This window comes from Streptomyces tatrensis, assembly GCF_049310065.1.
Taxonomy (GTDB): Bacteria; Actinomycetota; Actinomycetes; order Streptomycetales; family Streptomycetaceae; genus Streptomyces.
The window spans coordinates 3,771,418-4,002,103 of sequence record NZ_JBMDLB010000011.1 but is presented as its reverse complement, the minus strand read 5'-3'; the positions used below and the strand labels follow the sequence as shown (position 1 = coordinate 4,002,103).

174 protein-coding genes, 2 tRNA genes, 3 rRNA genes, 2 pseudogenes and 1 riboswitch (2 of these 182 running past the window's edge) are annotated in these 230,686 nt (G+C 71.4%); of the genes and pseudogenes, 109 read left to right on the top strand and 72 right to left on the bottom strand.

Annotated elements, in window-relative coordinates:
* Positions 1-2,346, bottom strand: the 5' portion of a protein-coding gene (locus tag ACODT5_RS33735) for a S41 family peptidase (RefSeq protein ID WP_422522880.1). 951 nt of this gene lie to the left of the window's left edge; the window shows 2,346 of its 3,297 coding nt (coding positions 1-2,346); its start codon is at positions 2,344-2,346; its stop codon lies beyond the left edge, outside the window.
* 210 nt (positions 2,347-2,556) lie between these two features.
* Here ACODT5_RS33735 and ACODT5_RS33730 point away from each other — a divergent pair, with 210 nt between their 5' ends.
* Both ACODT5_RS33730 and ACODT5_RS33725 read left to right on the top strand, forming a co-directional pair.
* Positions 2,557-3,147 carry a TetR/AcrR family transcriptional regulator gene (locus ACODT5_RS33730; RefSeq protein WP_274553102.1) on the top strand — a complete coding sequence of 197 codons (591 nt, stop codon included), beginning with the start codon at positions 2,557-2,559 and terminating at the stop codon, positions 3,145-3,147.
* Between the two features lie 144 nt (positions 3,148-3,291).
* Entirely contained in the window at positions 3,292-5,499 is a 2,208-nt protein-coding gene (locus tag ACODT5_RS33725) for an MMPL family transporter (protein ID WP_422522879.1), read from the top strand.
* Between the two features lie 105 nt (positions 5,500-5,604).
* On the opposite strand, the gene ACODT5_RS33720 is transcribed toward ACODT5_RS33725, so the two are convergent.
* Complete coding sequence (locus tag ACODT5_RS33720; RefSeq protein WP_422522878.1) at positions 5,605-6,069, bottom strand: SsgA family sporulation/cell division regulator; 465 nt, start codon at positions 6,067-6,069, stop codon at positions 5,605-5,607.
* 194 nt (positions 6,070-6,263) lie between these two features.
* On the opposite strand from ACODT5_RS33720, the gene ACODT5_RS33715 reads away from it, so the two are divergent.
* The 5 genes from ACODT5_RS33715 (at position 6,264) to ACODT5_RS33695 (ending at position 10,603) form a co-directional block, all read left to right on the top strand.
* A complete protein-coding gene (locus ACODT5_RS33715; RefSeq protein WP_422522877.1) occupies positions 6,264-7,319 on the top strand; it encodes an energy-coupling factor ABC transporter permease in 1,056 nt (351 codons plus the stop codon).
* A 1-nt stretch (position 7,320) separates the two neighbouring features.
* On the top strand, positions 7,321-8,082 hold the full coding sequence (gene cbiQ, locus ACODT5_RS33710) for a cobalt ECF transporter T component CbiQ (protein ID WP_422522876.1): 762 nt from the start codon (positions 7,321-7,323) through the stop codon (positions 8,080-8,082).
* A complete protein-coding gene (locus ACODT5_RS33705) occupies positions 8,070-8,855 on the top strand; it encodes an energy-coupling factor ABC transporter ATP-binding protein (RefSeq protein ID WP_422522875.1) in 786 nt (261 codons plus the stop codon). The genes cbiQ and ACODT5_RS33705 overlap by 13 nt, the downstream gene beginning before the upstream one ends.
* A 62-nt stretch (positions 8,856-8,917) precedes the next feature.
* A complete protein-coding gene (locus ACODT5_RS33700) occupies positions 8,918-10,120 on the top strand; it encodes a serine hydrolase domain-containing protein (RefSeq protein WP_422522874.1) in 1,203 nt (400 codons plus the stop codon).
* Positions 10,121-10,129: 9 nt separating this feature from the next.
* Positions 10,130-10,603 carry a YbaK/EbsC family protein gene (locus tag ACODT5_RS33695; protein ID WP_422522873.1) on the top strand — a complete coding sequence of 158 codons (474 nt, stop codon included), beginning with the start codon at positions 10,130-10,132 and terminating at the stop codon, positions 10,601-10,603.
* 71 nt (positions 10,604-10,674) lie between these two features.
* Here ACODT5_RS33695 and ACODT5_RS33690 read toward each other — a convergent pair whose 3' ends face one another.
* Positions 10,675-12,321 (bottom strand): penicillin-binding transpeptidase domain-containing protein, encoded by a 1,647-nt coding sequence (locus tag ACODT5_RS33690; protein ID WP_422522872.1) that lies wholly within the window; start codon positions 12,319-12,321, stop codon positions 10,675-10,677.
* A gap of 154 nt (positions 12,322-12,475) precedes the next feature.
* Positions 12,476-14,257, bottom strand: coding sequence for a dolichyl-phosphate-mannose--protein mannosyltransferase (locus ACODT5_RS33685; RefSeq protein ID WP_422522871.1), 1,782 nt, complete (start codon positions 14,255-14,257; stop codon positions 12,476-12,478).
* A gap of 88 nt (positions 14,258-14,345) precedes the next feature.
* Here ACODT5_RS33685 and rsmI point away from each other — a divergent pair, with 88 nt between their 5' ends.
* From rsmI to ACODT5_RS33620, 13 genes are all read left to right on the top strand, one after another.
* Positions 14,346-15,296 (top strand): 16S rRNA (cytidine(1402)-2'-O)-methyltransferase, encoded by a 951-nt coding sequence (gene rsmI / locus ACODT5_RS33680; protein ID WP_422522870.1) that lies wholly within the window; start codon positions 14,346-14,348, stop codon positions 15,294-15,296.
* 283 nt (positions 15,297-15,579) lie between these two features.
* Positions 15,580-15,951, top strand: coding sequence for a hypothetical protein (locus tag ACODT5_RS33675; protein ID WP_422525121.1), 372 nt, complete (start codon positions 15,580-15,582; stop codon positions 15,949-15,951).
* A 10-nt stretch (positions 15,952-15,961) separates the two neighbouring features.
* Positions 15,962-16,840 carry a TatD family hydrolase gene (locus ACODT5_RS33670; RefSeq protein ID WP_383956350.1) on the top strand — a complete coding sequence of 293 codons (879 nt, stop codon included), beginning with the start codon at positions 15,962-15,964 and terminating at the stop codon, positions 16,838-16,840.
* Positions 16,841-17,492: 652 nt separating this feature from the next.
* A complete protein-coding gene (locus ACODT5_RS33665) occupies positions 17,493-18,935 on the top strand; it encodes a ubiquitin-like domain-containing protein (protein WP_422525120.1) in 1,443 nt (480 codons plus the stop codon).
* Positions 18,936-19,045: 110 nt separating this feature from the next.
* On the top strand, positions 19,046-19,885 hold the full coding sequence (gene rsmA, locus ACODT5_RS33660) for a 16S rRNA (adenine(1518)-N(6)/adenine(1519)-N(6))-dimethyltransferase RsmA (RefSeq protein ID WP_327309406.1): 840 nt from the start codon (positions 19,046-19,048) through the stop codon (positions 19,883-19,885).
* Positions 19,882-20,778, top strand: coding sequence for a 4-(cytidine 5'-diphospho)-2-C-methyl-D-erythritol kinase (locus ACODT5_RS33655; protein ID WP_422522869.1), 897 nt, complete (start codon positions 19,882-19,884; stop codon positions 20,776-20,778). The genes rsmA and ACODT5_RS33655 overlap by 4 nt, the downstream gene beginning before the upstream one ends.
* Positions 20,779-21,277: 499 nt before the next feature.
* Entirely contained in the window at positions 21,278-22,597 is a 1,320-nt protein-coding gene (locus ACODT5_RS33650) for an acyltransferase family protein (RefSeq protein ID WP_422522868.1), read from the top strand.
* A 28-nt stretch (positions 22,598-22,625) separates the two neighbouring features.
* The gene (locus tag ACODT5_RS33645; RefSeq protein ID WP_422522867.1) at positions 22,626-24,425 is read left to right on the top strand and encodes an ABC-F family ATP-binding cassette domain-containing protein; all 1,800 of its coding nucleotides are present in this window, start codon (positions 22,626-22,628) and stop codon (positions 24,423-24,425) included.
* A gap of 163 nt (positions 24,426-24,588) precedes the next feature.
* A complete protein-coding gene (locus ACODT5_RS33640) occupies positions 24,589-26,283 on the top strand; it encodes an outer membrane protein assembly factor BamB family protein (protein WP_422522866.1) in 1,695 nt (564 codons plus the stop codon).
* A gap of 58 nt (positions 26,284-26,341) precedes the next feature.
* Complete coding sequence (locus ACODT5_RS33635; protein WP_422522865.1) at positions 26,342-28,078, top strand: PQQ-binding-like beta-propeller repeat protein; 1,737 nt, start codon at positions 26,342-26,344, stop codon at positions 28,076-28,078.
* A gap of 178 nt (positions 28,079-28,256) precedes the next feature.
* On the top strand, positions 28,257-28,946 hold the full coding sequence (locus ACODT5_RS33630) for a response regulator transcription factor (RefSeq protein ID WP_385380127.1): 690 nt from the start codon (positions 28,257-28,259) through the stop codon (positions 28,944-28,946).
* Between the two features lie 97 nt (positions 28,947-29,043).
* Entirely contained in the window at positions 29,044-30,018 is a 975-nt protein-coding gene (galE, locus tag ACODT5_RS33625) for a UDP-glucose 4-epimerase GalE (protein WP_422522864.1), read from the top strand.
* 476 nt (positions 30,019-30,494) lie between these two features.
* A complete protein-coding gene (locus tag ACODT5_RS33620) occupies positions 30,495-31,280 on the top strand; it encodes a LuxR C-terminal-related transcriptional regulator (RefSeq protein WP_385380088.1) in 786 nt (261 codons plus the stop codon).
* Here the strand turns inward: ACODT5_RS33620 and ACODT5_RS33615 are convergent.
* Positions 31,239-31,736, bottom strand: a complete 498-nt coding sequence (locus ACODT5_RS33615) for a MarR family winged helix-turn-helix transcriptional regulator (protein WP_250737464.1) — start codon at positions 31,734-31,736, stop codon at positions 31,239-31,241. The genes ACODT5_RS33620 and ACODT5_RS33615 overlap by 42 nt on opposite strands.
* 160 nt (positions 31,737-31,896) lie before the next feature.
* Between ACODT5_RS33615 and ACODT5_RS33610 the strand changes: the two genes are divergently transcribed.
* Entirely contained in the window at positions 31,897-32,751 is an 855-nt protein-coding gene (locus tag ACODT5_RS33610) for a trans-aconitate 2-methyltransferase (protein WP_422522863.1), read from the top strand.
* Positions 32,752-32,753: 2 nt separating this feature from the next.
* Positions 32,754-33,107: pseudogene (locus ACODT5_RS33605) on the top strand (VOC family protein); the annotation flags it as partial.
* A gap of 177 nt (positions 33,108-33,284) precedes the next feature.
* Here the strand turns inward: ACODT5_RS33605 and ACODT5_RS33600 are convergent.
* From ACODT5_RS33600 to ACODT5_RS33590, 3 genes are all read right to left on the bottom strand, one after another.
* Positions 33,285-35,015: an FG-GAP repeat domain-containing protein gene (locus ACODT5_RS33600; protein WP_422522862.1), complete on the bottom strand. Its 1,731-nt coding sequence runs from the start codon at positions 35,013-35,015 to the stop codon at positions 33,285-33,287.
* A 255-nt stretch (positions 35,016-35,270) separates the two neighbouring features.
* Positions 35,271-35,942 (bottom strand): TetR/AcrR family transcriptional regulator, encoded by a 672-nt coding sequence (locus ACODT5_RS33595; protein WP_250737780.1) that lies wholly within the window; start codon positions 35,940-35,942, stop codon positions 35,271-35,273.
* A complete protein-coding gene (locus ACODT5_RS33590) occupies positions 35,942-36,922 on the bottom strand; it encodes an acyl-CoA desaturase (RefSeq protein ID WP_422522861.1) in 981 nt (326 codons plus the stop codon). Before ACODT5_RS33590 ends, ACODT5_RS33595 begins: the two co-directional genes overlap by 1 nt.
* A gap of 364 nt (positions 36,923-37,286) precedes the next feature.
* Here ACODT5_RS33590 and ppc point away from each other — a divergent pair, with 364 nt between their 5' ends.
* Positions 37,287-40,052, top strand: coding sequence for a phosphoenolpyruvate carboxylase (gene ppc / locus ACODT5_RS33585; protein WP_422522860.1), 2,766 nt, complete (start codon positions 37,287-37,289; stop codon positions 40,050-40,052).
* A gap of 105 nt (positions 40,053-40,157) precedes the next feature.
* Here ppc and pth read toward each other — a convergent pair whose 3' ends face one another.
* From pth to ACODT5_RS33555, 6 genes are all read right to left on the bottom strand, one after another.
* Positions 40,158-40,748 carry an aminoacyl-tRNA hydrolase gene (gene pth, locus ACODT5_RS33580; RefSeq protein ID WP_422522859.1) on the bottom strand — a complete coding sequence of 197 codons (591 nt, stop codon included), beginning with the start codon at positions 40,746-40,748 and terminating at the stop codon, positions 40,158-40,160.
* A gap of 91 nt (positions 40,749-40,839) precedes the next feature.
* Complete coding sequence (locus ACODT5_RS33575; protein ID WP_327306363.1) at positions 40,840-41,415, bottom strand: 50S ribosomal protein L25/general stress protein Ctc; 576 nt, start codon at positions 41,413-41,415, stop codon at positions 40,840-40,842.
* A 207-nt stretch (positions 41,416-41,622) separates the two neighbouring features.
* Positions 41,623-42,600, bottom strand: a complete 978-nt coding sequence (locus tag ACODT5_RS33570; protein ID WP_112451977.1) for a ribose-phosphate diphosphokinase — start codon at positions 42,598-42,600, stop codon at positions 41,623-41,625.
* 133 nt (positions 42,601-42,733) lie between these two features.
* A complete protein-coding gene (glmU, locus tag ACODT5_RS33565; protein WP_422522858.1) occupies positions 42,734-44,182 on the bottom strand; it encodes a bifunctional UDP-N-acetylglucosamine diphosphorylase/glucosamine-1-phosphate N-acetyltransferase GlmU in 1,449 nt (482 codons plus the stop codon).
* A gap of 124 nt (positions 44,183-44,306) precedes the next feature.
* A tRNA-Gln gene (locus tag ACODT5_RS33560) sits at positions 44,307-44,377 on the bottom strand.
* An 11-nt stretch (positions 44,378-44,388) separates the two neighbouring features.
* On the bottom strand, positions 44,389-45,249 hold the full coding sequence (locus ACODT5_RS33555; protein ID WP_422522857.1) for a hypothetical protein: 861 nt from the start codon (positions 45,247-45,249) through the stop codon (positions 44,389-44,391).
* Between the two features lie 131 nt (positions 45,250-45,380).
* Between ACODT5_RS33555 and ACODT5_RS33550 the strand changes: the two genes are divergently transcribed.
* The 3 genes from ACODT5_RS33550 to ACODT5_RS33540 are packed head-to-tail and all read left to right on the top strand — an operon-like array spanning position 45,381 to position 47,761.
* Entirely contained in the window at positions 45,381-46,646 is a 1,266-nt protein-coding gene (locus ACODT5_RS33550) for a sensor histidine kinase (RefSeq protein WP_422522856.1), read from the top strand.
* A gap of 6 nt (positions 46,647-46,652) precedes the next feature.
* Positions 46,653-47,189 (top strand): hypothetical protein, encoded by a 537-nt coding sequence (locus tag ACODT5_RS33545; RefSeq protein ID WP_422522855.1) that lies wholly within the window; start codon positions 46,653-46,655, stop codon positions 47,187-47,189.
* Positions 47,190-47,218: 29 nt separating this feature from the next.
* On the top strand, positions 47,219-47,761 hold the full coding sequence (locus ACODT5_RS33540) for a hypothetical protein (RefSeq protein ID WP_422522854.1): 543 nt from the start codon (positions 47,219-47,221) through the stop codon (positions 47,759-47,761).
* A gap of 32 nt (positions 47,762-47,793) precedes the next feature.
* On the opposite strand, the gene ACODT5_RS33535 is transcribed toward ACODT5_RS33540, so the two are convergent.
* Together ACODT5_RS33535 and ACODT5_RS33530 are read right to left on the bottom strand one after the other, a co-directional pair.
* Complete coding sequence (locus ACODT5_RS33535) at positions 47,794-48,318, bottom strand: SUKH-3 domain-containing protein (RefSeq protein WP_327253100.1); 525 nt, start codon at positions 48,316-48,318, stop codon at positions 47,794-47,796.
* A gap of 5 nt (positions 48,319-48,323) precedes the next feature.
* Positions 48,324-48,911, bottom strand: coding sequence for a YwqJ-related putative deaminase (locus ACODT5_RS33530; RefSeq protein ID WP_422522853.1), 588 nt, complete (start codon positions 48,909-48,911; stop codon positions 48,324-48,326).
* Between the two features lie 296 nt (positions 48,912-49,207).
* On the opposite strand from ACODT5_RS33530, the gene ACODT5_RS33525 reads away from it, so the two are divergent.
* The 3 genes from ACODT5_RS33525 (at position 49,208) to ACODT5_RS33515 (ending at position 53,834) form a co-directional block, all read left to right on the top strand.
* Positions 49,208-50,269, top strand: coding sequence for an SMI1/KNR4 family protein (locus ACODT5_RS33525; RefSeq protein WP_422522852.1), 1,062 nt, complete (start codon positions 49,208-49,210; stop codon positions 50,267-50,269).
* Between the two features lie 7 nt (positions 50,270-50,276).
* Positions 50,277-52,802 carry an SUKH-4 family immunity protein gene (locus ACODT5_RS33520; RefSeq protein ID WP_422522851.1) on the top strand — a complete coding sequence of 842 codons (2,526 nt, stop codon included), beginning with the start codon at positions 50,277-50,279 and terminating at the stop codon, positions 52,800-52,802.
* 159 nt (positions 52,803-52,961) lie between these two features.
* Positions 52,962-53,834, top strand: a complete 873-nt coding sequence (locus ACODT5_RS33515) for a DivIVA domain-containing protein (RefSeq protein WP_422522850.1) — start codon at positions 52,962-52,964, stop codon at positions 53,832-53,834.
* An 878-nt stretch (positions 53,835-54,712) separates the two neighbouring features.
* On the opposite strand, the gene ACODT5_RS33510 is transcribed toward ACODT5_RS33515, so the two are convergent.
* The gene (locus ACODT5_RS33510) at positions 54,713-55,555 is read right to left on the bottom strand and encodes an IPT/TIG domain-containing protein (RefSeq protein ID WP_422522849.1); all 843 of its coding nucleotides are present in this window, start codon (positions 55,553-55,555) and stop codon (positions 54,713-54,715) included.
* A gap of 71 nt (positions 55,556-55,626) precedes the next feature.
* On the bottom strand, positions 55,627-57,246 hold the full coding sequence (locus ACODT5_RS33505) for an MFS transporter (protein WP_422522848.1): 1,620 nt from the start codon (positions 57,244-57,246) through the stop codon (positions 55,627-55,629).
* A gap of 344 nt (positions 57,247-57,590) precedes the next feature.
* On the opposite strand from ACODT5_RS33505, the gene ACODT5_RS33500 reads away from it, so the two are divergent.
* The 3 genes from ACODT5_RS33500 (at position 57,591) to mfd (ending at position 64,743) form a co-directional block, all read left to right on the top strand.
* Complete coding sequence (locus tag ACODT5_RS33500) at positions 57,591-58,367, top strand: ABC transporter ATP-binding protein (RefSeq protein ID WP_385378800.1); 777 nt, start codon at positions 57,591-57,593, stop codon at positions 58,365-58,367.
* Entirely contained in the window at positions 58,364-60,937 is a 2,574-nt protein-coding gene (locus ACODT5_RS33495) for an ABC transporter permease (RefSeq protein ID WP_422522847.1), read from the top strand. Before ACODT5_RS33500 ends, ACODT5_RS33495 begins: the two co-directional genes overlap by 4 nt.
* Positions 60,938-61,182: 245 nt before the next feature.
* Positions 61,183-64,743: a transcription-repair coupling factor gene (gene mfd / locus ACODT5_RS33490; RefSeq protein WP_422522846.1), complete on the top strand. Its 3,561-nt coding sequence runs from the start codon at positions 61,183-61,185 to the stop codon at positions 64,741-64,743.
* A gap of 111 nt (positions 64,744-64,854) precedes the next feature.
* Here the strand turns inward: mfd and ACODT5_RS33485 are convergent, their stop codons facing one another.
* Positions 64,855-65,016, bottom strand: a complete 162-nt coding sequence (locus tag ACODT5_RS33485; RefSeq protein ID WP_422522845.1) for an Rv0909 family putative TA system antitoxin — start codon at positions 65,014-65,016, stop codon at positions 64,855-64,857.
* A gap of 110 nt (positions 65,017-65,126) precedes the next feature.
* On the opposite strand from ACODT5_RS33485, the gene ACODT5_RS33480 reads away from it, so the two are divergent.
* From ACODT5_RS33480 to ACODT5_RS33470, 3 genes are all read left to right on the top strand, one after another.
* Positions 65,127-65,609, top strand: a complete 483-nt coding sequence (locus tag ACODT5_RS33480; RefSeq protein ID WP_422522844.1) for an HNH endonuclease family protein — start codon at positions 65,127-65,129, stop codon at positions 65,607-65,609.
* A gap of 111 nt (positions 65,610-65,720) precedes the next feature.
* Complete coding sequence (locus ACODT5_RS33475) at positions 65,721-66,425, top strand: HNH endonuclease family protein (protein WP_422522843.1); 705 nt, start codon at positions 65,721-65,723, stop codon at positions 66,423-66,425.
* Between the two features lie 99 nt (positions 66,426-66,524).
* A complete protein-coding gene (locus tag ACODT5_RS33470) occupies positions 66,525-67,256 on the top strand; it encodes a DsbA family protein (protein WP_422522842.1) in 732 nt (243 codons plus the stop codon).
* A gap of 347 nt (positions 67,257-67,603) precedes the next feature.
* On the opposite strand, the gene ACODT5_RS33465 is transcribed toward ACODT5_RS33470, so the two are convergent.
* Positions 67,604-68,287 carry an Rv1352/Rv1906c domain-containing protein gene (locus tag ACODT5_RS33465; protein WP_422522841.1) on the bottom strand — a complete coding sequence of 228 codons (684 nt, stop codon included), beginning with the start codon at positions 68,285-68,287 and terminating at the stop codon, positions 67,604-67,606.
* Positions 68,288-68,433: 146 nt separating this feature from the next.
* Between ACODT5_RS33465 and ACODT5_RS33460 the strand changes: the two genes are divergently transcribed.
* The 7 genes from ACODT5_RS33460 (at position 68,434) to ACODT5_RS33430 (ending at position 85,123) form a co-directional block, all read left to right on the top strand.
* Positions 68,434-70,554, top strand: a complete 2,121-nt coding sequence (locus ACODT5_RS33460) for an N-6 DNA methylase (protein ID WP_422522840.1) — start codon at positions 68,434-68,436, stop codon at positions 70,552-70,554.
* A 175-nt stretch (positions 70,555-70,729) separates the two neighbouring features.
* Positions 70,730-71,353: a hypothetical protein gene (locus ACODT5_RS33455; protein ID WP_422522839.1), complete on the top strand. Its 624-nt coding sequence runs from the start codon at positions 70,730-70,732 to the stop codon at positions 71,351-71,353.
* Entirely contained in the window at positions 71,350-72,858 is a 1,509-nt protein-coding gene (locus tag ACODT5_RS33450; protein WP_422522838.1) for a serine/threonine-protein kinase, read from the top strand. Before ACODT5_RS33455 ends, ACODT5_RS33450 begins: the two co-directional genes overlap by 4 nt.
* 116 nt (positions 72,859-72,974) lie before the next feature.
* Positions 72,975-73,328, top strand: coding sequence for a hypothetical protein (locus ACODT5_RS33445; protein ID WP_422522837.1), 354 nt, complete (start codon positions 72,975-72,977; stop codon positions 73,326-73,328).
* The gene (locus ACODT5_RS33440) at positions 73,325-73,930 is read left to right on the top strand and encodes a BMP family ABC transporter substrate-binding protein (RefSeq protein WP_422522836.1); all 606 of its coding nucleotides are present in this window, start codon (positions 73,325-73,327) and stop codon (positions 73,928-73,930) included. Before ACODT5_RS33445 ends, ACODT5_RS33440 begins: the two co-directional genes overlap by 4 nt.
* Before the next feature lie 234 nt (positions 73,931-74,164).
* Positions 74,165-84,760, top strand: coding sequence for a LamG-like jellyroll fold domain-containing protein (locus ACODT5_RS33435; RefSeq protein ID WP_422522835.1), 10,596 nt, complete (start codon positions 74,165-74,167; stop codon positions 84,758-84,760).
* Between the two features lie 36 nt (positions 84,761-84,796).
* Entirely contained in the window at positions 84,797-85,123 is a 327-nt protein-coding gene (locus ACODT5_RS33430; protein WP_422522834.1) for a hypothetical protein, read from the top strand.
* 57 nt (positions 85,124-85,180) lie between these two features.
* On the opposite strand, the gene ACODT5_RS33425 is transcribed toward ACODT5_RS33430, so the two are convergent.
* Positions 85,181-87,613, bottom strand: a complete 2,433-nt coding sequence (locus ACODT5_RS33425) for a YfhO family protein (protein ID WP_422522833.1) — start codon at positions 87,611-87,613, stop codon at positions 85,181-85,183.
* A 176-nt stretch (positions 87,614-87,789) separates the two neighbouring features.
* Here ACODT5_RS33425 and ACODT5_RS33420 point away from each other — a divergent pair, with 176 nt between their 5' ends.
* A complete protein-coding gene (locus ACODT5_RS33420; protein WP_422522832.1) occupies positions 87,790-88,410 on the top strand; it encodes a SurA N-terminal domain-containing protein in 621 nt (206 codons plus the stop codon).
* 23 nt (positions 88,411-88,433) lie between these two features.
* Positions 88,434-89,423: a nucleoside triphosphate pyrophosphohydrolase gene (locus tag ACODT5_RS33415; RefSeq protein WP_422522831.1), complete on the top strand. Its 990-nt coding sequence runs from the start codon at positions 88,434-88,436 to the stop codon at positions 89,421-89,423.
* 44 nt (positions 89,424-89,467) lie between these two features.
* Here ACODT5_RS33415 and ACODT5_RS33410 read toward each other — a convergent pair whose 3' ends face one another.
* Positions 89,468-90,652, bottom strand: a complete 1,185-nt coding sequence (locus ACODT5_RS33410; protein ID WP_422522830.1) for a globin domain-containing protein — start codon at positions 90,650-90,652, stop codon at positions 89,468-89,470.
* Positions 90,653-90,851: 199 nt separating this feature from the next.
* Here ACODT5_RS33410 and ACODT5_RS33405 point away from each other — a divergent pair, with 199 nt between their 5' ends.
* The 9 genes and pseudogenes from ACODT5_RS33405 (at position 90,852) to ACODT5_RS33365 (ending at position 98,991) form a co-directional block, all read left to right on the top strand.
* The gene (locus tag ACODT5_RS33405) at positions 90,852-92,141 is read left to right on the top strand and encodes a cytochrome P450 family protein (protein ID WP_422525119.1); all 1,290 of its coding nucleotides are present in this window, start codon (positions 90,852-90,854) and stop codon (positions 92,139-92,141) included.
* 172 nt (positions 92,142-92,313) lie between these two features.
* Entirely contained in the window at positions 92,314-92,730 is a 417-nt protein-coding gene (locus ACODT5_RS33400; RefSeq protein ID WP_422522829.1) for a transposase, read from the top strand.
* Positions 92,712-92,858, top strand: a pseudogene (locus ACODT5_RS33395) (cytochrome P450); the annotation flags it as partial. The gene ACODT5_RS33400 and the pseudogene ACODT5_RS33395, both read left to right, overlap by 19 nt.
* Positions 92,859-93,001: 143 nt before the next feature.
* Positions 93,002-94,096: a transglycosylase family protein gene (locus tag ACODT5_RS33390; protein ID WP_422522828.1), complete on the top strand. Its 1,095-nt coding sequence runs from the start codon at positions 93,002-93,004 to the stop codon at positions 94,094-94,096.
* 274 nt (positions 94,097-94,370) lie between these two features.
* A riboswitch (cyclic di-AMP (ydaO/yuaA leader) is annotated at positions 94,371-94,542 on the top strand.
* A 2-nt stretch (positions 94,543-94,544) separates the two neighbouring features.
* Positions 94,545-95,234 carry a transglycosylase family protein gene (locus tag ACODT5_RS33385; protein WP_422522827.1) on the top strand — a complete coding sequence of 230 codons (690 nt, stop codon included), beginning with the start codon at positions 94,545-94,547 and terminating at the stop codon, positions 95,232-95,234.
* A gap of 343 nt (positions 95,235-95,577) precedes the next feature.
* On the top strand, positions 95,578-96,864 hold the full coding sequence (gene eno / locus ACODT5_RS33380; protein ID WP_327306391.1) for a phosphopyruvate hydratase: 1,287 nt from the start codon (positions 95,578-95,580) through the stop codon (positions 96,862-96,864).
* 99 nt (positions 96,865-96,963) lie between these two features.
* Positions 96,964-97,452: an FtsB family cell division protein gene (locus ACODT5_RS33375; protein ID WP_422522826.1), complete on the top strand. Its 489-nt coding sequence runs from the start codon at positions 96,964-96,966 to the stop codon at positions 97,450-97,452.
* 40 nt (positions 97,453-97,492) lie between these two features.
* Positions 97,493-98,053 (top strand): DUF501 domain-containing protein, encoded by a 561-nt coding sequence (locus ACODT5_RS33370; protein WP_422522825.1) that lies wholly within the window; start codon positions 97,493-97,495, stop codon positions 98,051-98,053.
* On the top strand, positions 98,050-98,991 hold the full coding sequence (locus ACODT5_RS33365; protein WP_422522824.1) for a Ppx/GppA phosphatase family protein: 942 nt from the start codon (positions 98,050-98,052) through the stop codon (positions 98,989-98,991). Before ACODT5_RS33370 ends, ACODT5_RS33365 begins: the two co-directional genes overlap by 4 nt.
* Before the next feature lie 90 nt (positions 98,992-99,081).
* Here the strand turns inward: ACODT5_RS33365 and ACODT5_RS33360 are convergent, their stop codons facing one another.
* The gene (locus tag ACODT5_RS33360) at positions 99,082-99,975 is read right to left on the bottom strand and encodes an IS982 family transposase (RefSeq protein WP_422520560.1); all 894 of its coding nucleotides are present in this window, start codon (positions 99,973-99,975) and stop codon (positions 99,082-99,084) included.
* A 63-nt stretch (positions 99,976-100,038) separates the two neighbouring features.
* Entirely contained in the window at positions 100,039-101,175 is a 1,137-nt protein-coding gene (locus ACODT5_RS33355; RefSeq protein ID WP_422522823.1) for a DNA polymerase III subunit beta family protein, read from the bottom strand.
* Between the two features lie 463 nt (positions 101,176-101,638).
* Here ACODT5_RS33355 and ACODT5_RS33350 point away from each other — a divergent pair, with 463 nt between their 5' ends.
* Together ACODT5_RS33350 and ACODT5_RS33345 are read left to right on the top strand one after the other, a co-directional pair.
* Positions 101,639-103,027, top strand: a complete 1,389-nt coding sequence (locus tag ACODT5_RS33350; RefSeq protein WP_422522822.1) for an NAD(P)/FAD-dependent oxidoreductase — start codon at positions 101,639-101,641, stop codon at positions 103,025-103,027.
* Between the two features lie 199 nt (positions 103,028-103,226).
* Positions 103,227-104,567: a class I SAM-dependent methyltransferase gene (locus ACODT5_RS33345; protein WP_422522821.1), complete on the top strand. Its 1,341-nt coding sequence runs from the start codon at positions 103,227-103,229 to the stop codon at positions 104,565-104,567.
* An 87-nt stretch (positions 104,568-104,654) separates the two neighbouring features.
* Here ACODT5_RS33345 and ACODT5_RS33340 read toward each other — a convergent pair whose 3' ends face one another.
* Together ACODT5_RS33340 and ACODT5_RS33335 are read right to left on the bottom strand one after the other, a co-directional pair.
* Positions 104,655-107,207 carry an ABC transporter permease gene (locus tag ACODT5_RS33340; RefSeq protein WP_422522820.1) on the bottom strand — a complete coding sequence of 851 codons (2,553 nt, stop codon included), beginning with the start codon at positions 107,205-107,207 and terminating at the stop codon, positions 104,655-104,657.
* Between the two features lie 54 nt (positions 107,208-107,261).
* Positions 107,262-108,026 (bottom strand): ABC transporter ATP-binding protein, encoded by a 765-nt coding sequence (locus ACODT5_RS33335; protein WP_389439952.1) that lies wholly within the window; start codon positions 108,024-108,026, stop codon positions 107,262-107,264.
* A gap of 579 nt (positions 108,027-108,605) precedes the next feature.
* Between ACODT5_RS33335 and ACODT5_RS33330 the strand changes: the two genes are divergently transcribed.
* Positions 108,606-108,687: transfer RNA gene (locus ACODT5_RS33330), tRNA-Leu, on the top strand.
* 201 nt (positions 108,688-108,888) lie between these two features.
* Positions 108,889-109,746: a Bax inhibitor-1/YccA family protein gene (locus ACODT5_RS33325; protein ID WP_422522819.1), complete on the top strand. Its 858-nt coding sequence runs from the start codon at positions 108,889-108,891 to the stop codon at positions 109,744-109,746.
* Between the two features lie 147 nt (positions 109,747-109,893).
* Here the strand turns inward: ACODT5_RS33325 and ACODT5_RS33320 are convergent, their stop codons facing one another.
* A complete protein-coding gene (locus ACODT5_RS33320; RefSeq protein ID WP_266908167.1) occupies positions 109,894-110,124 on the bottom strand; it encodes a DUF4287 domain-containing protein in 231 nt (76 codons plus the stop codon).
* A 106-nt stretch (positions 110,125-110,230) separates the two neighbouring features.
* Here ACODT5_RS33320 and ACODT5_RS33315 point away from each other — a divergent pair, with 106 nt between their 5' ends.
* Positions 110,231-110,644 (top strand): hypothetical protein, encoded by a 414-nt coding sequence (locus tag ACODT5_RS33315; RefSeq protein ID WP_422522818.1) that lies wholly within the window; start codon positions 110,231-110,233, stop codon positions 110,642-110,644.
* Between the two features lie 19 nt (positions 110,645-110,663).
* On the opposite strand, the gene ACODT5_RS33310 is transcribed toward ACODT5_RS33315, so the two are convergent.
* The 3 genes from ACODT5_RS33310 to ACODT5_RS33300 all read right to left on the bottom strand — a co-directional run bounded on the left by ACODT5_RS33310 (position 110,664) and on the right by ACODT5_RS33300 (position 114,284).
* Positions 110,664-111,488, bottom strand: a complete 825-nt coding sequence (locus tag ACODT5_RS33310) for a hypothetical protein (RefSeq protein ID WP_422525118.1) — start codon at positions 111,486-111,488, stop codon at positions 110,664-110,666.
* 416 nt (positions 111,489-111,904) lie between these two features.
* Positions 111,905-113,125 carry an acetyl-CoA C-acetyltransferase gene (locus tag ACODT5_RS33305; protein WP_422522817.1) on the bottom strand — a complete coding sequence of 407 codons (1,221 nt, stop codon included), beginning with the start codon at positions 113,123-113,125 and terminating at the stop codon, positions 111,905-111,907.
* A gap of 67 nt (positions 113,126-113,192) precedes the next feature.
* On the bottom strand, positions 113,193-114,284 hold the full coding sequence (locus ACODT5_RS33300; protein ID WP_422522816.1) for an SGNH/GDSL hydrolase family protein: 1,092 nt from the start codon (positions 114,282-114,284) through the stop codon (positions 113,193-113,195).
* 156 nt (positions 114,285-114,440) lie between these two features.
* Here ACODT5_RS33300 and ACODT5_RS33295 point away from each other — a divergent pair, with 156 nt between their 5' ends.
* On the top strand, positions 114,441-115,826 hold the full coding sequence (locus tag ACODT5_RS33295; RefSeq protein ID WP_422525117.1) for a cystathionine beta-synthase: 1,386 nt from the start codon (positions 114,441-114,443) through the stop codon (positions 115,824-115,826).
* Positions 115,827-116,233: 407 nt separating this feature from the next.
* Here ACODT5_RS33295 and ACODT5_RS33290 read toward each other — a convergent pair whose 3' ends face one another.
* Both ACODT5_RS33290 and ACODT5_RS33285 read right to left on the bottom strand, forming a co-directional pair.
* Entirely contained in the window at positions 116,234-116,632 is a 399-nt protein-coding gene (locus ACODT5_RS33290; RefSeq protein WP_422522815.1) for a hypothetical protein, read from the bottom strand.
* A 9-nt stretch (positions 116,633-116,641) separates the two neighbouring features.
* The gene (locus ACODT5_RS33285; protein ID WP_422522814.1) at positions 116,642-117,904 is read right to left on the bottom strand and encodes an MFS transporter; all 1,263 of its coding nucleotides are present in this window, start codon (positions 117,902-117,904) and stop codon (positions 116,642-116,644) included.
* Between the two features lie 277 nt (positions 117,905-118,181).
* Here ACODT5_RS33285 and ACODT5_RS33280 point away from each other — a divergent pair, with 277 nt between their 5' ends.
* On the top strand, positions 118,182-119,024 hold the full coding sequence (locus tag ACODT5_RS33280) for a MurR/RpiR family transcriptional regulator (protein WP_422522813.1): 843 nt from the start codon (positions 118,182-118,184) through the stop codon (positions 119,022-119,024).
* Between the two features lie 38 nt (positions 119,025-119,062).
* Here ACODT5_RS33280 and ACODT5_RS33275 read toward each other — a convergent pair whose 3' ends face one another.
* Positions 119,063-120,232, bottom strand: coding sequence for an FAD-dependent oxidoreductase (locus ACODT5_RS33275; RefSeq protein ID WP_422522812.1), 1,170 nt, complete (start codon positions 120,230-120,232; stop codon positions 119,063-119,065).
* A gap of 106 nt (positions 120,233-120,338) precedes the next feature.
* On the opposite strand from ACODT5_RS33275, the gene ACODT5_RS33270 reads away from it, so the two are divergent.
* Positions 120,339-120,935 carry a TetR/AcrR family transcriptional regulator gene (locus ACODT5_RS33270; protein WP_422522811.1) on the top strand — a complete coding sequence of 199 codons (597 nt, stop codon included), beginning with the start codon at positions 120,339-120,341 and terminating at the stop codon, positions 120,933-120,935.
* A 634-nt stretch (positions 120,936-121,569) separates the two neighbouring features.
* Here ACODT5_RS33270 and ACODT5_RS33265 read toward each other — a convergent pair.
* Complete coding sequence (locus tag ACODT5_RS33265; RefSeq protein ID WP_422522810.1) at positions 121,570-122,922, bottom strand: type III PLP-dependent enzyme domain-containing protein; 1,353 nt, start codon at positions 122,920-122,922, stop codon at positions 121,570-121,572.
* A gap of 104 nt (positions 122,923-123,026) precedes the next feature.
* Here ACODT5_RS33265 and hutU point away from each other — a divergent pair, with 104 nt between their 5' ends.
* The 8 genes from hutU to ACODT5_RS33225 all read left to right on the top strand — a co-directional run bounded on the left by hutU (position 123,027) and on the right by ACODT5_RS33225 (position 133,222).
* Complete coding sequence (hutU, locus tag ACODT5_RS33260; RefSeq protein WP_422522809.1) at positions 123,027-124,691, top strand: urocanate hydratase; 1,665 nt, start codon at positions 123,027-123,029, stop codon at positions 124,689-124,691.
* Between the two features lie 23 nt (positions 124,692-124,714).
* The gene (locus tag ACODT5_RS33255; RefSeq protein WP_422525116.1) at positions 124,715-125,905 is read left to right on the top strand and encodes an allantoate amidohydrolase; all 1,191 of its coding nucleotides are present in this window, start codon (positions 124,715-124,717) and stop codon (positions 125,903-125,905) included.
* The gene (locus tag ACODT5_RS33250; protein WP_422522808.1) at positions 125,896-127,251 is read left to right on the top strand and encodes a formimidoylglutamate deiminase; all 1,356 of its coding nucleotides are present in this window, start codon (positions 125,896-125,898) and stop codon (positions 127,249-127,251) included. The genes ACODT5_RS33255 and ACODT5_RS33250 overlap by 10 nt, the downstream gene beginning before the upstream one ends.
* A 243-nt stretch (positions 127,252-127,494) precedes the next feature.
* On the top strand, positions 127,495-128,673 hold the full coding sequence (gene hutI, locus ACODT5_RS33245) for an imidazolonepropionase (RefSeq protein WP_422522807.1): 1,179 nt from the start codon (positions 127,495-127,497) through the stop codon (positions 128,671-128,673).
* Positions 128,674-128,905: 232 nt separating this feature from the next.
* The gene (locus tag ACODT5_RS33240; RefSeq protein WP_422522806.1) at positions 128,906-129,601 is read left to right on the top strand and encodes an LPXTG cell wall anchor domain-containing protein; all 696 of its coding nucleotides are present in this window, start codon (positions 128,906-128,908) and stop codon (positions 129,599-129,601) included.
* Positions 129,602-129,618: 17 nt separating this feature from the next.
* The gene (locus ACODT5_RS33235) at positions 129,619-130,644 is read left to right on the top strand and encodes a COG1470 family protein (protein ID WP_422522805.1); all 1,026 of its coding nucleotides are present in this window, start codon (positions 129,619-129,621) and stop codon (positions 130,642-130,644) included.
* Positions 130,641-131,906, top strand: a complete 1,266-nt coding sequence (locus ACODT5_RS33230) for a hypothetical protein (protein WP_422522804.1) — start codon at positions 130,641-130,643, stop codon at positions 131,904-131,906. The genes ACODT5_RS33235 and ACODT5_RS33230 overlap by 4 nt, the downstream gene beginning before the upstream one ends.
* Positions 131,903-133,222, top strand: a complete 1,320-nt coding sequence (locus tag ACODT5_RS33225) for a hypothetical protein (RefSeq protein ID WP_422522803.1) — start codon at positions 131,903-131,905, stop codon at positions 133,220-133,222. Before ACODT5_RS33230 ends, ACODT5_RS33225 begins: the two co-directional genes overlap by 4 nt.
* Before the next feature lie 101 nt (positions 133,223-133,323).
* On the opposite strand, the gene ACODT5_RS33220 is transcribed toward ACODT5_RS33225, so the two are convergent.
* On the bottom strand, positions 133,324-134,820 hold the full coding sequence (locus ACODT5_RS33220) for a peptide MFS transporter (protein WP_422522802.1): 1,497 nt from the start codon (positions 134,818-134,820) through the stop codon (positions 133,324-133,326).
* 487 nt (positions 134,821-135,307) lie between these two features.
* On the opposite strand from ACODT5_RS33220, the gene ACODT5_RS33215 reads away from it, so the two are divergent.
* Positions 135,308-135,985 carry a response regulator transcription factor gene (locus tag ACODT5_RS33215; RefSeq protein WP_385381998.1) on the top strand — a complete coding sequence of 226 codons (678 nt, stop codon included), beginning with the start codon at positions 135,308-135,310 and terminating at the stop codon, positions 135,983-135,985.
* 69 nt (positions 135,986-136,054) lie between these two features.
* Positions 136,055-137,320, top strand: a complete 1,266-nt coding sequence (locus ACODT5_RS33210) for an ATP-binding protein (protein ID WP_422522801.1) — start codon at positions 136,055-136,057, stop codon at positions 137,318-137,320.
* 61 nt (positions 137,321-137,381) lie between these two features.
* Here the strand turns inward: ACODT5_RS33210 and ACODT5_RS33205 are convergent, their stop codons facing one another.
* Positions 137,382-137,933 (bottom strand): GtrA family protein, encoded by a 552-nt coding sequence (locus ACODT5_RS33205; protein WP_422522800.1) that lies wholly within the window; start codon positions 137,931-137,933, stop codon positions 137,382-137,384.
* A 210-nt stretch (positions 137,934-138,143) separates the two neighbouring features.
* Here ACODT5_RS33205 and ACODT5_RS33200 point away from each other — a divergent pair, with 210 nt between their 5' ends.
* The 4 genes from ACODT5_RS33200 to ACODT5_RS33185 all read left to right on the top strand — a co-directional run bounded on the left by ACODT5_RS33200 (position 138,144) and on the right by ACODT5_RS33185 (position 142,293).
* Positions 138,144-139,283 carry a 5-(carboxyamino)imidazole ribonucleotide synthase gene (locus ACODT5_RS33200; protein WP_422522799.1) on the top strand — a complete coding sequence of 380 codons (1,140 nt, stop codon included), beginning with the start codon at positions 138,144-138,146 and terminating at the stop codon, positions 139,281-139,283.
* Entirely contained in the window at positions 139,280-139,816 is a 537-nt protein-coding gene (gene purE, locus ACODT5_RS33195; protein WP_422522798.1) for a 5-(carboxyamino)imidazole ribonucleotide mutase, read from the top strand. Before ACODT5_RS33200 ends, purE begins: the two co-directional genes overlap by 4 nt.
* Positions 139,813-141,036, top strand: a complete 1,224-nt coding sequence (locus tag ACODT5_RS33190; RefSeq protein ID WP_422522797.1) for a dipeptidase — start codon at positions 139,813-139,815, stop codon at positions 141,034-141,036. The genes purE and ACODT5_RS33190 overlap by 4 nt, the downstream gene beginning before the upstream one ends.
* A 180-nt stretch (positions 141,037-141,216) precedes the next feature.
* Positions 141,217-142,293 carry a membrane dipeptidase gene (locus ACODT5_RS33185; RefSeq protein WP_422522796.1) on the top strand — a complete coding sequence of 359 codons (1,077 nt, stop codon included), beginning with the start codon at positions 141,217-141,219 and terminating at the stop codon, positions 142,291-142,293.
* 7 nt (positions 142,294-142,300) lie between these two features.
* Here ACODT5_RS33185 and ACODT5_RS33180 read toward each other — a convergent pair whose 3' ends face one another.
* Positions 142,301-143,593: a glycosyltransferase 87 family protein gene (locus ACODT5_RS33180; RefSeq protein ID WP_422522795.1), complete on the bottom strand. Its 1,293-nt coding sequence runs from the start codon at positions 143,591-143,593 to the stop codon at positions 142,301-142,303.
* A gap of 155 nt (positions 143,594-143,748) precedes the next feature.
* Positions 143,749-145,101: a UDP-glucose dehydrogenase family protein gene (locus tag ACODT5_RS33175; RefSeq protein WP_422522794.1), complete on the bottom strand. Its 1,353-nt coding sequence runs from the start codon at positions 145,099-145,101 to the stop codon at positions 143,749-143,751.
* A gap of 251 nt (positions 145,102-145,352) precedes the next feature.
* On the opposite strand from ACODT5_RS33175, the gene ACODT5_RS33170 reads away from it, so the two are divergent.
* From ACODT5_RS33170 to ACODT5_RS33160, 3 genes are all read left to right on the top strand, one after another.
* Entirely contained in the window at positions 145,353-146,525 is a 1,173-nt protein-coding gene (locus ACODT5_RS33170; RefSeq protein WP_422522793.1) for an acyl-CoA dehydrogenase family protein, read from the top strand.
* A 301-nt stretch (positions 146,526-146,826) separates the two neighbouring features.
* Positions 146,827-147,327, top strand: coding sequence for a hypothetical protein (locus ACODT5_RS33165; RefSeq protein ID WP_422522792.1), 501 nt, complete (start codon positions 146,827-146,829; stop codon positions 147,325-147,327).
* Entirely contained in the window at positions 147,299-148,345 is a 1,047-nt protein-coding gene (locus ACODT5_RS33160; RefSeq protein WP_422522791.1) for a tyrosine-type recombinase/integrase, read from the top strand. Before ACODT5_RS33165 ends, ACODT5_RS33160 begins: the two co-directional genes overlap by 29 nt.
* Positions 148,346-148,478: 133 nt before the next feature.
* On the opposite strand, the gene ACODT5_RS33155 is transcribed toward ACODT5_RS33160, so the two are convergent.
* The 8 genes from ACODT5_RS33155 to ACODT5_RS33120 all read right to left on the bottom strand — a co-directional run bounded on the left by ACODT5_RS33155 (position 148,479) and on the right by ACODT5_RS33120 (position 153,112).
* Complete coding sequence (locus ACODT5_RS33155) at positions 148,479-148,961, bottom strand: hypothetical protein (RefSeq protein ID WP_422522790.1); 483 nt, start codon at positions 148,959-148,961, stop codon at positions 148,479-148,481.
* Between the two features lie 78 nt (positions 148,962-149,039).
* Complete coding sequence (locus tag ACODT5_RS33150) at positions 149,040-149,264, bottom strand: DUF397 domain-containing protein (RefSeq protein WP_422522789.1); 225 nt, start codon at positions 149,262-149,264, stop codon at positions 149,040-149,042.
* A 56-nt stretch (positions 149,265-149,320) separates the two neighbouring features.
* Positions 149,321-149,539 carry a hypothetical protein gene (locus ACODT5_RS33145; protein WP_422522788.1) on the bottom strand — a complete coding sequence of 73 codons (219 nt, stop codon included), beginning with the start codon at positions 149,537-149,539 and terminating at the stop codon, positions 149,321-149,323.
* A 263-nt stretch (positions 149,540-149,802) separates the two neighbouring features.
* Positions 149,803-150,651 carry a helix-turn-helix domain-containing protein gene (locus tag ACODT5_RS33140; protein WP_422522787.1) on the bottom strand — a complete coding sequence of 283 codons (849 nt, stop codon included), beginning with the start codon at positions 150,649-150,651 and terminating at the stop codon, positions 149,803-149,805.
* A 26-nt stretch (positions 150,652-150,677) separates the two neighbouring features.
* Positions 150,678-151,208 (bottom strand): DUF6879 family protein, encoded by a 531-nt coding sequence (locus tag ACODT5_RS33135; RefSeq protein WP_422522786.1) that lies wholly within the window; start codon positions 151,206-151,208, stop codon positions 150,678-150,680.
* Positions 151,183-151,440, bottom strand: coding sequence for a hypothetical protein (locus ACODT5_RS33130; protein ID WP_422522785.1), 258 nt, complete (start codon positions 151,438-151,440; stop codon positions 151,183-151,185). The genes ACODT5_RS33135 and ACODT5_RS33130 overlap by 26 nt, the downstream gene beginning before the upstream one ends.
* 237 nt (positions 151,441-151,677) lie before the next feature.
* Positions 151,678-152,901 carry a hypothetical protein gene (locus ACODT5_RS33125; RefSeq protein WP_422522784.1) on the bottom strand — a complete coding sequence of 408 codons (1,224 nt, stop codon included), beginning with the start codon at positions 152,899-152,901 and terminating at the stop codon, positions 151,678-151,680.
* Entirely contained in the window at positions 152,894-153,112 is a 219-nt protein-coding gene (locus tag ACODT5_RS33120; RefSeq protein ID WP_422522783.1) for a hypothetical protein, read from the bottom strand. The genes ACODT5_RS33125 and ACODT5_RS33120 overlap by 8 nt, the downstream gene beginning before the upstream one ends.
* Before the next feature lie 251 nt (positions 153,113-153,363).
* Between ACODT5_RS33120 and manB the strand changes: the two genes are divergently transcribed.
* On the top strand, positions 153,364-154,446 hold the full coding sequence (gene manB / locus ACODT5_RS33115) for a mannose-1-phosphate guanylyltransferase (protein WP_266878072.1): 1,083 nt from the start codon (positions 153,364-153,366) through the stop codon (positions 154,444-154,446).
* Between the two features lie 52 nt (positions 154,447-154,498).
* Here manB and ACODT5_RS33110 read toward each other — a convergent pair whose 3' ends face one another.
* Complete coding sequence (locus ACODT5_RS33110) at positions 154,499-155,842, bottom strand: LCP family protein (protein WP_422522782.1); 1,344 nt, start codon at positions 155,840-155,842, stop codon at positions 154,499-154,501.
* 106 nt (positions 155,843-155,948) lie between these two features.
* On the opposite strand from ACODT5_RS33110, the gene ACODT5_RS33105 reads away from it, so the two are divergent.
* Positions 155,949-156,491 carry an acyl-CoA thioesterase gene (locus ACODT5_RS33105; protein ID WP_243335130.1) on the top strand — a complete coding sequence of 181 codons (543 nt, stop codon included), beginning with the start codon at positions 155,949-155,951 and terminating at the stop codon, positions 156,489-156,491.
* 175 nt (positions 156,492-156,666) lie between these two features.
* On the opposite strand, the gene ACODT5_RS33100 is transcribed toward ACODT5_RS33105, so the two are convergent.
* Positions 156,667-158,214 (bottom strand): LCP family protein, encoded by a 1,548-nt coding sequence (locus ACODT5_RS33100; protein ID WP_479685668.1) that lies wholly within the window; start codon positions 158,212-158,214, stop codon positions 156,667-156,669.
* 141 nt (positions 158,215-158,355) lie between these two features.
* On the opposite strand from ACODT5_RS33100, the gene ACODT5_RS33095 reads away from it, so the two are divergent.
* The gene (locus ACODT5_RS33095; RefSeq protein WP_422522780.1) at positions 158,356-159,381 is read left to right on the top strand and encodes a glycosyltransferase family 2 protein; all 1,026 of its coding nucleotides are present in this window, start codon (positions 158,356-158,358) and stop codon (positions 159,379-159,381) included.
* A gap of 74 nt (positions 159,382-159,455) precedes the next feature.
* Here ACODT5_RS33095 and ACODT5_RS33090 read toward each other — a convergent pair whose 3' ends face one another.
* The 4 genes from ACODT5_RS33090 to ACODT5_RS33075 form a co-directional block, all read right to left on the bottom strand.
* On the bottom strand, positions 159,456-161,135 hold the full coding sequence (locus tag ACODT5_RS33090; protein WP_422522779.1) for an LCP family protein: 1,680 nt from the start codon (positions 161,133-161,135) through the stop codon (positions 159,456-159,458).
* A 102-nt stretch (positions 161,136-161,237) separates the two neighbouring features.
* Positions 161,238-162,974, bottom strand: a complete 1,737-nt coding sequence (locus tag ACODT5_RS33085) for an LCP family protein (protein WP_422522778.1) — start codon at positions 162,972-162,974, stop codon at positions 161,238-161,240.
* Between the two features lie 222 nt (positions 162,975-163,196).
* Positions 163,197-164,456 carry an LCP family protein gene (locus tag ACODT5_RS33080; RefSeq protein ID WP_422522777.1) on the bottom strand — a complete coding sequence of 420 codons (1,260 nt, stop codon included), beginning with the start codon at positions 164,454-164,456 and terminating at the stop codon, positions 163,197-163,199.
* Between the two features lie 179 nt (positions 164,457-164,635).
* Entirely contained in the window at positions 164,636-165,385 is a 750-nt protein-coding gene (locus ACODT5_RS33075) for a TIGR03089 family protein (protein ID WP_422522776.1), read from the bottom strand.
* Positions 165,386-165,535: 150 nt separating this feature from the next.
* On the opposite strand from ACODT5_RS33075, the gene ACODT5_RS33070 reads away from it, so the two are divergent.
* Both ACODT5_RS33070 and ACODT5_RS33065 read left to right on the top strand, forming a co-directional pair.
* Entirely contained in the window at positions 165,536-167,011 is a 1,476-nt protein-coding gene (locus tag ACODT5_RS33070) for a peptidoglycan recognition protein family protein (protein WP_422522775.1), read from the top strand.
* A gap of 1,269 nt (positions 167,012-168,280) precedes the next feature.
* On the top strand, positions 168,281-169,171 hold the full coding sequence (locus tag ACODT5_RS33065) for a DNA-3-methyladenine glycosylase family protein (RefSeq protein ID WP_422522774.1): 891 nt from the start codon (positions 168,281-168,283) through the stop codon (positions 169,169-169,171).
* A 68-nt stretch (positions 169,172-169,239) separates the two neighbouring features.
* Here ACODT5_RS33065 and ACODT5_RS33060 read toward each other — a convergent pair whose 3' ends face one another.
* Genes ACODT5_RS33060 through ACODT5_RS33050 form a run of 3 tightly spaced genes read right to left on the bottom strand, consistent with a single transcriptional unit; the run spans position 169,240 to position 172,052 of the window.
* Positions 169,240-170,574: a coenzyme F420-0:L-glutamate ligase gene (locus tag ACODT5_RS33060; protein WP_422522773.1), complete on the bottom strand. Its 1,335-nt coding sequence runs from the start codon at positions 170,572-170,574 to the stop codon at positions 169,240-169,242.
* Positions 170,571-171,530 carry a 2-phospho-L-lactate transferase gene (gene cofD, locus ACODT5_RS33055; protein WP_422522772.1) on the bottom strand — a complete coding sequence of 320 codons (960 nt, stop codon included), beginning with the start codon at positions 171,528-171,530 and terminating at the stop codon, positions 170,571-170,573. Before cofD ends, ACODT5_RS33060 begins: the two co-directional genes overlap by 4 nt.
* A gap of 30 nt (positions 171,531-171,560) precedes the next feature.
* Entirely contained in the window at positions 171,561-172,052 is a 492-nt protein-coding gene (locus ACODT5_RS33050; protein WP_422525115.1) for a cysteine dioxygenase, read from the bottom strand.
* 725 nt (positions 172,053-172,777) lie between these two features.
* Between ACODT5_RS33050 and ACODT5_RS33045 the strand changes: the two genes are divergently transcribed.
* The 3 genes from ACODT5_RS33045 (at position 172,778) to ACODT5_RS33035 (ending at position 178,594) form a co-directional block, all read left to right on the top strand.
* Positions 172,778-173,041 (top strand): WhiB family transcriptional regulator, encoded by a 264-nt coding sequence (locus ACODT5_RS33045; protein WP_112450237.1) that lies wholly within the window; start codon positions 172,778-172,780, stop codon positions 173,039-173,041.
* A gap of 394 nt (positions 173,042-173,435) precedes the next feature.
* Positions 173,436-177,107 carry a glycosyltransferase gene (locus ACODT5_RS33040; protein ID WP_422522771.1) on the top strand — a complete coding sequence of 1,224 codons (3,672 nt, stop codon included), beginning with the start codon at positions 173,436-173,438 and terminating at the stop codon, positions 177,105-177,107.
* On the top strand, positions 177,104-178,594 hold the full coding sequence (locus tag ACODT5_RS33035) for a DUF5719 family protein (RefSeq protein WP_422522770.1): 1,491 nt from the start codon (positions 177,104-177,106) through the stop codon (positions 178,592-178,594). The genes ACODT5_RS33040 and ACODT5_RS33035 overlap by 4 nt, the downstream gene beginning before the upstream one ends.
* Positions 178,595-178,979: 385 nt before the next feature.
* On the opposite strand, the gene ACODT5_RS33030 is transcribed toward ACODT5_RS33035, so the two are convergent.
* On the bottom strand, positions 178,980-179,474 hold the full coding sequence (locus tag ACODT5_RS33030) for a metallopeptidase family protein (protein ID WP_422522769.1): 495 nt from the start codon (positions 179,472-179,474) through the stop codon (positions 178,980-178,982).
* Between the two features lie 114 nt (positions 179,475-179,588).
* Between ACODT5_RS33030 and ACODT5_RS33025 the strand changes: the two genes are divergently transcribed.
* The 6 genes from ACODT5_RS33025 to ACODT5_RS33000 all read left to right on the top strand — a co-directional run bounded on the left by ACODT5_RS33025 (position 179,589) and on the right by ACODT5_RS33000 (position 185,503).
* Complete coding sequence (locus ACODT5_RS33025; RefSeq protein WP_422522768.1) at positions 179,589-179,963, top strand: DUF3499 domain-containing protein; 375 nt, start codon at positions 179,589-179,591, stop codon at positions 179,961-179,963.
* A gap of 78 nt (positions 179,964-180,041) precedes the next feature.
* Positions 180,042-181,412 carry a phosphomannomutase/phosphoglucomutase gene (locus ACODT5_RS33020; RefSeq protein ID WP_422522767.1) on the top strand — a complete coding sequence of 457 codons (1,371 nt, stop codon included), beginning with the start codon at positions 180,042-180,044 and terminating at the stop codon, positions 181,410-181,412.
* A gap of 425 nt (positions 181,413-181,837) precedes the next feature.
* Positions 181,838-182,026 (top strand): Trm112 family protein, encoded by a 189-nt coding sequence (locus ACODT5_RS33015; protein WP_385381495.1) that lies wholly within the window; start codon positions 181,838-181,840, stop codon positions 182,024-182,026.
* Between the two features lie 97 nt (positions 182,027-182,123).
* A complete protein-coding gene (locus ACODT5_RS33010; RefSeq protein WP_422522766.1) occupies positions 182,124-183,257 on the top strand; it encodes an SIS domain-containing protein in 1,134 nt (377 codons plus the stop codon).
* Positions 183,258-183,298: 41 nt separating this feature from the next.
* A complete protein-coding gene (gene manA, locus ACODT5_RS33005; protein WP_422522765.1) occupies positions 183,299-184,471 on the top strand; it encodes a mannose-6-phosphate isomerase, class I in 1,173 nt (390 codons plus the stop codon).
* 93 nt (positions 184,472-184,564) lie between these two features.
* Positions 184,565-185,503: a cation diffusion facilitator family transporter gene (locus tag ACODT5_RS33000; protein WP_422522764.1), complete on the top strand. Its 939-nt coding sequence runs from the start codon at positions 184,565-184,567 to the stop codon at positions 185,501-185,503.
* 213 nt (positions 185,504-185,716) lie between these two features.
* On the opposite strand, the gene ACODT5_RS32995 is transcribed toward ACODT5_RS33000, so the two are convergent.
* From ACODT5_RS32995 to ACODT5_RS32985, 3 genes are all read right to left on the bottom strand, one after another.
* Positions 185,717-185,968: a S26 family signal peptidase gene (locus tag ACODT5_RS32995; RefSeq protein ID WP_422522763.1), complete on the bottom strand. Its 252-nt coding sequence runs from the start codon at positions 185,966-185,968 to the stop codon at positions 185,717-185,719.
* Positions 185,965-186,210 carry a S24/S26 family peptidase gene (locus tag ACODT5_RS32990; RefSeq protein ID WP_422522762.1) on the bottom strand — a complete coding sequence of 82 codons (246 nt, stop codon included), beginning with the start codon at positions 186,208-186,210 and terminating at the stop codon, positions 185,965-185,967. Before ACODT5_RS32990 ends, ACODT5_RS32995 begins: the two co-directional genes overlap by 4 nt.
* A 209-nt stretch (positions 186,211-186,419) precedes the next feature.
* A complete protein-coding gene (locus ACODT5_RS32985) occupies positions 186,420-188,519 on the bottom strand; it encodes a fructose-specific PTS transporter subunit EIIC (RefSeq protein WP_422522761.1) in 2,100 nt (699 codons plus the stop codon).
* Between the two features lie 355 nt (positions 188,520-188,874).
* Between ACODT5_RS32985 and ahcY the strand changes: the two genes are divergently transcribed.
* Positions 188,875-190,326 (top strand): adenosylhomocysteinase, encoded by a 1,452-nt coding sequence (gene ahcY / locus ACODT5_RS32980; protein ID WP_422522760.1) that lies wholly within the window; start codon positions 188,875-188,877, stop codon positions 190,324-190,326.
* A gap of 112 nt (positions 190,327-190,438) precedes the next feature.
* Positions 190,439-191,062: a hypothetical protein gene (locus tag ACODT5_RS32975; protein ID WP_422522759.1), complete on the top strand. Its 624-nt coding sequence runs from the start codon at positions 190,439-190,441 to the stop codon at positions 191,060-191,062.
* Here ACODT5_RS32975 and ACODT5_RS32970 read toward each other — a convergent pair whose 3' ends face one another.
* Entirely contained in the window at positions 191,063-191,992 is a 930-nt protein-coding gene (locus ACODT5_RS32970; protein ID WP_422522758.1) for an RDD family protein, read from the bottom strand. It lies immediately after the preceding gene.
* A gap of 114 nt (positions 191,993-192,106) precedes the next feature.
* Here ACODT5_RS32970 and ACODT5_RS32965 point away from each other — a divergent pair, with 114 nt between their 5' ends.
* The 4 genes from ACODT5_RS32965 (at position 192,107) to rrf (ending at position 198,833) form a co-directional block, all read left to right on the top strand.
* Positions 192,107-193,114, top strand: a complete 1,008-nt coding sequence (locus tag ACODT5_RS32965) for a stage II sporulation protein M (RefSeq protein WP_422522757.1) — start codon at positions 192,107-192,109, stop codon at positions 193,112-193,114.
* Positions 193,115-193,709: 595 nt separating this feature from the next.
* Positions 193,710-195,234: ribosomal RNA gene (locus ACODT5_RS32960) — 16S ribosomal RNA — on the top strand.
* Positions 195,235-195,517: 283 nt separating this feature from the next.
* Positions 195,518-198,641: ribosomal RNA gene (locus tag ACODT5_RS32955) — 23S ribosomal RNA — on the top strand.
* 74 nt (positions 198,642-198,715) lie between these two features.
* Positions 198,716-198,833 (top strand): 5S ribosomal RNA (rrf, locus tag ACODT5_RS32950).
* The 16S, 23S and 5S rRNA genes sit together here, the layout of an rRNA operon.
* Before the next feature lie 98 nt (positions 198,834-198,931).
* On the opposite strand, the gene ACODT5_RS32945 is transcribed toward rrf, so the two are convergent.
* The 6 genes from ACODT5_RS32945 to ACODT5_RS32920 are packed head-to-tail and all read right to left on the bottom strand — an operon-like array spanning position 198,932 to position 205,142.
* Positions 198,932-199,573 carry a Uma2 family endonuclease gene (locus ACODT5_RS32945; protein WP_422522756.1) on the bottom strand — a complete coding sequence of 214 codons (642 nt, stop codon included), beginning with the start codon at positions 199,571-199,573 and terminating at the stop codon, positions 198,932-198,934.
* A 3-nt stretch (positions 199,574-199,576) separates the two neighbouring features.
* Positions 199,577-200,887 carry a DUF58 domain-containing protein gene (locus ACODT5_RS32940; protein WP_422522755.1) on the bottom strand — a complete coding sequence of 437 codons (1,311 nt, stop codon included), beginning with the start codon at positions 200,885-200,887 and terminating at the stop codon, positions 199,577-199,579.
* Positions 200,887-201,849, bottom strand: coding sequence for an AAA family ATPase (locus ACODT5_RS32935; RefSeq protein ID WP_385382721.1), 963 nt, complete (start codon positions 201,847-201,849; stop codon positions 200,887-200,889). The genes ACODT5_RS32940 and ACODT5_RS32935 overlap by 1 nt, the downstream gene beginning before the upstream one ends.
* On the bottom strand, positions 201,846-203,231 hold the full coding sequence (locus ACODT5_RS32930; RefSeq protein ID WP_422522754.1) for a DUF4350 domain-containing protein: 1,386 nt from the start codon (positions 203,229-203,231) through the stop codon (positions 201,846-201,848). The genes ACODT5_RS32935 and ACODT5_RS32930 overlap by 4 nt, the downstream gene beginning before the upstream one ends.
* Complete coding sequence (locus ACODT5_RS32925) at positions 203,228-203,896, bottom strand: DUF4129 domain-containing protein (RefSeq protein WP_422522753.1); 669 nt, start codon at positions 203,894-203,896, stop codon at positions 203,228-203,230. The genes ACODT5_RS32930 and ACODT5_RS32925 overlap by 4 nt, the downstream gene beginning before the upstream one ends.
* A 7-nt stretch (positions 203,897-203,903) precedes the next feature.
* Complete coding sequence (locus tag ACODT5_RS32920) at positions 203,904-205,142, bottom strand: glycerophosphoryl diester phosphodiesterase membrane domain-containing protein (protein ID WP_422522752.1); 1,239 nt, start codon at positions 205,140-205,142, stop codon at positions 203,904-203,906.
* Between the two features lie 253 nt (positions 205,143-205,395).
* Between ACODT5_RS32920 and mtrA the strand changes: the two genes are divergently transcribed.
* The 6 genes from mtrA (at position 205,396) to ACODT5_RS32890 (ending at position 212,994) form a co-directional block, all read left to right on the top strand.
* The gene (mtrA, locus tag ACODT5_RS32915) at positions 205,396-206,085 is read left to right on the top strand and encodes a two-component system response regulator MtrA (RefSeq protein WP_274552971.1); all 690 of its coding nucleotides are present in this window, start codon (positions 205,396-205,398) and stop codon (positions 206,083-206,085) included.
* Between the two features lies 1 nt (position 206,086).
* Entirely contained in the window at positions 206,087-208,195 is a 2,109-nt protein-coding gene (gene mtrB, locus ACODT5_RS32910) for an MtrAB system histidine kinase MtrB (protein ID WP_422522751.1), read from the top strand.
* The gene (locus tag ACODT5_RS32905) at positions 208,185-210,020 is read left to right on the top strand and encodes an LpqB family beta-propeller domain-containing protein (RefSeq protein WP_422522750.1); all 1,836 of its coding nucleotides are present in this window, start codon (positions 208,185-208,187) and stop codon (positions 210,018-210,020) included. The genes mtrB and ACODT5_RS32905 overlap by 11 nt, the downstream gene beginning before the upstream one ends.
* 133 nt (positions 210,021-210,153) lie before the next feature.
* Positions 210,154-210,936: a ComF family protein gene (locus ACODT5_RS32900; RefSeq protein WP_422525114.1), complete on the top strand. Its 783-nt coding sequence runs from the start codon at positions 210,154-210,156 to the stop codon at positions 210,934-210,936.
* 362 nt (positions 210,937-211,298) lie between these two features.
* Positions 211,299-212,006 carry a ribosome hibernation-promoting factor, HPF/YfiA family gene (gene hpf, locus ACODT5_RS32895; protein ID WP_388505392.1) on the top strand — a complete coding sequence of 236 codons (708 nt, stop codon included), beginning with the start codon at positions 211,299-211,301 and terminating at the stop codon, positions 212,004-212,006.
* Positions 212,007-212,265: 259 nt separating this feature from the next.
* Entirely contained in the window at positions 212,266-212,994 is a 729-nt protein-coding gene (locus tag ACODT5_RS32890) for a response regulator (RefSeq protein WP_250751046.1), read from the top strand.
* Positions 212,995-213,704: 710 nt separating this feature from the next.
* Here ACODT5_RS32890 and ACODT5_RS32885 read toward each other — a convergent pair.
* Both ACODT5_RS32885 and ACODT5_RS32880 read right to left on the bottom strand, forming a co-directional pair.
* Positions 213,705-214,898: a winged helix-turn-helix domain-containing protein gene (locus tag ACODT5_RS32885; RefSeq protein ID WP_422522749.1), complete on the bottom strand. Its 1,194-nt coding sequence runs from the start codon at positions 214,896-214,898 to the stop codon at positions 213,705-213,707.
* Between the two features lie 9 nt (positions 214,899-214,907).
* Positions 214,908-215,486: a GNAT family N-acetyltransferase gene (locus ACODT5_RS32880; RefSeq protein ID WP_422522748.1), complete on the bottom strand. Its 579-nt coding sequence runs from the start codon at positions 215,484-215,486 to the stop codon at positions 214,908-214,910.
* Between the two features lie 240 nt (positions 215,487-215,726).
* On the opposite strand from ACODT5_RS32880, the gene secA reads away from it, so the two are divergent.
* The gene (gene secA / locus ACODT5_RS32875) at positions 215,727-218,504 is read left to right on the top strand and encodes a preprotein translocase subunit SecA (protein ID WP_422522747.1); all 2,778 of its coding nucleotides are present in this window, start codon (positions 215,727-215,729) and stop codon (positions 218,502-218,504) included.
* Positions 218,505-218,600: 96 nt separating this feature from the next.
* Here secA and ACODT5_RS32870 read toward each other — a convergent pair whose 3' ends face one another.
* On the bottom strand, positions 218,601-219,182 hold the full coding sequence (locus ACODT5_RS32870; RefSeq protein WP_422522746.1) for an Rv3235 family protein: 582 nt from the start codon (positions 219,180-219,182) through the stop codon (positions 218,601-218,603).
* A 672-nt stretch (positions 219,183-219,854) separates the two neighbouring features.
* Between ACODT5_RS32870 and ACODT5_RS32865 the strand changes: the two genes are divergently transcribed.
* The 3 genes from ACODT5_RS32865 to ACODT5_RS32855 all read left to right on the top strand — a co-directional run bounded on the left by ACODT5_RS32865 (position 219,855) and on the right by ACODT5_RS32855 (position 226,555).
* Positions 219,855-220,355, top strand: a complete 501-nt coding sequence (locus ACODT5_RS32865) for a DUF6912 family protein (protein WP_422522745.1) — start codon at positions 219,855-219,857, stop codon at positions 220,353-220,355.
* Positions 220,356-220,492: 137 nt separating this feature from the next.
* Positions 220,493-221,170, top strand: a complete 678-nt coding sequence (locus ACODT5_RS32860; protein ID WP_422525113.1) for an HAD family hydrolase — start codon at positions 220,493-220,495, stop codon at positions 221,168-221,170.
* Between the two features lie 402 nt (positions 221,171-221,572).
* The gene (locus ACODT5_RS32855) at positions 221,573-226,555 is read left to right on the top strand and encodes an NAD-glutamate dehydrogenase (protein ID WP_422522744.1); all 4,983 of its coding nucleotides are present in this window, start codon (positions 221,573-221,575) and stop codon (positions 226,553-226,555) included.
* A 211-nt stretch (positions 226,556-226,766) separates the two neighbouring features.
* On the opposite strand, the gene ACODT5_RS32850 is transcribed toward ACODT5_RS32855, so the two are convergent.
* Both ACODT5_RS32850 and ACODT5_RS32845 read right to left on the bottom strand, forming a co-directional pair.
* Positions 226,767-227,561 carry an ABC transporter ATP-binding protein gene (locus ACODT5_RS32850; protein ID WP_422522743.1) on the bottom strand — a complete coding sequence of 265 codons (795 nt, stop codon included), beginning with the start codon at positions 227,559-227,561 and terminating at the stop codon, positions 226,767-226,769.
* Positions 227,554-228,498: an ABC transporter permease gene (locus tag ACODT5_RS32845; RefSeq protein ID WP_422522742.1), complete on the bottom strand. Its 945-nt coding sequence runs from the start codon at positions 228,496-228,498 to the stop codon at positions 227,554-227,556. Before ACODT5_RS32845 ends, ACODT5_RS32850 begins: the two co-directional genes overlap by 8 nt.
* 128 nt (positions 228,499-228,626) lie before the next feature.
* Between ACODT5_RS32845 and ACODT5_RS32840 the strand changes: the two genes are divergently transcribed.
* Positions 228,627-229,265, top strand: a complete 639-nt coding sequence (locus ACODT5_RS32840; RefSeq protein ID WP_422522741.1) for a TetR/AcrR family transcriptional regulator — start codon at positions 228,627-228,629, stop codon at positions 229,263-229,265.
* Positions 229,266-229,658: 393 nt separating this feature from the next.
* Here the strand turns inward: ACODT5_RS32840 and ACODT5_RS32835 are convergent, their stop codons facing one another.
* A protein-coding gene (locus ACODT5_RS32835; RefSeq protein ID WP_422522740.1) for a bifunctional glycosyltransferase/CDP-glycerol:glycerophosphate glycerophosphotransferase crosses the window boundary here: on the bottom strand, positions 229,659-230,686 show its end. It continues 1,222 nt past the right edge of the window; 1,028 of the gene's 2,250 nt are visible here — the last part of the coding sequence; its start codon lies off the right edge, out of view; the stop codon is at positions 229,659-229,661.

Sequence of the window (230,686 nt, the reverse complement as noted above, 5' to 3'; positions counted from 1 at the left end):
GAAGAGGTTGGCGCCGAGCAGGCCGATGGCCCGCTGGTAGTGCGGGGGCCCTTCGTTGCGGCGGGCCGGTGACACGTAGGCGTGCGAGGTGCCGAGCTCGCCGAGGACCTCGCGCATCAGGTCGGCGAACTCGTCGGGGGAGGCGACCCGTTCGACGAGGGAGCGGTACTGGCGCAGCACTCCGTCCCAGTCGATGCCGCACATCCCGGGCTCCCAGAAGTAGGCGCGGATGAGCCGCCCCGCCTCCTCGTAGGCCTGGCGCCACTCGGCCGCCGGGTCCACCTCGTGCAGGATGCGCCGCAGGTCCAGGTAGACGGTGGAGTCGCTGTCGCCCGACTCGGTGGCCGGGACCGCGCGCAGGTCGCCGTCCTCGTTGACCACGAGCCGGGTGCCGTCGCCGCTGACCGCGAACCAGTCCAGCCCGGAGGCCAGCTCCGTCTTGCGGGCCTTCGTGAGGTCGAAGTACTCCAGCGTCGGCTTGCCGCTGACGTCGGCCGGGTTGGCGAAGGTCTCGCCGAGCGCGCCCGAGATCGGCCAGCGCAGCCACACCAGCCCGCCGCCGTGCACCGGGTACAGGGCGGAGTACTTGGAGGCCGACACCGGGAAGGGCGTCACCCGGCTCTCCAGGCCCTCCACCTCCACGGTGACCGCTCCGTCGCCGGACTCCGAGTCCCCCTCGACCGGGTCGAGGCCGCCCGCCGCCGGGCGCCCGTCGGGGGAGAAGGCGAAGGGGGAGGGGGTGGCCGAGGACAGCGGCACCAGGTACGGGCGGCAGCCCAGCGGGAAGGACAGGTCGCCGGTGTGGACGTCGTAGACGGGGTCGAAACCGCGCCAGGACAGGAAGGCGAGGTAGCGCCCGTCCCGGGTGAAGACCGGATTCTCGTCCTCGAAGCGGCCGTTGGTGACGTCCACGATCGTGTGCGCGCCGGGCCCGGAGATCCGGGCCATCTTGATCTGGCGCAGCGAGCGGCCGATGCCCGGGTGCGACCAGGTCAGCCAGTCGCCGTCGGGGGAGAAGGCGAGGTCGGTGACGGGCCCGTTCTCGGACCGGATCAGTTCGCTGGCTTCCCCGTTGGACTCCTCGGTAGCGTCGATCAGCAGCAGCCGCCCGTCGTTGGAGGCGATCGCGAGCCGTTCCCCGTCCGGATCGGAGAGCAGTTCCAGTACGCGGCCCAGCGCGCCCGAGGCGAGCCGGCGCGGCTCGCGGTCGCCCGAGGCGCGCGGGAGGTAGGCGATCTCGATCGCGTCCTCGCCCTCCGCGTCGGTCACGTACGCCACCTGCCCGCCGCTGCCGAGCATCTCGGGCAGGCGGACCCGTACGCCCGGGGTGTCGGCGATGGTGCGGGCGGGCCCGTCGCGGTGCGTGAGCCAGTACAGGCTGCCGCGCACGACGACGGCGCTGGCCCGCCCGGTGGTGTCGACGGAGAGGGAGTCGACGTGGCTGGCGGCCGGGACCTGGTAGGTGCGGCGGCCCGCGCGGGGGCCGCCGAGGCGGACTTCCAGCTTGCGCGGGGCGGCGCCCGGAGCCAGCGACTCGACGATCCACAGGTCGCCGGCGCACTGGTAGACGATCCGGGAGCCGTCGCTGGAGGCGTGCCGGGCGTAGAACTCCTCGTGGTCGGTGTGCCGGCGCAGGTCCGTGCCGTCGGGCAGGCAGGAGTAGACGTTGCCGATGCCCTCGTGGTCGGAGAGGAAGGCGATCCGGCCGTCCACGAACATCGGCGAGTCCAGGTGGCCTTCGATGCCCTCCAGCAGCCGCTCGCCGTGCAGCCACAGCCGGCCGGTGGCGCCGCCGCGGTAGCGCTTCCACGCGGCGGGCTCGTGCGGGGGCTTGCCCGTCAGCAGCAGGGTGCGCCGCTCGCCGGGCTCCTCACCCTCGGAGGCCTCCTCGTGGACGGCGATGTCGGAGACGGGCCCCCAGGGGAGCCGGCCGCCGGGGCTGCCGTCGGTGGGCAGGGTGTACGCCCATGCGAAGTAGGAGAAGGGCTGGCCGTGCGAGGAGACGGCCAGGATGTCGCTGCGGCCGTCCTTGTCGGGCGGGGTCCAGCCGCAGACCCGGGTGTCGGTGGAGCCCCAGTAGCTGAGGCGGCGCGCCGGGCCGCCCGCGACGGGGGCGAGGTGGATCTCGGGGTCGAGGCTGCGCCAGGTGGTGAAGGCGATGTGCTTGCCGTCGGGGGAGAACCGGGGGTGGCCCACCCGGGTCCGGTCGACGGTGATCCGCCAGGCCCGGCCGGCGGGCTCTCCGGGAGGAACCAGGGGCGCCACCCAGAGATCGTCCTCGGTGGCGAAGCACAGCAGATCGTCGTGGAGATGGGGGAACCGGAGGTACACCGCGTCGTGACTCACCCCCCAATGCTTTCCGCGCGGAGGGGGGCTGGCAACTCGTACAGGTGATCCATGGGGCTTCCCGCGGGGGCGGCGGCCGATGGTCGCCACGTGACCGACACCACTCGCCCAGCGAAACGGAACGGTTTCGTTTCGTTGGGTGGGCGGGGTATGGTCTATCCGTACGAAACGGTTTCGTTCGGTTGGGCAAGGTCGGGAGGAGACGCCGAGATGGTCGAAGAGGTCATGTCGCGTCGAAGCCGGATCACCCCCGAACGGGAAGCCGAACTCCACGGGGCGGTCCTGGACCTCCTGCGCGAAGTCGGCTACGAGGCGCTGACCATGGACGCGGTCGCCGCCCGTACGAAGTCCAGCAAGGCCACCCTCTACCGCCAGTGGGGGAGCAAGCCCGAGCTCGTCGCGAAGGCCCTGCGCTGCACCCAGCCGGTCTCCCTCCGGGAGATCGACACGGGCAGCATCCGCGGGGACTTCGGGGTCATGATCGAGAACTCCGACGACGCCCAGATGGCGAAGGACACCGCGCTGATGCGGGGCCTGACCCACGCGGTGCACGAGAGCCCCGAGCTCCACAAGGCGCTGCGGGACCTGCTGGTCGATCCGGAGATCAACGGTCTGCAAGAGATGCTGCAAAGGGCGGTGGACCGGGGCGAGATCGCTCCGGACTGTCCGGCCCTGGCCTTCGTGCCGCACATGCTCATCGGGGCGTTCATCGCCCTTCCGCTCATCGAGGACCGGTCCGTCGACCGGACCTTCCTCGGTGACTTCATCGACGCCGTGGTCTTCCCCGCCCTCGGCGTCTGATCCTGCCCGGCTGCTCACCCGGCAGCCGCCCGCACGCGCTGTCCCCGCGCTCGAATCCTGCCTCTCCTGACACGCCGCTCTCGTCGTCGGAACGGCATTCCATGCCCTGATCCATCCCACGACCCGAACGGGAGAACCACCGACGTGGCCACCTTCCTCTACCGACTCGGCAGGGGCGCCTTCCGGCGCCGCCGATTCGTCGCCCTCGTCTGGGTGGCGCTGCTGTTCGTCGCCGGTTTCGGCGCGGCAACCGCGTCCACACCCACCTCAGGCTCGTTCTCCATACCCGGCACGGAGGCCCAGAAGGCCTTCGACCTGCTGGACCAGCGCTTCCCGGGGATGGCCGCCGACGGCGCCACCGCCCGCATCGTGATCAAGACCCCGGCCGGCGAGAAGGTCGACTCCGCGGCGGTCAAGCCCCAGGTCGAGAAGATCGTCAGCGAGCTGAAGGACGGTCCGGGCAAGGACCAGATCTCCTCGGTCACCAGCCCGTACGAGGCCAAGGCCATCAGCCAGGACGGCTCCACCGCCTATGTGAGCGTCAAGTACAAGGTCAGCGGCATGGAGCTGACGGACGCCACCCGCGAGGCCCTCACGGAATCCGCCACGGCCGCCAAGGCCGACGGCCTGAACGTGCAGATCGGCGGCGACGCCCTGCAGGCCGCCCCCGAGACGGGCTCCGGCGAGATCATCGGCATCGCGATCGCCGCGATCGTCCTCGTCATCACCTTCGGCTCGCTCATCGCCGCGGGACTGCCGCTGCTGACCGCGCTGATCGGCGTGGGCATCGGCATCTCCTCCATCACCGCGCTGGCCAACGTGCTGGACCTCGGGTCCACCACCTCCACCCTCGCGATGATGATCGGCCTCGCGGTCGGCATCGACTACGCCCTCTTCATCGTCTCCCGCTACCGCGCGGAGCTCGCCGAGGGCCGTGAGCGCGACGAGGCCGCCGGACGGGCCGTCGGAACCGCCGGTTCCGCCGTGGTGTTCGCCGGTCTGACCGTGGTCATCGCCCTCGTGGGCCTGGCCGTCGTCAACATCCCGATGCTCAGCAAGATGGGCTTCGCCGCTGCCGGCACCGTGGTCCTCGCGGTCCTCGTCGCCCTGACGCTGGTCCCGGCCATGCTCGGATTCGCCGGCAAGAAGGTGCTGCCCGCCGGTACGAAGTCCCGCTTCCTCGGCAAGGGCAAGGCGGCCGCCGAAGGCGCCGAGCCCAAGCCCAACGGCGGCACCCGCTGGGCCCGCTTCATCCTGCGCCGCCCCGTCATGGTGCTGCTCGCGGGCGTGATCGGCCTCGGCATCATCGCGATCCCGGCCAGCAAGCTGGAGATGGGCCTGCCGGACGACGGCGCCCAGCCGGTGTCCACCACCCAGCGCCAGGCGTACGACATGCTCTCCGAGGGCTTCGGTCCCGGCTTCAACGGCCCGCTGATGGTCGTCGTGGACGGGGACAAGGCGCTCGCCGACCAGACGGTCGAGCGGATCAAGGGCCTGGACGGCGTGGCCGCGGTCATGCCGGCCACCCAGAACGAGGCCAAGGACGCCGCCGTCATCACGGTCGTCCCGAAGGACCGCCCGTCCTCCGTGGAGACCGAGAACCTGGTCCACGAGATCCGCGAGGGCAGCGACAGCGGCAAGGTGTTCGTCACCGGCGCGACCGCGATGAACATCGACTTCTCGCAGAAGATGAACGACGCCCTGCTGCCCTACCTGGCACTCGTCGTCGGCCTCGCCTTCCTGCTGCTGATGCTCGTCTTCCGCTCGATCCTGGTCCCGCTCAAGGCGGCGCTCGGCTTCCTGCTCTCGGTGGTCGCCGCCCTCGGCGCCGTCGTGGCGGTCTTCCAGTGGGGCTGGCTCGGCTCGCTCTTCGGGGTGGAGCAGACCGGTCCGATCATGTCGATGATGCCGATCTTCATGGTCGGCGTGGTCTTCGGTCTGGCCATGGACTACGAGGTCTTCCTGGTCACCCGCATGCGCGAGGCGTACGTCCACGGGGAGCGGCCGGGCCAGGCCGTCGTCACCGGGTTCCAGTACAGCGCCCGGGTGGTCGTGGCCGCGGCGGTCATCATGATCGCGGTGTTCTCCGGCTTCATGGGCGCCAGCGACCAGATGGTGAAGATGATCGGCTTCGGCCTGGCCATCGCCGTCTTCTTCGACGCCTTCGTCGTCCGCATGACCATCGTCCCGGCCGTCCTCGCACTGCTCGGCCACAAGGCCTGGTGGCTGCCGAAGTGGCTCGACCGGATCCTGCCGAACGTGGACGTGGAGGGCGAGAGCCTGCGCAAGCACCTCGGTGAGTCCTCGGACGGCTCCGGTCCCGACAAGGACCGCGAGCTGGCCAACGCCTGACCCCTTCGGTCACCGGCGGGCAAGCACGCAGAACGGCCCCGCACCGAAAGGTGCGGGGCCGTTCCGCGTGACCGGGCGGTCCGGATCCGGCGGGCCCGGCTGGGCCTAACGGGTGGCGGCGGGCGCGGGGGCGTACGTACGGCGCAGGAAGCGGCGCAGCGCGGCGATGTCGAACTGCACCACCGCGACGCCCTCCGGGGAGTGGAACTCGACGACGGCCTGGACGCGTCCGCAGGGCCAGACGCGTACGTCGCCGGTCCCGGTCGGGGCCTGGAGGCCGGCTTCCAGGAGGGCGCGGGGGAAGACCCACTCGTTGTCGGTGCCCTCGGGGGAGAGGTCGGCGGGGAAGACGATCCGTACGGCCAGGGGCTCGTCGGGGACGAAGCGCAGGGCGACCGGAATGGCCCGGTAGAGCGGATCGTCGGTGATCACTCGGGCGCGGACACGTTCTTCGATGAAGGGGGCCTCGATGAAGGGGGCCTCGACGAAGGCGGCCCCGAGGGGGGCCGTGGTGGTCGCGGCCCGGGTCGCGGTGGCACCTGCGGATGGATTCTCGGCGGCGGCTGACATCGACAAGACTCCTCGAATCGGAACATTTGCGTCCGTATTGACCCCAGCCTCGCACATTCCCACGAATCCGCGCGGAGCTATTTGTGACGCCACCGCTCTTGCCAACTGTTCGCAAGAAGGCCCTATTCTTGAACGGTTAAAGACTTTGTCAGCTCAACGGACCGCTCGCCGGACCGCAGAAGCGGAGCAGAACCATGCATGTGCCCGACGGCTTCATCGATGCCCCCGTCTCCATTGCCGCAGGTGTCGCCGCCGCCGGAGCCGTGGCGGTCAGCCTCCGTGGCGCCCGCCGGGAGCTCGACGAGCGCACCGCGCCGCTCGCCGGCCTCGTCGCCGCATTCATCTTCGCCGTACAGATGCTCAACTTCCCCGTCGCGGCCGGAACAAGCGGCCACCTTCTGGGAGGCGCGCTCGCGGCGATCCTCGTCGGCCCCTACACGGGCGTGCTGTGCGTGTCCGTGGTCCTGCTCATGCAGGGCCTCCTGTTCGCCGACGGCGGCCTGACCGCCCTCGGCGTCAACATCGTCACCATGGGCGTCGTCACCGTGGTCGTCGCCTACGCCGTCTTCCGCGGGCTGGTCAAGCTGCTGCCCGACGGCCGCCGCTCGGTCACCGTCGCCGCCTTCGCCGGAGCCCTGCTGTCCGTGCCCGCCGCGGCCGCCTTCTTCACCCTCCTCTTCGCCCTCGGCGGCACCACCGACGTCCCGCTGGCCAAGGTGTTCGGGGCCATGGTCGGAGTCCACGTCCTCATCGGCATCGGCGAGGCCGTCATCACCGCCGCCACCGTCGGCGCCGTGATCGCCGTCCGCCCCGACCTCGTCCACGGCGCCCGCGGCCTGTCCACCCCGCTGAAGCTGCGCGTCGGCGGCGAACTGGTCGACGCCCCCGCCGCCCCGGCCGCCGTGCCCGCCGCCGCCCGCTCCACGAAGCCCGTCTGGATCACCGGCCTGGTCGCCGCGCTGGCCCTGGCCGGCTTCGTCTCCTTCTACGCCTCCTCCAGCCCCGACGGACTGGAGAAGGTCGCCGCCGACAACGGCATCGACCAGAAGGTCACCGAGCACGCGGCCGCCGACTCCCCGCTCGCCGACTACGGCGTCAAGGACGTCTCCGACGCCCGCCTCTCCGGCGGCCTCGCCGGCATCATCGGCGTGGGCGCGACCGTCCTGGTCGGCACCGGCGTGTTCTGGACCGTCCGCCGCCGCCGCGCCACCGACCTGACGGCCGCCTCCACGGCCGTACCGGCCGCCTGACATGGGCGCGGGCCACGCCCACAAGCTCTACCGGCCCGGGAACTCCCTGGTCCACGACCTGCCGCCGCACTGCAAACTCGCCGCGACCTTCGGCTTCGTGATCGTCGTCGTGTCCACACCGCGCGAGGCGGTCTGGGCCTTCGGCCTGTACGCCCTGCTCATCGCGGCGGCCGCGGCCGTGGCCCGGATCCCGGCCGGCTTCCTGCTGCGCCGGCTCCTGATCGAGGTGCCCTTCGTCGCCTTCGCCGTCCTGATGCCCTTCGTGGCCCAGGGCGAGCGGGTGGAGGTCCTCGGCATGTCGCTCAGCGTCTCCGGCCTCTGGGGCGCCTGGAATGTGCTGGCCAAGGGCACCCTCGGCGTGGCCGCGTCCGTACTCCTGGCCTCCACCACCGAGCTGCGGGCCCTGCTGCTGGGCCTCCAGCGGCTCAAGCTGCCGCCGCTGCTCGTCCAGATCGCCTCCTTCATGATCCGCTACGGGGACGTCATCAGCGACGAGCTGCGCCGGATGTCCATCGCCCGGCGCTCCCGCGGCTTCGAGGCGCGCGGGATCCGGCACTGGGGGGTCCTCGCGAAGACCGCCGGAGCCCTGTTCATCCGCTCCTACGAGCGCGGCGAGCGGGTCTACCTCGCGATGGTCAGCCGCGGCTACGCCGGCTCCATGCCGGTGATCGACGAGGTGACGGCCACCCGCACGCAGTGGGCGTACGCGGCCGCGCTCCCGGTGACGGCGCTCGCCGTCTGTCTGATGGGATGGACCTTGTGAACGCCGAGAACGCCGAGAACGCATCCACCCCGCCCTCGCTGGAAGTCTCCGGACTCGCCTACGCCTACCCCGACGGCCACCAGGCCCTCTTCGGGGTCGATCTCACCGTCGGGCACGGGGAGCGGGTGGCGCTGCTCGGGCCCAACGGCGCCGGCAAGACCACGCTGGTGCTGCACCTCAACGGCATCCTGACCGGCGGCGTCGGCTCCGTGAACGTGGCCGGGCTGCCCGTGGAGAAGCGGAACTTCGCCGAGATCCGCCGCCGGGTCGGCATCGTCTTCCAGGACCCCGACGACCAGCTGTTCATGCCGACCGTCCGGGAGGACGTGGCCTTCGGCCCGGCCGCCGCCGGACTGCGCGGCGCCGAGCTGGAGGAGCGGGTGCGGGCCGCCCTGGAGCAGGTCGGGATGGCCGCCTTCGCGGACCGGCCCCCGCACCACCTCTCCTTCGGGCAGCGCCGCCGGGTCGCGGTGGCGACCGTACTGGCCATGCGGCCCGAGATCCTCGTCCTGGACGAGCCGTCCTCCAACCTGGACCCGGCCTCGCGCCGCGAGCTCGCCGACATCCTGCGCTCGCTGGACGTCACCGTGCTGATGGTCACGCACGACCTGCCCTACGCGCTGGAGCTCTGCCCGCGCTCGGTGATCCTCAGCGAGGGGACCATCGTGGCGGACGGCAGGACCCAGGACGTGCTGTGCGACGAGGAGCTGATGCGGGCGCACCGCCTGGAGCTGCCCTTCGGCTTCGATCCGCGCTCAGTATCGGTGGGATGAGCACAGCGGTGGGATGAGCACAGTGGTGGCATAAGCGCCGGTCGGAGGTTGTTGCACACCCCGTGGACATCAAGGGTGTGGTGGCGGAGGGCTTCGAGCCCGTCAGGGACGCGTTCGTACGCAACTTCCAGGTGCTCGGGGACCGGGGCGCGGCCGTGGCCGTGTACCGGGACGGGCGCAAGGTCGTGGACCTCTGGGCCGGCACCAAGGATGCGAACGGCGCGGAGCCGTGGGCCGAGGACACCGCGCAGATCGTCCGCTCCGCGACCAAGGGCGTGGCCGCCGCCGTACCGCTGCTGCTCCAGCAGCGCGGACTGCTGGACCTGGACGCGCCGGTGAGCTCCTACTGGCCGGAGTTCAAGGCGGGCGGCAAGGAGCGGACCCGGGTCCGCGACCTGCTCGCGCACCGCGCGGGAGTCCCGGCCCTGGACCGCGGGCTGACGGTGGCCGAGGCCGCGGACGGGGTCTCCGGAGCGCGTGCGGTCGCCGCCCAGCAGGCCTTCTGGGAGCCCGGCACCGAGCACGGCTACCACGCGCAGACCTTCAGCTGGCTGCTGTCCGAGCTCGTGCTGCGGGCGACCGGCCGCACGCTGGGGGGCATCCTGGCCGAGGAGATCGCGGAGCCGCTGGGCCTGGACTTCTGGATCGGCCTGCCGGAGTCCGAGGAGCACCGGGTGGGCCGGGTGGCGCCGGTCGATCCGCCGGAGAGCGCGGGCACGCTCAGGACCCGGCCGAAGCGAAACGTCTCCGCGGCCTACGCCGATCCGGACTCCCTCACCCGCCGCGCCTTCGCCGCCATCGACCCGCTGCCCGACGAGAACGACCCCGCCTACCGCGCGGCCGAGCTGCCGGCCTCCGCGGGCATCGGCACGGCCCGCGCCCTGGCCCGCTTCTACGCGGCCACCATCGGCGTGGTGGAGGACGGCGCGCGGATCTTCACCCCGGCCACCACCGCGCTGGCCGGCAAGGAGTTCTCCTCGGGCCCCGACCGCGTGCTGGTGGTCAACACCCGCTTCGGCCCCGGCTACATGCTGCACGGCCCGGCCTCCCCGCTGCTGTCCCCGGCCTCCTTCGGGCACCCGGGCCGCGGCGGCTCGCTGGCCTTCGCCGACCCGGAGGCGGGCATCGGCTTCGGCTACGTCACCAACGCCCACGCCAAGTCGGTCACCGCCGACCCGCGCGCCCAGGCTCTGGTCCGGGCGCTGCGCTCGGTGCTCCAGGGGGCCCGTGAAACGGCGTCGCACGGGCGGGGCGGGGAGCGCTAGCGTGCCGTCATGACGACCACCACGCATCCCCTCTTCGCCGAAGCCCTCGCCGCACTGGGCCTGGAGCCGGACGTACGGAGCTTCCCCGACGGGACCCGGACCGCCGCCGACGCGGCCGCCGCGATCGGCTGCGAGCTCAGCCAGATCGTGAAGTCGCTGATCTTCGCGGCCGACGGGGTGCCCGTACTGGTCCTCATGGACGGGGCCTCCCGGGTGGACGTGGAGGCGGTGCGCCGCGAGCTCGGGGCGGGCGCCGTGACCCGGGCGGACGCGGCCCTGGTCCGGGAGACCACGGGCTACGCCATCGGCGGGGTCCCGCCCTTCGGGCACCGCACGCGCACCCGGGTCCTCGCGGACCGCTCCCTGCTCGCCCACGACGTGGTCTGGGCGGCCGCGGGGACCCCGCACACGGTGTTCCCGATGGACCCGCGCGAGCTGATCCGGCACGCGGGGGCCGCGCTGGCCGACGTACGGGAGGGCTGACCGGGGCGGTCGCTCGACGGGCCGCGGTCTGCCCGCGGTCTGCCCGCGGTCTGCCCGCGGTCAGCCCGCGGTCAGCCCGCGTTCAGGACGGCCGCCACGATCGGGCCCGCCGCGTCGCCGCCGTGGCCGCCGCCCTCGACCATGGCCGCGGCCGCGACGTCCCCGCTGAAGCCGGTGAACCAGCTGTCCGGGTTCTGCGCCCCGTCGACCTCCGCCGAGCCGGTCTTCGCGCCCTTGTCGGAGCCGCCGACCGCGGACATCGCACCCTGGGCCGTGCCCGAGGCGGCCGTCAGCTTCATCATCCGTACCAGCTGCGCCGCCACCGAGGGCTTCATCTTCCGGCCGGCCTTCGCGATCTCGCGGCCGTCCAGCGAGGCCTTGACGACCACCGGCTGGCGGAACACCCCGGTCCGGGCGGTGGCCGTGATCGAGGCCATCGTCAGCGGGTTCATCGTGATCTGGCCCTGGCCGATGTACGCGGCGGCCGCCGCCGGCCCGGTCGCGTCCGGCACCTTCCCGTCGACGGTGGGCACGCCGACCTTCCACTCGACGCCCTCGCCGACGCCGAAGACCTCACGGGCCTCCTTCGGGAGCGCGTCGTCGTCGTCGACCGGCTTGATCTGCTTGATGAAGGCGGTGTTGCAGGACCGGGCGAAGCTCGTCGCGAAGGTCTCGCCGTCGAGCTTGAAGCCCTTCAGGTTCGTGAAGGTCTTGCCTCCCCACGTCACCTCGGCCGGGCATTCGGCGACCTTGTTCGCCGCCACCAGACCCCGGTCGAGCAGCATCGCGCCGGTCACGATCTTCATCGTGGAGCCGGGCGCGCGGGCTCCGCTGATGGAGGCGGGGAAGCCGTCCCCGCGGTGGTCGGCGATGGCCAGGACGTTGCCGGTGCTCGGCTGGACCGCGACCACCGAGGCCTGCGGGAACTTCAGGACCGCCTTCTCGGCGGCCGCCTGGACGTCCGCGTCCAGGACGGTCTGGATCTCCCCCGCCTTCCCCTCGACCAGCGTCAGCAGGGTCCGCCGGGGTGCCTCCTGGGCCACCGGCTCGATCCACAGCTCGGCGCCGGCCTTGCCGCCCTGCCGCTCCCCGTACGTCTTGCGCAGGCTGTCGAGCACCGGGCGCAGCGAGGGGTACTTCTCGGCCGTCAGCTCCCTGCCCTTGCGGTCGACGGCCTTGACCGGCGGGTTGGCCGGGGTGCCGCCGCGCAGCTTCTCGCCCTTCCGGAGCTCCGGGTGGAGCACCGAGGGCTGCCAGTCGACGAGCGGCAGCCCGGTGGTGTTGCCGCGGACCACGGTCAGCTGGGATGCGTAGGCGAGGGGCTTGGTGACCCCCTCGTAGGTGACCTCCGCGGCGACGGAGTACGCCACCGTGGCCCCGGTCTGGGTGCCGGGGGTGATCGCGACCTTGGACACGTAGGCCTTGGTGGCGAAATCGCCGAGGGCGCCCTGGGCCTCCGCCGGGTTGTTCGTCAGATCGGCGCCGGCCCGGGCGTCCCCGGCCGCCAACGCCGCGAAGAACGCCTTGGCGGTCGCCGCGGCGTCCTTGTCGCTGACCGGCCCGCTGCCCTTGCCGGGCACCGCCGGTCGGGTCGCGCCGGTGCTCCGGGCGTCGTCCCCGCCGGTGTCCCCCACCAGCGCGTACACCCCGTATCCCGCTCCGCCCACCATCGCGAGGAACACCCCGCCGATGATGGCCCCCTTTGCCGCCCCGTTCATTTCCTGTCCCCGTCCCCATGGTCCGCGGCCCCCGTCAATGAACACTGAACGCGTTCAAGGAGCCCGTGGAACAGACCATACGTCGAAGAGATGGGCGATTCCGGGGTTGTTACCGGAGTTTGACCAGGCTCACACAGGCCCCCCTTCAAGCCCCCTACACCCAGGTGTCCAGCCACATCCGGTTCTGCCAGGAATCCATCGGGATGGTCTGACCCGTGTAGATGGGCCAGAAGTAGATGAAGTTCCACACGATCAGGAGCACCAGCACACCGGCCGCCACCGCGCCCAGGGCGCGGCGGCGTTCCGAGGAGCCGGCCGGGCCCAGCAGGGCGCCGATCATCATGGCCACCGCCAGGCACAGGTACGGGACGAAGACGACCGCGTAGAAGAAGAAGATGGTCCGCTCCTGGTAGTTGAACCAGGGCAGCAGGCCCGCGCCCAGCGCGCACGCGATCGCGCCCGCCCGCCAGTCGCGGCGGAAGAACCACCGCCACAGCACGTACAGCAGCGCGAAGCAGCCCGCCCACCACAGCAGCGGCGTGCCGAGCGCCAGCACCTCGCGCGCGCACTTGGCGGTCTCCGTCGCCGGGCAGCCGTCGGTGCCGGGTGCGGGGGACTCGTAGAAGTAGGAGACGGGACGGCCCAGGACCAGCCAGCTCCACGGGTTCGACTCGTAGGTGTGGCCCGAGGTCAGGCCCACGTGGAAGTTGTAGACCTCCGTCTCGTAGTGCCACAGGCTCCGCAGCCACTCCGGCACGAAGGACCACGAGCTGTGCTGGTCGTTCTTGGCGGCCCAGTCGCGGAAGTAGCCGCCCTTGCCGTTGTCGGGGGAGAGGATCCAGCCGAGCCACGAGGCCACGTAGACGGAGATCGCCACGGGGACCAGGGAGAGGAAGCCGGTCCAGCTGTCGCGGCACAGCATCGCCACGTACGGGGAGCCCGCGCCCGCCGTGCGGCGCGCGGCCGCGTCCCACAAGACCGTCAGCACGCCGAAGAAGGCCAGCACGATCAGGCCGTTCCACTTCGTGCCGAAGGCCAGGCCCAGGCTGACGCCGGCCAGGAGCCGGTACGGGCGCCAGCCCAGCTTCAGCGTCTCCGCGATCCGGGCGTCCGGGCGGGTCCGGCCCTCCTCGTCCACCGGGAGCGCCGCCGCGAGCCGGGCCCGCACCTTGTCCCGGTCGATCACCAGCGATCCGAAGGCGCCCAGCACGAAGAACATCAGCACCAGGTCGAGCAGCGCGGTCCGGCTCATCACCAGGTGCAGGCCGTCCACCGCCAGCAGGAGGCCGGCCAGGCAGCCCAGGAAGGTGGAGCGGAACAGCCGCCGCCCGATGCGGCACAGCATCAGGACGGACAGGGTCCCGAGCACCGCGGTCATGAACCGCCAGCCGAACGGGTCGAAGCCGAACATCCACTCGCCCAGGCCGATCACCCATTTGCCGACCGGCGGGTGCACGACGTAGCCCGGGTCCAGCGGGAGGGAGACCCCGTTGGGATTGGCGAGGATCGACTTGTCGATGTCCTTGGGCCAGCTCGCCTCGTAGCCCTGCTTGATCGTGGCCCAGGCGTCCTTGGCGTAGTACGTCTCGTCGAATATCACCGCCTTCGGGCTGCCCAGATGGGCGAACCGCAGCACCCCGGCGACCAGCGCCACCAGCAGCGGCCCGGCCCACGCCAGCACCCTCCCCCAGCGCTCCGCCGCGGCCGGCCCGACCCCGAGCTGCGCCCACAGCTGGGCGGAGGGCCGTGCGTACGGGGGCACCAGGCGGGTGCGCACGTCCGACTGCCGCTTCGCCCCGGCGGGCGGAACGTAGCCGAAGCCGCGCAGGCGGCGCAGCCAGGGGGACGGCTGGTCGGCGGGGTCCGGGCCGGGCCCGGCCTCGGTGGCGGGCGGGGCCCCCGCAGGGCTGGGCGGCGGCGTCGCGGTACTGGTCACCGGCACATCGTAGGGAACGACCCTGTGCCGGACCCAGGGGGACGGGAGTGTGGGGCGCGGCGGTTGGGGCGGCTGAGAGGATGGGGCGGTGACCACTGACCAGCCCGGCACCGCCGAAGCCCCCTCCCCGGCCTCCTCGCCGGCCCCCTCCGACGCACACGGGGCCGGCGTCCTCGTCCTCGCCGGGACCCCCATCGGCGACCTCGCCGACGCCCCGCCGCGGCTCGCCTCCGAGCTGGAGCGGGCCGACGTGATCGCCGCCGAGGACACCCGGCGGCTGCGCAGGCTGACGCAGGGCCTCGGCGTGTACACCACCGGGCGCGTCCTGTCGTACTTCGAGGGCAACGAGTCCGCGCGCACCCCCGAACTGGTCCAGGCCCTGGAGGCCGGCAAGCGCGTCCTGCTGGTGACGGACGCCGGCATGCCCTCGGTCTCCGACCCCGGCTACCGGCTCGTCGCCGCCGCCGTGGAGAAGGACATCAAGGTCACGGCCGTCCCCGGACCCTCCGCCGTCCTCACCGCGCTCGCCCTCTCCGGGCTGCCGGTCGACCGCTTCTGCTTCGAGGGCTTCCTGCCGCGCAAGGCCGGCGAGCGCCTCGGCAAGCTCCGCGAGCTCGCCGCCGAACGCCGCACCCTCGTCTACTTCGAGGCCCCGCACCGGCTCGACGACACCCTGGCCGCGATGGCCGAGGTCTTCGGAGCCGACCGCCGCGCCGCCGTCTGCCGCGAGCTGACCAAGACCTACGAGGAGATCAAGCGCGGCGGGCTCGGCGAGCTGGCCGCCTGGGCCGCCGAAGGCGTGCGCGGGGAGATCACCGTGGTCGTCGAGGGCGCCCCCGCCGCGGCCCCCGGCGATGTGGACGCCGAGGAGCTGGTGAACCGGGTACGGGTGCGCGAAGAGGCGGGGGAGCCGCGCAAGGAGGCCATCGCGGCGGTCGCGGCCGAGGCCGGGGTACCCAAGCGCGAGGTGTTCGACGCGGTCGTCGCGGCAAAGAACGCGGCACAAAAGTCGCCGTCGGTCGGTAAAGAGCTAACCTGAAAAGCAAAGCTCAGACCGCGCACCGGGCGCTTTGGGCATGACTCGCCCAAGGACCGTCCAACACTAGACAGGGCCTGATGCGCTCCCGCCCGAAGAGGCGTCCACTGGCAATGGCAGCAGTGGAACAAGAGGAGCTGGCATGAGTGAGATCGCCGAACCCCACCCCCCATCCGCCGGACCCGTCACTTCGACCGTCGCCGCACCGGCCGTCCCGGCCGTTCCTTCGACGGGGTCCGCTCCCGAGGCCGTGCCGACCGTGCACGAGGCGTACTCCTTCGCGTGCATGAAGTGCGGATACGGCTGGGAGCAGGGATACGAGATAGAGCACCACACCGACGGCCGGGGCCTGCCGTTCATCGTCTACACGGCGGACGGCGAGCGGGTCCCCTCCCCCCTGTCCAACCCGACCTGCATGAACTGCGGCGGCCACGTGGTGCGGATCATGCGGGAGGGCCAGGTCAAGTCGGTCATCGGCATGCTCGACCAGCTCTACCACCACCGCGCGGCCCCCGGGATCGCCGGCCCGGTGCCCGCCGGGTACTTCGAGAGGGCCCCCAAGCCCCGCAAGGCGGCCCTGCACGAGGCCCCCGGCCCGGTCCACGTGGAACGGCCCGGGCCGATGGCCAGGCTGCTGGGGTTCTTCCGCCGGTCATAAGATCGGCCGTATGAGCCGTAGTACGCCGAACGACGCGCCGCCCCCGCTGCCCGAACCGCTGCGGGTGGCGGTCGCCGACTCCCACACCCACCTGGACATGCAGTCCGGCACCGTCGAGGAGGGCCTGGCCAAGGCCGCCTCCGTCGGGGTGACCACCGTCGTCCAGGTGGGCTGCGACGTGAAGGGCTCCCGCTGGGCCGCCGAGACCGCAGCCGCGTACGAGAACGTCCACGCGGCCGTGGCCCTGCACCCCAACGAAGCCCCCCGGATCGTGCACGGGGACCCCGACGGCTGGTCCAGGCAGGGCGCCCGGACGGGCGGCGGCGAGGCCGCGCTCGACGACGCGCTCGCCGAGATCGAGGCCCTGGCGGCCCTGGCGCACGTGAAGGCGGTCGGCGAGACCGGCCTCGACTACTTCCGGACCGGCCCGGAGGGCATGGCCGCGCAGGAGCGCTCCTTCCGCGCGCACATCGAGATCGCCAAGCGGCAGGGCAAGGCCCTGGTCATCCACGACCGCGAGGCGCACGCGGACGTGCTGCGCGTCCTGCGCGAGGAGGGCGCCCCCGAGCGGACCGTCTTCCACTGCTACTCCGGCGACGCGGAGATGGCCCGTGAGTGCGCCGCCGCCGGCTACTACATGTCCTTCGCCGGGACCGTCACCTTCAAGAACGCGGCGCCCCTGCGCGAAGCCCTCGCGGTGGCCCCGCTGGAGCTGGTCCTCGTGGAGACGGACGCCCCGTACCTCACCCCGGCCCCCTACCGCGGCCGGCCCAACGCGCCCTACCTCATCCCGCTGACCGTACGGGCGATGGCCGCGGTCCGCGGCATCGACGAGGACGCCATGGCGACGGCACTGGCGGCCAACACGGCTCGCGCCTTCGCGTACTGAGCACCTCCGGCGGGTCGCCCCGGCTCCTCCACGGGGTCGCCTACGGCGCCTGCTGACGGCCGGCCGGGCCGCTGCCGGGGCCGCCTCACCCGTTCGCCACGTTCCGTAGCCGCCCGACTTTGTTGCGTCACGATCGCTCCGCTAGGGTGCCGTGCCCGAAGCAGCCGGACGGACCAGTGGAGCGAGCGCGATGAGCGATGTGGCCTGGCCGGCCGGTGGACGCGACCCCTGGGCCGCGGCCCCGGACCCGCACCCGGATCTGGATCTGGACCCGTTCCCGAGCGGCGGCACGGACCGCGACTCGTACCCGGACATGGACCCGGACCCGTACCAGGGCCCGAGAGCGTCGAGCCAGGCCCCGGACGCCGAACCGGCACCTCACCGGAACCGCGACCCGTACGCGGGCCCGGGCGGGGACCCGTACCGGGCCTCGGACCCGGAGCCGGACACGTACCAGGGCTCGGTCCCGGGCCCGGGCACGGGCACGGGCACGGACGAGTACCGGGGATCGAGGTCGGACCCGGACCCGTACCGGGGCTCCGGTACGGACCCGGACCCGTACCGGGGGTCGGGGGAGATCGCGGACCTGGTTTCGGGGCAGGGGGTGGATCCTTACCCGTCCTCCTCCCCGGGGGCTCACCCGGAGCCGGGGGTGCCGGCGCCCCGGGGTGGCGGGCGGCGGCGGACGGCTGCCGAGTCCGGGGCGGGCCGCCGGGCGCGCGGACGGGCCCCCGCCCCGGCTGCGGAGCCGGCGGCGGCACCGGCCGGCGGCACCGCCCGGGCGCTCGCTCCGGACCTCGCCCCCGAGGCGGAAGCCCCGGCCACCGGCCGCCGCCGTCGCGGTGAGCCGGTGGCGCCCGTGGACACCGCCCCGGCCGGACCGGGCACCGGGCGGCGCCGGGGCGGCGGCGGACTCGGCACCGTGCCCGCGCCGGCCGGCCCGGGGGCCGGCTCCGCCCCCACCCCCGGTCCGAGGCGGCGCAGGAGCGCCGCACCCGCTCCCCGGGACAGCTGGCGGCGCATCGTGCCGCAGGCCCTGGTCGTCGCGTTCCTGGCGGGCGGCACCACCGCCTTCGTCGCCGCCGACAAGGCCGTGCGCCTCACCGTCGACGGAGTCCCGCGGACCCTGCACACCTTCGCCGACGACGTGGACGAGCTGCTCGCCGCCGAGGGCCTCGGCGTCGGCCCCCACGACCTCGTCGCCCCGGCCGGGGCGGAGGTCCTCGACGACGGGGACGAGATCGTCCTGCGCTACGGCCGCCCGCTGAGCCTGACCCTCGACGGACAGCGGCGCGAGGTGTGGACCACCGCCCGCACCGTGGACGGCGCGCTGCGCCAGTTCGGCATCCGTGCCGAGGGCGCCTACCTCTCCACGCCTCGCACCGCCGCCGTTCCCCGGACCGGCCTGACCCTCGCCGTCCGCACCGAACGCAGCATCACCTTCATGGCCGACGGCCGCGAGCGGGCGATCCGCACCAACGCCGCCACCGTCCAGGAGGCCCTCGGCGAAGCGGGGATCACCCTGCACGGCCAGGACACCACCTCCGTGCCCGCCGGCTCCTTCCCGCGCGACGGCCAGACCGTCACCGTGCTCCGCATCACCGGCACCCGCGAGATCCGCGAGGAACGCATCCCGTACGCGACCGAGCGGGTCAAGGACTCCTCCCTCTTCGCCGGCACCGAAGTCGTCGAGCGCTCGGGGCGGCCCGGGGCGCGCAGGGTCACGTACGGCCTGCGGACCGTCAACGGGGTCCGGCAGAAGCCCCGCAGGATCGCCGAGGAGACCGTCCGCGAGCCCGTCAGCCAGCTCGTCAAGGTCGGCACCAAGCCGCTCCCGACCTCCGTCCAGGGCGCGGACGGCCTCGACTGGGGTGCGCTGGCCCGCTGCGAGTCGGGCGGCCGGCCCGGCGCCACGGACCCCTCGGGCACGTACGGGGGGCTCTACCAGTTCGACGTACAGACCTGGCAGGCCCTCGGCGGCAGCGGCCGCCCGCAGGACGCCCCGGGCCCGGAGCAGACGTACCGGGCGAAGAAGCTCTACGTACAGCGGGGGGCGAGTCCCTGGCCACACTGCGGCCGTACCCTTTATCGGTGAGCACCGCAGAGCAGCAGCCCGAAAACACCGCGCCGGAGACCTCCGCGCCGGAGACGTCCGCACCCGGGACGTCCGCGCCCGAGACCTCCGCCCTCCTCGGCGCGGCCGACATCCGGGAGCTGGCCGCCGTACTCGGCGTACGGCCGACGAAGCAGAAGGGCCAGAACTTCGTCATCGACGCCAACACGGTGCGCCGCATCGTGCGCACCGCCGAGGTCCGGCCGGACGACGTGGTCGTCGAGGTCGGACCCGGGCTGGGCTCGCTGACGCTCGCACTGCTGGAGGCCGCAGACCGGGTCGTCGCCGTCGAGATCGACGACATCCTGGCCGCCGCGCTGCCCGCCACCATCGAGGCGCGGATGCCGGAGCGCAAGGACCGCTTCACGCTGGTCCACTCCGACGCGATGCTGGTCAAGGAGCTGCCCGGCCCGCCGCCGACCGCGCTCGTCGCGAACCTGCCCTACAACGTGGCCGTGCCGGTCCTGCTCACCATGCTCGACCGCTTCCCGAGCATCGAGCGGACCCTGGTCATGGTGCAGGCCGAGGTCGCCGACCGGCTGGCCGCCGAGCCCGGCAACAAGGTCTACGGGGTCCCCTCGGTCAAGGCCAACTGGTACGCGGACGTCAAGCGGGCCGGCGCCATCGGCCGCAAGGTCTTCTGGCCCGCCCCGAACGTCGACTCCGGACTCGTCTCCCTGGTCCGCCGCGCGGAGCCGGTCAAGACCACCGCGACCAAGGCCGAGGTCTTCGCGGTCGTCGACGCCGCCTTCGCGCAGCGCCGCAAGACGCTGCGCGCGGCGCTGTCCGGCTGGGCCGGGTCCGCGGCGGGCGCCGAGGCGGCGCTGGTCGCCGCCGGGGTCTCCCCGCAGGCCCGCGGCGAATCCCTCACCGTCGAGGAGTTCGCGGCGATCGCCGAGCACAAGCCCGCCGCGGAGAGGCCCGCGCTGTGAGCGGGACGGTCACCGTACGGGTCCCCGCGAAGGTCAACGTCCAGCTGGCGGTGGGCGCGGCCCGGCCGGACGGCTTCCACGACCTCGCCAACGTCTTCCTGGCCGTCTCCCTCTACGACGAGGTCACCGCGACCGCGGCCGGCGAACTGACCGTGACCTGCGCCGGACCGGACGCCGGCCAGGTGCCGCTCGACCGGACCAACCTCGCGGCCCGGGCCGCGGAGCTCCTGGCGGAGCGGGCGGGCATCGCACCCGACGTGCACCTGCACATCGAGAAGCGGATCCCGGTGGCCGGGGGCATGGCCGGGGGCAGCGCCGACGGAGCGGCCGCGCTCCTCGCCTGCGACGCGCTGTGGGGCCTTCGGACCCCGACCCCGGACCTCCTCTCCCTCTGCGCGGAGCTGGGCAGCGACGTGCCGTTCAGCCTGGTCGGCGGGGCGGCGCTGGGTACCGGGCGCGGGGAGATCCTGACCCCGGTGGCGGCCGGCACCTTCCACTGGGTGTTCGCGGTGGCCGACGGCGGGCTCTCCACCCCGGCGGTGTTCCGGGAGTTCGACCGGCTCACCGCCGGTACGGAGGTCCCCGCCCCGCAGGCCTCCCCGGCCCTCCTCGCGGCCCTGGCCTCCGCAGACCCGGACGAGCTGGCCGCGACCCTGGCCAACGGGCTCCAGCCCGCCGCCCTTTCGCTGCGGCCGTCGCTGGCCGACACCCTCGCGGCGGGCGCCGGGGCCGGAGCCCTGGCCGGGCTGGTCTCCGGCTCCGGTCCCACGACGGCCTTCCTGGTCCGCGACGCGGAGTCGGCGATGAAGGTGGCGGCGGCCCTCGACGCCTCCGGCACCTGCCGCAGCACCCACGTGGCCACCGGCCCGGCCCCGGGCGCGACCCTCCTCTGACGCCGCCCGGCCGGCCCGGCCGAGCCCGCCGCCGGCCCTGCCCGCGGGGCCGGCGCCCCCGACCGTGCCGCTGCGCGGCGAGGAGTCCCCGACCCGCCCTTCCACCGTTCCCCGGGGCTCCGCCCCGGGGGCCAGCCCCCGCACCCCCGCGCCTCAAACGCCGGCGGGGCTGGATGTGGCCGGCCCGTGCCATTTCAGCCGTCCGGCGTTTGAGGACCGGGGTCTGGGGCGGAGCCCCAGGACGGGTCCGGGCAGCGCCCGGGGAACGGGCGAAGGGCGGGTAGGGGACTTTGCCCGCGCCAGCGGCAAGGGTTGCTGCGGGGGTTTCGCCCCGCGCAGCGGGAAAGGTCGCTGCGGGGACTCCGCCCCGCGCAGCGGCACACGTCGGGGGAACCCCGTGCAGCGGAGGGCGGGCCCGGGGCGGAGCCCCCGGGTACCTAGGCGGGGGTGAGTATCCGCGCCCTGTTGCCGGGAGGGCCCGCGCGGGAGCGTAGGGGCCATGGGAGCCAGCGCAAGCGACATCGCCACCGCCACCCCCGCCACGCGGGACCGCTACGTCGACCTGCTCCGGGTCGCCTCGCTCGGGACCGTCATCGCGGGCCACTGGCTGATGGCCGCCGTCAGCACCGACGGCATAGGGAACCTGCTCGCCGTCGTGCCGCCGCTCCAGGTGCTCACCTGGGCGCTGCAGGTGATGCCGGTGTTCTTCTTCGTCGGCGGCTTCTCGCACGCCCTGTCCTACCGGTCCCTCGCCCGCCGCACCGACGGCCCCGTGTACGCCGCCTTCCTGCGGGCCCGGCTCCGGCGGCTGCTGCGGCCCACCCTGGTGTTCGTCGCCGTCTGGACCGCCGTCGCCCTCACCGTGCAGCTCCTCGGCGGGGGCGGCGGCCGCCTGTCGGGGGCCGCGTTCCGGCTGGTCACGCAGCCGCTGTGGTTCATCGGGATCTACCTCGCGATGGTCGCCCTCACCCCGCCCCTGCTGAAGCTGCACGAGCGCCACGGCTGGTCCGCCTTCGGGGCCCTGGCCGCGGCGGCCGCCGCCGTGGACCTGCTGCGCTTCGCGGGCGGTGTCCCGTACGCCGAGTTCCTGAACTTCGCCTTCGTCTGGCTCGCCGTCCACCAGCTCGGCTTCCTGCGCGCCGACGGGCGCATCCGCCGCCCCGGCGTCCTCGCCGCCGCCGGGCTCGCCGGGGCCGTCCTGCTGGTGGCGTACGGGCCGTACCCGCTGTCCATGGTCGGGATGCCCGGGGAGAAGGTCTCCAACATGGCCCCGCCCACCCTCGCCCTGCTCGCGCACGGGATCTGGCTCGTGGGCGCCGTGGAGCTGCTCAGGGGCCCCGCCGCCGCCTGGCTGGCCCGGCCCCGGGTCTGGCGCGGCGTGGTCGCCGCCAACGGGGTCGCCATGACGGCCTTCCTCTGGCACCTCACCGCGATGCTCGCCGTGTACGCCGCCCAGCTCGGCCTCGGCTTCGCCCTGCCCGAGCCCGCCGGGGCGGCCTGGTGGGCCCAGGTCCCGGTCCGCTTCCTCGCCGCCGCCGCGCTGACCTGCGTACTCGTCGCGGTCTTCCGGCGCTTCGAAGCACCCGGTACGAGCAGCGCCGGGCCGGGCTCCGGCCCCCGCGCCGCCCTCGGCACCGCCCTCTGTCTCCTCGGGATCCTCGGGCTCTCCACGACCGGCCTCGGCGGGCTCCTGGAAGGCCACAGCGCCACCCTGATCGCCCTCCCGGTCACCGCGCCCGCCGCGATCGGCATGGCGCTGGGCGGCTGGCTGCTGGTGGAACGGTCCGGCACTTCGCGGAGGGTTAGGCTGAGGGGCTGATCCACACCCCTTCCCTGGAGCGCTCCTGATGGCCGTCAACCTGGTCAATGTCGAGGCAGTCAGCAAGGTGTACGGCACCCGTACCCTGCTCGACGGCATCTCCCTCGGCGTATCCGAGGGGGACCGGATCGGTGTCGTAGGCCGCAACGGCGACGGCAAGACCACCCTCATCCGCATGCTCGCCAAGCTGGAGGAACCCGACACCGGCCGGGTCACCCAGAACAGCGGCCTGCACATGGGCGTGCTCACCCAGCACGACTCCCTCGACCCCAAGGCCACCGTCCGCCACGAGATCATCGGGGACATGGCCGACCACGAGTGGGCCGGCAACTCCAAGATCCGCGACGTGCTGACCGGCCTGTTCGGCGGGCTCGACCTGCCCGGCTTCGGGCAGGGCCTCGACACGGTCATCGGCCCGCTCTCCGGTGGCGAGCGGCGCCGCATCGCGCTCGCCCAGCTGCTCATCGCCGACCAGGACCTCCTCGTACTCGACGAGCCCACCAACCACCTCGACGTCGAGGGCATCTCCTGGCTGGCCAAGCACCTCCAGGAGCGCCGCTCCGCACTCGTCTGCGTCACCCACGACCGGTGGTTCCTCGACCAGGTCTGCACCCGCATGTGGGACGTGCAGCGCGGAGAGGTCCACGAGTACGAGGGCGGCTACAGCGACTACGTCTTCGCCCGCGCCGAGCGCGACCGCATCGCCTCGACCGAGGAGTCCAAGCGGCAGAACCTGATGCGCAAGGAGCTGGCCTGGCTGCGCCGCGGCGCCCCGGCCCGTACCTCCAAGCCGCGCTACCGCATCGAAGCAGCCAACGAGCTGATCGCCGACGTGCCGCCGCCGCGCGACAAGTCCGCGCTGATGAAGTTCGCCAACGCCCGCCTCGGCAAGACGGTGTTCGACCTGGAGGACGTGACCGTCCAGGCCGGCCCCAAGACCCTCCTCAAGCACCTCACCTGGCACCTGGGCCCCGGCGACCGCGTCGGTCTCGTCGGCGTCAACGGCGCCGGCAAGACCTCCCTGCTGCGCGCCCTCGGCGAGGCCGCCCGCACCCAGGGCGAGGTCCAGCCGGCCGCCGGCACCGTGACCGTCGGCAAGACCGTCAAGCTGGCCTACCTCTCGCAGGAGGTCGGCGAGCTCGACCCGTCCCTGCGGGTCCTGGAGGCCGTGCAGCGCGTCCGCGACCGGGTCGACCTCGGCCAGGGCCGCGAGATGACGGCGGGGCAGCTGTGCGAGCAGTTCGGCTTCACCAAGGAGAAGCAGTGGACGCCCGTCGGTGACCTCTCCGGTGGTGAGCGGCGCCGGCTGCAGATCCTGCGCCTGCTGATGGACGAGCCCAACGTCCTCTTCCTCGACGAGCCCACCAACGACCTCGACATCGAGACCCTGACCCAGCTGGAGGACCTCCTCGACGGCTGGCCCGGGTCGATGATCGTGATCTCGCACGACCGGTTCTTCATCGAGCGCACCACCGACACGGTCATGGCCCTGCTGGGCGACGCGAGCCTGCGGATGCTGCCGCGCGGCCTCGACGAGTACCTGGAGCGCCGCCAGAAGATGATCGACGCGGCCGCTCCGGCGTCCGCCCCGGCCGCCGCCGGAAAGTCCTCGGCCTCCGGGGACGCGCGCGCCGCGAAGAAGGAGCTGCAGAAGATCGAGCGGCAGCTCAACAAGATGACGGACCGCGAGAGCAGCCTGCACGCCCAGATCGCCGAGAACTCCACCGACTTCGACAAGGTCGCCAAGCTCGACGCCGAGCTGCGGGAACTCATCTCGGGCCGGGACGAGTTGGAGATGCGCTGGCTGGAGCTCGCCGAAGACGCGTAGGGCTCGCCCCGCCTCCGGGGCCCGCGCACCCCAACTGGCCGATAACGACGGCATCACGGGCCGGTCCTCCCTTGGGAACAGGGGTCGGACCGGCCCGGCGCGGTTCTCGTCGTCAGTGATAGAAAGGGCTTCCTCCCACACCCGAAGCCGAAGGTATGCGCTGATGACCGAGCCGCCCCAGCCGCCGAACCAGCCGCCGAACCCTTCCGGTTACGGGCACCTGCCAGGGCCCCCGCAGCCCGGTTACGGGTTCCCGCCGCATGGCGACAACCCGTACGCGCAGCAGCCCCAGCCGCACCCCCAGCAGCAGGGCCCGTACGGCCAGCAGCCGCAGGGCCCGTACGGTGCGCAGCCGCCCGGGGGCTACGGCTTCCCGCCGCCGCCCCCGCACATGGCCCCCGGCGCCCCCGGCATGCCGCCCGGGCCGCCCGGCGGGCCGAAGAAGAAGCTCGCCGTGCTGATCGCGGCCGCCGTCGCCGGCGTGCTCATCCTGGGCACCGGCGGCTACTTCGCGTTCTTCGCCGGCAAGGACAAGGGCGCCGACCAGCCCGTCGCGCAGGACTCCGCGCCGCCCGCGGACGACAAGGCCTCGCCCTCCGCCTCGGTGGACAAGGGCGACGGCAGTGGCAACGGCTCCGAGGAGGAGGAAGACCTCAACGCCGGCCGCAAGCAGGGCGAGGACAAGGTCCTCTGGTTCAAGACCAGCAAGATCGACGGCCCCGGCGCGGGCGTTGACTCCAAGGGGCAGTGGATCGTCGGCGACACCGTCGTCAAGACCGTCTGGAAGTCGGTCACCGGCTACGGGGTCAAGGACGGCAAGGAGAAGTGGACCCTCACGCTCCCCGCCGTGATCTGCGGGGTCACCGACATGACCGCGGACGGCAAGACCGTCGTCATGTACGAGAACGGCGAGTCCGACAGCGCCGACTGCAACCAGATGAGGCTGATCGACCTCAAGGCCGGCAAGGAGGGATGGTCGAAGGAGGTCCCGAAGGAAGGGCTCTTCGACATCTTCACCTCCCCCGACCTCGCCCTCACCGGCGACACCGTCGTCGTCAACCGGATGGGCACGAGCAGCGCGTTCAAGGTCAGCACCGGGGACAAGCTCTTCAGCAGCAAGGTGGAAGTGGGCTGCCAGCCCAGCGACTTCGCCGCCATGAACGGCAAGATGCTCGCCGTCGCCACCTGCCAGGACGCCGACAAGACCGTCCAGGTCATGGACGCCGACCCGGCCACCGGCAAGAACACCTGGATCTACAAGCTCCCCAAGGGCTTCCAGGTCAAGAACGTCTACTCGCTGGACCCGATCGTCCTCGACCTCGGCAACAGCGAGGGCAAGGAGCGCTCCATCGTGGTCCTCGGACCCGACGGAAAGCAGCGCACCACCGTCTCCGGCGAAGGCACCTTCCCCGTCGGCTGCGGCGGCCTCTTCAGCTTCAACCGCTCGATCCAGAGCTGTGGTTCCTCCTACGTGGACGCGAACACCCTCTACCTGCCCACCAAGGCCGACATCGGCCAGCCGAACGAGATCGTCGCCTTCGACCTCGCCACCGGCAAGGTGAAGTGGCGCACCCCGGCCGGCGAGGGCCGCACCCTCACCCCGCTGAAGGCGGCGGGCGGCCAGGTCGTCGTCTACCGCGAGGCGGAGAGGGAGAAGGGTGGCGAGGTCCTCACGATCCCGGCCGCCGGGGGCACGCCCACCGCGGTCCTGCGCAACCCGTCCGGCCCCGCCGCCCCGGTGGAGAGCTCCTTCCTCGCCCCGAAGGTGGACTACGTGGACGGCCGGCTGTTCGTCTCCGCCTCCCACCTGAAGGCCGACAACAAGAGCGAGAAGTTCCTGATGGTCTTCGGCAAGTGAGCGACCGCCCCGAGAACGAGCAGTCCGCCGAACCACCCACCGAGAGGCAAGAGCACCGATGAGTACCCCGCCGCCCCCCAGCCAGCCGCCGTCCGGCGGTTTCGGCGCGCCGCAGGACCCGCCGCCGGGCGGCTTCGCCGCGCCCGGGCCCCCGCTCCCGCCCATGCCGGCCGGCCCCCCGCCGCCGCCCCCCAGCCAGCCGCCGACCGTCCCGGCGCCGGCCGCGTCCCCCGGTGCGCAGGCCTCGTACGGGTACCCGCAGGACCAGGCCTACGGCTACCCGCAGCAGCAGCCGCAGCCCGTCACCGCGCCCATGTACGCGGCCCAGGGCCCGGCGGTCCCGGCCGGCGGCGGCAGCGGCGGCAACGACGTGCGCACCCAGCTGATGATCGTCGGCGCGGCCCTCCTGGCCATCGTCCTCATCGTCGGCGGCGGCTTCTGGTACGTCTCCGGCGAGGAGGGCCCCGGAAACCAGCCCGTGGCCGGCGGCAGCGAGAGCCCCGGCGGCGACAAGGCCCCGGGCGGCGGCGGCACCGAGAAGGTGCCGGCCAAGACCAAGTCGAAGACGCTGCTCAACGTCCCGATGCCGGAGTCGAAGGAGATCGTCCAGATCCCCGGCTCCTGGCTCACCGATACCACTTACGCCAAGTCCGACATGGCCAAGGTCGTCGGCTACAACCTCGCCGACGGCGCCAAGAAGTGGGAGATCCCGCTCGGCGCCAACGTCTGCGCCGCGAGCCGCTGGGTCTCGGACAACAAGACGGCGATCCTCTTCGACGAGGCCATGCCGACGGACGAGAAGAAGCACCAGCCGTGCAACCAGGTCGGCGTCATCGACCTGAACGCCGGCAAGCTGCTGTGGAAGGCCACCACCAAGGTCCAGGGCGGCGGCGACAAGCCGATCCAGTTCGAAGAGGTCACCATCAGCGGCCAGACCGTGGCCGCGAGCGGACTGTACGGCGGCTCCGCCTGGAACCTCGCCGACGGCAAGTCCCTGTGGACGCCCAAGGTCGGCTCGGACGACTGCAAGGACCTCGGCTACGGCGGCGGCCCGGCCCTCGCCGTGATCCGCCGCTGCGGCCAGTACAAGGGCTACACGTTGTCCGCCCAGGCCCTCGACCCGGTCACCGGCGCACAGAAGTCCTCGTACAAGCTCCCCGAGGGGCTGGAGTTCGCCCAGATCGTCTCCACCAAGCCGCTGATCGTCGCGGCGGACGTCAACAACACCTCCAAGAACGCCATCGGCGTCAGCGACCTCTTCGTCCTCGACGACGCGGGTCAGCTCAAGACGCGCATCCCGCTCACCTCGGGCAACTACAACCCCGAGTGCGGGGCCACCGAGGTCGAGGACTGCACCAACATGGTCGTCGGCAACGGCAAGCTCTACCTGCCGACCGAGGAGCACAAGGGCACGAGCGACTCCGGCCGCACCAACGAGATCGTCTCCTTCGATCTGGAGACCGGCAAGCTGACCACCGACCGCGCCGACGCCGGCGAGCGCTACACGATCTACCCGCTGCGCATGGACGGCTCCAACCTCATCGCCCACAAGGTCCCGCCCTACGACGGCGGCGGCCAGGTCGTCTCCATCGACGGCAAGACGATGAAGGAGACGCTGCTCATGCAGCAGCCGGCGACCAAGGAGTCGCAGCGCGCCGAGACGCAGTTCCTGCCGGATTCCGCCGAGTACCGCTACGGCAACGGAAAGCTCTTCATCGCCCGCACCGCGATCATGAGCAAGTCCTCGGTGGCGACGGATCCTTACTACAGCTTCGTCTCCTTCACCGCCGGCTGAGCCGCCTCACGCCGGCCGCGCCTCGAGTCCACCGTCTCCACAGGATGACCTGAGCGCGCGACCGCACCCGAAGCCCCCGGAAGGTCCGCCCTTCCGGGGGCTTCTGCGCGGTATCCGCACCGCGCCGTCGAACAAGCGTGTAGCTTGCCGGGGCAGAAGGGCGGGGGTGGGTACCTCAATGGGCGTACGGGTCATGGTGGTCGACGAGCACCGGCTGCTGGCCGAGGCGCTCGCCTCGGCCCTGAAACTGCGCGGGCACCGGGTGCTGGCGGCCGCGGCCCCGGCCGCGGGCGCCGCCGAGCTGGTCATCAGCCGGGCCCCGGAGGTCTGCCTGCTGGGCACCGCCACGCCCGCCGAGCCCGGGGTCTTCGAGCCGATCGTGCGGATCAAGCGGGAGCGCCCGCAGATCGCCGTGGTCGTCCTGGGCCCGGTGCCGAGCCCGCGCGGGATCGCCGCCGCCTTCGCGGCCGGCGCCTCCGGGTACGTACGCCACGACGAGCGCATCGAGGGCGTGGAGCGGGCGCTGGCCAAGGCCCGGGCGGGGGAGGTCGCCATCTCGCCGCAGCTGTTGCAAGGGGCCTTCGCCGAGCTGCTCAACCCCGCCGCCCAGCCCGACGACGAGGGCAGCCGGCTGCTGCGGCTGCTCACCCCGCGCGAGGTGGAGGTGCTGGTCCGGGTTGCCGAGGGCGAGGACACCCGGCTGATCGCCGCCGGCATGGCCATCGCTCCGAGCACCGCGCGCACGCACGTCCAGCGGGTGCTGATGAAACTGGGCGTGGGCTCGCGGCTGGAGGCGGCCGCGCTGGCCGCCCGTACCGGTCTGCTGGACCGGGCGGGACTGCCGCCGTCCGGGGGCGCCCGGCCCTGATCCGGGCCCGGGATTTCCCCGGCGGCGCGGATTCGGGTATGCCGGTGACCAGCACGCGTACGGTGCGTGCGTTTCCCCGGCGAGAGGCAGCAGGCACGTGAGCGAGACGGCGTCTTCCAAATACCTGGTCACCGGCGGAGCCGGATACGTGGGCGGGGTGGTCGCGGCCCACCTCCTTCAGGCGGGCCACGAGGTCACCGTCCTCGACGACCTCTCCACCGGCTTCCGTTCCGGGGTGCCGGCCGGCGCCGCGTTCATCGAGGGCCGCATCCAGGACGCCGCCGAGCACCTGGACCCCTCCTACGACGGGGTCCTGCACTTCGCGGCCTCCTCGCAGGTCGGCGAATCCGTCGTGAACCCGGGCAAGTACTGGGAGAACAACGTCGGCGGCACCCTGGCCCTGCTGGCCGCGATGCGCGGGGCGGGCGTGCGCCGGCTGGTGTTCTCCTCCACCGCGGCGACCTACGGGGAGCCCGGCGACGGGCCGCTGACCGAGTCCTCGGTGACCGCCCCCACCAACCCGTACGGGGCCTCGAAGCTGGCCGTCGACCACATGATCGCGGGGGAGTGCGCGGCACACGGCCTCGCGGCGGTCTCGCTGCGCTACTTCAACGTGGCCGGGGCGTACGGGCAGTTCGGCGAGCTGCACGACCCCGAGACCCACCTGATCCCGCTGGTGCTGCAAGTGGCGCTCGGCGAGCGGGAGTCGATCTCCGTGTTCGGCGAGGACTACCCCACCCCGGACGGCACCTGCGTACGGGACTACATCCACGTCGCCGACCTGGCCGAGGCCCACCTGGCGGCGCTGCGGGTCGCCGCCGAGGGGGAGCACCTGGTGTGCAACCTCGGCAACGGCAGCGGGTTTTCGGTCCGCGAGGTCATCGAGACGGTCCGCAAGGTCACCGGGAAGGAGATTCCCGAGATCGTGGCCCCCCGCCGGGCCGGCGACCCGGCCTTCCTCGTCGCCTCCGCCCGCACGGCCCACGAGCGCCTCGGCTGGACCCCGAGCCGTTCGGACCTCACGGGCATCGTGACGGACGCCTGGAACTTCACCCGCGCCCGGCGCGGCTGAGCCCGCGGGCACCCCTGCCCCACCCTGACACTCCCGCGCCCCCGCCCCCACCAGGGCGGGGGCGCGCGTGCGTTCGGGGCGCGCCCTCGCCGGGCGCAGCGCGCGGGCGCCCGGCGTGCGCACGCCGAGTGAAATACCCGCCGTGCAACTGCCCATGGCACGCGACCGGACGGAACGGGGCTTCCACGGGCGGGAAGTAGTCGTTTTCAAGCCACCTCGGAGCTTCTCCGGAACCGGCTCGCCGGAAAATCGCTCGGAAAACTTCTGTAATTCGGCCAACCACGAGCCGACCGCGGCCCTAGGCTGATGCGTGACACCGGTGGGGGCCGGTGTTGATTCAGGGGTCGAGACAAGTCGGGTACGACGTCCGGTCCGGGGTAGTGCAGAGATGTCACGGCGGCGGCCGCGGCGCCTGCGGATCACCCGGTCCGGGCGTCGTACCCGCAGCCGTCCGTTCCCCGACCCTTGGGGGTTTTGTGGTCCGTATCCGGGTACTCGTGGTCGACGATCACCGTATCTTCGCCGAATCTCTCGCCGCCGCGCTCGCGGCCGAACCGGACGTGGACGTCTCCGCGGCCGGCAGCGGCCCCGCCGCGCTCCGCTGCCTCGAACGCGCGGTGGCCGAGGGCCGCCGCTTCGACGTCCTGCTGGTCGACTCCGACCTTGCCGCCGTCCCCGCGGGCGTCCCCGCCCAGCGGGAGTCCGGTTCGGCCCCGCCCGCCGCCGACGGGATCGCGCTGGTGGCAGGCGTACGGGTATCCCACCCCGAGGTCCGTACGGTCGTCCTCGCCGAGCGCGACGACGCCCGCCGGGCCGCCCTCGCGCTCCAGGCGGGAGCCTCGGGCTGGGTGGCCAAGGACTGCTCGCTCTCGCGGCTCCTGGCCGTCATCCGCGGGGTCCTGCGCGAGGAGACGCACCTTCCGCCCGCGCTGCTCACCGGCGTGCTCCGCGAACTGACCGCGGCGCGCAAGCACCGTACCGACAGCGAACGGCTGGTGGAGTCCCTCACGCCCAGGGAACACGAGGTGCTGCGCTGCATGGTGGCGGGGCTGGGCCGCAAGGACGTGGCCGCGCGGCTGTTCCTCTCCCCGCACACCGTCCGCACCCACATGCAGAACGTGCTGGGCAAGCTGGGCGTGCACTCCACGCTCGCGGCGGTCGCCCTGGCCAGGCGGGCCGGCGTACGACCCGCCGACCTGCCGGGACTGCCGGGGCAGGGACTAGCCGGGGATGTTGTCGAACGGAGCGGTCAACTGGCGTAGCAGGCCCGCGAGATCGCCGCGCTGCGTCCGTGAGAGCTGGCCCAGGATCGCCCGCTCCTGGGCCAGCAGCCCGGCGAGCGCCTGGTCCGCGCGGTCGCGGCCCTCGGGGCTGAGGCGCACCAGGACCCCGCGGCGGTCGTTGGGGTCGGGCAGCCGTTCGACGAGGCCCTTCTTGGCGAGCCGGTCGATGCGGTTGGTCATGGTCCCGGAGGTCACCAGGGTCTGCGTCAGCAACTGGCCGGGGGAGAGCTGGTAGGGCGCGCCGGCCCGCCGCAGCGAGGTCAGTACGTCGAACTCCCAGGGCTCCAGGCCGTGCTCGGAGAAGGCCAGTCGGCGGGCACGGTCGAGGTGCCGCGCGAGCCTGCTGACGCGGCTGAGCACCTCGAGTGGTTCCACGTCGAGGTCAGGGCGTTCCCGCCGCCATGCCGCGACCAGTCGGTCGACCTCGTCCTCCATGCGGATCAGTGTAAAGGGTCTGTCGACGTGAAGTCTCTTTAAATCGAGTATCTCGATCTCGAGTATCTTGACATCGAGATATATTTTTCGCCACCATGGGCATGGAGGGGGCCGGAGACGCTTCCGCTTCCGACCGCACCGCCAGCAGGGAGGCTCGAACATGCATTCCGATACCGCGCCCGCGCAGACCGCCCCCACACCCCACACGACCCCCACCTGGGACCCGCAGCAGTACCTCCGGCACGCCGGCCACCGGGCCAGGCCCTTCCTCGACCTCCTCGCCCGCATACCCGAGCTCCCCTCCCGGACCGCCCGCATCGCCGATCTCGGCTGCGGCCCCGGCAACGTCACCGCGCTCATCGCGGACCGCTGGCCCGAAGCCCACATCACCGGCTACGACCTCTCCCCGGAGATGCTCCACCGCGCGGACGCCGAGTACGCCGGCCGCACCGGAGGCGGCGGCAGGCTCGACTTCCGCCACGGCGACCTCGCCGACTGGCTCCCGGAGGAGTCCTACGACCTGATCGTCTCCAACGCCGCCTTCCAGTGGGTCCCCGGCCACGCCGGCTCCTTCGCCCCCTGGATCACCGGACTGCGCCCCGGCGGCACCTTCGCCTTCCAGATCCCCGGCAACTTCACCGCCCCCAGCCACCGGATCCTCGCCGAGCTGTGCGACACCCCGCGCTGGCGGGCCCGGCTCGCCGGACACGGAGCCCGCTACATCCACATCCTCGAACCCTCCGTGTACCTGGAGCGGTTCACCGAGCTCGGCTGCTCCGCCGACGTCTGGGAGACCACCTACCACCAGCTGCTCCAAGGCCCCGACCCGGTGCTGGACTGGGTCAAGGGCACCGCACTGCGCCCCGTGCTCACCGCGCTGGCCGACGACGAGGAAGCCGCCGAGGCCTTCCTCGCCGAGTACCGCACCCTGCTCCGCGCGGCCTACCCCGCGGGCCCCCGCGGCACCGTCTTCCCGTTCCGCCGGATCTTCGCCGTGGCCCGCAGGGAGGCGTGAGCATGCTCGCCGGAGTCGACCACGTCCAGCTCGCCGCCCCGCCCGGCTCGGAGGACCGGCTGCGCGCGTACTACACCGAGGTGCTCGGCATGACCGAGATCCCCAAGCCGCCCGTGCCGGCGGCGCGCGGGGGCTGCTGGTTCGCCGCCGGGCCGGTCCAGCTCCACCTGGGCATCGAGGAGGACTTCCGCCCCGCCCGCAAGGCCCACCCGGGACTCAGGGTCGACGGCATCGAGAGCTACGCGAGCAGACTGGAGGAGCGCGGCGCGAAGGTCGTCTGGGACGACAACCTGCCGGGGCACCGTCGCTTCTACTCCGAGGATCCGGTGGGCAACCGGCTGGAGTTTCTGGAACCGCACGCCTTGGAACCGCACGCCTTGGAACCGCACGCCCCGGAACCGCAGGCCCCGGAACCGCAGGCCCCGGAACCGCACGCCCCGGAACGCGCCGGCCGCTGAACCACCGCGGCGCACACGAAGGCGCCCCGCCACCGGAGATCCGGTGACGGGGCGCCTTCGTGCGTGCGGGACCGATCAGAGCAGGTCGGCGTAGGCGTTCCAGCCGCCACCGATGGAGGTGTTGCCCTGGAAGGTGTTCAGGCCCTTGAGGCCCGTCGCCTTGTAGACCTTCGCGTAGCCGGCGGAGTCGACGCCGACGAGGTCGGTGCGGCCGTCACCGGTGATGTCGCCGACCGGGGCCAGCTTCTTGAAGCCGTTCCAGCCGCTGGAGCCGATCTTGACGCGGTCGGCGAAGCCGGCGGCGCCGTTGCCCGGGTAGGCCCACAGCGAGCCGTCCGTACCGCGGGCGAGCAGGTCGGCGCGGCCGTCGCCGGTCACGTCGCCGGCGCCGAAGAGCTTGTTGTAGATGCCCCAGCCGGAGCCCAGGCGGACCCGGTCACGGAACTGGTAGCCGTTGCCGGTGCTCGGGTAGAGCCACAGCACGTTCGACTTGTCGCGGGCCAGCAGGTCGCCGTAGCCGTCGCCGGTGAGGTCGCCCACGCCGACGAGGGAGTTGTAGATGCCCCAGCCGGAGCCCAGGTACTTGTCGCCGATGTAGAGCTTGCCGCCGCCCCACATGAGCCAGCTGGCCTCGTTCTGGGAGTCGAACGAGGAGGCCACGGCCATGCCGACCTGGCTGATCGGCGCTTCGCCGCTCCCCAGGATCTCCCGGCGGTCGCCGAAGCCACCGTCCTGCCTGCCGTAGTAGTAGTAGACCGCGCCGCCGCCGGTACGGCCGACCAGCTCGGAGCGGCCGTGCGCGGGCACGCCGCCCTGGCCGGAGATCAGGTCGGTGACACCCCAGCCCTTGCCCAGCAGCACGCGGTCGGCGAGGCCTTCAGCGCCGTTCGAGCGGTAGCTCCACTTGGTGCCGACCGCGTCACGGGCCACGACCCAGGTGCCGCCGGTGTTGCTGGTCAGCACCTGGAGCTGGTTGTACATGTTCCAGCCGGTGCCGCGCTTGATCCGGTCGCCGAAGCCGCCGGCGCCGTTGCCCGGGTAGACGTAGAGCAGGCCGCCCGGCGTGGCCACCAGGAGGTCGGACTTGCCGTCCTCGTTGAAGTCGCCGCCGCCGACGATCTGGGAGTAGATGTTCCAGCCGCCGCCGAGCGCGATCCGGGAGCCGTACGGGCTGCTCGAACCGGCCGTGCCCTTGCCCGGGTACAGGTACAGGGCGCCCGCGTACGTGCGGGCCAGCAGGTCCGCCTTGCCGTCGCCGGTCAGGTCGCCGACACCGGTGACCTTGTTGTAGACGTTCCAGCCGCTGCCGGACCAGCCGGTGCTCGAGGCCCCGTACCGGTCCGCCGTCAGCAGCGACAGCCTGCCGGTGACGGAGAGCGTCAGCAGCTCCGGGCGCCCGTCGCGGTCGAGGTCGCCGGCCGGGACGACGTCCTTGAAGTCCTGGCCGTAGTTGGGGCCTTCGCCGCCATCGGCGCCGGGTACGCCGTACTCCGGGTCCTCGGGGTCGTTGAAGGTCTTCAGGTACGTCTTGCCGTTGAGCCCGCGGTACAGGATGTCGGACCAGCCGTCACCGTCCACGTCGAGCAGCGGCCCCACCGGGGCGGCCGCGCTGCGGGTGCTGTTCTTGGCCTTGGGCGCCGGGGCCTGCGGCCGGGTGCCCGTGGGGCTGTCGACGGTCTCGGGACGCTCGGCCTTCGCCGTGGGAACCGGCTTCTCGGAGGCCGAGACCGGACCGGAAAGGAGCATGCCCGCCGCGACGGCGAGGGCGGTGCAGGCCGCGATGCGGCCGGAGCGCGTGGAGCGCATGAAAGACAAGAGGTCTCCCTGGTAGTCAGGCGAAACCGGGTTGAACGATCTCGTTCACGGCGCGCGGCATGGCTGCGCTGCACGTGAGACGGCATTCCCCCCCGGGAGTTACCGAAGACTACCTGTGTGGCGCGCGTTGTCCAGACATTAAACGAGCCTTTTTGATCACGTTCAGAACGCAGCGGTGCCCGGGGCCACCGGCCCCGGGCACCAGGTGCGACGTCCCGCTCACGCGCCGCGAACGGGACGGCACGCTCACTTCTTGCGGTGGCCCACCAGCCGGGGCTTCGCTTCCAGGTTCTCCAGTCCGTGCCAGGACAGGTTCACCAGGTGCGCCGCGACCTCGGCCTTCTTCGGCTGGCGCGTCTCCAGCCACCACTGCCCGGTCAGCGCGACCATCCCGACCAGCGCCTGCGCGTACAGCGGGGCCAGCTTCGGGTCGAACCCGCGGGCCTTGAACTCAAGACCCAGGATGTCCTCGACCTGCGTGGCGATATCGCTGATCAGCGAGGCGAAGGTGCCCGTCGACTGGGCCACGGGGGAGTCGCGGACCAGGATCCGGAAACCGTCCGTGTAGTTCTCGATGTAGTCCAGCAGGGCGAACGCCGCCTGCTCCAGCAGCTCCCGCGGGTGCCCCGCCGTCAGTGCACCCGTCACCCCGTCCAGCAGCTGGCGCATCTCGCGGTCCACGACGACCGCGTAGAGACCCTCCTTGCCGCCGAAGTGCTCGTAGACCACCGGCTTGGAGACTCCGGCCTTCGCCGCGATCTCCTCCACCGACGTGCCCTCGAACCCCTTCTCGGCGAACAGGGTGCGGCCGATGTCCAGCAGTTGCTGGCGCCGTTCGGCGCCCGTCATCCGGACCCGGCGGCTGCGCCTGGGCTTCTCGCTGCTGGAACTGCTGCCGTCGTTTCCCACGCCCCCCATCATGCCGCGTTCGACACTTCTTCCTTGCGCCGGGCGTCGATGCGGGCCTCGGACGGCCAGCGGACGTCGGACGCCCAGCCCAGCTGTTCGAACCAGCGGATCAGCCGCGCGCTGGAGTCGACCTGGCCGCGCAGCACGCCGTGGCGGGCGGAGGTCGGGTCGGCGTGGTGCAGGTTGTGCCAGGACTCGCCGCAGGAGAGAACGGCCAGCCACCACACGTTGCCGGAGCGGTCGCGCGACTTGAACGGGCGCTTGCCCACCGCGTGGCAGATCGAGTTGATCGACCACGTCACGTGGTGCAGCAGCGCGACCCGGACCAGGGAGCCCCAGAAGAACGCCGTGAAGGCGCCCCACCACGACATCGTCACCAGACCGCCCACCAGCGGCGGCAGCGCCAGCGAGAACATCGTCCAGAAGATGAAGTCGCGCGAGATGCGGCGGATCGCCGGGTCCTTGATCAGGTCCGGGGCGTACTTCTGCTGATCGGTCTGCTCCTCGTCGAAGAGCCAACCGATGTGCGCCCACCACAGGCCCTTCATCAGGGCCGGCAGCGTCTCGCCGAAGCGCCACGGCGAATGCGGGTCGCCCTCGTGGTCGGAGTACTTGTGGTGCTTGCGGTGGTCGGCCACCCAGCGCACCAGGGGTCCCTCGACCGCCATCGAGCCCATGACCGCCAGGGCGATGCGCAGCGGCCGCTTCGCCTTGAAGGAACCGTGCGTGAAGTAGCGGTGGAAACCGATGGTGATGCCGTGGCAGGCCAGGAAGTACATGAAGACCATCAGGCCCACGTCCAGCCAGCTCACCCCCCAGCCCCAGGCGAGCGGAAGCGCCACCAGCAGGGCGAGGAAGGGGACGGTGATGAACAGCAGCAGCGCGATCTGCTCCACGGACCGCTTGCTCTCACCGCCGAGGGTCGCGGACGGCACGGACGCGCCGGAAGACGCCGAGGCGTCCTCGATCACGTCGGGACTGATGGTCATAGGTGTGTCCCCTGGGGGGTGAGGGAGTCGGCAGGCGCGCCGCCCGGCCACACATCCCTACGGGTGCGTAACCTACGGCAACGTAAGTATGGCAAAGGTCCCCCGCGGGGCAAGAGGAGCGCGCCCGCAGCCGGGCCCATCGGCCCGAGCCGCAGGGCCGTCGTCCCGCCTGGTGACACACGGGCCTGGTCACCGGTACGGGCCACCTATCCTGGTGTCGTCGGACAGCGCGGTCCGCACGGGCAGCCCGAGCTGCGCATCAGGAGCGGTGGCACCGCCGGACCCAGGTCCGGGCGGCCACCACCGCGCGCACACCGGGGCCCACCTCCCAGTAGCGCTCGAAACACTGCAAGGAGCCGCACCTGTGAGCAGTGCCGACCAGGCCCACTCGACCACCGCCCCGGCGACCTCCCCCGCCGGCGCCGCCAACGCCGAGCTGCGCGCGGACATCCGCCGCCTCGGCGACCTCCTCGGCGAGACCCTCGTACGCCAGGAGGGCCAGGACCTCCTCGACCTGGTCGAACGCGTCCGAGCCCTCACGCGCACCGACGGCATCGCGGCCGCCGAGCTGCTCGGCGACACCGACCTGGAGACCGCCGCCAAGCTGGTGCGCGCCTTCTCCACCTACTTCCACCTCGCCAACGTCACCGAGCAGGTGCACCGCGGCAAGGAGCTGCGCGCCCACCGCGCCGCCGAGGGCGGCCTGCTGGCCCGCACGGCCGACATGCTCAAGGACGCGGACCCCGAGCACCTGCGCGAGACGGTCAAGAACCTCAACGTCCGCCCCGTCTTCACCGCGCACCCCACCGAGGCGGCCCGCCGCAGCGTCCTGAACAAGCTGCGCCGCATCGCGGCCCTCCTGGAGGAGCCCGTCGCGGGCGCCGGCGAGCGCCGCCGCCACGACCTGCGCCTCGCGGAGAACATCGACCTCGTCTGGCAGACCGACGAACTGCGCGTGGTCCGCCCGGAGCCCGCCGACGAGGCGCGCAACGCCATCTACTACCTCGACGAGCTGCACGCCGGCGCCGTCGGCGACGTCCTCGAAGACCTCGCCGCCGAGCTCCAGCGCGTCGGCATCGAGATCCCCGCCGGCACCCGCCCGCTCACCTTCGGCACCTGGATCGGCGGCGACCGCGACGGCAACCCCAACGTCACCCCCGAGGTGACCCGGGACGTGCTGATCCTCCAGCACGAGCACGGCATCACCGACGCCCTGGAACTCATCGACTTCCTGCGCGGACTGCTGTCGAACTCCATCCGCTACACCGGCGCCACCGAGGAGCTCCTCACCTCCCTCCAGGCCGACCTGGAGCGCCTCCCGGAGATCAGCCCGCGCTACAAGCGGCTGAACGCCGAGGAGCCGTACCGCCTCAAGGCCACCTGCGTCCGGCAGAAGCTCCTCAACACCCGCGAGCGCCTCGCCAAGGGCATCCCGCACGAGGAAGGCCGCGACTACCTCGGCACCGCCGAGCTGCTCACCGACCTCACCCTCATCCAGACCTCCCTGCGCGAGCACCGCGGCGCGCTCTTCGCCGACGGCCGCATGGACCGCACCATCCGCACGCTGGCCGCCTTCGGCCTCCAGCTCGCCACGATGGACGTGCGCGAGCACGCGGACGCCCACCACCACGCGCTGGGCCAGCTCTTCGACCGGCTCGGCGAGGAGTCCTGGCGCTACGCGGACATGCCCCGCGACTACCGCGGCCGCCTCCTGGCCAAGGAACTGCGCTCGCGCCGCCCGCTGGCGCCCACCCCGGCCCCGCTCGACGCGGCCGGCCAGAAGACCCTCGGCGTGTTCGGCGCCATCAAGGACGCCTTCGAGAAGTTCGGCCCCGAGGTCATCGAGTCCTACATCATCTCGATGTGCCAGGGCGCCGACGACGTCTTCGCCGCCGCCGTCCTCGCCCGCGAGGCCGGTCTCATCGACCTGCACGGCGGCTGGGCCAAGATCGGCATCGTCCCGCTCCTGGAGACCACCGACGAGCTCAAGGCCGCCGACGTCATCCTCGACGAGATGCTCGCCGACCCCTCCTACCGGCGCCTCGTCTCGCTGCGCGGCGACGTCCAGGAGGTCATGCTCGGCTACTCGGACTCCTCCAAGTTCGGCGGCATCACCACCTCCCAGTGGGAGATCCACCGCGCCCAGCGCCGGCTGCGCGACGTGGCCCACCGCTACGGCGTGCGCCTGCGCCTCTTCCACGGCCGCGGCGGCACCGTCGGCCGCGGTGGCGGCCCCTCGCACGACGCGATCCTCGCGCAGCCCTGGGGCACCCTGGAGGGCGAGATCAAGGTCACCGAGCAGGGCGAGGTCATCTCCGACAAGTACCTCGTACCGTCGCTGGCCCGCGAGAACCTGGAGCTGACCGTCGCGGCCACCCTCCAGGCCTCCGCCCTGCACACCGCCCCGCGCCAGTCCGACGAGGACCTGGCCCGCTGGGACGCGGCCATGGACACCGTCTCGGACGCCGCGCACGACGCGTACCGCGAGCTCGTCGAGGACCCGGACCTGCCGGCGTACTTCTTCGCCGCCACCCCCGTGGACCAGCTCGCCGACCTGCACCTGGGCTCGCGCCCCTCGCGCCGCCCCGACTCCGGCGCGGGCCTCGACGGCCTGCGCGCCATCCCGTGGGTGTTCGGCTGGACCCAGTCCCGCCAGATCGTCCCCGGCTGGTACGGCGTCGGCTCGGGCCTGAAGGCCCTGCGCGAGGCCGGCCAGGGCGACGCGCTGGCCGAGATGGGCCAGCGCTGGCACTTCTTCCGCAACTTCCTGTCCAACGTCGAGATGACGCTGGCCAAGACGGACCTGCGGATCGCCCGCCACTACGTCGACACCCTGGTGCCCGACGAGCTCAAGCACGTCTTCGCCCGCATCGAGGCCGAGCACGAGCTCACCGTCCGCGAGGTCCTGCGGATCACCGGGGGCGAGAAGCTCCTCGACTCCAACCCGGTCCTCCAGCAGACCTTCGCGGTCCGCGACGCCTACCTCGACCCGATCTCCTACCTCCAGGTCTCGCTGCTGGCCCGCCAGCGCGCGGCCGCCGAGCGCGGCGAGGAAGCGGACCCGATCCTGTCCCGGGCCCTGCTCCTGACCGTCAACGGCGTCGCCGCCGGTCTGCGCAACACCGGCTGAGGTTTCGTACGGCGTAACGACGGAGCCCCCGCCACCGGATCGATCCGGTGGCGGGGGCTCCGTCGTACCTCTTCCAACTGTTGGCCCCTCTAACTGTTGGCCCCTCTAGCTGTTGTACGTGGACTGCGCGCGCTCCAGGCCCTCCTGGATGAGGCATTCCACGGCGTCCGCCGAACGGTCGACGAACCAGTCCAGCTCCTTGCGCTCCGTGGAGGAGAAGTCCTTCAGCACGAAGTCGGCGACCTGCATCCGGCCGGGCGGGCGGCCGATGCCGCAGCGCACCCGGTGGTAGTCGGGGCCCATCGACTTCGTCATCGACTTCAGGCCGTTGTGGCCGTTGTCCCCGCCGCCCAGCTTCAGCCGCAGCGTCGGGTAGTCGATGTCCAGCTCGTCGTGGACCGCGATGATCCGGTCCAGCGGCACCTTGTAGAAGTCCCGCAGCGCCGTCACCGGGCCGCCGGACAGGTTCATGAACGACATGGGCTTGGCCAGCACCACGCGCCGGTTCAGCGGTCCGGGCGGGCCCATGCGGCCCTCGACCACCTGCGCGCGGGCCTTGTGCGCCTTGAACTTGCCGCGCATCCGCTCCGCCAGCAGGTCGGCCACCATGAAACCGATGTTGTGGCGGTTGCCCGCGTACTCGTCGCCCGGGTTCCCGAGACCCACGATCAGCCAGGGCGCCGCGTCGTCCGACATCAAAAGCTCCTTATACGAAGACGACCGCCGTCCCGCTCCAGTGGAGCCGGACGGCGGTCGTTCAGCAAGTGCTGAGGGTGAGCGGTGAGGCTCAGGCCTCGGAGCCCTCGGCGGCCGGCTCCTCGGTGCCCGCGCCGATGACCTGCAGGACGGCGATGTCGCCGTCGACGGCCAGCGTGGTGCCGGCCGGCAGGACCAGGTCGGAGGCGGTGATGGTGGCACCGGCCTCCAGGCCCGCGATCGAGACGGTGACCTCGGTCGGGATGTGCGTGGCCTCGGCCTCGACGGAGATGGTGTTCTGGAGGGTCTCCAGCATGTTGCCGCCCGGGGCCAGCTCGCCCTCGGTGACGATCGCGACGTCGACGGTGACCTTCTCGCCCTTCTTGACGATCAGGAAGTCGACGTGGGAGATCGAACGCTTCAGCGGGTGCTTCTGAACGGCCTTCGGGATGACCAGCTCGGTGCCGGCGCCCTCGATGTCCAGGGAGAGCAGGACGTTCGGGGTGCGCAGCGCCAGCTGGAGCGCGTGGGCGTCCACGTTGACGTGCTTCGGGTCGGTGCCGTGGCCGTAGATGACCGCGGGGGTCAGGGCGTCACGGCGGGCCTGGCGGGCAGAGCCCTTGCCGAAGTTTTCGCGGACCTTCGCGGCAAGCTTGATCTCGGACATGCTCACTCCTCGTGGGGTGACGGAAATGGACGACAGTCACCCGGCCGGAACACGGCCTGCTACGAAGAGCGCGTCGATAACGGAGCATCCATACCCGTGAAAACAGGTACGGCCTCCCTCGCCGAGCAACTCAAGGAGTGTACCCGGCGGGGAGGCCGTACCCAAAAATGATCTAACCCCTAAGGAGTCAGCACAGTGCGGAGGTGCTTACTGCTGCTCTTCGAACAGGCTGGTGACCGAGCCGTCCTCGAAGACCTCGCGCACGGCGCGGGCGATCATCGGGGCGATGGAGAGCACCGTGATCTTGTCGAGCTCCAGGTCGGACGGGTCCGGCAGGGTGTTCGTGAACACGAACTCGCTGACCTTGGAGTTCTTCAGGCGGTCGGCGGCCGGGCCCGACAGGATGCCGTGCGTGGCCGTCACGATGACGTCCTCCGCGCCGTGCGCGAAGAGCGCGTCGGCGGCGGCGCAGATGGTGCCACCCGTGTCGATCATGTCGTCGACCAGGACGCAGACGCGGCCCTTGACCTCACCGACGACCTCGTGGACGGTCACCTGGTTGGCGACGTCCTTGTCACGGCGCTTGTGCACGATCGCCAGGGGGGCGTCCAGACGGTCGCACCAGCGGTCGGCGACGCGTACGCGGCCGGCGTCCGGGGAGACGATCGTCAGCTTGGAGCGGTCGACCTTGGCGCCGACGTAGTCCGCGAGGACCGACAGGGCCGAAAGGTGGTCGACCGGGCCGTCGAAGAAGCCCTGGATCTGGTCGGTGTGCAGATCGACCGTGAGGATGCGGTCCGCACCCGCGGTCTTCAGCAGGTCCGCGACCAGGCGGGCCGAGATCGGCTCGCGGCCCTTGTGCTTCTTGTCCTGGCGGGCGTACCCGTAGGACGGGACGATCACGGTGATGGAGCGTGCCGACGCGCGCTTGAGCGCGTCGATCATGATCAGCTGCTCCATGATCCACTTGTTGATCGGAGCCGTGTGGCTCTGGATCAGGAAGCAGTCCGCGCCACGCGCCGACTCCTGGAATCGGACGTAGATCTCGCCGTTCGCGAAGTCGAAAGCCTTGGTCGGCACGAGGCCGACACCGAGCTGGTGCGCGACCTCCTCGGCCAGCTCGGGGTGGGCGCGGCCGGAGAAGAGCATCAGCTTCTTCTCGCCGGTCGTCTTGATCCCGGTCACAGCACTGTCTCCTCAGACGTGGGAAAGCTGCTCGCCCCCATGTGCGTCCGTCCCGCACACGGTGAGCCAGCCGAATTGCGTTCACGTATCACGGTACGCCGTCGCGGGCGTAGCCGTTTCCGGTCAGTTCACCTCAGCGTTCGTCGGAGTCCTCGCGGACCGCCGACTGCGCGGCCGTCGCGGCGGCGCTTCCCGGACGCTTGCGGGCCACCCAGCCCTCGATATTCCGCTGCTGGCCACGGGCCACGGCCAGGGCGCCGGGCGGAACGTCCTTGGTGATCACGGAGCCGGCGGCCGTGTAGGCGCCGTCCCCGATGGTGACGGGAGCCACAAACATGTTGTCCGAACCCGTCTTGCAGTGTGAGCCGACGGTCGTGTGGTGCTTGTGCTCACCGTCGTAGTTCACGAACACGCTGGCGGCGCCGATGTTCGTGTACTCGCCGATCGTCGCGTCGCCGACGTAGGACAGGTGGGGGACCTTGGTGCCCTCGCCGATCGTGGCGTTCTTCATCTCCACGTACGTGCCGGCCTTGGCCTTCGCGCCCAGGTTCGTGCCCGGACGCAGGTAGGCGAAGGGGCCGACGCTCGCCGAGGCGCCGACGACCGCGGTGTCCGCCACCGTGTTGTCCACGCGGGCGCCCGCGCCCACGTGCGTGTCCTTCAGGCGGGTGTTGGGGCCGACCTCGGCCTGCTCGGCGATGTGCGTGGTGCCGAGCAGCTGGGTGCCCGGGTGCACGATCGCGTCCTGGCCGAAAGTCACCGTCACGTCGACGAGGGTGCTCGCCGGGTCGACGATCGTCACGCCGGCGAGCATGGCGCGCTCCAGCAGGCGTGCGTTCAGCAGGGCGCGGGCCTCGGCGAGCTGGACCCGGTTGTTGATCCCGAGGATCTGCCGGTGGTCCGCGCCCACGGCCGCGCCGACGCGGTGGCCGGCCTCGCGCAGGATGCCGAGCACGTCGGTGAGGTACTCCTCGCCCTGGCTGTTGTCCGTGCGGACCTTGCCGAGGGCGTCGGCGAGGAGGGCGCCGTCGAAGGCGAAGACCCCGGAGTTGATCTCGGCGATGGCGCGCTGGGCGTCGGTGGCGTCCTTGTGCTCGACGATGGCGGTGACCGCCCCGTCGGCGCCGCGGATGATCCGGCCGTAGCCGGTGGAGTCGGGGACCTCGGCGGTCAGCACGGTGACGGCGTTGCCGTCGGCCTCGTGCGTGGCCGTCAGCGCGGCCAGGGTCTCGCCGGTCAGCAGCGGGGTGTCGCCGCAGACGACGACCACGGTGCCGGCGGGACGGTCGGCGCCGAGCTCTTCGAGGGCCATCCGGACGGCGTGCCCGGTGCCGTTCTGCTCGTACTGGACCGCGGTGCGGACGTCGGCGTCGATCGCGGCGAGGTGCGCGGTGACCTGCTCGCGGGCGTGCCCGACGACGACGACGAGGTGGGTGGGGTCCAGCTCGCGGGAGGCGGCGACGACGTGACCGACGAGCGAGCGCCCGCTGATCTCGTGCAGAACCTTGGGTGTGGCCGACTTCATGCGGGTGCCTTCACCCGCTGCGAGTACGACGACGGCTGCCGGGCGGTTGGCGCTCACGGGTGTGCCCTTCGGCTTCGGGTGGTGGACCCGTGAAGGATACCGGTGGGTCATGACCCGGAAACGAGGCCGGGTCCCGACCGTCGCAGTCAGGACCCGAAGCTGAGCAGTCGTGCGGTGTGAGCTCCCGGAGAAGGATTCGAACCCTCATTCAATGGACCAAAACCATTTGTCCTGCCCTTAGACGATCCGGGATGGTTCGCCGTTTATGTCCGATTTAGCTGATCGAACTGCGATGCAGCCCCTACTATGCCGCACCACCAGCCTTCGATGCGACGGTACAGACCGGCGCTTTGAAGCACGCGTATCGCGAGGCATCCGTGGTAGCTCTCGCCGGTGTTCTTTCGGACCGTTTTCGGGTTGTGCCGCTTGAGTGTCGTTTTGAGGAACTGCTCCCGCGGCACCCCGGCGAGATCCGCCCAGAAGGCCTCCGCGCCGGCGACGTCGGCTGTTTCGTGGATCGTTACGGCGAACCGCAGGTGCTCGTCCTTCACTCCGAGGAGGCGCAGCCAGGCGAGGTAGGTGGTCACCATGCCGGCGTCGCTGTTCACGAAGATCGCACGCTCGCGCCGGGCGTACGCCTTGTCCTTACTCCCCTCGGACCAGTAGAGGCTGACGCCCACGAGGAAGAGGTCGCGCTCCGAGAAACTGCCGATCTCTGCGGCGGCGTCCTGCTTGACCTGGCGGCGCTCCTCCTCCCGGATCTCCAGTGTCCGTTCCCAGCCCCGCCGCGCGATGGCCGAAGCCTCTTCCGTGGTGCGTTGCCGCTCCGGCTTCGGGAGGTCGCGGACCCAGAGGGAGATGGAGCTCTTCGAGCAGCCGAGCTCGATCTGGATCTGGTCGTAGGTGAGGCCTTTGAGGCGGAGCTCGCGGGCGCGGTCGCGAAGGTCGTCCTTTGCGTTCGGGCGCTTCGTCCATTCCGGTGGGGGCTCGCCCTGGAGCAGGCGGTTGAGGATCTCTCCGTTGAAGACCTGGAGGCGGTCTCGGATCTGGCGGCGGCTGAGGCCTTCTCGGCGGAGGGCGAGGGCTTGTTCGCGCAGTGCTTCGAAGTCGGCGTATTTGCTCATAGGTCGACTGTCGTCCGGAATGTGGGACTCCGGTCTCGGTTGATGGATGATTCAGTCGGACGTGCGATTACCGGTGGTTCGTTGGAATTGGCGTCGCCGGTGTGCCGGGGCCGCTGCGTAGGCTGGACCGTATGACCAGTACGGGGGAAGAGCAGGGAGAGGCGGGGGCCGGGCGGGACGGGCCCCTGTGGTGGGACCGGCGCAGGTCGGCCGTGTTGGACGTGGGGCTCGCCGGGGTGTCCGCCGTCGAGTGCGGGGTGGAGGGCGTCGGGTTCGCCCACGAGGCGGGGATCCCGGTCTTCGCCGGGGTGCTGTTCGGGCTGCTGGTCGGGTCGGTGCTCGTCCTGCGGCAGCGCTGGCCGATCGTCGTGGTGCTGGTCGGCATCGCGGTGTCCCCGGCGGCCATGGGCTTCCTGCTCGGCGTGGTCGGGCTGTACACGCTGGCCGCCTCCGAGGTGCCCCGGCGGATCACCGGGACCCTGGCGTCGATGTCGCTGGCCGCGACCTTCGTGGTGATGTACATGCGCACCCGGGCCGACCCCGAGGTCACCCTCACCATCGTCATCACCCTGTCCGTGTTCGTGGCGGTGGCGCTGACCGTGCCGCCGGTGCTGTTCGGGCTGTACACGGCGGCCCGCAGACGGCTGATGGAGAGCCTGCAGGAGCGGGCGGACTCGCTGGAGCGGGAGCTGTCGCTGCTCGCGGACCGGGCGGAGGAACGGGCCGAGTGGGCCCGTACGGAGGAGCGGACCCGGATCGCGCGGGAGATGCACGACGTCGTGGCGCACCGGGTGTCGCTCATGGTGGTGCACGCGGCGGCGCTCCAGGCGATCGCCGCCAAGGACCCCGTGAAGGCGGCCAGGAACGCGGCGCTGGTCGGGGACATGGGACGGCAGGCGCTGACCGAGCTGCGCGAGATGCTCGGCGTACTGCGGGCGGAGTCGCCGAAGCCGGCGGCCGTGACGGCGCCGGTGGCGGCCCTGGTGGGGAGCTTCGAGGACGGGCCGACGCTGGGCGAGCTGGAGGCGCTGGTCGGACAGTCGCGGGCGGCCGGGATGGTCGTGGAGCTGGATGTCCACGGCGAGTACCGCGCGTACGTGGCGGAGGTGGAGCAGACCGCCTACCGGGTGGTGCAGGAGGCGCTGACCAACTGCCACAAGCACGCCGCGGGCGCACGGGTCGTCGTACGGCTCGCGCACCGGCAGGGGGAGGTGGCCATGCAGGTGGAGAACGGCCCCTGCGACGGCAAGGCGGCCGAGCCGGGCCTGCCGAGCGGCGGGAACGGCCTGGTCGGCATGCGCGAGCGGGTGCTCGGCCTGGGCGGGGTCTTCGTGTCCGGCCCGACGGACGAGGGCGGCTTCAAGGTCTCGGCGGTCCTGCCGAGCGAGCGGGGGTAGCGGGGGATGGCCTGGGATCCGGTGGCGGAGCTGACGGAGGACGAGCGCAAGGCCTTCCGGACGTTCGGCGAACACTCCGCGCGGCTGTGGCTGAACGTGCCGGGGCCGTTCTACACGGGGATGACGGACAACTGCTGGACCGGCCGGATGGAGGCCCCCGACAGCGTCCTGTACGCGGCGGAGAGCGCGTACTGCACGGAGTACGTGTTCCGGCAGCCGCGGAATCCCGCGGAGGTGCGGGCGCTGGCCGCGGCGGCCGAGGCCGAGCCCTGCGGGGAGTACTACTGCGACGGGGACCTGCGCTGGACCGCCGGCGGTGTGCGCGAATGGTGGGCGGAGCGGGGGCGGGTCGCCGAGCATCTGGGCGAGGCGCTCGCGGACTTCGGGGGCAGCGGCTCCCGGATCGAGGACGAGGCGGCCACCGGGGTGCGGGACTTCCAGGCGTATCTGGCCGGTGGCCTCGCCGCTGATCTGCGGGCGTATGTTTTCCGGCTGGGGGAAGGCCGGTACCCGGAGGCCGGGGAGAGGCTGCCGGAGTTGTGAGGCGCGGTGGCGAACAGGGGGAGAGCGGGATGACGGCGGGCTGGGATCCGGTGGCGGAGCTGACGGGCGAGGACCGGAAGCTGTTCCAGGGGCGGTGGGAGAAGCGGCTCTGGCTGAACGTGCCCGGGCCCTTCTACACGGGCGAGACGGACACGTGCTGGACCGGGCGGCTGAACGCGCCCGGCAACGTGATGTACGCGGCGAGCACCGAGGACGCCCTCGAGTACGTCTTCCGGCAGCCGCGGACCCCGGCCGAGGTCCGCGAGGTGGTGAACGCGGCTGACGAGGAGCCCTTCCAGGAGTACGCCTACGACGGGGACCGCTGGTGGACCCCGGAGGCGGTGCGCCGGTGGTGGGCCGGGCGGAGCCGGGTCGAGGAGCACCTGGCGCTCACGCTGGCCGAGTACGGGGACAGCGTCCATCCCGCCGACCGTGACGCCGCGGAGGGGGCGCGGGAGTTCCGCGCCTACCTGGAGGGCGGGCTCGCCGCCGATCTGCGGGCGTACCTCTTCCGGCTGGAGGAGGGCCGCTACCCGGGGGACGGGGAGCGGATTCCGGAGCTGGGCGGCTGAAGCCTGCTGGGACGCGGGCCGTCCCGGACGGGCTAGCCCGTCGTCAGGCGCGTCGGCTGGAGGCCGGTGAGGAGGAGGGTGAGGGCCTCGTCGAGGCTCGAGCCGAGGTACCAGTCGCCGGTGTGGTCCACGCAGTAGACGCGGCCCTCGCGGTCGAGGGCGAAGTGGGAGCCGCCCCCGGCCGGGTCCGTGTCGGCCTCGACGCCGAGCGGGCAGAGCTGGGTGGACAGGGCGCGGCCGAGGTCAGCGAAGGTGCGGGCCAGGTGCAGCCCCGTGAGCGGGTCCAGGCGTATCGCGGTGGGCGCGATCTGGCGGCCGGGGCCCGGGGCGGTGACGGTGAGGTTCCCGAACTCCGCCCAGGCCTCGACGGCGGCCGGGAACACGGTGTGCCGGTGCCCGGCGGGGGTGGTGTGGTCGCGCAGGGCGTCGGCCCAGTACTCGGCCTGCTTGATGTCCCAGCGGCCCGGCTCCCAGCCGGCGGTGCGCAGGGCGGAGTCCACGGCGACGGGGAAGCGGGTCGCGGAGGAGCGGGCGTACGAAGCGGAGGTCGTGGTCATGGCGGCTACTCGGGGTGCGTGAGGTCGACGGGGCGGACGCCGAAGTGGGCGAGGAGGGCCTCGCAGGAGCGGCAGGGAGGTGCGTAGCTGCCGTGGAGCGGGTCGCCGTCCTCGCGGATGCGGCGGGCGGTGATCTTGGAGTGCTTCAGCGAGCGGCGCGCCTCGCTGGGCGTCAGGGGCTTGCGCGAGGCGCGCTTGCTGCGGGCGCCCTCGATGGTGACGAGGTGGCGGGAGAGCAGGATCGCCTCCGGACATCGGCCGGTGAAACGTTCGCGCTGGCCGCTCGTGAGGGTGTCGAGGAAATCCTGTACGAGGGCGTGCAGTACGGGGGGCAGGTCGGCCTTGCCGGCGGTCCCGGTGAGGGTTTCGCCGCGTACGGACAGCGCGGCGGCCACCGTGGGCAGGATCCCGTCGCGGCGGAAGCGGAGCACCGGCACGGCGGGGCGGCCGTCCCCGCCGCCCCAGCGCAGCCGGGGATCGCCGGGGCCCTGGTCGGCCGCGGCGCGCGCCTGCGCGGGGACGGCCGCCGGGTCACCGGTTCCCGTAGGACCGGCGGGGTCCGCGGATCCGCGGGCGCCCGCGGGGCCCGCCAATCCCCGGTCTCCCGCCCCTCCTGAGTGGGCGTCGGCCGCGTCTGTGCGTGATGCCGTGTTCTGCATGGTTGCGCTTTCCCTCCCGTGGCCGCGGCGCCGGCCGCTGTCGCGCACGCCCCCGTGCTGTGGGGACAGCCTGTCAAATGTCCCGTGGCATGTGGAAGCTGGGTCGAATATTCGTATCAATTCGGATCTTCCCGGCCGTCCCGCGGGGTCCCCGCACACGTGCGGGTGACGTCCTTGCCGGAGCACATAGGCTGTGGTGAACCAGCCAGATCCAGCAGGGGGCTACCGCCATGACGACAGGTCGGCTCGGGCATCAGGCCGCGCCACCCAACGCCGCTTATTCGGGGCAGGTCGTGCATTTCCCGGACCCCGTCCGGGCAGCGCGCCATCCCCACGGAGTCCGCATCGACGCGAACGGACACCCCGACTTCGCGCTGTACGCCCGTGCGGCCGTCGAGATCGCCGAGCCCCCGGAGGGCTTCGGCGTGGACGAGCTGCGCCTGACGGACTGCGTGTCCGCCAACGCGGCCATGCGCGCGACCGGCCACGAACTGTGGGACACGGTCGGACCGGTGTCGACCCCGCACGGCTGGACCTGGCACCACGTGTCCGGTACGCGCCGGATGGAGCTGGTCCCGGTCGAGGTGAAGTCGCTGCTGCGGCACCACGCCGGTCTGGCGACGGCGGCGGTGGACCACGGCAAGCGCGGGACGCGGCCGTTGCAGGAGGTGCGCCCGGTGCACCTGGGGCTGCCCAAGACGGTGGTCTCGGTGTCCGAGCAGCAGGTCCAGGGCGTCGAGGAGGACCTCGGCTACCGGCTCCCGGAGGCGTACCGCTCCTTCCTGAAGGCGGCGGGCGGCTGCGCGCCGGTGGGCACCGGGCTCGACGTGGAGCTGGGACTGCTGGTGGACCAGCCGTTCTTCACGGTGCGCGAGGAGGCGGCGGTCAACGACCTCGTCTACGTGAACAAGTGCCTGCGGGACCACCTGACGAAGGACTACCTGTGCGTGGCCTTCGTACAGGGCGGGCTCCTCGCGGTGAAGGTGCGCGGCGAGGACGTCGGGTCCGTCTGGTTCTCCCCGTTCGACGATGCGCGCGACCAGGACGGCTGGTCGGTGCAGGAACGCGTGGAGCGGTTGCTGCTGCCGTGCGGTGCGGATTTCGACGCCTTCCTGGAACGGCTGGCGGGCAATCCGCCGGAACTGGAAACGGTGGCCGGTCTGATGGTGGACGGCGGATTCGCGCGCTCGGTTCCCGTGACGGGGTCGGGTTCGGGAGCGGGGCCGGGAACGGCTCCGGCAGGGCGTTCGGTTCCGGGTGCCGGGCCGGCATCGGCACCGGTGGAAGGGTGACGGCGCGATGGTGACGTTTGCGCAGGCGCAGGAGCGCGCCGAGGAATGGATCAACGGGGACGTGCCCGGGTACCAGCACCGCGAGGTGCGCGTACGGGAGTTCGGACTCGGTTTCGTGGTGTGGGCGGAGGACCGCCCGGCGGGCCCCGTGTCCGGGGGCGGCCGGCAGCGGCTCGTCATCGCGCGGGACAGCGGGGAGGTGACGCTCTGGCCCGGCCTGCCGGTGGGTGAGGTCATCCGCCGCTACGAGGAGGAGTACGGGGCGTCGGCCGCGCAGGCCGAGGCTTCGGTGCCGGTGCCGCGCATCGACTCCGAACAGACCTCTTTCATGCTGAGTCCGCCGGAGTGGCTCCAGGAGGCGGCGGACCGGGCGGGGATCCCGGCGGCTCCGGTGTCTTCGGCCGCGCCGGGGGCTCCGGTGACGCCTTCGCCTTCGGTGCCCGTCGCTTCTTCGGCTTCGTCCGCTTCTTCTGCTGCTTCTGCTTCTTCCGATTCGGGCTCTTCGGAGCCGGTGCCGGTGCCGTTGCGGCGCGGGGGAGAGGTCCCCTACGAGCCGACCGCCAACGACGGGGTGCCCGCCGCCGTCCCGACCGGGGCCACGCCCTGGGCCGGTACCGACGTGAACCCCGGTGCGGACTCCGTGTCCGTACCGCTGCCGGCGACGGTGTTCGCGCCGCCGCTGTCCGGAACGGACCTGGACGACGCCCCGGCTTCGTCGGGGCCGGGTGCGGAGGCGCGCACGACCCTGATGCCCAGGGGCAGTGAGCTGCCGAAGACCGCCGTCGTGCCCGCGCTGGACCCGGAGTCCTCCCGGGCGGGGCAGGGGCAGGGGCAGGGGTCCGGTTCCGGCGGGTCCGGCGGTTCCGGCGGGGTGTCCAGTGGGGACATCGCCGACGCGCCGACGAGCAAGGCCCGGGTCAACCGGCCCGGGGCCTCCGCGCCCGTGACTCCGCCGGGTCCGCCCGGTGCGCCGGGTGCGCCGGGCGGTGGCGCCGAGTCGCCTTCGTACGCCGCCACCATGCTGGCGGGCCCCGGCGGTCCGCAGCAGCCCGTGCCGCCGGGGGCTCCGGGTGCGCCCGGCGTGCCCGGTGGCGGGCTGGATCATGCCGCGACGATGCTGGCCGGTCCGGCCGTGACGGGGCAGCCGCCCGCGCCTCCCGGTCCTCCGGGGGCTCCCGGGTCGTCGGGTGGGCGCGGGGACGCGTATGCCGCCACGATGCTGGCCGGTCCCGGTGGTCCGCAGCCTCCCGGCCCGCCCGGTCCTCCCGGCCAGCCCGGCGCCGGGCAGCCGCCCGCGCCGCCCGGTCCCCCCGGCGTGCCCGGCGGTGGTGCGCACCACGCGGCCACCATGCTGGCCGGTCCCGGCGTACCCCAGCCGCCCGGTCCGCCCGGGGCTCCGGGTGCGCCCGGCGTGCCCGGTGGCGGGCTGGATCACGCCGCGACGATGCTGGCGGGTCCGGCCGTGACCGGGCAGCCGCCCGCGCCTCCCGGTCCCGCGCCGCAGTCACCCGTACACGCGCCGCAGGCACCCGCGCCGCAGGCCTCCCAGCCCGGGGTGCCCACGGTCGGCCCCGGCTACCAGGCCGTGCTGCGCTACCGCGCTCCCGACGGCTCCGAGCAGCAGCTCATCCGGCGTTCCGCGCCCGGAACTCCGCACCCGGAGTGGCAGATCCTGTACGAGCTGCGGGCGATGAACGTGCCTCCGCAGCAGGTGCTGGAGCTGCACACCGAGCTGGCCTCGTGCGAGCTGCCCGGCGGCTACTGCGCGCGCATGATCCGCGAGACCTGGCCGCAGGTGCGGATCACGAACGTGGCCCCGTACGGGACGGACCACGCGGGCCGGCAGCAGGGCATGCGCCACCTGCTGACCCACCAGGGCGAACTGCACCAGGTGGCGGACGGGCCGGCGCGCCCCGCGCCGGTGCGCGCACCGCTGCCGCAGGTGCCGTTGCAGCCGGCGATCCCGCTCGACGCGATCGCGCAGGAGCTGGCCGGGGCGTTCGGGCCGCAGGGCGTGTTCCGCTTCGAGCAGCGCGCGGTGTCCCGGCAGGGCGTGCCGGAGATCGTGGCGCAGACGCTGATGTGGTCGGGCCTGCCGGTCGATTTCGGGCCGTTCTTCTGGGCCCAGGCCGTACCGGGTGCCCCGCTGCCGACGCTGGCCGAACTGGCCGCGCAGCGGCAGGTGCAGCCGGCCTCGGACGCGGGCTCGTACCTGGTGGTGGGCAGCGACTTCGGCAAGGCGCTGTGCGTGCAGTACGGGACCGCGCACATCGTGGCGGTACCGGTGGAGAGCGGTCCGGGCGGGGCGCCCGTGCCCCCGCAGTTCGTCAACTCCTCGCTGCCGCAGTTCGTCCGGTCGCTGGCGATGCTGGGTCACATGTGGCGGCTGCGCCAGCATCTGACGCCGGAGCAGGCGGGCCGCTGGACCGTCGATTTCCAGGCGAATCTGGCGGGGCTGGACAGTGCGGCGCTGGCGTCGCCCGAGAACTGGTGGTCGGTGCTGCTGGAGCAGATGTGGGACGGGCTCCTCTGACCGGTTTCTGCTGATCTCCGGTGGATCTTCCGGACACGCTCCGATGATCCGGATGGCCGGGTCGTGACCCTCGAACGGGGTCTCGGCCCGGCCATTCGGGCTTCTGGGAGCAAATGACGCATCCTTGGCAGGAACCCCCGCGAGAGAGGCGCTTCCAGGATGAGTGCACCCTTTACGACCGTGCGCGGCCGTGGCTACCGGGCCGAAGAGGTGGACCGGTACCTCGCCCGGCTGTCGGGGAGCCGGGACGAGGCCTGGGAGCGGGTGGCCCGGCTGACCGTGCTTTCCCGGGACATGGAGGCGGAGGCGGAGCGGCTGCGCGTGGAGGTCTCCGGACTGGCCCCGCAGACGTACGAGGAGCTCGGCGAGCGGGCCCGCCGGATCCTGCTGCTGGCCGAGGAGGAGTCCGAGACGCTACGGGGTGACGCGCGGGCGGACGCGCTGGCGACGGCGGGCGCCGCCGAGGCACACGCCGACCGGGTGACGGAGCTGGCGCGCGGCGATGCGCAGGCGGTGCGCGATCAGACCGAGGTGCGGGCGCGGCAGGGGCTGCTGCGGGCGGGGCGCGAGGCGGACGACGCGCGGACGGAGGCGCGGGACGACGCGGCGGCGTGGCGGGCCGAGGTGCAGGCGGGGCTGGCGGACATGGCCCGCCGCTGTGACGCGCTGCTCGCGGAGCGGGAACAGGAACACGCGGAGCGCTGGGACGCGGCGGAGCGGGAGCTGGCGGCGCGGGAGGCGGAGCTGGAGTCCCGGCACGCCGAGCTGGAGCGGTACGCGGAGTCCCGGCTGGCGGAGGCGAAGCGGGGCTTCGCGCAGGCGCAGGAGACGGCCCGGCACGGGCAGGAGGACGCGGAGGCGAAGGCGGCGGAGCTGATTGCGGAGGCGCGGGTGCGGGAGGAGCGGGTCGGGCGGGAGACGGAGCGGATCCTGCGGGAGCACGGGGAGTCGCAGGACGAGATGCGGGCCCACATGAACCACGTCCGCTCCAGCCTGGCCGCCCTGACGGGCCGCGCGCCGGCCGAGGGCTGAGACCCCCTGGGCGGGGCCGGGGGTTCGCCTCAAACGCCGGCGGGGCTGGGGTGTGGGCGGGGTCGGCTTGTCCGTGCGGGTGGTCGTGGGGCGGGGTGGGGCTGCGGGTGGGGGCCGGTGCCGGGGGCGGGGTGGGGTGTCGGCCTGGACTGCATGATTTAGGCGCCCTGTGTGCGGCTTCGATGGTGATGCCTTGTAGCGCGCCACAAATCACGCTTTACGTCCAGGCCAACACCCCACCCCGCCCCCGTCCCCGTCCCGGCGCCGCCGCCAACGTGCCCGACCGGGCGACAATCCGGTCCCGCCGGTGGACAGGTCCCTCCGGACCTGCTGGTAGCGGGTCTCTCCGGACCTGCTGGTAGACGGGTCTCTCCGGTCCTGCTGGTGGACGGGCCTCTCCAGCTCCACTGGTGGACGGGCCTCTGCAGCTCCGCCGGTGGAGGGGTCTCTCCAGCTCCGCCGGTGGTTGGGGCTTCTCAGGCCTGCCCCACCGGTAAGGCCATTGCGCCCAGCGGGTGGGGCGGGCCTTTTAGCCCCGGGTGCCGGGGCGCGCAGCCCCTGGAGCTCTTCAGCCGCCGGGGTTTGTCTTTTCAGCCGTCCGGCGTTTGAGGACCGGGGTCCGGGCGCAGCCCGGGGCCCCCGCCTTCAGCCCGTCCGGCGTTTGAGGACCGGGTCAGGGCCGGCCCTGGGAACGGTGGAAGGGTGGGTAGGGGACTTTGCCCCGCGCAGCGGCAAGGGCCGCAGCGGGGACTTTGCCCCGCGCAGCGGCAAGGGCCGCAGCGGGGGCTTCGCCCCGCGCAGCGGCAAGGGGTGCTGCGGGGACTTTGCCCCGCGTAGCGGTGGGGGTTGCGGGGGCTGCCTCGGGCAGTGGGACGCCCTCAGGCGGGGGTGTGGGGGAGGGTGCCGCGTAGCGGGGAATGGGGGGTGTGGGGTGAGGGGTCGCTGCGGAGGCCGTGGTTGGTTACCACCACGGAGAACGTGGGCGGCGTCGACGGGGGGAGCTCCACCGACAGGGGCCCGCTCGGGGTGACGGTCGTCGGGAGGGGCGTGCCGTCCACCTCGACCCGCGGGTTGTCCCCGAAGCCGCCGCCCTCGACGGTCAGGAGACCCTCCGTCACGGATACCCGCGTGATCACCGGATTCCCCCGCACCGCCACCTTGTTCAACAGGTACGCCCCGGCCGGCGCCCCGGTCAGCGCCCACATCTCCGACGGCAGCTTCGGCAGCCCGCCGCCCACGTCGGTCAGGAAGAACGCCACCACGTACAGCATCGTGACCGCGCTCAGGGCCACGTACTGCAGGTCGACCAGGTCGGTCCGCCCGCCGTCGTTCGAGATCAGGTCGTGTACCGGGCGCCGCTCCGTGCCCTTCGGTGCCGGTTTGGCGATGGAGCCCCGCTCCACCCGCATGCCGACCACCGCCTTCGCCGCGATCAGGGCGGCGTACGGGCCCCCGAGCAGCGGGAGGTAGACGGTCGTCAGGGAGGACAGGGGGCCCTCGGGGCCCTGGAACCAGGCGACGCCGCCGCCCGCGGTGAGCCCGTAGCCGAGGGTCGCCAGGAGCAGCCAGAGAAGGATCACCGTCCAGGCCAGGGCGAGCGTGGTCGAGGTGGAGAGGCGCCCGTCGCGGCCGGTGACGAAGCCCGGGTTGCGCGTGAGGCGCAGGGTGATCGGGCCCGCCAGGGCGGCCAGTAAGGCGAGGGCGAGGAGTGCGGACGTCATGTGGGTCCCCCGGGGAGTGCGGTGTCTCCGAAAAGGGTTACCGACTCGGCCCGAGCATGACAAGTTCCCTCTCAGCCCTCCCGCTGCTCCGGGAGTACGGGGAACCGCCGCGGCGCCACCAGCAGCAGCACCAGCGCCGACGCGGCCGCCGCGATGGTCGCGCCGAGGAAGATGTGGTCGCCGGCGGCGGCCACGGCCGAGCGCAGGTACTCACCGGCCTCCGGGGGGAGGAGTTCGGGGTGGGTCAGGGCCTTGGACACGTCGTCCAGGGTCGCCGGGAGTCCGGGCACCGGGGCCTGCGCCAGCCGGCCGGCGAGGGTGGCGTTGGCCACGGCGCCCAGCAGGGCCGCTCCGACGCTCTGCCCGACGTTGCGGCAGAACAGCACCGAGGCCGTCGTGGTTCCGCGCTCCTCCCAGCCCACCGTGGACTGGACCCCGACGATCAGCGGGAGCTGGAAGAGGCCGAGGGCGGCGCCCAGCAGCAGCATGATCAGTACGGGCTGCCAGACCGGGGCGGGGTAGGGGAGCAGGGTGAAGGAGCCGAGGATGAGGGCGGCCAGGGCGACCCCGGTCGCGGCGGTGTTGCGGAAGCCGATGCGCCGGTAGACGTGCTGGGCGAGGGCGGCGCTGATCGGCCAGCTCAGGGTCATCGCGGAGGTGACCAGACCGGCGCCGGTGGGGCCGAGGCCGAGTACGGACTGGGCGTACGTCGGCATGAACACCATCGGGGCGACCATCAGCAGGCCCAGCCCGGCCATGGCCAGGTTCACGGCGGCGATGGTGCGCCGGCGCCACACCCAGCCGGGCAGGATGGGCTGCTCGGCCCGGCGTTCGATCCGGACGACGAGCACGCCCAGCACGACGGCGGCCGCGAACAGTCCCAGCGAGGGCGCCGACAGCCAGGGCCAGGCGACCCCGCCCTGGACCAGCGCGAAGAGCAGCAGCCCCCCGCAGGCGAAGACGGCGAGGGCTCCCGCCCAGTCGACGGGGCCGGTACGGCCGGGGGCCCGGGTGGGCTCGACCAGGTGGCGGCTGATGACCCACAGGGCGGCGGCGGCCAGCGGCAGGTTGATCAGGAAGATCCAGCGCCAGTCGGTGTACGTGGCGATCAGCCCGCCGAGCGCGGGGCCGGCCAGCGCCGAGGTGGCCCAAACCACGGACATCCGGGCCTGGATGCGCGGCCGGTCCTTGAGCGGGTAGAGGTCGGCGGCCAGGGTCTGGACGGTGCCCTGCAGGGCACCGCCGCCCAGGCCCTGGAGGATCCGGAAGGCGATGAGGGCGGCCATGTTCCAGGCGGCGGCGCACAGCAGCGAGCCGAGCAGGAAGAGGCTGATGCCGAGGAGCAGGACGGGCTTGCGGCCGTAGGTGTCGGAGAGCTTGCCGTAGACGGGGAGGGTGACGGTTCCGGCCAGGATGTAGCCCGAGAAGATCCAGGAGAAGACGGCGAAGCCGCCGAGGTCGCCGACGATCTGCGGGACGGCGGTGGCGACGATGGCGCTGTCGAGGGCGACGAGGCCCATGGTCAGCATCAGGGCGGCGACGACGGCCTTCCGGGGCCGCCCGGGCGGTGAGGCCGCCCGCGTGCCCGTGCCCTTCCTTGTGCCCGTTCCTCCGGCTCCGGCGGGGTCGCCCCCCGGTATGCCTCCGGCGCTGTCGTCGGTACTCGCGCCCGTGCTCTCCCCTGAGCCCATGAACAACCCTTCCCCCCGTCCGTACCTGCGCGGACACCTTCTCACTGCCGCATTGCGGGGTGGTATCCCCTCAGGGCGCCTCGTCCCAACGGGCGAGATCCCCTAGGGGTTGGTCCTCACAAGGATCCAGGGACGGCTCGTCCCGGGGGAGGAGGAGGAAAGGCCGTGACTCTTCTTAACTGGTTTCTACAGGGCGGGAGTCCGGGGGGTAGGGCTAGCACCCCTATGGATACGGCGATTGGCACCAGCGCGCCGCGGTACCCCCGGCCAGCAGACTTCGAATGAAGCGCATCACATGCTTCGGACCACGCATCGACACGAGGGGAAACACCGTGACAACGGCTATGACCGAAACCAGGCACGGGGGTACTGGAGGGCATGAGGCCGTCGCGGCGCGGGCGCGGAAGGTCGTCAAGGCCTACGGCTCCGGCGAGACGCGGGTCGTCGCCCTCGACGCGGTGGACGTGGACATCCAGCGCGGCCAGTTCACCGCGATCATGGGGCCCTCGGGCTCCGGCAAGTCCACGCTGATGCACTGCCTGGCCGGCCTGGACACGGTCACGAGCGGCCAGATCTTCCTGGACGACACCGAGATCACCGGTCTGAAGGACAAGAAGCTCACGCAGCTGCGCCGCGACCGGATCGGCTTCATCTTCCAGGCCTTCAACCTGCTGCCGACGCTCAACGCCCTGGAGAACATCACGCTCCCCATGGACATCGCCGGCCGCAAGGCCGACGCCGAGTGGCTGAACCGGGTGGTGGAGACCGTGGGTCTGGCGGGCCGCCTCAAGCACCGTCCGACCGAGCTCTCCGGCGGCCAGCAGCAGCGCGTGGCGGTCGCCCGCGCCCTGGCCTCCCGGCCCCAGATCATCTTCGGCGACGAGCCCACCGGAAACCTCGACTCCCGGGCCGGCGCGGAGGTCCTCGGCTTCCTGCGCCGTTCGGTGAACGAGCTGGGCCAGACCATCGTCATGGTCACCCACGACCCGGTCGCCGCCTCCTACGCGGACCGCGTCATCTTCCTCGCCGACGGCCGGATCGTGGACGAGATGCACACGCCCACCGCCGACCAGGTCCTGGACCGCATGAAGGACTTCGACGCGCGTGGGCGGACGTCATGACCGTCATGAAGACCGCGCGGCGCAATTTCGTCGCGCACAAGGGGCGGATGGCGCTCTCCGCCGTCGCCGTCCTGCTCTCCGTCGCCTTCGTCTGCGGGACGCTGGTGTTCACGGACACCATGAACACCACCTTCGACAAGCTGTTCGCGGTCACCAACTCCAATGTCACGGTCACTCCGAAGGAGGCCGAGAACAGCGGGGAGACCCCCGACACCGGCAAGCCGCAGACACTGGCCGGCTCGCTCGTCGAGCAGGTGAAGAAGGCCGAGGGCGTGAAGTCCGTCGAGGGCGGCGTGTCCTCGATGGCGGTCACCGTCGTCAACTCCAAGAACGAGAACCTCGGCTCGACCACGGGAGCCCCGACCTTCGCGGGCAACTGGACCGAGAACGAACTGCGGTCGATGAAGATCATCGAGGGGCACGCCCCGCGCGGCCCCACCGACGTGATGATCGACGCCGACACCGCGAAGAAGCACCATCTGAAGCTCGGTGACGACATCCGGACCATCGCCGTCACCGGCGACATCCGTTCCAAGATCACCGGTATCGCCGCCTTCACCGTGACCAACCCGGGCGCGACCGTCGTCTACTTCGACACCGCCACCTCGCAGCAGAAGCTGCTCGGCGCCCAGGGCACCTTCACGCACCTGAACGTCACCGCCAAGGACGGGGTGAGTGACGCCCAGCTCAAGGCGAACGTCGCCTCCGTCGTCGGCGCCGACGCCTACCAGCTGCAGACCGCCAAGGAAGCCGCGGACGCCAACCGCAAGAACATGGACTTCCTCGACATCATGAAGTGGGTGATGCTCGGCTTCGCCGCGATCGCCTTCCTCGTCGGGATCTTCCTGATCTTCAACACCTTCTCGATGCTGGTCGCCCAGCGCACCCGTGAGATCGGTCTGATGCGGGCCATCGGCGCCGACAGCGGCCAGGTCCTGAAGTCGGTGGTCATCGAGGCCCTGCTGCTCGGCGTGGTCGGCTCGATCCTCGGCGTCGCAGCCGGCATCGGACTGGCCGTCGGCCTGATGGAGCTCATGAGCGGGCTCGGCATGAGCCTGTCCACCGAGGACCTCACCATCGCCTGGACCACCCCGGTCATCGGCATCGTCCTCGGCGTCGTCGTCACCGTCATCTCCGCCTTCATACCGGCCCGCCGGGCCGGCAAGGTCTCCCCGATGGCCGCCCTGCGCGAGTCGGGCACCCCCGGCGACAAGAAGGCCGGCCGGATCCGTGCCGCCCTGGGCCTGGGCCTCACCGGCATCGGCGCCGCGGCCCTGTACCTCGCGGCGACGGCCGACGCCGCCGGAACCGGAGCGCAGTGGCTCGGTCTGGGCGTGCTGTTCACCCTCATCGGCTTCATCGTGATCGGCCCGCTCCTCGCGAGCGTCGTGGTCCGGGCCCTGTCCGCCCCGGTGCTGCGTCCCTTCGGTTCCATAGGCCGCCTCGCCGAGCGCAACGCCCTGCGCAACCCGCGCCGCACCGGCGCCACCGCCGCCGCGCTGATGATCGGCCTCGCGCTGGTCGCCTGCCTGTCGGTGGTCGGCTCCTCGATGGTGGCCTCGGCCACCGACGAGCTCGACAAGTCGGTCGGGGCGGACTTCATCGTCCAGTCCCAGACCGGGCAGCCGGTCGTACCGCAGGCCGAAGAGGCGCTGCGGGCCACCCAGGGGCTGGCGCACGTCACCGCCTACCGGGAGGTCGACGCCAAGATCACGGCCCCCGACGGGACCACCGAGTCCGACGGCCTCGGAGCCATGGACCCCACCTACGCCAAGGACGTCCGACGCAAGACGACCGCCGGCGAGCACGCGGACGCGTACAAGCCGGGCTCGATGTCGGTGGGCTCCGAATACGCCACCAAGCACCGGATCAAGCTCGGTGACGAGCTGACGGTCGCCTTCACCGGCGGCAAGACCGTCAAGCTCAAGGTCGCGGCGATCACCAGCGACGAGGGCAACCTCGACAAGGGCATGAAGTACGTCAGCACCGCCCTCGCCGAGGCGAACCTGCCGGCCGACAAGATGCCCAGGCCCTTCATGCTGCTGGCCACCGCGAAGGACGGCCAGGACGCCGCCGCCTACGCAGCGGTCAAGGCGGACCTCGCCGAGTACCCGCAGTACCAGGTGCTCAACCAGACCGACTACAAGCAGGCGCTCAAGGACCAGGTCGGCCAGTTGCTGAACGTGGTCTACGCCCTCCTCGCCCTCGCGATCATCGTCGCGGTCCTGGGCGTGGTGAACACCCTGGCCCTCTCGGTGGTCGAGCGGACCCGCGAGATCGGCCTGATGCGCGCCATCGGCCTCTCCCGCCGCCAGCTGCGCCGCATGATCCGCCTGGAGTCGGTGGTCATCGCCCTCTTCGGCGCCCTGCTCGGCCTCGGCCTGGGCATGGGCTGGGGCGCCACCGCCCACCAGCTCCTCGCACTGCAGGGCATGAAGATCCTCGAGATCCCGTGGCCCACCATCCTCGGCGTGTTCGCCGGCTCCGCCCTGGTCGGCCTGCTGGCCGCCCTGGTCCCCGCCTTCCGGGCGGGCCGGATGAACGTCCTGAACGCGATCGCCAGCGAGTAGTCGCCGGGCGGTCGTACGGGGGAACGCCGCGGCCCCGCCTCACCCGTTCGGGTGGGGCGGGGCCGCGGTCGTTCGCGGAAGGACCGGGTGGCCCGCCGCCACCACCGCCGGCCGTCCGAATCCTGCGCGCGGCTGTCGGACCCGCGTCGTAGGGTGGGAACCCCCGGCCCGTTCGACGTGTCGGGTCCTTCGCGTTGCCGCCCCGCGGGAACTCGCCGCACCTCACCGGACGGAAAGCCGCCTTCATGAGCCTGCACGGACTGCTCGACGCCGTCACCCGGGACCCCGCACTCGCAGAGGCGGTCACCGCGGCCGGGGACGGCAACCGCATGCACGTGGACCTCGTCGGCCCGGCCGCCGCCCGGCCCTTCGCCATCGCCGCGCTGGCCGCCCGTACCGGGCGCACCGTGCTCGCGGTGACCGCCACCGGGCGGGAGGCCGAGGACCTGGCCGCCGCGCTGCGCTCGATGCTCAACCCCGACGAGGTCGCGGAGTACCCCTCCTGGGAGACGCTCCCGCACGAGCGGCTGAGCCCGCGCAGCGACACCGTCGGCCGCCGCATCGCCGTACTGCGCCGCCTCGCGCACCCGAGCAAGGACGACCCGGCCGCGGGCCCGGTCTCCGTGGTCGTCGCGCCGATCCGCTCCGTGCTCCAGCCGCAGGTCAAGGGGCTCGGGGACCTGGTCCCGGTGAGCCTGCGCCAGGGCGAGAGCGTGGACCTCGGCGCGGTGACGCAGGCACTGGCCGCCGCCGCGTACGCCCGCGTGGAGCTCGTCGAGAAGCGCGGCGAGTTCGCGGTGCGCGGCGGCATCCTCGACGTGTTCCCGCCCACCGAGGAACACCCGCTGCGCGTGGAGTTCTGGGGCGACGAGGTCGAGGAGATCCGTTACTTCAAGGTCGCCGACCAGCGCTCCCTGGAGATCGCCGAGCACGGCCTGTGGGCCCCGCCCTGCCGGGAGCTCCTCCTCACCGACGAGGTGCGCGAGCGCGCCGCGGCGCTGGCCGAGCTCCACCCCGAGCTCGGGGAACTGCTCCACAAGATCGCCGAAGGGATCGCCGTCGAGGGCATGGAGTCCCTGGCCCCGGTCCTGGTCGACGACATGGAGCTGCTGATCGACGTACTGCCGGCCGGGTCGATGGCCGTCGTGTGCGACCCGGAGCGGGTCCGCACGCGCGCCTCCGACCTGGTGGCGACCTCGCAGGAGTTCCTGATGGCCTCCTGGGCCGCCACCGCCGGCGGTGGCGAGGCCCCCATCGACGTGGGCGCGGCCTCGCTCCGCGGGATCGCCGACGTACGGGAGCACGCGCGCGAGCTCGGCATGATGTGGTGGTCGGTGTCCCCGTTCGCCGCCGACGACACGCTGACATATGCCGCTGACGCGGCGGGAGCGGCCGGCAGCGACAGCCTCACCCTCGGCATGCACGCCCCCGAGGCCTACCGCGGCGACACCGCCCGCGCACTCGCCGACACCAAGGCCTGGATCGCCGACGGCTGGCGCACCGTCTACCTCACCGAGGGCCACGGCCCGGCCGCCCGTACCGTCGAGGTGCTCGGCGGCGAGGGCATCGCGGCCCGCCTGGAGGCGGACGTCACCGTCCTGGAGCCCTCGCTCGTCCACGTCTCGTGCGGCTCCCTCGACAACGGCTTCGTCGACCCGGCCCTCAAGCTCGCCGTCCTCACCGAGACCGACCTGACCGGCCAGCGCACCGCCACCAAGGACCTCGGCCGGATGCCGGCCCGGCGCCGCAAGACGATCGACCCCCTCACCCTGGGGGTCGGCGACTACATCGTCCACGAGCAGCACGGCGTCGGCCGCTACATCGAGATGGTGCAGCGCACCGTGCAGGGCGCGACCCGTGAGTACCTCCTCGTCGAGTACGCGCCGGCCAAGCGCGGCCAGCCCGGCGACCGCCTCTACATCCCCACCGACCAGCTGGAGCAGGTCACCAAGTACGTCGGCGGCGAGGCCCCGACCCTGCACCGGCTCGGCGGCGCCGACTGGACCAAGACCAAGGCGCGCGCGAAGAAGGCGGTCAAGGAGATCGCCGCCGACCTGATCAAGCTCTACAGCGCCCGGATGGCCGCCCCCGGCCACACCTTCGGCCCCGACACCCCCTGGCAGCGCGAGCTGGAGGACGCCTTCCCGTACGCGGAGACCCCCGACCAGCTCACCACCATCGCCGAGGTCAAGGAGGACATGGAGAAGTCGGTCCCCATGGACCGCCTGATCTGCGGCGACGTCGGCTACGGCAAGACCGAGATCGCGGTGCGCGCCGCCTTCAAGGCGGTCCAGGACGGCAAGCAGGTCGCCGTCCTCGTACCGACCACGCTGCTGGTGCAGCAGCACTTCGGGACCTTCTCCGAGCGGTACGCGCAGTTCCCGGTCAAGGTGAAGCCGCTGTCGCGCTTCCAGAGCGAGGGCGAGTCGAAGGCGACCCTGGAGGGCCTGCGCGAGGGCTCCGTCGACATCGTCATCGGCACGCACCGGCTGTTCTCGCAGGAGACCAAGTTCAAGGACCTGGGCCTGGTCATCGTCGACGAGGAGCAGCGGTTCGGCGTCGAGCACAAGGAGCAGCTGAAGAAGCTGCGCGCCAACGTCGACGTGCTGACGATGTCCGCGACCCCCATCCCGCGCACCCTGGAGATGGCGGTGACCGGCATCCGCGAGATGTCCACGATCACCACCCCGCCCGAGGAGCGCCACCCGGTCCTGACCTTCGTCGGCCCCTACGAGGAGAAGCAGATCGGCGCCGCGATCCGCCGCGAGCTGCTCCGCGAGGGCCAGTGCTTCTACATCCACAACCGGGTCGAGTCCATCGACCGGGCGGCCGCCAAGCTCCGCGAGATCGTGCCCGAGGCGCGCATCGCGACGGCGCACGGCCAGATGTCCGAACAGGCCCTGGAACAGGTCGTGGTGGACTTCTGGGAGAAGAAGTTCGACGTCCTCGTCTCCACGACGATCGTCGAATCCGGCATCGACATCTCCAACGCCAACACCCTCATCGTCGAGCGCGGCGACAACTTCGGCCTCTCCCAGCTCCACCAGCTGCGCGGCCGCGTGGGCCGTGGCCGCGAGCGCGGGTACGCGTACTTCCTGTACCCGCCGGAGAAGCCGCTGACCGAGACCGCGCACGAGCGGCTCGCCACGATCGCCCAGCACACCGAGATGGGCGCGGGCATGTACGTGGCGATGAAGGACCTGGAGATCCGCGGCGCGGGCAACCTGCTCGGCGGCGAGCAGTCCGGTCACATCGCGGGCGTCGGCTTCGACCTCTACATCCGGATGGTCGGCGAGGCCGTGGCCGACTACCGGGCCGCGATCGACGGCGGAGTGGAGGAGGAGCCGCCGCTGGAGGTCAAGATCGAGCTGCCGGTCGACGCGCACGTTCCGCACGACTACGCGCCGGGCGAGCGGCTGCGCCTCCAGGCGTACCGGTCCATCGCGGCGGCCAACTCCGAGGAGGACGTCAAGGCGGTCCGCGAGGAACTCACCGACCGCTACGGCAAGCTGCCCGAGCCGGTGGAGAACCTGCTGCTGGTGGCCGGACTGCGGATGCTCGCCCGCGCCTGCGGGGTCGGCGACATCACCCTCCAGGGCCCCAACATCCGCTTCGGGCCGGTGGAGTTGCGCGAATCGCAGGAGCTGCGGCTGAAGCGGCTCTACCCGGGGTCGGTCATCAAGCCGGCCGCCTCGCAGGTGCTGGTGCCGCGGCCGAAGACGGCCCGGGTGGGCGGGAAGCCGCTGGTCGGACGGGAACTGCTGGGCTGGACCGGGGAGTTCCTCGCGACGATCCTCGGTTCGTAGGAGCGGCGCGCGCAGCCACAGCGCCCGTAGGCAGGGCGCGCGCAGACACGGCGACGGCCGCGACGGGGACCTGCCGGTCCCGGGTCGCGGCCGTTCGCGTTCCCGCAGGGGCTACTTGTTCGGGTCGTCGTCGATGCCGAGCTTCTCTTCCATCTGCTGCTGGGCCTTGTCGATCTGCTCCGCGTACTTGTTGCCGGTCTTCTCGTTGGCCTCTTGTTCGAGGTTGTCCGAGATGTCCTTGCCCTTGTCCTTGAACCTGTCGAAAATCCCCATGCTCGGGCTCCTTCCGTAATCCCGTTTGCGACGCTACGCCCGTTTGAGGTGGTTCGCCCGCTGGAGAGTCGGAACATCCCGTAAAGCCATGGAGTTTATGATCTTGTCCTATGCGTCCCCATCTGCTGTTTCATGGCGTCCTGCTCGCCTCGGCCGTCGCGCTCTCCGCCTGTACGGTGCCCACCGGGCCCGGCGCCGGCGCGAACGTGAACGTCCCGGGCCCGGCGAACGGGCCGGTGGCCCTGACCTCGGTGGACGGGCTCGCGGTCAAGGGGCGGGCGCCGAAGACGGGGTACGCGCGCGAGCAGTTCGGCAAGGGCTGGCTGGACACGGACGGCAGCGGCTGCGGGACCCGCGAGGACATCCTCAAGCGGGACCTCGTCCGGACCACCTTCAAGGACGGCTGCAAGGTGCTGACCGGGGTGCTGGAGAAGGACCCCTACACCGGCGCCCGCATCACGCACGAGCGCGGCCGCACCGGCGTGGACATCGACCACGTCGTGGCCCTCTCCGACGCCTGGCAGAAAGGGGCCGGGGGCTGGGACAAGGGCAAGCGGATCGCCTTCGCCAACGATCTTATGTGGGCTGTTTAGGTGTCTCACGGTGTTGTGTCTCACGTACGGAATCGGCTGAGCGGGGTTGTCCAGGTGAACAGGGTGGGGGCGCGGGTCTCCCGCGCGTCGGTGGCTGGGTGCTTCCTTGCCGTGGCGGGGGCAGTCCTGGCTGCCTGCGCGGTGACCGGGCCGGAGGGCGGCGGCGAACCGGTGGGCGACCGTGGGGTGGCGGGTCCACTCGCCAACGCGGACGGCACCAAGCCGGGCCTTGCGGCGATCGCCGCAGAGAGCGAGAAGTCAGCGGCTCGCGACCTGATCGACAAGGTCACGACCAAGGGGCGCGGGTCGAAGACCGGCTACGAGCGCAAGGAGTTCGGCCCGGCCTGGATGGACACCGCCGACGGGGTCGCCTTCGCCCGTAACGGCTGCGACACCCGCAATGACCTGCTGAAACGTGACGGCAGGGCGGTCCGGTTCCGGCCTGGCTCGGACTGCGTGGTGGCGTCGATGACCCTGCCCGACCCGTACACGGGCAAGGACATCGCCTGGAAGAAGGAGAAGGCGGCCGAGGTACAGATAGACCATGTCGTGCCGCTGTCATACGCGTGGCAGATGGGGGCCTCCCGATGGGACGGGGCGAAGCGGCAGCGATTCGCCAACGACGGTCTGAACCTCCTGCCGGTGTCGGGACGGGCCAACTCGTCCAAGGGCGACTCCGGCCCGGCTTCCTGGCTGCCGCCGAACAAAGCCATCCGATGCTCGTACGCGGTGCGGTTCGCGCAGGTGGCGCAGAAGTACGAGCTTTCTGTGACGGCGGCGGACAAGAACATGATGCTCAAGCAGTGCGGCGGTTGAGGACAGCCCGCTCGTGCAGTGTGCCGGACGTGAAATCGCCGTGCGATTCGTGACCTGGGGCGCCTAGAGTCGGCGCGGTCAAGGGGAGGGAATCCGCAGGTGAAGAGCGTAAGAGGGCTGGCCGGAAAAAGCGCGGCCGGAATCGCTGTGCTGATGATGGCGGGCTGCGCAGCGCAGGCCCAGTCCACGGATGGCAAGGGCGCCGGCGCACCTCTGCCAGCGGCCTACGCGAGTGTCGGGGAGCTGCCGGAGGAACTGGCCGCGGACGGCACGACGATCGTGGTGGGCGACCCGGCTGCGGCCACCACGGTCCGGCTGTACGAGGACCCGCGCTGCCCGGTCGTCGAGGAGTTCGAGGCGACCGGCGCCCCGGTGCTGCGCAAGATGACGCTGCGGCGTGCGGCCAAGACGGAGTACACGCTCGCGTCCTTCAGGGACGACCGCGTGGGCGGAGACGGATCGAAGAGGGCGGTCAACGCCCTTCGCGCGGCGCTGGACGCGGGCAAGTTCACCGAGTACCACGCCGTGCTCTTCGAGAACATGGTCAAGAACGAACCCGCAGGCGGTTACACCACGCAATCCCTGCTCGAACTCGCAGGCCAGGTGGAGGGGCTGCGGAGCGAGGCCTTCGACTCCGCTGTGACGACGATGAAATACAAAGACTTCGTCACCGCATCGGAGAAGACGTACGAGGCAGCCGGCGGCGACGACCCACGCGGCCCTGGCACCCCCACGGTCGTCATCAACGGCACCCAGATCACGGGTGACCAGTACGGCTGGCTCTTCGAGGAGGACTCGTTCAGCCAGCTCCTGAACTCAGCCCACAACTAGCCACACACTGGGTAACGGTCTGGTGAGTCACGGCAGAACCGACGGCGACCCGACGGATGTCCGGGAACGACGGAGCTGCTTGACCGCTCCGTCCTCTCCCCCGGCGAGTTGGGCCTGCACTGGCCGGCTGTCCCGCGGAGCGCCTGCCGACCGGGGGCAGTCCCACCCGCCCGCCGGAGCGGCTGCGCTGATCCGCCCCCTGGGGGTCGGGTCCTGGGGCCGCCGTATCGGCCGGGCCCCGGACCACCCCCCTGCATCAGGTCCTGGGTCACCCTGTGTCGGGCCCCGGACCACCCCCTACTACTCCTGCTACTACTTCTCCTGCTGCCCCTGCATCAGGGTCTGGATCAGGACTTCTTCCAGTCCTGGCAGTCGGCGGTCTTGAAGAAGCCGTCCCCGGCGGCGATCGTCACGACGGCCTGGCCCTCGGGGTTCTCGTTGGCGATGACGGTTTCGATGCTGCCGGACGCGTCCTTGGTGCGCTCCCAGTAGCAGCCGCTGCCGTCCTCGGTGGAACCGGCGGACTTGTAGGTGCCCGGGGCGACGTCGACGCCGACCTTGAGCATGCCGGCCTTGCCGGAGATCCCGGCCTTCGGAGTGCCCTTGGCCTTCGGGTCCACGAGCTCCCAGCCCTTGCAGCCCTCGGTCTTGAAGATCTTGTCGGTGGCGACGATGGCCGCGTACGTGGAGCCGACGGCGTTGTCGTTGTCGATGATCGAATCGACCTCGCCCTTGGAGTCCTTGGCGCGCTCCCAGTAGCAGTTGTCGTCGGCCGTGTTGCCCGTCGAGCGGTAGAGGCCCGGCTGGACGTCGGAACCGACCTGGAAGGTGCCGGTGCCCTTGATGGCCGACTTCGCCTTGCCCGCGTCGGCGCCCTTGTCGGTGGTGGTGTCGGCGCCGCCGCACGCGCTGAGGGTCACGAGGGCGATGGCCGCGCCGCAGCCCGTCAGGACCCTGTTGCGGGAGGTGCGGGAGGTGCGGGAGGTGCGGGAGGTCCGGGCGATCCAACTGGTGCGCGTGGTGGGGGACATGTGGGTGGCTCCTGCCTGAGATCTGACGGCCTGTTCGGTGTGATCATCACAGCAGAGCTTGTGAACCGAGTCAACGAGTTCCTGAGAGATTGTTAAATTCACACTGTGAAGCGGTCTCTCCTCTTTGCAGCTGTATGCTCGCGCACATGCCGGAGCAGAAGCCCCCCACCGAGGCCCCAGCCGCCCCTGAAGCCGCCGCCGAGGTCACCGCCCCCGAAGTCACCGCCGCCGAGATCGCCCGCCTCGCGGGAGTCGGCCGCGCCGCCGTGAGCAACTGGCGCCGCCGCCATGCCGACTTCCCCCGCCCCGTCGGCGGCACCGACACCAGCCCCTCCTTCGCGCTGGCCGAGGTCACCGACTGGCTCCGCGCCCAGGGCAAGCTCGCCGAAGTCCCGCTGCGCGAACGCGTCTGGCAGTACGTCGCCGCGCACCCCGGCGGCTCCGTCGCCGCGCTCGTCAAGGCCGGGAGCGCGCTGCTGCTCGTACGGGACCGGCCCATGGAGTGGCTGGAGGCCTCGGCCGTCTCCGACGCGCGGATGGCCGCCCTGCTCGCGCCCGCCGTCGACCGGGTGCTCGCCCTGCGGTTCGGGCCCGCGCACCCGCTCGGAGCCACCGGCCCGCTGCGGCCCGCCTCGATACCCTTCCTGCGGGCCGCCGCCGAGCTCGCCGCCGAACTGGGCACCAGGGGTGCCTTCGAGTTCCTGCTCGGCCGCCACCTCGAAGCCAACCCCCGCCAGTACACGCTCACTCCGGACGGGCTCGCCACCCTCATGGCCGCCCTCGCCGGGCCCTCGGTCAAGACCGTCCTGGACCCCGCCTGCGGCACCGGCAGCCTGCTGCGCGCAGTCCCCGGGGCCACCGCCCGCTACGCGCAGGACAGTTCGCCCGAGCTCGCCTCCCTCGCCGCCCTGCGCCTCGCCCTGCAGTCGGACGCGCCGGTCCGCGCGGCCGCCGCCGACAGCCTGCGCGCCGACGCCTTCGCGCGCCCCGCCGCCGAACCGGCCGACGCCGTGCTCTGCCACCCGCCCTTCAACGAACGCAACTGGGGCCACGAGGAGCTGGCCTACGACCCGCGCTGGGAGTACGGGCTGCCCGCTCGCGCCGAATCCGAACTCGCCTGGGTCCAGCACGCCCTGGCCCACCTGCGCGAGGGCGGCACCGCCGTCCTGCTCATGCCGCCCGCCGCCGCCGCCCGCCGCTCAGGCCGCCGCATCCGCGCCGACCTGCTGCGCCGGGGCGCGCTGCGGGCCGTCGTCGCCCTCCCGGCCGGCGCCGCGCCGCCGTACGGGATCCCGCTGCACCTGTGGGTGCTGCGCAGGCCCGCCCCGCACGCGGCGCCCCCCTCCGGGCTGCTCCTCGTGGACACGGCCGCACTCGCCGACGGGTCCGGGCCGGGGCCCGGGCGGTCCGGGTGGGCCGCCGTGCACAGCGCGGTGGAGGAGGCCTGGACGGCGTACGAGCGCGGCGGCCCGGCCCCGGACGTCCCGGACGTCCCCGGCGTGCGCCGGGTGGTGCCCGTCGTGGACCTGCTCGACGACGACGTGGACCTGACCCCCGCCCGCCACCTGCCGCCGCCCTCCGCGGGCGGCGGCGTGGCCGAGCTGACCGCCGTACGGGACCGGCTGGACTCGACGCTGACCCGCGCGGCCCGGCTCACCCCGCCGGCCCCGCCCGCCGCCTCCCCGGACCGGCCCGCCGCGGAGCCGGCCCGGCTGCCGATGACCACCGTCGGCGAACTCGCCCGCGCCGGAGCCCTGCTGCTGTACACGGGCACCGGCAGCGGCGCGGGCCGGGCCCCCGTCCTGACCGAGTACGACGTGAGCGCCGGCACCGGACCCTCCGGCACCCTGACCGCCGCCGCGGAGACGCCGCTGCTCACCGCACCCGGCGACGTGGTCGTCCCGCTCACCGGAGGCGCGGGCGTGGCCCGCGTGGTCGACGCGGCCACCGCCGGGGCGGCGCTCGGCCGGGGCCTGCAGCTGCTGCGGCCCGACCCGGCCGCGCTGGACCCCTGGTTCCTGGCCGGCTTCCTGCGCGCCACCGCCAACAACCGCCGCGCCAGCAGTCACGCCTCCACCACGACCCGCCTCGACGTGCGCCGCCTCGAACTGCCCCGGCTGCCACGGACGGAGCAGGAGGTGTACGGGGCGCGGTTCCGGGCGCTCGCCGAGTTCGAGGACGCCCTGAGGCTCGCCGCCAGGCTCGGGGAGCAGCTCGTACAGGGGCTGTACGACGGGCTGTCGGACGGTACGGTCCGGCCGGAATGAGCGCGCGGCCCGGGGGAGCGGGCCGCCCGGGCGGCGACCGTACAACGGTTCGCGCATCCCCTCACTCCCGGCCGGAAACGCTGTATACGCTCAGACCCGGCACCACCCCGTATTTCCCGCAGTCCCCCGCTTCACGCTTCCCGCCCTTCCTCCGTACGGCCCGTCAGGAGCAGCGATGCACGGCCCCGGCACCCCGCCGCCCCTCGGTCACCGGCCCAGCACCGGGAGCGTGGTGACGCTCCGCGTGCTGTTCGCGCTGCTCCCCGTCCTGAGCTGCGGACTCCTCGCGTGGGGGACGATGCTGCGGCTCGCGCTGGTCACCCGCCGGCCCAGGGACTGGTGGCTGATGGGCGCGTCCGTGGTCACCGAGTTCTTCTGGGTGCTGCTGAGCGGGCTCGACCCGACGCCCGACAACAGCGGCTGGCAGGCCAACGTCGGTGCCTCCCTCACGATCCTCACCGGCCTGAGCGTCACCGCGTACTTCCTCGCGGCCGACATCCGCCACCACGCGGTGGGCGGGGCGGGGCAGCACGCCGCCTGGTATCCGCCGCCGCCCGCGCCGTACGTACCGCAGCAGCATCAGCAGCCGCACCGTCAGCAGCCCCAGCCCCAGCCCCAGCAGCAGCAGCAGCAGCAGGCTCCCGCGTACGGCTACCCGCCCGCCTCCCAGCAGGTCCCCGAGCCCGCGCCCGCCCCGACGCCGCCCCCGCGCATCGGGCAGGTCCGCGCCGAACTCGACGAGCTCAGCGAGCTCCTGCGCAAGCAGCAGCCGCCCCACAACGAGGGCCCCCGCCCGTGACGGACCGGCTCATCGGCGACCGCTACCAGCTCGCCACCATCCTGGGCCAGGGCGGCATGGGCCAGGTCTGGACCGCGTACGACCGGCGCCTGGACCGCCGCGTCGCGGTCAAACTGCTGCGCCCCGACAAGGTGGCCGGCCCCGGCTCCGTGGCCGAGGAGCTGCGCCGCCGCTTCGTGCGCGAATGCCGGGTCACGGCGCAGGTGGACCACCCCGGGCTGGTCACCGTGCACGACGCGGGCAGCGACGGCGACGAGCTGTACCTCGTCATGGGGTACGTGGAGGGCTCCGACCTCGCCGACCACCTCGCCGAGCACGATCCGTACCCGTGGTCGTGGGCGGTGTCGGTGATCGCGCAGCTGTGCTCGGTGCTGTCGGCCGTGCACGCGGTGCCGATCGTCCACCGGGATTTGAAGCCGCGCAACGTCATGGTCCGTCCCGACGGGACCGTGCTGGTCCTGGACCTCGGTGTCGCCTCCGTGATGGACACCGACACCACCCGCCTCACCAGCACCGGTTCACCGATCGGCAGCCCCGCGTACATGGCCCCCGAGCAGGCCATGGGCGGTGCCGTCGGCCCGCACACCGACCTCTACGCGCTCGGCGTCGTCCTGTACGAGCTGCTGTCGGGCAACGTCCCCTTCGCCGGCTCCACCGCGCTCGGGGTGCTCCACCGCCACCTGTACGAACCCCCGCTCCCGGTGCGCCAGTTGCGCCCCGAGGTCCCGCAACAGCTGGAAGCCGTACTCCTCCAGCTGCTCGCGAAGGACCCCCAGGAGCGGCCCGCCTCCGCGCAGGCGGTGTACGCGGCCCTCGCGCCGCTGCTGCCGCACCCGGGCTCGGGCGCCCCCACCGGCCCGCTCGATCCGACCCGCCCCTTCCTGCGTCCGCAGGCCCCCTGGCCCGACCGCGCCACCGTGATCCCGCCCCGGCCCGCGACCCCGCCCGCACCGCCGAGGCCGGACGTGCCGGCGGCCGTGGAGGAGGCGAAGAAGCTCCTGGACCAGGGCATGCTCACCCAGGCCGTGGACATCCTCGGCGGCATCCTGCCGGCCGCGGCCGAGCAGCACGGCGAACGCTCGCCGGTGGTCCGCTCCCTGCGCAAGCAGTACGCGGCCACGCTGATGGACGACGGGCAGTACCGCCGCGCCCTGCCCGAACTGCGCCGTTTGTCCGATGAGTTCCCGGCCGGGGACCCGCAGTCCCTGCGCTTCCGCTACGACGCGGCCCAGTGCCTGGAGCAACTCGGCGAACCGGCCGCCGCCCTGGCCGAGTACCGGGCGCTGCTGCCGCTGTTCGAGAACCACTACGCGAACCCGGACCCGGGCCTCCCCCTGGAGGTCCGCCGCCGCATGGCCCACCTGCTGCTCTCCCTCGGCGACCGCCCGGCGGCCCACGACACCCTGGTCCGCCTGCTCTTCGACGCGGAACGCCTGCACGGCCCGGCGCACCCCTTCTCGGCGGAGGTCCGCCGGACCCTCCAATGGCTGGGTCAGGTGCGCTGAGGAGGCACGCCGTCGCGATCAAGGGCCCGGGAACGGGGGGTTCCGGTCGGCGGTGTACCGTACGGCGTCCTGTCCGCATCCCTGTGCGTCAACGCGTTCCCGAGAGGTAGCCGATCGTGAAGGACACCGTCGCAGCCGCGACCGTCGAGAGTGCGGCCCCGCCGCGGGAAAGGACCCTGCCCGGGCTCCTTCCCAGGGCCCTGCTGGCCGCTGTCCCGGTGCTGAGCCTCGGGGTCCTCGGCGCGGTGCCCTCGCTGGTCATCGCCCGGCGCCGGGGTGCGCGCACCGACTGGCTCGCCGCCCTCCTCTTCGGCTGCGTGAGCGTCGCCTGGTGGTTCCAGATAGCCCTCACGCCGGAGGAGACCCACGGCTGGCAGTTCGGCATCGACGTGCTGCTGCTGTTCCTCTCCACGGTGGGCGCCGCGCTGCACTGCCTGTTCGCCAAGAGACTTGCGGCGGGGCCCCGATGAAGACGCGCCGTACCTGGAGGAACCGGACGGATCGCCCCGAATCCGGGAGCGGGACGCTCCTCGGGCGGGTGCTGAACGCGGTGAGCGGCACGCTGCGCGGCCGTACGGGATGGACGCTGGGCGGCGCGGCCGTGCTGGTGCTCGCCCTGGCGGGCGCGTGGGTGTTCGTCGGCAGCGGGCAGGACGGCCCGCCCGACCCGAGGGCGCGCCAGTACAAGGAGTTCGACGCCTGCCTGCTGACGGACGAGAAGGGCATCGTGACCGGTGCGCCCGCCGCCCCGGTGTGGGAGGGGATGCAGGCGGCCTCGCTGGAGACCCGCGCGCGCGTCACCTACGTCCCGGTCGTCGGGGAGCCCTCGGCCGACAACGCCCGGCCGTTCTTCAACAGCCTGATGCAGCGCAAGTGCGATGTGGTGCTGGCCGTCGGCGCCGCCCAGGTGGAGGCCACGCAGGCGGGGGCGAAGGGGCACCCCGAGGCGCGCTTCGTCGTGGTGGACGGATCGAAGGCGGCCGGGAACGTCACGGCGGTGAAGTCCGGTGACGGGCTGAAGGACGCCGTGGCAAAGGCCGTTCGCCAGGCCGTCGAGGCGTCGGGCGCATAACGGTCAAGCGCCGATCTCGCGTGGCGGATAAAGAATAGGTAAAAGCGCTGGCCCCGGCTCACACCCGTGTTCGGCGATCGGGCAGTCTCGCGAAGATTTCATCGATTTCGCGTAAGTGAAGGCTCGCCCATGCGTGTTCGTAGGGTTCGTAGCTCGCGCCTCTTCCCACCGGGTCGTACCGGTAGGCGAAGAGCGAGGGTCACCGCTCTTTCCGTCCTGATCTCCTTCTCCTGCATGCTCACCACCGAGACCGCGGCCGCCAGTGGCGTCACGCTTCCGGCGCTGAGCATGCCCCGATTCTCCCTGTCCGGCCTGATGGGCTGGGCCGGCACGTCCCCGCTGGACACACCCGACCAGCAGGGCGGCACCGCCCGCGGCAAGGGCCACCAGGCCTCCGCTGACGACACCAGCGCCGAAGGCTCCGCCGGCCGCAAGCCCGGCAAGGGCAAGGGCGAACTCGATCCGTACAAGCGGTTCACCGACGAGCCCGCAACGGCCACGACCGGCAAGGCCAAGGGAACGGCGAAGAGCTTCGACGCCCGGACCAGCAAGCGGGACGCCAAGAAGTCCACGGCCACGTCGGACCACTACGTCAACGCCGACGGCTCCACCACCGTCCGCCACTTCTCCGGCCGCGCCAACTTCAAGGACGCCGACGGCACCTGGAAGCAGATCGACACCGCGCTGGTCGCGGACAAGGACGGCCGGCTCCAGGAGCGCGCCAACTCGCTCGACGTCGAGTTCGCCCCGAACGCCGCCGACCAGCAGCTCGCCTCCATCGACTTCGGCTCCGGCCGCTCCCTCGCCTACGCGCTGAGCGGCGCCGCGAAGGCCACGCCCACCGTGGCGGCGAACGGCACCACGACCTACGCCGGCGTCCTGCCCGACACCGACGTGGAGCTGGTACCGCTCAGCGAGGGCTTCAAAGAGAACCTCGTCCTGCGGTCCCCGAAGGCGGCGAACTCCTGGACCTTCCTCCTGGACGCCAAGGGACTGACGCCGCGGATCGCGGCCGACGGAGACGTGGAGTTCACCGGCGCCGACGGCAAGGTGACCGCCACCATCCCGCACGCGTTCATGGAGGACTCCAAGATCGACCCGCGCTCCGGCGACGCCGCCCAGTCCCGGGCCGTCACCTACGAGCTGATCGAGGCGGACGGCAAGCCGGCCCTGCGGATGACCGCGGACCGTGCCTGGCTGGACGCCCCCGAGCGGGTCTACCCGGTGACCGTCGACCCGACCGTCACCTCCAGCAACTCCACGTACAGCCAGAACACGATCGGCGGTGACCACTCCACCGAGAACCAGATCAAGGTCGGCTCGTACGACTCCGGCACCAACAAGGCGAACTCGTTCCTTCAGTTCTCCTCGCTGGGCAGCACGCTCGCCGGTCAGCGGGTCACCGCCGCCACGCTGAACGTGTACGCGCTCTGGTCCTCGACCTGCACCGCGTCGTCGTTCTCCGTCAACCACATCACGCAGTCGTGGACGCCCTCCGGCGTCACGAGCTACCCGGGTCCGAGCTTCGGCACGGCCATCGGGTCGGTCACGCCCGCGCCCGGTGCCTCCTGCACCAACACCACCGGCGCCACCACCGTCGGCGTGAAGATGCCGGTGCCGCTCCAGACCGCCTGGTTCGACCAGGTGGCCCTCGGCGGCGCCAACTACGGCCTCGCCCTCACCGCGCCGACCGGCGACGCCCTGCACTGGAAGAAGTTCCACTCCGACAACTCGGCGACCTCCGGCTGGCGGCCGGCCCTGGAACTGACCTACTCGCCCAACACCAAGCCGCAGGTCGACGCCCAGTACCCGCCGGAGAACTTCCAGGCGCACACCCTCCAGCCGGAGCTGCTCGTCAACGCGAGCGACGCCGACAACTGGCCCGGGGCGCTCTCGTACTCCTTCGAGGTGTACGACGCCGACAGCACCAGCACGACCGCCGTCGCCACGTCCGGTCTGACGGCCGACCGCGGCTGGAAGGTCCCGGCGGGCAAGCTCAGCTGGAGCAAGAACTACAACTGGTACGTGAGCGTCACCGACGGATACGACTCGGTGATGTACTCGGCGAGCCGCTTCTCCACCGCGGTGCCGCAGCCGCCCGTCACCTCGCGCCTGGCCCAGAACAACGACGGCCACGAGTTCGACCCGTCGGACGGCAACTACACCACCGACGACACCGACGCGGACGTACCCGTCGTCGGCCCGTCCCTCCAGATCGACCGCTCGTACAACAGCATCGACCCGCGGATCGACAGCGCCTTCGGCGCCGGCTGGTCCACGGTCGTCGACATGAAGGCGGCCGAGACCAAGGACGGCGCCGGTACGGTCACCAGCGTCGCGATCACCTACCCGGGCGGTGAGCAGGTCGCCTTCGGCCGCAACACCGACGGGAGCTTCGTGCCCCCGCTGGGCCGCTACGCCCGCCTGGAAACGGTCACCGGCGGCTACAAGCTGACCGACAAGGACTTCACGGCCTACTCCTTCACGCAGGCGACCGCGAAGACCGGCGTCTACGCGATCTCCGCCATCGTGGACTTCGCGGGCCGCGGCGAGACGTTCACGTACAACGCCTCCAAGCAGCTGACGAAGATCACCAACACCACGGCCGGCCGTTCGCTCGGGCTGACCTGGGCCACTCCGGCCGGGGCCACCGTCCCGCACGTGGACACCGTGTACACCGATCCGTCGGTGCTGATCGAGCCGGACACCGCCCAGACGTGGAAGTACACCTACACCGGCGACCAGCTCGCCACGGTGTGCCCGCCCGCGGACTGGTCCAAGTGCACGCAGTACACGTACGCCACCGGCAACCACCACCGCACCACGGTGCTGGACGCCGACCCGTACGCGTACTGGCGGCTCGGCGAGGCCTCGGGCGCGACCGTCACCAAGGACACGGTCGACACCAACCAGGGCAAGTACAACGCCCTGTACCGCAACGTGACCCTGGGCAGCAGCGGTCTGCTGGCCGGCTCCACCCAGAAGACGGCCACCTTCAACGGCACGACCTCGTACGTCGAGATGCCGAGCGCCCCCGGCGCCACGCCCTCGTACACGACGATCTCGCTGTGGTTCAAGACCACCCAGGCCGGCGGCGTCCTCTTCTACTACGGTGACAAGCCGCTGAGCATCACCGACCCGGTCGCCAACACCTGGTACAACACCCCGGCGCTCTACGTGGGCACCGACGGCAAGCTGCGCGGCTGCCTGGCCACCGGCAGCTGCACCACGACGATCACCTCGGCCGCCTCCGTCAACGACGGACAGTGGCACCAGGCGACCCTCACCGGTGCGGGCACCATCCAGACCCTTTACCTGGACGGCGTCTCGCAGGGCACCAAGTCCGGCCAGATCAAGGACTGGAACACCCCGTACATCTCGCTGGGCGCGGGCGTGAACAACCGCAACTGGCCCGCGATGAACGCGAACGACCAGCTCGGCCACTTCTCCGGCCAGCTGGCCGAGGCGGCTATCTACACCGAGCCGCTCACCCCCGAGGTCATCGGGGCCCAGTACCAGGCCGCCAAGCGGTCCGCCGGTCTGCTGCAGAAGATCACCACCCCGGGCGGCAAGACCCAGGCGTCGGTCACCTACGGCACCACCGACGACCTGGTCCAGCAGGCCACCGACGGCAACGGCGGCACCTGGAAGCTCAACCCGGCCACGGTCACCGGCTCCTCGCAGGTCTACCGCTCGGCCGTGATGGGCTCCGCTCCCGGCGGCTACTGGCGGCTGGACGACACGCAGGGCGCGGCGCAGGCGGCCAACGAGCTGCATACCGGCTTCGGCACGTACAACACCGTCACGCAGGGCGTGGCGGGGCCGTTCGGCGCCGGTGACGTGAGCGCGGCGCAGTTCAACGGCACCAGCTCCTTCGTGGAGGTGCCCTACGGGCCGCTGCACACGAAGGCGGACCGCTCGGTCGAGCTGTGGTTCAAGACCACCAAGCCCGGCGTCATCATGAGCGACCAGTCCAAGGCACCGAACGACCCGGCCGGCGTCAGCGGCGACTGGAGCGACCTGCTCTACGTCGGCGCGGACAACAAGCTGCGCGGCCACTGGTGGAGCGCCACCTGCAACGGCAACGCGAACGTCGCCTCCACGGCGACCGTCACCGACAACGCCTGGCACCACGCGGTCCTCTCGGCCACCGGCACCACGCAGACGCTCTACCTCGACGGCGCCAAGCAGGGCAGCTGCACCGGCGCGCCGAACGACCAGGCCACGACCCGGACCTTCATCGGCGCCGGCTTCAGCAAGTGGTACAGCTCCCCGGCCGACGTCAGCTTCTTCACCGGCTCCATCGCCGAGGTCGCCGTCCACGCCAAGGGCCTGAGCGACGCCGAGGTCGGCCAGCACTGGTCCGCGTACAAGGCGTCCTCCGGCATCGCCCCGGTGCGTACGGTCACCCTGACCGACCCCACCAACAAGACGCTGACGTACGTGTACGACGCCGAGCTGGGCAACCGCATGCTCGCCACGGTCGGCACCGACGGCAAGCGGACCACGTACGGCTACGACACGGCGGGCTTCCTGCACACCGTGACCGACGCCAACGGCAACCGCAGCGTCACCGGCCACGACATCCGCGGCAACACGGTCTCCCAGACCGTCTGCCAGGACACGGCCGCCAACAAGTGCTCCACGGCGTACTACAGCTACTACCCCGACGCCACCACGGCGTTCCCGCCGATGGACCTGCGCAACGACCTGCTCCTCACCGAGCGCGACGGCCGTTCCGCGAGCCCCACGGACAACACGTACCTGACCAGCTACACCTACGACACGGGCGGCAAGCTCACCGCGGTGACCACCCCGCCGGTGCCCGGCTTCCCGAACGGCCGCACCGCCGGCACCACCTACACCACGGCCACCACCCCGGCGGCCGAGGGCGGCACCGCTGTGACCCCGGCCGGCCTGGTCAACCAGGTCACGACGGCCGGCGGCAAGAAGACCACGTACAGCTACTTCGCCAACGGTGACCTCGCGGAGATCACCGACGCCAACGGCGCCAAGGCGAAGGTCACGTACGACAACCTCGGCCGGCAGCTGACCCGGACCGAGATATCCGACGCCAACCCGGCCGGACTCGTCACGTCCCAGACGTACGACAAGAACGACCAGGTCCTCACCGAGACCGGCCCGGCGATCACCAACCGGGTCACCGGCGCGGTGCACCAGGCCAGGACCACCACCGGGTTCGACGCGGACGGCAACATCCTGTCCCAGACGGTCTCGGACGTGACCGGCGGCGACGCCGCGCGCACGACGACCATGACGTACGACCCTTACAACCGCCTCGCGGGCCGCACCGACCCGGGCGGCGACACCACGTCGTTCGAGTACGACGGCTACGGCAACAAGGTCAAGGAGACCGACCCCGCGGGGAACGTCAACACCTACACCTTCGACGGCGAGAACCGCCCGCTCACCACCAGCCTCCTGAACCACACCGGCGACCCGAACAACCCGTCGTCACCGGCCACCCTGGTCCAGGAGTCGCGGGCCTACGACCCCGCCGGCCGCCTCGCGTCGATCACCGACTCGATGGGCTGGGTGACGGCGTACACCTACACCGACGACGGCCTGTCGGCCACCGTGGTCCGCAAGGACCCGCAGACCGGCAAGTCCTTCACCCAGCAGGCCAACACCTACGACGCCGCCGGCAACCTCATCCAGCAGGTGACCAACGACGGCAAGACCACGACCGCCTTCACGGTGGACGCGGCCGACCGCACGACGAAGTCGGTGCTCGACCCGGCCGGGCTCGCCCGGACGACGAGCGTCTCCTACGACCCGGACGACAACGTCGTGACGGAGACGGAGAAGGACCCGGCGACGGGTGACGTCTCCACCTCGGACACCCGCTACGACCAGCTCGGCAACGTCACGGGCAAGACCGTCCACGACGGCACGACGGCGCCGGTGGGCCGGTGGAAGCTGGACGAGAGCGCCGGCACGACCGCCGACGACTCCTCCGGTGGCACCAACAAGGTCACTCTGACCAGTGGGGTGACCCGTTCCACGGAACAGGGCGGATCCGCGGTCTTCGGCGGCACGTCGAGCAGCTACGGCAAGACGTCCGGCCCCGTCGTGAACACCAACGGCGGCTTCTCCGTCGGGGCGTGGGTACGACTGGACGACACCACCGCGAACCACACCTTCCTGTCCCAGGACGCGGTGTACGGCAACGGTTTCCAGCTCTACTACTCCACCGCGTTCGGCTGGACGTTCAACCGGCCGAACAAGGACGAGTCCGGACTGACCCTGACCCGGGCCGTCTCCGGCACCGCCGCGGTGACGGCAGGAGCCTGGACCCACCTCTTCGGCATGTACGACGCGGAGGCGGGCAAGATCCGTCTCTACGTCAACGGGACGCTCGCCCAGGAGACCGCGTTCACCGCACCCTGGGAGGCCACGGGGCCGCTGCAGATCGGACGCCGCAAGGCGGCCGGCTCCTACGGCGAGTACCACAAGGGCGCCCTCAGCGACGTCCAGGTCTACGGCGAGGCACTGACCGCGGCGCAGGTCTCCGCGGTCAAGGGCGGCACGCTCCCGGCAGCGGGCAGCGCCGTCCGCACCACCTCCTGGAAGCTGGACCAGCGCGGTCTGCCGCTGTCGATGACGGATGCCAACGGCAGCACCACCGACTACGGCTACGACGAGGCGGGCCAGCAGACCATTGTCACCGCGCCAACCATCAGCGCGGAGCAGAACGGCGGGACCCCGGTCTCCGTCCGCCCGGTGTCGATGACCGGCTACAACACCTTCAGCGAGCAGACCGAGTCCTCCGACCCGCTCGGCAACGTCGTGGTCACCGCGTACGACGCCGAGGGCCAGGAGTCCTCGACGAGCTCGCCGAACTACACGGCGCCCGGGTCCTCGACCCCGATCACGGCCACCACTTGGAACGAGTACAACAAGCTCGGCCAGGTCACGGCGGAGGTCAACTCACTTGGTGCCCGCAAGACCTACACGTACACCCAGCTCGGGGACCTCGCCTCGGTCACTGACCCCGGCGGCGGTACGACGAAGTACACCTATGACACCAACGGCGACCAGCTGTCGGCCGCCCGGCCGAACGGTGCCCGCGAGGAAACCACCTGGGACTACCTGGAACGCCCTCTCACCAGCACGGACATCGTGCGCCAGCCGACGCAGCGCGCGTTCACGGCGATCAACGAGTACGACGCTCCGGGCGGCAACCTGTCCCGGACCGTGAGCCCGACCGGCATCACGCAGTCCTACAAGTACAACAATGTGGGCGAGGTCACCGAGGTGACCGACTCCGCGGGTAGCAAGTCGACCTTCACCTACACCAGGGACGGACAGGTCCTCACCGCGACGGACCCGGACGGCACCAGTACCAAGAACACGTACGACGGATTCGGCCAGATCACCGCAACGAGCGACCTGGACACGAACGGAGCGGTGCTGCGCAGCAGCAGCTCCACGTACGACCGGGCGGGCAACCCGGTGTCCCTCACCGACAATCGGGGGCACACCACTACCTTCACGAACGATGCGACCGGCCTGATCACCAAAGCGGTCCAGCCGGTCTCGGCGACCGAGTCGATCACCACGACCTTCGGCTATGACGCGGCGGGCAACCGGACGCGTTTCACCGACGGCCGGGGCAACCCCTTCCTCACGACCTACAACACGTGGGGGATGCCGGAATCGGTCATCGAGCCCTCCACTCCGACCCACCCGAACGCGGCGGACCGCACCTTCACCACGGTGTACGACGGCGCGGGACGGCCCAAGGAGCAGCGCTCCCCGGGCGGCGTGGTCGCCACCAACGAGTACGACGTCAAGGGCCGGCTGATCACCCAGTCCGGTACGGGAGCGGAAGTCTCCACCATCTCCCGCACCTACGACTACGACGCCGACGACCGGGTCACGGCCGTCGCGGGCACCGGCGAGGACAAGAACACCTTCGCCTACGACGACCGCGGTCTGCTGCTGTCCGCGGAAGGGCCCTCGGGTGCCTCCTCCTTCGCCTGGAACGGCGACGGGGCGATGACTTCGAGGACGGACGCGTCCGGCACGTCAAGCTTCGGCTACGACACCGCCGGGCGGCTGAAGACGGTCAACGACGGCGCCATGGGCAGCACGCTGACCTACGGCTACAACGTCAACAGCGATGTCACATCGATCGACTACGGCGCGGGCAAGGCGAAGCGCTCGTACACGTACGACGCCCTGCAGCGGGTCACGAACGACAAGCTGACCTCGCCCTCGGGCACGCAGCTGTCGTCCATCACCTACGGCTGGGACGAGAACGGCAACGAAACGTCCAAGACGACGTCGGGTCTCGCGGGTTCGTCCGCGAACACCTACACGTACGACTGGGCGAACCGGCTGTCCTCCTGGAACAACGGGACGACGACGGAGGCCTACGGCTACGACGGGGCCGGCAACCGCACACGCGTCGGCGGTGACACCTACACCTACGACGCCAGGAACCGACTCACCTCGGACGGCCACAGTGCGTACGCGTACACCGCGCGCGGCACGATGAGCTCAGCCACGGACGAGGCCGGCAAGACGACCTCGATCAAGGCCGACGCTTTCAACCGGGTGATCAACGAGGGCGACCGTACCTACGCGTACGACGGCCTCGACCGGGTGCTGAGCGCGAGCACCCCGACCTCGGGTCCGCTGTTCTCGTTCCAGTACAGCGGCACCGGCAATGACGTCGCATCGGACGGCTTGGCGACCTACAGCCGTGACACGGACGGGTCGCTGGTCGGAATCAAGACGGGGGTGTCGTCGGTCCTGGCACTCATGGACCTCCACACCGACGTGGTGGGTCAGTTCACCGCCACGGGCGAGGCACTGACCGGTTCGACGACGTACTCGCCGTTCGGCAAGGTCGTCTCGACCCAGGGCATGGTCGGCCAGCTGGGCTACCAGTCGGGCTGGACGGACCCGGAGACGGCCAAGGTCAACATGGCCGCGCGGTGGTACTCGCCGCAGACGGGCCAGTTCAACAGCCGTGACACGGTCGCCCAGAACCCGCTCCCGGCCTCGGTGACCGCGAACAGCTACGCGTACGCCAACGCCAACCCGATGACCGTCACCGACCCGACGGGTCACTGGGGTGACTGGTTCAAGAAGATCGCCAAGAAGGTCACGCAGAAGGTCACCCAGACCGTCTCGACGGCCTGGCACGCGACGGTCGCGACCGTCCAGAAGGCCGCCGTGGTGGTCAAGCAGGCCGCGCGGCAGGTCAAGGCAGCGGTCAAGAAGACCGTCTACCGGACGTACCGGGCGGTCAAGAAGACCGTGCGCTACGTCAACGACAGCGTCAAGAAGGTCAAGAGATACGTCAAACGGACCTACAAGGCCGTAAAGAAGGTCGCCCACAAGGTCGTCAAGCACGTAAAGAAGCAGGTCCGCAAGGTCGCCAAGGCTGTCAAGCATGTGGCGAAGAAGGTGGTCAAGGCAGCCAAGAAGGTCGGCAAGGCCGTCAAGAAGGCAGCCAAAGCCACAGCCAACTTCGTCAAGCAGCACGCCTCGACCATCGTTTCGGTGGCGGTCGGTGTAGCGGTCTTCGCCGGCTGCACGGCTCTCACGGCGGGCGTCGGCGCGATCGGCTGCGCGGCCCTCGCGGGTGCGGCGGCCAACGGCGTCGGCTACATGATGAGCGACGGCCCGAAGACGCTGGCCGGCTTCGGCATGGCGGTCGGTGTGGGCGCTGTGACCGGCGCACTCGGTGGTGCGGCCGGCGGCCTCGCCTCCGGCGCGGTGAGCCGTCTGCTGGCCGGTGTCGGCGGTAAGGCGCTCAAGGGCGCTGTCATGGGTAGCGCGGGCGGCGCCGCGGAAGGCGCTGTCGGCTACGGCATCTCCTGCATCAGCAGCGAGGAGGGCTGCAGCGTCGGCGGCGCGGCCACGGCCACGGCTGTGGGAGCGGCGTCGGGTGGTGTCTTCGGTGCTGCCGCAGGCAAGCTCGGCCGCAAGAGCTGCACCCCACACAGCTTCACCGGTCTGACCCCGGTGCTGTTGGCGAGTGCCGTGACCAGGCCAATCTCCGAGGTGAAGGTCGGCGACTACGTTCTGGCCGCCGAGCCCGGAAAGAAGGAGAAGGAGAAGCGCCGCGTAGAGGCGGTGATCGTCACCAAGACGGACCGTGACTACGTCGACGTCGTCGTCGCCACCAAGTCGGGTCCGAAGACGATCCAGACCACCAAGCACCACCAGTTCTACGAGGTCAGCCGCAACGCCTGGACGCAGGCCACCAACCTCACGTCCGGCCAGACGCTCCAGAGCGACTCGGGCGAACCGACTCCGATCCTTGAGGTCAAGCGGTACACCGCGGAACGCGTCACCTACGACCTCACCATCAATGGTCTGCATTCCTACTTCGTCGCGGCTGGTGAACTCGCGGTTCTCGTCCACAACGCGAACTGGGGCTGCCCGGGCAAGAAGACCCACTTCGCCGATGTGGAGGTGTACGACGGAGCCGGAAACCTCAAGCACAGCTACAGCGTGCGAAGCGGCAACTTCAGTGATGCCGAGGAGGCCATGGGATACCCGTGGAAGGTCACGGCCAGTCACACCGAGCACCGGGTGGGTCGAATGTCCGGCGGTTCACCTCAGGTCGGCACGAAGAGCGTGGTGGATGACCCAATTCACAACCAATTCCCCGCGGCGCCAGGGGACAAGGTCATCATCTGGGGAGACAAGGATCCGTGCGGCACTTGTCAGAAGGCCATGAAACGGGGCTATGAAGCCACCGGAGCCGACTTCATTTATCTATGGGGCAACAGGACGACCAAGGGTGTTCCCACAGGCTGGTGGCAGGCAAGCAAACCGCTGGGCTAGATTGACAGGTCCTGTTGCTTTGGAAGAGAGAGCAAGATGGAAAACCGAACCGATCCAGTAGAGATCATCGCCCGGGTGGGAGGGGTCGACCCCCGGCGCGCCTTGGAGGTGTGGATTCACCTGGCCAGCCGGGCAGGCTGGAACGTCACTGAAGCAGTGGGCGACGACGTGCCGTCAGCGCCCACGGAATGTGGCGTCGTCGATATCGAAGGCCTCCGATACCGTGTGCATGTGGCGCCCAGGGTGCGGCATCTGCTGATGGAAGTCGTGGACGGGCAAATGGTGCAGCGCCCGATTCTGAACGCGGCAGCATGGGCTGAGCCGGTGGTCTCGCGCGAATCCGCGCCGACATTCCTGGAGTGACGGTCAATTGACCACGGCGTGGGGTGGGCCGCAGTCATTGGCCCACCCCACGGCCGTCTACTTCGGCGGAACGGAAATCCCCACCGGGTGTCTGGTGGGGATTTCCGTATTTTCGGCGGGTGCCATCCCGTCTCGACGTGGAGCCCTGGGACCAAGGGGGCTCACCCGGAGGAGGGCCAGGAACGCCGGCAGGGCCATTCCGGCGATCGTGAGGCCCAGCAGGAGGCCCGGCGGGCGGAAGGTGCAGGCCACGGTGGTGGTGCGGCCGTTCAGGGGGACCGCCACCAGGCCCAGGCGGGTGGCGGCCGGGCGGCCGTTGCAGGTCCAGCCCGCGATCGCCGGGGCCGAGAGGACCGCCGTGCCCCGGCTGCCCGGCGGGAGGGTGGCGCGGATCCCTGACGAGTCCACCCGGACCGACACCGCCGCCGAGGCGCGCAGCGCCGCCACCGCTGCCGTCAGGCGGGGGCGGTCCAGGCAGGAGAGTTCCCAGTGGGCCGGGGCGGGGGCGTCGAAGACCAGCTGCGAGGGGCGGCCGTGCGAGACGCCCAGGGGCTGCAGGGCCGCCCTGTTGCGCGGCGGGTTGGCGTTCAGGCGGAAGGCGGGGCCGTCCGCGAGGCGGGCCGTCGCGTTGTACTCCGGGGCCCACAGGAAGGCCTCCGTGCCCGCGCGGCAGACACCGGGGGAGACCGGGGCCTCGTAGACCCGCGCGCCCAGCAGCAGCTCCTGGTTGGCGAAGGGCGAAGCCCCGTACGCCGGTTCCGGACCCGGCGGGCGGACCGTGATGAGGGGAGGGACCTCCGCTCGGGCGATCGTGCCCTCCGGCCGCAGGCGGGCGCCGACCGAGAAGACGGCGTCCGTCACCGGGTTGTCGAGGCTCTGTACGTTGCGGCCGCGCGAGGTCCAGCCCGCGCCCAGAGCCACCATGGTCCGCGTGAACAGGTCCGGGGTGTGGCTGCTGTAGTACGCGCCGCCCTCCCCGCCCAGCAGCATCGGGTCGTTCCCCGTCAGCGCCGGCCGCCCCGCGTCCGTGCGGTACGCGGGCCAGCCCCCGGCCGCCTCCAGGGCCCCGGCGCGCGCCGTGTGCGCCGCGCCCCACACCGGGTAGTCGTCCAGCCCCGCCAGCTTGCCCTTCTGCCCGTACGCGGTGGTCGCCGCCGCCTGGGCCACCAGGACCAGCGCCAGCACCCCCACCGCCGGCAGGACCAGCCGCCGGTGGCGCAGCGCCCACCAGGCCGCCCCCGCCAGCGCCAGGCCGCCGCCGAAGAGGGCGAGGCCCCACGCCGTCGCGAGCCGGCTCCCGCTCGCCGCGAGCAGCACGGCCGCCAGGACCGCCGCGCCGCCCACCAGCGCCCACGGCCGCGGCGGGCCGGCCGATGTCAGCCCCGCCCAGGCGGCCATCACCACGATCCCGGCCAGCACGAAGGTCTGCCGGTACGGGCTGCCGTTGGGCGTCGCGAAGAGGTGCCAGGCCAGGTGCGTCGGCATCCACTGGAAGGACAGCAGCACCAGCAGGACCAGCCCCGTCCACACCAGCCGCTCCCGCCCCGCCACCGCCCGGTGGAAGGGCAGGGCCGCCGCGAGCAGCAGGGCCCCGGTGCCGATGAACAGGGCGGGGGAGGAGAAGGAGTAGGTGGCGGGGAGCAGCCGGGCCAGCAGGTCCTCGGCCGGCACCGGCACGAACGGCTTGAACCACCCCGGGTAGGCCTGCTTCGAGCTGAGGAAGAGGGGGAGGAGCACCGGCATCGACAGGGCGACGCCGAGCACCGTGGTCAGCGCCGCCCGCGCGAGGCCCCGTAGCCGATCCCGCGCGCCCTCCCGGGTGAGCAGCAGCCGGACCAGCAGCACCAGGACCGCGCCCAGCGTCGCCATGTAGGCGGTGTAGAAGTTCGCCGTCCAGCAGAGCGCCACCACCACGACGGCCGCCACCGGCCGGCGCGAGCGCAGCGCCCACTCACCCGTCAGACACAGGAGCGGGAAGGCGATCAGCCCGTCCAGCCACATCGGGTTGTACGAGGCCTCGATCACCGACCAGCCGCACAGCGCGTACGAGGCCCCGAGCAGCCCCGCCGCCCACGCCGGCCCGCGCCGCTGCGTGCGCAGCAGCCAGGCCATCGCCGCCGCGGCGGCCGCCGTCTTGAGCACGGTGACCACGTACACCGCGAGGTCGATGTCCTGGCGCGGGAACAGCCCCACCAGGACCGCGAAGGGGCTGGCCAGGTAGGTCCCGAAGTCGGGCAGGAAGCTGGTCCCGTACCCGGACTGCCAGTTCAGCAGCAGGCCGCCCGCGGCGCGCCCGTGCAGCAGGTCCCACAGGTGCGCGTGGAAGGGCACGAACTGGTTGCCGAGGTCGTTGATGCTGCGGTGGCGCGGCCCGTACGGGAAGACGCGCGCCACGGCGTCTCCGGCGCACACGGCCACCACCGTGACCAGGGCGGCGAGCGCCGAGCCGAGCAGACCGGGGCGGCGCGGGGAGCGGTGCGGTGTCGACATGGTGGGCCGACCCTGGCACTCCCGGTGGGCCGAAGGGTGGCCATCGGTGGACGCGAACCCCAACACCCTCGGAATCGTTGGTCGAACCGGTGGCTCTGATCACCCCGACTGCATAACATCGATCACCGCACGGCCCTTGTGCACCGAAGCACAATCTCCCGGCCCTGGAGGCTCCTTTGCACCGTCGCACAGCGCTCTCCGTTTCCGCCGCCCTGCTCCTGGCGGCCCCTCTGCTGTCCGCGTGCTCGGGCGAAGCCCGCCCCGGCACCGCGGCCGTGATCGGCGGCGAACGGATCACCACCTCCGCGCTCCAGGCCCAGGTGAACGACGTCCGCACCGCACAGAACCGCTCCGAACACGCGGCCGAGCTCATCGCGGCCGTCCCGCAGCTCGACCGGGTCAAGCTCAGCACCATGCTGCAGAGCCGCATCCTCGACCGGATGGCGAAGGACGCCGGCATCGAGGTCACCCCCAAGGAGCTCCAGGAGGCCCGCAAGGCCTACGACGAGGGCAACCGCGGGGCCGCGGCCTTCGAGGAGGCGATCCTGCAGAAGGCCGCCGTCGCCCCCGACCAGATCGAGCGCTGGGTCCGCGACCAGGTGCTCTTCGAGAAGCTGAACGCCAAGTTCGGCGAGGGCAAGCTCGCCGAGCCCGCCGCGAAGGCCGCGGCCGCGCTCGGCATCGAGGTCAACCCGCGCTACGGCGTCTGGGACCCCCAGCGGGTCACCCTCGGCGAGCACTCCACCCCGTGGATCACCCAGGTCACCCGGCCCGAGCAGCCCCCGGCCGGCGCTTAGGCCGGGGGAGGTAGGTTCGGAGGGTGACTGACGACGTGTCCTCCGAGCCCACCGGCCGCATCGTGCTGCTGACCACGAGCCACCGGGTCGCCCCCGGCATGCTGTCCTGGCCGGCCTGGCAGACCCTGCACGCCGCGGACCGGGTGCTGTGCGCCGACCCCGGCCACGTCCAGCTCCCGTACCTGCGCGAGGCTGGCGTCGACGTGACCCTGGAGACCCCCGACGCCCAGGCGCTGATCGAGGAGTGCGCCGGCGGGCGCACGGTCGTCGTCCTGCTGAGCGGCGAGGGAGACCGGCGGCTCACCGACGGGCTGGCCCGCTTCGCCGGCTCGGGCAGGGTCGCCGTACCGGACCTGGAACTGCTGCCGGGCTCGTACGACCTGCCGGGCGCACGCCTGCTCGACCTCGTCCAGGTCATGGACCGGGTCCGGCGCGAATGCCCCTGGACCTCGCAGCAGACGCACGAGGGACTGGCGAAGTACGCCATCGAAGAGGCCTACGAGCTGGTCGAGGCCATCGAGGACGGGGACCGCGAAGAACTGCGCGAGGAGCTCGGCGACGTCCTGCTCCAGGTGGTCTTCCACGCGCGCATCGCGGAGGAGGGCGGCCCCGGTGAAGAGGACGAGTCGTTCTCCATCGACGACGTGGCGGGCGCCCTCGTCGAGAAGCTGATCCACCGGCACCCGCACGTCTTCGGCGACGCGACCGCGGAAACCCCGGAGGACGTGAACGCACACTGGCAGCGCACCAAGCAGGTGGAGAAGCAGCGGGAGTCGGTGACCGACGGGATCCCGCTCGGCCAGCCCGGTCTCGCGCTCGCGGCCAAGCTGGCGGGCCGCGCCCGTGCGGGGGAGGTGCCCGTGGAACTGCCCCGCGGAGAGGGCGTCGGGTACGAACTGCTGGACCTGGCGGCGCGTGCCGAGGCGGCGGGGACCGACCCCGAGACCGCGCTGCGCGCGGCGGCCCGGACCTACCGGGACGCGATCCGTGCGGCCGAGGGCGTCGGCGAGTAGCCCTCAGCAGCGGGAGGCCGCGACTGCGTCAGGCGGCGATGTTTTCAATACCCCCGGGGCGCGCGGCCCGACGGGTTGTGCCAGTGCGGGTCGGGGCGGTTCAGGAACCACTCGCCGAAGCCCATCGGCCGGTTCCCCTGCTCCTGGCCCCTGCCACTGGCAGGTACGGAGTCGTAGAAGATCCGGTCCGGGCGCGCGCCGAGCTCCTCCAGGAGCTGCGAGGTCTCCCGGATGAACTGCGGCGGACCGCTGAGGTAGACGTCCTGGTCGGGCCAGAGCCCGCGGTTGCTGAGCGCGGTCGCCAGCCGGTCGGTGGCCTGGTTGCGGTGCTGACCGGGGGCGGGGGTGATGTAGGTGACGCTCAGCCAGGCCAGGGAGGCCGCGTACTCGTCGATCAGCGGGCGGTCGTAGAGGTGGGCGGCGTCCCGCGCGACCACGAAGAGCCGCACGTCCTGATCGGGAGGGTGGTCCGCCAGGTCCTCCAGCATGGCGCGGACCGGGGCCCAGCCGGTGCCGGCGGCTATGAAACTGACCGGGCGGTCCTCGCGGCGGAAGGTCATCTGCCCGCCGGCCGCGCCGAGCCGCAGCACGTCCCCGGGCTGCGTGTCACGGATCAGGGCGGTGCTGAGGCGGCCCCCCTCGATCCGGCTGACGTGCAGGTCGAGCGTCCCGTCGGCGCGGGGCGCGTTGCCCAGGGAGTACGTGCGCCAGGTCGTCGGCACCCGGTCGCTGCTCACGCTCGTGTACTGGCCCGGGAGATGGGGGAAGGGGGCGTGCGGGCGGAGGGTGAGGACGCCGATGTCCTGCCCGTACAGCAGATGGCGTACGACTTCCGCGTCCCACCACGGCGGGTCTTCGCTGGCGGCGGCGCCGGCCATCATCGCGTCGGCGATCACCTGGTACGCCTCTGACCAGGCCTTTTCGGCCTCGGGGTGCCAGGCGGACCCGGAGGCCTCGGCGAGCGCGGCGATCAGGCTGGTGCCCACGGCCGCGTAGTGCTCGGGCCCCGCCAGGAACTTGCGGTGGTCGCGGCCGAGGTCGCGTAGATAGGGGACGAGCGTCTCGTTCTCCAGGTGGGCGATCACATGGGTGAGCGCGGCGAAGAGCCGGTCCCGCTGTCGCTCCATGTCTTCGAAGGAGGCCGGGAAGAGATCACGGACTCCGGGGTTGTGCCAGAACAGGTGGGAGTAGAAGAACGTGACCGCATGCTCGGCCCGTCTCTCCACCACCGCAAAGCTGCTTTTCAAGATCCTCACATCCACAAAACCGAAAGTAGGAACGCCGGAGAACGTGAGGTCAAGCCAGAGCCGATCTACGGACAGCCGCGATAAATAGGTCATATGGGGTGATGGGCGGCGGGCGGGATACGGTCTCCAGGTGCACGAGCAGACCCCCGCAGCCCCCGAAGAGCCCGCCGCCGACCAGTCCGTGGACGGATCCGCGCCCCTCTCCACCTCCGTCTCCGCCCCACCGCCGACCCTGTTCGACTGGGAGTTCGCGACCGACCCGTACCCGGCGTACGCCTGGCTGCGCGAGCACGCGCCCGTGCACCGCACCACGCTCCCCAGCGGGGTCGAGGCCTGGCTCGTCACCCGGTACGCCGACGCCCGGCAGGCCCTCGCCGACCAGCGGCTCAGCAAGAACCCGGCCCACCACGAAGGCTCCGCGCACGCCAAGGGCCGGACCGGGATCCCGGGCGAGCGCAAGGCCGACCTAATGACCCACCTCCTCAACATCGACCCGCCGGACCACACCCGGCTGCGCCGCCTGGTGTCGAAGGCGTTCACCCCGCGCAGGGTCGCCGAGTTCACCCCGAGGGTGCAGGAACTGACCGATCACCTCATCGATCAGTTCTGCGAGAAGGGGGAGGCCGACCTCATCCACGAGTTCGCCTTCCCGCTCCCCATCTACGCCATCTGCGAGATGCTCGGTGTACCGCGAGAGGACCAGGACGACTTCCGCGACTGGGCGGGCATGATGATCCGCCACGCGGGGGGCCCGCGCGGCGGCGTGGCCCGCGCGGTCAAGCAGATCCGCAGCTACCTCGTCGAACTGATCCGCCGCAAGCGCGACGATCTGGGCGACGACCTGATCTCCGGACTGATCCGGGCGAGCGATCACGGCGAGCACCTCACCGAGAACGAGGCCGCCGCCATGTGCTTCGTGCTTCTTTTCGCCGGATTCGAAACGACGATCAACCTCATCGGCAACGGGACCTACGCCCTGCTGCAGAACCCGGAACAGCGTGAACGCCTCCAGGCTTCTCTCGCTGCGGGAGAGACCGACCTGCTTGAAACCGGCATCGAAGAACTGTTGCGCTACGACGGCCCCGTGGAAATGGCCACCTGGCGCTACGCGACGGAGCCGCTGACGCTGGGCGGCCAGGACATCCCGGTCGGCGACCCCGTTCTCGTCGTCCTCGCTGCTGCCGACCGCGACCCGGAGCGGTTCAACGAGCCGGACACGCTCGACCTCGCCAGGAGCGACAACCAGCATCTCGGGTACGGCCACGGCATCCACTACTGCCTGGGAGCCCCCCTGGCCCGCCTCGAAGGCCAAACAGCCCTCGCTGAGCTGCTGACCCGGCTGCCCGACCTGGAGCTCGCCGTAAACCCGTCAGAACTGCGCTGGCGCGGTGGGCTCATCATGCGGGGCCTGCGCACCCTGCCGGTCCGCTTCACACCGAGCCCTACTGCGGAAACGAAGAACGCCCTCTGACGGACTCTCGCTGAGGCGGTGGTCGGCGGCGACCTGGCAGTCATCGCCGTTCCGGGTGGGCGAAGCACGGTTTACCCCACGGGCACATTCCGGGGCGCCTACCAAGACCCCGGAGCGTCCCGCTAAGAAGGCTCCAGGGTCTGACTTGCCAGTCGGGAAGGACTGACCGTGCGTGATTCAACCCTGCCCAAGAAGAGCAAAGCATGACCGGTACGGCCGCACCGCCCGGATCACTGATGTGGCGGAGGAGGAGTGGGCCGGTGTGCGGAGTGTCCTGGAAGCGATCTACTCGCCCGCTTCGTTCACCAAGACCAAGATCGACCTGCGGTTGGCGCTGAACGGCATGCTGCACCGGCTGCGTACGGGGATCACCTGGAAGGAGATCCCCGTGAAGTTCGGGCCGGCGCAGCGCATTCGTGAGCGGCAGCTGTCCTGGTGGCAGCGAGGGGCATGGCCGCTGCTGGTGGCGTGGCTGAACGAGCAGCGTGCAGGGACGCCCGTGTACGTCCGCCCGGCCATCCCGCCCCTGCGAGTGACGGTGCGTGGCGCGCAGAACGTGGGACTGCTCTCACCCTCGCGACCCTGCTGACGCGGCTGCCCGATCTGGAACTGGCCGTGGCTCCCGGGGAGCTGCGCTGGCGGGGTGGGCTCATCATGCGGGGGCTGCGGACGCTTCCGGTCCGCTTCACCGTCGAATCAAAGTCCCAAAACGCCTGAAACCATCCTGACCGGAAGTCAGTTCGCTGCCCAAACTTGTGACTGGCGTTCGAAGGCCGCTAGGTTCTGCCGTTACCCCGCCGTTATGCGAAAGGTGCAGCCTCATGCGTTCCGGGAACGGCCGCCACAGACGCCCCCGACAAGTGCCCGCACTTGTCGTCACCGCCGGAGTCACCGGCACCGCACTCGCCCTGCCACTGCTCGCCGCCACCGGCGCGAGCGCCGCGGAGACCTCCACTTGGGACAGGGTCGCCGAGTGCGAGAGCGGCGGTACGTGGAGCGCCAACTTCGGCGGCGGCGCGTACGGCGGGCTGCAGTTCAGCCAGGAGCAGTGGAAGGGCGCCGGCGGGCTCGACTTCGCCGATCGTGCCGACCTCGCCAGTCGCTCCCAGCAGATCGCCGTGGCCGAACGGGTCCTGGCCTCCCAGGGCCCCGTGGCGTGGCCGCTGTGCGCGGTGCAGGCCGGTCTGACGCAGGACGCGCCCGCCGCCGAGGTGGACCCGGGCCTGCCCGGCGGTTCCGCTTCCGCGACCCCCGCCCCGTCCCGCCCGGACGACTCCGTGCCCCGCGGGGGCTCGGGCAGGTCCACCGACTTCGGAGCCCCGTCGCAGGGGGGCCCGTCGTCCCCGCCGGCCTCGGTGCTGCCCGACTACCCGATCGGCGTGCCCGGCGAACTGCCCGTCATGCCCCCGCCGGACGCCCAGACGCCGCCTCCCGGCCTCCCGGGCGACCCGACGCCTCCCACGAGCCCGACGGACCCCGCCACTCCCGTACCGCCGTCCGCGGACCCGACCCTTCCGGTGGGCCCGACCGAGCCGGTGGACCCGACGTCTCCCGGGAGCCCGTCCGGCCCGGGGAACTCCACGAAGCCGACGAACCCGGGTAATCCGGAGAACCAGGCCAACCCGGCCAACCCGGTCAATCCGGTTGATCCCACGGCCCCGACGACTCCGGCCGCACCCGGCGAGTCCGCCTCCCCGGCCGCTCCGGCGGCCCCCGGTGCGAGCGAGGGCGGCGGCAAGCACCGCGGCCCGGCCGCCGTCGAGAAGCCCGCCGCGCCTGACGCCGCGTCGGAGTCGACGTACACCGTGAAGGAGGGCGACAACCTGATCGCGATCGCGGACGCCAACGGTGTGAAGGGCGGCTGGAAGGGTCTCTACGAGGCCAACGAGCAGGTCATCGGCGGCGATGCGGACCTGATCAAGCCCGGTCAGAACCTGGATCTAACGCATCAATAAGGACACTTGAGGCGCCCGGAACCAGCTGATTGTCCGTTTTCTGTAAGTGAGACATGTGTCTCTTCAGGTCAACTGGCGTGTCCGGCCCCGAGCGTTCCGCAAACCCCGCCCTCACCTGCGCAAACACCCTTTCGAGGAGCGCAAGTAGGCACCGTTTCCCCCGATGTCGCTCGTTGAACATCGGGGGAGACCTGTCTACCTTCTGAATCGCCCGCCACCGCGGGCTCCTTCGACCGCATCGCCGAATCCTGCCGGCGGACGGAGGGAACACTCGTCGCGTAAAGCGCCGAAGGCAGGAGCGGGGGAACCAAGGTAGGCGCCGGGAACGGCCGTTGAGAGACGGTCACGGAACCGGCTAGGGGTTAAGCCAAGCGCTAGGTCGCTCGGCCGGGCACTCACTCGCCCGAACCCGACAGCTCACCTCGTAGGCGTCGGTGAGGAGAACTCCATGCTGCTTTCGGGCAAGGGCAAGCACCGTCGCGGTTCCAAGGCCGTCCGCATCGTCACGCTCGCCGGTGTCGCCGGTGTCGCCGTCGCGGCTCCGCTGATGGCCGCGGGCACCGCCTCGGCCGCGACCGCTTCCGAGTGGGACCGCGTCGCCTCGTGCGAGTCCGGCGGCAACTGGTCCATCAACACGGGCAACGGCTACTACGGCGGCCTGCAGTTCTCGTCCTCCACGTGGGCGGCGTACGGCGGCAAGTCGTACGCCTCGCAGGCCAACCAGGCCTCCAAGTCGCAGCAGATAGCGATCGCCGAGAAGGTCCTCAAGGGCCAGGGCAAGGGCGCCTGGCCGCACTGCGGCGTCGGCCTGTCGAACTCCTCCTACACCGGCGGATCGGCGCAGGCACCCGCCAAGCCGAAGACGCAGCCGAAGCAGGAGAAGAAGACCGAGGCGAAGAAGGAGACCAAGCGCGTCGAGGCTCCGACCACCCGCTCCGAGCGTCCGGCCGCTGCCCCGAAGACCGAGGCCCCCAAGACGGGCAACGGCTCCTACGCGGTCAAGTCCGGCGACACGCTGGGTGCGATCGCCGACGCGAACAACGTGTCCGGTGGCTGGGAGAAGCTCTTCGAGCTCAACAAGGACATCGTCACGGACGCCAACCTGATCTTCCCGGGCCAGAAGCTGAAGCTCAGCTGAACCCGAAGGTGAGGCCGGAGCTGAACCCCGGCTGAAACCTGTGGGAACGGTCGTGGCCGCTTTCGCGACACGCAGTAGTTCCACCGCGTAATTCCACCGCCCGGCGCGTAACCCCCTTCGCGCCGGGCGGTGGTGTGTGCGGGTGCCGCCGGTCTGACGGGGCCTCCGAAATCCCGATGATCAAGGGTCCTATGTCCTGTAAGAGGGGCATTCAGGCCCTTTTTCGTCCCAGGACCCGGGCGGTCGGCTGGCCGAGTGCCCGGAGGCGGTTAGGCTCTAAGCGGCAAGGCCATCCCACGGCCTGACATGCCACCGCACACCCAGCGTCACATCCCAGAAGGAGATGCTCGTGCCGTCCATCGACGTCGTCGTAGCCCGGGAAATCCTGGACTCCCGAGGCAACCCCACTGTCGAGGTCGAGGTGGGCCTCGACGATGGCAGCACCGGCCGTGCTGCAGTCCCGTCCGGCGCCTCCACCGGAGCGTTCGAAGCCGTTGAGCTCCGTGACGGTGACCCCAACCGTTACTTCGGCAAGGGCGTAGAGAAGGCCGTCCTCGCCGTCATCGAGCAGCTCGGCCCGGAGCTCGTCGGCTACGACGCCACCGAGCAGCGCCTGATCGACCAGGCGATGATCGACCTGGACGCCACCGAGAACAAGGGCTCCCTCGGCGCCAACGCCATCCTGGGCGTCTCCCTCGCCGTCGCGCACGCCGCGTCCGAGGCCTCGGACCTCCCGCTCTTCCGCTACCTCGGCGGCCCGAACGCGCACCTGCTGCCCGTTCCGATGATGAACATCCTGAACGGTGGGTCGCACGCCGACTCCAACGTCGACATCCAGGAGTTCATGATCGCCCCGATCGGCGCGGAGTCCTTCTCCGAGGCCCTTCGCTGGGGTGCCGAGGTCTACCACACCCTCAAGAAGGTCCTGCACACCAAGGGCCTCTCCACCGGTCTGGGCGACGAGGGCGGCTTCGCGCCGAACCTCGAGTCGAACCGCGCCGCGCTGGACCTCATCGTCGAGGCCATCAAGCAGGCCGGCTACGTCCCGGGCACCCAGATCGCGCTCGCGCTCGACGTCGCCGCGTCCGAGTTCTACAAGGACGGCAACTACGAGTTCGAGGGCAAGTCCCGCTCGGCCGCCGAGATGACCGACTACTACGCCGAGCTCGTCGAGGCGTACCCGCTGGTCTCCATCGAGGACCCGCTGTTCGAGGACGACTGGGCCGGCTGGAAGACCCTCACCGACCGCCTGGGCTCCAAGGTCCAGATCGTCGGCGACGACCTCTTCGTCACCAACCCCGAGCGTCTCGCCCGCGGCATCGAAGAGGGCTCGGCGAACGCCCTGCTCGTCAAGGTGAACCAGATCGGTTCGCTGACCGAGACCCTGGACGCCGTCGAGATGGCCCAGCGCAACGGTTTCAAGTGCATGATGTCGCACCGCTCCGGTGAGACCGAGGACGTCACCATCGCCGACCTCGCCGTCGCCGTGAACTGCGGCCAGATCAAGACCGGCGCCCCGGCCCGCTCGGACCGCGTCGCCAAGTACAACCAGCTCCTGCGCATCGAGGAGATCCTCGACGACGCGGCCGTGTACGCGGGTCGCAGCGCGTTCCCGCGCTTCAAGGGCTGATCAGTCCTTTAGGGCGCAAGCCTCCCTACGTCCCCGCACTCGGTCCCGTACCGTGTGCGGGGACGTAGTGCGTCGTGCGCATATAGGGGAGGCGGATCAATGGCCGGGAACCGGGACCGGTTCGCCACGTTCTCGACCGCGACCAGGCTCAAGCAGCTCGGTGAGCGGACCGCGGCGCACGTGTACCGCTCGCAGTCCCGCCGGCAGGTCCGCCGCAGCCGGCTCACCGGCCGGGCCGCCCTGCTGGTGCTCGTCCTCTGTACCCTGGTCGTCGCCCTCGCGTATCCGATGCGCCAGTACGTGTCCCAGCGCTCGGAGATCGCGAAGCAGCAGAAGGGCGCCGTCGCCGCGCGGGACCGGCTGGAACGGCTGCGCGACGAGAAGGCCCGCTGGCAGGACAACGCGTACGCCGAGCAGCAGGCGCGCAAGCACCTGCACTTCGTCCGGCCGGGGGAGATCAGCTACATCATGACCGACCCCGGTGCCGGCGGCGCCGAGCAGCGCCGCGGCGGACAGGCCGCCACCGACCGGCCCTGGTACTCCAACGTCTGGGACGGCGTCGACAAGGCCGACCGCCCGGGCGACTGAGTCCCACCCATCCACGAGAACGAAAAGACTTCCTCCAGGCATGCAGACGCCCCCGCCCCAGACCGACCGGACCGAGCCGACCGCCGCCGACATCGAGGCGTTCGAACAGCAGCTCGGCCGCCCCCCGCGCGGGCTGCGCGCCATCGCGCACCGCTGCCCCTGCGGGCAGCCGGACGTGGTGGAGACCGCGCCGCGGCTCCCCGACGGCACCCCCTTCCCGACGCTGTACTACCTGACCTGCCCGCGGGCCGCCGGTGCGATCGGCACGCTGGAGGCCAACGGCGTGATGAAGGAGATGCAGGCCCGCCTCGCCGTGGACCCGGAGCTGGCCGACGCCTACCGGGCCGCGCACGAGGACTACATCACCCGCCGCGACGCCATCGAGGTGCTCCAGGGCTTCCCGAGCGCCGGCGGCATGCCGGACCGGGTGAAGTGCCTGCACGTGCTGGTCGGCCACTCCCTGGCCGCGGGCCCGGGCGTGAACCCGTTCGGCGACGAGGCCCTGGCGATGCTGCCCGAGTGGTGGGCCAAGGGCGCCTGCGTCACCCCGTGCGGCGAGAAGAAGGCCGACGAGAACGCGGCAGAGGAGGCCGGCGCGTGACCCGCGTCGCGGCCGTCGACTGCGGTACGAACTCCATCCGGCTCCTCGTCGCGGACCTCGACCGCGCCACCGGCGAGCTGATCGAGCTGGACCGCCGGATGATCGTCGTCCGGCTCGGCCAGGGCGTCGACAAGACGGGCCGGCTGGCCCCGGAGGCGCTGGAGCGCACCTTCGCGGCCTGCCGCGAGTACGCGGCGGTCATCAAGGAGCTCGGCGCCGAGCGGGTGCGCTTCGTGGCGACCTCGGCCTCCCGGGACGCGGAGAACCGCGACGAGTTCGTCCGCGGCGTCCTGGACATCCTGGGCGTCGAGCCCGAGGTGATCAGCGGTGACCAGGAGGCCGAGTTCTCCTTCACCGGCGCCACCGGCGAGCTGACCGGCCACACCGACCTGGAGCGGCCCTTCCTGGTGGTGGACATCGGCGGCGGCTCCACGGAGTTCGTGGTCGGCACCGAGCACGTCCGGGCGGCCCGTTCCGTCGACGTGGGCTGTGTCCGGATGACCGAGCGCCACCTGACGGTGGACGGGGTCGTCACCGATCCGCCGACCGGGGAGCAGGTGGCCGCGATACGGGCCGACATCGAGGCGGCGCTGGACCTGGCCGCCGAGAGCGTCCCGCTGGCCGAGGCGCGCACCCTGGTGGGCCTGGCCGGCTCGGTGACCACGGTCGCCGCGATCGCGCTGGGCCTGGAGGCGTACGACTCGGCGCGGATCCACCACTCCCGGATCCCGTACGAGACGGTCCGCGAGATCAGCGGGCGGATGCTGACGCTGACGCACGCCGAGCGCGCGGCCATCCCGGTGATGCACCCGGGCCGGGTCGACGTGATCGGCGCGGGCGCCCTGGTCCTGCTGGCGATCATGGAGCGGATCGGCGCCGCGGAGGTCCTGGTCTCGGAGCACGACATCCTCGACGGAATCGCCTGGTCCATCGCCTGACGACCGCCTCGAACGCAGACCACAGTGCCCCCGGCGGATCCCGCCGGGGGCACCGTGCCGCCCGGGCCTAGACGAGTCATTCCGATGTGATCAGTGGTCGTAGGCGATGAGTGAGCGCGTGATCGGCTGGTCGGTCTTGTGGTTGTGCCAGATCGCGGCGGCCATCGCGAGGATGCGCTGGGCGACGCGGACGGCGACACCCTCGAAGGTTCGCCCGCCGTGTTGTTCCAGGTCGAGCTGGCCCTTGAGGGTGTCGTTGACCGACTCGATCAGCTGCCGCACCGACTTCAGCAGACCCTCGCCCTTGCGCTTCTTCTCCCGCTTGAACGACGGCCGCAGCAACTCGGCTCCCCGCAGTGCCAGATCGGACTCGAACTCCTTGGAGGCGAAGCCCTTGTCGGAGATCATCAGCAGCCCCGGCCGGTCGGTGACCGCTTCCGGTTCGCGGTCCAGCATCGCCGTCAGTACCTCGCGTTCATCGATCTTCGGGTTCGCCAGGGCCCACAGGATCGGCATGCCGGTCGGGGTGCAGACCAGGAACAGGCGCAGGCCCCAGAAGAACCGGCTGTGGCTGGCGCAGTACCCGTATCCAGCCCAGCCGGCCATGTCCGACCGTTTCACGGTTGGACGCGAGCGGCCGCATTCCACCGGGGTGGAGTCGACGATCCAGTGGTTGTCGAACCAGAAGTCCGTATCGGCGGCCAGCAGCCGTATCGCCTTCTTGACCAGCGGCAACGCAGCCCGCAGCCGCTTGTTCCAGCCCGGTTGCCTGGGCACGTACGGGAACATCGCACCCAGGCGGGAGTCCACGAACCGCAGCCACCGCGACTCCGAGGTGAAGCCCAGCAGTGCCTGCGCGACGGCGAGGCAGACGAGCTCGGAGTCCGTCAACCGTGGAGGCCGGCCCAGCCATCGGGTGCCTCCGATCTCGTCGTCGATCTTCACGTACAGTGCGGTCAGCAGGGCGTCTAGGTTGTTCGTCACACAACGATCTTGGACGCCCTGTCTGCGTTCCCGAACACACCGTCAGCATTCGGAATGACTCGTCTAGCCGTCCAGCCGGACCGGCATCAGGAGGGAGAACGACTCCTCGTCGTCGGGGCGGCGGATCACCACGGGGGCCTTCGGGGCGCCGAGTTCCAGGATCAGCCGGTCCCGGGCGCCGGCGGTGATGGCGTCCAGCAGGAACGCGCGGTTCAGGCCGACGGCGGCCGGGTCGTCGTCACCGTCGTCGCCGAGGGACACCGCGCCCCCGTCGGTCACCTTGAGCACGCTGACGTCACCGGTCGCGCCGTCCTGCTCGCGCTCGGCCGGGCGGACCGGGCCGTTTTCCAGGGCCTCACGGAAGGCCCGTACGTCGACGTCGACCCGGCGCCCCGCGGGCAGGCTGACCAGGCGGCGGTAGTCGGGGAACTCGTGGCCCAGGCAGCGGCCGGCCGCCTCGCGGTCCGCCGACCCGGTCTCCAGGGCCACGCGGTCGCCGTCCACGGTGAGCAGGACGGGGGCGTCGTCGCTCAGCAGCGCCCGCATCGCGTCGGCGAGCGGGGCGGGTACGAGGAGCTGCAGGCGGGGCCCGGTGTGTCCGGCGGCCCCGGCGCGGGCGACGGCCAGGCGGTACCGGTCGGTGGCCACCACGCGCAGCGCCCCGTCCTCGATGTCGAACAGGATGCCGCCGAGCACCGGCAGCTCGGGGTCGGCGGAGACGGCGAACCGGACCGAGTCCAGCGCGGCGGCCAGCTCGGGCCCGGACACGGTGAGCCGGGCGATCGGGGCAGCGGCGGCGGCCGCACGGGGCGTGCTCGCGGACGCGCCGTTGGGCGTGCCGATGGAGCTGATCATGGGGTTCTCCCTGCGTTCGAGTAGCGCGCGGATCGCGGAGAACTCGCCGCGGGCATCGGACAGGCCCCGTTCGAGCCGGAGCAGGTGCGCCCGGAGCAGGCCGCGCACCAGATCGGTGTCCGCGCCGGCCCAGCCGGCCAGTACCAGCCGGATGTCCGCCACCGGCATCCCCGCCCGCCGGAGCCGGGCCAGCAGCCGGGCCTCCTCGACCTGCTCGGGCCCGTACCAGCGGTACCCGCTCGCCGGGTCGACCACGACGGGCACCAGTACGCCGGCCCCGTCGTAGAACCGCAGGGCACTCACGCTCAGGCCGCTGTCGCGGGCCGTCTCGCCGATACTGCGCATCTCGTTCTCCACGTCCCGAACACTGGTCCCTCGACCAGGTCGAGGGTCAAACGGCGGGGTCGGCAGGGGTCAACGACGGTCCCGGAGGGCCGTTCGGGGGTCTTAGGTCCCGTCGTCCACATGAACTTCGTGAAGTTCTTCACAAGGAAAAGGTGCCTGTGAGGGCTCTGGAGGAGCCTTTTGGGCGAGTCCCGAGCACCTCGGGCCTTCTTTTCGCTCGCGTTCGTGCGATTGGCGGACGCCGCGAGGCTCTGGCGGTAGGTATCCACGAAGGCTGTGGTCTACTCCGCTTGAGGGCCTGGAGCCCAGGTCGGGACTGGTGTTCAACGACTCCCGCTACACCCTGGTTCCCATTTCGCGCCATGACCTCGGTCACGTGGGCCGCGGAGTGTAGCAGAGGGTCCACAGGTCCTTGTGAAGGGGCTCACGAGCGTCACCCCTTGGGGTGCTGGATACTCGTTCCATGAGCACCACGGAGCGTCCCAGGATCCTCGTTGTAGGAGGTGGGTACGTAGGCCTGTACGCAGCCAAGCGCATCATGAAGAAGATGCGTTACGGCGAGGCGACCGTCACGGTCGTCGACCCGCGCTCGTACATGACCTACCAGCCCTTCCTCCCTGAAGTGGCCGCAGGCAGCATCTCGCCTCGGCACGTCGTCGTACCGCTGCGACGCGTGCTTCCGAAGGCTGAGGTCCTCACCGGCCGGGTCACGAACATCGACCAGGACCGCAAGGTCGCCGTCGTCACGCCGCTGGTCGGCGAGGCGTACGAGCTGCCCTTCGACTACCTGGTGATCGCGCTCGGCGCCGTCTCCCGCACCTTCCCGATCCCCGGCCTCGCCGAACAGGGCATCGGCATGAAGGGCGTGGAAGAGGGCATCGGCCTGCGCAACCACGTACTCGAGCAGCTCGACAAGGCCGAGTCCACGACGGACGAGGACGTCCGCCGCAAGGCCCTCACCTTCGTCTTCGTCGGCGGCGGCTTCGCCGGCGCCGAGACGATCGGCGAGGTCGAGGACATGGCCCGCGACGCCGCGAAGTACTACTCCAGCATCAAGCGCGAGGATATGCGCTTCATCCTGGTCGACGCGGCCGACAAGATCCTTCCCGAGGTCGGGCCCAAGCTCGGCACCTGGGGCAAGGAGCACCTCGAGTCGCGCGGCATCGAGATCTACCTGAACACCTCCATGGACTCCTGCGTGGACGGCCACGTGGTGCTGAAGAACGGCCTCGAGGTCGACTCCAACACCCTCGTGTGGACCGCCGGCGTCAAGCCCAACCCGGTGCTGGCCCGCTACGGCCTGCCGCTGGGCCCCCGCGGCCACGTGGACGCCGAGCCGACCCTCCAGGTCAAGGGCACGGACTACATCTGGACCGCCGGCGACAACGCCCAGGTGCCCGACCTCGCCGCCCGCAAGGCCGGCGTGGAGAACGCCTGGTGCCCGCCGAACGCCCAGCACGCGCTGCGCCAGGCCAAGGTCCTCGGCGACAACGTCATCTCGGGCATGCGGGGCTTCCCGCAGGCCGAGTACTCGCACTCCAACAAGGGTGCGGTGGCGGGCCTCGGCCTCCACAAGGGCGTGGCGATGATCGTCATGGGCAAGATGAAGATCAAGCTCAAGGGCCGTCTCGCCTGGTACATGCACCGTGGCTACCACGGCATGGCCATGCCGACCTGGAACCGCAAGATCCGCGTCTTCGCCGACTGGACCCTCGGCATGTTCCTCAAGCGCGAGGTCGTCTCCCTCGGCGCCCTGGAGACCCCCCGCGAGGAGTTCTACGAGGCCGCCAAGCCGGCGCCGGCTCCGGCCGCCGTCGCCGCGGCCCCGGCCGAGAAGGCCAAGGCCTCCTGACCCGGCAGGACCCGTAGGACCCGTAGGACCGGCAGGACCAGCGGTACAGGCAGCACCAGCAGGACCGGTACGACCCAGCGTGTCCCCGAAGGGGCCGCCCGCCATCCGTGGTGCGGGCGGCCCCTTCGGCATATTCGGGACCGGATCCGGGTATGCCGTGCGGTCGGAACTTATCGGAGCGCTTGTTGGAGGGTCCTGCATGAACGATGCCGCGCCGCGGCTCGCCGCTTCAGCCGAAACCCTGCTGGGAGCCCCTCTCCCCGTCCGGATCCGGGCCTGGGACGGCAGCGAGGCCGGCCCGCTCGGTGGACCCGTCCTGGTCCTGAACAACCGGCGCGCCCTGCGCCGGGTCCTGTGGAAGCCGGGCGAACTCGGTCTGGCCCGCGCCTGGGTGGCCGGGGACATCACCGCGGACGGGGACCTGTTCGAGGTGCTGGACCGGGTCGGCCGGCTGCTCTGGGAGCGGGACCGCGAGCCCGGTCCCGACCCGGCCGCCGGCGCCGCCACCGCCGCCAAGGACACGGCCTCCGGGCCCGCCGCCCTGCTGCGCGATCCCCGCGCCCGGGCCGCCGTACGGGGCCTCGTGGGCCTGGCGCGGCCGTGGACCAAGCCGGCGCCGCCGCCCGAGGAGGCCGACCGCCGCGGCGGCCCCCGGCACAGCAGGGTCAGCGACCGGCGGGCCATCAGCCACCACTACGACGTGGGCAACACCTTCTACGAGCGGGTCCTCGGCCCGTCGATGGTGTACTCCTGCGCCTACTGGACCCCCGGCGGGAGCCTGGAGGACGCCCAGCGGGACAAGCTGGACCTGGTCTGCCGCAAGCTCGCCCTGGGCCCCGGGGACCGGCTCCTCGACGTCGGCTGCGGCTGGGGCTCGATGGCCCTGCACGCGGCCCGGGAGTACGGGGCCAAGGTCACCGGGATCACGCTCTCGAGCGAACAGGCCGCCTACGCCCGCAAGCGGGTCGCGGAGGAGGGGCTGGCCGACCTCGTGGAGATCCGGGTCCAGGACTACCGGGACGTCAAGGACGGCCCGTACGACGCCATTTCCTCCATCGGGATGGCCGAACACGTCGGAGCCGACCGCTACCGCACGTACGCCCGGAGCCTGTACGGACTGCTGCGGCCGGGCGGGAGGCTGCTGAACCACCAGATCGCGCGGCGCCCCGAGCCCGACGAGGAGGCCTACCGGATCAACGCGTTCATAGACGCCTACGTCTTCCCCGACGGCGAGCTGTCCCCGCTGGGCACCACCGTCGGCGAGCTGGAACGGGCCGGCTTCGAGGTCCGCGACGTGGAGGCGCTGCGCGAGCACTACGCGCTCACCCTGCGGGCCTGGGTGGCCCGGCTGGAGGACCACTGGGAGGAGGCGGTACGGCTGACCTCGCCCGGGCGGGCCCGGGTCTGGCAGCTGTACATGGCCGCCTCGGCGCTCGCCTTCGAGCACAACCGGCTCGGGGTCAACCAGGTGCTCGCCGTGCGCACCGGGACCCGCTCGGCCTCCGGGATGCCGCTGCGCGCCCGGGAGTGGCCGCAGTAGCCCCGCGCCGCCACGGGAACGGCCGAGGGCCCCGCGGAGTTCGCAGGGCCCTCGGTCTGGGTGCGGTCGGCGCGCGGCGCCGTACGGCTACTCCGTCTTGATGGCGGTCAGCATGTTCAGCCGGGCCGCGCTGCGGGCGGGCCACATGGCCGCCAGGGCGCCGACGACGCCGGCCAGCAGCATGAAGATCGCGATCCGGTCGAAGGGGATCACCAGGGCGTAGTTCGGGATCGAGCCCTTGATGGTCTCGCCGACGGCCCAGGCGATGAAGGTGCCGAGGACCACGCCGATGACCGCGCCGAAGAGCGAGATCACGATGGCCTCCAGCCGGATCATGTTCTTGACCCGGCCGCGGTCCAGGCCGATGGCCCGCAGCATGCCGATCTCCTGCGTCCGCTCGTACACCGACATCGCCAGGGTGTTGACGACGCCGAGGACCGAGATGATCAGCGCCATGGCGAGCAGGCCGTACATGATGTTCAGGGCGGTGTTGATCATGCCGCCCATCTCGTTGCGGATGTCCTGCTGGGTGGCGAAGGTGATCGCCGGGTTCTTGCCGAGGGCGTCGACGAGGGCCTTCTCGCCCTTCTCGGAGGGGCCGCCGTCCATCTTGACGAGGACCTCGCGCAGGTGCGGCTTCTCGCTGTGCTTGTCGAGGATGCCGGAGTCGATCACGTAGGGGGAGAGCATGCCCTCCATGTCCTTGTAGACCGCGCCGACCTTCAGGTCCGCCTTCTTGTTGTCCGTGAAGGTGACCTTCAGGGTGGAGCCGACCGACAAGCCCTCGGACTTCGCGGTCTTCTCGGCGACCGCCACCTCGCCCTTGGCGAGGCTGGTCAGCTGCCCGCTGACCACGTCGAAGTTGAGGAGCTGGCCGATGGTCGCCGGGTTGACCCCGGAGACGGAGCGGTAGGAGTCGCCGTCGCCGACCCGGAAGTCTCCGGCCTGCTGCGGGGAGACCGCCTTGACGCCCGGGGCCTTCTCCAGGGCCGGGATCACGGAGGCGTCCAGGCTGCCGAAGCTCTCGCCCATGGAGACCGTGTAGTCGGCCTTGAGGTTGTCCGTGGTCATCCGGTCGATGGCCTTGCCCATCGTGATGCCGAGGACGGACAGGGCGGTCACCAGGGTCAGGCCGATGGCCAGCGAGGCGGCGGTGACGGCGGTGCGGCGCGGGTTGCGGACCGCGTTCTGCGCGGCCAGCTTGCCGGCGACGCCGAAGGCCTTCTCCAGCAGCGGGCGGACCGCCGCGATGACCGGCCGGGAGAGGGCCGGGAGCAGGATGATGATGCCGATCATGGTGAGGAAGGCGCCGGCGCCGATGAGCATCTTGCCCTCCTTGCCGGTCATCGCCCCGCCGAGGATGCCGAGCAGACCGAGCAGGGTGACGGCGCCGCCGATGCTGTTGCGCAGCACCAGGGACTTGGCGGAGGCCGGGAGGTGGGCGCTGCCCATGGCGGCGACCGGGGAGATCTTGGCGGTACGGCGGGCGGGCAGCCAGGCGGCGAGCATCGTCACGACGATGCCGATGCCGATCGCCGCGGCGATGGTGGCCGGGGCGACGACCAGCGGACCGGCCGGGATCTTGACGTCGAAGGCGTTCATCGCGGAGCGCATCCCGACGGCGAGCCCGACGCCGGCGATCAGGCCGATGGCGGAGGAGATCACGCCGACGACCAGGGCCTCGGCCAGGACCGAGCGCTTGACCTGGCCGCGGTTGGCGCCGACGGCGCGCAGCAGGGCCAGCTCCTTCGTGCGCTGGGCGACCAGCATGGTGAAGGTGTTGTAGATCAGGAAGATTCCGACGAAGAGCGAGATCAGCGCGAAGGTCAGCAGCATCTGGTTCATGCTGCCCATGCCGGCTTCGATGTCCTTGGCCTGCTCGGCGGCGAGCTGCGCGCCGGTCTGGGCCTTGGCGTCCTTGCCGACGATCGGCTTGATCTCGGTGAGCAGCTGGTCGGCGGAGGCGCCGGCCTTGGCGCTGACCGCGAGCTCGTCGTAGTAGCCGGGCTCCAGGTAGAGCTGCTGGGCGGTCGGGGTGTCGAACAGGACGAGCGAGCCGCCCGCGTTGACCGCGCCGTCCTCGGTGGTGAAGACGCCGGTGAGCGTGTACTCCTTGGCCGGGCCGTTGTCGGCCACCCGGACCTTGTCGCCCACCGCGTACTTGCCGCGCTTGGCCGTCTCCTTGTCGAGGGCGATCTCGCCGGCCCTGGCCGGGCCGTCGCCCTCGGCGAAGGCGTAGCGGGGGTCCTTGCCGTCCTTGAGGGGGACGAAGTTGGCGCCGGTGTTGGACCAGCCGTTGCCGATCAGCTTGCCGTCCTGGTCGCCCACGGCGGCGAAGCCGTGGACGCGGCCGGAGACGGCGTCGACGCCGCCGAGCGCCTTGACCTTGTCGAGGGACTTCTGGCTGATCCCGGGCTCGCCCTCCTTGGTGCCGTCTTCGCTCCGGCCGGGGCCGTAGGAGGTGACCGAGACGGCCACGCCGTCGAAGCTCTTGGCGGACTGGTTCGACATCGCCTTGCCGACGGTGTCGGTGAAGACGAGCGTGCCGGAGACGAAGGCGACGCCGAGGACGACGGCGAGCACCGTCATCAGCAGCCGGGCCTTGTGCGCGAGCACGTTGCGCAGGGCGGTACGGAACATGGTGGAGGAGTCCAGGTCTAAGGGGTCAGCGGGGACGGGGGTGAGGGGCGTCCCTCAGCTGGTGCGGCCCTTGGCGTCGAAGGCCTTCATGCGGTCGAGCACGCCGTCCGCGGTGGGCTGGATCATCTCGTCGACGATGCGGCCGTCGGCGAGGAAGATGACGCGGTCCGCGTAGGAGGCGGCGACCGGGTCGTGGGTGACCATCACGACGGTCTGGCCGAGCTCGCGCACGGAGTTGCGCAGGAAGCCGAGGACCTCGGCGCCGGAGCGCGAGTCGAGGTTTCCGGTGGGCTCGTCACCGAAGATGATCTCGGGGCGGGAGGCCAGGGCGCGGGCCACGGCCACGCGCTGCTGCTGGCCGCCGGAGAGCTGGGTGGGGCGGTGGGACAGGCGGTCGGAGAGGCCGACCATGTTGATCACCGAGTCCAGCCACTGCTTGTCGGGCTTGCGGCCGGCGATGTCCATGGGGAGCGTGATGTTCTCCAGGGCCGTCAGGGTCGGCAGCAGGTTGAAGGCCTGGAAGATGAAGCCGATCTTGTCCCGGCGCAGCTGCGTGAGCTGCTTGTCCTTCAGGGTGGACAGCTCGGTCTCGCCGATGCGGACGGATCCGGCGGAGAAGGTGTCCAGGCCGGCGACGCAGTGCATCAGCGTGGACTTGCCGGAGCCGGAGGGGCCCATGATCGCGGTGAACTGGCCCTGCGCGAAGTCCACGGAGACGTTGTCCAGAGCGACCACCTGGGTCTCGCCCTGGCCGTACACCTTGGAGAGGCCGGAGGCGCGCGCGGCGACGGCCTGGGCGGTGTGCGGGGCGTAGTTCATGGTGGTCACGGGGGCGACTCCTCGGGGGGCGGACCGGGCTCACGGTCCGCGGTTGGCGGGACCCCTCCATCGTCGCGGCGCCCACCCCCGCTCCGGATCAGCCGTGATGCCCCTTCTCCGGGCCACCGGAGACTGACCGCGGAGGGCCGCGCCTCCTCCTTTGGTATGACAGCCGTCCGGCCCGCGGGCGGGGAGGGGGCCGGTCGGGCGGCACCGGGGGGCGGCCGGCGAAGGCCGGGCGAAGGCTGGGCGGAGGCCGGCCGAGGCCGTGGCGAAGGCCGTGACGGAGGCCCGGGCGGAGGGGGAACCGGAAGCCGGACGGGAGCGGAAACGGAGCCGGGCCGAGGGGGTGGCGCACGGGGTGGCGTGCGGGGTGGCGCGGGCCATCGAAATCCCGTCAATCCCGTGGCGGCCAAGATCGACGCCCGGAACGTGCCGACCGTGGCTTCTGTCCCCTGACGAGGCATCAATCGCCAATAAAATCAGACAACATCGGCGAGACGCCCAGGTGGGGGCGTAAGCGTTCCGGATAGGCTCGGCGCAGCGTTCAAGGCTTTTCCTACGGGGCCGCTACGCCCTGCCCGGATGGTGGAATGCAGACACGGCGAGCTTAAACCTCGCTGACCCTCGGGTCGTGCCGGTTCAAGTCCGGCTTCGGGCACGATGATGTCGAGGGTGTTCCGTTTCAGGCCGGAGCACCCGGAGCACGCGGAGGGCGGGGGCACCACGCGTACCCCCGCCCGTCCCGCTCGGCGGGCCCGTCCCGGCGGGGAAAGATCCTCCTCCAGCAGTAGGGCGATTCCTTTGCGTTCGCATTACTCTTGATTCCAACGGCCGCGCACGGTGGCCATGGAGGAGTGAGATGAGGAGCAGCAACCCGGTCTTCTCGCGACGGGGGTTCAGCCGCGACAACGGTGCTAACGCGGGCTTCGGCACGCAGCAGCCCCAGGCCCAGGCCGGGACCGCCACCAACCCGTACGCGACCAACCCCTACGCGACCGACCCGGCCACGGGTATGCCGCAGGCGCCGGTCCGCGGCGACGCGATGACCATCGACGACGTCGTGAGCCGTACGGCCATGACGCTCGGTACGGTCATCCTGACGGCGGCGATCTCCTGGATCGTTCTTCCGGTCGACCCGGCCAACATCAACAAGTCGTACGGCATCGCCATCGGCGCCGCGCTCATCGCGTTCGTCTTCGCGATGATCCAGTCGTTCAAGGCCAAGCCCGTCCCGGCGCTGATCCTGGCGTACGCGGCGTTCGAGGGTGTCTTCCTCGGCGTCATCAGCTCGGCCGTCAGCACCTACGTCGGTCCCGGTACGGTCGTCCAGGCCGTCATGGGCACGATGTGCGTCTTCGCCGGCGTGCTGATCGCCTACAAGATGCGCTGGATCAGGGTGAACCGGCGCTTCGTCGGCTTCGTGATGGCCGCCGCCATGGGCTTCATGCTCCTGATGGTCGTCAACCTCCTGTTCTCCGTCTTCTCGGGCGGCGACGGCCTCGGCTTCCGCAGCGGCGGCCTCGGCATCCTCTTCGGTGTCATCGGCATCCTGCTCGGTGCCGCCTTCCTCGCCATGGACTTCAAGATGGTCGAGGACGGCGTGGCCTACGGCGCCCCCCGCGAGGAGTCCTGGCTGGCGGCCTTCGGCCTCACCATGACCCTGGTGTGGATCTACATGGAGATGCTGCGCCTGATCTCCATCCTCAAGGGCGACTAGTACCCCACGGCCCGTACTCATCGGGTACGCACCCATTGAGCCGAGGAAGGCCCCGCGAGCACACGCTCGCGGGGCCTTCCCGCATGTCGGGGGTCAGCGGATCGGGTGATCGGACGTCGGGGGCTGCGGACGGGGGCAGGGGCCGGCTCAGCCGAACTTGCGGGCGGCCCTGCGCAGGTCGTGCTCGTGGATGATCGCCTTGGCCTGGCCGTACGACAGCTCGTGCGCGCCGAGCAGCCAGCTGACCTTCTCTTCGAACCGGACGAGGGAGGGGCCGTCGTCCACGGCCCTGAGCCAGTCGGAGAGTTCACGACCGGTGGTCTGGGGGATTCTGTCGATCATGTTGCGGTGTGTCTGTTCGGAGAACTCAACGGACATGGGCGCCTCCGGGGGTATCGCCGTGCTGTGCTGTTCTCTTCACGCCACCGTGCCGGAGAGTTCGCCCGTTGGCAATGGCGCCGCGGCGGCGCGTAAGGTCGGCCGGGTGCTCGATACCTCACCCTTGACCGCCGCCGTGGAACGTTTCGCCGACCGGCTGCGGGCGGCTCCGCAGAGCCGCCTCCAGCAGGGCGCCGCCGGGGCGGCCCTGGACCTGGCCCGGGAGCTCTCGCTGCGGGCGCAGCGGCTGGAGGCGGCCTCCGCGGGCGCCGGGGACGGTACGGGGGCGGCTCCGGCGCGGACGATGCCCGACGCCGGGATCTTCGTCGTCGGTGACCAGCTGGCCGTGGCCGGGCTGGACCTCGCCGAGGCCCTGCAGGCCGCTGCGGCGGGCCCCGTGGCGGGCTCCCCGGCGGACCCCGTGACCGGCCCGGGCCCGGACACGGCGAAGGCCCCGTCCGAGATGCTGGACGAGGCCGTTCGGCTGGTGGATCAGGCGGAAGCCGGGGCGCTGCGGTGACTCGGGGCGCTGCCGTGCCTCAGAGCGAGGCGATGACGCGGTCGGCGAGGATGTAGACGTTGCTGTCCGGGTCCTCGGAGTCGCCGCAGGAGAAGGTCAGGGCGTAGGCGCCGGAGATGCCCGAGCCGCCCAGCAGGACCGGTGCGCTGCCCGAGCGCAGGGCGTCGGCGAGCCGCTCGGCGGTCTCCCGGTGGCCCGGGGTCATGCAGAGCGTGGTGCCGTCGGTGAAGACGTACACGTCCAGGGTGCCCAGCGGGCCGGGGCGGACGTCCGCGAGGGCCGTACGGGCCTCCGCGAGCTCCTCCAGGCGGTTGACCGTGCGCTCGTGGTCGGCGCCGGGGTGCGAGGCCTGCACGGGGACGAAGTCCGGGTGCGAGGGGTGGCGCCGGCGGGCGGCGGCCAGCTCGGCCGAGTCCTCCGGGTAGGTCTGGTAGTCCTCGGCGTCGTCGCCCAGGAGCGGCTCCAGGCCGACCATGTCCGCCTGCCGGGGCAGGAAGACGGGGCTCTCGAAGACGGGGCTCTCCTCACCGAGGGCGGACAGGCCGCCCAGCAGCGAGGGGGCGTCGGCGGCGTCACGCGCCTCCTGAGCGGCCCAGAAGGCGCGCGCCTCGGCGAGCTCGCGCTCGCGCTCCTCGGCGAGGGCCTCGGCGACGGCGGCTCGTATCTCGGCGGCGGGGGACTCCACGGCGCTGCGGGCGTGCGGGACGGTGGCACCACGGGGATGCGTCACCGTCAGCTCACCGCGCAGTGCGGTGACCTGCTTGCGCAGGCCGTGGACGGCGTGCAGCGCAGCAGCGCCGACGGCCGTGGCAGCGGCCGTGGTCAGCAGTAGGGCAAGAGACATGGCGCTCACTGACTAACTCCTGATTGATTCGATCCCCCGACTTCCTACATCAGCTTGTCCTGTCCTGGGAATGGCTTGCAGTGCATTACGTCATGAATTGGACAGGCCTTTCGTCCCGAGCGCCCCACCCGAACCAGGCCTGACCTGCGAAAACAAGGATCCCCCAGGACTAAGGTCACATCCTGGGGGACATTTGGTCACAGAATGGCCGCGACAGGATTAGATTTGATGTCAGTACGACGTACGGGATCAAGCAGATCCCTTACGGCGTCTGGCCTCGGCTCTTGATCCCGACGGCCCCGCTCGCTCCGGACCTAGCTGAGGCGCTCGATCCGGTGGTCGCGCTGAGCTTCGCCTCCGCGGCGTGCAGGTGCCGTCCTTCGTTCCTCAGGACGACCCCTACCCGCCGCTGCGGCTCAGCTCAGCCGCTCGATGACCATGGCCATGCCCTGGCCGCCGCCGACGCACATCGTTTCGAGGCCGAACTGCTTGTCGTGGAACTGCAGGCTGTTGATCAGCGTGCCGGTGATGCGCGCGCCGGTCATCCCGAACGGGTGACCGATGGCGATGGCCCCGCCGTTGACGTTCAGCTTCTCCAGCGGGATCTCCAGGTCCCGGTAGGAGGGGATCACCTGGGCCGCGAAGGCCTCGTTGATCTCGAACAGGTCGATGTCGCCGACGGTCAGGCCCGCCCGCTTCAGCGCCTGCTTGGAGGCCTCGACCGGGCCCAGGCCCATGATCTCGGGGGACAGGCCGGTGACGCCGGTGGAGACGATCCGGGCCAGCGGGGTCAGGCCCAGCTCGCGCGCCTTGGTGTCGCTCATGACGACCAGGGCCGCGGCGCCGTCGTTCAGCGGGCAGCAGTTGCCGGCCGTGATCAGGCCGTCGGGGCGGAAGACGGGCTTGAGGCCCTGGACGGCCTCCAGGGTGACCCCGGCGCGCGGGCCGTCGTCCTGCGAGACGACCGTGCCGTCCGGGGTGGTGACCGGGGTGATCTCGCGGGCCCAGAAGCCGTTCTTGATGGCTTCCTCGGCCAGGTTCTGCGAGCGCACGCCGAACTCGTCCATGTCGGCGCGGGTCACGCCCTTGAGGCGGGCCAGGTTCTCCGCGGTCTGCCCCATCCCGATGTACGCGTCGGGGGTGCGGCCGTCCTCGCGCGGGTCGTGCCAGGAGGAGTCGGTGGACTCGGCGACCTCCTTGGTGCGGGCCTCGGAGTCGGCGAAGAGCGGGTTGTGGGTGCCCGGGATGCCGTCGGAGGAGCCGTTCACGGACCGGGAGACCATCTCGACGCCCGCGGAGATGAAGACGTCGCCCTCGCCCGCCTTGATGGCGTGCAGCGCCATCCGGGAGGTCTGGAGCGAGGAGGCGCAGTAGCGGGTGATCGTGGTGGCGGGCAGGTGGTCCATGCCCATCTGCACCGCGACGATCCGGCCGAGGTTGTGGCCCTGCTCGCCGCCCGGGAGGCCGCAGCCCAGCATCAGGTCGTCGATCTCGCGCGGGTCCAGCCCCGGGACCTTGGCGAGGGCGGCCTGGATGACCGTGGCGGTCAGGTCGTCCGGGCGGACGTCCTTGAGGGATCCCTTGAAGGCGCGACCGATCGGCGAACGGGCGGTGGAAACGATGACGGCTTCGGGCATCGGGGCTCCAAGGGAGGTGGTGTCGTACCGGGACCGCATGCGAAGTTACCGCCCCGTACCGTCGAGGTCACTGCCCTTGCGATGTGACTCCGGTCGCTCTGGACGCCGGTGCGGCGGCGCCCGTCGCGCCGGTCGCGCCGGCCGGTGCGGCTTCTCCAGTCTGCTCCGTCAGGTCCTCGCCCGGCACCCGGCGCCTGCGCCGGTACTTGAGCAGGGCCCACGGGCCGCGCGCACCGGTCACCTCCGTGCCGGCCTGGCCCGCCGCCGCGGAGGCGGCCTTGGCCACCGGGAGCATGTCCTCGTTGCGCGAGACGTCCAGCCGGTCCGACTCGGGCCAGACGCCCAGGGCCGCGCACAGGGTCGGCAGTATGGCCATCGCGGCGGTCGCGTACCCCTCCGCCGACGGGTGGTAGGAGTCCGGTCCGAACATCTCGCGGGGGTTCGCCGCGAACTCCGTCCCCATCAGGTCGCCGATCGAGACGGTACGGGCGCCCAGCGCGAGCACCCCGATCGTCTGGGCGGCGGCCAGCTGGCGCGAGACCCGGCGGGCCAGCCACCGCAGCGGCTGGTACACCGGCTCGATGGTGCCGAGGTCCGGACAGGTCCCGACCACCACCTCGGAGCCCGCGAGCCGCAGCCTGCGTACGGCCGCGGTCAGCAGCCGCACCGACTGGGTGGGCGGCATCCGGCGGGTCACGTCGTTGGCGCCGATCATGATCACGCACACGTCGGGGGCCGGGCCGTCGCCGTCCAGCAGCAGGCCCGTCTGGCGGTCCAGGTCGTCCGACATGGCACCCGAGAGCGCCACGTTGCGCAGCTCGACCGGCCGCTCGGCCACGGCCGCCAGCCCCGAGGCCAGCAGGGCGCCGGGTGTCTGTCTGGCCCGCCGCACCCCCAGCCCGGCGGCCGTGGAATCGCCCAGCACGCCGAACCGCAGCGGGCCCGGGCTCAGCTCCGGGCCGCCGAACTCGCTCCCGTACAGTCCGTCCGCGCGCGGCGGATCGGGGAGCCCGGTGCCGACCGTCCGCTTCGCGAACTGCATCTCCGCCACCACCAGCCCCACCGCGGCGGCCCCGACGAGCCCGAGCCCGCCACCGCCGTACGCCGCTCCCGCCGCGATGCGGCGGGCAGTCCTCGCCCTGGACACCCTTCGAGCCACCTCCTCGGTTCCGCGGCCGGATCCCTGTCCTGTTCCCGCCGTCCCTGGTCGTCCTGCTGACCTACCTGCCCCGTACTGCCGGTCGGCCAATCCCTTTCCGCATAGTCTGGCGGTGCCTCCCGGAGAACCCGTGGAGTCCCCTCCTTGGAGAACATGGTGCAATTCCACGACTCGATGATCAGCCTCGTCGGCAACACCCCGCTGGTGAAGCTCAACCGTGTGACCGAAGGCCTCCAGGCCACCGTCCTGGCCAAGGTCGAGTACTTCAACCCCGGCGGATCCGTGAAGGACCGGATCGCCGTGCGGATGATCGAGGCCGCCGAACAGAGCGGAGCACTCAAGCCCGGCGGCACCATCGTGGAGCCCACGAGCGGCAACACGGGTGTAGGACTCGCCATCGTGGCCCAGCAGAAGGGCTACAAGTGCATCTTCGTCTGCCCTGACAAGGTCTCGACGGACAAGATCAACGTCATGCGCGCGTACGGCGCCGAGGTCGTGGTCTGCCCGACCGCCGTCGACCCCGAGCACCCGGACTCGTACTACAACGTGTCCGACCGCCTCGTGCGCGAGACCCCAGGCGCCTGGAAGCCCGACCAGTACAGCAACGCGAACAACTCGCGCTCGCACTACGAGACCACCGGTCCCGAGCTCTGGGAGCAGACGGCCGGGAAGATCACCCACTTCGTCGCCGGCGTCGGCACGGGCGGCACGATCTCGGGCACCGGCCGGTACCTGAAGGAGGCCTCCGACGGCCGCGTGAAGATCATCGGCGCGGACCCCGAGGGCTCGGTCTACTCCGGCGGCTCCGGCCGCCCGTACCTCGTCGAGGGCGTCGGCGAGGACTTCTGGCCGACCGCCTACGACCCCACCGTGACCGACGAGATCATCGCGGTGTCCGACAAGGACTCCTTCCAGATGACCCGCCGCCTCGCGAAGGAGGAGGGCCTGCTCGTCGGAGGCTCCTGCGGCATGGCGGTCGTCGCCGCGCTGAAGGCGGCCGAGGGCCTCGGTCCGGACGACGTGGTCGTCGTCCTGCTCCCGGACAGCGGGCGCGGCTACATCAGCAAGATCTTCAACGACGAGTGGATGGCCGGACACGGCTTCCTGGAGGACGCGGGCCCCTCGGCCCGCATCCGTGACGTGCTCGCGGACAAGTCGGGCGGCATTCCCTCGCTGGTCCACATGCACCCCGAGGAGACCGTCGGCGAGGCCATCGAGGTGCTGCGCGAGTACGGCGTCTCGCAGATGCCGATCGTCAAGCCGGGCGCCGGTCACCCCGACGTGATGGCCGCCGAGGTCATCGGCTCCGTCGTCGAGAAGGAGCTGCTGGCGGCACTCTTCGCGGGCGGCGCCTCGCTGGGCGACCCGCTGGAGAAGCACATGAGCGCGCCGCTGCCGCAGGTCGGCTCGGGCGAGCCGGTCTCCGAGCTGATGGCGGTGCTCGGCGAGGCCGACGCGGCGATCGTGCTGGTCGAGGGCAAGCCGACCGGTGTGGTGAGCCGTCAGGACCTGCTGGCGTTCCTGGCCAAGGGCGCCAAGTAGCGCCTACGGGGCCTCGTACGGAGCCTCGTACGGGCCCCGTACGAGGTCGTCCGTGGGGGCGGGTGCGGAGCCGCGTGCGGGCGACGCGCAAACGGTACGGGCCCGACACGTGACGGCAGCACCGGCTTAACACGGCTCCGGCACAGTGGTGGTTGTCGGCAGGGAAGCCCGGGAAACCGGGCCCCGGCCGGCAACACGAACGGCGTCGGCGCACCTCCGGAGCGGCTCCCGGACCGCGTTGGACGCCACGGACGCGCGGACGGCCCTGACCCGGCCCGTGTCCTGCGCGGGGACCGCCGTCGTCCCGCCCCCGGGAAACCGGGGTGCGGCGGTCCCCGCGCATATTCGTGTGTGCGGGCCCGCGGGCGACGCGGACCCGCTTGCCTTCGTGTCTTTCTGTCCGGCCGTCAGTCCAGGGGGTCGGGGCGGCGTTCGTCCCGCTCGCCCCGGTGGCCCCGGCGGAACTTCGCCGCGTGGACGTAGTTGACGCCCAGGATGCCGACCCAGGCCACGACCAGACCGCTGAGGCCGGCCTGGGCGGCGCCGATCGCGGAGAGCGGGATCGCCAGCACGAGGGTGATGATCGCGAAGCCGAAGCGCTCGCCGAAGTTCCCGTCCGCGGACTGCGCGGCGCCGGGATGGGTGCCGCGGGCCGCGGACAGCCGCTCCTCCGCGAGGCGCCGGCGGACCTGCGTGTCGACCTTCTCCACGAACGAGTCCACCAGCGCGGCCTCGTACTCCGCCCCCAGCTCCCGCCGGGCGTCGAGCGTGGCGGAGAGTTCCTTCTTGAGCTCTTGGGACTCCATCCCCCCACCCTAGGAGCCGGCGTCCTTGCCGGCACTGGGGCTAGCCCCCGTATCGCGCCGCGCGAGCGTGCGGACGGGGCGGACGAGGAGCAGGGCGAGGGCGCAGCCGAGGCTGGTCGCGGCGCCGACCAGCAGGAGCGGGCGGACGCCGAAGAGGCCGCTCGCCGGGCCCGCCAGGACCTGGCCCAGGGGGATGGCGAGGATCGAACCGCCCACCTCGTACGCGCTCACGCGGTTGAGCCGGTCCTCGGGGATCTGGGTCTGCATCGTGGTGGACCACTGGACGCCCCAGAACGCCCAGCCCACGCCGCTGATCGCGTAGCCGAGCATGAGCAGCGGCAGGGCCGGGACCAGGGCCGCGGCCAGCGGCATCATCGGGAACAGGAACATCGCGACGCCGCCGCCGAGCAGCGGGCGGGCCGGGCGGATCCGGAGCGCGACGAGGCCGCCGAGCACGCAGCCGGCCCCGAAGGCGCCCTCCGCGTACCCGAAGGCGGCCTTGCCGTGCTCGGCGATGATCGAGGCCGCGCCGAGCGGGGTGAGCGGGCCCCAGACGAAGACCCCGAGGACCCACCAGATCAGGATCACCGCCCACAGCCAGGACCTGGAGCGGAACTCGTCCCAGCCCTCCCGGAGGTTCGTGAGCATGGACCGGGAGCGGTCGGCGTCGAAGCGGGGGAGGCGCAGCAGGAGCAGGCAGACGCCGCTGACGGCGAAGGTGGCGGCGTCGATCACGAACACCCAGGCGGTGGAGGTGGCGGCGACGAGGACGCCGGCGAGCGCCGGCCCGGCCATCGTGGCCATCCCCTGGCTCACCCGCAGCACCCCGTTGGCCTGGGTGGGGTCGGTGGACACCTGGGGGACCAGGCTGGAGGTGCCCGGCTGGAACATCGCGGTCGCGATGCCGCCGAGGACCGATCCGCCGACGACGAACCACAGGGTGGGGTGGCCGAGCCAGAGGTAGACGGCGAGGGAGCCCTGCGCCACGCAGCGGACCGCGTCGGCGCCGATCATCTGCGGCAGGGCGTGGAAGCGGTCCGCGATCACCCCGCCGAAGACGATGAAGAGGGCGAAGGACCCCATCCAGGCGCCCAGCGCGTACCCGATGCCGCTCACCCCGTAGCCGAGGGAGATCATGGCGACGGCCAGGGCGACCGGCATCATCGTGTCGCCCAGCATCGACACGATGCGGGCGGTGAAGAACAGGCCGAAGTTCCTGGTCCACAGGCGGGCCTCGGGCAGGGGTGGGGCGGATGTGGACGAAGACATCATGGGGGTCAATTCACTTGAATTGGGCGGGGGTTGACCGGTGGAACGCGGCGGCCGGCCCTTGAGGATCAAGTGCCGGCCGGCGGCCGGTCAAGCGAATTGACCAGGGTCCGCGGCGGCTCTCCGCGGGGGCTCCGCCGAGGCTCCCCGGCGGCTCCGGGAGGGTCTCGGATCGCGGGCGCGGGTTGCCGTCCTGCATAACCGCATGCAGAGTGCTCGAAGACTGAATATCCCGTCGGTGGCCGTGCGGCCGCCCGGGGACGGGACGGAGGGGAACGGGATGAGCGAGAGCCCTGCGGCCCGGCTGCAGAAGCTGTTCGAGGGGCACCGGCTGACACCGACGCAGCGGCGCATCGCGCACTGCATGGTGCGCGGGGCGGCGGAGGTGCCGTTCCTGTCGAGCGTGGAGCTCGCCGAGCTGGCCGGGGTGAGCCAGCCGTCGGTGACCCGGTTCGCGGTGGCGCTGGGCTTCGACGGCTATCCCGCGCTGCGCCGCCACCTGCGGGAGGTGGCCCCCGCCGAGCGGGCCGGGGGCGGGGACGAGGACGCGTACAACGAGTACCAGCAGGCCGTGCAGGGCGAGATCGAGAACCTGCGGCAGCTCTCCGCGATGCTCGCCGACCCGGCGCCGGTACGGGAGGCCGGGCGGCTGCTGGCCGGGTCGAGCCCGCTGCCCGTACTGGGGCTGCGCGCGGCCTCCTCGCAGGCGCGCGGGTTCGCGTACTTCGCGGCGAAGGTCCACCCCGACGTGCGGCTGCTCGACGAGGGCGGCTCGATGCTCGCCGACCGGATCGACGCGGCGGCGGGCGCGGGGGCCTCGGCCCTGCTGTGCTTCGCGCTGCCCCGCCACCCGAAGGAGGTCTCGGAGGCCCTGGAGCACGCGCGGGCGGCCGGGCTGACCGTGGTGACGGTCGCCGACTCGGCGTTCGCGCCGGTGGCCCGCAACTCCGACCTGCTGATCCCGGCGCCCGTCGGCACCGGCCTGGCCTTCGACACGGCGTGCGCGCCGATGCTGCTGGGGCGGGTGCTGCTGGAGTCGATGGCGGATGCGCTGCCGGATGCCCAGGCGAGGCTGGAGGCCTTCGACGCGCGGGCTGCGGCGCGCGGGCTGTTCGTGGAGTAGGCCTGCGGCCCGGGCTGGCCCGGCCCGGCCCGGACGGTCTAGCGGTAGTTCAGTTCCGCCAGCTCGGTGGCCAGGCGGCGGTTCAGCGCCGGGACCCGGGCGAGCAGCGGGAGCAGGATGTTGCGTACGGCGCGTACGGCGGGGTTTCGGGTGGCGGCGATCCGGGTCATGCGGTCGGTCAGTGCGATCACGCGCAGGGCGACGGGGCGGCGGGTGGCTCCGTAGGCGTCCAGGGCCTCGCTGGTGCTGGTGCTGGTGGTGGTGGTGGAGGAGAGGGCCGAGGTGAGGGCGCGGCCGAGGGCGTGGCCGTCCTGGATGCCGGTGTTCATGCCCTGGCCGCCGGCCGGGCTGTGCACGTGCGCGGCGTCGCCCGCGAGCAGCAGGCGGCCGGCGCGGTAGCGGTCCGCGACGCGGTGGTGGACCCGGAACCGGGAGGACCAGACGACGTCGGTGACGGTGGCCTGGCCGGGGGCGCGGGCGTCCAGCAGGGCCTGGACGAAGGGCAGGTCCGGCTCGGCGGGGGCCTCGTCGACGGTGGAGACCACGCGGTAGCGGCCGCCGGGGAGCGGGGCGACCACGGTGGGGCCGGTCGGGCCGAAGGTGAGGGAGACCTCCCGGGGGCCCGGGGTCCAGTCCATCGCCACGTCGGCGAGGACGAAGGACTCCTCGTAGGCGCTGCCGGTGAAACCGATCCCGGCGGCCTCGCGGACCGTGCTGTGCATCCCGTCGGCGCCGACGGCGTAGGCGGCCCGCAGGGTCTCGCCGGTGGCGGTGGTGAGGGTGACCCCGGTGGCGTCCTGGGTGACGGCGGTGACCTCGTACGGGCGGTGGACGTCGCCGCCGAGGGCGCGCAGCCGGTCCAGGAGCACCGCCTCGGTCTGGTCCTGGGGAACCATCAGGGCGTACGAGTGGGCCGTGGGCAGGCCCTCGAAGCTGATGGTGGCGAGCGGGCGGGCGCCGTCGCGGACCCGGAACCGGGTGACGGCCGTGCCGCGCCGGACCAGCTCGGCGGAGGCGGCCGGGTCGAGCTCGTCGAGGACCTCCAGGGTGCGGGCGTGGACCACGGCGGCGCGGGAGGTGTTGGCGCCCTCCGCCTGCCGGTCCAGGAGCACGAAGTCGATGCCGGCCTCGGCGAGGGTCAGGGCGAGGGTGAGGCCGGTGGGGCCGGCGCCGACGATGGCTACGCGGGTGGTGGCGGGGAGCGACATCTTTGGTCTCCTCCTGGATGCCAACGGTTGTTGGCCAACGGCTGTTGACTTCAGGATGCGGCGGCTGGGGTGGTCTGTCAACGGGTGTTGGCCTACGGTTGTTGGCATGACGCGAGACGGGGTGGCGGGAGTGCCGGGAGTGAGTGGGGAGACCCGGGGTGGGCAGACCAAGGCGGCGATCCTGCGGGCGGCGCGGGAGCGGTTCGCCGCGCAGGGGTACGAGCGGACGACGATCCGCGGCGTCGCGGCGGACGCGGGGATCGACCCGTCGATGGTGATGCGGTACTTCGGCAGCAAGGAGCGGCTGTTCGAGGCGGCCCTGGCCGTTGACCTGCGGCTTCCGGACCTGACGGGGGTTGCGGTGGGGGAGCTGGCGGGGGTGCTCGTGCGGCACTTCGTGGAGCGGTGGGAAGGGGATCCGGCGGATGATGCGCTGCTCGTGCTGTTGCGCTCCGCGGTGACCAATGAGGCGGCGGCGGGGCGGATGCGGGAGGTTTTCGCGACCCAGGTCGCGCCGGCGCTGGTGGCGGCGCTCGGGGCCGAGCGGGGGCTGCGGGTGGCGGGGCTGGTCTCCACCCACCTGCTGGGCCTGGCCCTGACCCGCTACTTGCTGCGGCTGCCCGGGGTGGCGGCGCTGTCGCCGGAGGCGGTCATCGCGGGCCTGACCCCGGCCCTGGAGGCGACCCTCCGGTCCACCCCCTGACGCCCCCGGCCCCCTCGGCGGGGCCGGGGGTTCGCCTCAAACGCCGGCGGGGCTGGGGGGTTGCTGGGGCTCGGTGGCTGCGGGTGGGGGTCGGTGCCGGGGGCGGGGTGGGGTGTCGGCCTGGACTGCATGATTTAGGCGCCCTCTGCTCTACTCCGACAGGGCGCGGCCTGTTCCCGCGCCACAAATCACGCTTTACGTCCAGTCCGACACCCCACCCCGCCCCCGTCCCCGGCCCGCCGAGCCTCCGACCCCGACCGGGGGGACGTCCGACCCGGACCGGGGGACGTCCGACCCGGACCGGGGGGACATCCAGTGCCGCCCGGGGGGCCGAGCGTTGCCTCCCGCCTGGGGTCCGAGCGTTCCTCCCGGCCGGGGTTTGTCTTTTCAGCCGTCCGGCGTTTGAGGACCGGGGTCTGGGGCGGAGCCCCAGGGGTCCGGGCGCAGCCCGGGGCCCCTGCTTTCAGCCCGTCCGGCGTTTGAGGACCGGGGCAGGGCCGGCCCTGGGAACGGTGGAAGGGCGGGTAGGGGACTCTGCCCCGCGCAGCGGCAACGGGCGCAGCGGGGCGCCCGCAGCCGGGGCTGTGGGTGGGGCGGCTTCGTGCGGCGGGTGGGGGCGCAGTGCCCGGCGGGGTCAGAGGAGGGCGTCGGGGGTGTTCGCGCCCGCTTCCGCGGGGATGGTGGACGGGGGCTGGGCCGCGCGGGCCAGGGCGAAGCGGACCTCGCCCGAGGGGGTCACGGTGAAGCCGTGTACCGGTGGGCGGGGCAGGCTGTTGTAGCCGTAGTGCGCGGTGAAGGCGTACGCCCCGGTGTCGGGCACGCAGACCAGGTCCCCGGGAGCCAGCAGCGGCAGCTCCCGCGCGGCCGCCAGCAGGTCCCCCGCGAAGCAGGCGGGCCCGGCGATGTCCTGGGCGACGACGGGCCCCGTCAGCGGAGCCCCCTTCGCGGAGTAGGGGAGGATGCGCAGCGGCCAGGCCGCCGGGGCGTACACCGTGCGGGTGGCCAGCTGGACCCCCGCGTGCGTGAGCGCGATCGCCCGGCCGCCGGTGGTCTTCGTGTACTCGACGCGGGTCAGCACCAGCCCGTGCTTCGCCGTGAGGGACCGGCCGAACTCCGTGACCAGCCCGTACGCCCCCGAGAAGAGCCCGGGGACGGCCGAGCGCAGGGTGCTCACGTACTGCGCGTAGGTGGGGGTGGCCGCGTCCGAGGTGAAGTTCACCGGCAGGCCGCCGCCGATGTCCAGGGTGTCGATCTGCCGCCGCCCGGCCGCCCCGTTGATCTCCTCGGCCAGGGTGTACAGCTCCCGTACTCCTTCGGCGATGAGTGGAAGCGGCACCCCCTGGGAGCCCGAGTGGGTGTGCAGCCGGGTGAGCCACGGCCGGTCCAGGTAGGCCCGTACGAGCCATGCGCGCGCGCCCGGATCACGCAGTGCGATGCCGAACTTCGAGGTGGCGGTGGCGGTGGAGAGGGCGTCGATGCTGCCCGCTCCGGTCTGGGGGTTGATCCGTACGCCGATCGGGGAGGTGGTGGGCGTTGTCGTGAGGAGCGCGTCGAGGCGTTCCAGTTCCTGGCGGTTGTCGGCGTTGACCGCGACGCCCAGGGCCAGGGCCTCCCGCAGTTCGGCGGCCGTCTTCGCGGGGGAGTCGAGGACGATGCGCTCCGGCGCGACCCCGGCCGCGCGGGCCAGGGCCAGCTCGCCGGGGCTGGCCACCTCGCAGCCGAGGCCGGCGTCGGCGAGCAGCCGCAGGACCGGGACGAGCGGGGCGGCCTTGACGGCGAAGGCGTGCAGGACGGGGGTGCCGGGGGCGAGGGCCCGGGCGAAGGCGCTGGTCAGGGCGGCGGCGGAGGCGCGGATGCCCGCCGTGTCGAGCAGGCAGAGGAGGGGGGCGTCCTCGTCGATCAGGCCCTGCTCCACGGCGGCCCGTACGGCCAGGTCCCGTCGCCCGGCGGAGTCCGTGGCGGCGTGCGCGTCTGCGTCGGATGCCATGTTCGTCATCCCATCATCCGGCGCGTCGGCCCGCAGCTGTTGACTGAATCTATTCAGAGAGTGAAGATGTGAATAGATTGACCAACACCGGAGGAGGCACCGCCATGTCAGGACCCCGCCCCGTACGTGCCGCGCGAGGTACCGAGCTGAGCACCCTGGGATGGCAGCAGGAGGCCGCGCTGCGGATGCTCCAGAACAACCTCGACCCCGAGGTCGCCGAGCACCCCGACAAGCTCGTCGTCTACGGCGGCACCGGCAAGGCCGCCCGCGACTGGCGCTCGTACGACGCGATGGTCCGCACCCTCCAGACGCTCAAGCAGGACGAGACGATGCTCGTCCAGTCCGGCCGCCCGGTCGGCGTCATGCAGACCCACGAGTGGGCGCCGCGCGTGCTGCTCGCGAACTCCAACCTGGTCGGCGACTGGGCCAACTGGGAGGAGTTCCGCCGCCTGGAGAACCTGGGCCTGACCATGTACGGCCAGATGACGGCCGGTTCGTGGATCTACATCGGCACCCAGGGCATCCTGCAGGGGACCTACGAGACCTTCGCCGCCGTCGCCGCAAAGAAGTTCAACGGGACGCTGGCCGGCACCATCACCCTGACCGCCGGTCTCGGCGGCATGGGCGGCGCCCAGCCGCTGGCCGTGACGATGAACGACGGCGTCGCCATCTGCATCGACGTGGACCCGCGCGCCATCGACCGCCGCATCGAGCACCGCTACCTCGACGTCAAGGCGAACGACCTGCGGCACGCGCTGCAGCTCGCCGTCGAGGCGCGCGACGCCCGCAAGCCGCTCTCCATCGGCCTGCTCGGCAACGCCGCCGACCTGCTCCCGCAGATGCTCGCCGAGGGCGCGCCGATCGACATCGTGACCGACCAGACCTCGGCGCACGACCCGCTCGCCTACCTGCCCGTCGGCGTCGACTTCGACGACATGGCCGACTACGCGGCCAAGGACCCGGCGGGCTTCACCACCCGCGCCCGCGAGTCCATGGCCACGCACGTCGAGGCCATGGTCGGCTTCATGGACGCGGGCGCCGAGGTCTTCGACTACGGCAACTCCATCCGCGGCGAGGCCCAGCTGGCCGGCTACGAGCGCGCCTTCGCCTTCCCCGGCTTCGTCCCCGCCTACATCCGGCCGCTGTTCTGCGAGGGCAAGGGCCCCTTCCGCTGGGCGGCGCTGTCCGGCGAGGCCTCGGACATCCACAAGACCGACAAGGCGATGCTGGAGCTCTTCCCCGAGAACGAGTCCCTGCACCGCTGGATCAAGATGGCCGGCGAGCGCGTCCACTTCCAGGGACTGCCCGCCCGCATCTGCTGGCTCGGCTACGGCGAGCGCGACAAGGCCGGCGAGCGCTTCAACGAGATGGTCGCCGACGGGACGCTCGCCGCACCGCTGGTCATCGGCCGCGACCACCTCGACTGCGGCTCGGTGGCCTCCCCCTACCGCGAGACCGAGGCCATGCTCGACGGCTCCGACGCGATCGCCGACTGGCCGCTGCTCAACGCCATGGTCAACGTGGCCTCCGGCGCCTCCTGGGTCTCCATCCACCACGGCGGCGGCGTGGGCATGGGCCGCTCCATCCACGCGGGCCAGGTCACGGTCGCCGACGGCACCAAGCTCGCGGGGGAGAAGATCCGCCGCGTCCTGACCAACGACCCCGGCATGGGCGTCATCCGCCACGTCGACGCCGGCTACGACATCGCCGAGACGGTCGCCGACGAGCGCGGTGTCCGCATCCCGATGCGCGAGGGCGACGACGCGTGAGCGAGGCCGCATCGTTCCAGAGCATGTGGGCCGAGCTCGCGCCCATCGGCCGGCACGCGGACTCCGGCGGGTACCGCCGCCACGCCTGGACCGGCGCGGACGCCGACTGCCGGACCTGGTTCCAGGCGCAGGCCGAGGCGCGCGGGCTCGCGTACGAGACCGACCGCAACGGCAACCAGTGGGCCTGGCTCGGCGACCCCCTGGCCGGGGACGCCGTCGTCACCGGTTCCCACCTGGACTCCGTCCCCGACGGCGGGGCCTTCGACGGCCCCCTCGGGGTGGTGTCCTCCTTCGCGGCCCTGGACGAACTCCGCAGGAGGGGAGCGGAGTTCTCCAGGCCGCTGGCCATCACCAACTTCGGCGACGAGGAAGGGGCCCGCTTCGGGCTGGCCTGCGTCGGCTCCCGGCTCGCCGCCGGACAGCTGACCAAGGAGAAGGCGTACGAGCTCCGCGACGCGGACGGCGTCAGCCTCCCGCAGGCCATGGAGGCGGCCGGGTACGACCCGGCCGCCATCGGCGCCGACCCCGAACGCCTCGCCCGCATCGGCGCCTTCGTCGAACTGCACGTGGAGCAGGGCCGGGCCCTGGACCTGTCCGGGGACCGGGTCGGCATCGCCTCCGCGATCTGGCCGCACGGCCGCTGGCGCTTCGACTTCCGGGGCGAGGCCAACCACGCGGGCACCACCCGGCTGGCCGACCGCCGCGACCCGATGCTCACGTACGCGCAGACCGTGCTCGCGGCCCGCGCCGAGGCGGCCCTCGCCGGGGCCGTGGCCACCTTCGGGAAGATCTCCGTCGAGCCCAACGGGGTCAACGCCATCCCGTCCCTCGTGCGCGGCTGGCTCGACTCGCGCGCCGCCGACCAGGCCACCCTCGACACGGTCGTGACCGCGATCGAGAAGGCCGCCCGCGAGCGCGCGGACGCGGAGGGCATCGACCTGGACGTGGTCCGGGAGTCCTTCACCCCGGTCGTCGAGTTCGAGCACGCCCTGCGCGAGGAGATGAACCGGATCCTCGGCGGGTCCGTCCCCGTGCTCGGCACGGGCGCGGGACACGACGCCGGAATCCTCTCGGCGGCCGTCCCGACCGCCATGCTGTTCGTACGCAACCCCACCGGGGTCTCCCACTCACCCCGGGAGTTCGCCGCCGAGGACGACTGCGTGGCAGGCGTCCTCGCCCTCGCCGACGTACTGGAAGGCCTCGCATGCAGGTGAAGGGGCACGTGCTGAAGACGTACTGGCTGGAGCACGCCTGGCTCGGCACCCATGTCGAGCCGGGCGTCGCCCTGGACGTAGGAACGGACGGGCGGATCTCCGCCCTGCGGACCGGGGTCGAGATCCCGCCCCCGGGGGCGGAGGTACTGCGCGGCCTGACCCTCCCGGGCCTGGCCAACGCGCACAGCCACGCCTTCCACCGGGCCCTGCGCTCCACCGTGCAGGTCGGCAGCGGCACCTTCTGGACCTGGCGCGACTTCATGTACAAGGTCGCCCAGAACCTCACCCCCGACAGCTACTTCGCGCTCGCGCGGGCCGTCTACGCCGAGATGGCGCTGGCCGGCATCACCGCGGTGGGCGAGTTCCACTACGTCCACCACGCCCCGGGCGGAGCCCCGTACGCCGATCCCAACGCCATGGGCGAGGCCCTGATCGCGGCCGCCGCCGAGGCCGGCATCCGCATCACGCTCCTCGACACGGCGTACCTGTCGGCGGGCTTCGGGAAGGCCCCCGAGCCCCACCAGCTGCGCTTCTCCGACTCCACCGCGGACGCCTGGGCGGAGCGGGTCTCGGCCCTCAAGCCCCGCGAACACGCGCTGATCGGCGCAGCGATCCACTCGGTCCGCGCGGTACCGGCGGGACAGCTGGCCACGGTCGCGGGCTGGGCCGAGGAGCACCGGGCCCCGCTCCACGTCCACCTCTCGGAGCAGACCGCCGAGAACGAGGCCTGCCTCGCGGCCCACGGCCGCACCCCGACCCGGCTGCTCGCCGACCACGGCGTGCTCGGCCCGCGCACCACCGGGGTGCACAACACGCACCTCACCGACGGGGACATCGCCCTCCTGGGCTCCACCGGCACCGGCACCTGCATGTGCCCCACCACCGAACGCGACCTCGCCGACGGCATCGGCCCGGCCGTACGCCTCCAGCGCGAGGGCAGCCCGCTCTCGCTGGGCAGCGACAGCCATGCGGTGATCGACCTGCTCGAAGAGGCGCGGGCGATGGAGCTCAACGAGCGCCTGAGCAGCCGGACCCGGGGCCACTGGACGGCGAACGCCCTGCTGACGGCCGCCACCGAGGATGGCCACGCCGCCCTCGGCTGGTCGGGGGCGGGCCGCCTGGAGGCGGGCGCCCTCGCGGACTTCACCACCATCACCCTGGACTCCGTCCGCACGGCCGGAGCCCTGCCCCGCCTCGGCGCGGAGACGGCCGTCTTCGCCGCCTCCGCGGCGGACGTCCGCCACACGGTGGTGGGCGGCCGCCACATCGTCCGCGACGGATCGCACACCCTCGTCGAAGACGTCCCGTCCGTCCTGGCCACCACCATCGCCGCCCTCCGCGGCTGACGCCCCCGCCTGCGGCGGGCCTTCCCCCCACCCCGCCCCTTCCCGAAACCGGGGCTCTGCCCCGGACCCCGTTCCGGGCGCTGCGCGCCCGGTGCGCTCACACGCCGCGCGGGCTGGATTTGCCCCCGCCGGGGGCAAATCCAGCCCCGCCGGCGTTTGAGGCGCGGGGGTCCGGGGGCGGCGCCCCCGGTTTCGGGAAGGGGCGGGGTGGGGGAACACACCACTCGACGACCCCGAGGGATCATGACCACCACAGCCATCACCAACATCGGCAGCCTCGTCACCAACGACCCCGCCCTGGGCGACGGCACCCCCCTCGGCCTGATCCAGAACGCGGCCGTGGTCATCGACGGCGACCGCATCGCCTGGGTCGGCCCCGCCGACAAGGCCCCGCCCGCCGACGAGGCGTTCGACGCGCAGGGCCGGGCGGTCATCCCCGGCTTCGTCGACTCCCACTCCCACCTGGTCTTCGCGGGCGACCGCACCGCGGAGTTCAACGCCCGCATGTCCGGCCTCAGCTACTCCGCCGGAGGCATCCGCACCACCGTCGCCGCCACCCGCGCCGCCTCCGACGCCGAGCTCGAAGCGAACCTGCTGCGCCACCTCCACGAGGCCCGCCGCCAGGGCACCACCACCTTCGAGACCAAGTCGGGCTACGGCCTCACGGTCCAGGACGAGGCACGAGCCCTCCGCATCGCCTCCGCGCACACCGAGGAGGTCACCTACCTCGGCGCGCACATCGTCTCCCCGGACTACGCCGAGGACCCGGCCGCCTACGTGGACCTCGTCACCGGCGAGATGCTGGCCGCCTGTGCCCCGTACGCCCGCTGGGTGGACGTGTTCTGCGAGAAGGGCGCCTTCGACGGCGACCAGGCCCGTGCGATCCTCACCGCAGGCGCCGCAGCCGGGCTGATCCCGCGCGTCCACGCCAACCAGCTCTCCTACGGCCCCGGCGTGCAGCTCGCGGTCGAGCTGGAGGCAGCCTCCGCCGACCACTGCACCCACCTCACCGACGCCGATGTGGACGCCCTCGCCCAGGCGGCCGGGACGACCGTCGCCACCCTGCTGCCCGGCGCCGAGTTCTCCACCCGCGCGCAGTGGCCCGATGCCCGCCGGCTCCTCGACGCGGGGGTCACCGTGGCCCTGTCGACCGACTGCAACCCGGGCTCCTCCTACACGAGTTCGATGCCGTTCTGCATCGCCCTCGCCGTCCGCGACATGGGGATGACCCCGGACGAGGCCCTGTGGTCCGCCACCGCCGGCGGTGCCCGCGCCCTGCGCCGCACCGACATCGGCACCGTCACCCCCGGCGCGCGCGCGGACCTGGCGCTGCTCGACGCCCCCAGCCACGTCCACCTCGCCTACCGGCCGGGCGTTCCGCTGGTCTCGGCCGTCTGGCAGAAGGGCCGCAAGACGGCCTGAAACAGCCGGAATCCGGACGCCGCAGACCGCCCCCGGGTGCGGATCGCGGCGTCCGGACCGCCCGTGGACGGCCCGCGGACGGCGTAAGGACGGCCTATGGACGGCCTATGGACGGGCTGTTGATACGGCGCTGTCCTTTGTCTTCCCTCCGTAGGGCCCCGGGGCTACCTTGAGCCACCAATCTGATGTGCCGTCAGTAACTTGTGGCCCAAGGTTCGAGGGGAAGACGAAGGTGTCCGACCGGAAACGCTCCACCGCGCTCGCGCTGGCCTCCGCGCTGGCGGGGGCGGCGGTACTGCTGGCCGCCCCCGCAGCCCATGCGGCCGTTGTCGACGTCCAGTACGACTGCAAGACCCCCATCGGGGACAAAACGGCGGTCTCGCCGATCGAGATCAAAGGAGTCAAGGAGGGCAGCGGCTACAAGCTGACGATGTCCTTCCAGAAGGGCGTCTCCTCCAGCCCCATCGAGCTCGGCAAGGGCGCGATGACGCCCAGCGCCGTGATCATGGTCGGTGGCGCGGAGAAGGTGTCGGTACCGGTCTCCGGTCCGCCCAACCCCGAGGCGGTCCCGGCCAATACGCCCATCAAGATCAGTGACCTCTCGGGCACCTACACGCCCAAGAAGTCCGGCAAGGTCACCTTCACCGCGGGTGTCCTCACGATCAAGGCGATGGGTACGACCACCACCTGCACCCCGGGCAACAGCCCGGGGCCGTCGCTCGAACTCGACGTGACGGCCCCCGGCGGCGGCAGTGCCACCGGATCGACCGGATCCACCGGCTCGACCGGCTCCACCGGGGGCAGCCTCCCGCAGACCGGCCCCGAGGACTCCGCCATCGCCCTCGGAACCCTCGGCGCCACCGTGATCCTCTCCGGCGCCGCCGGCGTGCTCTGGCTGACCCGGCGCGGCCAGCGGGCCCGGTCCTGAACGGAGCGCACCCGGTCATGCCCGTGCTCCACTCGCCCCGAAGGTCCGGCGGGCTGCTCCGCGCCACCGTCGCCGCCGTGGCCGCCGCCGTGCTCTCCTGCGCGGCGGCGGCCCCGGTCGCCGCCGACGGGCCCGGCTGGACCGCCGAGCCCGTCGCTGGGAGCGCGCCGGCGGCGGCGAGGGCCGGGGCCCGCCCGTACTTCTACCTTTCGGGTCCCTCCGGCACGGTCCTGGAGGACCGCCTCGCCCTGGCCAATACCAGCGACCAGGAGCGCACCATCACCCTGCGCGGCGCCGACGCCTACAACACGGCGGCAGGCGCCTTCGCGGTACGCTCGGCGACGGAGTCCACCGGCGCGGGCCGGTGGATCAGCTTCGGCGCGGGCGCCACGGTCAAGGTCCCGGCGCACACCCGCGCCGTGGTCCCCTTCACCGTCACCGTGCCGCCCGGCTCCCCGCCCGGCGACCACCCGGCGGCCGTCGTCGCCACCGAGGCCGGCCGCGAGGTGGGCGTACGGGTCCACCTGCGCGTCGGCGGCCCGGCGCTGGCGGCGCTCACGGTCGAGGACGTCTCCGTACGCGGCAAGGGCGCGACCGCGCGCGTCGCGTACACCCTGGTCAACCGCGGCAACGTGGCCCTCGCCCCCGAACTCGTCATCAGCGCCGAGGGGACCCTCGGCAAGGTCGCGGGCCGCAGCGCCCGCACCCTGCCGGTCGAGGTGCTGCCCGGCCAGCGCGTGGAACTGACCGAACCCTGGCCCGGCGCGCCCGTGTTCGACCGGGTCGCCCTGACCCTGACCGTCACGGCCCCCGGCGGCGCCCGCGCCACGGGGAGCACCTCGGCCTGGTTCGTGCCCTGGGGGATCGCGGGCACGACCGGCCTCGGGCTGCTGGGCCTCGGCGCCGTCGCGGCGACCGCCCTGCTCCTCGAACGCAAGCGGCGGACCCGGTCCGGCGACGGGCCCGCGCCCGCGCCGCACGGGAGCGCCGTACCCGAAGAAGCCCCAGCGCCGGAACACGAGTTGACGGGAGCACCCAGGTGAGCGCCAAGGCCGGTGGGAGACACGGCGGCACGATCAGGGCCCTGATCGCGGCGGGTTGCGCGGGGCTGGCGGCGGGGCTGGTGGCGTGCGCGCTGGCGCTGTTCGCGGCAGCCCCGGCCGCCGCGGACGACGGGGCCAAACCCGCGGTGGCCCTCTCCCTCAAGGAGGCCGCCAAGGGCACGGAGATAGCCGTCACCGGAACCGGCTGGCGGCCCAAGACCATGGTGATGCTGCTGGTCTGCGGGCAGAACATGATCGGCGGCACCAACAGCTGCGCCAACGCCGACGGCGTGGCCGTCTCGGTCGCCGACGACGGGCACTTCTCCGCGCAGCTCCCGGTGGTCGCCCCGCCCAAGCCCTGCCCCTGCGTGGTCAACGTGACCTCCGTCAACGGGGACCAGTCCACCGTCGGGGCCCCGCTGAAGATCACCGACCACCCGGTGGCCGACCTGCCCGCCGAGGGCGGCACGGCCCGGCTCGCCCTGCTCACCGGGGTCCAGCTCAAGGGCGAGGACGGGGTGCTGACCTGGTTCGGGGCCCCGCCCGGCCGGAAGTTCACGGTCACCGTGGGCAATCTCGGCTCCGCCGCGGTCAAGGACCCGGTCTTCCAGCTCGGCACCGCCCACGGGGTGTTCGCACCGACCTGGGAAGAGGTCCGCTGGAAGGGCACCATCCCGCCCGGGGGCAAGGCGGAGGTCTCCCTCGACGCCACCCTGACCGCCGGCGCCCACGGGGACTACACGCTCTCCCTCAAGTACGGGGAGACGGTCCTGGCCACACAGCCCTGGGGCGTGGCACGCCCGTACGGGGTGCTGCTGTTCTGGGGCCTGCTCCTCCTGGTGATCCCGGCCGCGGTCTTCCGGATCGGCATGGCCGTCGTCGACAAGGTCCGCCCGCGCGCGGGCCTCCCGGTGAGCGGCCGCCACCGCGGCCACCGGCCGCAGCCAGACCCGGCGGCGGCGGTGACCGCACGGCTGCCGAGGATCCCGGCGGTACGGGGACCCGCGCGGGGCCCCGTACGGGGACCGCTGCGCGGTTCCGGCCCGGACCGCTCCGCCCAGGCGGCGGACCCCCCACAGACCACCACGGCGGTACTGCCGTGGTTCACCCCGGACAGCGCGCCGGGGACACCGGATCCCTCCGCGTCAGCGAAGGAACCGCAGGCACCACAGGAAGCACAGGCACCACGGGAATCAGAAGCACCTGCACCACAGACGTCCGCACCGTCTGAGAACAGTCCGACGACGAAGGGACTTCAGTGAAAACCCAACGGAGGGCGAGCGCGGCCGCGGTCGCGCTGCTGCTCGGCGGCGCGGGCATCGCCATGGGGGCCACACCCGCCCAGGCGGTCGTGGTCGACGTCAAGTACGACTGCAAGACCCCCATCGGGGACAAGTCGGCGGTCTCGCCGATCGACATCAAGGCCGTGAAGGAGGGCAGCGGCTACAAGCTGACGATGTCCTTCCAGAAGGGCGTCTCCTCCAGCCCCATCGAGCTCGGCGCGGGCGCGATGACCCCGAGCGCCAAGATCGTCCTGGGCGGCGCCGAGACCGGGGCGGTCGACGTCACCGGCCCGGCCAACCCCGAACCCATCCCGGCCAACACGCCGATCAAGATCAGCGACCTCTCGGGCACGTACACGCCCAAGAAGTCCGGCAAGGTCACCTTCACGGCCGGCGTACTGCTGATCAAGGCGATGGGGACCACCTCCACCTGCACCCCGGGCAACAGCCCGGCGCCGTCCCTGGAGCTGGACGTGAAGGTCGGGGGCCCCACCCAGCCCCCGACGAGCCCGCCGCCGAGCAGCAAGCCGCCGACGAGCCCGCCGCCCAGCAGCCAGCCGCCCACGAGCGCCCCGCCGAGCAGTCAGCCGCCGACGAGCGCCCCGCCGAGCAGTCCCGCGCCCTCCCCGTCCCAGTCCGGCGGGGGGCAGACCGACTTCCCGGGCCAGACCGTCGACGTCACCTTCGACTGCGGGGCCTTCATCCCCGGCGGCCCCCTGAAGGGCAAGGTGACGATCAACGCGAAGAAGAACGGCGGCAACTACGACCTGACCGCCACGACCGCCAAGGGCGTGATGAACAGCCCCGCGGACCTTCCGGCGGGAGCGCTCCAGCCCGCGATGGACATCAAGCTCGGCGGCGCCGACAGCGGCATCGTCAAGGTCAGCGGCCCGGGCAACCCCGAGGCGATCAAGGGCGGCTCCCCGGTCAGCCTCAGTGAGATGAAGGGCACCTACAAGCCCGGCAAGACCGGCAAGACCACGCTGACCCCGGACAAGCTGACCATCAACGTGGTCATGGCCCCGGGCGCCGCCCCGATCGTGGTGCCCTGCGCCGCGACGGCCAGCGCGGTGTCGCTCACGCTGGACACCGCCGCCCAGCCCGGCGGCTCCGGCACCTCGGGCACCTCCGGCACCTCGGGCAGCGCCTCCGGCACCCCGGGCGGCCTCGCCCAGACCGGCGCCTCGGACGACGGCGGCATCAAGGCCCTGGCCCTGGTCGCCGGCACGGTCATCCTGCTCGGCGCGGCCGTCTTCACCTTCACCCCGTGGCGCCGCCTGCGCGGCCAGCGGTAGCGAAAGCGGTAGCGGCACGCCCGCTGAAGCAGCCCGCAGAAAACAGAACGGCCCGGCACACCTTCCGGTGTGCCGGGCCGTTCGCCCTGTCGGGGCGTGCGTCAGTGCACGCCACCCATGAGCGGCTGGACCTTCTTGCGGTACATGTAGATCGCGATACCGGCGAGGACCGCGAGCACGCCCTGGGTGGCGAACCAGCCCTGGGTGTCCGTCGGGGCGCCGAGCAGCTGGAGCAGCGCGATCGTGGAGTCACCGGCGGTGACCGCGAGGAAGAAGACACCCATCATCTGGGAGGCGTACTTCTGCGGTGCCAGCTTGGTGGTCAGCGACAGGCCGACGGGGGAGAGGGTGAGCTCGCCGACGGTCTGGATGAAGTAGACGCCGACCAGCCACATCGGGCTGACCTTCGTGTCACCGGTGGCCAGGCCCTGGGCGATCATCATGACGCCGAAGGAGACGCCGATCATGACCAGCGCGAAGGAGAACTTCGCGAGGGTGGTGGGCTCCTTGGAGCGACGGGCCAGCGCCACCCACAGCATCGCGAAGAGGGGCGCGAGCGCCATCACGAACAGCGGGTTGAGCGACTGGAACCAGCTCTCCGGGAAGTTGAAGCCGAACAGCGTGCTGTCCGTGCTGTCCTTCGCGAACAGGGCCAGCGTGGAGCCGGTCTGGTCGTAGATCGCCCAGAAGATCGCGGCGGCGGCGAAGAACCAGACGTACGCCGACATGCGCGAGCGCTCGACACCCGAGAGGTCCTTGTCGCGCTTGATGCGCAGGATCGCCCAGGCGGGGAGGACCAGACCGGCGATGGTCAGCGGCCACAGCGCGTAGTTGATCGTGAAGATGCCGGCCAGGCCGATGATCGCGTAGGCGGCGGCGGCGACGCCGAGCCAGATCAGGCCCTTCTTGAGGACGGAGGACTTCTCGGCGGCGCTCAGCGGGCTCGGAACCTGGTTCGAGACCGGGTTCAGGTGGCGGAAGCCGAAGAAGTAGAAGGCGAGGCCCAGGGCCATGCCGACACCGGCCATGGCGAAGCCGAGGTGCCAGTTGATCTCCTGGCCGACGTAGCCGATGGTCAGCGGCGCGACGAAGGCACCGAGGTTGATGCCCATGTAGAAGATCGTGAAGCCGCCGTCACGGCGGGGGTCGTTCTTGTCGGTGTACAGCTGGCCGACCATCGTGGAGATGTTGGCCTTCAGGACACCGGAACCGGCGGCGATGAGCGCCAGGCCGATGAAGAACGAGATGGTCGAGGGCACCGCCAGCAGGAAGTGACCCGTCATGATCACGACACCGGCAACGGCCACGGCCTTGCGGGCACCCCACACGCGGTCACCGAGCCAGCCGCCCGGGAGGGCGAGGAGGTAGACCATCGCGTTGTAGACGGAGTAGATCGCGACCGCGGTCGCGTCGTTCATCCCGAGGCCGCCGTCGGCCACGTTGGTGGCCAGGAACAGCACGAGCAGCGCGCGCATGCCGTAGAAGCTGTAGCGCTCCCACATCTCCGTCATGAAGAGGAAGGCGAGGCCGCTGGGGTGGCCGAGGAAGGTCTTCTCGGTGGCGTTACCGGCCGAGTCCTTCGTCAGGCTGGAAGCCATGGTCGATCCTTGCTTGCTCGGGACGCTTCGCTTCGTGAGCGGAACAGCGCCCGGACGATTAGCCGGTACCGGCGTCGGATCCCCCACCCCACGCCCGGGGGTCTCGCCCCTGTGGGGGCGAAGGGAACATCCGTAACCGGGATCCACGCCCGCTCGCGCACCATCGCGCGGCGGGCCCGGCCCATAGGTCATTCACTGTCATCGAGCCCGGACGGGTGAGTCCTATCGAGACTTCCCGTCCGATCAGGACAGAAATAGAGACCTTCGGCTGTGTTTGGCTCGAAAGTCTCATGGAGGTAGTGCATCAGGCGTCTCGACACCATACGACACGACAGTGCCGGATATGAAAGTACTTGAGATATGGATCACAGGTCGCGGTGGAACCAATGGAGCATATTCGAAGGCGGTTAGTAGTTCATAAGCACAGATAGACAGGGCTCTGTACGCGGGCCTCTTCTTTCCCCCGCCGCGGACTACCATCACCCACATGACGCGTGTACTGCTCGCCGAGGACGACGCATCCATCTCGGAACCCCTGGCCCGCGCCCTGCGCCGGGAAGGGTACGAGGTCGAGGTCCGGGAGGACGGCCCCACCGCCCTGGACGCGGGACTGCAGGGCGGCATCGACCTCGTCGTGCTGGACCTGGGTCTGCCGGGCATGGACGGTCTGGAGGTCGCCCGCAGGCTGCGCGCCGAGGGCCACGGTTTCCCGATCCTGGTCCTGACCGCCCGCGCCGACGAGGTCGACACGGTCGTGGGCCTGGACGCCGGCGCCGACGACTACGTGACCAAACCCTTCCGGCTCGCCGAGCTGCTCGCCCGCGTCCGGGCCCTGCTGCGGCGCGGCGCCACCGAGTCCGCCCAGGCCCCCGCCACCCACGGGGTGCGCATCGACGTCGAATCGCACCGCGCCTGGATGGGCGAGGAGGAGCTCCAGCTCACGGCGAAGGAGTTCGACCTGCTGCGGGTCCTCGTCCGCGACGCCGGCCGGGTCGTCACCCGCGACCAGCTGATGCGCGAGGTCTGGGACACCACCTGGTGGTCCTCCACCAAGACCCTCGACATGCACATCTCCTGGCTGCGCAAGAAGCTCGGCGACGACGCGGCCAACCCCCGCTACATCGCCACCGTCCGTGGAGTCGGCTTCCGCTTCGAGAAGAGCTGAAACCGCCCCGGACCCCACCGGACCGGCCCGGATCACGCCGGACCGCACAACTAGGGCATCCTCGGAGCCATGCGCCGCCGCCTGATCAACTCCACGCTCGCCGTGGTGCTCGTCGTCATCGCCGTCTTCGGGGTCTCCCTCGTCATCGTCGAGACCCGCACCATCACCAGCAGCGCCCAGGACCGCATCGAGTCCGAGGCGCTGCGGCTGGTGGGCATCGTCGAGAGCGACGTCCTGGAGAAGCAGCAGGTCGACCCCGGCGCCCTGGCCGAACAGCTCGACTCCGGCCGGTACGCCCGGATCACGATCCCCGGCCGGGAGCCGATCGAGATCGGCACGCGCATCACCGAGAGCGTCATCCGGGGCACCGCCCTCGGGGAGCAGGGCGAGACCGTGGTCGTCGAGGAGCCGCGCTCCACCGTCACCCGCGAGGTCGGCCGGACCCTGGCCGTGGTCGGCGCCGTCGCCCTGCTCGCCGTCGTGGCGGCCGTCCTGCTCGCCGTACGCCAGGCCAACCGGCTGGCCTCCCCGCTGACGGACCTCGCCGAGACGGCCGAGCGCCTGGGCTCGGGCGACCCGCGTCCCCGCCACAAGCGCTACGGGGTCCCCGAGCTGGACCGGGTCGCGGACGTACTGGACTCCAGCGCCGAGCGGATCGGCCGCATGCTCACCGCCGAGCGGCGCCTGGCCGCGGACGCCTCGCACCAGTTGCGCACCCCGCTGACCGCCCTGTCGATGCGGCTCGAGGAGATCACCGTCACCGACGACCTGGAGACCGTACGGGAGGAGGCGACGATCGCCCTCACCCAGGTGGAGCGGCTCACGGACGTGGTCCAGCGGCTCCTGACGAACTCCAGGGACCCGCGCACGGGCTCGGCCGTCCCCTTCGACCTGGACGAGGTCGTCAAACAGCAGCTGGAGGAGTGGCGCCCCGCCTACCGCAGCGCCGGCCGGGCCGTCGTCCGCTCCGGGAAGACCGGCATCCGCGCCGTGGGCACCCCGGGCGCCGTCTCGCAGGTCCTGGCGACCCTGGTGGAGAACTCCCTCATGCACGGCGGCGGCACCGTGGCCCTGCGGACCCGTGTGATTGGCAACCAGGCCGTACTGGAGGTCACGGACGAGGGGCCGGGCGTACCGCCGGACCTCGGCAACCGGATCTTCGAGCGGGCCATCAGCGGCCGCAACTCCACCGGCATCGGCCTCGCCGTGGCCCGGGACCTCGCGGAGGCCGACGGCGGCCGCCTGGAGCTGCTGCAGACCCGGCCGCCGGTGTTCGCCCTGTTCCTCAGCCGGACCGCGCCGGAGCGCTCCGACCCGGAGCAGACGGTCCGCTGACGGCGGCGACGGCGACAGCTGCGGCGACCGTGACCCGCGACCACTGGCGCGGGGCGGGTACTCAGTTCGCGGCGGTTTCCGGGGTCCGCGCCGCCGAGGCCTGCGGCGCCTCCGCCGGGGCCTGGCCGTCACGCTGCTCGACGACCAGGGAGGCCGCGGCCGGCGTGGGCAGGGCCTTGAAGACCCAGGTCCGGTAGGACCAGAAGCGGAACACGGTGGCGATGCCGATGCCGGTGAACTTGAAGAAGTTCGAGGCGAGCGGCCCGTCCCAGTGGAAGCCGTAGGTGGCCGTGAACAGGATGCCGTTCTCGATCACGAGCCCGATCGCGCTGAACGCGAGGAACAGCCCGAGCTCACGGGTGCGGCCCGCTCCGGTCCGGTCAGCCCGGTCCCGGTAGGCGAAGTAGCGGAAGCCCAGGTAGTTCGTGACGATGGCGACCAGGGTGGCTATCACGCTCGCGCGCACCACCTGGAGGTCGGTGACCTGCCTGATCAGGTTGAAGACGCCCAGGTTGACCAGGACTCCCAGCCCGCCGACGGCCCCGAACCTGGCGATCTCACGTGCGAGCCCGCGCACGCGGTCGAGGACGGATCCGCTCTCCGGCTTGCTCATATGAGGCTCAGTCCTGTCTTCGAGGCCCCCGTATGAGGCGTCACACGTTTTACTGCGCGCGCCCATGCTAAGTGTCGCCCCATCGGTACGTCTGCGCCTTCGGACACCGTGCGACACACGGCACACCCGCCACCCGCGGGCACCGGGTACCGGCCACCGCCACCCCGATGCGCGTCCGGATGGCGGAATACCGCCGGATACCCTGGAGGAGTGACGTTCCCGGTAGTCGGCATGGTCGGCGGCGGACAGCTCGCCCGCATGACCCACGAGGCGGGTATCCCCCTCGGCATCAGATTCAAGATCCTCAGTGACACCCCACAGGACTCGGCGGCCCAGGTCGTGAGCGACGTCGTCATCGGCGACTATCGCGATCTGGAGACCCTGCGCGCCTTCGCGCGCGGCTGTGACGTGATCACCTTCGACCACGAGCACGTGCCCATCGCGCACCTGCGGGCCCTGGAAGCCGACGGCATCGCCGTCCGCCCGGGGCCCGACGCGCTGGTGCACGCCGCGGACAAGGGGGTGATGCGCGCCAAGCTCGACGAGATCGGCGCGCCCAGCCCCCGCCACCGGATCGTGAGCGATCCGGCGGACGCGGCGGCCTTCGCCGAAGAGGTCGGCGGGTTCCCCGTCATCCTCAAGACGGTGCGCGGCGGGTACGACGGAAAGGGCGTGTGGTTCGTCCGTACGCAGGCGGACGCCGAGGCCCCGTTCAAGGCGGGCGTCCCGGTCCTGGCCGAGGAGAAGGTGGACTACGTCCGCGAGCTCGCGGCCAACATCGTCCGCTCCCCGCACGGCCAGGCCGTGTCCTACCCCGTCGTGGAGTCCGTCCAGGTGGACGGCGTCTGCGACACGGTCATCGCCCCCGCCCCGAACCTCTCGGAGGCCCTGGCCGGCGAGGCCCAGGCCCTGGCCCTGCGCATCGCCAAGGAACTCGACGTGACCGGCCACCTGGCCGTGGAGCTGTTCGAGACCACCGACGGCCGGATCCTGGTCAACGAACTGGCGATGCGCCCGCACAACAGCGGCCACTGGACGCAGGACGGTGCCATCACCTCCCAGTTCGCCAACCACGTACGGGCCGTCCTGGACCTCCCCCTCGGCGACCCGCGCCCCCGCGCCCGCTGGACGGTCATGGCGAACGTGCTCGGCGGGGACTACCCCGACATGTACGCGGCGTACCTGCACTGCATGGCCCACGACCCCCAGCTGAAGATCCACATGTACGGCAAGGACGTGAAACAGGGCCGCAAGGTCGGCCACGTCAACACCTACGGCGACGATCTGGACGATGTGCTGGAGCGCGCACGTCACGCAGCCGGCTACCTCAGAGGAACGATCACCGAATGAGCACCCCCGCAGCAGCTCCCGTCATCGGCATCGTCATGGGCTCGGACTCCGACTGGCCCGTCATGGAGGCGGCCGCCCAGGCACTCGACGAGTTCGAGATCCCCTACGAGGTGGACGTGGTCTCCGCCCACCGGATGCCGCGCGAGATGATCGCGTACGGGGAGCAGGCCGACGGGCGCGGCCTGAAGGCGATCATCGCGGGCGCGGGCGGCGCCGCCCACCTGCCCGGCATGCTCGCCTCCGTCACCCCGCTGCCGGTCATCGGCGTGCCCGTCCCGCTGAAGTACCTGGACGGCATGGACTCGCTGATGTCGATCGTCCAGATGCCGGCCGGGATCCCCGTCGCCACCGTCTCGATCGCCGGTGCCCGCAACGCCGGGCTGCTCGCCGTACGGATGCTGGCCGCGCACGACCCGGAGCTGCGGGCCCGGATGAACGACTTCCTGCAGGAGCTCAACGACCAGGCGACGGAGAAGGGCAAGCGGCTGCGCAGCAAGGTCGCCGGCCAGGACTCCTTCGGATTCGGCAAGTGAGCGCGGCGGGCACGGCGGGCGGGACGGGCGCCGCCCGGCACCTGGACGCCGCGCGCGAACTGCTCGCCGAGCACCCGGTCGTCGACGGGCACAACGACCTGCCCTGGGCCCTGCGCGAGACCGTGCGCTACGACCTGGACCGGCGCGACATCGGCCGCGACCAGAAGGGTCACCTGCACACCGACATCCCCCGGCTGCGCGCCGGCGGGGTCGGCGCGCAGTTCTGGTCGGTCTACGTGCGCTCCGACTACGCGGGGGACGACGCGGTCAGCGCCACCCTGGAGCAGATCGACGTCGTCGCCCAGCTGATCGACCGTTACCCGCGCGATCTGGTGCGGGCCCTGACGGCCGACGACATGGAGGCGGCGCGCGCCGAGGGCCGGATCGCCTCGCTGATGGGAGCCGAGGGCGGGCACTCCATCAACAACTCGCTCGCCACCCTGCGCGCCCTGCACCAGCTCGGCGTGCGGTACATGACGCTCACGCACAACGACACCATCGACTGGGCGGATTCGGCGACCGACGAGCCCCGGCACGGGGGCCTCAGCGATTTCGGCCGCGAGGTCGTCCGCGAGATGAACCGGATCGGCATGCTCGTCGACCTCTCGCACGTCGCCGCGACCACGATGCGCGACGCGCTCGCGGTCACGGCCGCGCCGGTGGTGTTCTCGCACTCCTCGGCGCGGGCGGTCTGTGACCACGTGCGCAACATCCCCGACGACGTGCTGGCGCTGCTGCCGGCCAACGGCGGGGTCGCGATGGCCACCTTCGTGCCCAAGTTCATCCTGCCGGCGGCCGTCGAGTGGACCCTGGCCGCCGACGAGAACCTGCGCGCGCACGGCCACCACCACCTCGACACCACCCCGGCGGCGATGGCCCTGCACCGGGCCTTCGAGGAGGCGCGCCCGCGCCCGGTGGCCACGGCCGCCACGGTCGCCGACCACCTCGACCACATGCGCGAGGTGGCCGGGGTCGACCACATCGGCATCGGCGGGGACTACGACGGCACCGCCTTCACCCCGGCCGGGCTGGACGACGTGGCCGGGTACCCCAACCTGGTCGCCGAGCTGCTGGCACGCCGCTGGTCCAAGGCCGACCTGGCCAAGCTGACCTGGTCGAACGCGGTACGGACGCTGCGCGACGCCGAAGCGGTGGCGCGCGAGCAGTCGGCCTCCCGGGGCCCGTCCAACGCGGTGCTCCCGCAGCCCGCGGCTTCCTGACCGGCCCCGCCCGGCGGATCCGGCGTACGGGCTGTGACCAGCGAACACCTGCCGGTTACACCCGAACGCCACATCCGCCGGGCGCCTCCGGCGTCCCACATGTCACGGTGGCAACATCTTCCCTGCTTCTCTCCCGCTGCTTTTCTTAGGGACACAGCCGCCGAGACCGGAGCGCACGCCATGGCCGACCTGCAGGACGAACCGCACACGAACCCGGTGACCCCCGTGGGCCCCGGCTCCCTAGGAGCCGAGGATCCCACCGGCACATTGCTCCCGGGCGCCCTGGACCGGGCCGCCGCACTGCTTTGCGTCCATCCCGTCGCGGATGGCTGCAACACCCTCGTCTGGACCCTTCGGACAAGTCCCCACCACGACATCGACACCTCGGACGCGGGCATCGACACCGACATCCCGCGGCTGCGCGCCGGGGGAGTGGGGGCCCAGTTCTGGTCCCTGCTCACGCCGCGCGAGGCCGCCGCCACCGACCAGGTGGTGTCCGACACCCTCGAACAGATCGACGGGGCCCTGGCCCTGATGCGCCGTTACCCCGACAGCCTCTGCCTGGCGCTGACCGCAGACGACCTGGCGGACGCCCGCAACCGGGGCCGCATCGCCTCCTTCCTCGGCCCCGTTCCCGGCCGCACCCTGACGGACTCGCTGGGCACGCTGCGCGCGTTCCACGCGCTGGGCGTACGGATCCTCGCGCCGGCCGGGGCGCCCTGGGCGATGGAGGGACTGACCGCCTTCGGCCACGAGGTGGTCAAGGAGATGAACCGGCTGGCGATGCTGCTGGACCTCACGGGCTGCCCGCCCGCGCCCGCCTGCCAGCTCGCCGCGGCCTCCAAGGCGCCGGTGATCATCTCGCACACCGGGGCGGCCGCCCTCAACCCGCACCCGGACAACGTGACGGACGAGGTGCTGCTCGCGCTGCGCGCGGCGAACGGCCTGGCGATGGTCAGCTTCGACACCGCGCTCACGGGGGACTCCCTGCACGCGGTCGCGGACCACGTGGAGCACGTACGAGCCGTCGCGGGCCCCCACTGCGTGGGCCTGGGAGCCGGCTTCGGCGCCGAGCCCGGCGTCGCGCGGCCCGCGGGCCTGACGGACCCCTCGGGCTATCCGCGGCTGATCGCGGAACTGCTGGAGCGGGGCTGGCCGGAGACCGACTTGGCGCTGCTGACCTGGGGGAACGTCCAGCGGGTGGTGCGCGACGCGGAGTTCACGGGCCGCGCGGCACAGCACCGCAGGGCGCCTTGAACGGGAGCTAGACGCGCGCCGGCACTTCGGAGCCGGCCTTGGGCGCCGGGGCCGGCACGGTCCCGGCGCCGTTCCCGTTCCCGGGGACGGGGCTCACGCTCGCCCGCCACAGGAGCAGGCAGGACCAGACGGCGGCCCAGGCCAGCAGGCCGTTGCGGAGCACGAGGAGGAACGTGCCGAAGACGGTGCCCGGGAGGATCTCCGAGCCGTAGGTCAGCGGGTAGATCACCGTGCTGAGCGCGGTCGAGGCCACGATCAGCCAGGCCACCGGGCGCTGCGTGGTGTGCTTGCAGGTCAGGCAGACGGCCGCGAGGCCGACCAGCCAGATCAGGTACTGCGGGCTGAGCACGCGGCTGGTGATGGTGAAGACGAGGATGGCGCACAGTGCGGCGTCCAGCGGGGTCGCGGTCGTCCAGCGCCGGGCCTTCACCCGCCACAGCAGCAGCCAGGCGAACCCGACGACCGTCAGGCCGACGGAGAGCAGGGCGACGCTGGAGACGTACGGGCCGAGGTACTCGTAGGCGCCGTAGCGGACCTCGATCTTCCCGGACCAGGCGCCGACGAGCTTGCCGAGCATCAGGGCGGAGCCGCCGAGGGACTCGACCTGGATGCCGCGGTTGCCCTGGTTGCCCAGGAAGCCGAGGGTGTCGCGGAAGAACAGCGCGAGCACGGCGAGCAGTACGGCCCCGGCCGCCACGGCCGACAGGACGGCGTCGCGGGTGGTGCGGCCGCGCGGGGTGCCGATCAGCGTGAGCAGCGGCCAGACCTTGACCAGGGCGCCGACTCCGGCGAGGACGCCGCCGAGCTTGCGGCGGAAGCGCAGGCACAGCAGCGAGCCGACGGCGAGCAGGGTGACCTGGAGGTCGTAGCGGCCGAAGGGCAGCGACAGCAGCAGCGGCAGCGTGGTCAGCCACAGCACGGCGCCGGCCAGGCTGCCGTCGGAGCGGCGGGCGGCGCGGACCAGGCCGATGGTGATCAGCGCGTCGCAGATCACGGTCAGCGCGACGAAGGCCTGGAAGTAGCTGAGGAAGGGGAGCAGGTCGGGCGACAGGAAGATCGCCGCCGCGGCCGGCGGGTACTGCCACATGACGTCGCCGTGCGGCATGGTCCCCGTGACGAGGACGTCGTACCAGTTGTTGTAGGTCTGGGTGATCTCCACGCGCACCGAGGAGGTGCCGTGCAGGTTCACCACCAGGAGGACCACCATCAGGGTCCGGGTGGCCAGCCAGAAGCCCGCCATGGCCAGGCGGCCGGCGCGCCCCCGGAGTGCGGAGTCGATGGTCCTGCTCGTACTGGTCATCGGCCGTGAGTCTAGCGATCCGCGGTGCACGGCCCCGGTGGCTCTCGCCAACGATCCGGTGACGAGATGTGAAACCGTGTATTCCGCAACGAAGCGGATCAAGGGCCGCCGCCGGCCGTCGGCCGCGGTTCGTGCCGGTCGGGCGGGGTGGCCCGTCAGGCGCGGGGGCGGCCCATCGCGCGGTACGTCCAGCCGGCGGCGCGCCACCGTTCGGGGTCCAGGGCGTTGCGGCCGTCGAGGACGAGCCGGTCGGTGACGACCTCGCCGAGGGCGGCGGGGTCCAGGTCGCGGAACTCCCGCCATTCGGTGAGGTGCAGGACGACCTCGGCGCCGCGGGCGGCGTCCAGGGCGGTGTCGGCGTACCCGAGGGTGGGGAAGACGCGGCGGGCGTTGTCCATGCCCTTGGGGTCGTAGACGGTGACCTGGCCGCCCTGGAGGTGGATCTGGCCGGCCACGTTCAGCGCGGGGGAGTCGCGGACGTCGTCGGAGTCCGGCTTGAAGGTGGCGCCCAGGACGGCGACGCGCTTGCCGAGGAAGGAACCGCCGACGGCGTCGCGGGCCAGCTCGACCATGTGGCCGCGGCGGCGCATGTTGATGGAGTCGACCTCGCGCAGGAAGGTCAGGGCCTGGTCGGCGCCGAGCTCGCCGGCCCTCGCCATGAAGGCGCGGATGTCCTTGGGCAGGCAGCCCCCGCCGAAACCGATGCCGGCGCGCAGGAACTTCTTGCCGATGCGCTCGTCGTGGCCGATGGCCTCGGCCAGCTTCACCACGTCGCCGCCGGCGGCCTCGCAGACCTCGGCCATGGCGTTGATGAAGGAGATCTTCGTGGCGAGGAAGGAGTTGGCGGCGGTCTTGACGAGTTCGGCGGTGGGGAAGTCGGTGATGACCAGCGGGGTGCCCTCGCCCATGGGGGTCGCGTAGACCTCCCGCAGGACCTTCTCGGCGCGTTCGCCGCGTTCGCCGTCGATCCCGATGACGATCCGGTCGGGGTGCAGGGTGTCCTGGACGGCGAAGCCCTCGCGCAGGAACTCCGGGTTCCAGGCGAGCTCGATCTCCTCGCCGGCCGGGGCGAGCGCGGTCAGCTTCGCGGCGAGGCGCTCGGCGGAGCCGACGGGCACGGTGGACTTGCCGACGACCAGGGCGGGCCGGGTCAGGTGCGGGGCGAGCGATTCCACGGCGGAGTCGACGTAGCTCATGTCGCAGGCGTACTCGCCGTGCTTCTGCGGGGTGTTCACGCAGACGAAGTGGACGTCGCCGAAGGCGCCGACCTCCTCCCAGGAGGTGGTGAAGCGCAGCCGGCCCGTGGAGCCCGGCAGTCCGGCCACGTGCGCGGCCAGCAGTTCCTCCAGCCCGGGTTCGTACATGGGGACGCGGCCGGAGGCCAGCAGGGCGATCTTCTCCGGCACCACGTCCAGTCCGAGCACCTCGAACCCGAGCTCGGCCATCGCCGCGGCGTGCGTTGCGCCGAGGTATCCGGTGCCGATCACAGTGATCTTGAGGGGGGCCATGAGTGCTCCTGGAGGTGCGGGGCCGTTCGCGGCAACCGAGCATAGTCGGGCCGGTGACCGGGGATGCATTCCGGAGTCCGCCGACGGGCCGCCACCCCGCGGCCGCCCCGTCGAGGTCTGCCCGGAGCCCGCGGCGGCCCCGCTGTCACGCAACTCACGTGCGACGGCCGTGTCGCGGTCGGCGGCCGGACACTAAGCTTGGGCTACTTAACGGTAGTTAACACCACGCACCACCTGGGGAGTGAGAGATCTTGGCGGGTTCTGCCGACTTCGACCTGTACCGCCCGGCCGAGGAGCACGACATGCTCCGCGAGTCCGTCCGCGCGCTCGCCGAGGCGAAGATCATGCCCTTCGCCGCCGCGGTCGACGAGGAGTCCCGCTTTCCGCAGGAGGCCCTGGACGCCCTCGTCGCCAGCGACCTGCACGCCGTCCACGTGCCCGAGACCTACGGCGGCGCGGGCGCCGACGCCCTCGCCACCGTGATCGTGATCGAGGAGGTGGCCCGCGTCTGCGCGTCCTCCTCCCTCATCCCGGCGGTCAACAAGCTCGGCTCGCTCCCGGTGATCCTCTCCGGATCCGAGGAGCTCAAGGCCAAGTACCTCGGCCCGCTGGCCAAGGGCGACGCGATGTTCTCGTACGCCCTCTCCGAGCCCGACGCGGGCTCGGACGCCGCGGGCATGAAGACCCGCGCCGTGCGCGACGGGGACTTCTGGGTGCTCAACGGCGTCAAGCGCTGGATCACCAACGCGGGCGTCTCCGAGTACTACACGGTCATGGCCGTCACCGACCCGGAGAAGCGCTCGAAGGGCATCTCGGCCTTCGTCGTCGAGAAGTCCGACGAGGGCGTCTCCTTCGGTGCCCCGGAGAAGAAGCTCGGCATCAAGGGCTCCCCGACGCGCGAGGTCTACCTCGACAACGTCCGCATCCCCGCCGACCGCATGATCGGCGCCGAGGGCACCGGATTCGCCACCGCGATGAAGACCCTCGACCACACCCGCATCACCATCGCCGCCCAGGCGCTGGGCATCGCCCAGGGCGCCCTGGACTACGCCAAGGGCTACGTCCAGGAGCGCAAGCAGTTCGGCAAGCCGATCGGCGACTTCCAGGGCGTGCAGTTCATGCTCGCGGACATGGCCATGAAGATCGAGGCCGCCCGCCAGCTGACCTACTCGGCGGCGGCCCGCTCGGAGCGCGTCTCCGGCGGCGGCCCGCACGAGGACCTCACCTTCTTCGGCGCCGCGGCCAAGTGCTTCGCCTCCGACGTGGCCATGGAGGTCACCACGGACGCGGTCCAGCTCCTCGGCGGTTACGGCTACACCCGTGACTACCCGGTGGAGCGCATGATGCGCGATGCGAAAATTACCCAGATTTACGAAGGAACGAACCAAATCCAGCGGATCGTCATGGCCCGCAATCTTCCGTAGCGTGTGAAGAGTCGGCTGTAAGTGCTGGTCAGAGGCACCCTCCGGGGTGCCTCTGCTGTTTTCGGCCTGTCGGCCTGTCAGTCCGCTTCGGGGCCTTTGTCGGCCCGTAAGGGCGATGCCTTGAATTAGACAGACATAACACCTGGCAGCAGTCGGGTGTTGGGTGCTGTCTTCTGTGTCGTACCAGGAGAGGCCTGGTACACGGCGGCTGGCATGTCTCGTGGGCTAGGTTCCAGGCATGGCGGAGAGACGACCGGACAGCGAATGGCCCGATGGGTGGAGGCTCGACCGAGGACGGCTCGTGTTCGAGATGGACTTGCAGGGGTGGGGCGTCGCTGTTGTCAGCGACCTTGGGGCGCCGTGGGACGGCCCGACCAGTCTGGAAGTCACCGCCCGTGACGTCGATGCGGTCGTCGAGACGGATGGCATCACCGCGGAGCTGCTGCGCAAACTCCCCATGGGGGAGATCCGTAAGCAGCTCAAGCAGATCCGAGCGCAGCTCGGCTCCGCGGTGAGTCCCGGCGGTTCAGGAGTCGTGCTCGAACGAGTCGAGACCGACCTTGAGTACGCCCTGATGGCCCGGGAGTATCTCCGTCTGGTTGAGCAGGGATTCCGCAGCCCTATCGCCCGTCTTGCCGACGGGTGGGGGATGAGTCGGAACACGATCAGTGGCCGCATCCGCCGTGCGCGTGCCATGGGTTTCTTGGACGGACCGACAGGCAAGCCTGCCGATCGGCTCACCGAGAAGTCCCGGCGGCTTCTGGAGGAGCAAAGTGGCAAGGGCGTGGATCAACCGAGCTGAAAACAGCAGCGAACCGCTCGCCTCGGTCTTCGAACGATGGGCGACGACGCGAGGCGTCGAGAACAGCAGTGTGAAGCAGTACCGGACGATCCTGAACCGGAGCATCGTTCCGTTCTTCGGCTCTCAGTCCATGGCGGCCATCAGGCCGGCGAACATCCAGGAATGGGTCGACTGGATGATCGAGACCTGTCACTACAAGGCGTCCACACTCCAGTTCCGCCTGAACATCCTCAGGTCGGTGTTCACGTGGGCCGTTGAGAACGAACTGATCGGCCGGAACCCCTGCAGAACTGCCCAGCTGCCGGGGAGCCGCGCCAAGGCGCAGCGTGCTCGAAAGGCCGACGTCTTCGTACCGAAGGTTGAAGACGTACACACCATCATTGGTTCGGCCCCCGCTCGCTATCGCGGGATGATCTGGCTCATGGCGGGCTGCGGCTTCCGGCTTGGTGAGGCCATGGGGATCAGCCGAGACCGTATCGACTTCAAGGCCAAGATGATCACTATCGACCGGCAGGTGGCGGGCGACCGTGACACCGGGTCGGGTAAGTGCGGTGGGCAGCAGCTGCGCCACGTCAAGTGGCGTGACGAGGACGACCACGGGCGCGACGTGCCTTTGCCCGATGCCGTTGCACTGGCGCTGCGGCGGCACCTCAAGCAGTACGGCACGTGGGGGCCGGACGGACTGCTGTTCAGCAACATCACTCGAACCGGCTTTCTGTACCCGGAGTACTGGTATCAGAAGGTCTGGATGCCCTCCCTGTCCGGCGCGGAGATGGCGTACTTCCAATCCCACAACCTCAGGCACTTCTACGCCTCGTCGCTCCTGGCTCAAGGCGTACCGATCACGGAGGTGTCCGGATGGCTCGGCCATTCATCGGTCAGGGTCACGGAGGAGTACTACGCCCACCTCATGCCTGACGCCCCGGATCGCGCGCGACGGGCGATCGACGCCGCTCTGGCTCCCGTGCAACCACAGGCGGAGGAGGGGGAGCCCGGGCTCGGTGAAGCGGTCGCGTGAACGCCCCCATGTACGAGTGCGCGCCGGACCTGCCGAGGCCGCCGGACGCACTCGACCTGCTTGAGGCCGGCTGGGACCACAGTGGGACCACAGGTCGAATGAGGACGAAGACCGCGCCCCATAGGCGCAGGTTTCAGCGGAACGGGCAGGGCAGTTCGGGGTTGGATCGGTTCGGTGAGCACGTCACCACGGCTACGGAATGGAAGAGAGTGCCGTTCAGGTAGTGCCCCAGCGACACGTCCCCGCCCCAAGTCAGCCGCTCCACCGCCGTTCTCACCAGGAACACCAGCCGGGCCGCTTCCCGGTCCGCGTCTGAGGCGAACCGGGGCGCGGCTTCCGCGAACTGGATGCGGAGCCATTCCCCTGGCTCGTTCGGTTCTTCCCATGTGCCCCGAACCAAGGCGCGCGGTTTCATCAGCCAGTGAGCGGTCTGCATCGGCGGGAGGCCCGTCACGCTGAACTCGGCGACCACTTCCCGATACCGCTCGACAAGCCGTTGTGAAGCCGCGTCACCCGGCAGCGCGGGCGAAGGCGGGTCGGGATGCGGTGGCCGCCGCAGGGCTTCGTCGTCGAACGCCCTCTTCTCTCCGACCCATGCGTAACCGTGGTGGTGCACTGCCGCTCCGATTCCGGGATGGCGACGGCCCCGCCCGTCGGCGTGTGGGCGGGGCCGTCAGCCAGGTGGTGCTCAGGGTCAGGCGGAGAGGTCGAAGCGTGCGGGGTCGATGCCCGCAGCGTTCAACTCCGCCGTGGTGAACCGCAGCGGCTCGGCGTCCGGCCGCTTGCTGTCACCCACGGCCCACGCGTCCGGGCCGATCCTGGCGAGCGTCACGCATGCCTCGCCGTCGGGGTGGGTGCTGCCGCCGCATGCCTTCGAGAACTCGGCGCCCGTGATGGTGAGCCCGTACAGGTCGGTCATCGCTGTTGCCTTCCTGATCTGCTGACGGCCGACCGGAGCCGGCCGTCCCCCGCCCGTTAGCGGACGGAAGTCTCGGTGACCCTCATGGCCTCGGCCATCTGCTCCACCACGTCGGCCGGGAGCATCCCCAAGTGCACGTACGCGTGGCCGTTGTAGGTCACGGTGGGCCGTATGCCGCTCCACGCGGACTCGGGAACGCCGAGAGCGGCCAACCCTGCCTGTATGGCCTCGGCGGCGTCCGTGGCCCGCTTACGAGCGTCTCGCCACGTCTGCATGTCCATCAGTGACCCGTCCCGTGCAGCCGGAGCAGGACGTCGCAGTCGACAACCGTCGTGTTGTCCTGCTCCCTGCGCGCTGCCTTCCGCAGCTGTGCCAGCCGCGTGCACTCGGGACAGCCGGGGGCAGGTCGGGGCGCCGGGCGCTCCTGCCTCATGGGTAGCTCCACAGGTGCTTCGTGCCACCGCGTGGGTTCCGTCTTTGTCACGCCTAGAAAACGGGGTGGCCGAGGTGCACGTTCTTGCATGAGCTTGCACACGAACTACCCGAGAGAGGTGATCGCTTCTGAGATCAGGGCCCGGGCGGGCGCACCGTATACGGCAATCTTGGACAGCTCGGAGAAGGCTTTCGAGTAGGTAGCCACCTCGCTCGGGGCCGAGACGTTCACGGCGGCCGTCAGCAATTCGACGCTCGCCTGTCGGTTGTCGAACAGATAGAAGGCTTCCAACGGCCAGACGCGCCGCTCAGCTGTGAAGGGGATCACCCCCAGACTCACGTTTGGCAAGGCCATGACTGCCAGCAGGTATCCGAGCTGTCCGGCCATGATCGCCGCGTCGCCGATGCGGTAGCGGAGCACCGTTTCTTCCAACAGCAGCGCGAAACGGTGGTCGCCCTCGTGGAGTACGTGCGAGCGCTCGATCCGGGAGGCTGCCGCCATCTCCGAGTCGTCCGGGGTGTCTTGAAACGCGGCAATGGTCGATAGCAGAGCTGCCGCGTACGCCTCGGTCTGGAGCATGCCCGGCACCACGTTCGAGCAGTACACGCGGAAATGGCGGGTCTGTTCGTAGAGGGGAACGACCTCTTCTTGTGCCCTGCGCATGCCGTGCCGGTGGAGCTTCTGCCAGTGGACGTACATCTGATCGGCTTGCTGATTCGCCGCGATCAGGTCGTTTGTCTGGTCCTCCGCTCCGCATGCTGTGCACCAAGCCCGGATGTCGGCGGCCGACGCAGGGGTCTTGGCCCGCTCTATCCGTGACGATTTGGCGGGACTCCAGCCGCAGCGAAGAGCCAACTCATGCCCGGTCAGCTCCGCGTCTCTGCGCAGGCCCCCGAGACGGGTGGCGATGGCTTCACGGGCGGCCTGGGCGCTGGACGAGGGGGATGCAGACATGAGTGGGCTCTTCGTTTTCCGTCAGGTCAGACCGTGTACTTCTCGTGCGGGATGCCGCGCTCCCAGACTGCCTCGAACGCAGCCGAGGCGAGTCGTGCCACCGCAGGCTCGGAACGAACCTCCCAGCCGGGCTCGGACCAGTTCCCGTCCCCGGAAAAGTGGTTGAAGAGCACGATTTCTCCGTCGAACACCCAGCAGTCGTTTCCGGGAAGCGCGATGTCCGAAGCCTGCCGCCGAGGCAGCCAGCGGACCTGCTCCCCGGCCTGAAGGTTGACCACGGTGCCGGCGTGCTCGTACCGGATGTAATCCGTTACCGGTTCCGATACGACGCGGGCACGGCGGACGGCCACGCCTCGGGCCACGGTGCCGCGAATCAAATCAACCCACGGCGTCCAGTAGACGGACGCCGGGTCGATGTCGCGCTGGCCCGTGCGCTTCCAGGTCTCGAAGTCCTCGGACTCATCCCCGACGCCGTACGAGTCGCGCAGTTCCAGGTGCACAGCCGAGTGCTTGGCTGCGGTCAGCAGCTCGTTAAAGCCCGGCTCGTTCTGCGACATCGCACGCCTTCCTGAGCATCGGCACCATACGGGCCGGAATTCGAATCACGGCTTCGTGCGGAGGGACGCCTGGAGCATGCCCGGGAACCTCGAACGCCGCGCACTCCGCCTCTAGCTTCTCGTCTGGCTTCCAGCCCTGGAGCACCAGTTCCCCCTTTTCCTCGTCCACCCATACGGTGGGGGAACCCTGCTGCCCGGTGTCTGGATCAATCCCGATGAACCGCAGTGCCATGACTGCCTCCGGTGTCGAGTGGCTTACGCCAACTTGCACGACCGTCATCCCCCCACCGCCGGGGCGTCAAGGGGGCCGCCGGAGCCCGTAGGAGGGGTGGCCGACACCACAGCGGTCTGGCCAGGGGAGACAAGCAGGTGATCATGGGGGAATCCTGGGGAGGCTCCCTGCATCAAACGTCACAGCCCCCAGCTCAGGCCGGGGGCTGTTCGCGTGCGCCGCCCCAGTCGGCAGGACTCAGACGATCGACTTGATGGTCTTGTCCGCGTACCGCAGCGTCTCGTCGATGGTCCGGTCCATCTCGCGCAAAGCGTCGGGCTGCGCCGTGAGGAGAGCGGGGACGTTGATGATGCTCGTGGCGAGGAAGCATCCCGCCAGGGTGAGGAACTCCTTGTACCGTTCCCGCCCCTCGTGCCCGAGCGAATCCCAGTCCCGGGGCTCCGGCGGCAGACTCGCCCTCCACTTCTCCAGGGCGTGGGTGCCGTGGACTTCGACGTACTCCATGGTGGCCGTGGCCCGGTGCAGGACGTCGACCATCGTGTCGAAGCCCCTCTGCGACTGGTCCAGGGCCGCCTCCGCGGCCTCGATCTCGGTTCGGAGACGTTCCTCCTCCTTCTTGTTCCGGCGCTGCCTGAGAACGTAGAAGCCGGCGGCCGCCAGCGCTGCCGCCGGGGCGGCGACCATGCCGGTGAGGAGGAGGACTCCACCCGCCATGCCGGCACCGCCCGCGGCCAGCGTGCCTCCTCCCAGGAGGGCTAGAGCCGCGTTGGTCGCGGCAACCCCGGACAGCGTCGAAATAGCCGCTCCGGTGGAGGCGGTCCCGAACAGTGCGGCGGCCGTGAACGCACCGTAGGCCGCGGCGCCGCCGGCTGCTGCCCCGACCGCGCCTCCAGCGGCGGCACCACGGATCACGTTGGCGATCCCGGCGGACATGGCCTCGACGCGGATCGCCGTAGGGATCTCGCCGGTGCTCTCGGTCTCCTCCTCGCCCGGCCTCTCCGGCTCGGGCGCCCCGCTGATGCTCTCGGCCAGCTCCACGAACCTCATGAAGAACTCGTCGCGGACGACATCATGGACACGGATGAAGGCTTCCCCGTGTTCCAGGGTGATCTTCGACCGCTGGGCCGCCTTCTCGTTGATCTCGGCGTGGCGTCTCTTCGTCTCCGCGACCTGGTCACGCAGCTTCACCGGCCGCTGGCCCCGCTGACGAGCGAGAGACCTGGTCCGGTCCTCCGCCTCCTGCTGGAGTTGCGCGGGTGTCAGCTGGAGCGCGAGGGCGATGGCGGCCAGACGGTGCTCCCCGGGGCTGACGAGCCCGCGCTCGATCCGGGAGACCGAGACCGCGCCGCCCTTCCCGTAGTCGGCCTGCTCGGCCAGCTCTTCCTGGGTCATCGAGGGGCTCTGGGCCTGGCGGTGCTCGCGGATCACGAGGCCCATCGCCTCTGCGCTGAAATCAGTCATCGGTTTCGGTCCTCTTGGTCGGCGGGCTGTGGCGAAGCCAGGAGGACCCAAGCTCACTTGCCAGCGCAGCACCGGAGCGGACGGCCTGGGCGCTGTCTCCCCTGAACTGCTTGAACGCCTTGACGACGGCCGGGTCCCGACGGACTGCGTCGGCGGTCTGGATGTTCTGGGCAGCGGTGACGGTGAGCTGGGCGAGGTTGAGGCGAGCCATGGCAGTGGACCTTTCGTCGCTGACGGTGCCTGCGCCCGTGCAACATAGCGTCGCTTAGTGTCCGGTGTTCGCACTATGGAGAAACCGGCTGCAAGACCGAAAGGGAGGCCCGGTCATTTGGGGGCACGCCGGGCGCTTCGGCCGTACTGGCGGGCGGTCCGGCACATACATCCGGCTCGGGCTCTGGGGGCGCCACCCGGATGGGCTAAATTTGGACCTTCGTACGCCGGAACCGGTTGGGGAGAACGCAAATGACGGAAGCGATCCTGCTGGTCGGCGGACAGGGGACGCGGCTGCGCCCCGTCACGGTGAACACGCCGAAGCCGATGGTGCACACGGCAGGCGTTCCCTTCCTCGCCCACCAGATAGCCCGTGCCGCCGCCGCAGGCGTCACGCACATCGTGATGGCCACCTGCTACCTCGCCGAGGTCTTCGAGCCCTACTTCGGCGACGGGTCCGACTTCGGCGTCCACCTGGAGTACGTGGTCGAGGACGAGCCGCTGGGCACCGGCGGAGCCATCCGCAACGCGGCGCGGCTGCTCACGGGCGGTCCGGACTCCTCCGTGCTCGTCTTCAACGGGGACATCCTCACCGGCCTGGACATCGCCGGACTCGTCGAATCGCACAAGGCGGCCGACGCCGACGTCTCCCTGCACCTGGTCCGGGTCGACGACCCGCGCGCCTTCGGCCTGGTCCCCACCGACGCCCACGGGCGGGTGCTGGCCTTCACCGAGAAGCCGCAGACGCCCGAGGAGATCATCACCGACCAGATCAACGCCGGGTGCTACGTCTTCCGGCGCAGCGTGATCGACACCATCCCGGCCGGCCGGTCCGTTTCCGTGGAGCGCGAGACCTTCCCCGGCTTGCTCGCCTCCGGGGCCACCCTGCACGGGGTCACCGAGAACACGTACTGGATGGACCTCGGCAAGCCGGAGGCGATCATCCAGGCCTCCGCCGACCTGGTCCGCGGCGTCGTCCCCTCCCCGGCCGTCCCCGGACGCCGCGGCGAGTCCCTCGTACTGCCCGGAGCCCACGTGGCGGCCGGGGCCAAGCTGTCGGGGGGCACCGTCGTGGGCGCCGGAGCCCGCATCGAGGCGGGAGCGGTCGTCCAGGGCTCCATCGTGCTGGCGGACGCGGTCGTCGGCCCCGACGCCCAGGTGTCCGCCAGTCTGATCGGCGCCGGCGCCTCGGTGGGCGCGCGGACCGTGCTGGACGCCGCCGTCATCGGTGACGGAGCCGAAGTGGGGGCCGACAACGAGCTCCGCGCCGGCGCCCGGGTCTGGTGCGGGGCGCGGCTGCCCGACGCGGCGATCCGGTTCTCCTCCGACGCCTGAGCAGGGTGCCGGCCGCCGGGTGCCCCGGTGAGGGGCGCCCGGCGGCGCGCGGTCAGTTCCCGCGGACGGTGACCTTCTCGTCCTTCTGGATCTGCTGGACCAGCTGCTGCACCTTCGCCTTGTCCCAGACGAGGTTGCCGCCGCGCTGACCGGAGATCGGCATGTTCATGGACACGCCGTCACCGCCGCTGATGCCCTTCATCGCGAAGAACATCGACCCCATGTCGTACAGGCCCATGTCCTTGTCCACGATCAGCGTGTCCAGGCCCGCGCCCAGCACCGGGTACAGCGAGAACGGGTTCAGGATCGTCGACGGGGTCGCCGCCTGGCTCGCCAGCGCCGACAGGAACTTCTGCTGGTTCTTGGTCCGCTGCAGGTCCGACTCGGCGAAGGCGTAGCGGGTCCGCACGTAGGCCAGCGACTGCTCGCCGTTCAGCGTCTGGGTGCCGGCCTTGAAGTCGGCCCCGGACTTCTCGTCCTTGAACCCCTTCTCGATGTTCAGCTCCACCCCGCCCAGCGCGTCCACGATGTTCGCGAAGCCGGCGAAGCCGATCTCCGCGTAGTGGTCGATGCGCAGGCCGGTGTTGAACTCCACCGTCCGCACCAGCAGCTCCGGGCCGTCCTGCGCGTACGCCGCGTTCAGCTTGGTCCGCTTGCCGGTGCCCGCGAACTTCTTGCCCGATTCGGAGCCGACGAAGGAGGGGATCTCCACGTCGGAGTCGCGCGGCAGGGAGATCATCGTGTTCCCGCTGGAGCACTTGGCGAGGATCATCATCGAGTCGGTGCGCTTGCCCTCGGCCGAGCCGGTGTGGAGCTTCTTCTTGTCCTCGGCGGACATGCCCTCACGGCTGTCGGAGCCCACGATCAGGTAGGTCGTGCAGTCGCCCTCCTTGGGGCGCTCGATGACCTTGGAGAGGTCGACCTCTCGGCGCACGTTGGAGTCGGCCCAGAAGTACGTGCCGATGCCCGTCACGAGCAGGCCCGAGACCAGCACGATCGAGCCGATCTTGATCCGCCTGCGCCAGTCCGGGGCCGGTCCCGCCGGCCGGGCCGGGCCGCCGGGGCCGCCCGGGCCGCGCCCGCCGGGGCCGGCGGGCGGCTGGGAGCCGCCTCCGTACACCTGGCCGGTGTTGTAGCCGCTGTCGTAGCCGCCGCTGTACGAGCCGTCCTGCTGCGGAGGCACGTAAGGGGCCCCGGCCGGCGGCTGGGCCGGACGGCGCGGGGGCTGCTGGGGCAGCTGGGGCTGCCGGGACGCCTGGGGGCCGGAGCCGGGCCGCTGGACGTGCCTCATCCGCCGTGCGCCTTCCGGCTCCGCCTGGCCGCTGCCGCGGCCGTACCCGTCATCGCGGCGGCCGCGCTGGTCCTGCTCGCCGCTCCACCCGTCCCTGTCACTCATGTGCCCAAGAATGCCTGGCCGGGAGGGCCGCCGAACAGCCCGGGTCGCCCTTCGTACCGGTGCTGTTGCAGAGCTGATGCCGGGGCAGCGCGCTTAAGCTGTTCCCATGACAGACATACCGGGCGACCCGGCGGGGAAGCCGATCTCCGCTTCCCGCACCACCCTGAGCCACATCATGACCGCCAACGACACCAACCTGCTCGGCACGGTGCACGGCGGCGTGATCATGAAGCTGGTGGACGACGCGGCGGGCGCCGTGGCCGGCCGCCACTCCGGGGGCCCGGCCGTCACCGCCTCCATGGACGAGATGGCCTTCCTCGCCCCCGTCCGCGTCGGCGACCTCGTCCACGTCAAGGCCCAGTGCAACTGGACCGGCCGCTCCTCCATGGAGATCGGCGTACGCGTCCTCGCGGAGCGGTGGAACGAGTCCACCCCCGCCACCCAGGTCGGCAGCGCCTACCTCGTCTTCACCGCGGTCGACGCCGAGGGCAAGCCCCGCCAGGTCCCGCAGGTGATCCGGGAGACCGAGCGGGACGAGCGGCGCTACCAGGAGGCCCAGATCCGTCGCACCCACCGGCTCGCCCGCCGCCAGGCCATCCGCGACCTGCGGGAAGAGCGGTCCGCACAGGGACTGGACGCCGACGTCTAGGTCGTCTCTTTCGGATCTTGTCGGTCAGGTCCGCGTCGTCCGGTGCCGTGCCTCGGCGCGCTGCCGGGGCTCCCGCGTACTGGACGTACTCGGGTGCCCCGGCAGTGCGGCGAGGTGCGGTGCCGGGCGGCGCGGGCCCGGCAAGATCCGAAAGAGACGGCCTAGAGCGGGCCGGTCAGGAGCCCCCGCAGACCACCTGGTCACCGGTGACCACACCGAATTCGCCCTGGTACGGGTCCTCCGCGCGCACCGCCACCACCTTGCGGTAGTCGGCGCCCGCGATCACCACGATGGTCCGCCCCTGCCCGCGCACGGCCCGCAGCTCACTGCCGGGCAGCGCGGTGGACACCGTACGGGCCGACCGGTCCCAGCGCGGGTCGTACGTGATCACCGTGCGCTTGACGTCCCGGCTCGCGCCGTTCCCCGGAGCCCGGGTGGTGTCGAAGCCGGTGGCGCGCAGCGCCGAGTCCACCCGGGTACCCAGCCCGTCGATCCGGGTGCCGTTCTCCACCTGGACCCGGACCTGCCCCGGGGGCACGTCCACCGGCACCGCCGGCTGCCGGCGCACCGGACGGCCGCCGGCGGCGGGGGCCGCGGGCGCGGCCATCGGCCGGTCCTCGCGCAGCGCCTGGAAGAGCTTCGCGGCCTTCCCCTCGTCCCATTTCACGGTGGAGCCGACGCCCTTGACCGGGAAGGAGGGGTTGCCGACGGGCACGGAGGCGAACTCCGAGGAGGACGGGGTGAAATCGCGCATCGCCTGCCCGAGCGCCAGCATCTGCTCCGAACCGAAGCCCCTGTCGGCCCGGACCGAGCTCAGCAGGGTGGAGCTGACCTCCTTGAACTTGACGGGGTTGAGCAGCACCCCGCCCCCGGTGGCCTGCTTGATCAGGGCGGCGATGAACCGCTGCTGGCGCTGCATCCGGCCCAGGTCCGAGGCCCCGTCGACATGGCGCGAGCGCACGTACTGCAGGGCCTGGCCGCCGCTGAGCCGGTGGGTGCCGGGGAGCAGGTCGAGGCCGGTGTTGGGGTCCTTCATGGTCTTGGCGGTGCAGATCTCCACGCCGCCCATGGCGTCGACCGTCGTCATGAAGCTGGTGAAGTCGACCTCCAGGTAGTGGTCGATCTTCACGCGGGTCATGTTCTCCACGGTGCGCACGGTCAGCTGGGGCCCGCCCTCGGCATAGGCGGCGTTGAGCTTCACGGGGTGGGCCCCGTGCGGTTTGCCGCTGGAGCCGTCCACGTGCGCGGGCAGCTGCACGAAGCTGTCGCGGGGGAGGCTGACCACACTGGCCCGCGACCGGTCCGCCGACAGGTGGACCAGCATGACGGTGTCGGTGCAGTGGCAGGGCGCGCCGCCCAGGCGGTACTCGCGCTTCTCCTCGGCGGTGATCTTGTCGCGGCCGTCGGTGCCGACGAGCAGGAAGTTCACCCCGTGCCCGGCCTGCGGGCGGTTCTTCATGTCCTTGAAGGGGTCCACGCGCTGGATCCCGGTGTCCAGCCCGGTCATCACGGCGTGCCCGAGAGCTCCCGAGCCCAGGACGAGCACCGACAGCCCCGCGGCGAGCCGGACCCCCCAGCGGGGCCTGTCCGCCGGCCGGTTCCGGCCCGTCGGCCGGATCCCGCTGGGGGGGACGGCCGGACCGCCGGGCCGCGGCGCGCGCTGCGACGGCCGGGCGGACCGGGCGGGCAGGGCGGGTCGGGTGGGACGGTGCGGCTGGGGCACGGGGGACACCTCGCACGATCGGCAGATTCGTCAGAACAGTAGGTCCATACGATCAGCTGCTGTCCGTACTGCTCATCCGGCGCGCACCCGGTTCCCCCGTACGCGGTAACGTGACACCGATACCCGACCTTGAAGGACCACATGCCCGCCCAGCAGCCCGCAGTCTCGGTGATCATGCCGGTGCTCAACGAGGAGCGCCATCTGCGCGACTCGGTCCACCACATCCTCGGACAGGAGTACGGGGGTGAGATGGAAGTGGTGATCGCCCTCGGCCCGTCCACGGACCGTACGGACGAGATCGCCGCCGAGCTGGTACGGGAAGACCCCCGTGTCCACACCGTCCCGAACCCCACCGGCCGCACCCCCGCCGCCCTCAACGCGGCCATCCAGGCCTCGCGCCACCCGATCGTGGTGCGCGTGGACGGCCACGGCATGCTCTCCCCGAACTACATCGCCACCGCGGTCCGCCTCCTGGAGGAGACCGGCGCGCAGAACGTCGGCGGCATCATGCACGCCGAGGGCGAGAACCCCTGGGAGGACGCCGTTGCCGCCGCGATGACCTCGCGCATCGGCGTCGGCAACGCCGCCTTCCACACCGGTGGCAACGCCGGCCCCGCCGACACCGTCTACCTCGGGGTGTTCCGGCGGGAGGCCCTGGAGGCCGCCGGCGGCTACAACGTGGAGTTCATCCGCGCGCAGGACTGGGAGCTGAACTTCCGCATCCGCGAGGCCGGCGGGCTGATCTGGTTCTCGCCGGAGCTGAAGGTCCAGTACCGACCGCGGCCCTCGGTGCGCGCGCTCGCCAAGCAGTACAAGGACTACGGGCGCTGGCGCCACGTGGTGGCCCGCTACCACGCGGGCTCCATCAACCTGCGCTACCTCGCCCCGCCGGCCGCCGTCTGCGCGGTCGCCGCCGGCCTGGTCGCCGGAGCGGTGCTCACCCCGTGGGCCTTCGTCCTCCCGGCGGGCTACCTCGCGGCGATCACCGCCGGCTCCGTCCCGGCCGGCAAGGGCCTGTCGCCGAAGGCCCGGCTGCAGATCCCCGTCGCCCTGGCGACCATGCACATGTGCTGGGGCTACGGCTTCCTGACCAGCCCGCGCTCGCTCGCGGCCAAGGTCATCGCGAGCCGCCGCCCGTCGGTGAGCCGGGACGCCGCCGAGCTCTGAGCCCGCTGACCCGAAAGGGGTGACCCGGTCCGACGAGGACCGGGTCACCCCTTTCGGTGTACGGAGGCGTCAGCTCACCAGCGGTACGGCTTGTAGATGTCCATGCAGCTGGTGTCCGTGCCGTTGAGCACGGCGGCCGATTCCGGGACGTCGCCGGCCTCGGGCGGCGCCTGCTGCGGGTAGGCGGTGCCCTCGCGCCAGTCCGCGCCCACCAGGACCGTGATCCTGGCTGCCGAGGCCGACTTCTGTACGGAGGTGCCCGGGATCCCGAGCGCCGCGGCCACGGCCTGCGCGTCGGCGGCCTGCGCGTCCGTGGCGTAGCGGACGACCGTCGTCTTCTCCGGGATGAGCGCGCCGTCCGCCTTGGCCTGCGCGAACCCCTTGGCGACCAGCTGGCCGGCGATGGCCGTGGCCCGCCTGGCCACCGGCTGCTGCCCACCGGAGCCCGTGCCGTTGACCACCTGTACGGCGACCTTCGCGGGGTCGGAGGCCGGCTGCGGGGCCGGCGCGGACGAGGGAGCGGACGGCGACGGCGATCCGCTCGCGGCGGCCGCCGGGGCGCCGTTCTTGTCCATGGCGACGTCCTCGCGGATCAGCTTCCACACCTTCGGAGCGTCCGTGGGGTTGACGATCAGCCGGTTCTTGTCGCTCGGCGCCTGCAGCACCGGGATCGTGGCCATCGTGATCCGGTTGACCGGCACTTCCTTGAGCAGCAGGGCGAGGTCGAGGAGCTTCTTGACCGACCCGATCTCCTCCGACACCTGAAGCGCCTTCGTCGCAGCCTCGGCCAGGCCTGTCAGACGGGGGAGGTCGGTGAAGGCGTTCTGGCTCTTGAGCCCGCGCATCATCGAGTTCATGTACATGTGCTGCGCCGTGGCCCGGCCCATGTCACTGCCGAAGGCGTGCCGGGTGCGCAGCCACTGGAGCGCCTGCTCGCCCTGGATCCTGGTGGTGCCCGCCTTCAGCCTGAGGCCGGAACCACCCGTCTCCAGACCCGGTTTCCAGGAGTCGTCGACGTTCTGGTTGACGCAGACGTCGACGCCGCCGATCGCGTCGGCCATGCTCACGACACCGGCGAAGTCGATCGTCATCCAGTGGTCGATGTAGACGTTGGCGAGCTTCTCCCAGGTGGCCAGGGTGCAGCCGGGGCCCCCGCGCCCGAAGCTCTCGTTGATCATCGTCTTGGTGGCTTTGTACTTCTCACCCGTTTTGGGATCGGTGCACTCCGGGACGTCCACGATCGTGTCGCGCGGAACGGTGGTCACCGAGGCGTTCTTCCGGTCGGCCGATATGTGGACCAGCATCTGCGTGTCGGCCCGCACGGGGCCGCCGACCAGGTCCCGGCCCCCGCCGAGCTCCTGGTTCTCCGGCTTGTCCCGGCTGTCGGAGCCGAGCATCAGGATGTTGATGGGGCGGCGGCCCGCGGCGTCGGCCTCGCTCTTGGCGACCCCGCTGTCGCCGCTCAGGCGCTGGCCGCTGCGGATGTTGCCGTTGAGGTGGCGGTAGTAGAGGTACCCGGCCGCCGCCGTCACGAGTATGAGCAGCGCCAGGATGGAGGCCGTCCAGCGCAGGGCGCGCCGCCCCCGCCGGTTCGGGCGCCTGCCGCCGCCGCTCCCGCGACCTGCGCGGCGGTGGCCGGAACCCGACCTCGGCGCCGGTACGGAACCGGTGGCCGCCGTACGGGTGCCGGCGCCGGATATGCCGTCGCCGGCCCGGCCCGGCGCCCCCTCCCCTTGCACGCTGCTGTGCCTCACGCGTCCCCCATCACGATCACTTTGTGTCGGTATTGTGCCGGTCCGACGCGTTCCGGCATGTCATTTCGTGACTGCGGAGGGCCGGTCGGCCCGCCTGTCGGGTCACTTGGCGCAGACGGCCTTGTCCGCCCCGACCCGCTGGACGCCTTCGGGCGCCTGCTGAGGTGCCGTCATGGAGACCCCCGCTCCCTTGAAGTCCGCGCCGAGCGTCAACTTCATCGGCGTCTTGGGCGCGGCGTCGGCCGTTCCCGGCTTCAGCGCCGTCGCCGGCAGCCCCATCATGTCCGCCAACGCCCTCGCCTGATCGGCCTGGTTGGGCGCGTACTCCAGCTGCGTGGCAGTCACCTTGGCGGGCGCGTTGCCCAGGTTGCTGGACTTGAGCACCCCCTTGGTGTTCTGCAGCCAGGTCAGCGTGCCCGACGCGGATCCGGCCGGGCCACCGCCGTTGAGGACGTCCACCCGGACGTCATGGGCCGCCGCGCGGGGGCCCTGCATCAGGGCGTCCAGCTGGGCCTTCGCGTCCGAGGCCGCCGCGTCCTTCGCGGCCTGTTCCTTCTTCTCGACCTCGGTGAGGGAGACGTCCCCGCGGATCATCTGCAACAGCGGTTCGGCCTGCGCCTGGTTGACCACCACGGTGGCCTTGACCTTCTCCGCCGGATTGTCGAGCACCGGAAGCGTGGTGAAGGTGATGTTCTTGAGGTCGATGTTCTTCAACTCGCCCGCGAGATCGGTGAGTTTTCCGATCGACCCTATGCCCGAATCCACGCTCAGCGACTTGGTGGCGGCTTCCGCGAGGGAGAAGAACTTCTTCGGACTCGTCAGCGTCTCCTTGGACTTCATCTCGCGCATCATCGAACCGAGGAACTGCTGCTGGGTCTTGATGCGGTCGAGGTCGCTCTCGTTGCCGAAGGCGTGCCGGGTCCGTACGAAGGCCAGTGCCTGCTCGCCCTGCAGCCGGTGCTCGCCCGCCGTCAGCTTGAGCTTGGAGTCCTTGTCGTTGACGTCCTTGGCCACGCAGACCGGCACCCCGCCGACCGCCGTGCTCAGGTTCTTCACCGCGTTGAAGTCGGCCATCATGAAGTGGTCGACCTGGATCCCGGTGAGCTCCTTGACGGTGCGCATCGTGCAGCCCGGGTCGCGGCCCGCCTGCCCGAGGCTGTTGTTGAAGCGGGCCCCGCGCTCGGCGGGGATGTCCTTCGTCGAGCCGTCCGGCTGCTTCGTGGGACAGACCGGCACATTGGTGATCAGGTCGCGCGGGATGGACAGCGCCGTGGCGTTGGAGCGGTCCTTCGAGACGTGGAAGAGGATCGTCGTATCGGCGTGGCCGACACTGCCGGCGTCCCCGTACCCCTCGTTGCCCGCGCCGCTGCGCTTGTCCGTGCCGATCACCAGGATGTTGATCGGCTGGTCCTTGCGGAACCCGCCGCTCGTGCCCGCGTCGCCGACGTCGGTGACCACGATGTTGTCGTTCAGGTGCTGGTAATAGAGGTACCCCGCCACCGAGCCGCCGATCAGCAGCACCGCCAGGGTCCCGCCGGTGATGGTCAGGGCCCGTTTGCGGCCCCCGCCGCCGACTTTGCGCGAACGCCCGCCGCGCCGGCCGCCGCCGGGCGGGGGACCGTCACCACGGCGCGGTCCGGGGACCGCGGGGGACGGGGCCGCGGGGGAGCGGGGGGGAACAGGGGCCCTACGGGGCGCCGCGCGGGGGACGGACCGCTGCGAGGGTGCTTGCGCAGCGGAATCTTCCAGTCGCAGCTCGTAGTTGCCGGTGCGGGGGTTGAGTACCCACTGGTCTGCGGGGTCGATCTCGTCGGCCCGTCCACGGCTTTGCGCATCCACGGTTTGCTCGAATCCTCCGTCGGTGCTTCGCGACGCGCCTCCCCCAGGCGCACGGTCAACGATCCGGCTGCTGGCGCACGGTCTCTGGTCTGGCCGGGCGCCGGATCGCTCACCTTATCCGGACAGGTTCGCCGCAAACCATGCTGGTGATGAATTCCACGCACTTACAACGGGGCAATCGCCTCAACAAGCTCGGCCCGGGCACCGGCTTTTGGGATTGCTTTACCGGCAGTCGGCCACACCGGCCGTGGTACCGGTGAACGTGGGGACGGGAGCGGAGGGCTCCGTGGTTCCCGGGGCGTCCGTTCCGGCGCGCGCCCCGTCGCCGGCCGCCGCCTCCTCCCGCTCCCCGTCCGGTTCCCCATCGGACCGGGAGACCGGAGCGGGCGTGGCCGTGGCCGTGGCCTTGGGTGCGGGCGGGGCGATGGTGAGCGGCTGGTCCGCCCGCAGCCGCTGGAAGAGCTGCGTCGCGTCCGGCTGGCGCAGTTCGTCCCGGTTCGCGTCGGCGGCGTACGGCCGGCGCGGCACCGTGAGGAACTTGATCTGGTCGGTCGGGATGTCGCGTACGCCCCGCACCAGTTCGTACAGGCCCCGCAGCGAGGCCAGCCCCGGGTCGGTGGTCACCGAGGAGGTCGCCGCGTCCAGCAGCGGGTACAGCCGCGCCGGATTGAGCAGCACCCCATTGCTCTGCACCTTCTTGACGAGCGACCCGAGGAACGCCTGCTGGCGCTCCATCCGCTCGGTGTCGCTGCCGTTGCCCAGGCTGTAGCGGGCCCGTACGAAGCCCAGCGCCTGCTCGCCCTGCAGGGTCTGCCGGCCCGCAGGCAGCTTCAGCTTGGCCTCGGTGTCGTCCACCGGCCGCTTCAGGCAGACCTCCACCCCGCCGATGGCGTCCACCATCTTCTTGAAGCCGTTGAAGTCCAGCACCATGTGGTGGTCGACCCGGATCCCGGTCATCGCCTCGACCGTACGGATCGTGCAGGCGGTCCCGCCCCATTCGAAGGCCCAGTTGAACTGGGCGAACTGCTCCCTGGTGCGGTTGCCGTCGGGCTTCAGGCACGCGGGTATCTCCGTCATCAGGTCCCGCGGTATCGACACCGCCGTCGCACTCTTCCGGTCCGCCGGCAGGTGCAGCAGGATCGTGGTGTCCGAGCGCTGCGTGCCCTGGTCCTGCCCGTACGGGGCGTTGCCCGCACCGGTGCGGGAGTCCGAGCCGATCAGCAGGATGTTCTGCGCGCCGCCCGCCAGGTGGGCCGGGCGCTCCTTGTCGTAGCGCCGCAGCTCGGCGGCGGCGGAGGTGTCCTCGGCGATGTTCCCGTCGAGCTTGGAGTAGATCCACCAGCCCGTGCCCGCCCCGACGACGGCCAGCATGCCGGTCCCGAGCCCGATCCAGCGCAGCAGCCGGCGCCGCCTGCGGCCGTTCGGAGGCTTGTCGCCTCCGGCCGCATCGGTGCCGCCCGGTATGCCCGCGCTGTCCGTCACTCGCGTTCCGTCCCCTCACCCGAACCGGTACGGGCCGTACGGGTGAGTACGGCCTGTGCCGATCCTGCCCCCGGGTGTTCGATGCGGCCCGGGGGCGCGGCCGTGTATAGGGCCATGTGGGTGACAAATAGCCGATATCCGGCATTGGGCGGTGTGGGTGACGCCGGTGTCGGGCGGGGTCAGGCCGTGTGGGTGACCCGTTCGCTCTCGATCCGCTGGGCCAGCGCCGCGTCCGCAAGCCCCTCGGCGTTGCGGCACAGCACCACGGAGCCGCCCGTGGCCAGCGCCGCGTAGAGCCCGGCCGAGAGCCCCTCCCAGCTGTCGTAGCCCTGCCGGGACAGCACCCGCGCCCCCTCGCCGAAGCCGAGCTTCGCCGCGTCCTCGCGGGCGCGCTCGCAGATCCGGGCGTACGAGAGCTCCTCGCCGCCGACCACCAGCCCCGGGCCGTCCGCGTCCACGGGCTGGAAGGGCGCGAAGCGGTCGCCCTGCCCCGGCACCTCCACGGCGTAGTCGGCGAACCCGGCCGGCGGCTGCGGGAAGCGCCCGCCCAGCGGTCGCAGCGCGAGCGCCACCCGCTCTCCGGAGCACGCGGCGGCCTCCTCCAGCGTGTCCGGCCCGCTCACGACGAGGTCGGCGTCGCCCGGATCCCCGCCCACCTCCACCACGACCCCGACGGAGGCGCAGGCGAGCAGCCACACGGCGCTCTGCCAGTGCGCGGGGAGCAGCAGGGCGAGCCGGTCGCCCGGCTCGGCGCCCAGGTCGCCCTGGAGCAGATTGGCGGTCTTGGCCACCCAATTGGCGAAGGTGGCGACGGACAATTCGACGCGCTCGCCCGTGGCGTCGTCGTAGAAGGTGACGAGCGGGCGGCCGGGATCGGCGGCGAGCGCGGATCGCAGCAGGTCGGCAGGGGTGCGGTCAGTGGCGTTCACGGACCAGAGCCTACGCGGGGGGACCCGCGCCCCTCCTCCGTACGGCCGCAGCGCGATCCCCCGTACGGAGGAGGGGTATCGCCGCCCGGACCGGACGGCACGTCAGTTCTCGGATGGCGCCCGCCCTCCGCAGTCCCCAGCATCCTTTCCATGCGTGCATTCCTTGCTTCCTCCATCGGCGTCGCGACGGCTGCCGCACTGGCCCTGCCGCTCGCGCTCTCCTCCACGGCCCTCGCACACCCGGCTGCGGCCATCGGGTCGTCAGCCCCCGCGGCCCCCGCCGGATCCACCCAGTCCGTGCCGCTCGTCCCCGTGGGACCCGCGGCGGACCGCACCACCGGGGTCCCCGGCATGAGCACCTCGCCCCGGCTGCCCGAGACACGGGGCCTGTCGGCGCGCGAGGTCAAGACCTTCTCGCTGGTCGGCGTCGTCTGGGACGACGCGAGCACCCAGCTCGACGGCCGCGTCCAGGTCCGCACCCGCTCCGTCGCCACCTCGGCCTGGTCCGAATGGCAGGACGTCGACACCCACAACAGCGAACACGCCGCCGACCCCGACACGGTCGAACGCGGCTCCGGCCGGGTCCGCGGCAGCACCGCCCCCCTGTGGGTCGGCCAGTCCGACGGCATCGAGGTCCGCGTCCAGGCGGAACCGGGCGGCCGCGCGGTGAGCGGCGGACTCCCGACGGGCCTGCGCATCGAACTCGTGGACCCGGGAGACTCCACCCGTGCCCAGCAGGACGCGAAGAACGCCAATACGTCGGAGGAGGCCGCGCCGCCCCGCCCTTCCCCCGTCGATTCCCCCGTCGATTCCTCCGTAGATTCCTCCGTCGATTCCCCCGTCGACGACGACAAGGGAGAGCTGGCGCTCCTCCCCGGCATGACGATGGAGATGGCGGAGTCCTCCTCCGCCAACATCCCGATGGCCCCCCTGGGCGCCCAGGAGATCCCGGCCCTCAACAAGGCCGACTCCACCGCCGACGCGGTCCTCGCCGACGAGGCGCTCGCGGCCGCCCCGTACATCGGCCCGCGCCCGAAGATCGTCACCCGGCTGGGATGGGGCGCGGACGAGAGCCTGCGCGAGAAGGGCTTCGTCTACACGAACACGGTCAAGGCCGCCTTCGTCCACCACACGGCCTCGGGCAACAACTACGCCTGCAAGGACGCCCCGGCCGTCCTGCGCAGCCTGTACCGCTACCACGTGGTCAGCAGCGGCTGGCGCGACATCGGCTACAACTTCGCCGTCGACAAGTGCGGCACCGTCTACGAGGGCCGGGCGGGCGGAGTCGCCAAGGCGGTCCTCGGGGCGCACACCATGGGCTTCAACACGGACAGCATGGGCGTGGCGGTCATCGGCACCTTCGCGTCCACGGCCCCGCCCAAGGCGGCGGTCGACGCGGTGGCCCGCCTCACGGCCTGGAAGCTCGGCCTCTTCGGAGCGGACCCCCGCGCGAAGACCACCCTCCGCTCGGGCGGCGGCAACCTCTACGCGAAGGGCAGCAACGTCCGCCTGAACGTCATCTCGGGCCACCGCGACGGCTTCGCCACGGAATGCCCCGGCCGCCACCTCTACACCCAACTCCCCCCCACCCGAACCGCCTCAGCCAAACTCCAGGGCCGCCCCTGAGGATGGCGTTCCCCCCTCCTTGACGCGCTGCTCGCACCACTCGGCCCTGGCGGGCCTCCTGGGCTTCGCCGCGCTGTGCCGGGCACCTTCTTGACGCGCCGCTCGCGCGGTGCGGCCCCTTGGGGGCCTTACCGGCTTCGCGCCGCTGCGCCGGACTCCGTCCGGCGGTGCCTGGTCGGCGTGCCCGCCCCTGCCGCCGGGGGCGGGGCCGGTGGGCGGGTGCGGGTGCTCGTGCCCTGCGGGGCAAGTTCCCCTACCCGCCCTTCGCCCGTTCCCCGGGGCTGCGCCCCGGACCCGTTGCCGCGTGCGGCGCCGTTGCCGGGGGCCGGCCCCCGGACCCCCGCGCCTCAAACGCCGGCGAGGCTGGATATGGCTGCCTCGGGGCAGCGCAGCGCACGGTGCGCTGCGCTCCGTCCCGAGTGGTGCGGATGCGGTGCTGCGCATGCCGTGCCGCGCTGCCGTGCTGCGCACACGTGCTGCGCATGCCGTGCTGCGCATGCCGTGCTGCGCATGCCGTGCTGCGCAAGCTGTGCTGCGCAAGCTGTGCTGCGCACACGCCCAATCCAGCGCCGGTCAAAATCCAGCCCCTCCGGCGTTTGAGGAGCGGGGTCTGGGGCGGAGCCCCAGGGGGTCCGGGCGCAGCCCGGTACCCCCTCCAGCCCGTCCGGCGTTTGAGGACCGGGATCCGGGCAGCGCCCGGGGAACGGTGGAAGGGCGGGTAGGGGACAGCCCCGCAGGGCTACGCTCAAAGACATGGCCGGCCGCTACGACCCCCTCACCCGCACCGCGATCCGCGGCGGCCGCACCACCGTGCCCGCCCCCGCCCCAGCTGCCGTCCCAAGCACGGCCCCAGCCCCCGACACGGACCCGAGCACCGGCCCCGCTGCCGCCCCAGGCACGGGCCCCAGCCGGGACTCCGACCCCGGCCCAGGTATGGGCACCGGCCCAGGTACGGGCACCGGCCATGACACCGGCACCGGCCCCGGCAAGGCCACCGGCCCTGGCGCGGACGCGGGCGCTGGCCCCGGCTGAGCCTCCGGCACGGGCACGGGCACGGGCACCGGCCCCGGCCCAGACACCGGCCCCGGCCCAGACACCGGCCCCGGCCCAGACACCGGCCCCGGCCCAGACACCGGCCCCGGCCCAGGCACGGGCCCCGGCCCAGACGCGGGCCCCGGCCCAGCCTCCGGCAGGGACAGCGGACCCGGCCCCGGCAAGGGCACCGCCCCCGCCACCCCCCGAACCCGTACCTGGACCCCACCCACCCCAGTGGACCTGGGCCTCACCCTCGGCCCCCTCAGGCGCGGCCCCGCCGACCCCACCTTCCGCGCCACCGCGGGAGCGGTCTGGCGGGCCAGCCGGACCCCCGCCGGTCCGGTCACGCTCCGCGTCGCGCGGGACGGGGCCGGGGTGACGGCCACCGCGTGGGGCCCCGGCGCCGACTGGATCCTCGAGGGCCTGCCCGAGCTGCTCGGCTCCGCCGACGACCCGGCGGCCTTCGTCCCCCGCCACCGCCTCCTGCACGCCAGCCACCGCCGCCGCCCCGGCCTGCGTCTGACCCGCACCGGCCTGGTCCTGGAGTCCCTGATCCCCACGGTCCTGGAACAGAAGGTCACCGCCGACGAGGCGTACCGCGCCTGGCGCCGCCTCGTACGCCAGTACGGCGAACCGGCTCCGGGCCCGGGCCCCGACGAGAACCAGGGCCAGGCCCCGGACCTCTACGTCATGCCCGACCCCCGCACCTGGACCCTCATCCCCTCCTGGGACTGGCACAAGGCCGGCGTCGACTCCAAGCGCTCCGCCACCATCGTCCGCGCGGCCCGCCTCGCCGCACGCCTCGAAGAGGCCGTCGCCATGGACCTGCCGGCGGCCACCGCCCGGCTGGAGGCGGTCCCCGGCATCGGCCCGTGGACCTCCGCCGAAACCCTCCAGCGCAGCAACGGCGCCGCGGACGCCGTCACCACCGGCGACCTCCACCTGCCCGGCATCATCGGCTACGCCCTGGCCGGGAACCGGGACGCCGACGACGCCGCCATGCTGGAGCTCCTCGCCCCCTACGCCGGCCAGCGCCACCGCGCGGCCCGACTCGTCCTCCTGGCCGGCTCCGCCCCGCCCCGCCGGGCTCCCCGAATGCCCCGGGGCGACATCGGCAGGCTCTAGCGGCACGACGCGGACCCGACCGACAAGATCCGGAGGACACGCCCCAGGGCCCGGCCCACCCCGGAGGGTCACCGCACCTCGATGAACTCCTCCGCCGCCCGCCCCGCCCGCTCCGCAGGAGCGACCGCGGCGTGCCCCACGGCCACCGCACCCATCGGGTCCCAGTCCTCCGGAAGCCCGAGCACCTTGCGCACCACGTCCCGGCAGAACATCGTCGAGGACACCCACGCGGAGCCCAGCCGTTCCCCGGCCAGCGCGACGAGGAAGTTCTGCACGCCCGCGCCCATGGCGACGACGAACATCTCCCGCTCCGCCGCGTCCCGCCGCGCGTGCCCGTAGTCGTGCGCGCCGTCCGTGACCAGGCAGGGCACCACCAGGTAGGGCGCGGCCCGCAGGACATCGCCGCGCCGGACCCGCTTCGCGATGGACTCCTCGGACTTCCCGTCCCGCCGCAGGTCCTCGATCCAGGCGTCCCGCATGGCGTCCAGCAGCTCCAGCCGCGCGCCCGCGGACTCCAGCAGGACGAACCGCCACGGCGTCGTGTGGTGCGGGGCCGGGGCCGTCACGGCCGCCGCCACCGCGCGGCGGACCGCGCCCGGGTCCACCGGCTCGGACGTGAAGGCCCGTACGGTGCGCCGCTGCGTCACGGCTTCCCGTACCGCCTCCGAGGTGCCCAGCCGGAACATGTCGTCGGCCGGCGAGCGGACCAGGTCGGCCGCCGAGGACCCCTCGCCCAGGAGGTGTTCCAGCCCGCGCACGATCGCCACGGGCAGGCCGCGGGCCTTGCCCTTGACCAGGTCGCCGGCCGCTGCCAGCTCGTCGGCGGTCGCGACGACCGTCGCGCTCAGCGGGTTCCCGTGGGCGTCGGTGCCCCCGCGCAGGTCGTCCAGGACGTGTACGCCGGCCGAGCCGATCGCCACGTCGGTGAGCCCGGTGCGCCACGGCCGCCCGAAGGTGTCCGTCACGACCACGCCCACGTCCACGGAGCGCAGCTCCCGCAGCCGGGCCCGGATGGCGGCGGCCGAGGCGTCGGGGTCCTCGGGCAGCAGCAGGACGGTGCCGGCCTCGGTGTTCGAGGCGTCGACCCCGGCGGCGGCCATGACCAGCCCCTGCCGGTTCTCCACGATCCGCAGCGTCCCCCGGCGCGCGACCACGCGTACGGTCTCGGCGTCGATCGCCTCCTCGCGGGAATCGGCGCGGACGATCCGGCCCTCCGCCTTGGAGACGATCTTCGAGGTGACGAGCAGGATGTCGCCGTCCCGCAGCCGTGAGGAGGTGCCGGACCCGGCGGGGACGTCCGTCGCGGCGGCGATCAGCGCCGCCAGGTCGTCTCCGGGCCGCACCTCGGGCAGCCCGCGGACGGCCTGCACCAGGAACTGGCGCGGAAGGTCCTCGTCGCTCACCTGGAGGCCTCCGCCAGTTCCAGCGCGGCCCGCGCCATCTCCGCCGTGGCGGCCAGGTCGGTCATCATCAGCGGGACCGCACGGCAGGTGATGCCGGCGGCCTCCACCGCGGCGACGGCGTCCGCGTCGGCGGTGTCGACGAGCCAGCCGTCGAGCAGCTCGGTGCCGTAGTGCAGGGCGACGGCCGCTGCGGTGGACTCGACGCCGACGGCGGCCAGCACCTTGTCGGCCATCCCGCGCACGGGCGCGCCCCCGACGATGGGGGAGAGCCCCACCACGGGGGCCGCGGCGGCGGCCACGGCCTCGCGGATGCCGGGTACGGCGAGGATGGTCCCCACCGACACCACCGGGTTCGACGGCGGGAAGAGGATCACGTCGGCGGCCGCGATGGCCTCCAGGACGCCCGGCGCGGGCTTGGCCTGCTCGGCGCCCACGGGGACGACGGCCTCGGCGTCCACCGCGGCACGCATCCGGACCCAGTACTCCTGGAAGTGGATGACCCGGCGCTCGCCGGTCTGGGAGTCGGTGATCGCGACATGGGTCTCGACGCGGTCGTCGGACATGGGGAGCAGCCGGACCCCGGGCTGCCAGCGGTCGCAGAGGGCCTCGGTGACGGCGCTGAGCGGGTAGCCCGCACCGAGCATCTGTGTACGGACGATGTGGGTGGCGAAGTCGCGGTCGCCGAGGCCGAACCAGGTCGGTCCGACCCCGTACGCGGCGAGTTCCTCCTTGACGGTGAAGGACTCGTCGGTGCGGCCCCAGCCCTGGTCCTCGTTGATGCCACCGCCGAGGGTGTACATCACGGTGTCCAGGTCGGGGCAGACCTTGAGCCCGAACAGGTGAATGTCGTCACCGGTGTTGCCGATGACCGTGATGTCCGCGTCGGGAACGGCGGACTGGAGACCTCGGAGGAAACGGGCGCCGCCGATGCCGCCGGCCAGAACAACAATGCGCATGCCACGCAGTGTCTCAGGCGGTGACTCCGGTCAGACGGAGAGGGCCTCGGGCAGGGCCGGAGAGCAGCTGTGCATCGGCATCTCGGTCAGGCCGGGGAAGTACACGTGCAGGCTGACGGCCCCGTCGAGGCTGTCGTTCTGCACCTCGTGGGCGTAGCCGGGGGCGAAGACGCGCTGGGAGCCGGCGCCGAGGGTGAGCGGGCCGCGGGCGGTGTGCTCGGTCAGTTCGCCATCCAGGACGGTCAGCACGCCGGAGGAGGCGCCGTGGTCGTGCAGGCCGCTGCCCTGGCCGGGGACCCAGCTGAGCAGCCAGACCTCGTAGCCGGGGCCGGTGCGCAGCCGGTGGTACCAGCGGGTCGTGGCGTCGTACTGGACCAGGTGCTCCCACTCGGAGCGGTCGGCGGCGATGGAACGCGCGAGGCCCACGAACTCGGCGACGGTGGCCGGGTGCTCGCGGGCGGGCTGCAGGAGGTGCTGGACGGAGAGGATGTCGCCGGCGATCTGGAGGTCGCTCTCGACCATCGCCGGGGCGGTGGCTGCGGTGGTGGGGGTGGCGTTCAGGGTGCTGGTGCTGTTCATCGGGGGGTTCCTCGACGGATGTCAGTCGTGCGGCGGTCGCTGTGGGGGCGAGCTGGAGCTCAGGGGAGTCGAAGCTCCCGAGGCATCAACAGCTGCAACAGCAACAGCGAACCTGGGCAGCGCACAGGAACCCACGAATGGGGGTCCGGGTGGCGGCTGAGGGCGCTGACATGGCTACAAGAAGACCGGGTGGGGGGCCGGACTGTCAACCCAATGTCCGATTTGGTAGAAAAGTTTCACCTCATCCGGTTACCGTGCCCGGAGAAAGGTTTGTGCAGTCGGCACCAGGGGATGTGGCGCTTCGAGTCGTGCCGCAACCGCTGTGGCGGCTCTCAAACCCGTAAAGCTGTGCGATGTCTCTCTGTGGCTGAAATGTGATCTGCGCCGCTTCTTCGGCCGGATCGGAACCCCACCACAGAGTGACGCGTCGGCTACGGGAGGGGGGCCTCGCAAGTGACACGTGTGGCAGACGTGTGGCATGTGTCACGATTTTTGGCGATATGAACACTTTCTGCATAGGCTTGGTTCCGCAGAGTGAATAAGGGGCCCAATAGCAGATCTCGGCTTGACTGCGCTGGAGCCCCGCACTTGTAATTTCACTCGTGTCGTTACGTAGCGATGAGTGACGGCATGACCACGGGGACGCACAGACAGAGCGAGGGGCGCACATGACCGAGCTGGTTCAGGAACTGCTGGTCGAGGAGGCGGACGAAGAGCTCGGATGGCAGGAGCGAGCTCTCTGCGCCCAGACCGACCCCGAGTCCTTCTTTCCCGAGAAGGGCGGCTCGACCCGCGAGGCCAAGAAGGTCTGCCTCGCCTGCGAAGTCCGCTCCGAATGCCTTGAGTACGCACTCGCCAACGACGAGCGGTTCGGCATCTGGGGCGGCCTGTCCGAGCGCGAGCGGCGACGCCTGAAGAAGGCCGCCGTCTGAAGCGCCCTCGGCGCGCACCGAACGGCGCCCACGGCAGGGCTCGCGGTACGGCCCGCGGTACGGCCCGCGGTACGGCCCGCGGCACGGCCCACGACATATCCGGCGACATATCCGGCGATACGTCCGGCGGCATATCCAGCGGCACACCGGACGGCATAGCCGCCCGTACACCCGGCCTCACGCACGGCAGCGGCCGCAGTGCACGCATCGGTACAAAACGCAGTACGGCGAACGGCACGAACAGCACGGCATCGAGCAGAGCAAACGGTCCGCCTCCCGCACCTTCCCCGCAGGAGGCGGACCGCTGTGTTCCCAGCCGTTAGGGTGGGGCGCTGTCCAGCAGCCTCCGAGGGCACACCACCCCCGGACCCCCGGCCGGAGGGCCCGTACCGCGATGTCCCTGCACAGCCAGTCGAGCGCCTCCTACCAGGCTGCCGCCGCACCAGAGTTCCCCCGGCACGTCGTCACCGCCGTGCTCGTCGCCCACGACGGCTCCCGCTGGCTGCCCCGGACCCTCGCCGGTCTCCTCGGCCAGGAACGCCCCGCCCAGAGCCACATCGCCGCCGACACCGGCAGCGCCGACGACTCCGCGCGCCTGCTCGGCGAGGCCCTCGGCGAGGACCGCGTCCTGCACCTCGCCCGCCGCACCGGCTTCGGCGCGGCCGTCGAGGAAGCCGCCCGCACCGCCGGCACCCTGACCCCCGAGGAACTCCCGTACCTCAAGCGCCCCTCCGGCTGGGATCCCGTCAGCCGCACCTGGCGCGACGACGCGTACGACCTCCCCGACCTGCCCCACGGCGAACCCGTCCAGTGGCTCTGGCTGCTCCACGACGACTGCGCACCCGAGCCCGACGCCCTCGCCGAACTGCTGCGCGTCGCCGAGGAGAACCCCGAAGCCGCCGTCATCGGCCCCAAACTGCGCGGCTGGTACGACAAGAAGCAGCTCCTCGAAGTCGGCGTCACCATCGCCCGCAGCGGCCGCCGCTGGACCGGCCTCGACCGGCGCGAACAGGACCAGGGCCAGCACGACCAGGTCCAGCCCGTCCTCTCCGTGTCCAGCGCAGGCATGCTGATCCGCCGCGACGTCTACGACGCCCTCGGCGGCTTCGACCGCCGCCTGCCCCTCATGCGCGACGACGTCGACCTGTGCTGGCGCGTCCAGAGCGCCGGGCACACCGTCCTCATCGCCCCCGACGCCGTCCTGCGGCACGCCGAGGCCTCCGCCCGCGAACGCCGCACCGTCGACTGCGTCGGCCGCTCCGCCGCCAGCCCGCACCGCGTGGACAAGGCCGGCGCCGTCTACACGATGCTGGCCAACAGCCCCGGCCGCGCCCTCCCGTACGTCCTGCTGCGCATCCTCTTCGGCACCGTCCTGCGCACCCTCGCCTACCTCGTCGGCAAGGCACCCGGACAGGCCGTTGACGAGATCACCGGCCTCCTCGCCACCCTGCTCCGCCCCGGCCGGATCCTCGGAGCCCGCCGCCGCAGAGGCCGCGCCGCCGTCCCCGCCAAGGAACTGCGCCCCCTCTTCCCGCCCTCCGGCGCCAGCCTGCGCGCCAACGCCGAAACCCTCGCCGGCTACTTCGGCGCCGACGGCGACACCGAGAGCGCCAACGCCGGCCGGCACGGCGGAGCCGTCGAATCGGGACCCGGCGGGGACGACGCCGACTACCTGGAGATCGAACAGTTCGCGCGCCTCAAGCGGATCGCCCACAAGCCCGCGCCCGTCCTGTTCGCCCTCCTCCTGCTCGTCTCCGTCATCGCCTGCCGCTCCCTCCTCGGCGGCGGCTCCCTCATGGGCGGAGCCCTGCTCCCCGCCCCCGACGGCGGACTCGACCTCTGGCGCGTCTACGCCGACGACTGGCAGCCCGTCGGCACCGGCACCACCGCCGGAGCACCGCCCTACCTCGCCGTCCTCGGCGCCCTGTCCACCCTGCTCCTCGGCTCCACCAACGCCGCCCTGACCCTGCTGCTCGTCTGCTCGGTCCCGCTCGCCGGCCTCACCGCCTACTTCGCCTCCCGGCCGCTGGTGGAATCCCGGCTGCTGCGCGCCTGGGCCGCCATCGCCTACGCCTTCCTCCCCGCCGTCACCGGAGCCCTCGCCGGCGGCCGCCTCGGCACCGCGGTCCTCGCGATCCTGCTCCCGCTCATCGCCCGCTCCGCCGTCACCGCCTTCGGCTTCGGCGAGGGCGAGGGCAGCTGGCGCTCCGCCTGGACCCACACCCTCCTGCTGACCCTGGCCACCGCCTTCACCCCCGTCGTCTGGCCGCTCGCCGCCGTCCTCGGAGTCGCCGCGCTGGTCCTGCGCCGCGCGCACTGGAAGACGTACGGCCCCCGCCTCCTCGCGACGCTCGGCGTCCCCCTCCTCGTCCTCGCCCCCTGGTCGCTGAGCCTGCTCACCCACCCCGCGCGCTTCCTGCGCGAGGCCGGACTGCCCTACGGAGCCGGCTCGGCCACCGCCCTGGACCTGCTCGGCATCAGCCCCGGCGGACCCCGCACCGCCGGCGGCCTGATCCTCCTCGGCGTCGTCCTCGCCGCCCTGGCCGCGCTCCTGCGCGCCGACCGGCAGTTCGCCGTACGCGCCGCCTGGGCCACCGCGCTCGCCGCGCTCGTCCTCGCCGTCCTCGTCAACCGCACCACCTGGGCCGGCCCCGCCACCCTCGTCTACGGACTCGCCCTGCTGGCCGCCGCCGTCGTCGGCGCCGACGGGGCCAAGGAACGCGTCGCAGCCCGCAGCTTCGGCTGGCGCCAGCCCCTCGCCGCCCTGATCGCGCTCGCCGCCGCCGTCGGCCCGCTCGTCGGCGCGGCCGGCTGGATGCTCAGCGGAGCCGCCGGACCGCTGGAGCGCCGCGACCCCGTCCAGGTCCCCGCCTTCGTCGCCGAAGAGAGCGGCACCCGCGACCAGGCCCGCACCCTCGTCATCGGCGCCGACTCCCCGGCCGCCCTCTCGTACAGCCTGGTCCGCGGCTCCGGCGGCCGCCTCGGCGACGCCGAACTCGCCGACGCGGCCGGCAGCGACACCCGCCTCGACAAGGTCGTCTCCAGCCTGGTCGCCGGCTCCGGCGCCGACCAGACCGACCAGCTCGGCGGCTTCGCCATCCGCTACGTCCTGGTCCGCGACGGCGCCCCGCAGGAGATCGGCCGCGTCCTGGACGCCACCCCCGGCCTCAGCCGCCTCAGCAAGCTCGAAGGCAGCGCCCTGTGGCGCGTCGACCGGCAGGTCGCCCGCGTCGTCATCGTCTCCGGCAAGCCCGGCGAGGCACCCATCCCCGTCGCCTCCGGCCCCGTCGAGGCCCGCACCAAGATCCCGGCGGGCGAGGCCGGACGCGTCCTGCGCATCGCCGACCGGGCCGACGCCGGCTGGCGGGCCACCCTCGACGGGAAGCCGCTCGAGGCCAAGACGCTCGACGGCTGGGCGCAGGGCTTCGAACTCCCCGCCGCCGGCGGCGAGCTCGACCTCGCCCACGAGGACGCCTTCACCCTGACCGCCTGGCACTGGGCCCAGGGCCTGCTCGCCCTGGTGCTCCTGGTGATGGCCCTGCCGGGCCGCCGCGCCCGCCTCGACGACGACCTGCCCGAGGAGGAGGCCCCGGCCGCCGAGGAGTCCGGCGAAGGCCGCCGTGCCCGCCGCCTGCGCGAGCAGTCCGAGCCGGAAGCCCCCTCCGGGTCCGCCCCCGCCGAGGCGGCCGTCGCGGCCGACCCGTACGCGCAGATCCCGGCGCAGCAGACGTACGGCGAGGACGCGTACGCCTACCAGCAGCCGGCGTACGGAGACCAGAGCGGCTACGCCTACGGCGGCCAGGAGCAACAGCAGCAGCCGCAGCAGTACGACCAGTACCCGTACGAGCAGCCGCAGCAGCAGTACACCGGCCACCCGGGCACGCAGTACGAGCAGCCGTACCCGCCCCACCAGCAGTACGAGCAGCCGTACCCGTCCTACGACCAGCCGGCCGAGCCCTACAACGGCACCGACGGCTACGACCCCTACGGCCAGCACGACAGCCAGCACGACGGGCAGCACGACGGGCAACACGCCCCGCGTCCGGACGGGAGCCCCCAGCAGTGAAGCAGCGCGTACCCCTCACGCTCGCCGCCGTCACGGCCGCCCTGGCAGCCGTCACCGGCCTCGCCACCCTCACCGCACCGGCGGCCGACGGGGCCCCGTCGGCCGCCGCGGGCAAGCCGGCGGCCCGGATGCCGGTCGAGCGGTCCCTGCTGGTGTGCCCCGCGCCCAGCACCTCCGACATCGCCGAGACCGTGTACACGGCGATCACCCCGGGCGCGGCCGCCGCGGGAGCCAAGGGCACGGCCCGGCTGCTGGGCGCGACCAAGGAAGCCAAGACCGTCCTGGAACTCAAGGAGCCTGGCAAGCCCGTGGGCGCCAAGGCCTCCGGCGCCGAGGCCCCGGCGCTCAGCGGCGTCGCCGACGGGTTCCTCGCCCCCGGCTGGAGCGCACAGCAAACCACTGTGGTCTCGGTCGGCCGTACGCGCGGCCTGCTCGGAGTCGGCTGCACCCCGCCCGGCACCGACTTCTGGTTCCCCGGCGTGAGCACCGCCAAGGGCCGCGAGGACTACCTGCACCTCACCAACCCCGACGACACCGCGGCCGTGGTGGACATCAAGATGTTCGGCCCGGACGGCACGGTCAAGGCCGAAGCGGGCACCAGCGAGAACATCCGCATCGACCCGAAGTCCAGCAAGGCCATCTCCCTGGCCTCCCTCGCCCCCGGCGCACAGCTCGCGGACGTCACCGCCCACGTGACCACCCGCGCGGGCCGGGTCGGGGCCACCGCCCAGGCGGGGGAGGAGGGCGTCGGCGCCGACTGGCTGCCCGCCTCCGTGGACCCGGCGGGGACCCTGGTCCTGCCCGGCATCCCGGCGGACGCCACCTCCGTACGGCTGGTCGCCTTCGCCCCCGGCGAGGAGGACGCGAACCTCAGCGTGAAGCTGGCCGGGCCGACCGGCTCGATCAGCCCCGCGGGAAGCGAGCAGCTCCACGTCAAGGCCGGCATGACCGCGAGCCTCGACCTCAAGGACGTCACCCGGGGCGAGGCGGGCTCCCTGATCCTGTCCCCGGCGGACCCGAAGAAGTCCGCCGTCCCGGTGGTCGCCGCCCTACGGGTGGTCCGCGGCAGCGGCGCCAAGCAGGAGACCGGCTTCATCCAGGCGTCCGCCCCCGTCGGCACCCGGGCGACCGTCCCGGACAACCGCCCCGAGGCGAACGCCACCCTGCTGTCGCTGACGGCCCCGCCCGGAGCCGACGCGACGGTGAAGGTGACGGCCTCGCCGGGCACGGAAGGCGGCGAACCCGCCTCCAAGGAGGTCACGGTCAAGGGCGGCACCACGCAGACCCTGACCCTCGCCCCGACGGGAGGCAAGGGCGCCTACGCCCTCACGGTGGAAACCGTCTCCGGCGGCCCCGTCCACGCGTCCCGCACCCTGACGATCCCGCGCGACGGCATCCCGATGTTCACGACCCAGACCTTCTCGGACGACCACTCCACGGTCTCGGTCCCCAAGGCCTCCCAGGACCTCAGCGTCCTGACCCAGTAACCCCGCGCACTTCAGCCGTCCGGCGGTTGGTCTTCTCAGCCGTCCGGCGTTTGAGGACCGGGGTCTGGGGCGGAGCCCCAGGGGGAGTCCGGGCGCAGCCGGGGGACACACCCAGCCCCGCCGGCCTTTGAGGCGCGGGGTCCGGGCCGAGCCCGGGGGCGCCCCCAGCCCCGCCGGCCTTTGAGGCGCGGGGTCCGGGCTGCGCCCGGGGGCACCCCCAGCCCCGCCGGCGTTTGAGGCGCGGGTCCGGGCTGAGCCCGGGGAACGGTGGAAGGGCGGGTAGGGGACAGCCCCGCAGGGCCGCCTCTCGCCCCCCGAAGCGGGGCAGGCCAGGGCAGGCGGGCCGGGACGACGCCGACCGGGACGGCAAGGGCAGGCCGGACCCCTAGTCCGACCCGTACCGCGGATCCACCGTCTCGGGCGACAGCCCCAGCAGCTCCGCAACCTGCTCCACCACGATCTCGTGCACCAGCATCGCCCGCTCGTCCCGAGACTTCGCCCGGATCTCCACCGGCCGCCGGAACACCACGATCCGGGCCGGCCGCCCACCCCCGGCCTCCGCCAGCGCCCCCAGCGGCACCGCCTCGTCGTTCCAGCCGGCTTCCGCCCCGCCCGGCGGCCCCGGCACGTCGCCGATCATGAACTCCACCTCGGCGAGCTGCGGCCAGCGCCGTTCCAGCCGCTCCACGGAGTCCCGTACGAGGTCCCCGAAGAGCTCCCCCCGGCTCGCCGACAGCGGCACCTGTGGAGGAGCCACCGGGCCGCGCATCCCGCGCCCGTGCCGATCGCGCCGCCGCACCCGCGGCTCACCGGCGGGGGAACCGCCGGGCAGGGAGGCGGCAGGGGGCACGGGAGGGGGAGGCAGAGTGCTGTCCGTCACCCCCGCAGGGTAGCCCGCACATCCGCGCCGGGGCGGGGGAGATCGGACGACACGGGGGAGCGGCCGGGGGAGAGTCGTCGCGGCCCGGTCAAGAGTGCGGTACCGTCCAACGTCGTGAGCCTTGTACGTCGCTGTTCGCGCACCGCGTGCGGCCGCCCTGCCGTCGCGACTCTGACGTACGTCTACGCCGATTCGACCGCAGTTCTCGGCCCGCTCGCCACCTACGCCGAACCCCACTGCTACGACCTCTGCGCCGAGCACTCGGAGCGCCTGACCGCCCCGCGCGGCTGGGACGTCGTACGCCTCACCGACGGGTCGGCGCCCTCGCGTCCCACTGGAGACGACCTCGAAGCCCTCGCCAACGCCGTTCGCGAGGCGGCCCGTCCGCCGGAGCGCGCGGCCGGAGGCAACGGTGCTGGTCAGGGTGGTTCCACCACCGGGGAGACCCGTCGCGGACACCTGCGCGTCCTGCGTTCGCCGGACTCCTGACATTCGGTCGAACCGAGAAGCCGCACCGTGTCCACGGTAGGTTTGCCCCACCGCACATCACCTTCAGGGGGGCAGGCAGTGGCCACGGATCTTTCGAACATCGTCAAGGCGTACGACGTCCGGGGCGTCGTGCCGGACGAGTGGGACGAGCACCTGGCCGAACTGTTCGGCGCCGCCTTCGTCGAGGTGACCGCGGCCTCGGCCATCGTCATCGGCCACGACATGCGGCCCTCCTCCCCGGCCCTGTCCCAGGCCTTCGCCCGCGGCGCGGCCGCCCGCGGCGTCGACGTCACCCTCATCGGGCTGTGCTCCACCGACCAGCTGTACTACGCCTCCGGCAAGCTGGACCTGCCCGGCGCGATGTTCACGGCCTCGCACAACCCGGCGCAGTACAACGGCATCAAGCTCTGCAGGGCCGGCGCCGCCCCGGTCGGCCAGGACACCGGCCTCTCCACCATCCGCGAGCTCGCCGAGAAGTGGAGCGACGAGGGCGCCCCGGCGATCCCCGCCGGCACCGTCCCGGGCACCGTCACCGAGCAGGACACCCTCACCGGCTACGCCGACCACCTCAAGGGCCTGGTCGACCTCACCGCCGTCCGCCCGCTCAAGGTCGTCGTCGACGCGGGCAACGGCATGGGCGGCCACACCGTCCCCACCGTCTTCACCGGTCTCCCCCTCGACCTGGTCCCCATGTACTTCGAACTGGACGGGACCTTCCCCAACCACGAGGCCAACCCCCTCGACCCGAAGAACATCGTCGACCTCCAGGCCCGCGTCCTGTCCGAGGGCGCCGACCTCGGCATCGCCTTCGACGGCGACGCCGACCGCTGCTTCATCGTCGACGAGCGCGGCGAGGGCGTGTCCCCGTCCGCCATCACCGCCCTGGTCGCGGCCCGCGAACTGGCCCGCAACGGCGGCACCGGCACCGTGATCCACAACCTGATCACCTCCTGGTCCGTGCCCGAGGTCGTCCGCGAGAACGGCGGCACCCCCGTCCGCACCCGCGTCGGCCACTCCTTCATCAAGGAGGAGATGGCCAAGTCCGGCGCCATCTTCGGCGGCGAGCACTCGGCGCACTACTACTTCAAGGACTTCTGGAACGCGGACACCGGCATGCTCGCCGCGCTCCACGTCCTGGCGGCCCTCGGCGGCCAGGACGGCCCCCTCTCGGCCCTGGTCTCCTCCTACGACCGCTACGCGGGCTCCGGCGAGATCAACTCGACGGTCGCCGACCAGAAGGCCCGCCTGGCCGCAGTCAAGGCGACCTACGGCTCGGCCGAGGGCGTCACCCTCGACGAACTGGACGGCCTCACCGCGACCAGCGCCGACTGGTGGTTCAACGTCCGCGCCTCCAACACCGAGCCCCTCCTGCGCCTGAACGTGGAAGCCCGCGACGAGACCACCCTCGCCAAGGTCCGCGACGAGGTCCTGGCCCTCATCCGCGCCTGACCCCGCCCGCCCAGCCCTGCCGGCAACCCAACCGGCAGGGCAAGGCCGCCGGGGCCCTAGGGCCTGTCGTCAAACACCCGTCTGCCTCGGGCGACGACGGAAGTGTGACGACAGGCCCTAGCCAAATCCAGCCCCGCAGGCATTCCAGCAGGCGGGGCGGTGCGGGGCCCCAGCCAAATCCAGCCCCGCCGGCGTTTGAGGCGCGGGGCCTGGGGCGGAGCCCCAGCAGCGGACCCGCACCCGCTCCACCGCCGCACCGCCGAGCCCCCTCCAGGTCCACAGGGGAGCCCGCCACCAGAGGTCCTCCTCCACCCTCCACCGGAGGTCCTCCTCCACCCGCCACCAGAGGTCCTCCTCCACCCGCCACCAGAGGTGACTCGGCGGTAGGCTGACCTGGCCCGATCCACATCCCCGAAGGGAACCCCATGCCGCTCGAAGCCGGTCTCCTGGAGATCCTCGCCTGCCCCGCCTGCCACTCGCCCCTGGAGGACAAGTCGGCCGACGAGCAGACCCCCGAGCTGATCTGCACCGGGGGCCAGGACTGCGGTCTCGCCTACCCGGTCCGCGACGGCATCCCGGTGCTCCTCGTCGACGAGGCACGCCGTCCCGCCTGAGCCTCCTACCGCCATGCCGCGCAAACGCTGAGACTGGTTCCGTCACACACAGGTTCCGTCACCGCTGGACACGTCACAGACTTAGCCGGAGGCCGCCATGCTCGACGAGCCACTCCTCGACGCACCTGACGATCTCGCCCGCGCCGACCGCCGCGGTCTGCTCCGCGGCGCCGCCGACGCAGGCGCACGCGTACGCACCGCGGCCCGGCACGCCACCGAGGCCGGTCTCGCCGACCTGCGACCCGACGGCCGCCCCCGCGCGGTCCTCATCGCCGGGCCCGGCACCGCCGCCACCGGGGTCGCCGACCTGCTCGGCGCCCTCGCCGGCGCCTCCGCGCCCGTCATCCGGCTGCACCCGACCGGCGTCGCGCACGCCGCCGGGGCCCTGCGCTGGGCCCTGCCCGGCTGGGCCGGCCCCGTCGACCTGCTGCTCATCGCCACCACCGACGGAACCGAGCCCGGCCTCGCCGTCCTCGCCGAGCAGGCCTACCGGCGCGGCTCCACCGTCGTCGCCGTCGCCCCCGAGCGCTCGCCGCTGAGCGAAGCGGTGGACGGCGCGCACGGGCTCCTCGTACCGATGGCCAAGGCCCCGTACCAGGAGTACGACGAGTCGGCCGCGGCCGGCCCCGGCGCCCTCTGGGCCCTGCTGACCCCGCTGCTGGTGCTCCTCGACCGGGTCGGCCTGATCACCGCCGCCCCGCAGACCCTCCAGCTCGTCGCCGACCGGCTCGACCGCACGGCCGAACGCTGCGGCCCCGCCATCGCCACCTACTCCAACCCGGCCAAGACCCTCGCCTCCGAGCTCGCCGACTCCCTCCCGCTCATCTGGAGCGAGGGCGCCGCCGCCGGACCCGCGGGGCGCCGCTTCGCCGCCACCCTCGCCGAACTCGCCGGCCGCCCCGCACTGGCCGCCGACCTTCCCGAGGCACTCCCGGCCCACGGGGTCCTGCTCTCCGGCGGTTTCGCCGCCGGAGCCGACCCCGACGACTTCTTCCGCGACCGAGTGGAAGAACCGCAGGCCCTTCGCGCACGCATCGTCCTGTTGCGCGACAGGCCCGCAGGCGGACTGACAGCCGCCCCTGCCGCACGCGAGCTCGCCCTCAGCCACGACACGGCCATCAGCGAGCTCGAACCGGAGGAGGGCACCGAGCTGGAACAGCTCGCCGAACTCCTCGCCGTCACGGATTTCGCCACCGCCTACCTGGCGTTGGCCTCCGGGGGACACAGCTGAGGCGCACGCACGCGCGCGCCTCTCACCCAGGAAGACGACCGATGGACCGCCTCACGAACACGATCCGCCCCTACGCCTGGGGATCGACCACCGCGATCCCCGAACTCATCGGAGTGCCGCCCACCGGCGAACCCCAGGCCGAGCTGTGGATGGGCGCCCACCCCGGCGCCCCCTCCCGCCTCGACCGCGGAGCGGGCGAGAGCGCCCTCTCGGACGTCATCGCGGCCGACCCCGAAGGCGAACTGGGAGTCGCCGCCGTCCGCAAGTTCGGCCCCGGGCTCCCCTTCCTCTTCAAGCTCCTCGCCGCCGGCGCCCCGCTCTCCCTCCAGGTCCACCCCGACCTCGCCCAGGCGAAGGCCGGGTTCGAGGACGAGGAGCGCCGCGGCGTCCCGATCGACGCACCGCACCGCAACTACAAGGACGCCAACCACAAGCCCGAGCTGGTCTGCGCCCTCACCCCCTTCGAGGGACTGTCCGGCTTCCGCCCGCCGCTGGAGGCCGCCGCCCTGCTGGAGGGCCTCGGCGTCAACTCCCTGAAGCCCTACGCCGACCTCCTGCGGGCACACCCCGAGGAGGCGGCCCTGCGCGAGGTGCTCACCGCCGTCCTGACCGCCGACCGCGCCGAGATGGCCCGTACGGTCACCGAGGCCGCGGCCGCCGCCGAGCGGCTCGGGGGCCCGTACGCCCCGTACGCCGGACTCGTCCACCACTACCCGGGCGACCCCGGCGTCATCGCCGCGATGCTCCTCAACCACGTGCAACTCCAGCCCGGCGAAGCCATGTTCCTCGGCGCCGGCATCCCGCACGCCTACCTCGACGGCCTCTGCGTCGAGCTCATGGCCAACTCCGACAACGTCCTGCGCTGCGGGCTCACCCCCAAGCACGTCGACGTGCCGGAGCTGCTGAAGGTCGTCGTCTTCGAGCCCGGCGACCCCGGCATCCTGCGCCCGGAGGGCAACGGCGAGGAGGTCTACGAGACCCCCATCGACGAATTCCGCCTCTCCCGCTTCGTCCTGGCCCCCGGCGGCACCCCCCGGGTGGTCCCCGACACCACCGCGCAGATCCTGCTGTGCACGGCGGGCTCCCCGAAGGCGAACTCCACGAAGTCCGGCGAACTGGCGCTGGCGCCGGGCGAATCGGTCTTCGTACCCGCCGGCGAAAAGGTCGAACTGTCCGGAACCGGCACCGTCTTCCGTGCCACCGTGATGGTCTGACGTACCGTCCCTCTCGGTGGCTGTGAGAATCTGCGGCCGTAGCGCGGCGTCCCGGCCCGGGACGCCGCACCGAGGAAGGGACACATCGCAACCATGAGTGCGTCGGGCGGTACCAAGGCGATCGTGGCGGCACTAGTCGCCAATCTGGCCATCGCGGTAGCCAAGTTCGTGGCCTTCGTCTTCAGCGGCTCGTCGTCGATGCTCGCGGAAAGCGTCCACTCGCTGGCGGACTCCGGCAACCAGGGTCTGCTCCTGCTGGGCGGCAAGAAGGCCCAGCGCGAGGCGACTCCGCAGCACCCCTTCGGGTACGGGCGCGAGCGCTACATCTACGCCTTCCTCGTCTCCATCGTGCTGTTCACCGTCGGTGGCATGTTCGCCATCTACGAGGGCTACGAGAAGATCCACGAACCGCACGCGATCTCGCACTGGTACTGGCCGGTCGGCGTCCTCGTCTTCGCGATCATCGCGGAGTCCTTCTCCTTCCGCACCGCGATCAAGGAGTCGAACCAGATCCGCGGCAACCTCACCTGGGGCCAGTTCATCAAGCGCGCCAAGGCCCCCGAGCTCCCCGTGGTCCTCCTGGAGGACCTCGGCGCCCTCGTCGGCCTCGTCCTCGCCCTCGCCGGCGTCAGCATCGCCCTGGTGACCGGCAACGGCGTCTGGGACGGCATCGGCACCCTGTGCATCGGCATCCTGCTGATCGTCATCGCCATCGTGCTCGCGGCCGAGACCAAGTCCCTGCTGCTCGGCGAGGCCGCCGGCACCGAGGACGTCGAGAAGATCAAGGCCGCCGTGGTCGACGGCGACGTCGTGACCGGCGTCATCCACATGCGCACCCTGCACCTCGGCCCCGAGGAGCTCCTGGTCGCCGCCAAGATCTCCGTCCAGAGCGACGACACCGCGACCGAGGTGGCCAACGCCATCAACGCCGCCGAGGCCCGCATCCGCGCGGCGGTCCCGATCGCCCGCGTGATCTACCTGGAGCCGGATATTTTTTCGGAAGCTGCAGCGCGGGGCACGGAGAATCGCTAGCGTCACCTGTGAGCGAATCCCGTATTCGCTCCGGCGGCCGGGAGGGCCGTTGTTGGACGGGCATGCCTGTCCAACCCGCCACCGCGAGGTAGGGGGGAGTCTCCCGGCTTCGGCGGGGAGAGAACTCCAACTCGAGCCGGACATCTAAGCCGGCGCGTTTCGGGAAAGGCCCGCACACTTCGTGCGGGCCTTTCCGTATGGGGACGGCCTCGGCTACTGGATCGGGCCCGCCGCGGCGGCCAACAGCAGGACCGGCGTCTCGGTCGGCACGCCCCACACGGCCGACAGCGGCAGGGTTCCGCCGTTTCCGTCGCCGGTCATCAGGTGAGAGTCGACAGAGTTGAAGCGGTTGTCGCCCATCAGGAACATCCGCCCCTCGGGCGCCGTGACGCCGAAGGCGGCCGTCGCCGGCACGGCCTGGTCCAGGATGTACGGCTCGGCGAGGGGCTTCCCGTTCAGGGTCAAGCGGCGTCCCCCTTCGCCCAGCGGATGTGGTCCCCGCCCAGCGCGACCACTCGCTTGAGCAGGTCCCCCTCGCCTTGCCACGAGGCCGGCGGCGTGGCGAGCACGACGTCCCCGCGCCCGACCTCCCTTGGGCCCACCCGCTCGAACCACACCTCGGCCCCGTGCCCGTAGACCGGCGTCATCGCGTCCGACGGGATCGGCCACTTGTCGTACCGGTCACCCCCGGCGTACGTGATCCCCACGGTCGCCCCACGAAGAGCACCGTGCCGAGCGCCAGCGGCACCAAGGCCCAGATCCCTTTGCGGTGCCCCGGCCTGCGCTGATCCCGCCCCATGTCCGTTCCTTTCGTCAAAAACCCGTGCTCGGAGCGGGAAGGGGTACGCAGACGCCTCTCGGACCCCGTACCACCGAGGTGGGGTACGGGGCCCGAGGGCGCTGTAAGGGGCCGCGGCTACTGGATCTCGCGCAGCACGTCCAGGATCGCGGCCTTGCCGGGCGCGGCCTGCAGCCGCTCCCGGAAGCCGGTGTCCATCAGCTTGCGCGACAGCAGCGCCAGGATCCGCAGGTGCTCGTCCCCGGCGGCGGCCTCCGGTACGGAGATCATGAAGACCAGCCGGGCCTTCGTCCCGTCCAGCGCGCCCCACTCGATGCCCTCGTCGGACCGGGCGAAGCCCACCGTCGGGCGGGTCACCGCGTCCGTCTTGGCGTGCGGGATGGCGATGGACTCGCCGAGACCGGTCGTGCCCTGCGCCTCCCGGGCCAGGGCGACCCGTACGAGCTCGTCCACGTCGGTGACGTTGCCGGTCGTGGCCAGCATCTCCGCCATCTCGCGGATCGCCGCCTCCTTGGAGTCCGAGGCCAGCTCCGTCTTCACGGTCTGCTCGGTGAGGTACCCGGACAGCACCTCGGGCGCCCCGCCCGCGGCCACCGGAGCCGCGGTCGCGGGCTGCTGTGCCCGTACGGCCGTCCCGGCTGCTCCCGCACCCGCTGCGGCCGCGACGGCGCCCGCACCGCCACCACCGCCGGCGCCCACGGGGGCACCCGCACCGACCAGGGCCGGCTCCGGCGAGAGGCCCGCGGACCCGCCGCCGATCACGCCCTCCCGGCGCAGCTTGAACTCGATCAGCGCGTTCGTGGTCAGCGCGGTCACGACCGCACCGGCGGCGATGGCCACGAAGAACATCGCGACCCCGCTGATCGCACCGAACAGCGAGACGATCGGACCACCGTGCGGCACCGAGTCCTGGACCCCGGCCACACCGGCGATCGCACCGGCCACCGCGCCACCGAGCATGTTGGCGGGGATGACCTGGGCGGGCCGGGCCGCGGCGAAGGGGATCGCTCCCTCGGAGATGCCGAAGAAGCCCATGAACAGGGCGGCGAGGCCGGTTTCCTTCTCCTCGTCGCTGTACAGCTTGCGCCGCAGCAGCGTGGCCAAACCCTGGCCGAGCGGCATGACGGGGATGGCCGCGGCGGCCATGCCCATGACGTGGTTGTTGGTGCCGATGAGGCCGACCGCGACGAGGAAGGCGGTCTTGTTGACCGGACCGCCCATGTCGAAGGCGATCATCAGGCCGATGATGGTGCCCAGCACGATCGCGCTGGAGCCGGTCATCCCGTTCAGCCAGTTGGTCAGGTGCGTGAAGACCCAGGAGATCGGCTGGCCGATCACGTAGATGTAGAACAGGCCCAGGGCAACGGTCGACACGATCGGGATCACGATGATCGGCATGATCGGCTGGATGACCTTGGGGACCTTGACCTTCTTGATCCACATGACCAGATAGCCCGCGATGAAGCCCGTCGCGATGGCACCCAGGAAGCCGGCGTTCGCATCGGCCCCGTAGATGTGCACGGCGTCCGCGGCCAGGAAGCCGCCGATCATGCCGGGTACGAGGGCCGGCCGGTCGCCGAGCGCGTAGGCGATGTAACCGGAGAAGATCGGCAGCATCAGCGAGAAGCCGGTCACGCCGAGCTTGTTGACGTAGAACCAGAAGGTCCCGTCGGGAATGACCAGTCCGCCCTTGGCGTCCGCGTGCCCGCCGAGGGAAAGGGAGACGGCCAGCAGCAGACCGCCGACGACCACGAACGGGATCATGTGGGAGACGCCGTTCATCAGCGCCTTGTACGCCTGACTGCGCTGGTGGCCGCCACCGCCGTCGCCGCTGCCCGGCGCCGCCGAGGTCCCGGCCTGCACCGGTGCGTTCTGCGCCCGCTGGATCAGTTCCTCCGGCTTGTGGATGCCGTCCGCGACACCGGTGGACAGCACCCGCTTGCCGGCGAACCGGTCGAGGTCCACTTCCTTGTCGGCGGCGATGATGACGGCGTCCGCTTGCCTGACATCGTTGTCAGAGAGCACGTTCTCGGCCCCGATGGAACCTTGGGTCTCCACCTTGATCGAGACGCCGAGCCGGTCGGCGGCCTGCTGCAGCTTCTCCGCGGCCATGTACGTGTGCGCGATACCGGTGGGGCACGCGGTAACGGCGACGATCCTCACGGGCTTGCGCCCGCTCACGTCCCCGCCTTCGGGAGGGCCTGCCGGACTGGTCACTGGAATCTCCTCACGACACATGCGTTGTCCTGCGGGATCGCGCGTACAAACCCGACCCAACGGCATCCTCGTCCATGTAAGGGCTTGATCAAAAGTCCGAAAGGCCCCCAATCCTCCGCCGGAGGACCCGAAATCCGGCCGAGACTTGGCTCCGGGTTGCCTGGGCCGCGCTGCGCCGATCGGTGTAGATTCGTCATCAGTGTCAGGCGTCGCTGCTGATGGCGGTCGGGCGGTCCCAGAGACCGGCCGAGGGGAGAGAGGACCCCCGACGGACTGAGCGCCATGTGCGTCGTCTTGACGACGGTGCACAGCTCAGCCGTACCCACCTCTCCACATCACGAGGAGCAGCACCCACATGACTGCCGCATTCACCGACTTCAAGGTCGCCGACCTCTCCCTCGCCGTCTTCGGACGCAAGGAGATCACCCTCGCCGAGCACGAGATGCCCGGCCTGATGTCGATCCGTCGGGAGTACGCGGCCACCCAGCCGCTCGCCGGCGCCCGCGTCACCGGCTCCCTGCACATGACCGTGCAGACCGCCGTCCTCATCGAGACCCTCGTCGCCCTCGGCGCCGACGTCCGCTGGGCCTCCTGCAACATCTTCTCCACCCAGGACCACGCGGCCGCCGCCATCGCGGTGGGCCCGAACGGCACCGCGGAGAACCCGCAGGGCGTCCCCGTCTTCGCCTGGAAGGGCGAGACGCTGGAAGAGTACTGGTGGTGCACGGAGCAGGCGCTGACCTGGCCGAACACCCCCACTGGCGGCCCGAACATGATCCTCGACGACGGTGGCGACGCCACCCTCCTCGTCCACAAGGGCGTCGAGTTCGAGAAGGCCGGCGCCGCTCCGGACCCGTCGACGGCGGACTCCGAGGAGTACGCCAACATCCTGACCCTCCTCAACCGCACCCTGGGCGAGAACCCGCAGAAGTGGACGCAGCTCGCGTCCGAGATCCGCGGCGTCACCGAGGAGACCACCACCGGCGTCCACCGCCTCTACGAGATGATGGCCGAGGGCACGCTGCTCTTCCCGGCGATCAACGTGAACGACGCCGTCACCAAGTCGAAGTTCGACAACAAGTACGGCTGCCGCCACTCCCTCATCGACGGCATCAACCGCGCCACCGACGTCCTCATCGGCGGCAAGACCGCCGTGGTCTTCGGCTACGGCGACGTCGGCAAGGGCTGCGCCGAGTCGCTGCGCGGCCAGGGCGCGCGCGTCATCGTCACCGAGATCGACCCGATCTGCGCCCTCCAGGCGGCGATGGACGGCTACCAGGTCGCGACCCTGGACGACGTCGTCGCGACGGCCGACATCTTCATCACGACCACGGGCAACAAGGACATCATCATGGCCGGCGACATGGCCAAGATGAAGCACCAGGCCATCGTGGGCAACATCGGCCACTTCGACAACGAGATCGACATGGCCGGCCTCGCCAAGATCGAGGGGATCGTCAAGGACGAGGTCAAGCCCCAGGTCCACACCTGGAAGTTCCCCGACGGCAAGGTCCTCATCCTCCTGTCCGAGGGCCGCCTGCTGAACCTGGGCAACGCCACCGGCCACCCGTCCTTCGTGATGTCGAACTCCTTCGCGGACCAGACCCTGGCCCAGATCGAGCTCTTCACCAAGCCGGCCGAGTACCCCACCGACGTCTACGTGCTCCCCAAGCACCTCGACGAGAAGGTGGCCCGCCTCCACCTCGACGCCCTCGGCGTCCGCCTGACCACCCTGCGCCCGGAGCAGGCCGCCTACATCGGCGTGGACATCGCGGGCCCGTACAAGCCGGACCACTACCGCTACTGATCCCCACGGAACAGCGGCACCCACGCGTCAGGACAGGCCCCCGGCATCCGTGCCGGGGGCCTGCCCGTACCCGCCCGCACCCCTCTCCGCCCGAAGTCCAGGAAGACGCCCCATGCCCCGAGGCCGCTACGCGCTCCACGACCCGCACGACCACACCCCCCTCGGCGAGGAGCACTTCCACTGCGCCCCGGGCCCCTCGGGCTGGCGCTACGTCTCCCAGCTCACGGCGCCCGACGGTGCGCACCGCGGCTCCGTCGACCTGGCAGTCGACGAACTGGGCCGCCCCATCCGCCTCGAGGTCAACGCCTCCAGCTGGCAGGTCCGCGGCGCCGCCATCGACGGGATCACCTGGGTCCGCACCGACCCCGCCGGCGCCGAAGCCACCGAGGGCAACGTCCCCGGGGCCGCCGGCTTCACCGGCACCTCCCCGGCCTTCCTGGTCGCCACGGCCCGGCTGCTGCGCCTGACCCCCGGTGCCCCCGCCACCCGCGTCCGCCTCGTCGCCCTGACCGACCCCGTCCTGGCGGCCCGTACGACCGACCAGGCCTGGGCCCTCCTGAACCGCGCGGAGCACCCCACGGACAGCGGCCCGCTCCTGGTCGACGAGTACCGGGTCACCGCGCTGGACACCGGCGAGGTCCACACGGTCCACATCGCCGGGGACGTGGTCCTCTCGGCCCCCGGCATCGAACTCGAACACCTGGAGACCCCGCCGTCGGCCTTCCCCGACCAGTAGCTAGGCGGGCGGAGCGAACCCGGTCGCCTTCGGCGGCTCCACGGGCACCGATACGGGTACGGATACGGGTGCCACCGGCACCACGGGCGCCGCGACGGGCACCACCGCCGGCGCCGCCACGACCGGCATCACCACGGGCGCGGGCTGCCCGTACGCGACCGGGGCCGCCCCGGGCGCGGGCTGCTGCCGGAAGGCCCGGGCGGCGTCCCGCGACTGCCGCTCGTGCACCACGGCCATCAGGAACGCGGCGGCGGGCACCCCGACCGGCGGCGGAGCCCCCGTACGCGCCACCAGGTCGTCCGCGAGCCGGGCCGCCATCGTGGCGCCCACCTGGGGATCCAGCTGGTCCATGCGCGTCAGGTACTGCCGGATCGCCAGCCACAGCCCGTCCGGCACGGCCGAGAGGTCCAGCCCGCCGAACCGCCCGGCCAGCCACGGGGGCGGCGGCGGCACGGGCATCACCCGCGCCCCCGGCACCCGCTCCCGGATGACGAGCGTCCCCGCGAACACGTCCCCGAGCCGCCGCCCCCGCTCGGAGAACAGCGACGCGATGCACGCCACGGACCCGAAGGTCAGCAGCAGTTCGAAGACCCCGAAGGCTCCGCGCACCAGCGCGTGCCGGAAACGGATCGGCCCGCCGTCGTCGCGCACCACGCGCAGCCCGCACGCGAGCTTGCCGAGCGAGCGCCCGTGACTCAGCGTCTCCACCGCGATCGGCACGCCGACCAGGATGAGCACGAACGCGGCCACGGACACGGCCGCCCGGGCCGCCCCGTCCATCGAAGCGGTGGCCAGCACGAGCCCGACGGTAATGAGCAAGTACCCGGCGACGTACACGAGCAGGTCCAGCAGGATCGCCAGCGCCCGGCTCGGCAGTCTCGCCGGCCGCAGCCCCAGGACGACCGCGTCCCCCGTCACCAGATCGCTCACCGATGCACACCCTTCACGTGACCTGCCCCGCCCCATCGGCCTCCAGTCTGCCAAGCTGACGAAGCAAGCAGTAGGAGAACCCAGAGGGACCAGGGGCAGGGGAGCGCCAAGCACATGGATCTCGACGTCTTCGTTGCGGCCCACCAGGCCGAGTGGGCCCGCCTGGAACAGCTGCTGGGCCGGGGCCGGCGCCTCACGGGAGCCGAGGCGGACGAGCTCGTCGCGCTCTACCAGCGCACGGCCACGCACCTGTCCCTCGTCCAGTCCAGCACCCCCGACCCGATGCTCACGGGCCGCCTGACCCAGCTCGTCGCCCGCGCCCGGGCCACGGTCACGGGCACCCGGCGGTCCGGCTGGCGCGACGCGGCCCGCTTCTTCACCTCGGGCTTCCCGGCCGCCGTCTACCTCAGCCGCCGCTGGTGGATACCCACGGCACTGATCTCCACCGCCGTCGGCGTGCTCGTCGGCTGGTGGATAGCCACCCACCCGGAGATCCAGAACGCCATCGGTGCTCCGGAGGACCTGAAGGCGATGACGAAGCCGGGCGGGGGGTACGAGGCGTACTACTCCAGCCACCCCGCGGCCTCCTTCGCGGCCCAGGTCTGGACGAACAACGCCCAGGCGGCCGCGATCTGCCTGGTCCTGGGCGGCTTCCTGGGTCTGCCGGTTCTGTACATCCTGTGGCAGAACATGCTGAACCTGGGCGTCGGCATCGGCCTGATGTCCTCGGCCGACCGCCTCGACGTCTTCCTCGGCCTGATCCTCCCGCACGGCCTGCTCGAACTGACCGCCGTCTTCGTGGCCGCCGGTACGGGCCTGCGCCTGGGCTGGACGGTCATCGACCCCGGCCACCGCACCCGCCGGGTGGCCCTGGCCGAACAGGGCCGCGCCGCCCTCGGCATGGCCATCGGCCTGGCGGCGGTCCTCTTCCTCTCGGGCCTGATCGAAGGCTTCGTCACCCCCTCCGGCCTGCCCACGTGGGCCCGCATCAGCATCGGCGTGGCCGCCGAGGCGGCCTTCCTGCTCTACGTCTACGTCCTGGGCGGCCGCGCGGCCCGGGCCGGCGACACGGGCGACGTGGAGCAGGCCGACCAGACGGCGACGCTCCCCACCGCGGCCTGATGTGCGTACGACCCTGCCGAGCTGCTAGTCTCCTCGTCGTCCCGCAAACACCGTTGACACGGCGGCTGCGGGGAGGTAGATTCGAACGGTTGCCTCGAACTGGACAAGTTCGGCAGCGATGGTTTAAAGTCTCTCTCGCCCCCAGGAATTGAATTCCAAGCGGGCACCCAACTCTTCATTCAGGAAACTGAAGCCGGGAAATCCGGTGGAAATCTTCTGATAGAGTCGGAATCGCCGGAAAGGGAAAACGCGAAAGCGGATGACCTGGAAGGCGGAAAACAAGCGAGACAGACTCTGATAGAGTCTGAAACGCAAGAACAGAACAGAACGAAAGCCCGGAGGAAAGCCCGAGAGGGTGAGTACAAAGGAAGCGTCCGTTCCTTGAGAACTCAACAGCGTGCCAAAAATCAACGCCAAAAAGTTGATACCCCGTCCATTTCGGTGGATGAGGTTCCTTTGAAAAAGACCTGTGAGGTCACGGCTTCGGCCACGACACTTGCAGGCAATTACACAGCGAGGACGCAGTGGACGGTCGGTCTTATTCCGACATGACTGTCCCGCTCTAAGTGCGTGTGCACCGGATTACCGGTAAACATTCATGGAGAGTTTGATCCTGGCTCAGGACGAACGCTGGCGGCGTGCTTAACACATGCAAGTCGAACGATGAAGCCCTTCGGGGTGGATTAGTGGCGAACGGGTGAGTAACACGTGGGCAATCTGCCCTTCACTCTGGGACAAGCCCTGGAAACGGGGTCTAATACCGGATAACACTCCTGCCTGCATGGGCGGGGGTTAAAAGCTCCGGCGGTGAAGGATGAGCCCGCGGCCTATCAGCTTGTTGGTGGGGTAATGGCCCACCAAGGCGACGACGGGTAGCCGGCCTGAGAGGGCGACCGGCCACACTGGGACTGAGACACGGCCCAGACTCCTACGGGAGGCAGCAGTGGGGAATATTGCACAATGGGCGAAAGCCTGATGCAGCGACGCCGCGTGAGGGATGACGGCCTTCGGGTTGTAAACCTCTTTCAGCAGGGAAGAAGCGAAAGTGACGGTACCTGCAGAAGAAGCGCCGGCTAACTACGTGCCAGCAGCCGCGGTAATACGTAGGGCGCAAGCGTTGTCCGGAATTATTGGGCGTAAAGAGCTCGTAGGCGGCTTGTCACGTCGGATGTGAAAGCCCGAGGCTTAACCTCGGGTCTGCATTCGATACGGGCTAGCTAGAGTGTGGTAGGGGAGATCGGAATTCCTGGTGTAGCGGTGAAATGCGCAGATATCAGGAGGAACACCGGTGGCGAAGGCGGATCTCTGGGCCATTACTGACGCTGAGGAGCGAAAGCGTGGGGAGCGAACAGGATTAGATACCCTGGTAGTCCACGCCGTAAACGTTGGGAACTAGGTGTTGGCGACATTCCACGTCGTCGGTGCCGCAGCTAACGCATTAAGTTCCCCGCCTGGGGAGTACGGCCGCAAGGCTAAAACTCAAAGGAATTGACGGGGGCCCGCACAAGCAGCGGAGCATGTGGCTTAATTCGACGCAACGCGAAGAACCTTACCAAGGCTTGACATATACCGGAAAGCATTAGAGATAGTGCCCCCCTTGTGGTCGGTATACAGGTGGTGCATGGCTGTCGTCAGCTCGTGTCGTGAGATGTTGGGTTAAGTCCCGCAACGAGCGCAACCCTTGTCCTGTGTTGCCAGCATGCCCTTCGGGGTGATGGGGACTCACAGGAGACCGCCGGGGTCAACTCGGAGGAAGGTGGGGACGACGTCAAGTCATCATGCCCCTTATGTCTTGGGCTGCACACGTGCTACAATGGCCGGTACAATGAGCTGCGATACCGTGAGGTGGAGCGAATCTCAAAAAGCCGGTCTCAGTTCGGATTGGGGTCTGCAACTCGACCCCATGAAGTCGGAGTTGCTAGTAATCGCAGATCAGCATTGCTGCGGTGAATACGTTCCCGGGCCTTGTACACACCGCCCGTCACGTCACGAAAGTCGGTAACACCCGAAGCCGGTGGCCCAACCCGTAAGGGAGGGAGCTGTCGAAGGTGGGACTGGCGATTGGGACGAAGTCGTAACAAGGTAGCCGTACCGGAAGGTGCGGCTGGATCACCTCCTTTCTAAGGAGCACAGTACCGATTGCAGACAAACGTTCTGCACGGTCAGCTCAGGGTGGAACGTTGATTAGTTGGCACGGTTTCCAAAACCTTCTGTAAGTACTGCTTCGGCGTGGAAAACAGGAAGAGTGGCGGGGATCGTGCTTGGCACGTTGTTGGGTATCTGAGGGTACGGCCGAAAGGCTTTATCTTCGTGATGCCGGCCCCAGTGAACTTCGTCTGCGGATGAGGGTGATGGGTGACTGGTCGTTGCTTGAGAACTACACAGTGGACGCGAGCATCTGTAGGCCAAGTTTTTAAGGGCGCACGGTGGATGCCTTGGCACCAGGAACCGATGAAGGACGTGAGAGGCCGCGATAGGCCCCGGGGAGCTGCCAACTGAGCTTTGATCCGGGGGTGTCCGAATGGGGAAACCCGGCAGTCGTCATGGGCTGTCACCCACTGCTGAACACATAGGCAGTGTGGAGGGAACGCGGGGAAGTGAAACATCTCAGTACCCGCAGGAAGAGAAAACAACCGTGATTCCGGGAGTAGTGGCGAGCGAAACCGGATGAGGCCAAACCGTATGCGTGTGATACCCGGCAGGGGTTGCGCATGCGGGGTTGTGGGAATTCTTTTGATCGGTCTGCCGGCCGGTCGGCGAGTCAGAAACCGTTGATGTAGTCGAAGGACATGCGAAAGGTCCGGCGTAGAGGGTAAGACCCCCGTAGACGAAACATCAGCGGCTTGCTTAAGAATCTCCCAAGTAGCACGGGGCCCGAGAAATCCCGTGTGAATCTGGCGGGACCACCCGCTAAGCCTAAATATTCCCTGGTGACCGATAGCGGATAGTACCGTGAGGGAATGGTGAAAAGTACCGCGGGAGCGGAGTGAAATAGTACCTGAAACCGTGTGCCTACAAGCCGTGGGAGCGTCGCCGTTATTCTTCGGAATAACGGTCGTGACTGCGTGCCTTTTGAAGAATGAGCCTGCGAGTTAGCGGTGTGTAGCGAGGTTAACCCGTGTGGGGAAGCCGTAGCGAAAGCGAGTCCGAATAGGGCGATTGAGTTGCACGCTCTAGACCCGAAGCGGAGTGATCTAGCCATGGGCAGGTTGAAGCGGAGGTAAGACTTCGTGGAGGACCGAACCCACCAGGGTTGAAAACCTGGGGGATGACCTGTGGTTAGGGGTGAAAGGCCAATCAAACTCCGTGATAGCTGGTTCTCCCCGAAATGCATTTAGGTGCAGCGTCACGTGTTTCTTGCCGGAGGTAGAGCACTGGATAGGCGATGGGCCCTACCGGGTTACTGACCTTAGCCAAACTCCGAATGCCGGTAAGTGAGAGCGTGGCAGTGAGACTGTGGGGGATAAGCTCCATGGTCGAGAGGGAAACAGCCCAGAGCATCGACTAAGGCCCCTAAGCGTACGCTAAGTGGGAAAGGATGTGGAGTCGCAGAGACAACCAGGAGGTTGGCTTAGAAGCAGCCACCCTTGAAAGAGTGCGTAATAGCTCACTGGTCAAGTGATTCCGCGCCGACAATGTAGCGGGGCTCAAGCGTACCGCCGAAGTCGTGTCATTGCAGCAATAGGGCCAACGCCCGCTGTGATGGGTAGGGGAGCGTCGTGTGCCGGGTGAAGCAGCAGCGGAAGCTAGTTGTGGACGGTTCACGAGTGAGAATGCAGGCATGAGTAGCGATACACACGTGAGAAACGTGTGCGCCGATTGACTAAGGGTTCCTGGGTCAAGCTGATCTGCCCAGGGTAAGTCGGGACCTAAGGCGAGGCCGACAGGCGTAGTCGATGGACAACCGGTTGATATTCCGGTACCCGCTTTGAAACGCCCAATATCGAATCAGGCGATGCTAAGCCCGTGAAGCCGTTCCGGACCCTTCGGGGAAAGGAAAGTGGTGGAGCCGGTGACCCAGACTTGTAGTAGGTAAGCGATGGGGTGACGCAGGAAGGTAGTCCAGCCCGGGCGGTGGTAGTCCCGGGGTAAGGGTGTAGGCCGAGGGGTAGGCAAATCCGTCCCTCATATAAGGCTGAGACCTGATGCCGAGCCGATTGTGGTGAAGTGGATGATCCTATGCTGTCGAGAAAAGCCTCTAGCGAGTTTCATGGCGGCCCGTACCCTAAACCGACTCAGGTGGTCAGGTAGAGAATACCGAGGCGTTCGGGTGAACTATGGTTAAGGAACTCGGCAAAATGCCCCCGTAACTTCGGGAGAAGGGGGGCCATCACTGGTGATCGGATTTACTCCGTGAGCTGGGGGTGGCCGCAGAGACCAGCGAGAAGCGACTGTTTACTAAAAACACAGGTCCGTGCGAAGCCGTAAGGCGATGTATACGGACTGACGCCTGCCCGGTGCTGGAACGTTAAGGGGACCGGTTAGTCACATTTCGGTGTGGCGAAGCTGAGAACTTAAGCGCCAGTAAACGGCGGTGGTAACTATAACCATCCTAAGGTAGCGAAATTCCTTGTCGGGTAAGTTCCGACCTGCACGAATGGCGTAACGACTTCTCGACTGTCTCAACCATAGGCCCGGTGAAATTGCACTACGAGTAAAGATGCTCGTTTCGCGCAGCAGGACGGAAAGACCCCGGGACCTTTACTATAGTTTGATATTGGTGTTCGGTTCGGCTTGTGTAGGATAGGTGGGAGACTTTGAAGCGGCCACGCCAGTGGTTGTGGAGTCGTCGTTGAAATACCACTCTGGTCGTGCTGGATGTCTAACCTCGGTCCGTGATCCGGATCAGGGACAGTGTCTGATGGGTAGTTTAACTGGGGCGGTTGCCTCCCAAAAAGTAACGGAGGCGCCCAAAGGTTCCCTCAGCCTGGTTGGCAATCAGGTGTTGAGTGTAAGTGCACAAGGGAGCTTGACTGTGAGACCGACGGGTCGAGCAGGGACGAAAGTCGGGACTAGTGATCCGGCGGTGGCTTGTGGAAGCGCCGTCGCTCAACGGATAAAAGGTACCCCGGGGATAACAGGCTGATCTTCCCCAAGAGTCCATATCGACGGGATGGTTTGGCACCTCGATGTCGGCTCGTCGCATCCTGGGGCTGGAGTCGGTCCCAAGGGTTGGGCTGTTCGCCCATTAAAGCGGTACGCGAGCTGGGTTTAGAACGTCGTGAGACAGTTCGGTCCCTATCCGCTGTGCGCGTAGGAATATTGAGAAGGGCTGTCCCTAGTACGAGAGGACCGGGACGGACGAACCTCTGGTGTGCCAGTTGTCCTGCCAAGGGCATGGCTGGTTGGCTACGTTCGGGAGGGATAACCGCTGAAAGCATCTAAGCGGGAAGCCTGCTTCAAGATGAGTATTCCCACCTCCTTGAGAGGGTAAGGCTCCCAGTAGACGACTGGGTTGATAGGCCAGATGTGGAAGCCCGGTAACGGGTGGAGCTGACTGGTACTAATAGGCCGAGGGCTTGTCCTCAGTTGCTCGCGTCCACTGTGTTAGTTCTGAAGTAACGAACTGTGTCATATCCGGTTTGGTTAACTTCATAGTGTTTCGGTGGTCATAGCGTTAGGGAAACGCCCGGTTTACATTCCGAACCCGGAAGCTAAGCCTTTCAGCGCCGATGGTACTGCAGGGGGGACCCTGTGGGAGAGTAGGACGCCGCCGAACAATCATTGTAGAGAGCCCCGTACCGGGTAACCGGTACGGGGCTTTTCTGCGTTTACGGGCCTTTTGAAAGTCCGGTGCGTGGGGGCTCGGCCGGTGGCTTACCAGTCGGCGGGGTAGCTCTTGAGGCTGCTCGTGTCGAGCGTCCAGCGGCCGGCGATGGCGGTGTCACCGAAGGCGTAGGGGACCTTCTTTCGGTAGCGCAGGCCGTCAGGGCCTTCCGAGGGGTCGCTGTGCACCGTGGCGGTCTTCTTGTCCTTGCGGGGGTCCACCACGACGTACAGCGGGACCCCCATCCTCGGATAGTCGTGGAGCTTGTCACGGATGTCGGTGAGGGAGTGCGTGCGTGAGACGACCTCGACCACCATCAGGACATCGCGGGAGTTCACGACCTTGGCCGTGTCGTCGGTGTCTTCCTCGGCGATGACCATGAGGTCGGGGACCTTGGTCAGGCCCGTCACCGGATCGCCCATGTTCGTGTCGCTGAGAGCCATGACCTCGGGTGTCTGGGCCTCGATCTGACGGCGCAGCCGCACCACGTTCAGCCCGTGGGGGGCTGTGGGGCTCATCATCGTGAGGGAGATCTGACCGTCGGTGCTCTGCACCTTCCAGTGGTCTTCCTGGTGCTCGGCCAGCTCCGAGAGTTGCTCCGCGAAGTCGTGCATGCGGCGCATCTGCTCCGGGGTGAAGTCGGCCATGGTGTCCTCCTGGTGGGTACCCGACCAGCGTATCCAGTCGGTCACCGCTCAGAGGCGGCCTGCGGCCTTCAGGGCGAGGTAGGCGTCGGCCAGGGCGGGGGCGAGGGTGTCCGGGGTGGCGTCGACGACGTGGACGCCGTGGCGGGTGAGCTGTTCCGCCGTGCGGCGGCGGGCGGACTGGGACTGGGTGCCCGCCGCGGCTTCGTAGACGGCTTCCACGGTGCCGCGGGACTTCGTCATTTCCGCGACGTGGGGGTCGGAGACCGAGGCCAGCAGGACCGTGTGGCGCTGGGTGAGGCGGGGGAGGAGCGGGAGCAGGCCCTCCTCGACGGGGGCCGCGTCCAGGCTGGTCAGGAGGACCACCAGGGAGCGGCGCGGGGCGCTGCGCAGGATGGTGGAGACCAGGGTGCGGGAGTCGGTCTCGACCAGTTCTGGTTCGAGGGTGGCCATCGCGTTCACGAAGGCGGGGAGGGTGTCGGCCGCGCTGCGGGCCTGGACCTGGGCGCGGAGGCGGCGGTCGTGGGCCAGGAGGTCCACCCGGTCGCCCGCGCGGGTGGCCAGGGCGGTGAGGAGCAGGGCCGCGTCCATCGCCGAGTCCAGGCGCGGTGCGTCGCCGACGCGGCCGGCCGCGGTGCGGCCGGTGTCGAGGCAGATCAGGATGTGGCGGTCGCGTTCCGGGCGCCAGGTGCGGACGGCGACCTTGTTCTGGCGGGCGGTGGCCCGCCAGTCGATGGAACGGGTGTCGTCGCCGGGTACGTAGTCGCGCAGGCTGTCGAACTCCGTGCCCTCACCGCGGGTCAGAACGCTGGTGCGGCCGTCGAGTTCGCGCAGGCGCGCCAGGCGGGAGGGCAGGTGCTTGCGGCTCGCGAAGGGCGGCAGGACGCGGACCGTCCACGGGACGGTGTGGTGGCCCTGACGGGCGAGCAGGCCGAGCGGGCCGTACGAGCGGATCGTGACGCGGACGGCCTGGCGGTCGCCGCGGCGGGTGGGCCGCAGACGGGTGGTCAGGCGGCGGCGTTCGCCCGGGGGAACCGTCAGCGTGTGGCGGGAGTCCGCGACTTCCGTTCCGGGGACCCAGCTGCTCGGCGGCCAGGCGTCGCGGATGCGGGCGCGGAGCGTACGGGGGGAGGGGTTCGTGATCGTCAGGTGGACGTCCGCGGATTCGCCGAGGCGGATGGAGGTGTCGCCGGAGCGGGCCAGTTGGAGCGTGCGGACCGGGGCCGCGAGGGCGTAGTCGACCGCGCAGGCCAGGGCGATGGGGGCGTTGACCGCCAGCATCCCCGCCCAGCTCGGTCCGAGGAAGCCGACGGGGATGCTGCCGAGGGCCGCGAGCAGGGCGGCGCGTCCGGTGAAGGCCATCAGCGCGGGACGGGGACGTGGGTGAGGATCGCGGTGATGACCGCGTCGGCCGTGACGCCCTCCATCTCGGCCTCGGGGCGCAGTTGGACGCGGTGGCGCAGGGTCGGCAGGGCGAGGGCCTTCACGTCGTCGGGGGTGACGTAGTCGCGGCCCACGAGCCAGGCCCAGGCGCGGGCGGTGGCCAGCAGTGCGGTGGCGCCGCGCGGGGAGACGCCGAGCGTGAGGGAGGGCGATTCGCGGGTGGCGCGGCAGATGTCGACGACGTACGCGGTGATCTCCGGGGAGACGCTGGTGGCCTCGACCGCCTTGCGGGCGGCGTCGAGTTCGGCGGGGCCGGCGACCGGGCGGATGCCGGCGGCGTGCAGGTCGCGGGGGTTGAAGCCGGCCGCGTGGCGGGTCAGTACGCCGATCTCGTCCTCGCGGGAGGGGAGGGGCACGGTGAGCTTCAGGAGGAAGCGGTCGAGCTGGGCCTCGGGGAGGGGGTACGTGCCCTCGTACTCGACCGGGTTCATGGTGGCGGCGACGAGGAAGGGCTCCGGGAGCTTGCGGGGGGTGCCGTCGACGGTGACCTGGCGCTCCTCCATCGCCTCGAGGAGGGAGGACTGGGTCTTGGGGGGCGTGCGGTTGATCTCGTCGGCGAGGAGGAGGTTCGTGAAGACCGGGCCGTTCTGGAAGGAGAACTCCGCGGTGCGGGCGTCGTAGACGAGGGAGCCGGTGACGTCGCTCGGCATCAGGTCGGGGGTGAACTGGACGCGCTTGGTGTCGAGTTCGAGGGAGGCGGCGAGGGCCCGTACGAGGAGGGTCTTCGCGACGCCGGGGACGCCTTCGAGGAGGACGTGGCCGCGGCAGAGGAGGGCGACGACGAGACCGGTGACGGCGGAGTCCTGGCCGACCACGGCCTTTCCGATCTCGGTGCGGAGCGCCTCCAGGGCGGAGCGGGCGCTGTCCGTGGTGGCCGTCATGAGGTGCGGACCTCCCTTTCGAGGGCGTCGAGGTGGTCGGCGAGCGCGATGAGCGCCGCGTCGGTGGTGGGGGTGGTGCCGAAGAGCAGGGTGTCCGGGTCGTGCGGGGGCCGTCCGGCGGTGAGGCGGGCCGCGACGGCGGGGACCAGGGCGGCCGGGTCGTGGGCCTGGGAGGCCGGTACGCCGACCAGCGCGGCCAGGCGTTCGCGGGCGGCGGCGCGCAGCACGGTGGCGGCGCGGTCGCGGGCGCCGGCCTTGCGGTACAGGCGGGCGCGGCCCTCGGTGGCCTCGGAGGCGCGGACGAGGACGGGCAGGCGTTCGGTGACGAGCGGGCCGAGGCGGCGGGCGCGCCAGAGGGCGGCGACGGCGGCGGCGAGGAAGAGCTGGAGCAGGGCCCAGCTCCAGCCGGCGGGGATCAGGTCGAGGAAGCTCTGCTCCTCGCCGGTGCCTTCGGCGTTGTCGGGGTTGCTGTCGGCGAGGGACGGCAGGTACCAGACGACGGTCGGGCGGGAGCCGAGGAGCTGGAGCGCGAGGGAGGCGTTGCCCTCCTTGGCGAGGGTCTTGTTGAGGAGGATGCCCTCGGAGCCCAGGAGGACGGTGTCGCCGCCGCGGACGCCGGTGGGCAGGACGAGGAGGGTGGGGCGGCCGGCGCCGGGGTAGCAGCCGGCGGCTCCGGGGGTGCCGGTGGTGTAGCTCAGGCCGCCGCCCGTCGCGGCGCGGCCGGCGGTGGTGGCGGCGGGGAGGGTGCAGGTGCTGCCCGGGTCGAGGTTCGTGTCCGGGGCGGGGGAGTCGTCGTGGGCGCGGGTGCCGGGGGCCAGGGAGGGGAGGCTGAGGGCGCTCGGCGCGAGCAGGACGGTCCGGCCGCCGGAGAGGTCGATCGCGGAACGGATGGCGCGCAGCTGGGTCTCCCCGAGCCGGTCGGGGTCCGTGACCAGCAGGGTCGTGTCGGGGCCGGCGGCGTCGGCGGCCTGCTCGGCGGTGGTGACGACCCGCGTGGTGACACCGCGGTCCCTGAGCAGCTCGGCCACGGCCTGGCTGCCGTAGGGATCGGCGGAGCGGGGGTCCAGGTAGCCGTGCCGGGCACCGGAGTTCAGGGCGGCGAGGCCCAGCCCGGCGGCGAGGAGCACCGCGAGCGCGATGAGGAACCCGCGGGCGCGGGTCCAGAGGTCCCGGGGCGATGCGCCTCCGGCGGTCGTACGGGGAGGGGTGGCGGCGCCGCCCGGCCCCGCCGTGGCGGGGGCTGCGTCTCCGGCGGGGAGCTGCGCACCGGGGGCTGTGCCCGGGGTGGGGGCTGGCCCTGCGGTGGGGTGGGGTGTGGCCGGGGACGCGTCGGCTGGGGTGGGGGGCGTGCCCGGGTCGGGGGTGTTCGGGGTGTGGGTCATGGGGTGGGGCCTGTCAGGAGGGGCTTGGTGCGGGACAGGGCCTGGTCCAGGGTGGTGAGGGCGGTGTACATCTCGGGGGTGGCCGGGTGGGCGCCGTAGGTGACGTCGTCGAAGGTGCGGGCGGCCGTGCGGAGGGACGCCGCGTGGGACGGGAGGGAGACGGCGGCTTCGGCCGCCGCCTCGTCCGCGGTGCGGCCCGGGCGGGGGTCGAGGAGGGTGCGCTCCTCCAGGGAGCGGACGACGGCGCGCATGCGCTCCTGGACGGCTTCGCTCCAGCGGCCCTCGCCGGCCAGTGCTTCGGCGGCCGCGCGGTGGTCCGCGGCGCTGCGGACGCCGTCGTCGAACAGGGTGCCCGGGGTACGGGCGGCGGCGCGGCTCGGGGCGCCCAGGCGCCACCACAGGGCGGCGGCGATGAGGAGGGCGAAGACGGCGATGGCCAGCAGGCCGAGGGTTCCGCCCGGGGTCGCGCCGGAGGCACGGTCGAAGAGGTCCCCGACCCACTCCCAGAAGCGGTTCATGGCCCGTTGGAGCAGGCCCGGGTCGTTCTGGTGGTACGCGGGCTTGGACAGCTCGACGCGGGCCGCCTCGCGGGCGGCCTCACGGCCGATGGTGACAGGTGGTGTGGGTGGTGCTGTGTGGGTGAGCAGGCCCCCCGTGCTCCTCATTCCCGCGTCAGCCTCCGGTCGGCGGCGCGGTCGTGCCGTAGTTCTCGATGCCCGCCGCCCGGGCCAGCTCCAGGTCGAGGGCTTCGCGCCGGATGCGCTGGTCGACGTAGAGGAGGACGGTGACGCCGGCCTGGATTGGCATGGTGACCGTCAGCGCGATGATCGCGCCGATGGCCGTCGTGATCAGGTATCCCCAGCTCTGGGCGACGGAGCCGTCGGCCATGCCCTCGAAGCCGCCGCCGGACAGGCCGCCGACGATGGTGAGGGGGAAGACGATGACGCCCGCGACGAAGAACGTCAGGAGGGCCGTGAGGAGGGTGATGCCGAAGATCCGCCACCAGGAGCCCTTGACCAGCTTCGAGGAGCGGACGAGGGCCTTGCGCACCGTCGCCTTCTCCAGCATCAGGGCGGGCGAGGCCAGGGAGAACCGGATCCAGAGCCAGAGGACAAGGCCCAGGGCGACGAGACCGCCGAGGGCGACGAGGCCGGCCTGGCCGGCGAGGGCGCCGGGCAGGACCAGTACGGCGAAGACGAGGGCCGCGCCGAGGCCCAGGAGGAGGGTCAGGCCGAACAGCCGGGCGAGCTGCGGGCGGGCCTCGCGCCAGGCGGTGCCGATAGAGGAGCCGTGGCCGAGCACCGCGCGGCTGAAGATCATGGTGAGCATCGCGGTGGCGACGATGGTGCCGATGAGCACGATGAACTGATCCGCCGCGAGCAGTCCCACCATGGAGCCGAGGAAGTCGAGCTGCTCGTCCAGGGGTGCGTCGCTCGACTGGTCCAGTACGACGTCGCCGAACGCGTACTTCTGCATGAGCACGCTCGCCAGCTGCACGACGACGGCCACGACCAGGGTGATCGGCAGTACCGCGCGCCAGTGCTTGCGCATGGTGGTCACGGCCCCGTCGAGGATCTCGCCGATCCCGAGCGGCCGCAGCGGGATCACGCCGGGCTTCACGGCCTGGGTGTGGGCGCCCCAGCTGCTCGGACCGCCGCTCGGGGGCGGGTAGCCGCCGCCGTACGAACCCCAGCCGGTGCCCGGCTGCGGGGCCGCGGGCGGCTGCGCTTGCGGGTTCGGCGGGGTCTGGCCCGGGGTCGGGCTCGACCACTGGCCGGGGGGCGGCTGCTCGGCGGACCACTTGGAGTCGCCGGATCCACCGGAACCGCTCGCGGGCGGCTGCGTACCGTGGGAGCCCTCACCGTCGGACGGGGAGGATCCGGGCGTAGCCCAGCCCGGAGAGTCGTTCATCGTCGCTCCTTCACGTGCACTGCGGGGGTGCGGGGCGCTTGGTCCGGCTGCCATCGTGCCATGTGACAACCTCAAACGGACCAGCCGTCCCCAACGGACCAGCCGCCTCCTGAGACCGGAACGTTCGCGCCTTCGTATGGCGCGCGGATCCGGGGCACACTGGGCGCCCTGATCTCCACGCAGGTCCGAGGGACTATTTCCAGCCCCTTTGGCTGTGGGACAGCTCACCGCCGGGTAACGATTAGCTAATGGGATGATGTCAACCATGAAGGGACGCGTCCTTGTCGTCGACGACGACACCGCGCTGGCCGAGATGCTCGGCATTGTGCTGCGTGGAGAAGGTTTTGAGCCGTCGTTCGTAGCGGACGGTGACAAGGCACTGGCTGCCTTCCGGGAGGCGAAGCCGGATCTCGTGCTGCTCGACCTCATGCTGCCCGGTAGGGACGGCATAGAGGTGTGCAGGCTGATCCGCGCCGAGTCGGGCGTACCGATCGTCATGCTCACCGCCAAGAGCGACACCGTGGACGTGGTCGTGGGCCTGGAGTCCGGGGCCGACGACTACATCGTCAAGCCGTTCAAGCCGAAGGAGCTGGTGGCCCGCATCCGGGCCCGCCTGCGCCGTTCGGAGGAGCCCGCGCCCGAGCAGCTGACCATCGGTGACCTGGTCATCGACGTGGCCGGGCACTCGGTCAAGCGGGAAGGCGCCTCGATCGCCCTGACCCCGCTGGAGTTCGACCTGCTGGTCGCGCTCGCCCGCAAGCCCTGGCAGGTCTTCACCCGCGAGGTGCTGCTGGAGCAGGTCTGGGGCTACCGCCACGCGGCCGACACCCGCCTGGTCAACGTGCACGTCCAGCGACTGCGCTCCAAGGTCGAGAAGGACCCGGAGCGCCCCGAGATCGTCGTGACGGTGCGCGGGGTCGGCTACAAGGCCGGACCGAGCTGACATGACACCCGGCAAGCCCCGTGGCCGCTCCCGCTGGGGAGCGCTGCGGGGCGGCGGGCTGCTCCCTGACGGAGCACCCGGCAGCCCCGTGCTGCGGCTGTTCGTACGCCTCGTACGCCGGCCGCTGCTTCCGGCTGTCCGGCTGTGGCGGCGCAACATCCAGCTCCGGGTGGTCGCCGCGACCCTGCTGATCTCCCTCGCCGTGGTCCTCGCCCTCGGGTTCGTGGTCATCGCGCAGGTCAGCAAGGGCCTCCTCGACGCCAAGGAGGAGGCCGCACAGAGCCAGGCCGCGGGCGGGTTCGCGGTCGCACAGGAGAAGGCCAACACGCCCTATACGGCGGACGGGCCCGACGCCTCCGACAACAAGGTCGGCCGGGACGCCAGTACCTGGATGAACTCTCTGGTCAAACAGCTCGCCAGTGGCGGGCAGAGCGCCTTCGAGGTGGCGGCGCTGGGCGCCGGCACCGGAACCGGCGAGGAGCAGCAGGCCGCTCGCGGCGCCCTCGGCGGCGTCCGCGGAGCCCGTGCCTCCGGCAACGTGGACCCGACGGCCAGCGTCCCGCTGGGGCTGCGCCGGGACGTCAACCACGCGACCGGCGCCTTCAAGACCTTCTCGCAGATCCGCTACACCGACGCCGGGGACAAGCTCCCCGAGCCCGCGCTCGTCATCGGCAAGCGGCTCACCGACATCAACGGCGACCCGTACGACCTGTACTACCTCTTCCCGCTCACCCAGGAGGAGGAGTCCCTCAACCTGGTCAAGGCCACCATCGCCACCGCGGGGCTCTTCGTCGTGGTGCTCCTCGGCGGGATCGCCTGGCTGGTCGTGCGCCAGGTCGTCACCCCCGTCCGGATGGCCGCCGGGATCGCCGAGCGGCTCTCGGCGGGGCGGCTCCAGGAGCGGATGAAGGTCACCGGCGAGGACGACATCGCCCGTCTGGGCGAGGCCTTCAACAAGATGGCCCAGAACCTCCAGAACAAGATCCAGCAGCTGGAGGACCTCTCCCGGCTGCAGCGCCGCTTCGTCTCGGACGTCTCCCACGAGCTGCGCACCCCGCTGACGACGGTACGGATGGCGGCGGACGTCATCCACGACGCCCGCGCCGACTTCGACCCCGTCACCGCGCGCTCCGCCGAGCTCCTCGCCGGACAGCTCGACCGCTTCGAGTCCCTCCTCGCCGACCTGCTGGAGATCAGCCGGTTCGACGCGGGCGCGGCCGCCCTGGAGGCGGAGCCGATCGACCTGCGGGACGTCGTGCACCGGGTCATCGACGCGGCCCAGCCGCTCGCCGAGCACAAGAGCACCCGGATCCGCGTCCTCGGGGACACCCAGCCGGTGATAGCCGAGGCCGACGCCCGGCGCGTGGAGCGGGTCCTGCGCAACCTGGTCGTCAACGCCGTCGAGCACGGCGAGGGCCGCGACGTGGTGGTCCGGCTCGCCTCGGCGGGCGGGGCCGTCGCCGTGGCCGTACGGGACTACGGCGTCGGGCTGAAGCCCGGCGAGGCCACCCGCGTCTTCAACCGCTTCTGGCGGGCCGACCCGGCGCGGGCGCGCACGACCGGCGGTACCGGCCTCGGCCTGTCCATCGCCGTCGAGGACGCCCGGCTGCACGGAGGCTGGCTGCAGGCGTGGGGCGAGCCCGGCGGCGGCTCGCAGTTCCGCCTGACGCTGCCGCGCACCGCCGACGAGCCGCTGCGCGGATCGCCGATCCCGCTGGAGCCCGAGGATTCCCGGGCCAACCGGGCCAGGGCCGCGGCGGAGGGCTCCGCGGCGGCCGGGCAGCGGGCGCAGCAGCAGGCGCAGCAGGCGGGGCGCGGCGACCGGTCGCCGATGCCGCCGCGGTCGCCCGTCGCGGGCGCGGTGCCGGTGCCGGCCGACCCGACGGCGCTGCCGGGCAACGGGGCGCGGGTCGTGACCCGGCCGGGGCCGGCGGAGCAGGGACCCGGTTCCGGGGGCGGGGCGGCGAACACGCGGTCCGGCGGGACGGCGGGAGCAACCGACCGAGAGGGTGGAAGCGGTGGAGCGGGCGGAACCGGCGGAACCGGTGGAAGCGGTGGAAGCGGTGGAAGCGGTGGAGCGGGCGGAGCGGGTGGATCGCATGGGCGCTGAGCCGGGCCGGCCGCGCCGGCGCACGCCGCGCGCCCTGCGGGCCTTCGCCCTCGGGGCGGCCGGGCTGCTGCTCGCCGGCTGCGCCTCCATGCCCGACCACGGCGAGGTCCGTCCCGTGGAGGCCTCCCAGGGCGTCGACTCCCAGGTCCGCGTCTTCGGCGTGCCGCCGGCCGACAAGGCCAGCCCGCAGGAGATCGTCGACGGCTTCCTGGAGGCCATGACCAGCGACGATCCGCAGCTCCAGACCGCCCGCAAGTACCTCACCGAAGCAGCGGCGAAGGACTGGAAGCCCGGAGCGGCGGTCACGGTGCTCTCCGCGGGCCTCGACCGGTTCTCCGTACCGGGCGAGAAGGACCCGGCGGCCCCCCGGTTCAAGATCGCGGGCAAGATGCTGGCCACGGTGGACGAGCGCAGCGCGTACCAGCCGGAGACCGGCGACCGGCGCTACGAGCAGTTCCTCCAGCTCACGCAGAAGGACAACCAGTGGCGGATCGCGACCCCGCCCAGCAGCCTGGTCCTGAGCGAATCCGACTTCCAGCGCATCTACATGCCGGTCAACAAGTACTACTTCGCGGGTTCCACGCTCGTCGCCGACCCCGTCTACATGCGTCAGCGCAGCGACCCCGACTCCCGGATGGACCCCACCACCCAGACCGTCACCTCGCTGCTCGCCGGCCCTTCCAAATGGCTCGGGCCGGTGGTCACTTCCAGCTTCCCGACCGGTACGCAGCTGCGCGAGGGCACCAAGTCCCTCGCGATCGACGGCCAGAACACGCTGCGCGTGCCCATGAACAAGAGCGCGGACGACGTCGCGGAGCCGCAGTGCCGGCGGATGGCGACCCAGATCCTCTACACGGTCAAGGATCTGACGGGTTCCCGGGTCGACCGGGTCGACATCGTGCGCTCCGACGGCACCACGAGCTGCCAGGTGTCCGAGCCGGACGCGGCCGTGCTCGCCAACCGGCCGCCCTCGCCGGGCCACCAGTACTACGTGGACGCCGAGGACCGGCTGCAGCGGCTGAACCTCGACCCCAACCGTGAGGACCAGCAGGAACCGCCGACACCGGCCCCCGGGCCGCTGTCCGGGAACCCGGCCTTCAAGGTGGGCTCCGCCGCCGTGTCCTACGACGAGAAGCGTGCCGCGGTCGTCTCCGAGGACGGGCACGGGCTGTACGTGGTCAACCTGACCACCGCCGGAGCGATGCCGCCGCCGCTGCTGACCGGCAAGGGGGCCAAGCCCAACGGGCTCGCCACCCCGAGCTGGGACGCGGCGGGCGATCTGTGGGTCGCGGACCCCGACCTGCAGGACTCGACGCTGTGGCGGCTGCCCGGCGGCACCGGGACCCCCGAACGGGTCGAGGTGTCCGGGCTGGCCGGCGGGCGGATCACGGGTCTGAAGGCCTCCCCCGACGGGGTGCGGATCGCGCTGCTGGTGCAGCGGGAGAGCCGCAAGTACCTGTACATCGGGCGGATCGAGCGGCCCGACGCGAAGGGCGACGTGTCCGCGGTCTCGGTGCGCGAGCTGCGCCCGGCGGCTCCGCAACTGGCGGACGTGGCGGCGATGAGCTGGGCGCCGCGGGGCCGGCTGCTGGTGGTGGGCCGGGAGAGCGGCATGGTCGTTCAGGCCCGCTACATGCTGGCCGACGGCTCGATGGTCGGCGCCGGGCTGCCCGGGGCGACCGGGCTGGTGGCGGTGGCAGCGAGCGAGGACGAGAAGAAGCCGGTGGTCGCCGAGTCGCTGGAGGACGGCATCGTGTGGCTGCCGCCGGGGGCGCAGTGGCGCACGGTGGTGGCCGGCGGGCGGGCTCCGGTCTATCCGGGCTGAGGGCGGGCCGAGGGCCGGCTGAGGGCGGGCCGACCGGGTCGGTCGGTCTGGCCCGGGTGGGGTGTGATCTGCCCTTTCCGTGGTTGTCCACAGGGGTGGTGGAGTGCTGCCCCGGCCCGGCATCGTGGACGTCATGCGGGAGTGGTGGTGGCGCGGGCTGGCCGGTGAGCTCGCCGGGCTGGTGCTGCCGGTCGGGTGCGCCGGCTGCGGGGCGGGCCGCGCGATGCTGTGCGGAGCCTGCCGGTCGGAGCTCAGTGGGGCCGGGGCGGGCCCGGTACGGCCGTCTCCGTGCCCCGAAGGGCTGCCCGCGGTGTATGCGGCCACCGTGTACCGGGAGGCCGTACGGGCCGTCGTACTGGCCCACAAGGAGCGCGGGGCGCTGCCGCTGGCCGGAGCCCTCGGCGCCGCCCTGGCGGCTGCCGTCCGAGCGGGCGGGGCGGGGGACGGGGGAGCGGCCCTGGTTCCCGTGCCCTCCGCGCGGCACCGGGTGCGGGCGCGCGGGCACGACCCGGCGCGCAGGATCGCGCTGGCCGCCTCGGCGCGGCTGCGGCGGGAGGGCGTGCCCGCGCGCGTGACGCCCGTACTGCGGCTGCGGCGGACGGTGGCCGATCAGGCGGGCCTGGGGGCGGCTCAGCGCCGGGAGAACCTCGCGGGGGCCCTGGAGGCCCGGCCCGGGGCCGGACGGGTGATGGCGGGAGCGGCCCGGATCGTGCTCGTGGACGACCTCGTCACCACCGGATCCACCCTGGTGGAGGCGGCGCGGGCGCTGCGCGCGGCCGGGATCGGGGTGCCGGGCGGGGCGGCCGCGGGGGCCGGGGCGGCGGATCTGGTGGCCGCCGTGGTGGCCGCGCCGGCGGACTCCTTCGTGCGTCCCGGTGCCACTGCTACGCGTACAGGGCAAAAAACTTGTGAATAGATTTGGAACTGGAGGGGAAGGCGCATCGTTGCAGGTAGTAAGAGGGAACGGCCACCTGAACGGAGGTACGTTCCGGTAGCGGGTGCCGACAACCGGCATAGAGGGATATGTTCGGTTGTAAGGAATTGGCGAACCTTGGGCCCCACGCATCGGAGCGCACGTTTCGAGCGTCTGTACGTTTCGGAAACTTCGTGTCAGCAGAGGTTGTCCCTCGACTCCGAAGTCGGTGGGGTGTAGATCTTGCCGATGGGGGAGGAGGAGGTGGAAGTCGCCAAGTCCGAGGCTCCGGTGTTCACCGGGGTCTGGTGCGAAAGGGAGACGCTTCGCCCCTGAGGCGGAGCTATCCGGGAACGGAGTTCTGCGTGGACATCGTCGTCAAGGGCCGTAAGACCGAGGTGCCCGACCGGTTCCGCAAGCACGTGGCCGAGAAGCTGAATCCGGAGCGGATCCAGAAGCTCGACGCCAAGGTGATCAGCTTGGACGTCGAGGTGTCCAAGGAGCACAACCCGCGCCAGGCCGACCGTTCCGACCGCGTGGAGATCACCCTGCGTTCGCGGGGCCCGGTGATTCGTGCCGAGGCTTCCGCCGCCGACGCGTACGCGGCGCTCGACCTCGCTCAGGACAAGCTGGAGGCCCGGCTGCGCAAGCAGCACGACAAGCGCCACACCCGTCGTGGTTCCGGACGGCTTTCGGCGGCAGAGGTCGCCGACGTGGTTCCGAATGCCGCGACCCTGAACGGCAACGGGGAGCCGGTCAACGGAGAGAAGGCGGACGCGGACGCGATTCCGACCACTCGGATCGGATCGCTGGAAGTGCAGGGCGACGGCCCGCTCATCGTTCGCGAGAAGACCCACTCGGCCGCACCCATGTCGCTCGACCAGGCCCTGTACGAGATGGAACTGGTCGGTCACGACTTCTATCTGTTCGTCGATTCCGACACCAAGATGCCGAGCGTCGTCTACCGGCGCCACGGTTACGACTACGGCGTGATCCACCTCAATGCCTCCGACGCCGCCTCCAGCTCGGGTGAGCTCGACGGCGCGGGCGCGGGTGGCGCGCTGGGAGGCTGAGCCGCTGATTCCGGACTGATTCCGGGCTGGATCCGGTTGTCCGTGCGGTGCCAGTGAGGTGCCCCCGCGTTCGCCCAGGCGGGCGCGGGGGCACTCGTGTGAGGTGAGGGCTGCGAAACGGTGGCCTGTATGAGTCGGCCTGTAATCGCCGGACCCCCTTCGGCCACGTGGGCATGGAATCATGTCGGGCAGTCAGCCGGCGGCCGCTCTCGTCGGATTGACCCAGCAGCTCAGCACACGTGGTGCAGGGGGAGGAACGATGGCGGACAGCTTCGGGCCGGTGCGTGATGACAACGGTGCGGGCTGCCGTGAGGAGGACCGGGTGGCAGAGCCGATCCGGGTGCTCGTGGTCGACGACCATGCGCTGTTCCGGCGCGGGCTGGAGATCGTCCTCGCGCAGGAGGAGGACATCCAGGTCGTCGGCGAGGCGGGTGACGGGGCGGAGGCCGTGGACAAGGCGGCGGATCTGCTGCCGGACATCGTGCTGATGGACGTGCGGATGCCGCGGCGCGGCGGGATCGAGGCCTGTACCTCGATCAAGGAGGTGGCGCCCTCCGCGAAGATCATCATGCTGACGATCAGCGACGAGGAGGCGGACCTCTACGACGCGATCAAGGCGGGGGCGACCGGGTACCTGCTGAAGGAGATCTCGACGGACGAGGTCGCGACGGCGATCCGGGCGGTGGCGGACGGGCAGTCGCAGATCAGCCCGTCGATGGCGTCGAAGCTGCTGACGGAATTCAAGTCGATGATCCAGCGGACGGACGAGCGGCGGTTGGTGCCGGCGCCGCGGCTGACGGATCGGGAGCTCGAGGTCTTGAAGCTGGTGGCCACCGGGATGAACAACCGCGATATCGCGAAGGAGTTGTTCATCTCGGAGAACACCGTGAAGAACCATGTGCGGAACATTCTGGAGAAGCTGCAGCTGCACTCCAGGATGGAGGCGGTGGTGTACGCGATGCGGGAGAAGATCCTCGAGATCCGGTAGGGACCGGTCCTGTTCCCGTTCCGGGGCGGGTGCGGGTGGTCGGCCCTGCGGGGCGGAGTCCCCTACCCGCCCTTCCTCCGTTCCCAGGGCTCTGCCCTGACCCGGTCCTCAAGCGCCGGACGGGCTGGAGGGGTACCGGGCTGCGCCCGGACCCCCCGGGGGCTGCGCCCCGGACCCCCCGGGGCTGCGCCCGGACCCCCCGGGGCTGCGCCCCGGACCCCCGGGGCTGCGCCCCGGACCCCCCCGGGGCTGCGCCCGGACCCCCGGGGCTGCGCCCGGACCCCCGGGGCTGCGCCCGGACCCCCCCGGGGCTGCGCCCGGACCCCCGGGGCTGCGCCCGGACCCCCGGGGCTGCGCCCGGACCCCCGGGGCTGCGCCCGGACCCCCGGGGCTGCGCCGGACCCCCGGGGCTGCGCCCGGACCCCCCGGGGCTGCGCCCGGACCCCCGGGGCTGCGCCCGGACCCCCGGGGCTGCGCCCGGACCCCCCGGGGGCTGCGCCCGGACCCCCGGGGCTGCGCCCGGACCCCCTGGGGCTCCGCCCCGGACCCCGGTCCTCAAGTGCCGGACGGGCTGGAAGGGGTGCCGGGCTGCGCTCGGACCCCTTCTGGGGCTCCGCCCCGGGTCCCGGTCCTTAAGCGCCGGACGGCTGAAAAGTTTGCCCGGCGGATGAAATGCCGTTGGGTGCAAGGGGCTTGGCGCAGCCTGGGCTTCAGAGGGTGGAGAGCTCCGCGACGACCGCTGCCGCTTCCGCAGGAGAGCTTGCGCGGTCGATGCGGATTGTGTCGCAGCCGACCCAGGAGGCGGCCTCGCGGAGGGCTTCGGCCATGGGGCGGGCTGCCTTGGGGGTGGTCAGGGAGAGTTGGCGGGCCACGAGGGTGGTGCCCTCGCGGGCCGGGTCCACGCGGCCCTGGAGGCGGCCTCCGGCCAGCAGGGGCATCGCGAAGTAGCCGTGGATCCGCTTGGGCTTGGGCACGTAGGCCTCCAGGCGGTGCGTGAAGCCGAAGATCCGCTCCGTGCGCGGGCGCTCCCAGACCAGGGAGTCGAACGGGGAGAGGAGCGTGGTGCGGTGGCGGCCGCGGGGGAGGGACGCCAGGGCCGAGGGGTCTGCCCAGGCCGGTTTCCCCCAGCCCTCCACTTCCACCGGGACCAGGCCCGCGTCCTCGACCACCGCGTCGAAGTCGGGGCCCTTGAGGCGGTGGTAGTCCGCGATGTCGGAGCGGGTGCCCACGCCCAGGGACTGCCCCGCGAGGGCCACCAGGCGGCGCTTGCACTCCCGGTCGTCCAGGTCGTCGTGGAGCAGGGCGGAGGGGACCGCGCGCTCGGGGAGGTCGTAGACCCGCTTCCAGCCGCGGCGCTCGGCGCAGACGACCTCGCCGACGTCGAGGAGCCACTCCACGGCGATCTTCGTCTCGGACCATTCGAACCATTCGCCGCCGTTCTTGGCGCCGCCCAGCTCGGTGGAGGTGAGCGGTCCTTCGGACGCGAGGCGGTCCAGGACCGTCTTCGTCGAGCGGTGCTTGTCCTCCAGGACGTGCCAGCGGTGGCCGCGGGCCTTGTTGGCCCGGCGGCGGAAGGCGAAGTGCGGCCACTCCTCCATCGGCAGGATGCAGGCCGCGTGCGACCAGTACTCGAAGGCGTGCTGGTCCGACCAGTACGAGGCTTCGACCGTGGCGCGGCCGACCGCGCCCAGGCGCGCGTACGGGACGAGCTCGTGAGAGCGGGCCAGTACGGAGATCGTGTCGAGCTGGACGGCGCCCAGGTGGCGCAGGACGCCGCGGACACCGCCGCGCCGGTCCGGAGCGCCCAGGAACCCCTGCGCGCGCAGCGCGATGCGGCGGGCCTCGTCGGCTGACAGGGACAGGGCGGGCGAGGGAGAGGGCGAAGGCGAGGGCGCGGTCGTCATGGCGGAACCCTAGGGCGTCGCACTGACAGGCGAGGGAAGGTAGGCGAGGTCGGAGGGGAGGCCCAGGTCGGAGGGGAGCATGGCGCCGGTCCAGCAGTCCCGCAGGGTGCCGCGGTGCTCCATGCCCGCGCGCGCGACGCCTTCGATGACGAAGCCGACCTTCTCGGCGACCCGGCGGGAGGCGTCGTTGCCGACACCGGCGCGCCAGATCATCCGTACGCAGCCGAGCTCGGTGAAGGCCCAGCGCACCACGGCGGGCAGCGCCTCGGGCAGGTATCCGCGGCCCCGGTGCCCGGCGACGGTCCAGTAGCCGATCTCGTGGGCGTGATCGCCCTGCGGGCCGAGCCCGACGCAGGCGACCAGCGGGCCGGCGGCGCCGAGCCGGACCCCGAAGTTGAACTCGGAGCCGTTCTGCCCGCCCGGGACCCGGTTCACGAAGGCCTCGGCGTGCGTGCGCCCGTACGGGACGGAGACCGGGATCCAGCGTTGGATCACGGGATCCTGCAGCGCCGCGTACACCTCGTCCGTGTCCGAGGCGTCCAGGGGACGCAGGACGAGGCGTTCGGTGGTCAGGGTGATCGGTTCCATGGGGGGATTCTGCTGTGGGAGGACGGCGGCGGCGAAGCGGATTTACCGAAGAGGGTCCGCCCATACCGGCACCTTCGGTGCCCCTCACACGTTCTCATTTCCGGGCAGTCCAGCCCCGCGGCAGTGCGGACCTCCCGACGCGACCGCGTCCTCGCTTACGATGGCCGTTGCGGTGGGGCCCACCCTCCGTGCCCGTGCACGAACCAGTGCCAGGCCCGACCGGCAAGGAGACAAACCTCGGTGTCCGTCTTCAACAAGCTCATGCGTGCAGGCGAAGGCAAGATCCTCAAAAAACTGCACCGCATCGCGGACCAGGTCAACTCCATCGAAGAGGACTTCGTCAACCTCTCCGACGCCGACTTGCGTGCGCTCACGGACGAGTACAAGCAGCGCTTCCAGGACGGCGAGAGCCTGGACGACCTGCTGCCCGAGGCCTTCGCGACGGTCCGCGAGGCCGCCAAGCGCGTCCTCGGCCAGCGTCACTACGACGTCCAGATGATGGGCGGCGCCGCCCTGCACCTCGGCTACGTCGCCGAGATGAAGACCGGTGAGGGCAAGACTCTCGTCGGTACGCTGCCGGCGTACCTGAACGCGCTGTCCGGCAAGGGCGTCCACCTGATCACGGTGAACGACTACCTCGCCGAGCGCGACTCCGAGATGATGGGCCGGGTGCACAAGTTCCTCGGCCTGGAGGTCGGGTGCATCCTGGCGAACATGTCTCCGGCGCAGCGCCGTGAGCAGTACGCCGCCGACGTCACGTACGGCACGAACAACGAGTTCGGCTTCGACTACCTCCGCGACAACATGGCGTGGTCGCAGGACGAGCTCGTGCAGCGCGGCCACAACTTCGCCGTGGTCGACGAGGTCGACTCGATCCTCGTCGACGAGGCCCGTACCCCGCTGATCATCTCGGGCCCGGCCGACCAGGCCACCAAGTGGTACGCGGACTTCGCGAAGCTGGTCACGCGCCTGACCAAGGGCGAGCCCGGCCAGCCCCTCAAGGGCATCGAGGAGACCGGCGACTACGAGGTCGACGAGAAGAAGCGCACCGTCGCCATTCACGAGACGGGCGTCGCGAAGGTCGAGGACTGGCTCGGCATCGAGAACCTCTACGAGTCGGTGAACACCCCGCTCGTCGGTTACCTCAACAACGCCATCAAGGCCAAGGAGCTCTTCAAGAACGACAAGGACTACGTCGTCATCGACGGCGAAGTCATGATCGTCGACGAGCACACCGGCCGCATCCTCGCGGGCCGCCGCTACAACGAGGGCATGCACCAGGCGATCGAGGCGAAGGAAGGGGTGGACATCAAGGACGAGAACCAGACCCTCGCCACGATCACCCTCCAGAACTTCTTCCGCCTGTACTCGAAGCTGTCGGGCATGACCGGTACGGCCATGACCGAGGCCGCCGAGTTCCACCAGATCTACAAGCTCGGTGTCGTCCCGATCCCGACCAACCGGGACATGGTCCGCAAGGACCAGGCGGACCTGATCTACCGCACCGAGGTCGCGAAGTTCGCCGCCGTCGTCGACGACATCGCGGAGAAGCACGAGAAGGGCCAGCCGATCCTCGTCGGTACGACGTCGGTCGAGAAGTCCGAGTACCTCTCGCAGCAGCTCTCCAAGCGCGGCATCCCGCACGAGGTGCTGAACGCGAAGCAGCACGACCGCGAGGCCACGATCGTCGCCCAGGCGGGCCGTCGCGGCGCCGTCACGGTCGCCACGAACATGGCCGGCCGCGGTACCGACATCAAGCTCGGCGGCAACCCGGACGACCTCGCCGAGGCCGAGCTGCGCCAGCGCGGCCTGGACCCGGAGGAGCACATCGAGGAGTGGGCGCACGCCCTTCCCGAGGCGCTCACGCGGGCCGAGGCGGCCGTGAAGGCGGAGTTCGAGGAGGTCAAGGACCTCGGCGGGCTCTACGTGCTGGGTACCGAGCGGCACGAGTCGCGCCGCATCGACAACCAGCTGCGCGGCCGCTCCGGCCGACAGGGCGACCCGGGCGAGTCCCGCTTCTACCTTTCGCTCGGCGACGACCTGATGCGCCTGTTCAAGGCGCAGATGGTCGAGCGCGTCATGTCGATGGCGAACGTGCCGGACGACGTGCCGATCGAGAACAAGATGGTCACGCGGGCCATCGCCTCGGCCCAGTCGCAGGTCGAGACCCAGAACTTCGAGACGCGCAAGAACGTCCTGAAGTACGACGAGGTGCTGAACAACCAGCGCACCGTCATCTACAAGGAGCGCCGCCGGGTGCTGGAGGGCGAAGACCTCCAGGAGCAGATCCGGCACATGATGGACGACACGATCGACGCGTACATCACGGCCGAGACGGTCGAGGGGTTCGCGGAGGAGTGGGACCTGGACCGGCTGTGGAACGCCTTCGGGCAGCTCTACCCGATCAAGGTCACGGTGGAGGAGCTGGAGGACGCCGCGGGCGACCGCGCCGGCATCACCGCCGAGTTCATCGCGGAGTCCGTCAAGGACGACATCCACGAGCAGTACGAGGCCCGCGAGGCCGCGCTCGGCTCCGACATCATGCGCGAGCTGGAGCGGCGCGTGGTGCTGTCGGTGCTGGACCGCAAGTGGCGCGAGCACCTGTACGAGATGGACTACCTGCAGGAGGGCATCGGCCTGCGGGCGATGGCCCAGAAGGACCCGCTGGTCGAGTACCAGCGCGAGGGCTTCGACATGTTCAACGCCATGCAGGAGGGCATCAAGGAGGAGTCCGTCGGCTACCTGTTCAACCTGGAGGTCCAGGTCGAGCAGCAGGTCGAGGAGGTCCTGGTGTCGGACTCCGGTCCGTCGCTGGCCAAGCCGGAGATCCGGGCGAAGGGTCTGGACGCCCCGCAGCGGCCGGACCGGCTGCACTTCTCCGCGCCCACCGTGGACGGTGAGGGCGGGGTCGTCGAGGGCGACTTCGAGTCGGAGTCCGGTGACGACTCGGACGGGATGACGCGCGCGGAGCGCCGCAAGGCCGCGAAGGCCACGGGCGGCCGCCGCCGCAAGAAGTAACCCGCGCCGCTCGCGGGATCACCGCCGGGGCCGGACACCACGCTGTGCGTGGGGTCCGGCCCCGGCGGCGTTGGCGGGTGCGGTCCCGGTCCCGGGTCATGGGCGGGGGCCTTGCAGTTCCACGGCGGCGCAGCGCCAGCGCAGGTCGGGGCCCTGTTCCAGGCGGAAGGCCAGCGCGGTGAGGCGGTCGCCCGTGGCGATGCGGGCGAAGGCCTCGATGATCCCCGGGCCGGGGGTGAAGCGGCCGCATCCGTGGATGACGGGGCTGAGCCGGCGGGTCTCGTACGCGCGCTCCTGCGGGGGGTCGGCGGGGGCGAGGGTGATCAGCTGGTCGTAGGCCGGGCCGATGGTGTGGCCGATCAGGGAGTGCACGGGGCGGCGCCCGCTGAGGACGGCGAGCAGCCGTTCGGCGAACCAGTGGTGGGGGCCGCGGTGGATGCCCGTGGGCGGGCGGCGCCGGTCGTGGCGGCGGCCGGGCCGCGCGGTGCCGGGTCCGGGGCCGGGGCCGGGGCCGGTGCTCGCCGGCCTCGCGGAGCCGCGGCCGGGGCCCGTGCCGGCACCGGCGCTGCGGAGCGTTCGGGGGCTCCCGCTCCCGGTGGTTGCGGGGCGCGTGGGCCTCGCGGGGGTGGTGGTGCTTTCGGCGGTGCTTTCGGTGGTGCGGGGGGTGCTGGTGGGCATCGCGGTCGTCCCCGGGGTCGGGCCCGGTGGGGTACCGGGCGGTAACTTGGTAGGGGACTTCTACGGGGCTGCGAACACGCTCCGCAACGACGCCGCGGGGCCTCCCCGGACCCGGACCGCCTTCACCTATCCGGGTCGCTCCCCGGCCGCGCAGGGGCCCCGCCCGGGTCCCGCGGGGAGCCGGGTGGACGCCCTGCGGCCCCGCCGCGGCACCCCGAAAGGGGACGCGGACCGTCACGGACGGAGTCCGCGGCCCGGCCCGGACCCGGGGTCACGACTCCGGGTCGGACCCGGCCCCCGGCCCCCGGCCCCCGCCTCCCGGCCTCCCGGCCCCCGGCCCCCGCCTCCCGGCCTCCCGGCCCCCGGCCCCCGCCTCCCGGCCTCCCGGCCTCCCGGCCCCCCGGCCCCCGCCTCCCGGCCTCCCGGCCCCCCCGGCCCCCGCCTCCCGGCCCCGGCCCCCCGGCCCCCCGGCCCTCGGGTCCTTCCGGCCGCCTCGGTCCCACCTGGCCCCTTCGGCCCAGGCCGTCACCGGGCGGAGTCCGGTGCAGCCCGCCGAAGCCGCGGAGGCCCCTCGGGGCCGACGCGTGCGAGGTGGGCGTGAAGGAGGGCGGGGGCGGGGGTGGGTGCCGGTCGTATCCTGGGGGCGTTTCCGACTATCGAAAGCAGCCGGCCATGCGCGTGTACGTCCCCCTGACCCTCCCCGGGCTCGCCGAGGCGCACCAGGCGGGTGAGCTGGGCCCGGCTCCGCTGCGGGCGTACGCCGTCACCCCCGGGCTGCGCGAGTGGTACGTGTCGGACGACATCGAGGAGCTGGAGTACGCCGCCCTGACCAGGGCCGCCGCCGCCTCGCTGCGGATGATCGCCGAGGACGGGGCCGCGCCCCGCACGCGGGTCGTGGTGGCCGTGGACGTGGACGACAAGGCCGCGACCGCCGCCCCCGGCGCCGACGAGGCCGCGCTCGGCCAGGTGGCCCTCGAGGGGGCCGTACGGCTCTCGGTGGCGGCCGCGGTGCACGTGGACGCGGAAGAGGCCCTGGAGGACGTGAGCGCCGCCGTGGCGGCCGTACCGGCCGCGGACGGGGGCGACGAGGAGGCGCTCGCCACCGTCGACGCTGCCGAGGACCACGAACTGCTGTGGTTCGGGGTCCAGGAGATTCCGGGGCTGCTGAAGTGAACCCGACACCCGAGAACCCCGTACCCGAGGGCCCCGCGCCCGTGCTCCCGACACCCGAGGGCCCCGCTCTCGTGGTGCCGGCGCCCGCGGGCACCGCTCCCGCGGGCCTGGCGGCCGCCGCGCCCGCTCCGGCTCCCGTGGTCCCGGCCGCCGCGCCGGCCCCGCACATCGTCTGGGACTGGAACGGCACGCTGCTCCACGACATCGACGCCGTGATAGCCGCCACCAACGCCTCCTTCGCGGAGCTCGGCCTCGCGCCGATCACCCTGGAGCGGTACCGCGAGCTGTACGTCGTACCGGTGCCGAAGTTCTACGAGCGGCTGATGGGCCGGCTCCCCACGGACGCCGAGTGGCTGGTCATGGACGAGGCCTTCCACCGCCACTACTGGGTGGCCGCCGAGGACTCCGGCCTTGCCGAGGGGGCCCGCGAGCTCCTGCGGGGCTGGCAGGCCGACGGGCTGACGCAGTCGCTGCTGTCCCTCGCGCCCCACGAGCAGCTCGTGCCACTCGTCCGGGCGCACGGGATCGACGGGCACTTCCTGCGCGTCGACGGGCGGACCGGGCCCTCGCACACCACCAAGGCGGGACACCTCGTACGTCACTTGCAGGCCCTGGACGGGACGGGAGTGACCGCCGGCCGTACGGTGCTCATCGGAGACGCCGTGGACGACGCGCTGGCCGCCGCGCACGTGGGCGCGCGGGCCGTTCTCTATACGGGCGGTTCGCACAGTCGCGGCAGTCTGGAATCAGCCGGTGTCCCCGTCGTGGACAGCCTGGCGGAGGCCGTACGCACTGCTCGCGAGCTGGCCGGATAGCGACCGGCACATGAGCGGAGAGCGACCGAGCACCGGCCTGGCACGCGCGACCGGGCCGGGCCCTGTCCAGAGTGTCAAAGTTACCCCCCCTCTTTTGTACACATACAGCTCATGACGAGCCGGGGGTGGAGCGAGATAGCCTGGTACCCGTGATCAGCGCGATAGTTCTCGGAGGCACTGAAGCCTCCGACCGGCGCCCGGCGCACTACCGTGCCCGGGCCTTCGCTGATCCCCGCCCCCGGTCCCTGGACATCCTGCCGATCATGGCCGATTTCCTCCCGGTGGGTTCTCTCGACGGCATAGCGTCGATCCCGAACGGACACCGACACCCCGCCTCGCGGTGCTATGCCATTCCTTCCTTCACCTACGTCACGCAATGGCGCGCGACAGGAGCCAGAGGACATGCAGACCAAGCTGGACGAAGCAAAGGCCGAGCTGCTCGCGCGGGCGGCACGGGTAGCTGAGAACAGCCCGGCCGGGGGGCTACTTCCGACTGGGTCCGAGCAGGGGGAGCGTCCCGACCGGGACACCACTCTCGCCTACCTCCAGCGCTACTACCTGCACACCGCCCCGGAGGACCTGCTCGACCGGGATCCGGTCGACGTGTTCGGGGGCGCGCTCTCGCACTACCGGCTGGCGGCGAACCGTCCGCAGGGCAAGGCGAACGTGCGGGTGCACACGCCCACGGTGGAGGAGAACGGCTGGACCTCCAGCCACTCCGTCGTCGAGGTGGTCACCGACGACATGCCGTTCCTCGTGGACTCCGTGACGAACGAGCTGTCCCGCCACGGGCGCGGCATCCACGTCGTGATCCACCCGCAGGTCGTCGTCCGCCGCGACGTCACCGGCAAGCTGATCGAGATCCTCGGCCCCGACTGCGACGCGCACGGTCCCCGCACCGAGCGCCCCCACGACTCCCTCGTCGAGTCCTGGATCCACGTCGAGATCGACCGCGAGACCGACAAGGCCGACCTCAAGCAGATCACCGCCGATCTGCAGCGCGTCCTGTCCGACGTGCGCGAGTCCGTCGAGGACTGGGAGAAGATGCGCGACGCGGCGCTGCGCATCGCCCAGGAGCTCCCCGAGGAGCCCACCGCCCCGGACCTGCGCGAGTACGAGCTCGAAGAGGCCCGCGAGCTGCTGCGCTGGCTCGCCGACGACCACTTCACCTTCCTCGGCTACCGCGAGTACAACCTCGTCGACGGCGACGCCCTGGCCGCCGTGCCCGGCACCGGCCTCGGCATCCTGCGCTCCGACCCGGTCCACCACGGCCAGGACGAGGCGCACCCCGTCTCGCCCTCCTTCAACCGGCTGCCGGCCGACGCCCGCGCCAAGGCCCGCGAGCACCGCCTGCTGGTGCTGACCAAGGCCAACAGCCGCTCCACCGTGCACCGCCCCTCGTACCTCGACTACGTGGGCGTGAAGAAGTTCGACGCCGAGGGCAACGTCGTCGGCGAGCGCCGCTTCCTCGGCCTGTTCTCCTCCGCCGCCTACACCGAGTCGGTGCGCCGGGTCCCGGTCATCCGCCGCAAGGTCGCCGAGGTCCTCGAGGGCGCCGGCTTCGCCCCGTCCAGCCACGACGGCCGCGACCTGCTCCAGATCCTGGAGACGTACCCGCGCGACGAGCTGTTCCAGACCCCGGTCGACAAGCTCCAGGAGATCGCCACCTCCGTCCTGTACCTGCAGGAGCGCCGCCGGCTGCGGCTGTACCTGCGCCAGGACGAGTACGGGCGCTACTACTCCGCGCTGGTCTACCTGCCGCGCGACCGCTACACCACCGGCGTGCGGCTGCGGCTGATCGCGATCCTGCAGGAGGAGCTCGACGGCATCAGTGTCGACTTCACCGCCTGGAACACCGAGTCGATCCTCTCCCGCATCCACTTCGTCGTCCGCGTCCCGCAGGGCACCGTGCTGCCCGTGCTGACCGACGCCGACGTGGAGCGGATCGAGGGCCGTCTGGTCGAGGCCGCCCGTTCCTGGGCCGACGGCTTCGGCGAGGCGCTCGTCGCGGAGCTGGGCGAGGAGCGCGCCGCCGAGCTGCTGCGCAAGTACGGGAACTCCTTCCCCGAGGGCTACAAGGCCGACCACTCGCCGCGTTCGGCCGTGGCGGACCTGTGCCACCTGGAGCGGCTGTCCGCGAGCGACCGCGAGTTCGCGCTGTCGCTGTACGAGCCGGTCGGCGCGGGCCCCGGCGAACGCCGGTTCAAGATCTACCGCACGGGCGAGCAGGTCTCGCTCTCCGCGGTCCTGCCGGTCCTGCAGCGCCTGGGCGTCGAGGTCACCGACGAGCGGCCGTACGAGCTGCGCTGCACCGACCGCAGCAACGCGTGGATCTACGACTTCGGTCTGCGGATGCCGCTCCAGAGCGGCAACGGGGACTCCGCCCAGGCCGCCGACTACCTCGGCGACGACGCCCGCGAGCGCTTCCAGGACGCCTTCTCGGCGGTCTGGCAGGGCGACGCCGAGAACGACAACTTCAACACCCTGGTGCTCGGCGCCGGACTGACCTGGCGGCAGGCCGTGGTCCTGCGCGCGTACGCCAAGTACCTGCGCCAGGCCGGTGCCACCTTCAGCCAGGACTACATGGAGGACACCCTCCGCAACAACGCCCACACCACGCGGCTGCTGATCTCCCTCTTCGAGGCCCGGATGTCGCCGGGCCGCCAGTCCGCGGGCACCGAGCTCGTCGACGCGATGCTGGAGGAGCTGGACGGGGCCCTGGACCAGGTCGCCTCCCTCGATGAGGACCGGATCCTGCGGTCCTTCCTCACGCTCATCAAGGCGACGCTGCGCACGAACTTCTTCCAGCTGACCAACGCCGGCGAGCAGCACTCCTACGTGTCGATGAAGTTCGACCCGCAGGCCATCCCCGACCTGCCGGCGCCGCGCCCGGCCTTCGAGATCTGGGTGTACTCCCCGCGCGTCGAGGGCGTCCACCTGCGCTTCGGCAAGGTCGCCCGCGGCGGCCTGCGCTGGTCCGACCGCCGCGAGGACTTCCGTACGGAGATCCTCGGCCTGGTCAAGGCGCAGATGGTCAAGAACACCGTCATCGTGCCCGTCGGCGCCAAGGGCGGCTTCGTCGCCAAGAACCTCCCCGACCCGTCGGTGGACCGCGACGCCTGGCTCGCCGAGGGCATCGCCTCGTACAAGATCTTCATCTCGGCGCTGCTCGACATCACCGACAACATGGTCGGCGGCGAGGTCGTGCGGCCCAAGGGCGTGGTCCGCCACGACGAGGACGACACCTACCTCGTCGTCGCCGCCGACAAGGGCACCGCGACCTTCTCCGACATCGCCAACGGGGTCGCCGAGTCCTACGGGTTCTGGCTGGGCGACGCCTTCGCCTCCGGCGGCTCGGCCGGCTACGACCACAAGGGCATGGGCATCACCGCCCGCGGCGCCTGGGAGTCCGTCAAGCGGCACTTCCGCGAGCTCGGGCACGACACCCAGACGCAGGACTTCACGGTCGTCGGCGTCGGCGACATGTCCGGCGACGTCTTCGGCAACGGCATGCTGCTCTCCGAGCACATCCGCCTGGTCGCGGCCTTCGACCACCGGCACATCTTCATCGACCCGAACCCGGACGCGGCGACCTCCTACGCCGAGCGCCGGCGCCTCTTCGACCTGCCGCGCTCCTCGTGGGCGGACTACGACAGCTCCCTGCTGTCCGCCGGCGGCGGTATCCACCCGCGCAGCGCGAAGGCCATCCCGGTCAACGCGCAGGTCCGCGCGGCCCTCGGGATCGAGGAGGGCGTCTCCAAGATGACCCCCGCGGACCTGATGCGGGCCATCCTCAAGGCCCCCGTGGACCTGCTGTGGAACGGCGGCATCGGTACGTACGTCAAGGCGACGGCCGAGACGCACGCGGACGTCGGCGACAAGGCCAACGACTCCATCCGCGTCAACGGCTCCGACGTGTGGGCCAAGGTCATCGGCGAGGGCGGCAACCTGGGCCTGACCCAGCTCGGCCGCATCGAGTTCGCGCGCAGCGGCGCCGGCGGCGAGGGCGGCAAGGTCAACACCGACGCCATCGACAACAGCGCGGGCGTGGACACCTCCGACCACGAGGTGAACATCAAGATCCTGCTGAACTCGGTGGTCGCCGACGGGGATCTGACCGTCAAGCAGCGCAACAAGTTCCTCGCCGCGATGACCGACGAGGTCGGCCGGCTGGTGCTGCGCAACAACTACGCCCAGAACGTGGCGCTGGCCAACGGCGCCGCCCAGGCCCCCAGCCTGCTCCACGCCCAGCAGCGCTTCATGCGCCGCCTGGGCCGTGACGGCCTGCTGGACCGCGCCCTGGAGTTCCTGCCCAACGACCGGCAGCTGCGCGAGCTGCTGAACAACGCCAAGGGCCTGACCCAGCCGGAGCTGGCCGTCCTGTTCGCCTACACCAAGATCACGGTGGCGGACGAGCTCATCCACACCGAGCTGCCGGACGACCCGTACCTCGCCCGCCTGCTGCACGCCTACTTCCCGGGCGCACTGCTCGCGAAGTTCCCCGAGCAGGTCGACGGGCATGCGCTGCGCCGCGAGATCATCACCACGGTGCTGGTCAACGACACCGTCAACAGCGGTGGCTCGACCTTCCTGCACCGCCTGCGCGAGGAAACCGGAGCCTCCCTGGAGGAGATCATCCGGGCGCAGCTCGCGGCCCGCGAGATCTTCGGCCTGGCCGAGGTGTGGGACGCGGTGGAGGCCCTCGACAACGAGGTCGCCGCCGACGTCCAGACCCGGATCCGGCTGCACTCGCGGCGGCTGGTCGAGCGCGGTACGCGCTGGCTGCTGAACAACCGGCCGCAGCCGCTCCAGATCACCGAGACCATCGAGCTCTTCACCGAGCGGGTGACGCAGGTCTGGTCGGACCTGCCGAAGCTGGTGCGCGGCGCGGACCTGGAGTGGTACGAGGCGGTCATGGCCGAGCTGATCGGCGAGGGCGTGCCGGAGGAGCTGGCGGCCAAGGTGGCCGGGTTCTCCTCCGCCTTCCCGACGCTGGACATCGTCGCGATCGCGGACCGTACGGGCATCGAGCCGCTGGCCGTCGCCGAGGTGTACTACGACCTCGCCGACCGGCTCGACATCACCCAGCTGATGGACCGGATCATCGAACTGCCGCGGGCCGACCGCTGGCAGTCGATGGCCCGCGCGTCCATCCGCGAGGACCTGTTCTCGGCGCACGCGGCGCTGACCGCGGACGTGCTGGCGGTCGGGAACGGGACCTCGACTCCCGAGGAGCGCTTCAAGGCGTGGGAGGAGAAGAACGCGGCGATCATCGGGCGTGCGCGGACGACTCTGGACGAGATCCAGGGGTCGGACGACTTCGATCTGGCGAACCTGTCCGTCGCCATGCGGACGATGCGGTCGCTGCTGCGGGCGCACGCGTAGCACTGGCGGGCGGCGGTACGAGTACGAGTACGGCGCCGGGCCCGGGACCCTCTGGGGGGTTCCGGGCCCGGCGCCGTTGCCGGGGGCGCTGCCCCCGGACCCCCGCTCCTCAAACGCCGGAGGGGCTGATTTTGGCCCGGCTGCGTTGGATTTGGCTGGGCGGTCAGGGATTTGGGCGGGCTGCCAGGATTTGGCCGGGCGGTCTGGTGGGTCAGCGCTTGTTGGTGAATTCTTCGTACGCGTCGCAGACCTCTGCCGAGGGGCCGTCCATGCGCAGGACGCCTGATTCGAGCCAGATCGCGCGGTCGCAGGTTTCGCGGACCGTGCCGATGCCGTGGCTGACGAGGAAGACGGTGCCGGCCCGTTCGCGGAGTTCCTCGATGCGGGCCTGGCTGCGGCGCTGGAATGCGGCGTCGCCGGTGGCCAGGGCCTCGTCGATCATCAGGACGTCGTGGTCCTTGGCGGCAGCGATGGAGAAGCGCAGCCGGGCGCCCATGCCGGAGGAGTAGGTGCGCATGGGCAGGTTGATGAAGTCGTTCTTCTCGTTGATGCCGGAGAAGTCGACGATCTCCTGGTAGCGCTCGCGGATCTGCCGCTTGGACATTCCCATGGCGAGGCCGCCGAGGACCACGTTGCGTTCGCCGGTCAGGTCGTTCATCAGGGCGGCGTTCACGCCGAGCAGGGACGGCTGGCCGTGCGAGAAGATCCGGCCGCGCGCGACCGGCTGCAGGCCGGCGATCGCGGACAGCAGGGTGGACTTGCCGGAGCCGTTGGTGCCGATGAGGCCGATGGCCTCGCCCTTGTACGCGGTGAAGCTGACCCCCTTGACGGCGTGCACCTCGCGGATGCCGGTGGCGGGCTTGCGGGAGAAGATCCGGCTCAGGGCCGCGGTCGCGCCGCCCTTGCGGCCGCCCGAGCCGTGCACCTTGTAGATCACGTGGACGTCGTCGGCGATGACGGTCGGGGTCCGGGTCACGCTTGGGGTTCCGGTTGCGGTGTCAGCCACGGCCGTACTCCTCCTCTGCCTTCCAGAAGAAGACGAATCCGCCGACGCCGATGAGCAGGGCCCAGGCCAGGGCGACCGGCCAGACGTGGGGCGGGAGCTGGTGCGCCGTGTACGAGTCGATGAGCGCGAAGCGCATCAGGTCGATGTAGACGGCGGCGGGGTTGAGCTTGAGGGCCATCGAGACCCAGTGCGGCAGGTTGTCCGTCTTGAGCATCTGGTCGATCGACCACATGACGCCCGAGGCGTACATCCAGGTCCGCAGGATGAACGGCATCAGCTGGCTGACGTCCGGGCTCTTCGCCCCGATCCGCGCCATGAACATGGCGCAGCCGGCGCAGAAGACGGCCATCAGGGCGAGGGCGGGGAGGGCGAGCAGCCAGCTCAGGGCGGGGGTCTGGCCGAAGATCAGCAGCAGGATGATCAGCGCGCCCATGGTGATCAGCAGTTGCTGGAAGAGCTGGACGACGGTGGACAGCGGCAGCGAGGCGCGCGGGAAGTGCAGGGCGCGCACCAGGCCGAGGTTGGACTGGACGGCGCGGGTGGAGGCGTTGATGCAGCTTCCGATGAAGTCCCAGACGAAGACACCCGTGATCAGGAACACGATGTAGTCCGGTACGCCGCGCTGGGCGTGCATGACGATGCCGAAGATGAAGTAGTAGACGGCCGCGTTGAGCAGCGGGGTCATCAGGTGCCAGACCTGGCCGAGGCTGGCCTGGCTGTACTGGGCGTGCATCCGAGCGGTGGCGTACGCGGTCACGAAGTGGCGCCGGCCCCAGAGCTGCGCGATGTAGCGGGGGAGGGTGGGGCGGGCTCCGCTGAGGGTCAGGTCGTGGGCCGCCGCGAGTTCCGCGATGGGGTCCGGGGTCTTGTCCTTGGCCCTGACCTGGGGATTCTTCGCCGGGGCGGGGGCCGGGGGTGGTGCGGTGGTCGCAGTCACTTGGGTCGCTTTCGACGGGGTCGGGGCGTCGGTGTTCGATGGGACGGGTCCGTATCGTCGCTACGGCGAGGGTAGGACGTTCAGCGTCGGGACGCAACCGTATCGTCGTCGCGGGTTATGCTCTGCTTATGACTCCTGACCCTGCCGCCGCCGCGACCCCCGCCTCCGCCGCCCGAAGAGCCCCCGCGGGGGCCGCCGTTCTGCGTGAGGACGTGACCGAGGCGATCCGGGCGGCCGTCGTCGAGGAACTGGCCACCGTCGGCTTCGCGCGGATGTCGATCGAGGGCATCGCGCGGCGGGCGGGCGTGGGGAAGACGGCGGTGTACCGCCGGTGGAAGTCGAAGCTGCACCTGGTGCTGGACCTGGTCGGGGCCTTCGCGACGGAGGGCCTGCCGGTGCCGTCGACGGGGTCGCTCTACGGGGACGTACGGGCGCTGCTGGAGGTCATGACGCACGTGCTGCGGCATCCGGTGGCCTCGGCGGTGATCCCCGACCTGCTGGTGGAGGCGGCGCGGAATCCGGAGATCGCGGACGCGGTGCGGGGCGCTCTGCTGGAGGGGCAGCGGCGGATGGCGGAGGGGATCATCTCCGAGGCGGTGGCCCGGGGGGAGCTGCCGGTGGGGGTGGATGCGGGGCGGGCGCTCGATCTGGTGATCGGGCCGCTGTACTGGCGGCAGGTCGTTGTGCGGGACGTTGTCCCGGGGGGATATCTGGACGACCTCGCGTGGTCGGTGGTCGCCGGGCTGACGGCCGGGCCGGCTGCCTGAGGGGCTGCCGCTGCGCGGGGCTGAGTCCCCGCAGCGACCTTTGCCGCTGCGCGGGGCGAGGTCCCCTACCCGCCCTTCGCCCGTTCCCCGGGCTCTGCCCGGACCCCGGTCCTCAAACGCCGGACGGGCTGGAAGGGGTACCGGGCTGCGCCCGGACCCCCTGGGGCTCCGCCCCGGACCCCGGTCCTCAAACGCCGGACGGGCTGGAAGGGGTACCGGGCTGCGCCCGGACCCCCTGGGGCTCCGCCCCGGACCCCGGTCCTCAAACGCCGGACGGGCTGGGAAGGGGTGCCGGGCTGCGCCCGGACCCCCTGGGGCTCCGCCCCAGACCCCGGTCCTCAAACGCCGGACGGCTGAAAGGACAAACCCCGGACCCCCGATGGCTGTCGGTGGTTACGGCCAGCGGGACGTGGTCAGGTGGGCCAGGGTGGGTTCCGGGGTGGCCGAGGGGGCCGCGGGGGTGGGGCGGCGGTCTTCCAGGGGGGTGATGGGGGCCGTGGGCTGGCTCAGGAAGACGCGGCGGACCACGCGCTCCGCGGCCAGGCCGTCGTCGTGCGTGCAGAACCGGGCCCGGAACGACGCGCGGAGCTGGGCGGAGCGGGAGCCCTGCCAGTGGCCCGTCGAGAAGATGTCCACCAGCTCGTCCTCGGTGCGGGCGATCGCCCCCGGGGGGAAGGCGCGGAGGTCGAAGTACGTGCCGCGGGAGGCCTCGTACGCCTCCCAGTCGTCCGCGTGGATGACGATCGGGCGGTCCAGGGACGCGTAGTCGAACATCAGGGACGAGTAGTCCGTCACCAACGCGTCCGAGGCCAGGCAGAGTTCCTCGACGGAGGGGTGGGAGGAGACGTCGAGGAGGCGCGGGTGGGGGTCCGGGGTGGGTGAGCCCGCGTACGTGAGGTGGGTGCGGGTCAGGATCGTGTAGCGCGGGCCCAGGTCGCGCAGGATCCGGTCGAAGTCCGGGTGGGCGGGGTGGCTGCGGCGGTAGTCGCGGTGGGTCGGCGCGTACAGGATCGCCGTGGAGCCCGGCGGGATGCCGAGGCGTTCGCGCAGCTCCAGGACGTCCGCCTGGGTCGCCCGGTGGAACACGTCGTTGCGCGGGTAGCCGTACTCGAGCGTGGTGTACGAGGACGGGACCGCCTTCTCCCAGACGAGGGTGGAGTGGCGGTTCGAGGACAGCAGGTAGTCCCACTGGTCCGCGCCGCGGAGCAGGCCCGCGAAGTCCGTCGTGGGGGTGGCCGCCGGGCGGTCCTGGAGGTCGAGGCCGACCCGCTTGAGCGGGGTGCCGTGCTGCGTCTGGACGAGGATCTGGCCGGGGCGCTTGACCAGCGCACGGTCGAAGTTGACGTTCGTGACGAGGTAGGTGGCGCGGGCCAGGGCCGTCCAGTACGCCGCCGAGCCCGGGCGCAGGAGGGTCGTTTCGC

Coding starts and splice junctions, on each gene's coding strand:
- ACODT5_RS33730 (WP_274553102.1), top strand. CDS start 2,557: ATGGTCGAAGAGGTCATGTCGCGTCGAAGCCGGATCACCCCCGAACGG.
- ACODT5_RS33720 (WP_422522878.1), bottom strand. CDS start 6,069: ATGTCAGCCGCCGCCGAGAATCCATCCGCAGGTGCCACCGCGACCCGG.
- ACODT5_RS33715 (WP_422522877.1), top strand. CDS start 6,264: ATGCATGTGCCCGACGGCTTCATCGATGCCCCCGTCTCCATTGCCGCA.
- cbiQ (WP_422522876.1), top strand. CDS start 7,321: ATGGGCGCGGGCCACGCCCACAAGCTCTACCGGCCCGGGAACTCCCTG.
- ACODT5_RS33705 (WP_422522875.1), top strand. CDS start 8,070: ATGGACCTTGTGAACGCCGAGAACGCCGAGAACGCATCCACCCCGCCC.
- ACODT5_RS33695 (WP_422522873.1), top strand. CDS start 10,130: ATGACGACCACCACGCATCCCCTCTTCGCCGAAGCCCTCGCCGCACTG.
- ACODT5_RS33690 (WP_422522872.1), bottom strand. CDS start 12,321: ATGAACGGGGCGGCAAAGGGGGCCATCATCGGCGGGGTGTTCCTCGCG.
- ACODT5_RS33675 (WP_422525121.1), top strand. CDS start 15,580: ATGAAGTGCGGATACGGCTGGGAGCAGGGATACGAGATAGAGCACCAC.
- ACODT5_RS33670 (WP_383956350.1), top strand. CDS start 15,962: ATGAGCCGTAGTACGCCGAACGACGCGCCGCCCCCGCTGCCCGAACCG.
- ACODT5_RS33650 (WP_422522868.1), top strand. CDS start 21,278: ATGGGAGCCAGCGCAAGCGACATCGCCACCGCCACCCCCGCCACGCGG.
- ACODT5_RS33645 (WP_422522867.1), top strand. CDS start 22,626: ATGGCCGTCAACCTGGTCAATGTCGAGGCAGTCAGCAAGGTGTACGGC.
- ACODT5_RS33640 (WP_422522866.1), top strand. CDS start 24,589: ATGACCGAGCCGCCCCAGCCGCCGAACCAGCCGCCGAACCCTTCCGGT.
- ACODT5_RS33635 (WP_422522865.1), top strand. CDS start 26,342: ATGAGTACCCCGCCGCCCCCCAGCCAGCCGCCGTCCGGCGGTTTCGGC.
- ACODT5_RS33630 (WP_385380127.1), top strand. CDS start 28,257: ATGGGCGTACGGGTCATGGTGGTCGACGAGCACCGGCTGCTGGCCGAG.
- ACODT5_RS33615 (WP_250737464.1), bottom strand. CDS start 31,736: ATGGAGGACGAGGTCGACCGACTGGTCGCGGCATGGCGGCGGGAACGC.
- ACODT5_RS33610 (WP_422522863.1), top strand. CDS start 31,897: ATGCATTCCGATACCGCGCCCGCGCAGACCGCCCCCACACCCCACACG.
- ACODT5_RS33600 (WP_422522862.1), bottom strand. CDS start 35,015: ATGCGCTCCACGCGCTCCGGCCGCATCGCGGCCTGCACCGCCCTCGCC.
- ACODT5_RS33595 (WP_250737780.1), bottom strand. CDS start 35,942: ATGGGGGGCGTGGGAAACGACGGCAGCAGTTCCAGCAGCGAGAAGCCC.
- ACODT5_RS33590 (WP_422522861.1), bottom strand. CDS start 36,922: ATGACCATCAGTCCCGACGTGATCGAGGACGCCTCGGCGTCTTCCGGC.
- pth (WP_422522859.1), bottom strand. CDS start 40,748: ATGTCGGACGACGCGGCGCCCTGGCTGATCGTGGGTCTCGGGAACCCG.
- ACODT5_RS33575 (WP_327306363.1), bottom strand. CDS start 41,415: ATGTCCGAGATCAAGCTTGCCGCGAAGGTCCGCGAAAACTTCGGCAAG.
- ACODT5_RS33555 (WP_422522857.1), bottom strand. CDS start 45,249: ATGAGCAAATACGCCGACTTCGAAGCACTGCGCGAACAAGCCCTCGCC.
- ACODT5_RS33550 (WP_422522856.1), top strand. CDS start 45,381: ATGACCAGTACGGGGGAAGAGCAGGGAGAGGCGGGGGCCGGGCGGGAC.
- ACODT5_RS33545 (WP_422522855.1), top strand. CDS start 46,653: ATGGCCTGGGATCCGGTGGCGGAGCTGACGGAGGACGAGCGCAAGGCC.
- ACODT5_RS33540 (WP_422522854.1), top strand. CDS start 47,219: ATGACGGCGGGCTGGGATCCGGTGGCGGAGCTGACGGGCGAGGACCGG.
- ACODT5_RS33535 (WP_327253100.1), bottom strand. CDS start 48,318: ATGACCACGACCTCCGCTTCGTACGCCCGCTCCTCCGCGACCCGCTTC.
- ACODT5_RS33525 (WP_422522852.1), top strand. CDS start 49,208: ATGACGACAGGTCGGCTCGGGCATCAGGCCGCGCCACCCAACGCCGCT.
- ACODT5_RS33520 (WP_422522851.1), top strand. CDS start 50,277: ATGGTGACGTTTGCGCAGGCGCAGGAGCGCGCCGAGGAATGGATCAAC.
- ACODT5_RS33515 (WP_422522850.1), top strand. CDS start 52,962: ATGAGTGCACCCTTTACGACCGTGCGCGGCCGTGGCTACCGGGCCGAA.
- ACODT5_RS33510 (WP_422522849.1), bottom strand. CDS start 55,555: ATGACGTCCGCACTCCTCGCCCTCGCCTTACTGGCCGCCCTGGCGGGC.
- ACODT5_RS33505 (WP_422522848.1), bottom strand. CDS start 57,246: ATGGGCTCAGGGGAGAGCACGGGCGCGAGTACCGACGACAGCGCCGGA.
- ACODT5_RS33500 (WP_385378800.1), top strand. CDS start 57,591: ATGACCGAAACCAGGCACGGGGGTACTGGAGGGCATGAGGCCGTCGCG.
- ACODT5_RS33495 (WP_422522847.1), top strand. CDS start 58,364: ATGACCGTCATGAAGACCGCGCGGCGCAATTTCGTCGCGCACAAGGGG.
- mfd (WP_422522846.1), top strand. CDS start 61,183: ATGAGCCTGCACGGACTGCTCGACGCCGTCACCCGGGACCCCGCACTC.
- ACODT5_RS33485 (WP_422522845.1), bottom strand. CDS start 65,016: ATGGGGATTTTCGACAGGTTCAAGGACAAGGGCAAGGACATCTCGGAC.
- ACODT5_RS33480 (WP_422522844.1), top strand. CDS start 65,127: ATGCGTCCCCATCTGCTGTTTCATGGCGTCCTGCTCGCCTCGGCCGTC.
- ACODT5_RS33465 (WP_422522841.1), bottom strand. CDS start 68,287: ATGTCCCCCACCACGCGCACCAGTTGGATCGCCCGGACCTCCCGCACC.
- ACODT5_RS33460 (WP_422522840.1), top strand. CDS start 68,434: ATGCCGGAGCAGAAGCCCCCCACCGAGGCCCCAGCCGCCCCTGAAGCC.
- ACODT5_RS33455 (WP_422522839.1), top strand. CDS start 70,730: ATGCACGGCCCCGGCACCCCGCCGCCCCTCGGTCACCGGCCCAGCACC.
- ACODT5_RS33440 (WP_422522836.1), top strand. CDS start 73,325: ATGAAGACGCGCCGTACCTGGAGGAACCGGACGGATCGCCCCGAATCC.
- ACODT5_RS33435 (WP_422522835.1), top strand. CDS start 74,165: ATGCTCACCACCGAGACCGCGGCCGCCAGTGGCGTCACGCTTCCGGCG.
- ACODT5_RS33430 (WP_422522834.1), top strand. CDS start 84,797: ATGGAAAACCGAACCGATCCAGTAGAGATCATCGCCCGGGTGGGAGGG.
- ACODT5_RS33425 (WP_422522833.1), bottom strand. CDS start 87,613: ATGTCGACACCGCACCGCTCCCCGCGCCGCCCCGGTCTGCTCGGCTCG.
- ACODT5_RS33385 (WP_422522827.1), top strand. CDS start 94,545: ATGCTGCTTTCGGGCAAGGGCAAGCACCGTCGCGGTTCCAAGGCCGTC.
- eno (WP_327306391.1), top strand. CDS start 95,578: ATGCTCGTGCCGTCCATCGACGTCGTCGTAGCCCGGGAAATCCTGGAC.
- ACODT5_RS33375 (WP_422522826.1), top strand. CDS start 96,964: ATGGCCGGGAACCGGGACCGGTTCGCCACGTTCTCGACCGCGACCAGG.
- ACODT5_RS33370 (WP_422522825.1), top strand. CDS start 97,493: ATGCAGACGCCCCCGCCCCAGACCGACCGGACCGAGCCGACCGCCGCC.
- ACODT5_RS33355 (WP_422522823.1), bottom strand. CDS start 101,175: ATGCGCAGTATCGGCGAGACGGCCCGCGACAGCGGCCTGAGCGTGAGT.
- ACODT5_RS33350 (WP_422522822.1), top strand. CDS start 101,639: ATGAGCACCACGGAGCGTCCCAGGATCCTCGTTGTAGGAGGTGGGTAC.
- ACODT5_RS33345 (WP_422522821.1), top strand. CDS start 103,227: ATGAACGATGCCGCGCCGCGGCTCGCCGCTTCAGCCGAAACCCTGCTG.
- ACODT5_RS33340 (WP_422522820.1), bottom strand. CDS start 107,207: ATGTTCCGTACCGCCCTGCGCAACGTGCTCGCGCACAAGGCCCGGCTG.
- ACODT5_RS33335 (WP_389439952.1), bottom strand. CDS start 108,026: ATGAACTACGCCCCGCACACCGCCCAGGCCGTCGCCGCGCGCGCCTCC.
- ACODT5_RS33325 (WP_422522819.1), top strand. CDS start 108,889: ATGAGGAGCAGCAACCCGGTCTTCTCGCGACGGGGGTTCAGCCGCGAC.
- ACODT5_RS33320 (WP_266908167.1), bottom strand. CDS start 110,124: ATGTCCGTTGAGTTCTCCGAACAGACACACCGCAACATGATCGACAGA.
- ACODT5_RS33310 (WP_422525118.1), bottom strand. CDS start 111,488: ATGTCTCTTGCCCTACTGCTGACCACGGCCGCTGCCACGGCCGTCGGC.
- ACODT5_RS33305 (WP_422522817.1), bottom strand. CDS start 113,125: ATGCCCGAAGCCGTCATCGTTTCCACCGCCCGTTCGCCGATCGGTCGC.
- ACODT5_RS33290 (WP_422522815.1), bottom strand. CDS start 116,632: ATGGAGTCCCAAGAGCTCAAGAAGGAACTCTCCGCCACGCTCGACGCC.
- ACODT5_RS33285 (WP_422522814.1), bottom strand. CDS start 117,904: ATGATGTCTTCGTCCACATCCGCCCCACCCCTGCCCGAGGCCCGCCTG.
- ACODT5_RS33280 (WP_422522813.1), top strand. CDS start 118,182: ATGAGCGAGAGCCCTGCGGCCCGGCTGCAGAAGCTGTTCGAGGGGCAC.
- ACODT5_RS33275 (WP_422522812.1), bottom strand. CDS start 120,232: ATGTCGCTCCCCGCCACCACCCGCGTAGCCATCGTCGGCGCCGGCCCC.
- ACODT5_RS33270 (WP_422522811.1), top strand. CDS start 120,339: ATGACGCGAGACGGGGTGGCGGGAGTGCCGGGAGTGAGTGGGGAGACC.
- ACODT5_RS33265 (WP_422522810.1), bottom strand. CDS start 122,922: ATGGCATCCGACGCAGACGCGCACGCCGCCACGGACTCCGCCGGGCGA.
- hutU (WP_422522809.1), top strand. CDS start 123,027: ATGTCAGGACCCCGCCCCGTACGTGCCGCGCGAGGTACCGAGCTGAGC.
- ACODT5_RS33255 (WP_422525116.1), top strand. CDS start 124,715: ATGTGGGCCGAGCTCGCGCCCATCGGCCGGCACGCGGACTCCGGCGGG.
- ACODT5_RS33250 (WP_422522808.1), top strand. CDS start 125,896: ATGCAGGTGAAGGGGCACGTGCTGAAGACGTACTGGCTGGAGCACGCC.
- hutI (WP_422522807.1), top strand. CDS start 127,495: ATGACCACCACAGCCATCACCAACATCGGCAGCCTCGTCACCAACGAC.
- ACODT5_RS33235 (WP_422522805.1), top strand. CDS start 129,619: ATGCCCGTGCTCCACTCGCCCCGAAGGTCCGGCGGGCTGCTCCGCGCC.
- ACODT5_RS33220 (WP_422522802.1), bottom strand. CDS start 134,820: ATGGCTTCCAGCCTGACGAAGGACTCGGCCGGTAACGCCACCGAGAAG.
- ACODT5_RS33215 (WP_385381998.1), top strand. CDS start 135,308: ATGACGCGTGTACTGCTCGCCGAGGACGACGCATCCATCTCGGAACCC.
- ACODT5_RS33210 (WP_422522801.1), top strand. CDS start 136,055: ATGCGCCGCCGCCTGATCAACTCCACGCTCGCCGTGGTGCTCGTCGTC.
- ACODT5_RS33205 (WP_422522800.1), bottom strand. CDS start 137,933: ATGAGCAAGCCGGAGAGCGGATCCGTCCTCGACCGCGTGCGCGGGCTC.
- purE (WP_422522798.1), top strand. CDS start 139,280: ATGAGCACCCCCGCAGCAGCTCCCGTCATCGGCATCGTCATGGGCTCG.
- ACODT5_RS33185 (WP_422522796.1), top strand. CDS start 141,217: ATGGCCGACCTGCAGGACGAACCGCACACGAACCCGGTGACCCCCGTG.
- ACODT5_RS33180 (WP_422522795.1), bottom strand. CDS start 143,593: ATGACCAGTACGAGCAGGACCATCGACTCCGCACTCCGGGGGCGCGCC.
- ACODT5_RS33175 (WP_422522794.1), bottom strand. CDS start 145,101: ATGGCCCCCCTCAAGATCACTGTGATCGGCACCGGATACCTCGGCGCA.
- ACODT5_RS33150 (WP_422522789.1), bottom strand. CDS start 149,264: ATGACCGACCTGTACGGGCTCACCATCACGGGCGCCGAGTTCTCGAAG.
- ACODT5_RS33145 (WP_422522788.1), bottom strand. CDS start 149,539: ATGCAGACGTGGCGAGACGCTCGTAAGCGGGCCACGGACGCCGCCGAG.
- ACODT5_RS33140 (WP_422522787.1), bottom strand. CDS start 150,651: ATGTCTGCATCCCCCTCGTCCAGCGCCCAGGCCGCCCGTGAAGCCATC.
- ACODT5_RS33135 (WP_422522786.1), bottom strand. CDS start 151,208: ATGTCGCAGAACGAGCCGGGCTTTAACGAGCTGCTGACCGCAGCCAAG.
- ACODT5_RS33130 (WP_422522785.1), bottom strand. CDS start 151,440: ATGGCACTGCGGTTCATCGGGATTGATCCAGACACCGGGCAGCAGGGT.
- ACODT5_RS33125 (WP_422522784.1), bottom strand. CDS start 152,901: ATGACTGATTTCAGCGCAGAGGCGATGGGCCTCGTGATCCGCGAGCAC.
- ACODT5_RS33120 (WP_422522783.1), bottom strand. CDS start 153,112: ATGGCTCGCCTCAACCTCGCCCAGCTCACCGTCACCGCTGCCCAGAAC.
- manB (WP_266878072.1), top strand. CDS start 153,364: ATGACGGAAGCGATCCTGCTGGTCGGCGGACAGGGGACGCGGCTGCGC.
- ACODT5_RS33110 (WP_422522782.1), bottom strand. CDS start 155,842: ATGAGTGACAGGGACGGGTGGAGCGGCGAGCAGGACCAGCGCGGCCGC.
- ACODT5_RS33105 (WP_243335130.1), top strand. CDS start 155,949: ATGACAGACATACCGGGCGACCCGGCGGGGAAGCCGATCTCCGCTTCC.
- ACODT5_RS33095 (WP_422522780.1), top strand. CDS start 158,356: ATGCCCGCCCAGCAGCCCGCAGTCTCGGTGATCATGCCGGTGCTCAAC.
- ACODT5_RS33070 (WP_422522775.1), top strand. CDS start 165,536: ATGCGTGCATTCCTTGCTTCCTCCATCGGCGTCGCGACGGCTGCCGCA.
- cofD (WP_422522772.1), bottom strand. CDS start 171,530: ATGCGCATTGTTGTTCTGGCCGGCGGCATCGGCGGCGCCCGTTTCCTC.
- ACODT5_RS33050 (WP_422525115.1), bottom strand. CDS start 172,052: ATGGTCGAGAGCGACCTCCAGATCGCCGGCGACATCCTCTCCGTCCAG.
- ACODT5_RS33045 (WP_112450237.1), top strand. CDS start 172,778: ATGACCGAGCTGGTTCAGGAACTGCTGGTCGAGGAGGCGGACGAAGAG.
- ACODT5_RS33040 (WP_422522771.1), top strand. CDS start 173,436: ATGTCCCTGCACAGCCAGTCGAGCGCCTCCTACCAGGCTGCCGCCGCA.
- ACODT5_RS33015 (WP_385381495.1), top strand. CDS start 181,838: ATGCCGCTCGAAGCCGGTCTCCTGGAGATCCTCGCCTGCCCCGCCTGC.
- ACODT5_RS33010 (WP_422522766.1), top strand. CDS start 182,124: ATGCTCGACGAGCCACTCCTCGACGCACCTGACGATCTCGCCCGCGCC.
- manA (WP_422522765.1), top strand. CDS start 183,299: ATGGACCGCCTCACGAACACGATCCGCCCCTACGCCTGGGGATCGACC.
- ACODT5_RS33000 (WP_422522764.1), top strand. CDS start 184,565: ATGAGTGCGTCGGGCGGTACCAAGGCGATCGTGGCGGCACTAGTCGCC.
- ahcY (WP_422522760.1), top strand. CDS start 188,875: ATGACTGCCGCATTCACCGACTTCAAGGTCGCCGACCTCTCCCTCGCC.
- ACODT5_RS32975 (WP_422522759.1), top strand. CDS start 190,439: ATGCCCCGAGGCCGCTACGCGCTCCACGACCCGCACGACCACACCCCC.
- ACODT5_RS32965 (WP_422522757.1), top strand. CDS start 192,107: ATGGATCTCGACGTCTTCGTTGCGGCCCACCAGGCCGAGTGGGCCCGC.
- ACODT5_RS32940 (WP_422522755.1), bottom strand. CDS start 200,887: ATGGCCTTCACCGGACGCGCCGCCCTGCTCGCGGCCCTCGGCAGCATC.
- ACODT5_RS32935 (WP_385382721.1), bottom strand. CDS start 201,849: ATGACGGCCACCACGGACAGCGCCCGCTCCGCCCTGGAGGCGCTCCGC.
- ACODT5_RS32930 (WP_422522754.1), bottom strand. CDS start 203,231: ATGACCCACACCCCGAACACCCCCGACCCGGGCACGCCCCCCACCCCA.
- ACODT5_RS32925 (WP_422522753.1), bottom strand. CDS start 203,896: ATGAGGAGCACGGGGGGCCTGCTCACCCACACAGCACCACCCACACCA.
- ACODT5_RS32920 (WP_422522752.1), bottom strand. CDS start 205,142: ATGAACGACTCTCCGGGCTGGGCTACGCCCGGATCCTCCCCGTCCGAC.
- mtrA (WP_274552971.1), top strand. CDS start 205,396: ATGATGTCAACCATGAAGGGACGCGTCCTTGTCGTCGACGACGACACC.
- mtrB (WP_422522751.1), top strand. CDS start 206,087: ATGACACCCGGCAAGCCCCGTGGCCGCTCCCGCTGGGGAGCGCTGCGG.
- ACODT5_RS32905 (WP_422522750.1), top strand. CDS start 208,185: ATGGGCGCTGAGCCGGGCCGGCCGCGCCGGCGCACGCCGCGCGCCCTG.
- ACODT5_RS32900 (WP_422525114.1), top strand. CDS start 210,154: ATGCGGGAGTGGTGGTGGCGCGGGCTGGCCGGTGAGCTCGCCGGGCTG.
- ACODT5_RS32890 (WP_250751046.1), top strand. CDS start 212,266: ATGGCGGACAGCTTCGGGCCGGTGCGTGATGACAACGGTGCGGGCTGC.
- ACODT5_RS32885 (WP_422522749.1), bottom strand. CDS start 214,898: ATGACGACCGCGCCCTCGCCTTCGCCCTCTCCCTCGCCCGCCCTGTCC.
- ACODT5_RS32880 (WP_422522748.1), bottom strand. CDS start 215,486: ATGGAACCGATCACCCTGACCACCGAACGCCTCGTCCTGCGTCCCCTG.
- ACODT5_RS32870 (WP_422522746.1), bottom strand. CDS start 219,182: ATGCCCACCAGCACCCCCCGCACCACCGAAAGCACCGCCGAAAGCACC.
- ACODT5_RS32865 (WP_422522745.1), top strand. CDS start 219,855: ATGCGCGTGTACGTCCCCCTGACCCTCCCCGGGCTCGCCGAGGCGCAC.
- ACODT5_RS32855 (WP_422522744.1), top strand. CDS start 221,573: ATGCAGACCAAGCTGGACGAAGCAAAGGCCGAGCTGCTCGCGCGGGCG.
- ACODT5_RS32840 (WP_422522741.1), top strand. CDS start 228,627: ATGACTCCTGACCCTGCCGCCGCCGCGACCCCCGCCTCCGCCGCCCGA.